General features: G+C 59.1%; 219 protein-coding genes, 2 tRNA genes and 1 pseudogene (2 of these 222 only partly in view). 70 read left to right on the top strand and 152 right to left on the bottom strand.

Annotated elements, in window-relative coordinates; all coding sequences use genetic code 11:
* The 3 genes from FHU41_RS11490 to disA form a co-directional block, all read left to right on the top strand.
* A protein-coding gene (locus tag FHU41_RS11490; protein ID WP_179389792.1) for an FUSC family protein crosses the window boundary here: on the top strand, positions 1–21 show its final stretch. Its footprint begins 1,110 nt before the window's first position; the window shows 21 of its 1,131 coding nt (coding positions 1,111–1,131); the start codon falls outside the window, past its left edge; it ends in the stop codon at positions 19–21.
* 38 nt (positions 22–59) lie between these two features.
* Complete coding sequence (radA, locus tag FHU41_RS11485; RefSeq protein WP_179389791.1) at positions 60–1,442, top strand: DNA repair protein RadA; 1,383 nt, start codon at positions 60–62, stop codon at positions 1,440–1,442.
* A gap of 157 nt (positions 1,443–1,599) precedes the next feature.
* Positions 1,600–2,676: a DNA integrity scanning diadenylate cyclase DisA gene (gene disA, locus FHU41_RS11480; protein ID WP_179389790.1), complete on the top strand. Its 1,077-nt coding sequence runs from the start codon at positions 1,600–1,602 to the stop codon at positions 2,674–2,676.
* Here the strand turns inward: disA and FHU41_RS11475 are convergent.
* The 3 genes from FHU41_RS11475 to FHU41_RS11465 form a co-directional block, all read right to left on the bottom strand.
* Positions 2,673–3,305, bottom strand: a complete 633-nt coding sequence (locus FHU41_RS11475) for a hypothetical protein (RefSeq protein ID WP_179389789.1) — start codon at positions 3,303–3,305, stop codon at positions 2,673–2,675. The two genes, disA and FHU41_RS11475, sit on opposite strands and share 4 nt — an antisense overlap.
* A 78-nt stretch (positions 3,306–3,383) precedes the next feature.
* On the bottom strand, positions 3,384–3,866 hold the full coding sequence (locus FHU41_RS11470) for a hypothetical protein (RefSeq protein WP_179389788.1): 483 nt from the start codon (positions 3,864–3,866) through the stop codon (positions 3,384–3,386).
* 56 nt (positions 3,867–3,922) lie between these two features.
* On the bottom strand, positions 3,923–5,011 hold the full coding sequence (locus FHU41_RS11465) for a hypothetical protein (RefSeq protein WP_179389787.1): 1,089 nt from the start codon (positions 5,009–5,011) through the stop codon (positions 3,923–3,925).
* An 89-nt stretch (positions 5,012–5,100) separates the two neighbouring features.
* On the opposite strand from FHU41_RS11465, the gene FHU41_RS11460 reads away from it, so the two are divergent.
* Positions 5,101–6,045, top strand: a complete 945-nt coding sequence (locus FHU41_RS11460) for an HhH-GPD family protein (protein ID WP_179389786.1) — start codon at positions 5,101–5,103, stop codon at positions 6,043–6,045.
* A gap of 52 nt (positions 6,046–6,097) precedes the next feature.
* Here the strand turns inward: FHU41_RS11460 and dhaM are convergent, their stop codons facing one another.
* From dhaM to FHU41_RS11395, 13 genes are all read right to left on the bottom strand, one after another.
* Positions 6,098–6,805: a dihydroxyacetone kinase phosphoryl donor subunit DhaM gene (dhaM, locus tag FHU41_RS11455; protein ID WP_179389785.1), complete on the bottom strand. Its 708-nt coding sequence runs from the start codon at positions 6,803–6,805 to the stop codon at positions 6,098–6,100.
* Entirely contained in the window at positions 6,802–7,434 is a 633-nt protein-coding gene (dhaL, locus tag FHU41_RS11450) for a dihydroxyacetone kinase subunit DhaL (RefSeq protein WP_179389784.1), read from the bottom strand. Before dhaL ends, dhaM begins: the two co-directional genes overlap by 4 nt.
* Before the next feature lie 19 nt (positions 7,435–7,453).
* The gene (gene dhaK / locus FHU41_RS11445; protein WP_179389783.1) at positions 7,454–8,452 is read right to left on the bottom strand and encodes a dihydroxyacetone kinase subunit DhaK; all 999 of its coding nucleotides are present in this window, start codon (positions 8,450–8,452) and stop codon (positions 7,454–7,456) included.
* 82 nt (positions 8,453–8,534) lie between these two features.
* Positions 8,535–9,293, bottom strand: a complete 759-nt coding sequence (locus FHU41_RS11440; protein WP_179389782.1) for a TetR/AcrR family transcriptional regulator — start codon at positions 9,291–9,293, stop codon at positions 8,535–8,537.
* A gap of 25 nt (positions 9,294–9,318) precedes the next feature.
* Positions 9,319–9,822 carry an amino-acid N-acetyltransferase gene (locus tag FHU41_RS11435; RefSeq protein ID WP_179389781.1) on the bottom strand — a complete coding sequence of 168 codons (504 nt, stop codon included), beginning with the start codon at positions 9,820–9,822 and terminating at the stop codon, positions 9,319–9,321.
* A gap of 47 nt (positions 9,823–9,869) precedes the next feature.
* Positions 9,870–11,957 carry a S9 family peptidase gene (locus FHU41_RS11430; protein ID WP_179389780.1) on the bottom strand — a complete coding sequence of 696 codons (2,088 nt, stop codon included), beginning with the start codon at positions 11,955–11,957 and terminating at the stop codon, positions 9,870–9,872.
* Positions 11,958–11,982: 25 nt separating this feature from the next.
* Positions 11,983–12,702: a TMEM175 family protein gene (locus FHU41_RS11425; RefSeq protein ID WP_179389779.1), complete on the bottom strand. Its 720-nt coding sequence runs from the start codon at positions 12,700–12,702 to the stop codon at positions 11,983–11,985.
* A gap of 168 nt (positions 12,703–12,870) precedes the next feature.
* Positions 12,871–14,199, bottom strand: a complete 1,329-nt coding sequence (locus FHU41_RS11420) for an alpha/beta hydrolase (RefSeq protein ID WP_343046319.1) — start codon at positions 14,197–14,199, stop codon at positions 12,871–12,873.
* An 86-nt stretch (positions 14,200–14,285) separates the two neighbouring features.
* Complete coding sequence (locus FHU41_RS11415) at positions 14,286–16,778, bottom strand: ATP-dependent Clp protease ATP-binding subunit (protein WP_179389778.1); 2,493 nt, start codon at positions 16,776–16,778, stop codon at positions 14,286–14,288.
* A gap of 103 nt (positions 16,779–16,881) precedes the next feature.
* Positions 16,882–17,211 (bottom strand): histone-like nucleoid-structuring protein Lsr2, encoded by a 330-nt coding sequence (locus FHU41_RS11410; protein ID WP_179389777.1) that lies wholly within the window; start codon positions 17,209–17,211, stop codon positions 16,882–16,884.
* Between the two features lie 196 nt (positions 17,212–17,407).
* Positions 17,408–17,560 (bottom strand): hypothetical protein, encoded by a 153-nt coding sequence (locus tag FHU41_RS11405; protein WP_179389776.1) that lies wholly within the window; start codon positions 17,558–17,560, stop codon positions 17,408–17,410.
* A gap of 3 nt (positions 17,561–17,563) precedes the next feature.
* Positions 17,564–19,024: a lysine--tRNA ligase gene (gene lysS, locus FHU41_RS11400; RefSeq protein WP_179390423.1), complete on the bottom strand. Its 1,461-nt coding sequence runs from the start codon at positions 19,022–19,024 to the stop codon at positions 17,564–17,566.
* Between the two features lie 172 nt (positions 19,025–19,196).
* Positions 19,197–20,399 carry an MFS transporter gene (locus tag FHU41_RS11395; protein ID WP_179389775.1) on the bottom strand — a complete coding sequence of 401 codons (1,203 nt, stop codon included), beginning with the start codon at positions 20,397–20,399 and terminating at the stop codon, positions 19,197–19,199.
* 130 nt (positions 20,400–20,529) lie between these two features.
* Between FHU41_RS11395 and FHU41_RS11390 the strand changes: the two genes are divergently transcribed.
* The gene (locus FHU41_RS11390) at positions 20,530–20,973 is read left to right on the top strand and encodes a MarR family winged helix-turn-helix transcriptional regulator (protein ID WP_179389774.1); all 444 of its coding nucleotides are present in this window, start codon (positions 20,530–20,532) and stop codon (positions 20,971–20,973) included.
* A gap of 39 nt (positions 20,974–21,012) precedes the next feature.
* On the opposite strand, the gene panC is transcribed toward FHU41_RS11390, so the two are convergent.
* The 10 genes from panC to ftsH form a co-directional block, all read right to left on the bottom strand.
* On the bottom strand, positions 21,013–21,885 hold the full coding sequence (gene panC / locus FHU41_RS11385; protein ID WP_179389773.1) for a pantoate--beta-alanine ligase: 873 nt from the start codon (positions 21,883–21,885) through the stop codon (positions 21,013–21,015).
* Complete coding sequence (locus FHU41_RS11380; RefSeq protein WP_179389772.1) at positions 21,882–22,772, bottom strand: Rossmann-like and DUF2520 domain-containing protein; 891 nt, start codon at positions 22,770–22,772, stop codon at positions 21,882–21,884. Before FHU41_RS11380 ends, panC begins: the two co-directional genes overlap by 4 nt.
* Complete coding sequence (locus FHU41_RS11375) at positions 22,772–24,235, bottom strand: PH domain-containing protein (protein WP_343046318.1); 1,464 nt, start codon at positions 24,233–24,235, stop codon at positions 22,772–22,774. Before FHU41_RS11375 ends, FHU41_RS11380 begins: the two co-directional genes overlap by 1 nt.
* Before the next feature lie 7 nt (positions 24,236–24,242).
* Positions 24,243–24,752: a PH domain-containing protein gene (locus FHU41_RS11370; protein ID WP_179389770.1), complete on the bottom strand. Its 510-nt coding sequence runs from the start codon at positions 24,750–24,752 to the stop codon at positions 24,243–24,245.
* A 77-nt stretch (positions 24,753–24,829) separates the two neighbouring features.
* Complete coding sequence (locus FHU41_RS11365) at positions 24,830–25,321, bottom strand: DUF3180 domain-containing protein (protein ID WP_179389769.1); 492 nt, start codon at positions 25,319–25,321, stop codon at positions 24,830–24,832.
* Complete coding sequence (gene folK, locus FHU41_RS11360; RefSeq protein WP_179389768.1) at positions 25,318–25,836, bottom strand: 2-amino-4-hydroxy-6-hydroxymethyldihydropteridine diphosphokinase; 519 nt, start codon at positions 25,834–25,836, stop codon at positions 25,318–25,320. Before folK ends, FHU41_RS11365 begins: the two co-directional genes overlap by 4 nt.
* Positions 25,833–26,210: a dihydroneopterin aldolase gene (gene folB, locus FHU41_RS11355; RefSeq protein WP_179389767.1), complete on the bottom strand. Its 378-nt coding sequence runs from the start codon at positions 26,208–26,210 to the stop codon at positions 25,833–25,835. Before folB ends, folK begins: the two co-directional genes overlap by 4 nt.
* Positions 26,210–27,142 (bottom strand): dihydropteroate synthase, encoded by a 933-nt coding sequence (gene folP, locus FHU41_RS11350; protein ID WP_179389766.1) that lies wholly within the window; start codon positions 27,140–27,142, stop codon positions 26,210–26,212. Before folP ends, folB begins: the two co-directional genes overlap by 1 nt.
* 15 nt (positions 27,143–27,157) lie before the next feature.
* A complete protein-coding gene (gene folE / locus FHU41_RS11345) occupies positions 27,158–27,763 on the bottom strand; it encodes a GTP cyclohydrolase I FolE (protein ID WP_343046317.1) in 606 nt (201 codons plus the stop codon).
* A gap of 29 nt (positions 27,764–27,792) precedes the next feature.
* A complete protein-coding gene (gene ftsH / locus FHU41_RS11340) occupies positions 27,793–29,961 on the bottom strand; it encodes an ATP-dependent zinc metalloprotease FtsH (protein ID WP_179389765.1) in 2,169 nt (722 codons plus the stop codon).
* Between the two features lie 378 nt (positions 29,962–30,339).
* On the opposite strand from ftsH, the gene FHU41_RS11335 reads away from it, so the two are divergent.
* On the top strand, positions 30,340–31,341 hold the full coding sequence (locus FHU41_RS11335; RefSeq protein ID WP_179389764.1) for a type IV toxin-antitoxin system AbiEi family antitoxin domain-containing protein: 1,002 nt from the start codon (positions 30,340–30,342) through the stop codon (positions 31,339–31,341).
* Between the two features lie 53 nt (positions 31,342–31,394).
* On the opposite strand, the gene hpt is transcribed toward FHU41_RS11335, so the two are convergent.
* From hpt to dacB, 4 genes are all read right to left on the bottom strand, one after another.
* The gene (gene hpt, locus FHU41_RS11330) at positions 31,395–31,946 is read right to left on the bottom strand and encodes a hypoxanthine phosphoribosyltransferase (protein WP_179389763.1); all 552 of its coding nucleotides are present in this window, start codon (positions 31,944–31,946) and stop codon (positions 31,395–31,397) included.
* Positions 31,947–31,960: 14 nt separating this feature from the next.
* The gene (gene tilS, locus FHU41_RS11325) at positions 31,961–33,082 is read right to left on the bottom strand and encodes a tRNA lysidine(34) synthetase TilS (RefSeq protein ID WP_179389762.1); all 1,122 of its coding nucleotides are present in this window, start codon (positions 33,080–33,082) and stop codon (positions 31,961–31,963) included.
* 3 nt (positions 33,083–33,085) lie between these two features.
* Positions 33,086–34,174 (bottom strand): zinc-dependent metalloprotease, encoded by a 1,089-nt coding sequence (locus FHU41_RS11320; protein ID WP_179389761.1) that lies wholly within the window; start codon positions 34,172–34,174, stop codon positions 33,086–33,088.
* A gap of 103 nt (positions 34,175–34,277) precedes the next feature.
* Entirely contained in the window at positions 34,278–35,702 is a 1,425-nt protein-coding gene (gene dacB / locus FHU41_RS11315; protein ID WP_179389760.1) for a D-alanyl-D-alanine carboxypeptidase/D-alanyl-D-alanine endopeptidase, read from the bottom strand.
* A gap of 120 nt (positions 35,703–35,822) precedes the next feature.
* Between dacB and FHU41_RS11310 the strand changes: the two genes are divergently transcribed.
* A complete protein-coding gene (locus tag FHU41_RS11310; protein ID WP_179389759.1) occupies positions 35,823–36,311 on the top strand; it encodes an inorganic diphosphatase in 489 nt (162 codons plus the stop codon).
* Positions 36,312–36,404: 93 nt separating this feature from the next.
* Here FHU41_RS11310 and FHU41_RS11305 read toward each other — a convergent pair whose 3' ends face one another.
* Both FHU41_RS11305 and serS read right to left on the bottom strand, forming a co-directional pair.
* Positions 36,405–37,247, bottom strand: coding sequence for an HAD family hydrolase (locus FHU41_RS11305; RefSeq protein WP_179390421.1), 843 nt, complete (start codon positions 37,245–37,247; stop codon positions 36,405–36,407).
* A 115-nt stretch (positions 37,248–37,362) separates the two neighbouring features.
* The gene (gene serS, locus FHU41_RS11300) at positions 37,363–38,646 is read right to left on the bottom strand and encodes a serine--tRNA ligase (protein ID WP_179389758.1); all 1,284 of its coding nucleotides are present in this window, start codon (positions 38,644–38,646) and stop codon (positions 37,363–37,365) included.
* 101 nt (positions 38,647–38,747) lie between these two features.
* On the opposite strand from serS, the gene FHU41_RS11295 reads away from it, so the two are divergent.
* Positions 38,748–39,800: a diacylglycerol/lipid kinase family protein gene (locus FHU41_RS11295; protein WP_179389757.1), complete on the top strand. Its 1,053-nt coding sequence runs from the start codon at positions 38,748–38,750 to the stop codon at positions 39,798–39,800.
* Here FHU41_RS11295 and FHU41_RS11290 read toward each other — a convergent pair.
* The 3 genes from FHU41_RS11290 to FHU41_RS11280 are packed head-to-tail and all read right to left on the bottom strand — an operon-like array spanning position 39,797 to position 41,352.
* On the bottom strand, positions 39,797–39,988 hold the full coding sequence (locus FHU41_RS11290; RefSeq protein ID WP_179389756.1) for a hypothetical protein: 192 nt from the start codon (positions 39,986–39,988) through the stop codon (positions 39,797–39,799). The genes FHU41_RS11295 and FHU41_RS11290 overlap by 4 nt on opposite strands.
* Positions 39,989–40,045: 57 nt before the next feature.
* Complete coding sequence (pheA, locus tag FHU41_RS11285; RefSeq protein WP_179389755.1) at positions 40,046–40,987, bottom strand: prephenate dehydratase; 942 nt, start codon at positions 40,985–40,987, stop codon at positions 40,046–40,048.
* Between the two features lie 38 nt (positions 40,988–41,025).
* A complete protein-coding gene (locus FHU41_RS11280) occupies positions 41,026–41,352 on the bottom strand; it encodes a rhodanese-like domain-containing protein (RefSeq protein WP_179389754.1) in 327 nt (108 codons plus the stop codon).
* A gap of 56 nt (positions 41,353–41,408) precedes the next feature.
* On the opposite strand from FHU41_RS11280, the gene FHU41_RS11275 reads away from it, so the two are divergent.
* On the top strand, positions 41,409–42,137 hold the full coding sequence (locus tag FHU41_RS11275) for a Type 1 glutamine amidotransferase-like domain-containing protein (protein WP_179389753.1): 729 nt from the start codon (positions 41,409–41,411) through the stop codon (positions 42,135–42,137).
* Positions 42,138–42,203: 66 nt separating this feature from the next.
* A complete protein-coding gene (locus FHU41_RS11270; RefSeq protein ID WP_179389752.1) occupies positions 42,204–43,673 on the top strand; it encodes a peptide MFS transporter in 1,470 nt (489 codons plus the stop codon).
* A 45-nt stretch (positions 43,674–43,718) separates the two neighbouring features.
* Here FHU41_RS11270 and FHU41_RS11265 read toward each other — a convergent pair whose 3' ends face one another.
* Positions 43,719–44,216 (bottom strand): DUF4190 domain-containing protein, encoded by a 498-nt coding sequence (locus tag FHU41_RS11265; RefSeq protein WP_179389751.1) that lies wholly within the window; start codon positions 44,214–44,216, stop codon positions 43,719–43,721.
* Between the two features lie 148 nt (positions 44,217–44,364).
* Here FHU41_RS11265 and pgm point away from each other — a divergent pair, with 148 nt between their 5' ends.
* Positions 44,365–45,999, top strand: a complete 1,635-nt coding sequence (pgm, locus tag FHU41_RS11260; protein ID WP_179389750.1) for a phosphoglucomutase (alpha-D-glucose-1,6-bisphosphate-dependent) — start codon at positions 44,365–44,367, stop codon at positions 45,997–45,999.
* On the opposite strand, the gene FHU41_RS11255 is transcribed toward pgm, so the two are convergent.
* Positions 45,996–46,916: a cation diffusion facilitator family transporter gene (locus FHU41_RS11255; protein ID WP_179389749.1), complete on the bottom strand. Its 921-nt coding sequence runs from the start codon at positions 46,914–46,916 to the stop codon at positions 45,996–45,998. The two genes, pgm and FHU41_RS11255, sit on opposite strands and share 4 nt — an antisense overlap.
* 84 nt (positions 46,917–47,000) lie before the next feature.
* On the opposite strand from FHU41_RS11255, the gene FHU41_RS11250 reads away from it, so the two are divergent.
* Positions 47,001–47,315 carry an ArsR/SmtB family transcription factor gene (locus tag FHU41_RS11250; protein ID WP_179389748.1) on the top strand — a complete coding sequence of 105 codons (315 nt, stop codon included), beginning with the start codon at positions 47,001–47,003 and terminating at the stop codon, positions 47,313–47,315.
* Positions 47,316–47,348: 33 nt separating this feature from the next.
* On the opposite strand, the gene FHU41_RS11245 is transcribed toward FHU41_RS11250, so the two are convergent.
* The 3 genes from FHU41_RS11245 to FHU41_RS11235 are packed head-to-tail and all read right to left on the bottom strand — an operon-like array spanning position 47,349 to position 50,032.
* Positions 47,349–48,341 carry a DUF2891 family protein gene (locus tag FHU41_RS11245; RefSeq protein ID WP_179389747.1) on the bottom strand — a complete coding sequence of 331 codons (993 nt, stop codon included), beginning with the start codon at positions 48,339–48,341 and terminating at the stop codon, positions 47,349–47,351.
* 12 nt (positions 48,342–48,353) lie between these two features.
* On the bottom strand, positions 48,354–49,331 hold the full coding sequence (locus tag FHU41_RS11240; protein ID WP_179389746.1) for a DUF979 domain-containing protein: 978 nt from the start codon (positions 49,329–49,331) through the stop codon (positions 48,354–48,356).
* Positions 49,328–50,032 carry a DUF969 domain-containing protein gene (locus FHU41_RS11235; protein ID WP_179389745.1) on the bottom strand — a complete coding sequence of 235 codons (705 nt, stop codon included), beginning with the start codon at positions 50,030–50,032 and terminating at the stop codon, positions 49,328–49,330. Before FHU41_RS11235 ends, FHU41_RS11240 begins: the two co-directional genes overlap by 4 nt.
* 122 nt (positions 50,033–50,154) lie before the next feature.
* Here FHU41_RS11235 and FHU41_RS11230 point away from each other — a divergent pair, with 122 nt between their 5' ends.
* Together FHU41_RS11230 and FHU41_RS11225 are read left to right on the top strand one after the other, a co-directional pair.
* Positions 50,155–50,841, top strand: coding sequence for a GntR family transcriptional regulator (locus tag FHU41_RS11230; protein ID WP_218847207.1), 687 nt, complete (start codon positions 50,155–50,157; stop codon positions 50,839–50,841).
* A 215-nt stretch (positions 50,842–51,056) separates the two neighbouring features.
* Complete coding sequence (locus FHU41_RS11225; RefSeq protein WP_179389744.1) at positions 51,057–52,331, top strand: uracil-xanthine permease family protein; 1,275 nt, start codon at positions 51,057–51,059, stop codon at positions 52,329–52,331.
* A 233-nt stretch (positions 52,332–52,564) separates the two neighbouring features.
* Here the strand turns inward: FHU41_RS11225 and FHU41_RS11220 are convergent, their stop codons facing one another.
* Positions 52,565–53,689 (bottom strand): glycerate kinase, encoded by a 1,125-nt coding sequence (locus FHU41_RS11220; protein ID WP_179389743.1) that lies wholly within the window; start codon positions 53,687–53,689, stop codon positions 52,565–52,567.
* Between the two features lie 71 nt (positions 53,690–53,760).
* Between FHU41_RS11220 and FHU41_RS11215 the strand changes: the two genes are divergently transcribed.
* Positions 53,761–54,696 (top strand): phosphotransferase, encoded by a 936-nt coding sequence (locus tag FHU41_RS11215; protein ID WP_179389742.1) that lies wholly within the window; start codon positions 53,761–53,763, stop codon positions 54,694–54,696.
* Here FHU41_RS11215 and FHU41_RS11210 read toward each other — a convergent pair.
* From FHU41_RS11210 to pip, 8 genes are all read right to left on the bottom strand, one after another.
* Positions 54,693–55,310 (bottom strand): pentapeptide repeat-containing protein, encoded by a 618-nt coding sequence (locus FHU41_RS11210; protein WP_179389741.1) that lies wholly within the window; start codon positions 55,308–55,310, stop codon positions 54,693–54,695. The genes FHU41_RS11215 and FHU41_RS11210 overlap by 4 nt on opposite strands.
* Entirely contained in the window at positions 55,297–55,968 is a 672-nt protein-coding gene (locus tag FHU41_RS11205) for a Pr6Pr family membrane protein (RefSeq protein WP_179389740.1), read from the bottom strand. The genes FHU41_RS11210 and FHU41_RS11205 overlap by 14 nt, the downstream gene beginning before the upstream one ends.
* Positions 55,965–56,747 (bottom strand): glycerophosphodiester phosphodiesterase family protein, encoded by a 783-nt coding sequence (locus FHU41_RS11200; protein WP_179389739.1) that lies wholly within the window; start codon positions 56,745–56,747, stop codon positions 55,965–55,967. The genes FHU41_RS11205 and FHU41_RS11200 overlap by 4 nt, the downstream gene beginning before the upstream one ends.
* A 29-nt stretch (positions 56,748–56,776) precedes the next feature.
* Positions 56,777–57,586, bottom strand: coding sequence for an HAD family hydrolase (locus FHU41_RS11195; RefSeq protein ID WP_179389738.1), 810 nt, complete (start codon positions 57,584–57,586; stop codon positions 56,777–56,779).
* Positions 57,583–58,917: an MFS transporter gene (locus FHU41_RS11190; protein WP_179389737.1), complete on the bottom strand. Its 1,335-nt coding sequence runs from the start codon at positions 58,915–58,917 to the stop codon at positions 57,583–57,585. Before FHU41_RS11190 ends, FHU41_RS11195 begins: the two co-directional genes overlap by 4 nt.
* Before the next feature lie 13 nt (positions 58,918–58,930).
* Positions 58,931–59,464, bottom strand: a complete 534-nt coding sequence (locus tag FHU41_RS11185) for a YbhB/YbcL family Raf kinase inhibitor-like protein (protein WP_179389736.1) — start codon at positions 59,462–59,464, stop codon at positions 58,931–58,933.
* 12 nt (positions 59,465–59,476) lie between these two features.
* Positions 59,477–60,406, bottom strand: coding sequence for a carbohydrate kinase family protein (locus FHU41_RS11180; protein WP_179389735.1), 930 nt, complete (start codon positions 60,404–60,406; stop codon positions 59,477–59,479).
* A gap of 67 nt (positions 60,407–60,473) precedes the next feature.
* The gene (gene pip / locus FHU41_RS11175; RefSeq protein WP_179389734.1) at positions 60,474–61,430 is read right to left on the bottom strand and encodes a prolyl aminopeptidase; all 957 of its coding nucleotides are present in this window, start codon (positions 61,428–61,430) and stop codon (positions 60,474–60,476) included.
* Between the two features lie 44 nt (positions 61,431–61,474).
* Here pip and FHU41_RS11170 point away from each other — a divergent pair, with 44 nt between their 5' ends.
* Positions 61,475–61,999, top strand: coding sequence for a helix-turn-helix domain-containing protein (locus FHU41_RS11170; protein WP_179389733.1), 525 nt, complete (start codon positions 61,475–61,477; stop codon positions 61,997–61,999).
* Positions 62,000–62,070: 71 nt separating this feature from the next.
* Here the strand turns inward: FHU41_RS11170 and FHU41_RS11165 are convergent, their stop codons facing one another.
* From FHU41_RS11165 to FHU41_RS11155, 3 genes are all read right to left on the bottom strand, one after another.
* The gene (locus FHU41_RS11165; protein ID WP_179389732.1) at positions 62,071–64,671 is read right to left on the bottom strand and encodes an RICIN domain-containing protein; all 2,601 of its coding nucleotides are present in this window, start codon (positions 64,669–64,671) and stop codon (positions 62,071–62,073) included.
* Between the two features lie 385 nt (positions 64,672–65,056).
* Entirely contained in the window at positions 65,057–65,830 is a 774-nt protein-coding gene (locus FHU41_RS11160; RefSeq protein WP_179389731.1) for an alpha/beta hydrolase, read from the bottom strand.
* On the bottom strand, positions 65,827–66,558 hold the full coding sequence (locus FHU41_RS11155) for a glutamine amidotransferase (protein ID WP_179389730.1): 732 nt from the start codon (positions 66,556–66,558) through the stop codon (positions 65,827–65,829). Before FHU41_RS11155 ends, FHU41_RS11160 begins: the two co-directional genes overlap by 4 nt.
* A gap of 112 nt (positions 66,559–66,670) precedes the next feature.
* Between FHU41_RS11155 and FHU41_RS11150 the strand changes: the two genes are divergently transcribed.
* Positions 66,671–67,756: a GTP pyrophosphokinase gene (locus FHU41_RS11150; protein ID WP_179389729.1), complete on the top strand. Its 1,086-nt coding sequence runs from the start codon at positions 66,671–66,673 to the stop codon at positions 67,754–67,756.
* A gap of 108 nt (positions 67,757–67,864) precedes the next feature.
* Positions 67,865–68,824, top strand: a complete 960-nt coding sequence (locus FHU41_RS11145; protein WP_246279602.1) for a bile acid:sodium symporter family protein — start codon at positions 67,865–67,867, stop codon at positions 68,822–68,824.
* Here FHU41_RS11145 and FHU41_RS11140 read toward each other — a convergent pair.
* Entirely contained in the window at positions 68,821–69,486 is a 666-nt protein-coding gene (locus FHU41_RS11140; RefSeq protein ID WP_179389727.1) for a LysR substrate-binding domain-containing protein, read from the bottom strand. The two genes, FHU41_RS11145 and FHU41_RS11140, sit on opposite strands and share 4 nt — an antisense overlap.
* A 113-nt stretch (positions 69,487–69,599) precedes the next feature.
* Between FHU41_RS11140 and FHU41_RS11135 the strand changes: the two genes are divergently transcribed.
* From FHU41_RS11135 to FHU41_RS11115, 5 genes are all read left to right on the top strand, one after another.
* Positions 69,600–70,421 (top strand): hypothetical protein, encoded by an 822-nt coding sequence (locus FHU41_RS11135; protein ID WP_179389726.1) that lies wholly within the window; start codon positions 69,600–69,602, stop codon positions 70,419–70,421.
* Positions 70,418–71,992 carry a DNA polymerase Y family protein gene (locus tag FHU41_RS11130; RefSeq protein ID WP_179389725.1) on the top strand — a complete coding sequence of 525 codons (1,575 nt, stop codon included), beginning with the start codon at positions 70,418–70,420 and terminating at the stop codon, positions 71,990–71,992. The genes FHU41_RS11135 and FHU41_RS11130 overlap by 4 nt, the downstream gene beginning before the upstream one ends.
* Positions 71,992–75,513: an error-prone DNA polymerase gene (locus FHU41_RS11125; RefSeq protein WP_179390419.1), complete on the top strand. Its 3,522-nt coding sequence runs from the start codon at positions 71,992–71,994 to the stop codon at positions 75,511–75,513. Before FHU41_RS11130 ends, FHU41_RS11125 begins: the two co-directional genes overlap by 1 nt.
* A 151-nt stretch (positions 75,514–75,664) precedes the next feature.
* The gene (locus FHU41_RS11120; RefSeq protein ID WP_179389724.1) at positions 75,665–77,179 is read left to right on the top strand and encodes a mannitol dehydrogenase family protein; all 1,515 of its coding nucleotides are present in this window, start codon (positions 75,665–75,667) and stop codon (positions 77,177–77,179) included.
* 76 nt (positions 77,180–77,255) lie between these two features.
* Positions 77,256–78,134 carry an alpha/beta fold hydrolase gene (locus FHU41_RS11115; protein ID WP_179389723.1) on the top strand — a complete coding sequence of 293 codons (879 nt, stop codon included), beginning with the start codon at positions 77,256–77,258 and terminating at the stop codon, positions 78,132–78,134.
* On the opposite strand, the gene FHU41_RS11110 is transcribed toward FHU41_RS11115, so the two are convergent.
* The 3 genes from FHU41_RS11110 to FHU41_RS11100 form a co-directional block, all read right to left on the bottom strand.
* Positions 78,113–78,859, bottom strand: a complete 747-nt coding sequence (locus tag FHU41_RS11110; protein ID WP_179389722.1) for a glycosyltransferase — start codon at positions 78,857–78,859, stop codon at positions 78,113–78,115. The genes FHU41_RS11115 and FHU41_RS11110 overlap by 22 nt on opposite strands.
* Before the next feature lie 101 nt (positions 78,860–78,960).
* Positions 78,961–80,364, bottom strand: coding sequence for a xylulokinase (gene xylB / locus FHU41_RS11105; protein WP_179389721.1), 1,404 nt, complete (start codon positions 80,362–80,364; stop codon positions 78,961–78,963).
* Positions 80,361–81,314: a sugar-binding transcriptional regulator gene (locus FHU41_RS11100; RefSeq protein WP_179389720.1), complete on the bottom strand. Its 954-nt coding sequence runs from the start codon at positions 81,312–81,314 to the stop codon at positions 80,361–80,363. Before FHU41_RS11100 ends, xylB begins: the two co-directional genes overlap by 4 nt.
* Positions 81,315–81,464: 150 nt before the next feature.
* On the opposite strand from FHU41_RS11100, the gene FHU41_RS11095 reads away from it, so the two are divergent.
* Genes FHU41_RS11095 through FHU41_RS11080 form a run of 4 tightly spaced genes read left to right on the top strand, consistent with a single transcriptional unit; the run spans position 81,465 to position 85,681 of the window.
* Positions 81,465–82,850 (top strand): ABC transporter substrate-binding protein, encoded by a 1,386-nt coding sequence (locus tag FHU41_RS11095; RefSeq protein ID WP_179389719.1) that lies wholly within the window; start codon positions 81,465–81,467, stop codon positions 82,848–82,850.
* Positions 82,847–83,794 (top strand): carbohydrate ABC transporter permease, encoded by a 948-nt coding sequence (locus tag FHU41_RS11090; protein WP_179389718.1) that lies wholly within the window; start codon positions 82,847–82,849, stop codon positions 83,792–83,794. The genes FHU41_RS11095 and FHU41_RS11090 overlap by 4 nt, the downstream gene beginning before the upstream one ends.
* Positions 83,791–84,660, top strand: a complete 870-nt coding sequence (locus tag FHU41_RS11085) for a carbohydrate ABC transporter permease (protein WP_179389717.1) — start codon at positions 83,791–83,793, stop codon at positions 84,658–84,660. Before FHU41_RS11090 ends, FHU41_RS11085 begins: the two co-directional genes overlap by 4 nt.
* A 4-nt stretch (positions 84,661–84,664) precedes the next feature.
* Positions 84,665–85,681 carry an NAD(P)-dependent alcohol dehydrogenase gene (locus FHU41_RS11080; protein ID WP_179389716.1) on the top strand — a complete coding sequence of 339 codons (1,017 nt, stop codon included), beginning with the start codon at positions 84,665–84,667 and terminating at the stop codon, positions 85,679–85,681.
* A gap of 34 nt (positions 85,682–85,715) precedes the next feature.
* Here FHU41_RS11080 and FHU41_RS11075 read toward each other — a convergent pair whose 3' ends face one another.
* On the bottom strand, positions 85,716–85,997 hold the full coding sequence (locus FHU41_RS11075) for a MoaD/ThiS family protein (RefSeq protein ID WP_179389715.1): 282 nt from the start codon (positions 85,995–85,997) through the stop codon (positions 85,716–85,718).
* Between the two features lie 6 nt (positions 85,998–86,003).
* Entirely contained in the window at positions 86,004–87,098 is a 1,095-nt protein-coding gene (locus FHU41_RS11070; RefSeq protein WP_179389714.1) for a WD40/YVTN/BNR-like repeat-containing protein, read from the bottom strand.
* A 114-nt stretch (positions 87,099–87,212) separates the two neighbouring features.
* Between FHU41_RS11070 and FHU41_RS15415 the strand changes: the two genes are divergently transcribed.
* Entirely contained in the window at positions 87,213–88,097 is an 885-nt protein-coding gene (locus tag FHU41_RS15415; protein WP_343046316.1) for a hypothetical protein, read from the top strand.
* Positions 88,098–88,184: 87 nt separating this feature from the next.
* Here the strand turns inward: FHU41_RS15415 and FHU41_RS11060 are convergent, their stop codons facing one another.
* Positions 88,185–89,162: an EamA family transporter gene (locus FHU41_RS11060; RefSeq protein WP_179389713.1), complete on the bottom strand. Its 978-nt coding sequence runs from the start codon at positions 89,160–89,162 to the stop codon at positions 88,185–88,187.
* Between the two features lie 75 nt (positions 89,163–89,237).
* Here FHU41_RS11060 and FHU41_RS11055 point away from each other — a divergent pair, with 75 nt between their 5' ends.
* Positions 89,238–89,792: a CGNR zinc finger domain-containing protein gene (locus tag FHU41_RS11055; RefSeq protein ID WP_179389712.1), complete on the top strand. Its 555-nt coding sequence runs from the start codon at positions 89,238–89,240 to the stop codon at positions 89,790–89,792.
* 44 nt (positions 89,793–89,836) lie between these two features.
* Here FHU41_RS11055 and FHU41_RS11050 read toward each other — a convergent pair whose 3' ends face one another.
* The 5 genes from FHU41_RS11050 to FHU41_RS11030 all read right to left on the bottom strand — a co-directional run bounded on the left by FHU41_RS11050 (position 89,837) and on the right by FHU41_RS11030 (position 94,957).
* Complete coding sequence (locus FHU41_RS11050) at positions 89,837–90,742, bottom strand: carbohydrate ABC transporter permease (protein ID WP_179389711.1); 906 nt, start codon at positions 90,740–90,742, stop codon at positions 89,837–89,839.
* On the bottom strand, positions 90,742–91,731 hold the full coding sequence (locus FHU41_RS11045) for an ABC transporter permease subunit (protein WP_179389710.1): 990 nt from the start codon (positions 91,729–91,731) through the stop codon (positions 90,742–90,744). The genes FHU41_RS11050 and FHU41_RS11045 overlap by 1 nt, the downstream gene beginning before the upstream one ends.
* Positions 91,728–93,137, bottom strand: a complete 1,410-nt coding sequence (gene ngcE / locus FHU41_RS11040) for an N-acetylglucosamine/diacetylchitobiose ABC transporter substrate-binding protein (RefSeq protein ID WP_179389709.1) — start codon at positions 93,135–93,137, stop codon at positions 91,728–91,730. The genes FHU41_RS11045 and ngcE overlap by 4 nt, the downstream gene beginning before the upstream one ends.
* Before the next feature lie 64 nt (positions 93,138–93,201).
* The gene (locus tag FHU41_RS11035) at positions 93,202–93,978 is read right to left on the bottom strand and encodes a sugar isomerase domain-containing protein (protein ID WP_246279601.1); all 777 of its coding nucleotides are present in this window, start codon (positions 93,976–93,978) and stop codon (positions 93,202–93,204) included.
* A complete protein-coding gene (locus FHU41_RS11030) occupies positions 93,971–94,957 on the bottom strand; it encodes a MurR/RpiR family transcriptional regulator (RefSeq protein WP_343046315.1) in 987 nt (328 codons plus the stop codon). Before FHU41_RS11030 ends, FHU41_RS11035 begins: the two co-directional genes overlap by 8 nt.
* Positions 94,958–95,050: 93 nt before the next feature.
* On the opposite strand from FHU41_RS11030, the gene FHU41_RS11025 reads away from it, so the two are divergent.
* Positions 95,051–96,052, top strand: coding sequence for an N-acetylglucosamine kinase (locus FHU41_RS11025; RefSeq protein WP_179389708.1), 1,002 nt, complete (start codon positions 95,051–95,053; stop codon positions 96,050–96,052).
* Here the strand turns inward: FHU41_RS11025 and FHU41_RS11020 are convergent.
* The 3 genes from FHU41_RS11020 to FHU41_RS11010 are packed head-to-tail and all read right to left on the bottom strand — an operon-like array spanning position 96,049 to position 98,528.
* On the bottom strand, positions 96,049–96,492 hold the full coding sequence (locus FHU41_RS11020) for a hypothetical protein (RefSeq protein WP_179389707.1): 444 nt from the start codon (positions 96,490–96,492) through the stop codon (positions 96,049–96,051). The genes FHU41_RS11025 and FHU41_RS11020 overlap by 4 nt on opposite strands.
* A 49-nt stretch (positions 96,493–96,541) precedes the next feature.
* The gene (locus tag FHU41_RS11015; RefSeq protein WP_179389706.1) at positions 96,542–97,141 is read right to left on the bottom strand and encodes a DUF308 domain-containing protein; all 600 of its coding nucleotides are present in this window, start codon (positions 97,139–97,141) and stop codon (positions 96,542–96,544) included.
* A 31-nt stretch (positions 97,142–97,172) separates the two neighbouring features.
* Positions 97,173–98,528 (bottom strand): MATE family efflux transporter, encoded by a 1,356-nt coding sequence (locus tag FHU41_RS11010; protein ID WP_179389705.1) that lies wholly within the window; start codon positions 98,526–98,528, stop codon positions 97,173–97,175.
* Positions 98,529–98,766: 238 nt separating this feature from the next.
* On the opposite strand from FHU41_RS11010, the gene FHU41_RS15320 reads away from it, so the two are divergent.
* Positions 98,767–99,630, top strand: a complete 864-nt coding sequence (locus FHU41_RS15320; protein ID WP_179389704.1) for an LPXTG cell wall anchor domain-containing protein — start codon at positions 98,767–98,769, stop codon at positions 99,628–99,630.
* Positions 99,631–99,833: 203 nt separating this feature from the next.
* Here FHU41_RS15320 and FHU41_RS11000 read toward each other — a convergent pair whose 3' ends face one another.
* Both FHU41_RS11000 and FHU41_RS10995 read right to left on the bottom strand, forming a co-directional pair.
* On the bottom strand, positions 99,834–100,277 hold the full coding sequence (locus FHU41_RS11000; protein WP_179389703.1) for a hypothetical protein: 444 nt from the start codon (positions 100,275–100,277) through the stop codon (positions 99,834–99,836).
* 91 nt (positions 100,278–100,368) lie between these two features.
* A complete protein-coding gene (locus FHU41_RS10995; protein ID WP_179389702.1) occupies positions 100,369–111,264 on the bottom strand; it encodes a beta strand repeat-containing protein in 10,896 nt (3,631 codons plus the stop codon).
* Between the two features lie 1,337 nt (positions 111,265–112,601).
* Here FHU41_RS10995 and FHU41_RS10990 point away from each other — a divergent pair.
* Positions 112,602–114,146 carry a sigma-70 family RNA polymerase sigma factor gene (locus tag FHU41_RS10990; protein ID WP_179389701.1) on the top strand — a complete coding sequence of 515 codons (1,545 nt, stop codon included), beginning with the start codon at positions 112,602–112,604 and terminating at the stop codon, positions 114,144–114,146.
* A 281-nt stretch (positions 114,147–114,427) separates the two neighbouring features.
* Here FHU41_RS10990 and FHU41_RS10985 read toward each other — a convergent pair whose 3' ends face one another.
* The 5 genes from FHU41_RS10985 to dnaB all read right to left on the bottom strand — a co-directional run bounded on the left by FHU41_RS10985 (position 114,428) and on the right by dnaB (position 119,708).
* Positions 114,428–114,940: a hypothetical protein gene (locus FHU41_RS10985; RefSeq protein WP_179389700.1), complete on the bottom strand. Its 513-nt coding sequence runs from the start codon at positions 114,938–114,940 to the stop codon at positions 114,428–114,430.
* A 218-nt stretch (positions 114,941–115,158) separates the two neighbouring features.
* On the bottom strand, positions 115,159–115,761 hold the full coding sequence (locus tag FHU41_RS10980) for an exosortase/archaeosortase family protein (protein WP_179389699.1): 603 nt from the start codon (positions 115,759–115,761) through the stop codon (positions 115,159–115,161).
* A complete protein-coding gene (locus FHU41_RS10975; protein WP_343046314.1) occupies positions 115,758–117,164 on the bottom strand; it encodes a glycosyltransferase in 1,407 nt (468 codons plus the stop codon). The genes FHU41_RS10980 and FHU41_RS10975 overlap by 4 nt, the downstream gene beginning before the upstream one ends.
* Positions 117,165–117,425: 261 nt before the next feature.
* Positions 117,426–118,175, bottom strand: a complete 750-nt coding sequence (locus FHU41_RS10970) for a hypothetical protein (protein WP_179389698.1) — start codon at positions 118,173–118,175, stop codon at positions 117,426–117,428.
* Positions 118,176–118,322: 147 nt separating this feature from the next.
* Positions 118,323–119,708 (bottom strand): replicative DNA helicase, encoded by a 1,386-nt coding sequence (gene dnaB, locus FHU41_RS10965; protein ID WP_179389697.1) that lies wholly within the window; start codon positions 119,706–119,708, stop codon positions 118,323–118,325.
* 552 nt (positions 119,709–120,260) lie between these two features.
* On the opposite strand from dnaB, the gene FHU41_RS10960 reads away from it, so the two are divergent.
* Positions 120,261–120,614 (top strand): hypothetical protein, encoded by a 354-nt coding sequence (locus FHU41_RS10960; RefSeq protein WP_179389696.1) that lies wholly within the window; start codon positions 120,261–120,263, stop codon positions 120,612–120,614.
* Positions 120,615–120,651: 37 nt separating this feature from the next.
* The gene (locus tag FHU41_RS10955; RefSeq protein ID WP_179389695.1) at positions 120,652–121,074 is read left to right on the top strand and encodes a DUF1801 domain-containing protein; all 423 of its coding nucleotides are present in this window, start codon (positions 120,652–120,654) and stop codon (positions 121,072–121,074) included.
* Between the two features lie 53 nt (positions 121,075–121,127).
* On the opposite strand, the gene rplI is transcribed toward FHU41_RS10955, so the two are convergent.
* Genes rplI through rpsF form a run of 4 tightly spaced genes read right to left on the bottom strand, consistent with a single transcriptional unit; the run spans position 121,128 to position 122,805 of the window.
* Positions 121,128–121,580 carry a 50S ribosomal protein L9 gene (gene rplI / locus FHU41_RS10950; RefSeq protein ID WP_179389694.1) on the bottom strand — a complete coding sequence of 151 codons (453 nt, stop codon included), beginning with the start codon at positions 121,578–121,580 and terminating at the stop codon, positions 121,128–121,130.
* Between the two features lie 13 nt (positions 121,581–121,593).
* Positions 121,594–121,836, bottom strand: coding sequence for a 30S ribosomal protein S18 (rpsR, locus tag FHU41_RS10945; protein ID WP_045076098.1), 243 nt, complete (start codon positions 121,834–121,836; stop codon positions 121,594–121,596).
* Between the two features lie 60 nt (positions 121,837–121,896).
* The gene (locus FHU41_RS10940) at positions 121,897–122,457 is read right to left on the bottom strand and encodes a single-stranded DNA-binding protein (RefSeq protein ID WP_179389693.1); all 561 of its coding nucleotides are present in this window, start codon (positions 122,455–122,457) and stop codon (positions 121,897–121,899) included.
* A 42-nt stretch (positions 122,458–122,499) separates the two neighbouring features.
* Positions 122,500–122,805 (bottom strand): 30S ribosomal protein S6, encoded by a 306-nt coding sequence (gene rpsF, locus FHU41_RS10935; protein WP_179389692.1) that lies wholly within the window; start codon positions 122,803–122,805, stop codon positions 122,500–122,502.
* 291 nt (positions 122,806–123,096) lie between these two features.
* Here rpsF and FHU41_RS10930 point away from each other — a divergent pair, with 291 nt between their 5' ends.
* Positions 123,097–123,678 (top strand): dihydrofolate reductase family protein, encoded by a 582-nt coding sequence (locus tag FHU41_RS10930; RefSeq protein ID WP_218847206.1) that lies wholly within the window; start codon positions 123,097–123,099, stop codon positions 123,676–123,678.
* 58 nt (positions 123,679–123,736) lie between these two features.
* Here FHU41_RS10930 and FHU41_RS10925 read toward each other — a convergent pair whose 3' ends face one another.
* Entirely contained in the window at positions 123,737–125,017 is a 1,281-nt protein-coding gene (locus FHU41_RS10925) for an MFS transporter (protein WP_246279600.1), read from the bottom strand.
* A gap of 129 nt (positions 125,018–125,146) precedes the next feature.
* Here FHU41_RS10925 and FHU41_RS10920 point away from each other — a divergent pair, with 129 nt between their 5' ends.
* Entirely contained in the window at positions 125,147–125,818 is a 672-nt protein-coding gene (locus tag FHU41_RS10920; RefSeq protein WP_343046313.1) for a DUF1345 domain-containing protein, read from the top strand.
* Between the two features lie 31 nt (positions 125,819–125,849).
* On the opposite strand, the gene FHU41_RS10915 is transcribed toward FHU41_RS10920, so the two are convergent.
* The 17 genes from FHU41_RS10915 to FHU41_RS10835 all read right to left on the bottom strand — a co-directional run bounded on the left by FHU41_RS10915 (position 125,850) and on the right by FHU41_RS10835 (position 143,748).
* Complete coding sequence (locus FHU41_RS10915; RefSeq protein WP_179389689.1) at positions 125,850–127,145, bottom strand: M18 family aminopeptidase; 1,296 nt, start codon at positions 127,143–127,145, stop codon at positions 125,850–125,852.
* 12 nt (positions 127,146–127,157) lie between these two features.
* Positions 127,158–127,514: a hypothetical protein gene (locus FHU41_RS10910; protein ID WP_179389688.1), complete on the bottom strand. Its 357-nt coding sequence runs from the start codon at positions 127,512–127,514 to the stop codon at positions 127,158–127,160.
* A complete protein-coding gene (locus FHU41_RS10905) occupies positions 127,511–128,473 on the bottom strand; it encodes a PfkB family carbohydrate kinase (RefSeq protein WP_179389687.1) in 963 nt (320 codons plus the stop codon). The genes FHU41_RS10910 and FHU41_RS10905 overlap by 4 nt, the downstream gene beginning before the upstream one ends.
* A gap of 14 nt (positions 128,474–128,487) precedes the next feature.
* Positions 128,488–129,474, bottom strand: a complete 987-nt coding sequence (locus tag FHU41_RS10900) for an ADP-ribosylglycohydrolase family protein (protein ID WP_179389686.1) — start codon at positions 129,472–129,474, stop codon at positions 128,488–128,490.
* 13 nt (positions 129,475–129,487) lie between these two features.
* Entirely contained in the window at positions 129,488–130,207 is a 720-nt protein-coding gene (locus FHU41_RS10895) for a GntR family transcriptional regulator (RefSeq protein WP_179389685.1), read from the bottom strand.
* Complete coding sequence (locus FHU41_RS10890) at positions 130,204–130,806, bottom strand: cysteine hydrolase family protein (RefSeq protein WP_179389684.1); 603 nt, start codon at positions 130,804–130,806, stop codon at positions 130,204–130,206. The genes FHU41_RS10895 and FHU41_RS10890 overlap by 4 nt, the downstream gene beginning before the upstream one ends.
* Positions 130,803–132,311 carry a purine-cytosine permease family protein gene (locus FHU41_RS10885; protein WP_179389683.1) on the bottom strand — a complete coding sequence of 503 codons (1,509 nt, stop codon included), beginning with the start codon at positions 132,309–132,311 and terminating at the stop codon, positions 130,803–130,805. The genes FHU41_RS10890 and FHU41_RS10885 overlap by 4 nt, the downstream gene beginning before the upstream one ends.
* 126 nt (positions 132,312–132,437) lie before the next feature.
* Positions 132,438–133,094 carry a response regulator gene (locus FHU41_RS10880; RefSeq protein WP_179389682.1) on the bottom strand — a complete coding sequence of 219 codons (657 nt, stop codon included), beginning with the start codon at positions 133,092–133,094 and terminating at the stop codon, positions 132,438–132,440.
* Positions 133,091–134,377 (bottom strand): sensor histidine kinase, encoded by a 1,287-nt coding sequence (locus FHU41_RS10875; RefSeq protein ID WP_179389681.1) that lies wholly within the window; start codon positions 134,375–134,377, stop codon positions 133,091–133,093. The genes FHU41_RS10880 and FHU41_RS10875 overlap by 4 nt, the downstream gene beginning before the upstream one ends.
* Positions 134,378–134,386: 9 nt before the next feature.
* Positions 134,387–135,259 (bottom strand): ABC transporter permease, encoded by an 873-nt coding sequence (locus FHU41_RS10870; RefSeq protein WP_179389680.1) that lies wholly within the window; start codon positions 135,257–135,259, stop codon positions 134,387–134,389.
* A gap of 5 nt (positions 135,260–135,264) precedes the next feature.
* Positions 135,265–136,206 carry an ABC transporter ATP-binding protein gene (locus FHU41_RS10865; RefSeq protein WP_179389679.1) on the bottom strand — a complete coding sequence of 314 codons (942 nt, stop codon included), beginning with the start codon at positions 136,204–136,206 and terminating at the stop codon, positions 135,265–135,267.
* Between the two features lie 143 nt (positions 136,207–136,349).
* Positions 136,350–137,765 carry a bifunctional phosphatase PAP2/diacylglycerol kinase family protein gene (locus FHU41_RS10860; RefSeq protein ID WP_343046312.1) on the bottom strand — a complete coding sequence of 472 codons (1,416 nt, stop codon included), beginning with the start codon at positions 137,763–137,765 and terminating at the stop codon, positions 136,350–136,352.
* A gap of 64 nt (positions 137,766–137,829) precedes the next feature.
* Positions 137,830–139,044 (bottom strand): MFS transporter, encoded by a 1,215-nt coding sequence (locus tag FHU41_RS10855; protein ID WP_179389677.1) that lies wholly within the window; start codon positions 139,042–139,044, stop codon positions 137,830–137,832.
* Positions 139,044–139,799 carry a DeoR/GlpR family DNA-binding transcription regulator gene (locus tag FHU41_RS10850; protein ID WP_179389676.1) on the bottom strand — a complete coding sequence of 252 codons (756 nt, stop codon included), beginning with the start codon at positions 139,797–139,799 and terminating at the stop codon, positions 139,044–139,046. Before FHU41_RS10850 ends, FHU41_RS10855 begins: the two co-directional genes overlap by 1 nt.
* Before the next feature lie 218 nt (positions 139,800–140,017).
* Positions 140,018–141,700, bottom strand: a complete 1,683-nt coding sequence (locus FHU41_RS10845; RefSeq protein WP_179389675.1) for an ATP-binding cassette domain-containing protein — start codon at positions 141,698–141,700, stop codon at positions 140,018–140,020.
* 201 nt (positions 141,701–141,901) lie between these two features.
* The gene (locus FHU41_RS10840; protein WP_179389674.1) at positions 141,902–143,350 is read right to left on the bottom strand and encodes an FAD-dependent oxidoreductase; all 1,449 of its coding nucleotides are present in this window, start codon (positions 143,348–143,350) and stop codon (positions 141,902–141,904) included.
* Complete coding sequence (locus FHU41_RS10835) at positions 143,347–143,748, bottom strand: winged helix-turn-helix transcriptional regulator (protein WP_179389673.1); 402 nt, start codon at positions 143,746–143,748, stop codon at positions 143,347–143,349. The genes FHU41_RS10840 and FHU41_RS10835 overlap by 4 nt, the downstream gene beginning before the upstream one ends.
* A gap of 85 nt (positions 143,749–143,833) precedes the next feature.
* Here FHU41_RS10835 and FHU41_RS10830 point away from each other — a divergent pair, with 85 nt between their 5' ends.
* A complete protein-coding gene (locus FHU41_RS10830; protein WP_179389672.1) occupies positions 143,834–144,448 on the top strand; it encodes an NAD(P)-dependent oxidoreductase in 615 nt (204 codons plus the stop codon).
* A 36-nt stretch (positions 144,449–144,484) separates the two neighbouring features.
* Here the strand turns inward: FHU41_RS10830 and FHU41_RS10825 are convergent, their stop codons facing one another.
* From FHU41_RS10825 to FHU41_RS10815, 4 genes are all read right to left on the bottom strand, one after another.
* The gene (locus FHU41_RS10825) at positions 144,485–145,900 is read right to left on the bottom strand and encodes a glycosyltransferase 87 family protein (RefSeq protein ID WP_179389671.1); all 1,416 of its coding nucleotides are present in this window, start codon (positions 145,898–145,900) and stop codon (positions 144,485–144,487) included.
* A 126-nt stretch (positions 145,901–146,026) separates the two neighbouring features.
* Positions 146,027–146,158, bottom strand: coding sequence for a hypothetical protein (locus tag FHU41_RS15315; RefSeq protein ID WP_281360641.1), 132 nt, complete (start codon positions 146,156–146,158; stop codon positions 146,027–146,029).
* 496 nt (positions 146,159–146,654) lie between these two features.
* Complete coding sequence (locus FHU41_RS10820) at positions 146,655–147,278, bottom strand: histidine phosphatase family protein (protein WP_179389670.1); 624 nt, start codon at positions 147,276–147,278, stop codon at positions 146,655–146,657.
* Positions 147,268–148,725: a CCA tRNA nucleotidyltransferase gene (locus FHU41_RS10815; protein WP_179389669.1), complete on the bottom strand. Its 1,458-nt coding sequence runs from the start codon at positions 148,723–148,725 to the stop codon at positions 147,268–147,270. The genes FHU41_RS10820 and FHU41_RS10815 overlap by 11 nt, the downstream gene beginning before the upstream one ends.
* 40 nt (positions 148,726–148,765) lie before the next feature.
* On the opposite strand from FHU41_RS10815, the gene FHU41_RS10810 reads away from it, so the two are divergent.
* The 4 genes from FHU41_RS10810 to trxA all read left to right on the top strand — a co-directional run bounded on the left by FHU41_RS10810 (position 148,766) and on the right by trxA (position 153,982).
* A complete protein-coding gene (locus FHU41_RS10810) occupies positions 148,766–149,302 on the top strand; it encodes an NUDIX hydrolase (RefSeq protein WP_179389668.1) in 537 nt (178 codons plus the stop codon).
* A gap of 101 nt (positions 149,303–149,403) precedes the next feature.
* Positions 149,404–152,562 carry a lipid II flippase MurJ gene (locus FHU41_RS10805; protein ID WP_179389667.1) on the top strand — a complete coding sequence of 1,053 codons (3,159 nt, stop codon included), beginning with the start codon at positions 149,404–149,406 and terminating at the stop codon, positions 152,560–152,562.
* Positions 152,563–152,654: 92 nt separating this feature from the next.
* The gene (trxB, locus tag FHU41_RS10800) at positions 152,655–153,653 is read left to right on the top strand and encodes a thioredoxin-disulfide reductase (RefSeq protein ID WP_343046310.1); all 999 of its coding nucleotides are present in this window, start codon (positions 152,655–152,657) and stop codon (positions 153,651–153,653) included.
* Positions 153,654–153,655: 2 nt separating this feature from the next.
* Complete coding sequence (trxA, locus tag FHU41_RS10795) at positions 153,656–153,982, top strand: thioredoxin (protein WP_179389665.1); 327 nt, start codon at positions 153,656–153,658, stop codon at positions 153,980–153,982.
* Positions 153,983–154,039: 57 nt separating this feature from the next.
* On the opposite strand, the gene FHU41_RS10790 is transcribed toward trxA, so the two are convergent.
* The 8 genes from FHU41_RS10790 to rpmH form a co-directional block, all read right to left on the bottom strand.
* Complete coding sequence (locus tag FHU41_RS10790) at positions 154,040–155,047, bottom strand: ParB/RepB/Spo0J family partition protein (protein WP_179389664.1); 1,008 nt, start codon at positions 155,045–155,047, stop codon at positions 154,040–154,042.
* A 51-nt stretch (positions 155,048–155,098) separates the two neighbouring features.
* Positions 155,099–156,142: a ParA family protein gene (locus tag FHU41_RS10785; protein ID WP_343046309.1), complete on the bottom strand. Its 1,044-nt coding sequence runs from the start codon at positions 156,140–156,142 to the stop codon at positions 155,099–155,101.
* Positions 156,143–156,186: 44 nt separating this feature from the next.
* Positions 156,187–156,846: a 16S rRNA (guanine(527)-N(7))-methyltransferase RsmG gene (rsmG, locus tag FHU41_RS10780; RefSeq protein ID WP_179389663.1), complete on the bottom strand. Its 660-nt coding sequence runs from the start codon at positions 156,844–156,846 to the stop codon at positions 156,187–156,189.
* A 17-nt stretch (positions 156,847–156,863) separates the two neighbouring features.
* Complete coding sequence (locus tag FHU41_RS10775; protein ID WP_179389662.1) at positions 156,864–157,400, bottom strand: Jag family protein; 537 nt, start codon at positions 157,398–157,400, stop codon at positions 156,864–156,866.
* Positions 157,400–158,374 carry a membrane protein insertase YidC gene (gene yidC, locus FHU41_RS10770; RefSeq protein WP_179389661.1) on the bottom strand — a complete coding sequence of 325 codons (975 nt, stop codon included), beginning with the start codon at positions 158,372–158,374 and terminating at the stop codon, positions 157,400–157,402. The genes FHU41_RS10775 and yidC overlap by 1 nt, the downstream gene beginning before the upstream one ends.
* Before the next feature lie 25 nt (positions 158,375–158,399).
* Positions 158,400–158,798 (bottom strand): membrane protein insertion efficiency factor YidD, encoded by a 399-nt coding sequence (yidD, locus tag FHU41_RS10765; RefSeq protein ID WP_246279599.1) that lies wholly within the window; start codon positions 158,796–158,798, stop codon positions 158,400–158,402.
* Entirely contained in the window at positions 158,791–159,198 is a 408-nt protein-coding gene (gene rnpA / locus FHU41_RS10760) for a ribonuclease P protein component (RefSeq protein WP_179389659.1), read from the bottom strand. Before rnpA ends, yidD begins: the two co-directional genes overlap by 8 nt.
* A gap of 61 nt (positions 159,199–159,259) precedes the next feature.
* Positions 159,260–159,397 (bottom strand): 50S ribosomal protein L34, encoded by a 138-nt coding sequence (rpmH, locus tag FHU41_RS10755; protein WP_074588526.1) that lies wholly within the window; start codon positions 159,395–159,397, stop codon positions 159,260–159,262.
* Between the two features lie 343 nt (positions 159,398–159,740).
* On the opposite strand from rpmH, the gene dnaA reads away from it, so the two are divergent.
* The 12 genes from dnaA (at position 159,741) to FHU41_RS10700 (ending at position 172,231) form a co-directional block, all read left to right on the top strand.
* Entirely contained in the window at positions 159,741–161,156 is a 1,416-nt protein-coding gene (dnaA, locus tag FHU41_RS10750; RefSeq protein ID WP_179389658.1) for a chromosomal replication initiator protein DnaA, read from the top strand.
* 393 nt (positions 161,157–161,549) lie between these two features.
* Complete coding sequence (gene dnaN / locus FHU41_RS10745) at positions 161,550–162,674, top strand: DNA polymerase III subunit beta (RefSeq protein WP_179389657.1); 1,125 nt, start codon at positions 161,550–161,552, stop codon at positions 162,672–162,674.
* A 22-nt stretch (positions 162,675–162,696) separates the two neighbouring features.
* Positions 162,697–163,581 carry a phosphogluconate dehydrogenase (NAD(+)-dependent, decarboxylating) gene (gene gnd, locus FHU41_RS10740; RefSeq protein ID WP_179389656.1) on the top strand — a complete coding sequence of 295 codons (885 nt, stop codon included), beginning with the start codon at positions 162,697–162,699 and terminating at the stop codon, positions 163,579–163,581.
* A 1-nt stretch (position 163,582) separates the two neighbouring features.
* Positions 163,583–164,788: a DNA replication/repair protein RecF gene (recF, locus tag FHU41_RS10735; RefSeq protein WP_179389655.1), complete on the top strand. Its 1,206-nt coding sequence runs from the start codon at positions 163,583–163,585 to the stop codon at positions 164,786–164,788.
* Positions 164,775–165,347 carry a DciA family protein gene (locus FHU41_RS10730; protein ID WP_179389654.1) on the top strand — a complete coding sequence of 191 codons (573 nt, stop codon included), beginning with the start codon at positions 164,775–164,777 and terminating at the stop codon, positions 165,345–165,347. Before recF ends, FHU41_RS10730 begins: the two co-directional genes overlap by 14 nt.
* Before the next feature lie 274 nt (positions 165,348–165,621).
* Positions 165,622–167,646, top strand: a complete 2,025-nt coding sequence (gyrB, locus tag FHU41_RS10725) for a DNA topoisomerase (ATP-hydrolyzing) subunit B (protein WP_343046350.1) — start codon at positions 165,622–165,624, stop codon at positions 167,644–167,646.
* A gap of 46 nt (positions 167,647–167,692) precedes the next feature.
* The gene (gyrA, locus tag FHU41_RS10720; RefSeq protein WP_179389652.1) at positions 167,693–170,284 is read left to right on the top strand and encodes a DNA gyrase subunit A; all 2,592 of its coding nucleotides are present in this window, start codon (positions 167,693–167,695) and stop codon (positions 170,282–170,284) included.
* The gene (locus FHU41_RS10715; protein ID WP_179389651.1) at positions 170,281–170,763 is read left to right on the top strand and encodes a DUF3566 domain-containing protein; all 483 of its coding nucleotides are present in this window, start codon (positions 170,281–170,283) and stop codon (positions 170,761–170,763) included. The genes gyrA and FHU41_RS10715 overlap by 4 nt, the downstream gene beginning before the upstream one ends.
* 79 nt (positions 170,764–170,842) lie before the next feature.
* A tRNA-Ile gene (locus FHU41_RS10710) sits at positions 170,843–170,916 on the top strand.
* Between the two features lie 25 nt (positions 170,917–170,941).
* Entirely contained in the window at positions 170,942–171,061 is a 120-nt protein-coding gene (locus tag FHU41_RS14870) for a DLW-39 family protein (protein WP_218847205.1), read from the top strand.
* Positions 171,062–171,082: 21 nt separating this feature from the next.
* Positions 171,083–171,155, top strand: a tRNA-Ala gene (locus tag FHU41_RS10705).
* Positions 171,156–171,349: 194 nt separating this feature from the next.
* Complete coding sequence (locus FHU41_RS10700) at positions 171,350–172,231, top strand: EamA family transporter (RefSeq protein ID WP_179389650.1); 882 nt, start codon at positions 171,350–171,352, stop codon at positions 172,229–172,231.
* A gap of 6 nt (positions 172,232–172,237) precedes the next feature.
* Here the strand turns inward: FHU41_RS10700 and FHU41_RS10695 are convergent, their stop codons facing one another.
* The gene (locus tag FHU41_RS10695; RefSeq protein WP_179389649.1) at positions 172,238–173,131 is read right to left on the bottom strand and encodes a glycosyltransferase family 2 protein; all 894 of its coding nucleotides are present in this window, start codon (positions 173,129–173,131) and stop codon (positions 172,238–172,240) included.
* Between the two features lie 40 nt (positions 173,132–173,171).
* Entirely contained in the window at positions 173,172–174,074 is a 903-nt protein-coding gene (locus FHU41_RS10690; RefSeq protein ID WP_179389648.1) for a hypothetical protein, read from the bottom strand.
* A 117-nt stretch (positions 174,075–174,191) separates the two neighbouring features.
* Between FHU41_RS10690 and FHU41_RS10685 the strand changes: the two genes are divergently transcribed.
* Both FHU41_RS10685 and FHU41_RS10680 read left to right on the top strand, forming a co-directional pair.
* A complete protein-coding gene (locus tag FHU41_RS10685) occupies positions 174,192–174,734 on the top strand; it encodes a peptidylprolyl isomerase (RefSeq protein WP_179389647.1) in 543 nt (180 codons plus the stop codon).
* Between the two features lies 1 nt (position 174,735).
* Entirely contained in the window at positions 174,736–175,614 is an 879-nt protein-coding gene (locus FHU41_RS10680) for a rhomboid family intramembrane serine protease (protein WP_179389646.1), read from the top strand.
* Positions 175,615–175,747: 133 nt separating this feature from the next.
* On the opposite strand, the gene FHU41_RS10675 is transcribed toward FHU41_RS10680, so the two are convergent.
* From FHU41_RS10675 to FHU41_RS10660, 4 genes are all read right to left on the bottom strand, one after another.
* Positions 175,748–176,530, bottom strand: coding sequence for a hypothetical protein (locus FHU41_RS10675; RefSeq protein ID WP_179389645.1), 783 nt, complete (start codon positions 176,528–176,530; stop codon positions 175,748–175,750).
* 279 nt (positions 176,531–176,809) lie between these two features.
* Positions 176,810–177,871: an ABC transporter ATP-binding protein gene (locus tag FHU41_RS10670; RefSeq protein WP_179389644.1), complete on the bottom strand. Its 1,062-nt coding sequence runs from the start codon at positions 177,869–177,871 to the stop codon at positions 176,810–176,812.
* Positions 177,868–179,403, bottom strand: coding sequence for an ABC transporter permease (locus tag FHU41_RS10665; RefSeq protein WP_343046308.1), 1,536 nt, complete (start codon positions 179,401–179,403; stop codon positions 177,868–177,870). The genes FHU41_RS10670 and FHU41_RS10665 overlap by 4 nt, the downstream gene beginning before the upstream one ends.
* A 34-nt stretch (positions 179,404–179,437) precedes the next feature.
* Entirely contained in the window at positions 179,438–180,466 is a 1,029-nt protein-coding gene (locus FHU41_RS10660; protein ID WP_179389643.1) for an iron ABC transporter substrate-binding protein, read from the bottom strand.
* A gap of 179 nt (positions 180,467–180,645) precedes the next feature.
* Here FHU41_RS10660 and FHU41_RS10655 point away from each other — a divergent pair, with 179 nt between their 5' ends.
* Genes FHU41_RS10655 through FHU41_RS10645 form a run of 3 tightly spaced genes read left to right on the top strand, consistent with a single transcriptional unit; the run spans position 180,646 to position 183,067 of the window.
* Positions 180,646–181,392, top strand: a complete 747-nt coding sequence (locus tag FHU41_RS10655) for a phosphatase PAP2 family protein (RefSeq protein ID WP_179389642.1) — start codon at positions 180,646–180,648, stop codon at positions 181,390–181,392.
* Between the two features lie 32 nt (positions 181,393–181,424).
* Complete coding sequence (locus FHU41_RS10650; protein ID WP_179389641.1) at positions 181,425–182,120, top strand: response regulator transcription factor; 696 nt, start codon at positions 181,425–181,427, stop codon at positions 182,118–182,120.
* Positions 182,117–183,067, top strand: a complete 951-nt coding sequence (locus tag FHU41_RS10645; protein WP_179389640.1) for a sensor histidine kinase — start codon at positions 182,117–182,119, stop codon at positions 183,065–183,067. The genes FHU41_RS10650 and FHU41_RS10645 overlap by 4 nt, the downstream gene beginning before the upstream one ends.
* Before the next feature lie 11 nt (positions 183,068–183,078).
* Here the strand turns inward: FHU41_RS10645 and FHU41_RS10640 are convergent, their stop codons facing one another.
* The 6 genes from FHU41_RS10640 to FHU41_RS10615 form a co-directional block, all read right to left on the bottom strand.
* Positions 183,079–185,322 (bottom strand): heavy metal translocating P-type ATPase, encoded by a 2,244-nt coding sequence (locus FHU41_RS10640; RefSeq protein ID WP_246279671.1) that lies wholly within the window; start codon positions 185,320–185,322, stop codon positions 183,079–183,081.
* A 159-nt stretch (positions 185,323–185,481) separates the two neighbouring features.
* Complete coding sequence (locus FHU41_RS10635) at positions 185,482–185,685, bottom strand: heavy-metal-associated domain-containing protein (protein WP_179389638.1); 204 nt, start codon at positions 185,683–185,685, stop codon at positions 185,482–185,484.
* 25 nt (positions 185,686–185,710) lie between these two features.
* A complete protein-coding gene (locus tag FHU41_RS10630) occupies positions 185,711–186,010 on the bottom strand; it encodes a metal-sensitive transcriptional regulator (RefSeq protein WP_179389637.1) in 300 nt (99 codons plus the stop codon).
* 212 nt (positions 186,011–186,222) lie between these two features.
* A complete protein-coding gene (locus tag FHU41_RS10625) occupies positions 186,223–186,627 on the bottom strand; it encodes an arsenate reductase ArsC (RefSeq protein WP_179389636.1) in 405 nt (134 codons plus the stop codon).
* A gap of 42 nt (positions 186,628–186,669) precedes the next feature.
* On the bottom strand, positions 186,670–187,485 hold the full coding sequence (locus FHU41_RS10620) for an alpha/beta hydrolase-fold protein (RefSeq protein WP_179389635.1): 816 nt from the start codon (positions 187,483–187,485) through the stop codon (positions 186,670–186,672).
* Positions 187,486–187,539: 54 nt separating this feature from the next.
* On the bottom strand, positions 187,540–187,974 hold the full coding sequence (locus FHU41_RS10615) for a MarR family winged helix-turn-helix transcriptional regulator (protein WP_179389634.1): 435 nt from the start codon (positions 187,972–187,974) through the stop codon (positions 187,540–187,542).
* Positions 187,975–188,062: 88 nt separating this feature from the next.
* Between FHU41_RS10615 and FHU41_RS10610 the strand changes: the two genes are divergently transcribed.
* Complete coding sequence (locus tag FHU41_RS10610) at positions 188,063–188,929, top strand: SDR family NAD(P)-dependent oxidoreductase (protein WP_218847204.1); 867 nt, start codon at positions 188,063–188,065, stop codon at positions 188,927–188,929.
* A 67-nt stretch (positions 188,930–188,996) separates the two neighbouring features.
* Here the strand turns inward: FHU41_RS10610 and FHU41_RS15310 are convergent, their stop codons facing one another.
* The 6 genes from FHU41_RS15310 to FHU41_RS10585 form a co-directional block, all read right to left on the bottom strand.
* Positions 188,997–189,131, bottom strand: coding sequence for a hypothetical protein (locus FHU41_RS15310; protein ID WP_281360637.1), 135 nt, complete (start codon positions 189,129–189,131; stop codon positions 188,997–188,999).
* On the bottom strand, positions 189,128–190,051 hold the full coding sequence (locus tag FHU41_RS10605; protein WP_179389633.1) for an alpha/beta hydrolase fold domain-containing protein: 924 nt from the start codon (positions 190,049–190,051) through the stop codon (positions 189,128–189,130). Before FHU41_RS10605 ends, FHU41_RS15310 begins: the two co-directional genes overlap by 4 nt.
* Positions 190,052–190,193: 142 nt before the next feature.
* Positions 190,194–191,072, bottom strand: a complete 879-nt coding sequence (locus FHU41_RS10600) for a GDSL-type esterase/lipase family protein (protein ID WP_179389632.1) — start codon at positions 191,070–191,072, stop codon at positions 190,194–190,196.
* A gap of 1 nt (position 191,073) precedes the next feature.
* Complete coding sequence (locus tag FHU41_RS10595; protein WP_179389631.1) at positions 191,074–192,057, bottom strand: alpha/beta hydrolase; 984 nt, start codon at positions 192,055–192,057, stop codon at positions 191,074–191,076.
* A gap of 31 nt (positions 192,058–192,088) precedes the next feature.
* Positions 192,089–193,309 (bottom strand): MFS transporter, encoded by a 1,221-nt coding sequence (locus FHU41_RS10590; protein WP_179389630.1) that lies wholly within the window; start codon positions 193,307–193,309, stop codon positions 192,089–192,091.
* A gap of 77 nt (positions 193,310–193,386) precedes the next feature.
* A complete protein-coding gene (locus FHU41_RS10585; protein ID WP_179389629.1) occupies positions 193,387–195,993 on the bottom strand; it encodes a glycoside hydrolase family 2 protein in 2,607 nt (868 codons plus the stop codon).
* A gap of 97 nt (positions 195,994–196,090) precedes the next feature.
* Here FHU41_RS10585 and FHU41_RS10580 point away from each other — a divergent pair, with 97 nt between their 5' ends.
* Complete coding sequence (locus FHU41_RS10580; RefSeq protein WP_179389628.1) at positions 196,091–196,690, top strand: TetR/AcrR family transcriptional regulator; 600 nt, start codon at positions 196,091–196,093, stop codon at positions 196,688–196,690.
* A gap of 50 nt (positions 196,691–196,740) precedes the next feature.
* The gene (locus tag FHU41_RS10575) at positions 196,741–197,724 is read left to right on the top strand and encodes a glycoside hydrolase family 130 protein (protein WP_179389627.1); all 984 of its coding nucleotides are present in this window, start codon (positions 196,741–196,743) and stop codon (positions 197,722–197,724) included.
* On the opposite strand, the gene FHU41_RS14865 is transcribed toward FHU41_RS10575, so the two are convergent.
* Entirely contained in the window at positions 197,696–197,989 is a 294-nt protein-coding gene (locus FHU41_RS14865) for a hypothetical protein (RefSeq protein ID WP_218847203.1), read from the bottom strand. The two genes, FHU41_RS10575 and FHU41_RS14865, sit on opposite strands and share 29 nt — an antisense overlap.
* A 351-nt stretch (positions 197,990–198,340) precedes the next feature.
* Positions 198,341–199,162, bottom strand: a complete 822-nt coding sequence (locus FHU41_RS10565; protein ID WP_179389626.1) for a class I SAM-dependent methyltransferase — start codon at positions 199,160–199,162, stop codon at positions 198,341–198,343.
* A 47-nt stretch (positions 199,163–199,209) separates the two neighbouring features.
* Between FHU41_RS10565 and FHU41_RS10560 the strand changes: the two genes are divergently transcribed.
* Entirely contained in the window at positions 199,210–199,803 is a 594-nt protein-coding gene (locus FHU41_RS10560; RefSeq protein ID WP_179389625.1) for a helix-turn-helix domain-containing protein, read from the top strand.
* A gap of 78 nt (positions 199,804–199,881) precedes the next feature.
* Positions 199,882–200,739 (top strand): aldo/keto reductase, encoded by an 858-nt coding sequence (locus FHU41_RS10555; protein ID WP_179389624.1) that lies wholly within the window; start codon positions 199,882–199,884, stop codon positions 200,737–200,739.
* Here the strand turns inward: FHU41_RS10555 and FHU41_RS10550 are convergent.
* The 13 genes from FHU41_RS10550 to arsB form a co-directional block, all read right to left on the bottom strand.
* Positions 200,736–201,209: a hypothetical protein gene (locus FHU41_RS10550; RefSeq protein ID WP_179389623.1), complete on the bottom strand. Its 474-nt coding sequence runs from the start codon at positions 201,207–201,209 to the stop codon at positions 200,736–200,738. The two genes, FHU41_RS10555 and FHU41_RS10550, sit on opposite strands and share 4 nt — an antisense overlap.
* A gap of 158 nt (positions 201,210–201,367) precedes the next feature.
* Entirely contained in the window at positions 201,368–202,090 is a 723-nt protein-coding gene (locus FHU41_RS10545; RefSeq protein ID WP_218847202.1) for an FAD:protein FMN transferase, read from the bottom strand.
* Between the two features lie 35 nt (positions 202,091–202,125).
* A complete protein-coding gene (locus FHU41_RS10540; RefSeq protein WP_179389621.1) occupies positions 202,126–202,638 on the bottom strand; it encodes an FMN-binding protein in 513 nt (170 codons plus the stop codon).
* Positions 202,639–202,647: 9 nt separating this feature from the next.
* On the bottom strand, positions 202,648–204,024 hold the full coding sequence (locus FHU41_RS10535; protein WP_179389620.1) for a ferredoxin reductase family protein: 1,377 nt from the start codon (positions 204,022–204,024) through the stop codon (positions 202,648–202,650).
* Positions 204,025–204,610: 586 nt separating this feature from the next.
* Positions 204,611–205,078: a hypothetical protein gene (locus FHU41_RS10530; protein WP_179389619.1), complete on the bottom strand. Its 468-nt coding sequence runs from the start codon at positions 205,076–205,078 to the stop codon at positions 204,611–204,613.
* Between the two features lie 5 nt (positions 205,079–205,083).
* Entirely contained in the window at positions 205,084–205,992 is a 909-nt protein-coding gene (locus FHU41_RS10525; protein WP_218847201.1) for a TIR domain-containing protein, read from the bottom strand.
* A 498-nt stretch (positions 205,993–206,490) separates the two neighbouring features.
* Positions 206,491–207,042, bottom strand: coding sequence for a DinB family protein (locus FHU41_RS10520; protein WP_179389618.1), 552 nt, complete (start codon positions 207,040–207,042; stop codon positions 206,491–206,493).
* A gap of 15 nt (positions 207,043–207,057) precedes the next feature.
* Complete coding sequence (locus FHU41_RS10515) at positions 207,058–207,381, bottom strand: hypothetical protein (RefSeq protein ID WP_179389617.1); 324 nt, start codon at positions 207,379–207,381, stop codon at positions 207,058–207,060.
* Between the two features lie 53 nt (positions 207,382–207,434).
* On the bottom strand, positions 207,435–207,854 hold the full coding sequence (locus tag FHU41_RS10510; RefSeq protein WP_179389616.1) for an arsenate-mycothiol transferase ArsC: 420 nt from the start codon (positions 207,852–207,854) through the stop codon (positions 207,435–207,437).
* Positions 207,851–208,507 (bottom strand): arsenate-mycothiol transferase ArsC, encoded by a 657-nt coding sequence (locus FHU41_RS10505; protein WP_179389615.1) that lies wholly within the window; start codon positions 208,505–208,507, stop codon positions 207,851–207,853. The genes FHU41_RS10510 and FHU41_RS10505 overlap by 4 nt, the downstream gene beginning before the upstream one ends.
* A gap of 38 nt (positions 208,508–208,545) precedes the next feature.
* Positions 208,546–209,964 (bottom strand): FAD-dependent oxidoreductase, encoded by a 1,419-nt coding sequence (locus FHU41_RS10500; RefSeq protein WP_246279598.1) that lies wholly within the window; start codon positions 209,962–209,964, stop codon positions 208,546–208,548.
* Entirely contained in the window at positions 209,961–210,380 is a 420-nt protein-coding gene (locus FHU41_RS10495) for an arsenate reductase ArsC (RefSeq protein WP_179389614.1), read from the bottom strand. Before FHU41_RS10495 ends, FHU41_RS10500 begins: the two co-directional genes overlap by 4 nt.
* Before the next feature lie 30 nt (positions 210,381–210,410).
* Entirely contained in the window at positions 210,411–211,592 is a 1,182-nt protein-coding gene (gene arsB / locus FHU41_RS10490; RefSeq protein ID WP_343046306.1) for an ACR3 family arsenite efflux transporter, read from the bottom strand.
* Positions 211,593–211,682: 90 nt separating this feature from the next.
* Here arsB and FHU41_RS10485 point away from each other — a divergent pair, with 90 nt between their 5' ends.
* The 3 genes from FHU41_RS10485 (at position 211,683) to FHU41_RS10475 (ending at position 213,527) form a co-directional block, all read left to right on the top strand.
* Entirely contained in the window at positions 211,683–212,033 is a 351-nt protein-coding gene (locus tag FHU41_RS10485; RefSeq protein ID WP_179389613.1) for an ArsR/SmtB family transcription factor, read from the top strand.
* Positions 212,034–212,526: 493 nt separating this feature from the next.
* On the top strand, positions 212,527–212,889 hold the full coding sequence (locus FHU41_RS15520) for a helix-turn-helix domain-containing protein (protein WP_425503327.1): 363 nt from the start codon (positions 212,527–212,529) through the stop codon (positions 212,887–212,889).
* 452 nt (positions 212,890–213,341) lie between these two features.
* Positions 213,342–213,527: a hypothetical protein gene (locus FHU41_RS10475; protein WP_179389611.1), complete on the top strand. Its 186-nt coding sequence runs from the start codon at positions 213,342–213,344 to the stop codon at positions 213,525–213,527.
* A gap of 29 nt (positions 213,528–213,556) precedes the next feature.
* Here the strand turns inward: FHU41_RS10475 and FHU41_RS10470 are convergent, their stop codons facing one another.
* From FHU41_RS10470 to FHU41_RS10440, 8 genes and pseudogenes are all read right to left on the bottom strand, one after another.
* Complete coding sequence (locus tag FHU41_RS10470) at positions 213,557–214,714, bottom strand: hypothetical protein (RefSeq protein WP_179389610.1); 1,158 nt, start codon at positions 214,712–214,714, stop codon at positions 213,557–213,559.
* Positions 214,711–215,757, bottom strand: coding sequence for an ImmA/IrrE family metallo-endopeptidase (locus FHU41_RS10465; RefSeq protein ID WP_179389609.1), 1,047 nt, complete (start codon positions 215,755–215,757; stop codon positions 214,711–214,713). Before FHU41_RS10465 ends, FHU41_RS10470 begins: the two co-directional genes overlap by 4 nt.
* Positions 215,758–216,893: 1,136 nt before the next feature.
* The gene (locus tag FHU41_RS15160; protein WP_246279596.1) at positions 216,894–217,874 is read right to left on the bottom strand and encodes a hypothetical protein; all 981 of its coding nucleotides are present in this window, start codon (positions 217,872–217,874) and stop codon (positions 216,894–216,896) included.
* 228 nt (positions 217,875–218,102) lie between these two features.
* Positions 218,103–218,534: pseudogene (locus tag FHU41_RS15515) on the bottom strand (TniQ family protein); the annotation flags it as partial.
* Complete coding sequence (locus tag FHU41_RS10455; RefSeq protein ID WP_179389607.1) at positions 218,503–219,570, bottom strand: ATP-binding protein; 1,068 nt, start codon at positions 219,568–219,570, stop codon at positions 218,503–218,505. The pseudogene FHU41_RS15515 and the gene FHU41_RS10455, both read right to left, overlap by 32 nt.
* Complete coding sequence (locus FHU41_RS15410) at positions 219,570–221,570, bottom strand: integrase core domain-containing protein (protein WP_179389606.1); 2,001 nt, start codon at positions 221,568–221,570, stop codon at positions 219,570–219,572. The genes FHU41_RS10455 and FHU41_RS15410 overlap by 1 nt, the downstream gene beginning before the upstream one ends.
* A complete protein-coding gene (locus FHU41_RS10445; protein WP_179389605.1) occupies positions 221,560–222,306 on the bottom strand; it encodes a TnsA-like heteromeric transposase endonuclease subunit in 747 nt (248 codons plus the stop codon). The genes FHU41_RS15410 and FHU41_RS10445 overlap by 11 nt, the downstream gene beginning before the upstream one ends.
* Positions 222,307–222,733: 427 nt before the next feature.
* Entirely contained in the window at positions 222,734–223,933 is a 1,200-nt protein-coding gene (locus tag FHU41_RS10440) for a citrate/2-methylcitrate synthase (RefSeq protein ID WP_179389604.1), read from the bottom strand.
* 74 nt (positions 223,934–224,007) lie between these two features.
* Between FHU41_RS10440 and FHU41_RS10435 the strand changes: the two genes are divergently transcribed.
* Positions 224,008–225,261 carry a citrate/2-methylcitrate synthase gene (locus tag FHU41_RS10435; protein ID WP_179389603.1) on the top strand — a complete coding sequence of 418 codons (1,254 nt, stop codon included), beginning with the start codon at positions 224,008–224,010 and terminating at the stop codon, positions 225,259–225,261.
* Here the strand turns inward: FHU41_RS10435 and FHU41_RS10430 are convergent.
* Positions 225,258–225,518, bottom strand: coding sequence for a cell division protein CrgA (locus tag FHU41_RS10430; protein ID WP_179389602.1), 261 nt, complete (start codon positions 225,516–225,518; stop codon positions 225,258–225,260). The genes FHU41_RS10435 and FHU41_RS10430 overlap by 4 nt on opposite strands.
* A gap of 184 nt (positions 225,519–225,702) precedes the next feature.
* On the opposite strand from FHU41_RS10430, the gene FHU41_RS10425 reads away from it, so the two are divergent.
* The 3 genes from FHU41_RS10425 to FHU41_RS10415 are packed head-to-tail and all read left to right on the top strand — an operon-like array spanning position 225,703 to position 227,341.
* Positions 225,703–226,542 (top strand): class E sortase, encoded by an 840-nt coding sequence (locus FHU41_RS10425; RefSeq protein WP_425503301.1) that lies wholly within the window; start codon positions 225,703–225,705, stop codon positions 226,540–226,542.
* Positions 226,543–226,544: 2 nt separating this feature from the next.
* The gene (locus tag FHU41_RS10420; RefSeq protein WP_179389601.1) at positions 226,545–226,706 is read left to right on the top strand and encodes a hypothetical protein; all 162 of its coding nucleotides are present in this window, start codon (positions 226,545–226,547) and stop codon (positions 226,704–226,706) included.
* Positions 226,703–227,341 carry an aminodeoxychorismate/anthranilate synthase component II gene (locus tag FHU41_RS10415; protein WP_179389600.1) on the top strand — a complete coding sequence of 213 codons (639 nt, stop codon included), beginning with the start codon at positions 226,703–226,705 and terminating at the stop codon, positions 227,339–227,341. Before FHU41_RS10420 ends, FHU41_RS10415 begins: the two co-directional genes overlap by 4 nt.
* Positions 227,342–227,376: 35 nt before the next feature.
* On the opposite strand, the gene pknB is transcribed toward FHU41_RS10415, so the two are convergent.
* Both pknB and FHU41_RS10405 read right to left on the bottom strand, forming a co-directional pair.
* Positions 227,377–229,275: a Stk1 family PASTA domain-containing Ser/Thr kinase gene (gene pknB / locus FHU41_RS10410; RefSeq protein ID WP_179389599.1), complete on the bottom strand. Its 1,899-nt coding sequence runs from the start codon at positions 229,273–229,275 to the stop codon at positions 227,377–227,379.
* An 82-nt stretch (positions 229,276–229,357) separates the two neighbouring features.
* A protein-coding gene (locus FHU41_RS10405; protein ID WP_179389598.1) for a protein kinase domain-containing protein crosses the window boundary here: on the bottom strand, positions 229,358–229,667 show its end. 1,409 nt of this gene lie beyond the right edge of the window; only the last 310 of its 1,719 coding nucleotides appear in the window; its start codon lies off the right edge, out of view — the gene reads right to left on this strand; it ends in the stop codon at positions 229,358–229,360.

Raw genomic sequence — 229,667 nt, 5'->3', positions numbered from 1 at the left:
CAGGTGCTCCCCACGGTGTGAGGACACTGATTGTCGGTGCTCCTAGGTAGGCTCGGAGGATGGCAAAAACTGCGCGTACAGTCTCCACGAAGTCAGGGAACAGCTATAAATGCGCTGAGTGTGGCTGGACCACGGCCAAATGGGTGGGCCGCTGCGGTGAGTGCCAGGCCTGGGGCACGGTGGAGGAAATTGGCGTCACAGTAGCCCGGACGACGGCGGCAAGTACCGTTGCGGTACCGGCCGCCAGGATTGCCGAGGTCGATGCGAGCGCCTCCGACTACCTGGCCACCGGCGTCGGGGAGCTTGACCGGGTGCTGGGCGGCGGCGTGGTTCCGGGAGCCGTGGTGCTACTGGCCGGGGAACCAGGAGTGGGCAAATCCACCCTATTGCTCGATGTGGCGGCCAAGTTTGCCCGCGAAAATGGTGACGTACTCTACGTCACAGGCGAAGAATCCGCGGCCCAAGTGAAATTGCGTGCGGAACGGATCGGGGCAATTGCCGATGCGCTCTACCTCACCGCCGAGAACGATTTGGGTACTGCCCTAGGGCACGTCGAGCAGTTGAAGCCTCGCTTGCTGATCGTTGATTCGGTGCAGACTCTTAGCAGCGCCGAGACCGATGGAACAGCGGGCGGAGTCAGCCAGGTGCGGGAAGTTGCGGCCTCCCTGATCGCGGTGGCGAAGCGGCTGAACATGACCACCCTCTTGGTGGGACATGTGACCAAGGAAGGTTCCATTGCGGGGCCGCGGCTGCTTGAGCACCTGGTGGACGTGGTCTGCCAGTTCGAGGGCGAGCGGCATTCCAGACTGCGACTGCTACGGGCCACTAAGAACCGCTACGGACCTACCGATGAGGTGGGTTGCTTCGATCTCAGCGAGCAAGGAATCGAGGGGCTGGCAGACCCGAGCGGCTTATTTGTCTCCCGCACCAAGGACCCCGTCTCTGGCACCTGCATCACGGTTGCGCTGGAAGGTAAGCGGCCGCTGCTGGCAGAGGTGCAGAGTCTGCTGGCGAAAAGCGCCACCACTCAACCCCGACGGGCGACGAGCGGCTTGGATTCTTCTCGGGTGGCTATGCTGCTGGCCGTATTGCAACAGCGCACCGAGGCGAATCTCAGTGAGAAGGACTCCTATGTGGCCACCGTGGGCGGCGTTAAGCTGACCGAGCCGGCCACCGATCTATCCATCGCCCTGGCCGTGATGTCAGCCAATACCGGCAAGGCGCTGCCTGCCCGCTTGATTGCCTTTGGCGAAGTGGGACTGGCCGGAGAGGTGCGGCCAGTGCCCGGAATCAACCAGCGCATTCAAGAGGCACACCGCCTGGGCTTCAGTCACGCCGTGGTACCGGCTAGTCCGAGCGGTCCGGGCCCGATCCCTACCGGCTTCTCGGTGCGCGAAGTGCACCAGCTAGGCGAGGCACTCAGCCTGCTCTTTCCACATTAATTCGGTATTGATCCGGTATTGATCCCGGCTCAGCACGGGTAGTCGTTCGCCAGCTTTAAGCGCTAGACACTACTATGGGGCTAGTAGCCGTCGCACCGTAGTGCGTCCGGCCGCGTTAACGTGGGTAAGTGCGCATTGCGCCGGAAAAGGAGCAGCCATGGTTCGCAGCCCCGAGGATTCACTGAAGGCGACGCTAGCCCGCGTTGCCCCAGGAACCGGGCTCCGCGACGGCTTGGAGCGGATTCTGCGCGGCCGTACCGGGGCGCTCATTGTGCTCGGCTTCGACAAAACCATCGACTCCCTGTGCTCCGGTGGCTTTGAGATCGATATCGACTTCGCCCCCACCAGATTGCGTGAACTGGCCAAAATGGATGGCGCAATTGTCTGCGATAAGGATGCTTCAAAGATTCTTCGAGCCGCGGTGCAGTTGGTGCCAGACCCAAGCATCGAGACCCAAGAATCCGGTACCCGGCACCGCACTGCCGAGCGAGTAGCAATCCAGACCGGGGTGCCGGTGATCTCGGTCAGTCAGTCGATGCAGATCATTGCCCTCTACGTGGATGGTTTGCGGCATGTTCTGGAGGGCTCCGAGAAGGTGTTGGCTCGGGCAAACCAGGCGCTTGCCACCCTCGAACGCTACCGGGCCAGGCTGGACCAGGTGACCTCCTCACTCTCCGCCTTGGAGATCGAGGCCATGGTGACCGTTCGCGATGTCGCGGTGATCTTACAACGCCAGGAAATGGTGCGCCGAATCTCCGAGGAGATTGCCCAGTACGTGCTGGAACTCGGCGTCGACGGGCGTCTACTCTCCCTGCAGCTTGATGAACTCACGGTAGGCCGTGGCCCCGGCAACGAGATGGTGATCCGGGACTACTCCAGCGCAGAGACCAGCCAAGAGGAAATTGATGCCGCGGTGGCAGGGCTGCATGAAATCGGCCCGACCGAGCTGATCGACCTCGCCAGGATCGCCAGCATCGTGGGTTTGACCGATACTAGCGGCTCCTTGGAGACGGTAATCCATCCCCGCGGCTACCGACTGCTCTCCAGCTTCAAAGCGGTACCTCGCGCGGTAGCTGACCGCCTTGTGGATCATTTCGATGGCTTGCAGAACCTGATGGCCGCAACCATCGAGGAGTTAATGGCGGTTGATGGCATCGGCGAGCAGCGCGCCCGCACGGTGCGTGAGGGGCTCTCCCGGATCGCCGAGGCCAGCCTGCTGGACCGTTTCCTCTAAGAGAGCAGCTTGAAGACGGCCTTCGCGCTAGTCCGGTCCCCAAGCTTCACGGTCAGCGTGTAGAGGGCATTTGAGCCGGTACCGGGCTTAGCCGAAACGGCGGTGCAGCCTGGCACAGAGCGGTTTCGCTGCCAAGGAAAAATAGCTTTCTCCGAAGCGCCCGCGGCAATAGTCTTCGTCAGGTTCTCAGCCTTGTCCTGGCAATCCTTAGAGGAGAAGATTCGGTCATCACCGCTCTGCACCAAGAATTCCATCTGGCTGGTACCCACATTGACCTGGCAAGGCTGGGAACCACCATTGGTCACCGTCAAGGCGAACACCGGGTTGTTCCCGTCGGTGTAACTGGCCGCGTCGGTAGAGGCTTTGATCGTAACCTTGCTCTGGTCGCAGGCGGGAGCAGCCGTGGAAGCGTTGGGAGACGACGTCGTCTGGCCGGCAGAACTGCCGACGTTACTGGGACTGTTCTGGGAGGCTTCGGTAGCCGGCTTGCTGAAATGATTCACCGCAAGGACGATCACGGTAATCAACGCGACAACCACTATCAGGGCAGCCGTACCCACCACGATTCTGCGGCGACGATACACTGCCGGAGAAGGACGCGTGCTCCTTCTCCCCCCTTGATTGGCCATGCTATTAGCCTACGGAAAGCCGCCCCGAGCGGCTTGGCCCCACGCCGTCCAGGCTGGGATTAGCCGAGCAATAATCCGCTAAGCGGCGTACCCGCTCACCTGGGCGCCACGGATCATATCCCGCACTACATCCAGATCGCGTTCCTGGTTCAGCGGAGACACCGAACCTGTGAGTTGCACGGTATCGGTGAAGTCGCCGCTGACAACATTTGTCGCCGCCATCACCTGAATCAGGGTGCCTACCTGCGGGTGCACAAAAACGTATTCGTGCACATGCCAATCGCGGCCGCCCATCTGCACATTGACACTATTGAAGAGCTCAACCTCGTTCAGCTTCGAAGCTGCCGCTTCAATGGCTGCTTCAGTCTCGGCCAGGGTGCGCTCGGCCGCCAGCCGGGTGATGCTCAACACCACATTGGAGGTGAAGTTTTCCGTGCCATCGGGAAATACCCAGGCAGCCAGGGTGTCCTGAACGGCTCTGGTGGCCCAACCCTCAGGGAGCTCAACACTCACCGAGGGGAATCCCGGGAAGGCCTCGGAAGGAAAGCTTGAAGTGCTCATGATTAGTCCTTTACGGATTGTGTGCTCGTCCAAAAGTCAGGTTGGCAGTTGCCAGACTACCAATGGAAGGGATTGATGTGCTTAATGATGTTTTTCGGCGAGAACTCGACATGGCCACCCACGGTGGCGCCCAAGCCAAGGGCTGCCCCAAATTTGAATTCGAAGCCAACCTTATCCATGGACACTTCCGCGTCGAGCTTGGCTCGGACTCCCACCCCAGCCATCGCAGAGGCTTCGACTCCGGTGCTAACCCCGGCTACTTGAACGTCCGCAGCAGCCCTGGCCTCAGCCCCGGCAAAGGCATCGCCCTCCACCGAGGCTTTAGCGCCGTCGAGCCCCAGATGGGCTTCCGCACTCCCTCTGGCAGCGGCTCCGGCGGCGGCTGAAGCGTCGGCATTGCCGCCCGCGAAGCCACCCAGCACCGATCCACCGGCATGTGCGGAGGCTTCCACGCCGACCATGGCCGATGCCTCGGCTTTGGCGTTGAGTCCTTCGGCAAGGCTGGCACTCGCCGAGGTTTCGGCCGCGGCCCTCGCTCCTGCATACGCTTCGGCCTTGGCATCGCCCTTGACTAGGCCGCCCAGGGCTTGTCCTTCGGCGTGGGCTTCCGCGCCCGCGCCAATCTCGGCGTGCGCGGAGGCTTCTGCCTTAGCTTCCCCGCCTTCCACCCCGGCCGAAGCATCCGCATCGGCGTCGGCACCGGCGCGCGCACTAGCTCCCGCCTCGGCGGAAGCTAGGCCACCCTTTTCTCCCCAGCTTCCCTCGGTGGAGGTCTTAGAACCCCAGTCGTACTGGTTTTTATCCTTGGAGCCCCGCTCACCGTCCGCAGCCTTACCGGGGTTTCCGGGCGTGCCGGGGTTTCCGCCGCCGCCGTCCACACTGGAGGTCTGTTCCTGGGCCTTGGCTTGCTCAATCAGACTCTTGCCGGTGGTCCTGAGCAAATTGCTCGCGCTTTCCAGCCTGGGCCGAAAGGCAGAGGCCCAGTTACCCCGAAAATCATGCGCATCCGGGCCGCCCCAACGCACACTGGAAATTCGACCATGAATTCCTGCGGCGGCACTCTCCAACTTTTCCGCGGAGGCATTCATCTGGCGTGCTAAATCCCGCAGATCTTCGGGATTCGCGCCCAGCATCTCGCCAGCCATTGACACTCCTTGTTCATGAAGATCACCTACAGTGATCAGAATGGTAAGTCTCTGAGAAAGATATTACGTTTGAAGTGATGAAACCCGCTATGGATAGATCTCCCCATCTTGCACTCAGCCCCGAACAGAGCGCGATTATCGACTGGTTCGCAACCAATGCCCGCGATTTGCCGTGGCGTGCAGCCGAGTGCACCCCCTGGGGTGTGCTGGTCAGTGAAATCATGCTGCAACAGACCCCCGTGGTTCGAGTGCTGCCACGCTGGCAGGAGTGGTTGGAGCGCTGGCCAACTCCGGCCGCACTGGCCGCGGAGCCCAGCGGTGAGGCAGTACGGGCCTGGGGTCGGTTGGGCTACCCACGGCGGGCGCTGCGGCTGCATGCGGCGGCGCTGCGGATCACCGAGGAGTACGACGGCGAAGTGCCCGGCACGGTGGCCGAACTCAAGTCCCTGCCCGGTATTGGAGATTACACGGCGGCGGCCGTGGCGGCTTTTGCCTTCGGGGTGCGGGCTACCGTGGTGGATACCAATATTCGTCGAGTCGAAGCTCGGCTGTTCTCCGGGCTAGCGCTGCCCGCACCGACTCTCAATGCCGCCGAAATGGCTTTGGCTGAGTCCCTGCTGCCACTCGAGGCCACTAATTCGGTGCGCTGGAACGCGGCCTCCATGGAACTCGGAGCGCTGCTCTGCACGGCTCGTTCTCCGCAATGCGCTCTGTGTCCGGTACGGGCTAGCTGCGCCTGGATTGCGGCGGGCGAACCAGAACCGATTTATCGGCCCAAGGGCCAGCCCTGGGCCGGTACCGATCGACAGCTCCGGGGGGCCGTAATGGCCGTTTTAAGAGCTACGGATTCCCCAACCCCTTGGGACATGTTCTTCACCGAGCCGGTGCTGATCGGGGACGCCGAGCTGAGCAGAAGTCTCAGGCATTTGCACGCGCTGGAAAGCGAGAACTCGCGGCTGGAACGAATCCTGCAGGATCTGCTGCAAGAAGGACTGGCACAACGTAGTGCGGCCGGGCTCAGCCTGCCCGGCTAAAATGGCCCGGCTAAATTAACTCGGCTAAATTAGCCCGGCTAGTTCGACCTGACTAAAGCTCGCCGAAGCCGTTCTCCACCTCGGTGCGCACCAGCTCAACGGCCCGGCGAGCATCAGCACCGCTCGCCGCAACGTGCAGGGTGCTCCCCTGCCCCGCACCAAGGGTCATCAGCATCATCACCGATTGTGCATCCACGCCGTTTATTTCGATCTCCACGTTCATCGCGCCCAGGGCGGCGGCCAAGGTTGCCGCCGGACGGGCGTGCAAACCCATCGGGTTAATGAGTACCAGGTCTTCTTCAAGTAGCCGTCCGGAAGGCGCGGCTGCAGCCTGAGCTGCCGGGGACGCCGTCGTACCAAATGCCGGACCGGCTGACCGAGCCGTTTCGGCAGCCGCCCGCACCGCAGCCAGACTGGCGCCGCCAGCGGCGGTAACCGCAGCCGCAACCGCCCCTTCTACCAGGGCCGCATCGGCAAGCTGTTGGTCGGCAGGATTTCCGGCAAACTCCAGCACCGATTCGGCGGTCATCACGGCGGAACCCAAATCGGCAAGCAGCAGCACCCCGTCACCGGCATTGGCTGATTCCAGGGCGGCGGAGATCTTGGCCAGCGAGGTGCCCAAGGCGCTGTGCCCGGCCGCGTCCGGGTCCATTCCGCCCGCCGCGATGATCCGTACCTCGGGTGCCATCTGTCCGGCTAGTTCGGCCACCCCCTGGGCAAGTTTTTCACTGTGCGAAACAATGACCAAGGAAACCGTCATGCGGCATCCCGCGCCGTGCTAGCTGCGCAACGCAGGATCAAGGCGGTGGACTGCGCGCCGGGGTCTCGGTGGCCGATGCTACGTTCGCCCAGGTAGCTGGCCCTGCCCTTGCGAGCCTGCAAGGGTTCGGTATCCGTCGCCCCTTGCTCGGCTGCAGCGGCCGCTGCGGTCAATACTTCTTCCGGACTCAGGCCGTTTTCCACCGCTTCATCGGCGGCTTCCACCGCCGGGGTCCAGGCATCCACCATGGTCTTGTCCCCCGGCTCGGCCTTGCCCCTGGCCACAATCCCATCGCGGGCGGCGGCCAGCACCGTCGCTAGCTGGTCCGAATTCAGCGCGCTCGCCTCGCCGGCTGCCGTCGCTGCACGCAGGAAGGCAGTGCCATAAAGCGGACCGGCTGCCCCGCCCACCACGGACATCAAGGTCATGGCTAGCAGCTTGAACACCTCGCCTGGAGTTTCGAAATTGGTCTCAAGTTTTGCCAGCACGGCTTGAAACCCACGGTCCAGGTTCTCGCCGTGATCGCCGTCGCCGATCACTCGGTCTAGCTCAATTAGCTCCATTTTATGCTCGGCCACGCTGGCCGCAGCCGCCTTGACCCAGGCCACGGCCCATTCAGAATCCAGCATCGTGTTGCTTTCCCCTTTTCTAGAATCCCCAGCGCAGCGCCGCGGTATGCACCGGGGCGTCCCACAACTCGGTCAGTTCTTGGTCTAAGCGAAGTACCGAAATGGAGCAACCCTGCATCTCCAGTGCGGTGATGTAGTTACCCACCAAGGAACGTCCAATCTCGATGCCGCGTTCCTTCAGCAGCTCGGTGGCCCGCCGATAGACGATGTAAAGCTCGCTCAGCGGGGTGCCGCCCATGCCGTTGACAAAGAGCAGCACCTGTTCACCGGAGCCCACGCCAAGGTCCTCGAGGACGGGTTCCAGCAAACGTGCGGTGATCCCATCGGCGGGTTCCATGGCAATCCGGTGCCGGCCAGGCTCACCGTGGATGCCGATGCCGATCTCGATTTCGTTCTCCTCAAGATCGAAACTTGGCACTCCAGCGTGTGGCACCGTGCAGGCGCTTAGGGCGACTCCCATGGTGCGCACATTGTCATTGACCCGCTGTGCAATAGCCGTTACGGCATCGAGGTCGTCACCGCGCTCGGCGGCTGCCCCGGCAATCTTTTCCACCAGCACTGTGCCGCCAACCCCGCGCCTACCCGCGGTGTAGAGCGAGTCCTCGACGGCGACGTCGTCATTGACCAGTACGGTGCGGACCTCGATTCCTTCTGCGGCAGCCATTTCGGCGGCGGTCTCGAAATTGAGCAGATCGCCCGTGTAGTTCTTCACGATGTGCAGTACCCCGGCGCCGGAATCCGCGGCGACCGTGGCCGGGATAATCGCATCCGGGGTGGGCGAGGTGAATACTGCGCCGGGTACCGCGGCATCCAGCATGCCGAAGCCAACGTAGCCGGCGTGCAAAGGCTCATGACCGGAGCCACCACCGGAAACCAAACCGACTTTATTGCTCTTCGGTTGGCGACGGCTCACAAAGAGCGGATCGGGGTGAACCTCGACCAGATCGGCATGAGCAAGGCCGAAGCCCTGGACCGATTCCTGCACCACGTTCTTAGGATCATTAATAAGCTTTTTCATGGCTGCCTCACGTCGTTGTCTATGACAGTTGTCTGTGGCAAATGCCTGCAGTTTGCGGCTATTTTCTAGCCTAGTCCTAAGCCTAGCCCGCAGCTCCCGAGGCATCTACCCTGTGGGCTACGCCGTCCAGCACTAGTTCCATGGCGAACTCAAAATGCTCGTGCTCATCGTCATCACCGTCGCTGAAGGCATTCCCCCGCACGAGCGGTGCAAGTTCCGGAAAGTCTCCTAGCGGGAGCAGCCCAAGCAGTGCCTCCTCGAAGCGGCGTCCAACATCTGCCGCTCCATCTTGCCCCTGCCCTTGCCGCATATCCCGGGTCAGCCTGGCATTGGCCATAGCGAGCGAACTAAGCGTGAGCGCGGTATTCAGCTTCTCGGCCCCGCTGAGCGGAGTTTCAGCGAGCGCTTGCAGGGCGGATTCCAGCCAGCGCATCTGGAAATAGGTCATCGGCGCACCGCCAATTGGGATGTCCGCTAACCAAGGCCGCTCCAGAATGCCTAAGTAGACGGCTCTGGACCAGGCTCGGCAGCGCGCCCGCCAGCCTTGGGCGGCGGCAATTTTCTCGGGCACCGGCCCAAAGCCAGCGTCCAGCATCAGAATCAGCAGGTCCTCTTTGGAACTGAGGTAGCGATAGAGGCTCATCGCAGTGAATCCCAGCCGGTCGGCAACGCTTTTCATCGAAACCGCAGCCAGGCCACCCTCATCGGCTATCGCCATCGCGGCCGTTACGATCTGCGGCACACTCATTCCGGGTTTGGGCCCCCGGGTGCTCGCCGGAGCCAGGCCCCAGGAGAGCGCGACGCCGGCCGGCAGCAGGTTGATCAGCTCCGGTTCGCTCATCCCCCAACATATCGCGAGTTGAGAGTTAGAGAAGCAGGAGCATCCTGGTATTGCCCAGGGTGTTTGGCTTCACCCGTGCCAGATCGAGGAATTCGGCTACGCCCTCATCGTGTGAGCGCAACAACTCCGAATAGACCTGCGGGTCCACCGCGGTTTGATCTGCCATTACTTCGAAGCCGTGCCGACGGAAGAAATCCACCTCAAAAGTCAGACAGAAAACCCGGCTCACACCGAGGCTTCGAGCCTCCTCTAGAAGCCGTTCCACCAGGGCATGTCCCAGCCCACGACCGAGCCAGTCCGGGGCTGCGGCCAGGGTCCGAATCTCGGCAAGATCTTCCCACATCACATGCAGGGCACCGCAACCCACCACCCCATCGGGGGACTCCGCAACCCACATCTCCTGGATGCCTTCGAAATAGGCCACCGTCTCCTTAGCCATCAGCACCCGTCGAGAGGCCAAGGGAGCCACCAGAGCCTTGATAGCAGGGACGTCTGAGGTGCGTGCCGGGCGGATGACGAAAGTGCTCACCCAATCATCCTATGGCGAGCCAGCAGACTATCTCGCTCTATCACCGGCTAAGCCAGGCCCAGCTCTTTGACCGGCTTGAGTTCCTGGCCCAGGACATGTTCCGCAAGGAAGCTCTCGACCACCGAATACCAAACCAGGCTGTGCTGGGGTTTGAGAATCCAGTGGTTCTCATCCGGAAAATAAAGGAATCTATGCGGGCTCTCGCCCCTCTCATCGGCAGCCAGTCCTGAGGAAGCCAGCAACTCATACCAGAGCCGGAGGCCCTCACCGATCGGCACCCGGTAGTCCTTATCGCCATGGATCACCAGCATGGGTGTGACGATCTTGGACACCGAGGCGTGCGGTGAATTCTCCGCCGCCATTTGTTCACTCATCTCCCGCCGCCAGTACATCGCCATATCGGTGCTCCTGCTGAAGCCGGGAAGCTCCCAGAGGCTGGCATGGGTCACCACGGCCTTAAAGCGATCGGTGTGTCCGGCCACCCAATTGGCCATATAACCACCGAAGGACCCGCCCATGGCTGCCGTTCGGCTCTCATCGATATCCGGCCTAGCCACCACAGCGTCGGTGATCGCCATCAGATCGGTGAAAGGCTCGGCACCCCAGCGACCCCAGCCTCGCTGAACGAACTGCTGGCCGTAACCGGTGGAGAGCGCCGGGTCAGGCAACAACACGGCATAGCCGCGAGCCGCCATGATCATTGGGTTCCACCGCCAGGTCCAGGCATTCCACGACCCCAGCGGTCCACCGTGAATCCACAACAGCAGGGGGTAAGCGGGAGAGGCTCCGGCATTTTCCTTGGGTAACACCAGCCAAGCGCGCACCGTTGAGCCGTCCGCCGCCGTCGTACTGACCTCTTCGAGCCTGCCTGGCAGCTTCGGCCGTTCCACCGGGCCAATGAGCGCGGTGATCTCACCGCTGGCCAGCTCGACCCGGACCGCTTCTGCGGGGAAGGCATAGGAGCTGCGGAGCGCAAAGAGCGCCTGACCATCGGGGGCTACCAACACGTTCGTGTATGCAGCATCGTCCCCGGTGAGCTGCCGAACCGCGCCGGATTCGACGTCGATCAGGAAGATCGGGGATCTGCCATTGTGGTCAGCCGTCAGCACCAGCGTGCGGCCATCTGGCAGCCAGCCAACCGGGTTCCCCCAACGATCCCAGTCGGGTGCCAAACTGCTGCGTTCACCGGAGTTGAGGTCGAGCAGCCAAAGCGTATAGCTCACCGCTTGTTCCGGGGTGCTGCGGCTCTCCCGTACGACGACGGCCCGGTCACCTGCGGGGCTGATTGGCCCAGGGTAGAAATCGGCATCGTCGGCAGCCAACAACACTTCACGTTGCCCGCTAAGAGTGTCGATTCGTTCGATCTGGATCCGCATCTCGGCCTTCGCCCCGGGAATGGACACGCCAACGAGCGCGAAGCTTCCATCCGGGCTCAGCACGGTCTCCGATTCCAGCAAGCCAGCGCCAATGCCCTCCGTGATGAGGCGTAGTTTACTGGTGCTGCCTGAGTCGCTAGTTCCCGGTAGCTCAGGAACTTCCTGGACCTCCTCCAGCACGAAGAGCCGGTCTTGGTCCGGGCCTAGGTCCCGATCCCAGAACCGTACCGGATACCCCGAGTGCAAGATCGCGGAGATCTTCTTTTCTTTGCGCGCCTTCCGCAGTTCGGCATCCGTCTCTTCATCCACAGCACCGGGCAGCACGGATGCTCTCACCACAATGGCGTTAGAGCTGGTGTTGACGGTGAACCCGCCTACACCACCTTCCCTGGAATGCAGCACTCGCGCCTCGCCCCCGGTCGCGGGCAGTTCCCAGAGCGCGGCCCGGGAGTCGTCGTCGGCAGCCTCCGGATCAGGCCGGGCGGAGGTAAACAGCAATCGTCCGTCCGCCGTAAAAGCGGCAGCGGATTCGCCCTTTGCGCTCCTGGTCAGCCGCCTGGCAGGCTCAGTGCCTCGCGGGTCGATCTGCCAGAGCGCGTTGCGGTAGCCGGTTTTCTTCGGATCCAGGGTGGCCACCGTGGTGACCAGCCGCTTGCCATCCGGGCTCAGCGTCAGACCGCTCAGCCGAGGGATGGCAAGGTAATGATCGAGGTCGTGAAAGGGCGTTTCCGGCTTCGCTGCCGAAGGCTGATCTGTCATTCCTCCGGTCTATCACACTCCCAGGTTATTCTGCTGTCTGCGCCGCTGCGGCGTCCTCAGCCTCGAACCGGGCGGTTTCCCTGCGCACAAATCGTCGCCGCAGAACCCGATGCTGAATGACGCTGGCCGGGAGGATCAAGATCCACAAGTAAAGCGCCAACCCGCTGCCGACGAAGGCAAACGGAATAGAAAGTAAGAAGATTCCCCAGACCGGAGCGGTGGCATACAAGGAGTAACGATAAAGCGCCTCGGATACCATCTTGTCCATTAGCCCGGCCCGGTGGGCATGCCACCAGATCAAATTCAGGCTGAGCGAAATCCCAGAAACGACAACGGCGTAGAGCACTACCGGCCACGGCGAACCCGCATTAGCGAAGAGCAGGCTGGTGGGCACCGGCATAAAAGCCACGAAGAACAGGAACAGCAGATTGAAGTTCTGCAACCTGGCATCGTATGACTTGATGCCCTTGAATCGCCGGTGATGATTGACCCAGTTGACCCCCACCAGGACGAATGAGAGCAGGAAACTGGCGAAAGCGGGTACCTTTTCAACCATCGCCTGATTGATCTCTTCCACACTGGGATTAGCCGGTAAATCCACCCGGAGGTCCAGTACCAATAAGGTCATCGCAATGGCGAACACCGCATCCGAAAAGAAGACTGTCCGCTCGGTGCTGCGGCCGTGGCGCAACACTTGGGTGGAGGCATCGATTCGTTCGGCGATGCTGGGTGTCTGCTCGCTCATGGCCCGATCCTAGCCGATTTGCGAGGCACCAGGATATGAGTTGACCTGTCTCAAGGATTCTTCGCCGCGGGTCTCGCTAGCGGTGCCATCACCGATACCGTCGACTACACCACCGTGTTCGCTGTGGCCGCAGCAGCTTGCCTCATGGCGCTCTTACTAACGCTCGCCCTAAACGGTGACCCCATAGCGTTTCATTAGCCAGCCCAAGTTGTCGGCGAAGGCAGGGCGCCAGACCTCCCAGCTATGATCGCCGGTGGCCACCTGAAGCGTCACTTTAGCTCCGGCATTTTTGAGCGCTCGATAGACCTCTTCGCCTTGCGGGCGATAGAAGTCCGTGGAGCCGACCAATACGACGCCGGTGGTGTGCGGGAACTTTGTAGTCTTAAGTACTTCCAAAGGATTGGCCTTGGCAAATGCGGCAGCGTCACCATCGAAGTATTTGCTGATAATCGCGCTGTCCCCACCATTGAGGTAAGGGCCCCGCTCTCCGGAGAAGTCGAAGAACGTTGGATAGACCTTGGGGAAGGAAACCGCCAGTTGCATGGCGCAGGTACCGCCATAAGAGAACCCGCCGATAGCAAATTGCTCCCCTCCAGCAAGACCAAGGCCGAAGGTCTTCTTCACATAATTCGGCACATCGACTCCGAGGAAAGTTGCACCCTTGGCCCGTTTCGAATCCATGCATAGTGACCAGGTCCCACTATTGCCACTGGTCACATCGGGCATCACCACGAGAGGTGCGATGCCATGATGCTCGGCGGCATAGGTGTTCATTTGCTGGGTAATTCTGCCGCCCCGCTGCCAGTCCAAGGCACCACCGGGATTGCCATGGATGAGCACTAGCACGGGAACATTTGCCGGATTTTGTACCCTATAAGCCGGGGGGATATAGACGTAAGACACTCCAGAGTGCACTTTGGAGACAGTTGCGGGAATCCTCACACTGACAAACTTCCCGGCGGAGGGCATCCCCGCAGGCGGGTGCCAGCTTTGCTCCCTGACGGTCGGAGTCGTCGGAGTAAGTTTCGATTTATCGACGGTATCCGAGGGTAGCAAGCCCTGAACATGAACTCCGTTGTCTCCCCATAGACTCCCGACTGTCGGGTAATACCCGAACACTTGATTGATCTGCAGTCCCGCCGCCAGCACCACCAGCACTGCCGCGATCGGGGTGAGGAGCCGAGTGTACCAATGCTTGGAACGAATCAACCGCGGCGCAATGAGGGCAAGAGCGGCTAGCGCCAATGCTGCGAAGATATAAACCCGCCACCGCAACGGCTCTCCCCAGAGATTGAGGATGTTCTCGGTGTAAAACTTCGCACCGAGAATCACCAAGGCGCTGCCTATCAGTGCAATAGGAACCGCCCATTTAAGATGCTTAGGCGGGCCGATCAATAACCAGAGCAATCCCAACACACCAAGAATGGGAAATAGAATGATGACCCATCCCGAGGTCAGTGAAAGAGCTGCGATGGCCTTATCCTCCCAGGAAAACACAATGCGCCCTCAGCCTGAGCGGCACTGTAAAAGTTACCTGCCCAGCCTGAGAGCGCGTTGTGAGTTAGCTACTGCTGTTGTGAGGATCAGGAAATCGGTGCGATCTCCGGAATGCTCGGCTTGGCGTTTCCAGCGAAGGTGAACTTCGCCTCGTCGCCTTCACCCTCAACGTCGATCACCACGATCTCGCCAGCCTTGAGCTCGCCGAACAAGATCTTCTCGGAGAGCTGATCCTCGATCTCACGCTGGATGGTACGGCGCAGCGGCCGGGCACCCATCGCAGGATCGTAGCCTCGGGTAGCCAAGAGGTTCTTGGCAGCGGTCGTGAGCTCGATGCCCATATCCCGCTCCTTGAGCCTGTCTTCCAACTTGGCCACCATCAGGTCAACAATCTCGATGATCTCGTCCTGGGTGAGCTGCGGGAAGACCACCACATCGTCCACGCGGTTCAGGAACTCGGGCCGGAAGTGCTGCTTAAGCTCCTCGGTGACCCGGGCCCGCATCCGGTTGTAGCCGGTCTGCGTATCGGTGCCCGATTGGAAGCCGGTAGCCACACTCTTGGAGATGTCCCGGGTACCCAGGTTGGTGGTCATGATGATGACGGTGTTCTTGAAGTCCACCACCCGGCCCTGGGAGTCGGTCAAACGGCCGTCTTCCAAGATCTGCAGCAAGGAGTTGAACAGATCGGCGTGAGCCTTCTCCACCTCGTCGAAGAGCACCACGGAGAACGGCCGACGGCGTACCTTCTCGGTCAGCTGACCGCCCTCTTCGTAGCCGACGTAGCCTGGAGGAGCACCGAACAAACGGGACACCGTATGCTTCTCCGAGTACTCGGACATGTCCAGGGTGATCAGGGCATCCTCTTCACCGAACAAGAATTCGGCGAGGGCCTTGGCCAGCTCGGTCTTGCCGACGCCGGTCGGGCCGGCGAAGATGAAGGATCCACCCGGACGCTTGGGGTCTTTGAGCCCCGCCCGAGTACGCCGAATGGCCTGCGAAAGCGACTTGATGGCCTCGTTCTGACCAACCACGCGCTTGTGCAGCTCGTCTTCCATCTTGAGAAGCCTGGTGGATTCCTCTTCGGTCAGCTTGAACACAGGGATGCCGGTGGAATTCGCCAGTACCTCGGCAATCAGTTCCTCATCGACCTCGGAGACACTGTCCAGGCTGCCATTGCGCCAAGCCCGATCCTTCTCGGCCCGCTCGGTGATCAACTTCTGCTCGGTATCGCGCAGGGCGGCGGCACCTTCGAAATCCTGCGCATCGATCGCAGCTTCTTTTTGCACCTTGACCGCAGCGATCTCCTCATCCATCGCCTTCAACTCCGGCGGAGCCGTCATCCGGCGGATCCGCAGGCGAGCACCGGCCTCATCGATCAGGTCAATGGCCTTATCCGGCAGGAATCGGTCCGAAATGTAGCGTTCGGCCAGATTAGCGGCGGCAGCTAAGGCGCCGTCGGTGATGGATACCCTGTGGTGGGCTTCGTAGCGGTCCCGCAGACCCTTGAGGATCTCGATGGCGTGGGCAACATTGGGCTCCGCCACCTGGATCGGCTGGAAACGACGCTCCAGCGCGGCATCCTTCTCGATGTGCTTGCGGTATTCATCCAGCGTGGTGGCACCGATGGTCTGCAACTCGCCTCGGGCCAGCATGGGCTTCAGGATCGAGGCCGCATCAATGGCTCCCTCCGCCGCACCAGCACCGACCAGGGTGTGAATCTCGTCGATGAACAGGATGATGTCCCCACGAGTGCGGATCTCCTTGAGTACCTTCTTCAGGCGTTCCTCGAAATCACCGCGGTAACGCGAGCCAGCCACCAGGGACCCAAGGTCCAGGGTGTAAAGCTGCTTATCCTTGATGGTTTCGGGCACATCGCCGCGCACAATGGCCTGGGCCAACCCCTCTACCACGGCGGTCTTACCCACGCCGGGCTCGCCGATGAGTACCGGGTTGTTCTTCGTCCGGCGGGAGAGGACCTGCATAACGCGTTCCATCTCCTGCTCACGACCAATGACCGGGTCGAGCTTGTTCTCCCGAGCGGCCTGAGTCAGGTTGCGGCCGAACTGGTCCAACACCACCGAACCGGCGGGGGTACCTTCCGGCTGCCCCTGGCTTGCGCCCGCGGTAGCGGTCTCTTTGCCCTGGTATCCGGAAAGCAGCTGGATGACTTGCTGCCGCACCCGACTCAGGTCGGCACCGAGCTTCACCAGCACCTGAGCGGCTACGCCCTCACCCTCTCGGATCAGGCCGAGCAAGATGTGCTCGGTACCAATGTAATTGTGACCGAGCTGCAAGGCCTCACGCAGTGAGAGTTCCAGCACCTTCTTGGCGCGCGGGGTAAAGGGAATATGACCACTGGGAGCCTGCTGGCCCTGGCCAATGATTTCCTGCACCTGCTCGCGCACGGCGTCGAGGGAAATATTCAGCGATTCCAATGCCTTAGCGGCAATGCCCTCGCCCTCGTGAATGAGGCCGAGCAGGATGTGCTCGGTACCAATGTAATTGTGGTTGAGCATGCGGGCCTCTTCTTGGGCCAACACGACAACTCTCCGAGCTCTGTCGGTAAATCTTTCGAACATTTCGCCACACTCCTAGCTACTACTAGCCATCTCTATCCTTGATGCTACGCAGTTTCAGCTAGGAGTGGGGCCATGTTCGCCACAGGGAAAACTGGGGAATAAATCAGCCGTTAGCTTGGTGATAAGCGGCGACCACATCAGCTTGGATTCGGCCACGATCGCTCACCGTGTGGCCGTTCTCCCGTGCCCAGCTACGGATCTGTGCAACCTCATTGCCACGGCTAGCCGCGCTCTGCTGCCGAGCCTTCGGGCCACGGCTTGCGGTCTTGCGTCCGACGGCGACAAAAGGCTGAAGAGCCTCGCGCAGCTCAGTGGCGTGCTTAGTGGAAAGGTCAATCTCATAATTAGCGCCGTCGAGGCCAAAGCGGATGGTTTCATCCGCCGACTCGCCGTCAAGATCATCGACCAGAATAATGTTTACTTTTTGTGCCATTCGTATCCCCTAGATGAGTAAAATTCAACACAGCGATATTTCTGTGTTTCAAATTAAATTATCTGCCTCAAAATGTATCTAGTCAAAATTGCTGACTGTCAATCTGCTGTGAGAGGGCTAGGAGCTTCCAGATTTAAATGACTGATATTTATTTTAAACCACTGATGTTTTACCGCTGGCGGAGCGAAACCGTCAGTTATTGCTCCGAATCGGCTTTTCTATCTGCTTCCTCTTCAGCACGGGCAAGCGCTTGACGCTCCGAACGGTCGGCGTTAAAGATCGCTTTCATGGCAAAGAAGAACACCACACCGACACCGAGTGATGGGACAATTACCGCTAAATAATCCATCGATTAGCTTCTTTGCGTGTCTGGTTTGAGTAAGGGGAAAAGAATCGTTTCGCGAATTCCGGCGTTCGTGAAGAGCATAACCAGCCGGTCGATACCCAAGCCAATTCCACCCATGGGCGGGGCACCGTATTCAAGAGCACGCAGGAAGTCCTCGTCTAACTGCATGGCTTCCGGGTCACCGCCAGCAGCTCGTAGCGACTGCTCAGTGAGCCGCTCGCGCTGAATCACCGGATCAATTAGCTCCGAGAAAGCGGTGCCACGCTCCATTCCACCGATAATCAGATCCCAAGCTTCGATCAGGTTTGATTCGCTGCGGTGAGGCCTAGCCAAGGGCTGTGCGGAGGGCGGATAGTCATAGACGAAGGTCGGCTGCAAAAGCGTAGGTTCGACAATTTCGCCAAAGAGTTCAACCACGAGTTTTTCGGCGTCCCAAGCCGGATCAATCTTTACTTCGTGTTTCGCTGCAAGAGCACGTAAGACGGCGGCCTCGGTCTGCGGGGTAATCTCTTCGCCCAGCGCTTCGGAAAGCCCTGGGTAGACTCCAAGCCATCGCCATTCGCCATCGAGGTCAATAATTCCTTTGGCGGTTTCGATCTGCCTGCTGCCCAGGGCATCAGCACAATTGAGGATGATTTGCTTCATCCGCTCGGCCATCACAAATTGATCGGCATAAGCCTCGTAGCATTCCAACATGGTGAATTCCGGGCTGTGCGTCGAATCAACGCCCTCATTGCGAAATATCCTGCCGAGTTCGTAGACTCGGTCAATTCCGCCCACCACGGCACGCTTGAGGTAGAGCTCCAAAGCGATCCGCAAGGTCATCTTCTGATCGAAAGCATTGACATGGGTTTCGAAGGGCCGCGCGCTTGCACCACCATGCACCAATTGCAATACCGGACCCTCGACTTCAATGTAGCCGAGGTTATTTAGGGTCTCTCTGACGGTCTTAGTCACGGCAGCCCTGCTAAGCACCATCTGCCGAGCTTCGTCACGTACCATCAAATCCACATAACGCTGACGGACGCGATTTTCCTCATTCAATTCGGCATAAAGCACCGGAAGCGGTCTCAGTGCCTTAGAGGCCATCTGCCAGGAATCGGCAAGAACCGATAGTTCACCTCGTTTGGAGGAGATGACCTCTCCGTGCAGGAAAACATGATCGCCCAGATCAACAAGAGCCTTCCAATCGGCGAGCGAATCCGCGCCGATCTTGTCCAGGCTGAGCATTCCTTGCAGTCGGGTGCCGTTACCCTCTTGCAGAGTGACAAAACAGAGCTTGCCGGTATTACGGACAAAGACGACGCGTCCCACCACCCCGACCAGCTCTCCGGTCGTCTCATCGGCTTCCAGATGGCCGAACTTCTCCCGAATCTCGCCCAGGCTATGAGTCCGGGGCACCCCTACCGGATAGGCTTCCATCCCACGGTCGAGCAGATGGGCTCGCTTGTCCAAGCGGATCTGCATCTGCTCGGAAATTTGCTCTTCACTGGACTGGGCGTTTTCTTCGGTCACGAGAATCCATTTTACCGGTCTTGGCGGGCCGGGACTCACCGCTTGGATAAGTCTTGGCTAAGCACCAGCTAAGTGCCGAATCAATTGCCAGCCCGCCGCCGTCGTGCTGCGCTTCTTTTCTGGCTCAAACAACCAGTTCCTGTTTGGCTTTTGCCAGTGGCTTGCGGGAGAACTCCCCGCCCCGGAACCACAGTGCAAGCAACAACACCAACAAGCCAAGGACAGTGACGGCGGCTCCGGCCCAGAGCGGCGAGGTGTAACCGAGCCCCGCGGCCAGAGTTAGCCCACCAACCCAGGCACCCAGGGCGTTACCGATATTGAAGGCTGCGATATTGGCTCCCGAAGCGAGGGTGGGCGCTTGGTCGGCATAAGCCATGATTCGCAATTGCAGACCGGGCACCGTGGCGAACCCGAAGCCTCCCATCAACACCAGGCTAATAATCGTCATCACCGGATTTCCGGCGGTGACCGCGAAGACCACTAGGACGACGGTCAGCGCGCTCAGCAGGATCAGCAGGGTGCGACCGAGGTGCTTATCTGCAGCCTTGCCGCCGACAATATTGCCGATGAAGAGACCAACCCCAAACAAGATCAGCAACCAAGGCACGGTGGCGGAGCTGAATCCGCTTACCTCGGTCAGCGTGAAGGCAATGTAGGTGAAGCCTCCGAACATCCCGCCGTAGCCCAGGATGGTGACGAGAATCGAGAGCCAGACCTGTGGATTGCGGAAGGCGGAGAACTCTCGGCGCAGCGCCCCGGGCAGTACTTTCTCCTCCGAGCCGGTACGGGCCGGGACGAGCAGCATAATGCCGATAAAGGCGAGCACACCGATGACGGTAATGGCCCAGAAAGTGGAACGCCAGCCGGCCGCCTGGCCGAGCATGGTGCCTAGCGGCACGCCAAGCACATTGGAGATGGTCAGCCCGGCAAACATGATGGAGATGGCTCCGGCCTTCTTGTTCGGTGCCACGAGCTGAGCAGCCACCACGGAGCCGATGCCGAAGAAGGCGCCGTGGCAGAGTGCCGCGATAATTCGACCGAGCATCATCACGGTGTAATCGGTGGCCACCGCAGAAACCAGGTTTCCGGCGATGAACAGGATCATTAGACCAAGCAGTGCTTTTTTGCGGTCAATCCGAGTCAGTGCGGCGGTCAGGATAATCGCCCCGATGGCCACGCTCAGCGCGTAGCCCGAGATGAAGTAGCCTGCGGCGGTTTCGCTCACCCTAAAGTCGGCGGCAACCTCGGGCAGTAGACCCATGATGACGAATTCGGTCAGACCAATGCCGAAGCCCCCGATGGCGAGAGCATACAGTGCGACGGGCATTCAGAATCTCCTAGTGTGTACAAATAGAGGCGTCTGCATTAATTGCAAGCGCTTTATATATAGTTGCACACGCTCTATATCGGCGCAAGCTGCTATTATTGATTTGAACGGATCTAGCAGGAGGTAGCAGATGTCCATCGCGGACGACGCCGTCGAAATCAGGGCTCAGGGCTGGCGTGCCTTGGCCGCACTGCACGGGATCATCGAGACCAAACTGGAGAAGGCCCTACAGGCCGAACATCAGCTCTCAGTGGTGGAATACACCGTGCTTGATGCGCTCAGCAGACAGGACGGCTGGCATATGCGAATGCAGCAATTGGCTCGCGCCACCGCGCTCTCCTCCAGTGCCACAACGCGCCTAGTTGCCAGGCTTGAGGACCGCCAACTCCTCGGTCGCTATCTCTGCGTAGATGACCGTCGTGGCATTTACACCGAACTCACCGAGGCCGGGAAGGCGCTGCTGAGCCAAGCCCGACCAACCCATAACGAGGCCCTACACAATGCCCTTGCCGAAGCAGAACAGATCCCCGAGCTGGCTTCACTGACCCTCGCCCTGCAGCCAAGCTTCGCCTAAGCCGGCCTTGCCTAATTAGGGCCTTCGAGCCCGAATACCCTAGCCGAGGGGCATGTTGTCGATCAGTCGCACCGAGCCAACCTTGGCAGCTATCAGGGCAAGAGCCTGCCCGTTGAAAGGCGTCTCCCGGCAGTTCTCCGCCAGCGGAGCGAGCGTGGCCGGATTCACCACCTCGAAATAATCCAACTCAACCAGCGGCTCACTCCGCACCAGAGCGACCGCGGAATCCAGATCCAGCGGCTCGCGTCGCTCGGCCCTGCCTACTAGTAAGCGCAGTGCTCGGGAAAGCACCAGGGCCGCCTGACGTTCCGAAGCAGAGAGGAATCTGTTCCGGCTGGAAAGCGCCAGACCATCCTCGGCTCGGACCGTGGGTACCCCCACGATCTGCACCGGGAAGTTCAGATCGGCCACCATCCGCCGCACCAAAGCCAGCTGTTGAGCATCCTTCTGCCCGAAGTACGCTCGATAACTGCCCAGCGCGGGAGTGCCGGCATGCAGCAGCTTGGCCACCACGGTGAGGGCACCGTCGAAATGCCCAGGCCGGGAGGCTCCTTCGAAAACCGTGCCCAGCACTCCGGAACTCAGCCGGACCATCGGTTCCCCGGCGGGATACATCTCGGTCACCTCCGGGGCGAATACCAGCTTCACTCCGGCTTCTGCCAGGAGTTCGACGTCGGCCTCCAGACTGCGCGGATAACGTTCCAGATCGCTCGGGTCACCGAATTGCAGCGGATTAACAAAGATCGACGCGGCCACCACGGTGTTCTCCCGCGCCGCCGCCCGAGCCAACTCGGCGTGACCCGAGTGTAGTGCTCCCATGGTTGGCACCAGGCCAAAGGACGGTTCCCGCTGTCCACTCAGGAGGGCCGCACTGGCCTCACGGAGCCCGGCAATCGTACTAACTACTTTCACTCTTCCCCCTCCAGGGCATCTTCGATTTCCCGCAGCGCCTCCGGGCTGAGCCGGTCCCGCGCCGCCGCCCGGACCGCCGTCGTGCCCGCCATCGCCCGGTAGGCCGCCAGAATCTCCGGCGAAGATTCCGCCAAGGCTTGCACATGAGCCCGCACCGTACCGGCATCCCCGCGTACCACCGGCCCGGTGAGCGCGTTCTCCCCCGAGGCTAAGGCATTCTCCAATGCCGCCCGAAGCAAGGGCCCGAGTAGCCTCTCCGGCTGCTCCACGCCGATGCTGTCCAATAGCTCGGAGGACTGAGCCACCAAGGTGACCAGGTGGTTCGCCGCATGCGCCAGGGCAGCATGGTAGAGCGCGCGATCAGCCTCGGCAATCACCACCGGCTCGGCACCAATCTCCACCACGAGCGCCTGAGCGATCGGTAGCATCGCTGCATCCGCGGTGACTCCGAAACTGGAATCCGGCAAACGGGCCAGGTCCATGCTCAGCCCGGAGAAGGTCATGGCCGGATGGATGGCCAGCGGAATCGCCCCGGCGGCGCGGATCGGAGCCAGCACCCCCACGCCGAAACGGCCGGAAGTATGAGCCACTAGCTGGCCCATTTGCCAGGCACCGGTGGCCGCCAGCCCGGTCACTAACTGCTCCAAAACATCGTCCGGCACGGCCAGCAGCACAAGTTCGGATCGCTCCACGAGTTCCGGGATCTGCAGTATCGGAACCCCCGGTAAAAGGCTTTCGGCGCGGTCCCTAGACTGCTCGGAAACCGCGGAAACTCCGATCACGGCATGGCCCGCCGCGCGGAGGGCTGCGCCCAACACGGCTCCCACCTTGCCCGCCCCGATCACGCCAACCCCAAGCCTGCCCGGCCGCTCTTCTGCCCGGTCCATTACGATTGTCCTTCCCTCGGGAGCTCATGCATCCAATGTTCTGATCGCCCTGCGTCGGCGCGCCTGGCCCGCGCCGCCCGATCCGCTTGTTCCATGAAGAGCGAGCGTCCTACCCGGAGGTCTAGATGCCGCACTAGCGGTTTGATGGGGCCGGGGGTGGACTGCAATTCGAAGTCCACCAAGCCAAGGAATCGCTGCAGTAACCCCTGCCGCAGCTTAAGGGACTGGGTTCGCTCATGGGGTACCACTTGAAGCCTGCGCGTGAGTACACCGTGCCTGCAAAGTAGTGCCGTTCTGGTGGCTCGATAGGCGTTGCGCCGCCAGACTAAGGGGCCCAGCCAGGCGGCCCGGGCCGGTGAATGCACGAAGCCCTCGGCTTCACCCTTACCGCGCAGGCCTGCCCTGAACACCGATAGTGGCTCCTCCACCCCGGGATCGGTGAATACCAGGGCCAGCACGGCGAACACCTCGGCCTCGGTGCCGAGTGGCAGCACGGTGGTGCGATGCTCCTGATGCTGATCGCCATAACCGGCCACATTCACATGCACCTGGTACCAGCCGAAAATCCGCCAGATGAAATCTTGGCTAATCCCCACCGCTTGCACCCGCCCAGGCGGAATGGTCTGCGCCCGGGTCTCCAGTAGTCCGTAGTGCAGCCGGACGCCGTCCGGGGAGAGCGCCACTCGGAAGTTGAAATTATTACTAAAGGATCTCCAGTACCCGCTCAGCAAGCCCAGAATCACCGGGAAGAAACCGATCAGCGCGGCCCACCAGCCCATTAGTACCATCCAGACCAACACCGCGGCTATCACCAGCATGATCACGGTGAGCGTGGAGAACAAGCTCGCAGCGATGACCCGTCCAGGGGAAAGCCGTAAGATCTCTTGCTCGGGAGCCTCCTGAACCAGGGTGGGGCGCTCCGGATCAACGGTGACTCCGGCCGCCCTGGCCAGAATGGCTGCCCGCAACCGCATTGCTTCGTCCATTTTCAGGAAGGAGAGCTTCATCGCAGATTTGCCGGAATCCGCCACCTCAAACTTCAGCTCCGCCAAGCCAAAAATCCGAGCCAGCAGTGGCTGCACAACGTCGATGGCTTGCACCCGGTCGATCCTCGCCTGCCGTTGTTGGCGGAAGATGAATCCCGTGTTGATCCGGACATGGTCATCGGTGACCTGATAGCGGGTGAAGAACCAAGAAAGCACGAAGGCTATCCCGAACACCACAATGGCTCCGCCGATCACCAGGATGATTACCCAGGGCGGTAAGCCCTCCCCCTCGTGCCTGCCACCGCTCGCCGTCGTCTGCACCAACTGTTCGATGAAGTTCCGGCCAAAGATCACCATTACGGCCAGTACCGCGAGCCAGCCACGGACCGCAGGGGACGCCGGATGCACCCGATGCCAGACCTCGGCTTGGTCGGTATGGAATTCGGTGCCTTGCCCCGGATTTTCCTGATAGCTCACCGAGCGCTCACAATCCCGCCAGCTTGGCCTCGCCCAGGGAGGAGAGCTGTTCCCGCAACCTGGCCGCCTGGTCCGTGGGCAGTCCCTCGATGGCGGCATGTGTGCCGGGCGAGGCGGTGTGCAATTTGAGCGTGGCCAGGCCTAGTGCGCGTTCGAGCGGGCCGACCGAAACGTCCACGTATTGCATCCGGCCATAGGGCACCACGAGGACCCTTTGAAAAAGTAATCCGCGGCGGATCAGCAGATCTTCGTCACGTTCGGCAAAACCAATGGCGCGAACCTGCCGCGGGATGAGCAGCAAGCGCCAGAGTCGAATAACGACGGCGGCCGCCAGTAGTAGCCAAGCCAGCCAAAGCGGGAACCCGCGCCAGACCCCGCTCAGCGCGAAAACGAGAGGCAGGGCGAAGATCGCCAGCGCGATCAGGCTGGTCACACCCTCGCGAATGAATCTCAATTGCGCCAGCTTAGGCGAGACGCGAAGCCATTGAATCCCGGCGGGGTCGATCGGCTCCCTCACGGTGGCCTCCTTGAAGTTCGTCTTAGCTGGAATGAAACCCTATCGCGACCGGCTACGTTTCGAGAGCCCTGATGGATCTAGGTTCCGCGTGGCAAGCCATCAGCCGAATCGGCGCCGTCCTCCGGAGGGATCCGGCAGAACCGCTCCACCACCAGTCCCACGACGATCATCACAGCAGAACCACCCATTAGTGCTGCCGGTAAACCGAGTAGCGCCGCCGATGCGCCGTAGAAGGTCGCGGCCAGCGCATCGATCAGCACACCCAGGTGCCAGCCCAGTAGCAGGGCGCCGGCATAGGCGCTGGCCTGAGCTAGCACCAGCGTCCGCGCGGCAAGAATGGGGTTGAGTGCTCGCTCCCGATTGCCATTGCGCCAACTGCGCACCCGAAACCCCAGCAGCAATACCGCGAGCACCACAATGCCCAGGGTGATCAGCGCGGTGAAGGGCAGCGCGGGCGTGGGCAGGCTAAGTCGATTGGTGATTACGGTGGCTATCCAGCCCAGCGCGGTAGAAATCAGCGCAATGACCAGCAGCCATCTGGCCCGGATAAAGCCGACGCTTGGCCTCATGGCAGCCCCGGTTCGCCGTCGAAATCTTCAACCCCGGAGAAGTCCGCAGCTTCCACCGCTAGTTCCCGCACCGGTCGACCGTTTAACCGCGCCTGCGGATCCATCAGTAGCCAGGGAACAAGTACAAAAGCCCGCTCGGCGGCCCGTGGATGGGGCAGCGTGAGCTCCGGATCGTCCTGCTGAACGTCCTCGTAGGTGATGATGTCCACATCCAGGGTGCGCGGGCCCCAACGAACAATCCGCTCCCGGTGATGTTTGGCTTCCACCGCCTGACAATGCGCCAATAACTCTTCCGGACTGAATTCGGTTTCCACCTCCATCACCATGTTCAGAAAAGGCGGTTGGCCCTCCGGGCCGCCCACCGGCTGGGTCTGTACTACGGGAGAGACGTGGCAGAGCCGAACCTTCGGATCTTCCACCAGATCGGCCACCCCACCGGCCAAGGTGCCGGCGCGCTCGCCCAGATTCGAGCCGAGCGCCAGAATGGCTTTGCTCGGCCGCGGCGGGGTGCTCATCCGCGCTCCCGGTAGACCGTCACAGCCACATCACCGAAGGGGACCTGGATGGGTGCCTTTGGCTTGTGTACCGTGACCTCCACCGCATCGATCGAGAAATTGTGCAAAATCCTCAGCGCGGTGCGCTCCGCGAGCGTCTCGATCAGATCGAAAGCCTCGCCGGTGATCATCGCCTTGATTTCCTCAGCAACCTCGGCATAATTGGCGGTCTTCGCCAATTCGTCCTTGGCAGCAGCAGCCCGCACATCGGTAAACAGCACGGCGTCAACAACAAAAGGCTGTCCGTCCCGCTTCTCACGCTCGAACACTCCGTGGTGGCCAATGGCGCTGACCCCGTTGATCGCGATTCGATCCGGTCGTTGCAGGGCTGTCACTAGGAGTTAGCTCCGCCGAGTTCTTGAGCCGCCCTGGTCCGGGCCGCGACCTTTGCGGCGTGCAGATTACCCACCACATCGTGAACCCGGACCCCCCAGGCACCCTTGATACCGGCGAGAGCCGTGGTGGCCGCCGTCGCCCCATCGCGTTCTTCCGGTGCGGCCGCTTTGCCCGCGGTGGTAAGCAGCGAACCGAGGAAACGTTTACGTGAGGTACCGACCAGGATTCGGTGACCCAGCTCGGCAAACTGATCGAGTTTGGCCAGTAATTCCCAGTTCTGATCGGCGGTTTTGGAGAAGCCAATTCCCGGATCGATGATGAGCTGTTCCGGGGCAACTCCGGCGGCGTAAAAAGCCTCCCGGGCGGATTTCAGCTCGGCAATCACCTCGGGCACCAGATCGGTGTACTTGGTGAGCGAGTCCATGGTTTTGGAGTCCCCACGTCGGTGCATCAGCACATAGGGCACCTTGCGATCGGCAACCAGAGCCACCATCTCAGCCGAGACACTCATTCCGGAAACGTCATTGATCAAGGCCGCCCCGGCGTCGAGCGCTTTAGCCGCAGTCTCCGCGTGACGGGTGTCCACGCTGACCAGCGCACCAGCCTTCACCATCGCTTCTACGACAGGCATTATGCGTTCCTGCTCGGTGGCCGGCTCGACCTCGGCGGCACCGGGTCGGGTGGACTCGCCGCCAATATCGATGATGTCCGCACCGGCGTAGAACATCCGCAGGCCGTGGGCAATGGCGGTGTCCAAAGAGTTGTAAGAGCCACCGTCGCTAAAGGAATCCGGGGTGACATTCAAAATGCCTAAGACGACGGCACGGTCGGTAGGCAGCTTTTCGAAGCGAGCCGGGGGACGCGGCGGGCGGAGGGTGGGCAGCGGCGAGGTGGCCGGGCCAGTTCCGGGAGCGGCGGCGAGGGAGTCCATTGAATTGCTACCTTCTTATTTTCCTAGTATCAAACTCATGGCTTCGGCGCGAGTGGCGGGCTCGTGCAAGATCCCCCGGACCGCCGAGGTGACGGTCTTAGCGCCCGGCTTGCGGACGCCACGCATTGACATGCACATATGCTCGCATTCGACCACCACAATGGCGCCGCGCGGCTTGAGATGCTCAACCAGCGCGTCCACGATCTGAGTGGTCAGCCGCTCCTGCACCTGCGGCCGTTTAGCAAAGACGTCTACCAGCCTGGCCAGCTTACTCAAGCCGGTCACCTTGCCATCATGCGAGGGGATATAGCCGACATGCGCGAAGCCGTGGAACGGTACCAGGTGGTGCTCACAGGTGGAGTAGAACGGAATATCTTTGACCAGGACCAACTCCTGGTGAGAGATATCGAAAGTACGGGAGAGCACTTCCCCCGGATCCTGCTTGAGCCCGGCGAAAACCTCGGCATAGGCTCTGGCCACCCGCCCCGGGGTATCGGCCAGACCGCTACGGTCCGGGTCCTCCCCGATGGCGAGCAAAATCTCCCGCACGGCTTGCTCGATTCGAGGTAGGTCCACCGTCGATCCGATGGGCTCCTGCTGTTCTTCGTCGACGTCACACACGAGCTTGATCCTATCTGGAAAGCCGGGAATTAGCTCGGGTCGTAGCCTGCCACGTCCTCGGAGGAAGCCGAACCGAACTGGCCCGCACCGCCGTCGGCGTTACCGCCTCCGGGCTGGCCGTGGTGTGAGCCATGGTCGCCTCCCGGGTGGCCGCCACCGGGCTGACCGAGCGAACCGCCCGTGCCACCGCCGGGAGCGTCCGAGGGGCCGGAGAGATTAGCCGAAGCCAATTGCTCCTGGGGAGAAACGCTGTCCGGGTTCGGCTCACCGGCCGCAGCCGCATCGCGACGCTCCCGCTCAGTAACCACGGGAGGGATGCTGGAGACCGGACGGCTATCCGCGGAGAGCCAGATATCGCGCAAGTCCCGTTTCCGAATGTCGTAGAAGACCTGTTCGATCTCCTTCTGGTTCAGCGTCTCGCGTTCTAGCAGTTCAAGGGCCAAACGATCCAGCACGTCGCGGTTTTCAATCAGCACCGCATAAGCCTCGTCGTGTGCCTGCTCGATCAGCTTGCGCACCTCGATATCGATCGTCGCTGCTACGTCCTCAGAATAGTCCCGCTCCCGGCCGGCATCCCGACCCAAGAAGGGCTCGCCGCTACCGGAGCCCAGCTTGACCGCGCCAATCCGCTCGCTCATGCCGTATTCCATCACCATTTTGCGTGCCGTTGCAGTGGCCTTCTCAATATCGTTGGAGGCGCCCGTGGAGGGATCGTGGAAGACGATTTCCTCGGCAACTCGGCCGCCCATGGCATAGGACATCTGGTCGAGCAGCTCGTTGCGGGTGATCGAGTACTTATCGTCCTCGGGTACCACCATGGTGTAGCCCAAAGCCCTACCGCGCGGCAGAATGGTGACCTTGGTGACCGGGGCCGAATAGCGCAACGCGGCCGCCACCAGGGCGTGCCCACCCTCGTGGTAGGCGGTGATCTTCCGCTCGCGTTCCTTCATCACCCTGGTGCGCTTCTGCGGACCCGCCATCACTCGGTCGATGGCCTCGTCCAGGGCCCGGTCATCGATTAGCTGGGCGTTGGAACGAGCGGTCAGCAACGCTGCCTCGTTGAGCACATTGGCCAGATCGGCACCGGTGTAGCCAGGCGTCTTCTTCGCCACGGCGTTCATGTCTACCCCGGGAGCCATCGGCTTGCCCTGGGAATGAACGTGCAAGATCTGCTCACGGCCGATCCGATCCGGCGCTTCGACCGGAATCTGCCGGTCGAAACGACCCGGCCGCAACAGTGCGGGATCGAGCACATCGGGACGGTTGGTCGCGGCAATCAGGATGACATTGGTCTTCACATCAAAGCCGTCCATCTCCACCAGGAGCTGGTTCAGGGTCTGTTCCCGCTCGTCATTACCGCCGCCGATGCCGGCACCACGGTGACGGCCGACGGCGTCGATCTCGTCAACGAAGATAATGGCCGGTGAGTTGGCTTTGGCCTGTTCGAAGAGGTCACGGACGCGGCTGGCGCCGACGCCAACGAACATCTCGACAAAGTCCGAGCCGGAAATTGAGTAGAACGGGACCCCAGCCTCACCGGCAACGGCGCGGGCCAGCAGGGTCTTACCGGTTCCGGGAGGACCGTAGAGCAGCACACCCTTGGGGATCTTGGCACCAACCGCCTGGAACTTCTGCGGCTGCTGTAGGAATTCCTTGATTTCGTGCAGTTCCTCAACGGCTTCATCGGCACCGGCCACATCGGCGAAAGTCACCTGCGGCATGTCCTTGGAAAGCAGCTTCGCCTTGGACTTGCCGAACTGCATGACCTTGGAGCCGCCGCCCTGCATCCGGGAGACCAGGAACCAGAAGATGGCACCGATCACGATGATCGGCAGCACCAGGGAGAGGAAGCTACCCAGGAAATTGTTCTGCACCGGTTGATCATCGTACTTATCGACCTTGGCGCTATCCAGATCGCTGATCACGTCTTTGATCCGGTCCTGGACCACAAAGAACTGCACGTTTTTGCCCAGGTTCTGATTGTCCTGGTTGTAATCGTCCTTGAGTGTCAGATCGACTCGACCCTCTGCATAGACCTTGGCGGACTGAACTTTGCTATCGGAGATCAGGGACATTCCAACGGAAGTGTCTACCCGAGCCGAACCGCCTGAGTTGAGCAGGGAGAACCCCAGAATCGCCAGGATAACGACGACCACGATCCATACGAGGGGGCCCTTGAGGACTTTTTTGATATCCATGTGTTCGGGGAACCGGCCCCGTCCTTCCTACTGCGTTCTTCGGCTTAAAAGCTCTACTAACTTATCTACCGTCCGCCAACATTCACGCATAACGGACCCACGAAGTTCCCTTCGATTCTGTCATGTTCCCTCAGAGCAGAACCTTTCCGGAATCTTCCCGCTTTTCTCCCATCCCCTCCCGGCATCCGTTTCCCCTTTATGCACCCGTACTACGGGGCGCTTTTGGGGGAAACGGGTGCCGATTCCGGCGGGGGTGGATTTCGGTGTGGATGCGGACGTCGATGTCGGTGCGAACCCGTGTCCCTGAGTTGTCCACATTCCGATACAAATTCTTAGTTCGGACTGCAAATCAGCGGTTCGGGCTGCAAGGCTCGGAAGATGACGGACGGAACAATGATCTTCAGCTCCGAGCTAGCCCGGCTGGGCCACGATTCGCGTGAGCTTGCCCGCCGGACACGTCGCGGTGAGTTGGTGAGAGTGCGCCGTGGCGCATATGTCAGCGCGAACACCTGGCAATCCGCCGGGGCTAGGCAAAGACATGGCCTCCGGGCCCAGGCTTACGCGGGTTCAACCATCAACCGACCGGTTTTCGCCCTGCACAGTGCAGCCCTCCTCTGGGGGCTGCCTTTGCTGCGCTGCCCGGAGCAAGTCACGGTGCTAACCGAGGACGACGGCGGCGGCCGCTCGCGTCATGGCATTCAGAAACATCGTGGCAGCCTGCGCAGGCAGATCAGCTCGACGGGGAACTGGCTGTGCACGGATAAAGCCAGAAGCACAGTGGAACTTGCCTCGATGCTTCCCTTTTCGCAGAGTCTGGCCATCGCCGATGCTGCGCTCCGAGCAGGACCGGAGGCTGCCGGAACCTGGAACTCTGCCGAGCCACTGGGCGAGGCTTGCTCGGCAACCGAGTTGCAGACCGCCGTCGCACATTTGCCGTCCTTCGCCGCACGGCGGCGGGCCGAAGCTGCGATTCGTCTGGCCTCCCCGCTAGCTGAGTCAATGGGTGAATCGCTGAGTCGCGGCCAAATGCACTTACTGAAAGCTCCCATCCCGCAGCTACAGTGCAGCTTTATTCTGCCGTCCGGGAAGCTGGCCAGGCCGGATTTCTACTGGGAAAATCTAGGACTGATGGGCGAGTTCGATGGGCGGCAGAAGTATCTCCGCTCGGATTGGCAGCGGGGTACGAGTGTGGAAGAACGAGTGCTGGCGGAAAAGCATCGCGAGGATGGCCTACGGAGTTTAGGGCTGCGAGTGGTCCGCTGGACCTGGGCCGAGATGATGGACCTCAGCGAGTTTCACCGAATTCTGACTCAAGCCGGGGTTTTCGAATATTCGGCACCCGCTCCCCCTTTAGGCAGCCGAAATTACGGGCGCATTTAAGGGAAACGGGTGCCGAAAAGCGAGCGGAAATCCGAAACGTGAAAAACGAAGAACTACTCGTAAACGTGCGGAGCCAAGGTCCCGACGAAATCCAGATTGCGGTACTTCTCGGCGAAGTCCAGGCCGTAACCCACCACAAACTCGTTCGGGATCTCGTAGCCAACGTACTTGACGTCGATCTCTACCTTGGCGGCGTCCGGCTTGCGCAGCAGGGTACAGATCTCCACGCTTGCGGGGCCGCGGGATTGCAGGTTGGCACGTAGCCAGGAGAGCGTCAGACCGGAGTCGATGATGTCCTCAACGATGAGCACATGCTTGCCCATCAAATCTGTCTCCAGATCCTTCAGAATCCGCACCACACCCGAGGACTGGGTGCCCGAGCCATAGGAGGAAACCGCCATCCAGTCCATCGTGACATGGCTGTGTAGCGCACGCGCCAGATCCGCCATCACCATCACGGCACCCTTGAGCACCCCGACAATCAGCAGGTCGCGGCCGGCATAGTCGGCATCGATCTGGGCGGCCAGCTCAGCAACCCGGGCTTGAATCTGATCCTTGCTGTACAGAACGTGTTTGAGGTCCGCCTCGACGTCGCGTGAATCCACGATGCTCCTGATGTTTATTGATTGCTGGGGTTGGTTCTCATCACTAGCTTCCCACACCCGCCGGGCTGCTTTGAATCTCGCTTCGAATCCAGCTTCGAATCCAGCGCCCGCTCGGAACGAGACTGGCGATAGACACTCACCTTGCCGGAAAGCTGCACCGGACCGGCCGAGCCCCGCCTACGCAGCAGCGCTTCGGCGGCTTGAAGCCGCTCAAAGCTTGGTCCAGCACCGCCCAAGGCGACGACGGCGAGTGCCAATACGCGCTGCCGAACCGCCGGGTGCAACTGGGCCAGGCCCGACTCCGAGAGAAAAAGCTCAGCGCCGTCGGAGGAGACTTCGGATAGCTCCCGATACGCCTCTCGGGCCAGCTGATCGAGATAATCGGCGTCCTGGCTCAGGATGCTGGCCGAACGAAAAAGCGACTCCGCTACACCAGGCCCCAGCTCCTGCTCCAACATTGGGAGCACCCGATGCCGAACTCTGGAGCGAGTAAAGCCCGGATCGGCATTACTCGGATCATGCCAGGGCTCTAAGCCTTCGCGCTGACAGATCGTTACGGTTTCTGCACGACGCAAGGATAAGAAGGGGCGTAAATATAGCGATCCGCCCGCCCCTAAACGTGAGGCGGGCATTCCCCCCAGGGAACGCGTCCCGGAGCCACGAGCCAGGCCGAGCAGAACCTGTTCAGCCTGATCATCCAGGGTGTGTCCGAGTAAAACCGCTGCCGCCTGATATTTCTCCGCCGCGGCGTCCAAGGCCGCGTAGCGCGCCTGCCGGGCGGCCGCCTCCGGCCCTGAACCGGAGCCAACTTGAACCGTGCGGACCTCAACGGGAGCTAAGCCCAGTCCTTTCAGCAGATCAGCGGTGCGCTGCGCCACCTCGGCGCTGCCCTCTTGCAGGCCATGGTCCACCACCACGGCCCCGACTCGCCAGCTGCCACGACGGGCGAAAAAAGCCGCCACCGAAGCGAGCGCCAAGGAGTCCGGCCCGCCGCTGCAGGCCACCAAAAGCAAACCGCCCGGCTGAACCTTTTCCAGAGCAACCTGAAGCAGATTCCGAGCCTTACCAATCGTCGGGTTCAGCCGGTGCCGCCGAGGTGAGGCTCCGAATCTCGGGTCGGGGACGCCGTCGGACATCTTCTAAAGGCCCATCCTGTGCACCCAGTCACTGGGCTGGTGAATCTCGGACTCGGTGGGCAGGTGCTCCGCGGAGGTCCAGACCGCGTTGAAACCTGCCATCCCCACTTGGGCCACCACGGCTCGGACGAAGCGGGCGCCGTCGGTGTACTGCCGCATTTTCGCATCGAGTCCCAGCAGGTTGCGGATGAATTTCTCTATTGCACCACGGTCCTTGCCCCGCGAGTTGAAGCGCTGCCGGATGGTCTTCACGGTTGGCACAATCGAGGTGTCCACCGCATCCATCACCACATTGGCGTGTCCTTCGAGCAGGCTCATGACGGCGGTGAGGTGGGAGAGCGCGGCCTTCTCGTCCGGGTCCTGAAGCAGTTCCAATAAGCCCCCGCGGGACGAATCCCCCGCACCGGAGCCGCCCGGAAGCCCCTTCACGGCGGAGCTGATTCGTTCGCCCAGGGTGTCGATATTTCCCAGCAGTAGGCCGCTGAGTTTGTCTACTTCGCTGAGCATGTGGTCGCGCAGCCAGGGCGCTGCCGCGAACTGCACCCGGTGGGTTTGCTCGTGCAGGCACACCCAGAGCCGGAAGTCCGATGTGTCCACGCCAAGCTCACGTTCGGTGGAAATAATATTGGGCGCCACCAGCAGCAAACGGCCCGCCGAGGGAATCTGAGAGTCACTAGCCAAAGCAGCAAAGGGATCGTACTGACCCAGCACCTTAGAGGAGAGGAAAGCCAGCACGGCCCCGAGCTGGGCGCCGGTGACGGTGCCGCTGATCGAGCGAGCCACCGGCTTGAGGGCGTTCTGACTACGGGCTTTTTCCTCGACTCGAGCCAGCGTGGACGCCAGCATCACCGAGAACCCCTGGGTATTGGCTTTTGCCCAGGAGGCGCGGTCCACAATGAGCACCTGTGAATCGCGAAGATCCGCTGCCGCGTCCAGGCCGGTGATGCTGTGTACATAGGGCACCGATTTATCGGCCATCGCGCGCAGATCAGCAACTGCCGCGCCAATTTCCCTGCTGCTCAGGCTCGGCCCCGCCGGAGCCAGCTTCGCCGCCGTCGATGCTGCCAGGTCCCAATTGATCAGTGTGCTCATCAGCACATCACATCACAGAAGGCTGGGAAAGGGGTCGAAATTCCGCTCTACGCTTGATCCGGACGGAATCCAGATCGAGTCCAAAATCAGTCGAAACAGCTACTCAGCGGCAGCCGCAACCGGCTAAAACAGCCGCCGATTTATCCAACACCGGCTGAGCCGTCAACGGACCACCGTTGAGGTCATTGGCCATAAAGGAGAACACCAATAAACGCCCATCCCGGTCCACGACGTAGCCGGAAAGGGTCAGCACGGTATTGAGGGTGCCAGTTTTGGCACGCACCAACCCGGCCCCGTCCGCCGTCGTCGGATTGTTGTAGCGACCGCTCAAGGTGCCGGTCAGTCCGGCAATGGGCAGCCCGTTCAAGGCGGAGTGCAGGCTTGGGTCCGGATCGGTGGTCATCACGTGGATCACCTGGCTGAGCTGGGCGGCACTGATCCGGTCCTTAATGGCCAGGCCACAGTTATCGACTAATTCCAGTCCCTCGGTATCAATGCCCAGGGCTTTCACGGTCTCTTGGGTTGTGCTGATCGCCGAGGTGAAGTCCCCGGCCTTGCCCTGCTTCACGGCGGCCATCCGGGCCAGTACCTCGGCCAAGTAATTATCGGAGTTCGCCAACATGTAATTGACCTGCTCGGCCACCGTGGCGGAATCGACCTTCGCCAATTCCTTCGCGTCCCCGGTGCTGCCCGCACTCGGGGTCGAGTTATCCGATTCCAGCCGGGTCACCTCATCGGCAACCTTCACCCCTTGTTTGGCCAGCGCGGCACTAAAGGCCTGGCCGACGGCGAGCGCTGAGTCCTGCGGTCGGCCAGCCGCGCTGCCTGCCTCCGGCTGAGCTGCATTGAGGGCCATCGGATAGATCGGTGCGATCTGCCCGGCGGCAACATCCTCAGCCTGCCATTCCGGACTCAACGCCGGCCCACTGAACATCGAGTCATCCACCACGATGCTGACCGGCCCGGAAACTGAGCCGAGCGCTTTGGCGGTGAGCTGTGCCAGGCTGAGCAGTCCAGCCCGGCCATTCACGAGGTCGGCATCCGAGGACCCGCTGCTGAGCAGCACATCTCCACCGGCTTGCAGGATCAATTCGTTCGGCTGGGAGCCACGCAGCACCTTAGTACTGAATCGGGTTTCGGTGCCCAGGTTCTTCAGCGCGCTCATCGCGGTGAGCAACTTCAAATTAGAGCCCGGAATGACCGGCAGATCCGCATTGCGGCTGTAGAGCACTTCTTTACTCTGCGCATCCATCACCTGACCGGTAAAACTTCCGGCCGGGGAGTTGAGATTGGCTTCAAGGAGCGTGCTGAGCTGAGCGGCATTGGGTTGCGGGGCGTCTTGGCTCAGATTGCCGATCGCCGTGACCTGACTCAACGAACTCGGCGGCTGCTGTGCAGCGGGGAGCGGACTTTCGGTCTTGACCGGGGCCAGAAACGCAGGTGCGGCATTGATTCCGGCCGGAACAGCGAGCGCGGCAAGCGCCACCGTGAGCAGTCCGGCCTGCAGGAGGCGGGCTGTTCGACTCATACTTTTCTTCTCCGGCCTGTTCTGGCTTCTTTTAGCTTGTATTTTTCAGCTGTGCTGAGCACTTGTATCCTCAATACTAGACGGAGCTACACTCGCAAATCCCACTTATAAGGAGCCTCCATGAAGCATGACGTTACGATCGAGATCCCCCGCGGCTCGCGGGTCAAATACGAAGTTGATCACGAAACCGGACGAATCCGGCTTGATCGGGTGCTCTTCACCGCCATGCAGTACCCAACGCACTACGGTTTCTTCGATAACACCCTGGGCGAGGATGGCGACCCCTTGGATGCCCTCGTGCTGCTGCAGGAATATGACTTGCAGTCCGGCATTGTGCTGGAAGCCCGCCCGATCGCGGTGTTCAATATGACCGACGACGGCGGTGGCGACGCCAAGGTGCTCTGCGTGCTGGCAGATGCTCGCTATGATCACATCCAGGAGCTCTCCGATGTGAATGAATTCCTAGTCAAGGAGATTGAGCACTTCTTCACGCACTACAAGGATCTGGAGCCGGGCAAGTGGGTCAAGGCCGAGGGTTGGGCGGATAAGGCAGCCGCCGAGGCCGAATTGGAAGCCTCAATCAAGCGTTACGCGGAGAACTCGCACTAAATCCTTTGCAAGGCTCTTTGCCGAGCCTCGCCGCTGTCTATGGGAATCTCCCATAGCCAGCGGCGTTTAAGCATCAACCTGGCTCGCTGAGCGCTAGACCAGGCTTCGCAAAACCTGGGCTGCGCCGTCGTCGTAGACCGAAGCGGTGACCTCGCCCGCGGCCTGCTGGACTTCCAGCGGAGCCTGTCCCATCGCTACGCCGCGACCAGCCCATTGGAGCATTTGCAGGTCATTGAACCCATCGCCGACGGCGACTGTTGCCTCCGGTGCCACCTTCAGTTCGGTGCGCAACTGTTCCAAAGCGGTTGCCTTAGTCACCCCGGCCGCAGCGATATCCAACCAGGAGGACCAACCCACTGAATAAGCCACTCCGTGCAGTCCGACTGCCGCAATCGCCATTTCAAACTCTTGCAGAGGTATTTCGGCGCTGTGCACCACCACGCGGACCGCCTCGGTATCCAGGAGCTCCTCAAAATCGACGCTCCGAGCCTCAATGCCGAAGCTGGCATCTTGAAAACTCCGGGTGGAGAGGAATTCGCCTTGAGCGCTCTCCAGCGCATACATGGCTTCCGGCAGGCGGCTGCGCAGTGCGATCAGCGCATTGCGTGGGGAGAAGGTCTCGCGCCGAATCACCTCGAAGCCCTCGGGCAGTGCCGGATCGAGTCTCAGCGTGACGCCACCATTGCAGCACACCCCGAAACCGTATTGCAGGCCAATCTGCTGGATCACCGGCAAGGTGGCACCCAGGGAGCGACCGGTGGCGATTATCACCTGATGTCCGGCGGCCACTACCTCACGGGCGGCCTCCCGGACTGCGTCGCTCATCGCGCCGTCGTGGTCGACCAGGGTGCCGTCCACATCGAGAGCCACCATCTTTTGTTCATCTTTGCTCTGGTCATCGATGCCAGAGACTGAATATTCAGTCTGTAATGTCATATCTCCAGTGAAGCAGATTCCGGCCAGCACGCCTAGAACCGCGGCGGCACCACTGGTGAACAGGGGGTGAATATTCACAAGCAATCCACACTGTGAATGTTTACCTAAGGAATGTTTACCTAACTAGTTCGAGCTTCGCCAAGCCACCCAAATAAGGCCGAAGCGCCTCCGGTACGTTCACCGAGCCATCGGGGTTCTGGTGGTTTTCCAGGATTGCCACGATCCAGCGATCGGTGGCCAGGGTCCCGTTCAGGGTGGCGACCGCCCGGGTGCCGCGTGATTCCTCCCCCGGAATGCGTTCCCGGATATTCAGCCGTCGCGCCTGGTAACCGGTGCAGTTGGAGGTGGAGGTCAGCTCGCGGAACTGGCCTTGGCTGGGCACCCAGGCTTCGCAGTCGAATTTGCGTGCCGCGGAATTACCCAGGTCACCGGCGGCGGTATCAATCACCCGGTAGCAGATATCCAGCTTGGCCAGCATCTCCTCCTCCCAGGCAAGCAGGCGGGCGTGCTCCGCCTCGGCCTCTTCGAGCGGCACATAGCTGAACATTTCCAGCTTGTTGAATTGGTGCACCCTGATGATGCCGCGGGTGTCCTTGCCTGCAGATCCGGCTTCTCGCCGGTAACAGGAGGACCAGCCGGCATAGCGCAGCGGTCCGGCCGAAAGGTCAATGATCTCATCGCTGTGGTACCCGGCAAGCGCAACCTCCGAGGTGCCCACCAGATAGAGGTCGTCCTTTTCTAGGCGGTAAATCTCATCATCGTGCTTTACGTCGAAGCCTGTTCCGGCCATCGTCTCCGGTCGGACCAGCGTTGGGGTGATCATCGGTATGAAGCCATTGGCCAACGCTTGGTCCAAGCCCATGTTCATCAGGGCGATCTCTAAACGAGCCACTTGCCCTTTGAGGAAGGCGAAGCGGGCGCCGGAAACTTTGGCTCCGCGCTCCATATCGATGCCGCCGATCAGCTCACCAATTTCTAGATGATCGCGTGGTTCGAAGCCTGCGGCAGCAAAATCGCGCGGCTTCCCGACGGTTTTGAGCACCACAAACTCGTCTTCGCCTCCGGCCGGAATCCCGTCCATGATCAGATTGGGGAAGGTGCGGAGCAGTTCGTCCTGTTCCGCCTGCGCGGCATCGGCGGCCGCCGAGGTTTCCTTGACCCGGAGCGCCAGCTCCTTCACCTGGGCCAGCAATTGCTGTTTTTCCTCGCCCTGCGCAGCCGCCACCTTCTTGCCAAAGGCGTTCTGCTCGGCGCGCAAGGCCTCATAAGAGGTAATGGCGCTCTTTCGAGCAGCGTCCGCGGAGATCATCCTGTCCACCTGGGATTCATCGGCTCCGCGTGCTCGCTGGCTGGCCCGATACTTTTCCGGATTTTCATTGAGGTCTTTGACATCGATCACCCGTCAAGCCTATCTCCCGAGAGGCCCAAGTCGAGCGAGCCGGGCTGGGCATAAGAGATAGGCGTTATGCAACCGCGGCTAACGGCTAAGGTTGAGGAACTATGGATGTCTGGCTCTGGATTCTGCTGATCGCTTTAGCGGCCGCGGTACTGTTCCTACTCAGCTGGCGCGGCGTTCGGAAATTACGCCAAAAACACACCCGAAGCGCGGTCGGCGGGCAGAGTCATCCGAGTCCGCAGGGTTCGCAAAAGGTCGCGGTGATCATTAACCCGGTGAAGGCGCTAGCCGAACAGACCGAGTCCCGAATCCGAGCGGCCGTTGCGCTGGCTGGTTGGCCCGATCCCTTGTTCCTGGAAACTACAGTCCAAGACCCTGGCCACTCGCAGGCACGCCGCGCGCTGGATTGGGGAGCCGACGTCGTCGTGGTGGGTGGCGGTGACGGCACCGTGCGGGTGGTCGCGGGGGTACTCAAGCACAGCGAGGTGGCGATGGGATTGGTCCCGCTCGGCACCGGTAACCTACTGGCCCGAAATCTGAGCTTGGACGTCAATGATCTGGACGGCGCGGTACAGGCCGCGCTATTCGGTGCGCAGCGCCGGGTGGATACCGCCACAATGGACCTAGAGAACTCGGTTTCCGGGGCGCAATCAAGCCACACTTTCCTGGTCATCGCCGGGCTTGGTATGGATGCCGAGGTGCTCGGTGACACCAATGATGAACTCAAGAAATCGGTGGGCTGGCTGGCTTACAGCGAAGCCGGAGTGCGGCATCTGCCGGGCCGCCGGAAGAAGGTCAGCATTGCCCTAGATGGAGAACCAGCGCAGCAGCGCAAGGTACGTTCGGTGCTATTCGCCAACTGCGGTTTATTGCCGGGCGGGATAGATTTCATCCCGGGAGCTTTGATTGACGACGGCGTCCTGGACGTTGTGGTGATGAGCCCGCGGAGCGCTCTGGGCTGGCTCGCATTGGGTGTAAAGATCGTCTTCCAGCACAATCGCAGCCTGCCGATGATCGATTTCTATCGCTCGCAGAAGGTGGTGCTGCGCACGGCCGTGCCACAGGAGACCCAAGTGGACGGCGATCCGGCCGGTCAGGCCACCAAGGTCACCGTTTCGGTGGAGCCACAGGCGCTGCTGATCCGGGTTGGAGCCTAAGCTTCTTTATCGTCTTCTTTAGCTTGGACTTCCCGGGCCTGGGCTTGCTCGCGAATCAACACTTCTTCTTCGTTGAAACGCAGATCGTTGGCTTCATCGGCCACATCTCCCACCGCGTCATAATCCAACTCCGGATCGTAGCTCGCGCCCGGGTTGACGATGGTTCCATCGCTATTGCTATCGGTCATCGGATCCTCCTGAAAAAGTACTTGCTGCAAAGCATAGGTCTTAAGTGTCAAAGCACTTCACTCTGGCTGCGCGCCGCGCAACTCGGCCAGCCAACGCTGCGCCGATTCAAAGGCTCGGTCCGTGGTGTGCTCGGGAATCAACGGGTACTGGGCATCGGCCCGGGGGTATGAGCCCATGAAGCGCAGGTGCGGGCTAATCCGGTGCAGCGCTCCGAGCGCATCGGCCATCCGGGCATCCGCCAGATGCCCCTCGGCGTCAATACTAAAGAAATAGTGGCCCAGGAACTGGCCGGTCGGCCTGGATTCGATCCGGCTCAGGTTGACTCCCCTGGTGGCGAATTGGTCCAGGATCTCCATCAGGGCACCCGGTCTGTCTTCGGGGAGCGGAATGGCCACCGTGGTCTTATCCGATCCGGTGGGAGCCGGAAGCACACCGGGCCGCGCAATCAGCACGAAGCGGGTCACCGCACCTGCGTTATCCTCAATGGCTTCAGCAAGAATGTTCAAGCCAAGCTGCTCCGCCACCAGCTTGGCGCAAATCGCCGCTTGATAAGCCGGGGTTTCGGAGAGCAGCTCGTGAGCGGCCGCCGCCGTGGAGGTAGCCGGAACATATTCTGCTTGGGGAATGTTCTTTTCCAGCCAGCCTCTGGTCTGCGCCCAGGCGTGCGGATGGGTACCCACTCGGCTTACCGATTCTCGCTGCACCCCGGCGGGAGCGGCCAGCACAAAGCTCACCGGAACGATTGCTTCACGAATAATCCGCAGTTCCTGGCCGGTAGCAATGGCGTCCAGGGTGGCGGAAACGCCGCCCTCGATGGAGTTCTCGATCGGCAACATGGCCGCATCGACTTCTCCGCTGCGGATCATCGACAGAGCCATTTCAGCACTACTGGAAGGCACCCGGCGGGCCCGCTCGGCACCGGGGACCTGCAAAAGAGCCGCCTCGGTAAAGGTGCCGCTGGGACCTAAATAGGTATAAGAAGAGCTAGCAGAGTCCATCGTTACATTCCTGTTCCAGAATACTTTCGAGTCGGGGTCTAGCGCACCTGGGGTGGCTGCCCATTCTCAGAGACCATCGGCTTCTCGGCATCCTGCCAAGCGCCCATGCCACCGGCCACGTTGAAGGCAGAATAGCCCTGGGCAATCAGCCATTGCACGGCCCGGAAGGATCGGCCCCCGGTGCGGCAGATAACGTAAAGATCCTCGTCCGGATCCAATTCCTCAAAACGCAGCGGCAGTTCGTCGAGAGGTAAGTGCACCGCACCGGCGATGTGCCCCTCATCCCATTCGTATTGTTCACGGACATCGAGGATGGTGACCTGTTCGGTCAGTTGCTCGATCGGCACGCTTTCGAACTCGTTCATTCTGCAGGCCTTCCGGCTCGTGGGCGGTTGCTCTGCCCCCAGCCTATAGTGGGGGAATGCCTGCGAAAGAACCCACTATTCTGGCCACCTCGGGTGGCGTCCGCCCCGGCCACCGCAGCCGAGTTGAGTTCAACTCCCTGCTGCACCACGCCGTCGAACTTTCCGGAGTGAGCGGCCGGGCTCCCCGGCTGAGCCACCTCGGCACCGCTTCCGGCGATCAGCGCTGGTGGGCGGGAGAACTGAACGAAGCCGCCGGAGTAGCTGGTTTCCAGTTGAGTCATTTGAATCTCTTCACGATGCCCAGCGTTGACGATATTGAGGCTTATCTGCTGGAACAGGACGTGATCTGGGTGGGCGGCGGCTCGGTGGTCAACTTACTTGCAGTTTGGCGGGCACACGGCTTAAACGACATCCTGCACCGCGTGTGGCAAGCCGGGGTGGTACTCAGCGGGGTATCCGCGGGTTCCATCTGCTGGTTTCAGGGTGGCGCCACAGATTCCTTTGGTCCGCACTTGCGCGGCGTCAATGATGCCCTCGGATTCCTGCCCTACGGCAATGGCGTGCATTACGATTCCGAGGCGGAGCGAAGGCCGCTGATTCATCAGCTGGTAGCCGCCGGAGAGCTTCCCGAGACGCATTGCACGGACGACGGCGTTGGCTTGGTTTATCGAGGGACGGAACTGATCGAGGCGGTTTCGGAGGTCGCCGGGAAGGGTGCTTATCGGGTTACCCGGAACGGTAATTCGGTGCTTGAGGAGCGACTGGAACCCCGCTTTCTGGGCTGAACTTCGCGGCCTTCCCGACCGCCTCTCGGTGTGACAGGGCTGAGCGAGAGTGCCAGAATGGTCTAAATGAGTCAAAGCAGCACGCTTGCCCCGGAGACCGAAACCGGCCAGGGCAAAACCTTCCTGGGCCATCCATTACCGCTTTTCAACCTGTTCAGCATAGAACTCTGGGAACGATTTTCGTTCTACGGAATGCAGGCCATTCTGGCCTACTACATGTACTACTCCGTCTCGAACGGCGGGCTGGGGCTGGACCAGGAAATGGCTGTTGGCCTAGTGGGCGCTTACGGCGGCGGGGTCTACCTTTCCACCATTCTGGGTGCTTGGGTAGCCGACCGGCTCTTCGGCTCGGAGCGAGTGCTCTTCTATAGCGCGGTAATGATCATGGCCGGTCATATTGCCCTGGCGCTGCTTCCCGGCGCACTGGGTTTGGCCGTCGGCTTGATCTTGGTGGCGATTGGTTCGGGCGGCTTGAAGGCTAATGCCACCTCCATTGTCGGCAGCCTGTATCGGGAGAACGACGGACGACGAGATGCCGGTTTCTCTATTTTCTACATGGGCATCAATATCGGCGCCTTCGTGGGACCGTTGATCACCGGCTGGCTGCAAACCGAGATCGGTTTCCACTGGGGTTTCGGCGCAGCGGCGGTGGGGATGGCGCTAGGCCTGATTCAGTACGGTCTCACCCGGAAGCTGCTGCCCGCCGAGGCGCGAGTGGTACCCAATCCGCTGCCGCCCCAGCGGCGCGGCCTGATGGCAGGCATCGCAGTAACCGCGGTAATACTCATTGCCTTGGCCGTGCTGCTCGGGCTGATCACGGCGCAGAACCTCAAATGGGTCGTGGTCGGCGTGGTGCTGATCGCTGCCATTAGCTACTTCTGGGTAATCCTCAGTAGCAAAAAGGTCAGTAGCACCGAGCGAAGCCGGGTTTACGCCTTCATCCCGCTGTTCATCGCCAGTTCCGCGTTCTGGTCGCTCTACCAGCAGCAATTCACCGTATTACCTGTTTACGCCGAGCAGCGTCTTGACCTCAACCTGTTCGGCTGGCAGATTCCGGCCGCCTGGGTACAGTCGATCAATCCGATCTTCATCATTATTTTCGCCGGCGTCTTCGCGGTGATCTGGACCAAACTCGGTTCCCGGCAGCCCAGCTCGCCCACCAAGTTCAGCATTTCATTGCTGGTGATGGGAGTGGCTTTTCTTTGCTTCATGCCGCTCTCGGCGTTAGCCCCGGTGCCCTTGCTGGCTATCGTCGGCATTTTGTTGCTGTTCACCGTGGCCGAGTTAATGACCTCACCCGTGGGACTTTCGCTGGCTACCAAGCTGGCCCCGAAGGCCTTCCACACCCAGATGGTTGCGCTGTTCTTCCTCTCGGTTTCGCTCGGTAGCACCATGTCCGGCGTGCTAGCCGGGTATTACGACCCGAACAACGAGCTCCCCTATTTCGGCATTATCGGCGGTCTTGCCGTGGTGCTGGGCATTGCCCTGGCACTGTGTGGCAAGCCGATCCGCCGCTTAATGGCCGGAGTGCACTGAGCCTCCGGGCTAGCCCTGACTTAGTGCACTCCGGTCGCAGAAACTTTAGTTGTAGTTGGACGAGTAATTCGCCGCCGCGATAAAGCCGATAATCATGAAAATGAACACCAGACCCCAGATCAAAAGGGAGAGGTAGTTCAGCACCAAACCGGCGATGGCGAAACCTTTGCCCTGCGGCTGTTCCTTGCTCCAGCCCATATGGGAAACTATGACGCCTGCGATCTGCGGCAGGATGAAGATACCGAAACCAACGATGCTGGCAATACCCAGAATCATCCCGGTCAGACTCAGGCCCTTAGGCCCTGAGTCCGCATAGACCATGGGCTGCATAGGGTAACTGGGATTGCTGTAATAGCCCTGCTGCGGGTAGGGCTGTTGTCCGTAGGGTTGCTGCATCGGGGGCTGATTCTGCCCCTGAAAAGCTCCGGGATATCCCGACGGCGGCTGCTGACCAGGCGCGCCCGGATACTGCTGCGGGGGCTGCTGTCCATAACCGTTAACCGGCTGCGGAGGTTGGAAGGGCTGTTCGGGCTGATTGGACATGATGGCCTCAAATGAATCGGGTGCGAGTGCCCTCAATATTATGTGATTTTTGGCGAATTGCACCCAAAGAGCGAAATGCTCCGGATTCACTACGTCATGCTTGTGCACATCGGTATCGCAGACCCTGGCATTCTGGCATGCTAGAACCATGGCAAGCCGAGCGGGCACTGTTGCCCTACCCTCCGACCTGGTCGACCTCACCGCGTTACTGGACGCGTACTACGATCTGCGGCCCGACCCCAGTAACCCCGATCAACGGGTTGTTTTTGGCACCTCCGGGCATCGCGGCAGCAGTCTCAAAACCTCGTTCAACGAGAACCACATTCTGGCCACCACTCAGGCCATCGTGGAATATCGACGCGGCCAGGGCATTACCGGGCCTTTGTTCCTGGCAAAGGACACGCACGCGCTTTCCGAACCGGCGCAGAACACCGCCCTCGAGGTGCTGGCTGCAAACCAGGTCACCGTATTGATCGACGCCCGGCACGGTTTCACTCCGACGCCCGCGCTCAGCCACGCGATCCTGAGCTACAACTACAGCGAGCAGCAACATTCAGACCAGGCCGACGGTATCGTCGTCACTCCCTCACATAATCCGCCGGGCGACGGCGGCTTTAAGTACAATCCCCCGCATGGTGGACCGGCGGATAGTGAGGCTACTACCTGGATTGCCAATCGAGCCAATGAGTTACTTGAGGCCAAGCTCTCCGGGGTACGGAGATTGCCGCTCACCGAGGCGCTTCAGAAAGCCGGCAGCTTCGATTTCCTCTCCAGCTATGTCGATGCGCTGCCGCAGGTATTGGACCTGGAAGCGATCCGTTCGGCAGGCGTCCGAATCGGTGCCGACCCGATGGGCGGAGCCTCCGTTGACTATTGGGGAGAGATTGCCGAACGGCACAATCTGAACCTGACGGTGGTCAATCCGACCATTGACCCGCAGTGGGCCTTTATGACCCTGGACTGGGACGAAAAGATCCGGATGGACTGTTCCTCGCCCTTCGCGATGGCCTCGCTCATTGCGAAGGCCGCGGACTATGACATCGCGACCGGCAACGATGCGGATTCCGACCGGCACGGCATCGTCACCCCTGACGCAGGATTGATGAATCCGAATCACTATTTGGCGGTGGCCATTCAGTATCTCTACACACACCGGCCGGAATGGCCCTCCAACGCCAGCGTGGGCAAAACTCTGGTTTCCTCCTCGATTATTGACCGGGTAGCCGCGGAGCTGGGACGCGAGCTGGTGGAAGTACCGGTGGGGTTCAAATGGTTTGTTCCCGGTTTACTCTCCGGCCAGGGCGTTTTTGGTGGCGAGGAGTCCGCTGGTGCCTCCTTTGTACGCCGCAATGGCAAGGTGTGGACCACCGATAAGGACGGCCTGCTGCTAGCCCTGCTGGCTTCGGAGATCACCGCCGTCACCGGGGCTTCCCCTTCCGAGCATTACGCGAGGCTGACCGAAAAGTTCGGGGCGCCGTCATACGCCCGAATCGACGCGGCAGCCAACCGGGAGCAGAAAGCAGCACTGGCCAAACTCTCCGCGAAAGACGTCACGGCAACCGAACTGGCCGGTGAGTCGATCACCGCGAAACTCACCGAGGCTCCGGGCAATGGCGCGGCGATTGGCGGCCTCAAGGTGACCACCGAGAACGCTTGGTTCGCGGCTAGGCCCTCCGGCACCGAGGACGTCTACAAGATTTATGCGGAGTCCTTCAAAGGACCAGAACATCTCAAGCAGGTGCAGGAAGAAGCCAAGGCCTTGGTGGATGGCGTGATTTCCTAGGCGTGCACCTCATGTTCGTGCTCGTTGTGCGCTTCCGGCTCTAGCTGGAAGGTTGAGTGCTCGATGCTGACTTGGAAGTGCTCGGCCACGCAGCGCTGCAATTGATCGAGCATCTGCGGCGTGTGTCCGTCCCGGAAACAACCATCCGCCACCACCACATGAGCGGTGAGCACCGGCAGGCCGGTGGCGATCTGGGTGACATGCAGATCGTGTACGTCCAGAACGTGTGGCACGTCCAGGATGTGCTGCCGCAGCTCGGCGACATCGAGGCCTTTCGGGGTGGCCTCAAGGAGCACGTTGACGGTCTCCCAAAGTAGTTTGAGGGTTCGCGGCAGGATCATCAGGCCGATCAGCATGGCCACCAAGGCATCTGCCTGAACAAAACCCGTGGTGTAAATGATGATCGCCGCCACGATCACAGCAAGCGAGCCCAGGGCGTCGCCCAGCACTTCGAGGAAGGCGGCTCGCATATTGAAGTTGGCTCCGCGCCCCGCGGAGAGCACCCAGAGTGCCAGTAGATTGCCAAGCAGGCCAATCACTCCAAAGACCACCATCTCAACACTGGCTACCTCGGTGGGGTTCACCAGCCTTTGGATGCCTTCGACCAGCACGAAAAGCCCCACCCCAAGCAGCAACGCCGCCTGCGCCGTGGCGGCCAGGACCTCGGCGCGAGCAAAGCCCCAGCTACGTTTATCCGAAGCTGGGCGAGCACTCAGCCAGGCAGCCTCCAGCGCCATCGCCAGCCCGCCGGCGTCGGTGAGTACGTGGGCCGAATCGAAGAGTAGGGCCAGCGAGCCGGTTACCACCGAGCCAACCACCTGCGCCAAAAAGACAGCCAAGGTGATACCGAGCGCTATGACTATCCGCTTCCGGTGTGCCCCACCGGCCGCGCCATGATCGTGCTGATGTCCACCCATGCTCCAATAGTACATCAATTCATGTATCCATAAAGAGGTGAATTAAATGATAACTGTATTCATTCTCAGCTGTATCGTTGGACCATGGAGAAAATCACCAAAGGCGCCGTGCTGGCCAGATTCGGCTACGCCCTCTCCGATGCCACCCGAGCCCGCATCCTGATGATCCTGGTGGAGGCTCCCGCCTACCCCTCGGACCTCGCTGAGGAGCTGGGAGTTTCTCGGCAGAGCATCTCGAACCATCTCACCTGCCTCCGCGATTGCGGGCTGGTGCTGGCCATCCCGGAGGGGCGGCGCAATCGCTACGAATTGGCCGACCGCAAGCTCGCACACGCGCTAGAGGATCTGCTCGGGCTGGCCCTCGCGGTGAAGCCGGAGCACCAACCAATCCAGGCCTAAACTCTGCTTCTAAACTCTGGTTAAGCGCCGGCCCTAAACTGCGGACCTGCTCAGCAGGGCATCCCAGGCGAAGCTGGCCAACCAATGCGAGGAGACAAACTCCTCGGTGGCCACCGCGTCCAGGCCATGAGCGAGCAAGCCATCGGCGGCTTCCCGGAGTTCTGCACTGCCAAGAGCGCTTGAGATCCTATACAGCGAACCAGCTCTGGAGAGATTGAGCCCGTCCAGGTGAACCATCTGCGGGTCGGTCTTATCGGTCACCACGGCGGGCAGTACGACGTCGGCCGGCTCCGGTAAGAACTCAGCAAACCATTGCTTGAACTCGCCGGGCGGCAGTACCCGGGACATCAGATCGGCTTCCGAGAGCCCGGCGGAAAGGAAATCCTGACCGCTGAGTTCCCAGCGACCAGCCCAACCCCGATCCGCCCCGAAAAGCCGCTCGGCGGCCGCCGCCAGCTCCGCTCGATCCTCGGTACGCCCCAGCGCGCTGGCCGCATCCAGCAGCAATGCCAAGCCGAAGGCCGTATTGCTATGCACGCCGTGCCGCACCGGATGATTAATCGCCTGAGACCAACGGCGAGCATTGTCGAACACCGCCTCGGTTAGCGGCTCCAGCGCCCCAGACCAGCCCGCTGCATCCCGGTCTCCCTCGGCGGCAAAGCCGCTGGAGGCAGCAGCGAGGCGAGCCGCCCAGGCCCAGCCATAGGGTCGTTCAAAGATCGGGTTGGCCCGTAAGTACTCCGCCTCGGCGGCCAGCTTCGGCCCACTCAGATTCTCGTTCAACCGGTCCCGTAATGGCGCGGAGTCTTCCAGCAAACCGGATCGCAGCAGCTCAACCCCCAACCAGTGCATATGCACGCAGGAGTGCCAGTCATAGGAGGTATAAAAAGCCGGGTAGAGCTCAGCGGGACTGCGTACATCCTGCTCCGCGCGCACCAAATGGACCAGGTGATACGGGTGGCTGCGGGAGAGGTTCTCCAGCACAATGGCAGCGTAAATGGGGGCTAATTTTTCAGCGGTATTCATGGATTGGAACTCCTAGTGAGGGAAGCCGAAGAAGAACATAATGGCGATATTGGCCACCAGCATGATCCCTGCCGTGGGCAGCTGAGCGGTGATCACTCCGTATTTGTTCTTCATCTCCAGCAGAGCAGCCGGGACGATATTGAAGTTTGCGGCCATCGGGGTACACAGGGTGCCGCAGAAACCGGCCAGCATGCCAATCGCGAAGACCACCGCGGGGTTGCCATCGAAACCCTCGATCAGCAGCGGCCAGCCGATGGCCGCCGTCATAATCGGGAAAGCCGCGAAAGCATTACCCATCAGAACGGTGAAGAGCGCCATGCCAACGCAGTAGGCAATCACCGCAAAGATCAGCACTCCGGGCGGAACAATGGCTTTCATAATGGTGCCCACCGAGGAGCCCACCCCAGCCTGAGTGAAGAGGATGCCGAGTACGGAGAGCATTTGCGGCAGGATAGCCGCCCAGCCAATGGTCTCCAAAAGGCGGCGTCCCTCTTGTACGGGAACCACAGGGCTCACCGGACGAAGCAGGATCAGACCAACCACGACGGCGACAATCGCACCCAGCCCGAGGCCTATCAGCGTGGCGCTTCCGGTAGCCATCAGGGGCTTGCCATTGATGGTGATCGCGGGCGCGGCCAGGGTGACAATGATGGTCACTATCGGAATCAGCAGAGCCGGGATGAAGAGTTTGTTCCCATATTTGACGGCCACGGTTTCACGCTGTTCCGTTGTGGTGGTCTTAACCACTCCGGCAGTCAGCAGTTTCGGTGAGGAGCCCAGCACCACAATTACCAACACCACAATGCCCAGGGTCCAGGGCGGAACCGAGCCTGCGGCTACCCAGGTGCCGTAGATGAATCCGGCGCCGATAAGCGACCAAAAGGCTCCGGAGGTGTAGCGCTTTGGATGTGTGGAATCGGCAAGGATGAGTCCGCCGAAGACCAGGAAAACCAGGCCAATCAGCCAGAAGACCGGTTCTGAGTTAATCATTTGACGGTCTCACTTTCCAGAACTGCGGGAGCCTCGGCGGCAACTAGCCGGTCGATCTGTCGGTCCAAGCGGAGCAACCTGAACCCATGTACCAGGAAGGCAATAATCGCGGTGGGGATAGCCCAGAGCGCGAGCTGGATCGGTTCGAGTTGAAGTTTGTATTGGGCGTCCACGAAGGAGGTGATCAGCAGAATGGAGCCGACCGCGACAAAAACGTCCTCTGCAAAAAAGGCGCCGACATTGTCTGCGGCAGCGGCATGGCCCTTGATCTTGTCCTTGGTCTTCTCGCTCAGGTTTCCGTATTTGGCCTCGGCAGCGCCTTCGGCCATCGGGTAGATCAGCGGACGGACCATCTGCGGGTGTCCACCAATGGGCAAGCCCACCGCAATAGTGACCTGGCGAACCGCGAGATAGATAAAAATGATTCTTCCGGCGGTGAGCTTGGCCAGCCGTCCGATTAACCGTTTGGCCTGCTGTTGCAGCCCGAAGCGTTCAATCAGGCCGATTACCGGCAATAAGATCACAAAAATGGTGACCGAACGCCCACTGGTAAAACCCGAGCCGAGTGCGTTCAGAATGTCCAGTGGACTGAGCCCACCGATCAGCGCGGTGACGACACCGGACACCGCCACCACCAGCAGGGCATTGAGTCGGAGCGCGAAACCGACAATGACGAGCGCTACCCCGATCAGCACGAACATGATTGCTCCATAGCTGCTTCCTTCAAAAGAGTGCGTGAATGTGACACAGACTACATGTTGTTGAACAATCCTTCAATCATTAAGATTGCGGTACAGTGAAGCGACCGAGGAAGGAGGCTGAGGTGCCAGAGATCGATTTTGCCGACCTCTTCGACCGCAAGCGCCCGGATATCCGCCGCACCGGAACCGGAGAAATGGTTGCAGACGTACTCCGGCAGCGGATTTCGGACGGCGATCTACCGCCGGGAACTCAACTCGCCGAAGAAGCTCTTGCCGAATCCCTTCAGGTCTCTCGGAACTCGTTGCGGGAAGCCTTTAGGCTGCTTTCGCACGAAAGACTTATTACCCATGAACTGCACCGCGGGGTCTTTGTTCGCATCCTGACTCGTCTTGACGTGCTGGAGGTCTACACGGCCCGAATTTTCATCGAGGTTGCGGCGGTGGCCAACTGCACGGCTGAGCAAGCCGGACTACGCGAGGCGATGGCCGCCGTCGAACGCGCCGAATTAGCCGCCGCGCGGGACGACTGGACCCAGGTGGCGACCGAAAATCTGGCCTTCCATCAAGCCCTGGTGGACACCGTGGGCAGCAGGCGGATCTCCGAAGCCTCCCGGCAATTGCTCGCCGAGGTACGACTGGCCTTCCACAGCATGGCGGATGCTCGGGCGTTCCTGGAACCCTATATCTCCCGCAATCGTCGGATCGCACAGACGCTGCTGGACGGCAGGGCGGACCTTGCTTCGGAGCTAATGCGCGGTTACCTCTCCGATAGCCGCGAACAACTCTACGGGGCACTCGGCCTGGACTAAGGCCTTTCCCTCCCGCCTCCGTCTCCGCCTCCGTCTCCGTCTCCGTCTCCGTCTCCGTCTCCGCCGAGTGTGGAGATCTGCATGCTAAACCGGGTCCAAAACATGTTTATCTCCACACTCGACGGTGGTTGGCACCGGGTAGCCGTTATTCTTAGCTGAGACCCGGGGCGGGAGCTGCAGCGCAGATCTGCGGCAGCGATGATTGAGGAGAAAATATGAGCGAAATCGGCACCCGCTGGACGGTTCACGGCGATGGCAAGACGATTGCCCCGGGCGAGGTTGTTGGCCCAGCCGAACGGTTGAGCTGGCCACGCACCATTGGCATTGGTCTCCAGCACGTGGTCGCGATGTTCGGCGCCACCTTCTTAGTGCCAATCCTCACCGGCATGCCACCCGCCACCACGCTCTTCTTCTCCGGCATCGGCACGATTCTCTTCCTACTGCTGACCAAGGGCCGAGTACCCTCCTACCTCGGGTCAAGCTTCGCCTTTATCGCCCCGATCATGGCTTCGCAAGCCCAGTTCGGCGTGGCTGGCGCCTTGGGCGGCGTGGTGATGGCCGGCGTCGCACTGTTCTTGGTTGGCCTAGTAGTGCAGCGCTTTGGTGCAGGCTGGATCAACCGTTTGATGCCTCCCGCAGTCACCGGCACCATTGTGGCCCTGATCGGCCTCAACCTAGCGCCCTCGGCGAAAGCCAATTTCGATAAGGCACCGCTCACCGCGCTGATCACCCTGCTAGTGATCATCCTGGTTTCGGTGCTGTTCCGCGGCATCCTGGGGCGCTTATCGATTCTGGTCGGGGTGGTGATTGGTTATCTGGTTGCCATGCTGCAAGGGCAGGTGGACTATTCGGCCATTAACTCCCAAGCCTGGATTGGCCTGCCAACCTTTCAGCCCCCTACTTTCAATCTTTCCGTAGTGGGATTGTTCGTTCCGGTGGTACTGGTGCTGATCGCGGAGAATGTGGGACACCTGAAGTCGGTCGCATTGATGACCAAGGACAATCTGGACCCGCTGGCCGGGCGCGCGCTGATGGCCGATGGCCTGGCGACCACCTTGGCCGGGCTGGGTGGTGGCTCCGGCACCACCACCTATGCCGAGAATATCGGTGTGATGGCCGCGACCCGGGTGTATTCGACGGCGGCCTACTGGGTAGCCGCTGTGGCTGCGCTTCTGCTGAGCTTCTCACCGAAGTTCGGTGCCCTGATCGCCACCGTGCCGCCGGGAGTGCTGGGCGGCGCGGCGACCATGCTGTACGGCATGATCGGTGTGCTGGGGGTGCGAATCTGGGTGCAGAACAAGGTGGACTTCGGTGATCCGGTCAATCTGACCACGGCGGCCGTGGCCCTGATCATCGGCATTGCCAATTACACCTGGAATATCGGGGACTTGCAGTTCGCCGGCATCGCCCTGGGCACCGCGGCAGCGTTGGTGATTTACCACGGCATGCGTGGCCTGATCAGGCTCCGCGCAGTCTCCGACCGCTCCTGAGTATCGTTTCCCTTCGCGGCGCCCGTTTCCCGCATTCGCCATCGTTCCCCTTCGCGGCGCCTGTTTCCCTTTGGCGCCCCCGTGCCCCGCATCGAGTGTGGAGATCTGCACGTTTTGAGGCGGTTTTAAGATGCAGATCTCCACACTCGGCGGCCTGAAGCGGTCTGCACGGGCGGCTGGCTGGGCGGCCGTGGGCGTTTTTTGGGAGAGCGACTGCAAGGGGTATCGACGGCTCAGCTGCCGTTGAGGGCGTTTTCGGTGGCTTGGCGGAGATAACGAGCGGGATGCGCCATCGCCTCCTCCGGGCTGCGCGCCGCCTCGGCCGCGGAGGCCGCCGCCACCACACCGAACGCCGCTAGCTCCTCGAACCCAACGCTGAGCTGACCCGCCACCAGCACCACCGGAACACCCAGAGCCTGAGCGGCGCGAGCCACCCCGATCGGAGTTTTCCCAGCCAGAGACTGCGCATCCACGCTGCCCTCGCCCGTAACCACCAGGTCCGACGCCGCAAGCTTTTCGATGAGGCCGGTTAGTTCCGCCACCAACTCCACCCCGGATTCGACGGTCGCTTCGGTCAAAGCCAGGAACGACGCCGGGAACCCACCCGCCGCCCCGGCACCAGGAACATTCGGGTCCCGGTCGCTAACCTCCCGGAGCAGCGAGGCCAGATTCCGCAGCCCGGCATCAAGTAATTCGACCCCCTCCGGATCGGCACCTTTCTGCGCAGCAAAGACATGAGCCGCGCCGACCGGGCCGTATAAGGGATTATCCACATCAACGGCGAGCCGGATCCTGGTCTGCGCCAGCCGTGGGTCCAGCCCAGAAACATCAAGAGCCACCGCCTCGGCAAGTTGGCCACCGCCCAGCGGCAGCAGCCCACCCTGGGCATCGAACAGTTTCAGTCCGAGCGCCCGCAGCGCGCCGGTACCGCCATCGGTCATCGCCGAGCCACCAAGTCCCAGCACAATCTCGGTGGCACCCGCATCAAGCGCGGCGGCAATGAGCTGGCCACAACCGTAGCTATGCGCGCGCAACGCATTTTCGGGAGTAGATTCGGCCAGCAGAAACCCGCTGGCTTGTGCGGTCTCAATCACCGCGATGGTGGGCTTCCCGGCTTCACCGCGAATGGCCCAGGCAGCCCCGGTGGGTTTGAGGATCGGCCCCACCACGGCGTTCAATCGCTCCTCAAAACCAACCGCGACCGCCGCCGCTACGGTGCCCTCACCGCCGTCGGCCATTGGCAACTGAATCACCTCGGCCTCCGGGTAAATCCGCAAGACTCCCTCCGCCATCGCCGCCGCAGCCTCAAGGGCAGTCAGGGTTCCTTTGAACTTGTCCGGAGCAATCAAAACGCGCATTCATCCATCCTGCCATCCCGCACCCACAGTCGGATCCTCAAGCCACAGATTCGAACGCCTAGGCTTGGATCATGAGCTCACCGCTTGAAACTTGGGCTACGGCCGAATGGCTCGCTGAAGCCGAAGCCTGGGTCGTCGATAGCTTAGCGGCACTAGGCATCGCGGTTCGAGGGCCACTGGCCGAGCACAAAACCCGGTTCTGGGCAACGGTTCGCTACGTGGCCACCGATCGTGGTCGGTTCTGGTTCAAAGAGAACTACCCCGGTGCCCGCAACGAGGCTCGGCTGCTCCTTCGAATAGCCGAGCTCGCCCCCGAGTCGGTGGTGCAGCCAATCGCAATAGAGGAATCCCACGGTTGGCTGCTCAGTCCGGATTACGGTCAAACCTTGATCAGTCTCGGCGAGCAAAAAAGTCTGGCTCGGCTGCCCGAGGCGCTGCGTGACTATGCGTTATTGCAGCAAAAACTCCTCGGACAGGAGTTGCCCGCCCCGAAACGAGCGCCAGCGCAAGCGGTGGAATACTTTTCCGCGGCCGTGCGGAGCCTTCAAGAGCTGCCTGCGGAACATCCCTTGAGATTCACCACTCCGGAAGCCGAAGCTGCCCAAGGGAACCTTCCCACTGTGGAGCGGGCAGCAGATCGGCTGAACGCCTCCGACATCCCGCTCAGCCTGGACCATAATGATTTCCATCCGAACAACATTTTCCTGCCCCGACCCGGCGAAAAGGTGGGCCGATTGCTGGACTTCGGGGACGCCGTCGTCGCTCATCCCTTCTGCTCGCTCGGCAGGCCGATCCGAGAATACGGCGAGTCTCTAAACATCACGCCCTATCTCGAATGTTGGCTGAGCTACGCGCCGCTCCCGGAGTTACGCCAAGACCTCGATGCCGCGCTCGTTTTATCAAGGCTGAACCAATTCGATACCTGGCAGCGGATGCTCGATCAGGTTGCGGCCGAAGAGATGGGGCGATTCGCCGATTCCATCAAGAGTTTGTTACTAGAACCCTAAGCCCTGATGTCCAGGCCCAGATTCCCGGCCAGCACCACGGCCTGTTGCAGGTCAACAATCGCCCCGTGAATTTCCGCTTCGGCAGGGTCCAGTGAGGTGACGATCGAGCCACGCAAATCGGCTCGGGAAAAGTCCACTCGACTCAGCCAGGCCGAGCTGAAATCCACCTCCCGGAAGGTGGCTCCGGAGCAGTCGGCGCCCGTCAGATCTGCCTCGCTCAGCCGGACGTTCTCAAAGGAAGCGGAACTTAGTTTGGCGCCGGGGAGGCCCACGAAAGACCAGTTTCCGCCCTTGACCTTCATAATGTCGAAACTGCACGAATCGAACATGCTGCCCACCAGTTTGCAGCGTTCCAAGCTGGCATCGAAGAAATTGCAGCCCACGAAGGTGCAATTCGTGAAGGCGCAGTCCTTGAAGGTAGCGGCGTTGAATTTGGCTCGGCGGAAGGTGCAATCCTCAAAGACCACCCCGGTTCCGGTCACCTCGGTAAGGTCCAGGTCAATGAATTCCACCGCGGAGAAGAGCTGCTCGGCCAGATCCTGGCCATACCAGTCCTCGGAATAACGGCGTGAGGTGGTGGGCGGTGCCTCGGCACCGAATTTACGATTGGCCATTGGCGTTCCCCGTCCCAGTGACATTTGTTTCCGCCGCCCCGAGCCTGCTGCGCCACCAGACCAAGGCGCCCATCGCCAGGGTGCCTAAGCCGATCAAGGCCACGAAAAAGAACACCGAACCATAACCCGTCGAGGGGCTGAGGAAGGGATACGGCACCCAGCCATCGCTTGCCCCGCGGATCAGCACCACCGCACACCACAACACGGGGTAGAGCAGCACTAGCCAAAGAGTCTTCCACGCTAAACGCTGCCGGTCCGGGCAAAATAGCCAGTCCACCAGGACATAAAGCGGCACCAAAATATGTAGGACGGCGTTCGCCCAGGCTAGCTCGACGCCTCCGGGCAATCCAAGCAGCAGGGTGTTGTAGACCAGACCGACGATCACCATATAGGTGGTGGCGCAGGCTCGGACCACCATCCACCAGCTAGGCTCACTCCCCCGGAGCGTCATTACTACGGTGCCGGTTAATACGAGCATCATGATGATATTGCTCTGCATGGTGAAGTAGCCGAAGAAATTAAAAGGGTTAATCGCGGCGCGGCCAGCGGTATCGAAGAAGGTGGCTACTACCGCAGCCAGGATGGCCAGGGCCAGCGCTGCACGGGCGAAGGTGAAAAAGCTCAGCGACCCCGTTCGGGGTGCTGCGATGGTGTTCACCAGTAGCCTCGCTCCCGCATTACCTCGGCCAGTAGGTCCGCCCGATCGGTCATCACGCCGTCCACTCCAAGATCGAAGAGAGCATGCATCTTCGCCCTATCGTTAATGGTCCAGACATGCAGTTTCATGCCCAGCAAATGTGCCCGACGCACCGACCCCTCGGTCACCAAGCGGAAAGGCCCCCAGGTAACCGGCAGTTGCAGGCAATTCACGTCATGCAGGATGTGGCGTAGCCAGCGGCGCGGCAGCCAGCCGGAGAGCAAGACGAAAGCGGCGATAGAAGCCATTCCACCCGAGCTGGTGGTCGCCTTGGACAGCTTGGAGAGCACCGCCCGCCGCCGCCGATCAGAAAAAGATGCCACGCAGATCCGCTCGTGCAGGGAGTACTTCTCAATCACCTCAATGAGCGGCCGTACCGAAGCTCGATCCTTAATATCAAAGTTAATCCGAGCGCTAGGAAAGGCGGTCACCATCTCCTCGAAGCTCGGAATGGGTTCGAGGCCGCCAATCCTCAAGCTAGCCAACTCGACGGCACTCTTCTCGGAGAATTTCCCGGTGCCGTCCGTCGCCCGGTCCAGGCTCTCATCGTGAAACGCCATGAGCACGCCATCGGAGGAGGTGCGCAGGTCGGTTTCCAAATAGTCAAAGCCCTGCTCAAGGGCAGATCCGAAGGCCAGCAATGAATTTTCCACCGCGATGCCGTCCGGAGAGTACCCGCGATGGGCGAATGCTAAAGGGACAGCCGAATCCAAATACGGTGTGGTCGACTGGGTGCTCACGCGGCTAGCGTACCAAGCCGCAGCCACCCTCAGACACCCCTGACGGCGAGCAATCGCTCCAGAACTTGGGCTACGCCGTCGTCCTCAATTCCTGGGGCGAGCATATTTGCAGCATCCTTAGCCGCCGGATGGCCACTTGCCATCGCATAACCCCGTCCCGACCAGCTGAGCATCTGCACGTCATTGGGCATATCGCCGAAAGCCACCACTTCCGCGGCTTGCACCCCCCGGGAGGCAGCAAACTCGCTCAAGGTGGCGGCTTTATTCACCCCACGCAGTGAGAGTTCCAGCAGCGCGGTCTTCGGTGCGGAATGGGTTGCGTCCAACCAAGGGGCGACGACGGGACGCACCTTGGCCAGGAATTCATCGGCTGTGCTGTGTTCCGTTTTAGCCAGGAACTTGATCACACCGCATTCTTCTTTGAGCGATTCGGCCAGCGGCCGGGTAGGAAGCTGGCGGAGCGGTTCCGGATCCCCAGCACTGAGGAAGCCAGGTTCCAGGTACAGCCCTTCCACGGTCTCCGCAGCAAAGCTCGCGGAGGGTACCGCCACCTTGATCGCTTCCCGCGCAGCCAAAAGATCGGGAATCGGAATGCACTTGGTGGAGAGAATCTTCTCCTCGCCCAGATCGTAGACCAAGGCTCCATTTGAACAGATCACCGTGCCGAGATGGCCAAGCTGTTCGCGCAGCGGATCGAGCCAACGCGGAGGCCGTCCGGTCACGAAAACCACCTCGATACCGGCGGCCGCGCAGGCTCGGAAGGCTTCAACGGTTCGGGGGCTGATCGCGCCGTCGTGGCCGAGGATCGTCCCGTCGATATCGCTGGCCACCATCTTCATATCTTCAGGCTATCCGACGGCTGGTCCTGATAGCTCGCCGAGCCGAAGCCGCTGGCCCAGAGCCACAGCCTGCAGACCGCGAATCCCGCAGCGATAATCCAGAAAACCCAGCTGAAGCCAAGCCAGGCCACCAGCAATCCGCCAAGCGGTGCACCCAGCACGATCATCGCTCGATTGATCGAACGCATCGTTGCACTCATTCTGCCGATCAGTCGAGGCGGTGTCACCCCGACTCGATAAGCCAGTTCATGTGCTCCTCCCAATCCCAGGCTAAAACCAAAGCAGAGCTGACCGACGATCAGTGGCAGCCAAAGTTGCCACCAGGCATCGGCGCCCTGCGCGCCGCTTAGCCCAAGCATCGATTGAGCGGCGATCAAGATGAAGGCGAGCACATCGAAGGCTCCGGAGAGCAGAATAGTTTTACCCGGCCCTATCCGCGCCCCCACCCGAGTGGTCACCGAGGTGCCGAGCACCGCGCCAACCCCGGCACCGGTGAGGATCACCCCAATTCCCAAAGCCCCCAGCTTGAGGGAATCCACCAGATAGACGGTAAAGCTCACCCCGACCATGGCGTTGAAAATAAACCACAGATGAGTGCTCATAGCGAAGGCGCGGAGCCGCGGCTCCGCATAGACGGAGCGTAATCCCTCCAGAATTTGCTGTCCCAGCCCCGGTGGCTCACCGGCCAGTGCTTGATCGGCCGGTGAGCCACCGGCCTGTGACTCGCTGGGCGGAAGCTCGGTACGAGTCTCCGACAGCTCGGGGGTTTTGATCCGCCAAATACTCAAGGCGGAGAAAAAGTAAGATGCCGCGTCAACCAGAAAGGCGAGCGGTGCTCTGATCAAGGCAATCAGCGCACCAGCCACCAGCTGCCCCGTGGTTTGCGCAATCGCATCGCTCTGCTCAATTCGAGCGTTTGCCTTGGCAAGCAACCCACGGGGCACCAATTGCGGGAGATACGACTGATGAGCCGCATCACCGAGCAGGGAGAGAGAGCCAAAAATCAGCATCGCCACCATAATCATCGGTACGGTCAGCAGGCCCATCATCCCAAGGACACTGATCGCTGTGAGCACCACACCGCGCAGAAAATCGGACAGAATCAGCAATCTTGGCTTAGAGAGCCGATCCACCATCACCCCGACGATGAGGCCAAACAAGGCATAGGGCAACCAGCGCGCCGAATTAACCCAAGCAACATCGCCCGAGCTGCCCTGCAGGTTGACCACGATGATCAGTTGCAGGGCCAGACTGGTGATGTAGCTACCGAAACTGGAAACCGTTGAAGCGGTCCATAACAGCGTGAAGGCCGGATACTGGCGCAACTTCATGCTGCTATCCCGGTTACTGGCTGAAGGTGCCGGTGACCCGGGCTCGTGCAATGGCGTGACTAAAGATGTTGAAGCCCAGGTAGGCGGGGGAAGCTTCAGCGTCGATTTCCAGCTCCGCCACGTTGAGTGCGTGCACCACAACCATGTAGCGGTGCGGACCGTGGCCCGCGGGAGGTGCCGCCCCCACATAGCCGGGGATGCCGGCGTCGTTCTTCAAGGTCACCGCGCCTTCCGGGAGTAAAGCGGATGACGGCGTTCCGGCACCGGCCGGCAGAAAGGTCACCGAAGCCGGGATATTGAAAACAGCCCAGTGCCAGAATCCACTCGCGGTGGGCGCATCCGGGTCATAGACCGTAACCGCGAAGCTCTTAGTCTCTTCCGGGAATCCGCTCCAGGACAGCTGCGGAGATTCATCGGCACCACCGGGAATCCCCATCATTCCGGAGGTCTGGGCATCGGGCAGAGTATCGCCTTCACCGAAAGATTCGCTGCTCAGTTCGAAGCCCGGAAGTTGGGGCAGTTCTGCATAAGGATCGTGCCTGGTCATGATGACCTTTCGCTAGTGGTTTAGGGCTTCGCGTAGTTCATTTTTATTGGGTGGATCGGCACCGGGCCTCGAAACCGTAATGGCGGCTGCGGTCGCGGCGAAGTGCAGAATGTCCTGTAACTGTTCCCGGCTCAGCGCCTGCAATTGCTCACGACGCTGCGCACCATCCAGCTCACGGTCCACGATGGCGGAGAGCAGCGCGGACATAAAGGAGTCACCGGCGCCTACCGTATCGGCGACTCGGATCTTGGGTGCGGCCACGCTGACTTCGCCGCAAGCTGCCACCGCCCAAGGCCCTGAGCTGCCACGGGTCACCACCACCAAGGCGGGTCCGAGTCCCAGCCACTGCCGGGCAGCATCGAGCGGATCGGTGCCCGGGTACAGCATTTCGAGATCTTCATCGGAGGCCTTGACCACATCCGCGAGCCGAACGAACTCCTCAGCCTGCGCCCGGGCATAGTCCGAATCGGTAATGATGCTCGGACGGTAGTTGGGGTCGTAGGAAATCGTGGCGTGGCCACGCGCGGCTAGCACAGCTTGCTTGACCTCGGCCGCTCCCGGAGCCAGCATCGAAGCAATCGAACCGGTGTGCAGCAGAGTGCTGCCCTGTAAAAGGAAGTCCAGTTTTTTAGCCAGGCCGGGAAGTTCCCAAGTGAGTTTGAAGTCATAGCTTGCCGCACCGTCGTGGTCCAGGACCGCGCGAGCCACGCTGGTGGGCGACTCATCAGAGGGCCAAGGCAGCAGAACCGAGTTGCGCTGCAGGTGCTCGCTGATCATGGCCCCGTAGGCATCCTGACCGTAACGGCCCAGGAATTGCACGGGATGGTCAAGCCTGGCTAAGCCCACCGCGACATTCATTGGACTGCCGCCAACATGCGGAGTTGCCTCCGCACCGGGCCGCAGCACTTCATCTATCAGGGCTTCCCCGATCACCGTCAGCATCTTGCAAGCCTATCTTTCAGCACCGACGATCACGACAATTGATCAGACTTTGGACCTCGACGGCCTTTCAGCAGTCCGCAAATCGCTCGGCCGCTTCGAGGATGAGCCCGCGCATCCGCTGATTACCTTGATGCCCAGCTTCCTTGATTAAATGCAACTCCGCCTCCGGCCATTCTTGAGCCAAAAGCCATGGGGTTTCAGCCGGCCCACTGATATCCCGCTGACCGTGGATCAGCACGCCCGGAATGCCCGCAAGCCGATGAGCATTGCGTAAGAGCTGCTCCTCCTCCAGGAATCCGGCATGGTGGAAATAGTGGGTGACCAGCCGGGCGAAGAGCATGCTGAAATCGGGGTCCTGGTACCGGATGGAGGGAGTCCAATCGGGTTCCAAGGAGAGCAGTGCGTCCTCCCAACTGCACCAGTCCCGGGCGGCTTTTCGCTGAATTTCTGCGTCTCCGCTTTCGTTCAGCAGTCGGTAGTAGGCGGCTAGCAGATCACCATCTCGATCTGCTTCCGGAACCCCGGCCCGGAAGGCGTGCCATTCTTCCGGTAGGAACCTTCCGGCTTCGTGGGTCAACCAGTGCACCTCTTTTCTCCGGGTGGTAGTGACCGAGACTAGGATCATCGCACGGACCCGTTTCGGGTAGCTTTCGGCATAGGCAAGAGCCAGGGTGGCTCCCCGGGAGCCGCCCCAGAGTACCCAACTTTCGACGGCGAGGAACTCCCGCAGCCGCTCGATATCGCCGATCAGATGCTGTGTGGTGTTGGTACTGAGATCGACCGTGGGGTCACTGGCCAGGGGTCTGCTCCGGCCGCAATTTCGCTGGTCCAGCTGCACGATTCGATATTTACTCGGGTCCCAGTTCCGGCGGCCTCCCGGGGTGCTTCCCGAGCCCGGCCCGCCATGCAAAACCAATACCGGGACACCAAGAGGGTTGCCGCTTTCTTCCCAATAGATTGAGTGACCGTCGCCAACGTCCATCATTCCGCTCCGATGCGGCTCGATCTCCGGGTACCGTTTCACGATTGCCTCCTATTATTATCTAACAGCGCTGTTACAGTTTAGTCATGGAATCCGTCGATCTCATCGGAACCCGACTAAAACAGGTACAGGATCTTCTGGATCAGGGCCTCGCCGAGGTGTATACCGACCTCGGCCTGCCGGGCTTTCGCCCGCGCTATGCACCCGTGCTCAAAATTTTGGACGACGACTTTTTGGACGACGGCGGCGGACGGTCAATTCGAGAACTCGCCCTGAGCGTCGGGGTCACTCATTCGGCAATGAGCCAAACAGTTGCGCAGTTGCTCCACGACAAATTGGTCACCAGCACCCAGGGTAGCGATGCCCGCAAGCGCCTGATACGCCTCACCCCCGCCGCCCGAAAGATCCTTCCGGTCCTGGATACCGAATTGCGGCTAACAGCGGTCCTCGCTCGAGAACTTGAGGCCGAAATGACCAGGCCGCTTAGTAAGGCCCTGGATGAGGTGCTGCAATTACTCGCCGCTCGGCCGTATCGTGAACGAGTTCGAGCCGCTCGGCTCCTCGCTCAGCAGGACTCAGCTCAACGTAGCGAAGCGGCTCAGGATAGTTAACAAACTTCGCGATAGCGGAATGTCGCTGCATTCCGCTATCGCGAAGTCATTGGGATATCTGGAAGGACACCCTACGGCGTCGTCCACTGTTGGTTAGCCGCCGACTGGCAGTCCCAGATAATCAGCCGGGTGTTATCTGCGGTGTTGTTGCCGTAGACATCAAGGCATCGATTCGACTCGACATTCTTCAGTTGCCCACCGCTCAAAACCCACTGCTGGTTCGCGCCGCCATTGCAGTTATAGACATCGACGGTGGTGCCGTTGACGCCGGTATGTCCCACGGCCTCCAAGCAGAGATTGCTGCCATTGAGCTGGACACTTTTATCCTGCTTGAAAAGCCAGGATTGATTGGCTGCAGAGCTGGCGGTGTTAAGAACGGCAGAGGACCCGCTGGCCACCGAGCCGGCCACATCGACGCGTTTTCCGGCCAGGCCGGTAATGGTGGTGGCCTTAGCCCAGAGTTGATTCGCGCTGGCCGCGCAATCCGAAAGGACCAGCGCCGTGCCATCGGCGCTATTGCTCTGATTAACGCTGAGACACCGCCCCGGAGTGGAGGCACCGTTGCGGAGTTGCCCGCTATCCCAGGTCCATTGCTGATTGGTTCCGCCGTTGCAACTCCAAACTTCCACCACCGTGCCATTAGCTCCGGTATGCCCCAAGGACTCCAAGCAGAGGCTGGTATTGCTGGCCAAACGAATGGTGCCATCCGCATTGAAGATCCAGCTCTGGCTACCGGTTCGTGCCGCATTGACCGTATTGATAACCGCCGCCGAGTCGCTAGCCACCGCCCCGGAAAGATCGACGGTCTTACCCGCCAAGCCGACAATATTGCTCCCGGCATCCCGAGGAACAAAGGAAACATTCTGGTTGGCTGCGGTGTCATTCGTACCCGCGGTGCTGCCGGTGCCGTTGACCCAGTTCCGGTAAGGAGTGGTCTGCGCGGTGCCACCTAGGCTGATGACCAGGCCGCTATAGCGGTTGACCAGCAAGTAGCTGCCGGTCTGCACCGAGGCGCCGCTGGCGGCTGAGCTATCGAGCGTCTTTTGGATGAACCATTGCTGACCAACGGTTGGCCCGCCCGTAGGCAAGGCGGCGAGGGACGGCTTAGTACCCCAGGCACGATTCGAGGTACTGCTGGAGTTGACCCCTAGAGCCAAGCCAGAAGAGGCATTGACGACCGTATAAGAGCCGTCATTATTGTTCTGGAACTTCCAGCCCTCCAGATTCGAACCGGTGGGGGTAGCGATCACCGTGGTGCCGTTAGTGCCACTCTGACTCAATACCTGACCGGAGCCCGACTTGATCAAGTAGGAGACGTTCGGCTGCACGGGCGGTGCCGCGGGAGCATCGGAGTCAATGGTCACATTGACATGCTCGGAACCCGAGGGGCCAGAGGCACCGGCAGGAGTGGAGCATGAAATGTAGCAGTAGGAACGGAAGGTTTTACCCAGAATGTTTCCTGAACTCGCATTTACGGAGTCAACCATCCAGCGATACCACGAGCCATCGGTTGTGTAGTTCGGGGTGCTACCAATATCGGTCCACTTCTGAGTGGCCAGATCGTCGGTGGCATAGAAGTGGAGCGCCTGACCAGATTTGGTCTCCGGAGTTCCGATGTACTTCCCGAGATAAGCGTTGTAGGAAACGTTCATCACGAAAAGCGCCGGATTATCGACGATAGTCCCATTAGCGATCTGTTGCGACCAGGTGCCGGTGTTCTGCGGGTTGTATTCCTTGGTGGTGGGCAGATAACCGGTGGGGTTCGCTGCGGTCACCGGGACCAGGCTGCTTTCCTTGCCGCCAACGCCCGGGGTCTGCCACTTGCCATCGTAGTACTTCTGCCAAGAGCCCTTAGCCATCTTTTGCGAGATTGGAGCCCGTGCCACATGCGAGGTGAAAGCACCCCAGCTTCCGCCGCTACCCTGGTCTACCACGCGAGAGCTGTAGAAGGCGTAAAAGTAGCCGGAGGCGGTATCGACCACTAGGCGCTGGTCGCCGTCACCGTAGTAGTAGGTCTGATTCGGGAAGGCAGTTTTGTCATTCCGAGTGGTGCTGTAAGGGGAGGTAATGGCGTGGTCCTTGATCGACCAGGTCTTCCCCTGATCCTTCGAAACCGCATAATCAATGGCGTCAAAGTGCAGGCCATCGCCGAAGGGGGACGGGGTGAACTCGTTGTGTACCAAGCCGTACCAATCGCCGGTATCGGGATCCACCCAGACGCTAGAAAGGTCACAGAAATTGCGCTGCGAGTACCAGGAGGGGTCAACGGGGCTCGTGTACGTCGCTTCAACCCCGGTAGGGCTGTTATTGCACCGCAAGGTGGTGTCGTTGTTCTTATCGTTCGAGTTGGCGGGGTTCACTGCATCACTGATAGGAGATTTCACCGCGTCGTCAAAATTGGTTCCGGTGTAGAAGTCCCATTTCCGCGGGCCGCTTTGATAATACTGTGCGATCGACTGCTGGAAATAGAACGTTCCATTCTTGTCGATGAAGGGGTTTGCCGGGCTATCAATGGCGTTTCCGTGCTGCACAACCGCACCCGAGGTCACGGTGTAGCTCGTCCCGCCAAGCGTGTCCGTGGACGCCTGGGCGCCCGTCGCCCCCGCTCCAAGGGTCATACAGGCTGCGGCGGCGACTATCGCCGGTATTCGCAAGCTCCGTTGCTTGAACATAATGGTCCTTTCACATCGTCAAAGCTCTGCCAGGAAACAGAGCAAGCTCTCTTCGATCCTGATCGCCGGGGGTCACCCTGGTGCTGCTGGCTGGCCAATTGGCCCCAGACTCGGATCAATATGGTAGAAAATGATTCAAACAGAACATTTACAATCAGTTAAGATCATTTTTAACCATGACATACATGATCGGTCTGGGACAGCACGAAATCAAGCTTTTTCCCTGAAAAGATCCGGAAACGCACTATCACTTCCGCCTGATGGCACAAAAAATCGGCCTACCGCCACGGAACTCCGGGCGGTAAGCCGAGAAAATTTTTTCTCTCAACCTGTGGAAATGGAGTTTAGTAACGACTTCATTGGCACAGTCGCAAGGATTCTGTCCTCAGCCGAGCGCCGCTAAAACCAGCTCTCGGCACTTAGCCCAAGCCGCCGTCGAAACCTCAATCAACGCCATATGATCGCCAGGAACAGGAACCAACTCCGCCCGAGCACCGGCAGCCTGAGCTGCGGCAACATAGTCCCGGGAGAACTGCGGCGGCACGGTGCTATCGGCCTCGCCAAAAACCGCCCAAATCCGCGCCGGAACAGGTAATTGCTGGAGGGGGTCGGCCAGCCGGTAACGCTCCTCCCCCAAGCTGCCGCCCAGAAAGTTAGTAACCGCGCCATCGCTCAGCCCAAGCTCGCGAGCGGCTTTCAGATCGAGCAACCCGGATTGACTCACGACGGCGTCCAGCGACACGGCGGGCCCGGCACCCGGGGCGCCACTGGGCAGAGCGGCCCGACCGGCAGCCCAGACCGCCAATTGGCCGCCCGCGGAATGCCCCAAGGCAACCACTCGGGAGATATCGACCTCCAGCTCGGCCAGCTTGTCGATACCGGCAGCCACGTCCAAGAATGTCTCCGGCCAGCCGCCACCGTTGCCCGCCCGGCGGTACTCCAGATTCCAGGCTGTTACCCCCTGCGCCGCCAGGTCCTCGGCCAGCGGACGACCCAACTCGGCTCCATAGCGGGAACGCCAGTAGCCACCGTGGATCACCACGACTACTCCGGCTTTTTCTTTGGTTTTTTCTTTACCGGGCACCGAACCGGAGGCAAGGTGCAGCTCACCATATTGCTGAGGATCATCGCCATAAAAGACGCGGCGCAGTTTCGTCATCGCGCGTACCGCAGCACAAAATTTCGCAAGATCTTCCCCGGCTCGCTGACCTTCGATTCCCGAGCGGCGGTACGGACGGCCTCGACTTGATCGGCGGGGAAGTAGCCGTGGTGCTGATAAGCCTCAATCCGCAACATCAGTCCTTCCAGCTCCAATTCGGGATGGAACTGAGTGGCATACAGGTTTTCCCGTAACCGGAACATCTGTACCGGGCAGCTTGGCGAGGAGGCGAGCAGCAAGGCGCCGGGTGGCAGCGTGGAACACGCTTCCTTATGCCCTACGAAGGCTTCGAATCGCGTTGCTAAACCTGCCAGCAGCGGGTCGTTCACGCCGTCGTCGCTCAGGCTGATTTGCACGGCACTGATCGGCTCGCCGAACTGTCGATCGATCACCCCACCCTGGTGCTTACCGAGGGTGCCGACACCGTAGCAAGCTCCCAGGAAAGGAAAATCGCGATCCACAACTTCGTCCAAGAGCTGCATCAGTTCCTTCTCCACCCGGAGTTGAACTGCGGATTTCTGCTGCTCCGGATCGGATGAATTGAAAGGACTACCGCCCAGCAGCACCCCGGAGAACTCATCAAGGTTCAGAGCGGGCAGAGGTTCTTGATCGATTCGATGCCAGCGCAGCTCGCCGGGTTCAAGGCCGGACAATCGGGCGAAGGCTGCGGCCTCGTTATGCGCTACGACGTCCTCGCTGCGGCTGGACAGGAACAGGAAGGGCTTCACCTTTCACATCCTAGTTCCCGCCTCTTCCACGGCCGTAACGCTATTTGCGCTGATCGGGATCGGCAAAGCCCGGTGCTAGGCTCCGAAGTAAGTCCAATGAAAGGAGGCAACGATGACCAGTAATTGGGAACGCCTCGATGAACGCCTGCGGCCAGCCGTCGCGGCGAGCGTGGCTGAATACGAGCGAATCCGCCCGGCGTTGAAGGATGTCACGGCGGAGATGGAACGGACCCTGCGGGAGATCTTTACCGAGACCGAGGTAAGGCCGCTGTTTGTTGCCAGCCGGACTAAAACGGTGGATTCTTTCCGGGAGAAGGCTTCCCGGACGCTTGAAACGGATGGCGAATCGACGCTGCAATTCCCGGATCCGCTGCGCAATCTCACCGATCTGGTCGGTGTCCGAATCATCACCACACTGCCCAATGAGAATGCGGCTGCCGCGAATCTGATTAAACGCCAACGGGCAATTTTCGACTGCCGGGGAGACCGGGAGAAGGATATTGGCTCCATCGAATCCGGCACGTACGGTTATTCGAGCCGTCATCTGATCCTGCGCACCATTCAAAACGACGCGGTGAAGGCTTATCAAGAGGTTCTAGACCCTGCCGCCAAGCCCACCGGAAGCTATCTTTTCGAGTGCCAGATCCGCACCATCTTTGCTCATGCCTGGAGCGAGGTGGAGCATGACATTCGCTTTAAAGCCGCTGATCGGCGAGCCTGGAGCCCCTCCTTCGACCGTCAGTTCACGGCAACGGCAGCGATGCTCGAATCGGTCGAAACCACCTTCTCGGATCTGCATGACCGCTACGAGACGGTGACAAGTTTCTGGGACGAGGACGGCGAAGGCGCCAAGCCGCTCAGCCCCGAACGGATCAAGGAAATCTGGCAGACGCTGCTTCCGCATGTGGACAGAAAGTCCGACGACGACTGGGGCTGGGCCGCAGAACTGCTCTCCGCGCACGGCCTGAGCCGCACCATCGACCTGGCCGGCCTGCTGCAATCCGAGTCCATCTCACATGTCCGGAAGGCTCTGGATCACCGCTACTCCCCCGGACCAGATCGCTTGCTGGATGATCTGCTGCTCTGGCGATACGGTCCGGAGCATATCGAACTGACCGCCACGGGCGATCAGGGACGCCGGGAAAGCCTGCAGCGCCGCTGGCGACAAATGCTCAGCTACCGGCAATCCGAGGGCTGAGCCCGTTCCGAACCCGTTTGAGCCCGTTCCGAACCGCCGAGTGTGGAGATCTGCACGTTTTGAGGTGGTTTTAAGATGCAGACCTCCACACTCGAAGGAAGAAAGATAATGCTTGAAGAACGCCGCGCCAAAATTGCCGTGACCGTTTTCCCGCTCCTGGTCATCCTCGCCGGAGTCCTCGGATTCCTAATTCCCGGCAGTTTTACCCCGCTGACCCCGGCAGTTCCTTATCTGCTCGGCACGGTGATGTTCTGTATGGGCCTGACCTTAACCCCGCCTGATTTTGCCTCCGTAGTACGCCGCCCCTGGGCGGTCGGCCTTGGACTGCTGGCGCACTATGTCATCATGCCGGGCGCTGGCTGGCTGATCGCCGTCGTGCTTCATCTAGACCCGGCTCTCGCCGCGGGAGTGATCCTGGTCGGCTGCGCACCGAGCGGCACGGCCTCCAATGTGATGGCTTATCTGGCTAAGGGTGACGTGGCACTATCGGTGGCGGTGGCTACCGTCTCCACCCTGGTTGCTCCTTTGGTTACCCCGGCGCTGATGCTGCTACTGGCCGGATCCTTCCTCAACGTCGACGCCGGATCAATGGTGTTGGATATCGTCAAGACCGTGCTGCTCCCGGTGATCGCAGGGTTACTGGCCCGGCTGTTTCTGAAGCGGCTGGTCCGCATTGTGCTACCCGCGCTGCCGTGGGTCTCCGCCGTCGTGATCTCGGTGATCGTGGCCATCGTGGTGGCCGGCAGCGCTTCGAAACTGGCAAGCGCAGCCGGAGTGGTTTTCCTGGCCGTGGTGCTGCACAATGCCTTTGGCCTGGGGTTGGGCTATCTGGCCGGAAAAATCGGCGGCTTGGACGTGAAGGCTCGGCGAGCCCTGGCCTTCGAGGTGGGCATGCAGAACTCCGGATTAGCCTCCTCGCTGGCCACCGCGCATTTCTCGCCACTCGCAGCCCTACCGGCAGCGGTCTTCTCCGTTTGGCACAATGTCTCAGGCGCTATTGTGGCCGCCTTGATGGCTCGACGGACCGCGCGTTCCGCCCCGGTGCTTGAGGAATCTCTGAGCCGCTAGCGTCGCTTTCCCGGGCGACCCGACCGCTTATGGCGCTGAGCTGCTGCGGGTTTTTTGGCTGCGTTCTTGGGTACATTTTTGGCCGGAGACGGCTTTGCTTTCGCGCTCTTCTGCGCCTTGGCGGGCGTCGGTTCCTGCCGAGAGCTATTTGCGGTACGCCCCCTCACCACTCCGATGAACTCCTCGATCTCCGGATCTTCCCTTTCGGTCAGCCAGGCCAGGCCGACCGAACTCCCCGGAGCATCCAGCACGGGCCGGTAACGCAGCTCCTTACGGTTATGGTGCCGAGCTAGGGATTGCGGCAGGATTAAAAGTCCGACGCCGGCCTGCACCAGATCCAGCGCGGCCTCCGTTCCGCCGGAGGTACTCAGCAGGTTTTCGTCAGCCAGATCCTTGAGTTCCAGTTCCTCAAAAACGGTGATCTCGTGATCCTTCGGCGCCACCACCACGGCCGTTTCGGAGTAAAGCGGAATCAGATGGAGACCCGTTTTGTCGATCGGCAATCGGACAAAGCAAAAGTCTGCGTCGTCCTCTAGCAGGGCTGTGCGCTGCTCCTCGACGCTGAGCAAAAATGATTCGAGGGGCTGTTCGGGATGCCGATCGGCCCAACGATGAAACCACTTATCCGGGCTGACTCCCGGCACAAATCCAATGCGCAACACGGAAACAGCCTAGTTGATGGCTTTCTTGCTGACTTCCCTTTGGCTTCCCGGCCGTCATTTTGAGAGGGTATTCTGTAGTTGACAGACTCGAATATATGTTCGAATATTAACAAATGAATCCATTAGCACGGGAACAGGAATTCGGAAACACGACACGCCGCGAATTCGCGCTCTCTGCCGTGCCAGAGCCCTCCGGGAAGGGAAATACTGGTCAAACGGTCCAGGAACTGCAGTCCAGAATTCACAGCGCACAGGGATCTCGGCTGGATTCTCGTACCCTGCCGACGCATCCGGAGCTGCGAACGCTGCTCCCCGGCGGAGCGCTGCAAGCAGGAGGCATTTACACCGTCAGCGGCTCGAAAACCCTCTCCATGGCCATGCTAGCCGGACCCTCCTCGGAAGGTGCCTGGTGTGCGGTGCTGGGTCTGCCGGATTTCAATGTCGAGGCCGCCGCGCATTTCGGCATTGAACTGGAACGCTTGATTCTGGTGCCAAACCCCGGTGAACAATGGCTGAATGTGGCGGCGGCCTTGGTCGACATTGTTGAGGTATTGCTGTTAAACGCTCCCGCTCGGGCTTCCGCAGGCCAAGCGGCTCGGCTCGGAGCCCGACTACGACAACGAGAGGCAGTGCTGATTTCACACGGTCCTTGGTCACCGGCTGATGCCGAGCTGCGGGTTGTCGGAAATAGCTGGTTGGGGCTGGGCGAAGGTCATGGCCACTTGCAAGGACGAGGAGTCACCGTGGCTGCCGATTGGCGCAGCCGAAGAGGTCAGCAGGAGCACCGGGGCGAGCTCTGGGTCCCCGGGCCTTCCGTTATCCGCTCATTGCCCGCTCAGCAGCTGCCGGAGCAGCGCGTATCCGCGAGCCGCAAGGCGAAGCCCGGTGCGGCGCCCTCGCTATACCCCAACCTCACCGTGGCGGCGGGCCAATGAGTCATCGAGCCATGGTGCTTTGGTGCCCGGATTGGCCAGTGAGCGCCGCCATTCAGGAATCGCAAGAACTCGACGCTCGGCGACCGATAGCGCTCATCCAGAAGGGCGAGGTTTTCGCCTGTTCATCGTCGGCGCGGCTAGAAGGCGTCAGAAGAGGTCTTCGACTCAGGGAAGCGCAGGCTCGCTGCACTCAACTGCAGCTTGTCAACTACGATCCAAATCACGATCTTCGAGCCTTCCAACCGGTGCTGGCCGCTATTGAACAGATCATGCCCGGGGCACAGTTACTCCGGCCGGGCACCTGCGCCATTCGTGCCAAGGGGCCGGCTCGGTACTTCGGCAGCGAGCACCAGGCTGCGGAAGTCCTTCGGGACAGCGTGCTCGGCTTGGGAGTTCAGCAAGCACTGGTTGGCATTGCCGATGGCATTTTCGCCGCAGAGCAGGCAGCTCGGAAGAGCAACGATATCCGTATTGTGCAGCCGGAGGCTTCCGCCGATTTCCTCTCCCGGCTACCTTTGAGTGTTTTGCAGCAACCAGATTTAGTTTCCCTTCTGCAACGGTTGGGCTTAGAGACGCTGGGAGACTTCGCTGCACTGACTGCCAATAAGGTGCGCAGCCGTTTCGGTGAAGATGGCGCGCGGGCACATTTACTGGCTCGGGGCCTGGACTCTCGGACTGTTGTGCCACAGGCACCTCCCCCCGAGCTGGACGTCGTAGTGGACTTCGAACCAGCTCTCAGCCGGGTCGATCAGCTGGCTTTTGCGATTAAAACCTCTGCGGAACGTTTTATTGACGGAATCAGCGAGGAAGGTCTGGTCTGCACCGCCGTCAGAATTCGGCTTGAAAGCGACTCCGGTGAACACCTCGAACGAGTCTGGAAGCATCCGCGTTTCTTCGATGCGGAAGATGTCCTGGATCGGGTGCGCTGGCAATTGCAGGGCCGCGCGGGGACCGGTCCGGAACTGGATGCGGAGCTCAGCTCCGGGATCACCAAGGTGCTGCTCAGCCCGGAGAGCACAGCCGACGGCGGTTCGCATGCCCAGGGTCTATGGGGCAATGGTCCCCAAGAGCGAGTGCATCACGGCTTGTCCCGGATTCAGAGCATGGTGGGGCACGGCGCAGTTTTGACCGCGGTGCTAGCCGGAGGGCGGATGCTCGCCCAGCGCAGCGTGCTGATTCCCTGGGGCGACTCACCACCGAGAGAACTGCGAGAACTGGAACGTGAGCGCGCCCGGCCCTGGCCTGGTTCGCTACCTGGGCCTGCCCCAGCAACCCTGTTCGACGATCCACCGACCGTGCAGGTTCTGGATACCGAAGGGCGGACCATTGAAGTGGATGAACGCCTCGAACTCTCCGGAAGGCCAGCCTTCTTCACCCCGCCCATCCAAGCTAGTCGAGCAGAGGCACAACGGCTGATCAATGCCTGGGCAGGACCCTGGCCAGTAGATGAACGGTGGTGGGAATCCTCCAGTCAGTCCTTGCACCGCTTCCAGCTTGTGGACAGCACGGATGCCGCCTGGCTGCTGTTCTGCCGAAACGGGCAGTGGCTGGCCGAAGCGAGCTACGACTAATGGGCTGGCATAATCCACCAATGCCGTGGAAAGAGTTTGAGCGGCAGCTTTCCGGGCGTCCGGATCGAAGCAAGGGCTCCAAACATGTAACCGAGAGGCGCAATAGCCGGGCGGAGGAACCGGAGGGCGATGGCGGCGATGCACCGGCCTGGAGCTATCATCGAGGACCCTATCTCCCGATCGAGATCGCCCCTCCAGAAGGCCCGATCGTGCCCTATGCCGAACTCCACGCGCATTCGAATTTTAGCTTCCTGGACGGCGCCTCCGATCCTTCGGAACTGGTTGAAGAAGCCGTCCGGCTGGGATTGCACGGGATCGCTCTGACCGATCATGACGGCCTCTATGGAGCCGCTCAATTGGCGGAAGCGGCAGCGGGGTATCCACAGTTACAGACGGTCTATGGGGCCGAGCTCTCCCTGGGTTTGAGCAAACCACAAAATGGGGAAGCCGATCCGGAGGGCGATCATCTACTCATCTTGGCTCGGGGTACGGCTGGCTATCATCGGCTCTCCAGCGCCATCACACAGGGACAATTGGCACACGGTGCAGAAAAGGGGCGGCCGCGCTATGCGCTGAGCGAGTTGGCCGAGGCGGCGGCGGGGAACTGGCTCATTCTCACCGGCTGCCGTAAAGGAGCCGTCCGCCGCGCGCTGGCGGAGGGAATGGCCAGCAATGACGACGGCGTTGCGGCCAGCCGCGAATTGGCCCGGTTGGTCGAGCTGTTTGGTCGGGAGAATGTGGTGGTGGAACTCTATGACCACGGTCACCCGCAAGACAGCCTGAATAATGATTTGCTGGCTGAGCTTGCCAGCAAGCTCGGCTTGTCCGTGGTGGCCAGCAATAACGTGCACTACGCCAGGCCGGAGCAGCACCGCACCGCGGCCGCACTAGCTGCGGTGCGGGCTCGGCGCAGCCTGGCCGAGCTAGACGGCTGGCTACCCGCTGGGCCCAGCGCCTTCCTGCGCAATGGGGCGGAAATGGCACGCCGCTTCGCTCGGTTTCCGGGTGCCGTCGAGCGAAGTGTGGAACTCGCCCAGGAGCTGTCCTTCCCACTGAACAAAGCCAAGCCGCGGCTGCCCCGGCTCGACCTTCCGGAGGGGCATAGCCAGATGAGTTATCTACGCGAGAAGGTCTGGGAAGGAGCCACGAAACGGTATCCGGATCTGAACGAAGAAAAACGGCAACGGATCGAAAACGAGCTGGCCGTAATTGAGCTGAAGGACTTTCCCGGTTATTTCCTGATCGTGCACGAGATCGTGGAATATGCCAGGAGTCAAGGCATCCTCTGCCAGGGCCGGGGCTCGGCAGCAAATTCGGCGGTCTGCTACTTACTGGGGATTACCGCGGTTGACTCAATCAAATACGACCTACCTTTTGAACGCTTCCTCTCCAGCATCCGGAATGAGGAGCCGGATATCGATGTTGACTTCGATTCCCGACGCCGAGAAGAAGTGATCCAGCACGTTTATGACAAGTACGGGCGGCGTAATGCAGCCCAGGTGGCAAATGTGATCAGCTACCGACCCAAATTCGCAGTTCGAGATATGGCTAAAGCCCTGGGCTACTCGGCCGGGCAACAGGATGCCTGGTCGAAGCAGTTGGAAAATCCCTATGGCGGGGGCACTAAGGCCAGCAGTGATGAGCCGGAGAACGACATTCCAGAAGAGGTCCGCCGCTTGGCCGCGCAGATTGGAAAATTTCCCCGGCACCTGGGTATTCACTCCGGCGGGATGGTGCTCACCGATCAGCCGGTGAGTGAGATCTGTCCCATTGAGCATGCCCGGATGGAGAACCGCACCGTGCTGCAATGGGATAAGGACGCCTGCGCCTATATGGGTCTGGTCAAATTCGATCTGCTCGGCCTGGGCATGCTCGCGGCCCTTCAACACTGCTTCGACCTGGTCCGGGATAACTACGGGGAGGTCTGGGATCTGGACACCATCCCCAAGGAGGAGCAGGCGGTCTACGATCAGCTCTGCTTAGCGGATACGATTGGCGTCTTTCAGCTGGAGAGCCGAGCCCAGATGAGCGTTTTACCCCGTTTGAAGCCGCGAGAGTTCTACGATCTGGTGGTTGAGGTGGCCTTGGTTCGACCAGGGCCGATTCAGGGTGGCGCGGTGCACCCCTATATGCGTCGCCGGGTTGATCCTAAGCAAATCAGATATGACCACCCGCTTCTAGAGCCGGTTCTAAAGCGCACCCTAGGCGTACCGATCTTCCAGGAACAGCTTATGCAAATGGCCGCCGCAGTGGGCAACTGCAGCCCGGAGGACGCCGATCTACTCCGCCGGGCGATGGGTTCCAAACGCGGGCTGGAACGCATCGAGTCCTTGAAGGCTCAACTCTTCACCGGGATGGCGGAAAACGGCATTACCGGGGAGGCTGCGGAGGGGATCTACCAGCAGATCGCAGCCTTCGCTAATTTCGGCTTTGCCGAGAGCCACTCGATTAGCTTCGCCCTGCTGGTCTATGTCAGCGCTTGGTTGCGGCTGCACTATCCGGCGGCCTTTCTGGCTTCTCTGCTGCGTTCCCAGCCAATGGGCTTTTACTCCCCCCGGACTCTGGTTGAGGACGCCCGGAGGCACGGCGTGCAGGTCCGTGGGCCGGACTTACTGCTCTCCGGAGTAGACGCCGGGCTTGAGCCACTGGACTCGGAACCGACAGATCCCCAAAAGGGAGATTCCGAACAGCAAGGTTTGGCCAATTTCAATGGATTAGCCGCCGGCATGGCTTCCTGCCTGGAGCGTGAGCAACCGAAAATTGGACCTTTCGACAGAAACGCTGACCATAAGCTTTCCACTCATCGCCGGGATGGCGCTCAGGCGGTGCGGCTCGGCCTCTCCAGCGTGAAGGCAGTGAGCAAGGCACTGGCAGAACGGATCGTGGCAGAACGGGCCAAAGCACCCTTTAGGGACCTTGCCGATCTGGCTCGCAGGGTGGAGCCCAGTAGTGCCCAAATGGAGGCCTTGGCAGCAGCCGGAGCTTTTGATTCCTTGAATAGCAATCGCCGGGAAGCCCTCTGGGAAGCTGGTCCCGCGGCACAGGAGCGTAGCGATCAGTTGCCCGGCACGGCTCTTCGCTACGAAGCCCCGATGCTGCCCGAGTTTACCGAGCTAGACGAGCTGGTTTCCGATATTTGGGCCACCGGCATCTCTCCTCATGACAATCCGGTGCGGCACCTACGCGCCAAGCTGCGCGAACAAGGAATTCTCAGTGCCACCGAACTAAAGACCACCGAAGCGGGCCGAAGGGTCAGAATCGGTGGAGTGGTCACTCACCGACAGCGTCCGGCAACCGCCAACAGCACTACCTTCATCAATATTGAAGACGAGACCGGCCTAGTCAATGTGGTGTGTTCGGAAGGAGCCTGGAAACGGCATCGCCGAACAGTCCGTGAATCCGAAGGACTCGTGGTGCGCGGCATTCTGGAGCGTTCGCCGGAAGGCGTCATGAACCTGCTCGCAGATCATTTTGAAGAACTCAAACTGCCGGTACGAATGAACTCTCGAGATTTCCGTTGAAATTCCGCCGAGCAGGCACGCATTCAGCGTACTGACCGCCAATGGTAGAACGGGCCACCAAAGGAGCTGAATCGCTCATTTGAAATCCTGTGGTTGCTCATCCGATAGAATCCGTAAACCATCCCTCTTTCGCAGCCCAAGGACTTTTCGAATGGTGAAACTCAGTCAAGCAGCACTCTCTGAGCTGCCCCCAGAACTGGCTACTCCCAGCTACGACCGCTCCCAGTTACGTACCGGCATTGTGCACTTCGGCGTCGGCGGATTCCACCGAGCACACCAGGCCATGTACCTGGACCGGCTAATGAACCAGGGCAAAGCCCTGGATTGGGCGATCTGCGGAGTAGGAGTTCTGCCACATGACGAGGCCATGGCCCAGGTCATGAAGGAGCAGGACTGCCTCTACACCTTGGTGCTGAAGAATCCCGATGGAAGCCGAGAAGGCAGGGTGATTGGCTCTATCGCCGAATACCTCTTCGCCCCGGCCGACCCAGAAGTAGTGATCGAGAAGCTCGCCTCCCCCGAGGTACGGATTGTCTCCCTCACCGTCACCGAGGGCGGCTACAACTTCCACCATGTGACCGGCGAATTCAATGCGGAGAATCCCGAGGTGCAACACGATCTGCAGCCCGGAGCCGCCCCCCAAACAAGCTTCGGCCTCGTCGTCGAAGCGCTCGTCAGGCGTCGTGAACGAGGCATGGCTCCGTTTACCGTGATGTCCTGCGACAACATTCAGGGCAATGGCGACGTGGCTAAGAAGATGTTCACCGCCTATGCAGATCTCCGCGGTCAGGTGATCGGCGATCCGCAGCTGGGCGATTGGATGCGGGCCGAAGTGCCCTTCCCGAACTCCATGGTGGACCGGATCACCCCCGTCACCACAGATCAGGATCGAGCCAGCATTGCCGAGCAGTTCGGCGTCGAAGATGCCTGGCCCGTGGTCTGCGAACCCTTTGAACAATGGGTTCTAGAAGATCATTTCGCCCTCGGGCGGCCAAGTTACGAAGATGCCGGCGTGCAAGTAGTCGATGATGTGGAACCCTATGAGCTGATGAAGTTACGGCTGCTCAATGCGAGCCATCAGGGGCAGTGCTATTTCGGTTATCTGGCCGGATACCGCTATGCCCATGAGGTCTGCCAGGATCCGCTCTTCGCCAACTTCTTGCTGGAATACATGGAATTGGAAGCTACCCCGACTCTGGAACCAGTTCCTGGAGTCGATCTTCCGACCTATCAGCGCACCCTGATTGAAAGATTCTCCAACGAGTACGTCCGGGACACCCTGGCCCGGCTATGCGCGGAGAGTTCGGACCGAATCCCCAAATGGTTGGTCCCGGTGATCCGGATCAATCTAGCCACCGGTGGTGAAATCGAACGCAGCGCTGGAATCGTCGCCTCCTGGGCGCGTTATGCGGAAGGCACCGACGAGGCAGGCGAGCCCATCGTCGTCGTCGACCAGCTCAAGGACAGCCTGATGGCGGCCGCAGCACGGCAGCGGCCGGGAACGCCCGGTGGAGACAAGCTCGCTTTCATTGCCAACCGAGCCGTCTTTGGTGATCTGATCGACAACGAACGGTTCGTGGCCGCCTATTCGAAGGCTCTGGACAGCCTGCATGAGGCGGGCTCTAAAGCCACCGTGCAAAGCCTACTCAGCAATCCGGCCGGCTAACCACGAAAGGCGCCCGCCGCCGATGGATCTATTGAGTCGGATAACCGGCAAATCCATCAAGCCGTAAAATCGCCTTATGAGCACCCCCGCGTTGCTCGATGAGCAGCTACCAGATATTGATTGGTCGGTTCTTCCCTCCGGAAGTGTGCCGGGCGTCTTCGAAGCCCCCAGCGGCCCGCTCGCCATGGTTTCGATGGGAAAGCCAGAGAATCCGCGAGTTGTGCTGCTCCCCGGTGCGACGGGCTCCAAGGAGGATTTCTGGTTCGTGATGCCAGTTCTGGCCGAGGCAGGCTATTTCGTGCAGAGCTACGACCTGGCGGGGCAGTACGAATCCTTCGCCGCCGGGCCCGAAAACCTCGTTCCACCCCGGGAGCACTACGATTACGAGCTCTTCCTGGATGATTTGCTGCACTTCCTGGAAATCGGTGGACCGGTCCACCTACTTGGCTATTCCTTCGGCGGGATCCTCGGCGAGATGTTCACCGTCCGGCACCCGGAGCTGGTCCTCAGCCTGGTATTGCTCAGCACTCCTCCATTGGCAGGGCAGTGCTTCCGCGGCGTGAAGCGGATCGGCCGGTTCAGCTCGCTGGCAAGTCCTGGCGTGATAGCGGCACTAATGAAATGGGGTATCGCCCGGAATTTCATTCCTGTCTCCCAAGCCCGGCTGAAATTCGCGATGCATCGCTTCGAGTTGACTCGGCCTGATGCCCATCTAGACATCATGGACTTAATGCGGCACAGCCCGGATCTGCGCGCCGAGCTGACCCAGCTCCCGCAGCCAAAGTTCGTTGCGGTGGGAGAGCACGATCTCTGGCCAATGAAACTGCACCGGGAGTTCGCCCAGGCGCTAGGGGCAACGCTGTCCATCTATCCGGCAGGGCACAGCCCAAGCGAAACCACTCCTTATCAGCTCAGCCGGGATCTGCTCGCCCTCTACGGTCGCCTGAGCCGTTGAGCGCGAGCCCACTTTCTGCGCACTCGGCGGCGACTACAAAGCGATTGTTCACGAAAATTAATACCCAGAGTCCGGAACGCCAGGCCTAGCCGATGGCCCAAAGCCGCCCAGGAATAGAACGGGCGGGCGGAGACGCCAACCCGCAACTCGGAGTCATAGATCGCCACCATATCGGGCTCGAATTGAAGGCAGATATCGGTATCGTCGTTCACCGCGTGATCAAGATGCACTTTGGCGCGGATCCGGTACCAAGCCGAGGCCCGGATCGCCATATTCGATGCATAGAGCGGCGTGTAACCGAGGCCCCAGGAAAGTAACCTGAAGTTCCCGCCGCCCACCAAAGCCCTGCCGCACCAGCGTAAGAATGCATTGCCCCCATAGAACTCACCCATTCCGGTGATGGCGACGGCTTCCGGTTGTTCCGCTAACTGCCGCTCAATGCGTTCTAGCCAGTCCTGGGCGGGCACCGAGTCCGCATCGAGCCGCGCGAAGACCTCACCCTTGGCGCCGTTGAAACCGGTGGCAGTGGCGGGCAGGATGCCTCGCCGGGGTTCAAGGAGTACGACGGCGCCGGCCGCCTTGGCCACGGCCGCAGAGTCATCGCTGGAGCCGTTGTCCACCACCACGATCTCATCGGCCTGCCTACTCTGCTTAGCGAGCGCGGCCAGGCAGACAGTCAGGAATTCGGAATCATTGAGAACCGGGATCACCACGGAGATGAACACCTTCCGACTCTATCCCTTTGCCGCAGCACAGTGCAGTGCAGCGCCGTCAAAAACGATGGCGTGAAGCCAACCCGGCCAAGGCTTGCGGGGCTAAAAACCGATCAGACTCCGTAAGTAGCCTTTCGCGCCTCCACATAGCGTCCGCGCAACTCCGCGCCCCAGTCGCTGCCGTCGGGCTCGAAGCGCTCCTCGATCCGCCGTTTCCACCGGGGGTATTCACCATGAACAGCCCAGGCCGCCTGCCTGGCCGCGCCCAGCGCAACGTACTCTCCGGCCGCCGGAACCTCTACTTCGACGCCGAGTACCGAGGCCGCCGCCTGGCGCAGGGCCACCGACTTCGAGCCGCCACCAATGAGCAGTACCCGCCGCACCGGGACCCCGTCGGCTTGGATCAGCTCAACCGCATCTGCCAGTGAGTTCAACACCCCGAGCACCGAGGCCCTGGCCAGGTTCTCCGGTGTCATTGAGGTTCGGCTCAAGCCCAGTAACGTGCCCTGTGCGGTGGGCAGATTAGGCGTCCGCTCGCCGTCGAGATAGGGCAGTAGCAGCAAGCCGCCGGCATCCGCCGGTGCGGCTTGGGCTAGCCGGTCCAGTTCGCCGAGGTTCACCCGCAGCATCGCAGCGGTTGCGCTCATGGTACGAGCCGAGTTCAGCATCGCCAGCAAGGGTAGGTACTGCCCGGTGGCATCGGCGAAACCGGCAATCTGTCCGGATGAATCCCGGTACGGCCCGGTGGAGGAAGTGAAGACGGTGCCGGAGGTACCAACCGAAACCACCACCTCGCCCGGTTCGATGCCCAAGCCCAGAGCAGCCGCCGCATTGTCTCCGGCACCGGCTGCCAATACGGCTTTGGGTAACCCCCAGCCATCGTTCAGGGTCCCGGCTCGTTCGGCGGGGCCCAGCACCTTGGGAAGTTCAGGCACAGCTCCGAAATATCGTTCGAGCGTGGAGAGCTGGTATTCGTTGCTCACCGGATCGAAATAGCCGGTGCCCGAGGCGTCACTACGATCGGTGGTGAAGGCCCCGGCGAGCTGTAGATTGAGCCAGTCATGAGGCAGGCAGACCCGCGCCACCCGGCGGGCGAGTTCCGGATGGTTCTCGAAAAGCCAGGCAAGTTTTGTGATGGTAAAGGAAGGCACCGGAACTAGGCCGGTCGACGACGCCCAGCTCTCCGCTCCGAGTTCGGTCACCATCCGCGCCGCTTGCGGGGCGCTGCGGGTGTCATTCCAGAGCAAGGCATCGAACACCGGGTGGTTAGCCCGATCCAAGGCAACCATTCCGTGCTGTTGCGCGCCAACGGCCACTGCGGTCACCGAGCTGCCAAAGTCTGAGACCCTGGCTTGTCCCCAGGCGTCCTGGAGCGCCTCGGTCCAGGATCGCGGATCGATCGCTGTACCGTCCGGATGGGCGGCCGAACCGGAGGCTTGCACTTCCCCGGTCTCGGCGGAGACCACCAGCACCTTGGATGACTGGGTGGAGGAATCTATTCCCAACACATTGCTCATCCGTTGGTCTCCTTAAGCAGGGCTGTGGCGAGCGATTGATCGATCACCAGAATGCTGACGATCCGGGCTGAGATCGCTGCCCGGACCGCATCCGCCCGGGCCTCGCCCTGCGCCACCGCGATTACGGTCGGGGTGCGTTTGAGTTGATCGAGGGTCACGGCAAGCACCCGAGAGTCCAGTTCTGAGCGCACCGAACGCCCGTCCGCCGAGATCAGCCTGCCGGAGCACTCAGCTACCGCACCGGCGTCGAGCGTGCTCTGCCTGACCAGATTGTCCACGCGGTCCCAGACGGTGGAAAGCGCGGGTCCCCAGGCTCCGATAGCCACCGCAGCCAGGTCCAGGGAATCCGCCTTGGTGAGTGCGGTGGAAATCTCCAGTTGCTGCCGTAGCCCGGCCGCGGTGCGGGGGGTATCCACCACGAGTGGCGCCCATAGTGGCCATACCGTGCCGTTGGAGACTCGACCTAGCCGCTGCACGAGTTCAAGCGGATTGGAGTTCACCGATCCCGGTAAGGCACCGGCCAGTTGGACGATTTCGCAGCGAGGAAGTTTCTCCACATAGCGGGCTGCCATATTCAAAGTGCGGGACCAGGAGACCCCGACGGTCATGCCGACTCGGGTGAGTTCCGTCAGTTCCTTGGCTACCGCCTGGGCCAGCAGGTCGCGCTGCTGCAGGTCATCGCTCAGCGTGCGGGTAAGCACTACCTTCCGAATGCCCAAGCGTCGCGCCAAGGTAACTTCGTCAATGGCACCGGAGCTACCGGGGAAGCGCACTTCAATCCGGACGATGCCCTCCGCGCGAGCTTCATCGAGCAGCCGCGCCACCTGAAATCGGGAAATCCCGTAGCGCTTGGCGATTTCCACCTTGGACAGATTGTCCAAGTAATGATCCTTACCCACCTGGGCTAAGAATCCTTCGTGATCCGACTGATCAATATCGATTGCTGTCATGGCTCCCTGTCCCCCATCTCGACCGTAATCCAGGACCGAATGAGCGAAATCTATTGCTCAAATGATCTTATATGACTAAAGTCACTTAACAAATGAGCTTCAATGGCGACTCAAATGAGCGCTGTGGAGCAATGGCCCGGAAGGTTTCCCATGAAGTTCCCGCACCGCTCAGGTCGGCAGAGACGCTGGCTAGCAATTAGCGCAGTTCTCGCGACGGCAGCGCTCGCCCTGACCGGCTGCTCGCCAAGCGGCAGCTCGAAGACCGATATCGTCGTCGCGATTGTGGCAAATCCGCAGATGAAGGACGCCATTTCCCTGCAGGATGACTTCCGCAAAGCGCATCCGGACGTCAATGTTCGGTTCGTCTCGCTGCCGGAAAACGAAGCGCGAGCCAAGATCACCGCTTCGGTAGCCACCGGGGGCAGTGAGTTCGACGTCGTGATGATCTCCAACTACGAAACTCAGATGTGGGCGAAGAATGGTTGGATCACCGATCTACAGCCCTATGCGGATAAGACCTCCGGTTACGACCCGAACGACTTCATCCCCACCATTAAGGACGCGCTGAGCTACCAGAACGACCTCTATTCGGTACCTTTCTACGGTGAGTCCTCCTTCGTTGCCTACCGCAAGGATCTTTTCGAGAAAGCTGGGCTGACCATGCCCGCGCATCCCACCTGGGATGACCTGAAAGGCTTCGCCGCGAAATTAGACGATAAGAAGAGTGACTTCGCCGGAATCTGCCTGCGCGGTTTGGCCGGTTGGGGCGAGGTAATGGCTCCGCTGGACACCATGATCAACACCTATGGCGGCCAGTGGTTCGATCAGAACTGGAATGCCAAGCTCAACTCGCCCCAGGTGGAATCGGCAGTCAGCGACTACGTCAGCCTGCTGAACAACTACGGGCAGCCGGGCGCGGCCACAAGCGGTTACGGTGACTGCATCACCCGCTACAGCCAAGGCAAGGCGGCCATGTGGTACGACGCCACTGCGATGGTCTCTTCGGTTGAGGATCCGAAATCTTCCAAGGTGGCCGGGCAGACCGCTTACGCTCCGGCCCCGGTCAAGGACACCAAATCGGCGGGCTGGCTGTACAGCTGGTCGCTCGCCATTCCGAAAACCTCGCAGCACAAGGATGCCGCCTGGGACTTCGTCTCCTGGATGACCAGTAAGGACTACATCAAGCTGGTGGGCAACCAGATCGGTTGGGAACGGGTTCCCCCAGGAAGCCGGAAGTCGACCTATCAGATCCCGCAATACGCTCAAGTAGCGAAGGCTTATGCGCAACCCACACTGGACGCCATGAACAATGCCTCGCAGGCGAACTCAATGGTGCAGAAGGTGCCCTATCCCGGCTTGCAGTTCGTCGGCATTCCGGAATTCCAAGACCTGGGTACCCAGGTTGCCCAACAAATATCCGCCGCGATTGCCGGGCAGAAGAGCGTCAAAGATGCGCTTGAGCAAGCTCAGCAATACGCCCAGGTAGTCGCAGAATCCTACCAATCAGGAGCTAACGGAACGGAGTCCAGCAAATGACGACGACGGCGGTCAAGGCCCGACCCGCTCGGCGCGACAAACCAGTGGACCCCGCAACGGACTTCTCCCGTGCCGAGGGCTGGCGTCGCCGGGCCCCACTATTACCCGCGCTGATCTTCACCGTCGTGGTGACCCAGGTGCCCTTTATCCTGACCATCTGGTACTCGCTGCGGAACTGGAACCTGCTTCGCCCGGATAGCGATCAGTTCGTTTTCCTGAAGAATTACGCGGATATCTTTCTGAATTCGACCTTCCGTGGCGCAGCCCTGAACTCTATCCTGATCACCCTGGCTTGCGTCGTCGTCGCTATGATCCTGGGGATCCTGCTGGCCATTCTGCTGGACCGCAGCTTCCGTGGCCGCTCGGTGGTTCGTACCCTACTGATCACCCCCTTCCTGATCATGCCGGCCGCCTCCGCCACGCTGTGGAGCGTTTCAATGCTCAATCCGAGCTTCGGCTTGGTCAACTGGCTCACCTCCTTGGTGGGGATTCCCGCGGTGGACTGGACCTCGAAGTACCCGGTGCTGTCGATCCTGATCGCCCTGGTCTGGCAGTGGACGCCGTTCATGATGCTGCTGGTTCTCTCCGGCCTGCAGGCGCAGGCGAAGGATGTGTTGGAGGCCGCGCAGATTGACGGTGCGGGCTGGTGGAAGACTTTCGCCTTTGTGACGCTTCCGCAGCTTCGTCGCTATATCGAACTAGGCGTACTTCTGGGTGCGATCTACGTGGTGAACACCTTCGATCAGATCTATCTGATGACCGCTGGCGGTCCCGGTACGGCGAGCGCCAATCTGCCCTTCTACATCTATCAACGAGCCTTCCTGGGCTTCGATATCGGCCAATCCGCGGCGATGGGTGTGGTCACCGTGATCGCCACGATTGTGATTGCCACCTTTGCCTTGCGATTGATCTTCCGCAGCTTCGACACGAAGGACGCGCTATGACAGCCACCCTCAGCACTCGCACCGTTACCCCTCCGGAGAATTCCAAGGCTCGCCGGAATAAGGTTGGCGCCTCTGCGCTGACCACCCTGACCTGGCTGATCGCACTGATCTTCTTCGCCCCTGTGCTCTGGATGGTGATGACCGCCTTCAAGCAGGAATCCGACGCTGCCTCTACTCCGCCGAAATTCATCTTTGCCCCGACTTTCGACCAGTTCGCCGCAGTGCTCAACGCCGGGGCTGGCAGCTATTTTCTGAACTCCTTGCTGGCTACCGGCATCTCCACAATCCTGGTCATCCTGCTGGCGGTGCCCGCCTCCTATGCACTGAGCATCCGTCCGGTGAAGAAGACCTCCGATGTTTTGTTCTTCTTCATCTCCACCAAAATGCTCCCCGTGGTTGCGGTGATCATGCCGATCTACGTTATTGCGGGTCAGCTCAAGGTGCTCGACAATATCGGTACCCTGATCGTGCTCTATACCTCGATGAACCTACCCATCGCGGTGTGGATGATGCGCTCCTTCTTCCAGGAGGTGCCCGGTGAGGTCCTGGAGGCGGCCCAGATGGACGGTGCTGGCCTGATTAAGACGATGCGAACTATTTTGGTGCCGATGGTGGCGCCTGGGCTCGCGGCAACCGCACTGATCTGCGTTATCTTCGCCTGGAATGAATTCTTCTTTGCACTCAACCTGACCGCAGCCAATGCGGCCACCGTGCCGGTCTTCCTGGTCTCTCAAATGACCAGCGAAGGGCTCTTCCTGGCCAAGCTCTCCGCCGCTTCGGTACTCGCCTCGCTGCCCGTGGTGATCGCAGGTTGGGTGGCGCAAAAGCAACTAGTTCGCGGTTTGTCGATGGGTGCGGTCAAATAGGGAGATGAGAGTCTCAGTTTTGCACGGACCTTTCGACGGCGGCCCCGGCAAGTTAGTGCTCGAGGAGCGGTCGGTGCCAGAACCCCGAGCGGGGGAAGTACTGCTGAAAATCCTGGCTGTCGGCGTTTGCGGCTCGGATGTTCATTATTACCGCGAGGGCAGGATTGGCAGCTACATCGTGACTTCCTCACTCGTGCTGGGCCACGAACCCGCAGGGCAGATTGTGGCACTGGGCGAGGGTGTGAACGGCCTGGAAGTGGGCCAGCGCGTATCTCTGGAGCCCGGGGTACCTAGCCCTTATTCGACGCAGACCCTGGCTGGTCATTACAACCTGGACCCTGCGGTTAGCTTCTTCGCCACCCCGCCGGTGGACGGTGTCTTTGCCGAATACGTGGTGCACCCGGCGGCTTTCTGCCACCCAGTCCCGGACTCGGTTTCGGACGCGGCGGCAGCACTGCTAGAGCCACTCAGTGTGGCCCTGGCCGCACGGCAAGCCGCGGGAATCAGCATTGGCGACCGCGTTCTGGTGGCCGGTGCCGGGCCGGTGGGCTTGCTGATCTCCCAGGTGGCGCAGCTGGCAGGAGCCACGGTCACAGTCACGGATGTGCGTGCGGACCGACTAGAGGTGGCGGGGCGATATGGAGCGGATTCGGTCTTCACCGCCCAAGATGCCCCCGAAGTGCTGCCCGAATTCAGCGTCTTCATTGACGCCACCGGGGCCAGGCCCGCGATTACAGCCGGTTTGCAACGGCTTGCGCCGCGCGGCCGCTGCGTCCTGGTGGGGATGGGCGCCGAGACGGTGGAAGTCCCATTGCAGTTGGTGCAGGGCCGAGAGTTAAACATCACCGGTACCTTCCGCTATGCGAATACTTGGCCCACGGCCATCGCACTGGCCGCAGCCGGGGCAGTTGATCTGGACGGCCTGGTCAGTTCCACTCATTCGCTCGACCAGGTGGAGGAGGCGCTGCTGGCCGGCGAGGTCCCTGGTGCCCTCAAAGCGATCGTGCGGCCCCACGGCTAAGCTCCAACGTCACTTGCGTTCAAGCTACGGCTCGCTAGCCTCCGGCCACGGATTGGATGATCAACACCTCGGCTCCCGGCTCTACCAGGGTATCCAAGCCGTTCAGCCTGCGTGACTCCTCGCCGCCTAAGTAGATATTGACGAAGCGCCTGAGCGCTCCAGTCTCATCCCGAACCTTCCGATTGAAGGCCGGGAACTCCTGCCCGATTCGATCCAATAGTTCGGCGAGCGCGAGCGAGGACTCGACAGACAGCCGAAGCTCGGCCCGTTCCCCGGTGTACTGGCGCAGCGCGCTCGGTACCAGAACCGTCACCATCAGTGCTCAGTTCACGACGGCGGCACGAACGCAGAGCACGTCCGGCAAGTGCGAGATGACCTCGGTGAAGTTCTCGCCCTCGTCAGCACTGGCATAAACCGAACCTCCCCGGGTGCCGAAATAGACACCGGCGGTTTCGGCGTCGTCCACCCCGGCGGCATCCCTGAGCACCACGTTGTATTCGAACTGCGGAAGGCCGGTATCGAGACGTTTCCAGTGCTCACCGCCATCGTCCGTACGGTGCACGGCGAGTTTTCCCTCGGGAGGTATCCGTTCGCCGTCGGCCTTAATGGGAATCACCCAGGCGGTGCCCGCGCGGTGCGGATGGCTCAGCATGACAAAGCCAAAATCTGCGGGCAGGCCAACGGCGATGGACTTCCAGCTCTCCGCATTGTCATCCGAGCGGTAAACGCCGTGGTGGTTCTGCGCGTAGAAGGTATTGGGCGAACCGGCGTCGCGGGCTACCTTGTGCACGCATTGCCCAAACTCTGGTTGGGGGTCGGGCATGAAATAGGCGGAGATGCCGTGGTTGCGGGGCTGCCAGGACGTGCCGCCGTCCTCGGAGCGGTACACCCCACCGGTGCTCATCGCCACCAGCATGCTCTGCGAGTCCTCCACCGGTGGAAGCACCGTATGCGCGGCCGCTCCGCCAAACCCGGCACCCCATTCGGCTCGGTGCGGGTGATCCCATAAGCCGCGATTGAGCTCGAAGTGCTCGCCGCCGTCAACCGATTTCCACACCGAGATTGGTTCGCAACCCGCCCAAACCACATCCGGCTCATGCTGGCCGGCCGGTTGAATCTGCCAGATTCGCTCCAAAGCCGCATCGTCCTGCGGCCCGAACTTGATCGATCCTTCCTCCGGTTCGATCCAACTGGCACCCAGATCGTCCGAGTGCGCAACCGTTGGTCCCCAGTGCTCGGAACGCACCCCGACTAGGATCCGTGGCACAGCCCGCCGGGTGTCAATGGCGATTGAGGGAATCTCCTGCATCAGGAAATGCGGCGCCGAAATCTGCCAGTTTCGCCGATCGTCACTCCGGGCAAGCCAAAGCCCTTTTTTAGTACCGATGGCCAGAACTACGCTGTTCGAGCTTGTCATATATATATCTGATCACCCAGCTGCCCTAGACGCAATGGCTAGCGGCGTAAGGTGTAGTTGGGCGCCGACGGCAGCGGTCGCCCGTTGTCGAGTGAATTGAATGAAAAAAGAATAATGAAAGAGACTACATCTACTCAACGAGCCCGGGTGGGACGTCCGGCACTCATTTCCCGAGCCAGTATTGGTGAAGCAGCACTCGCCGAACTGGACGGTATTTCTTCTACCAAAGTAGCCAGGAGGCTTGGTGTGGCGCAGAGTTCGCTCTACCGACACATTACTGATCGCTCTGATTTAGTGCGATTAGCGGTGGACTACGCCCTCGAACGTCAAAAGTGGCCGGATTCTCAGCCTCATTGGCGGCAGTATCTGATTGATTACACCATCAGTTTGTGGCGATTATTGGAGCAGCATCCCGGCCTGAGCCAGGAACTCAAGCTGATGCGCCCCTCCCCTGAGAAAGTTATCACCGCGCTAACCAAGGTGGCTCTCGATCTATTGAGCTTCGGTTTCACGGCGGCGGATGCCAATATGGCAGTCGATCTCTTGGCTCATGTCACTCTTGATTCGATGATCACCGAGCAGATCTTCAATTCGCCCGGCTCTGCGAATCCCACTGTTCGCGAGGACAGCGTGCGAGCCTGGCAACATCAGGACGAGAGACTGGCTCATGACACCCGTCGGACCATGGAACAGAGCATGTTCGATAATCTCCTGGCGCGGGTGGAGCTGATCCTGGATGGTCTCGAAACGCGGCTCAACGCACCGGACAATTCTCCGGTCAGCACCACGGCTTCCATCTCCGGAATCACCGATGGCCATGGCGTTGAAGCAGTAACCGAGGAGATCATGGCTCTCACCGGGGTCCAGCAGGTGCGGATCAAGCTCAATGCGGCTGGGATTTCGACGGCGGTAATCAGTTCGACTCATCCGCTTAGTGAGCAGGAAATTGGCGAAGCGGTGGCTGAGGCGGGTTATCTCCTAGTCTCCGACAACGCCTAACCCACCATCGAGTGTGGAGATCTGCATCTTAAAGAGGCTTCATAAGGTGCAGATCTCCACACTCGGCGGATCAGGATCTGAATCGGATCAGGATCGGCTGAGGGTGGAAGCCTCTGGTGACCATTCCTCCACCACTTCGGCAGCCGCCGTCGTGCGTACTTCGCCGATCCGGACCAGCACTACGCCGAGCATTATGAGAATCCCGCCGAGCAACTGGATGGGGTGCGGCAGTTCCGAAAGCAGCAGCCAGGCCCAAAGCACGGCGAAGAGCACTTCCATCAATGAAACGAAGGAAGACACCCTGGTGCCCAAGCGGCGAACCGACATCACGCCGGTGATGTAGGCAAAGACGGTGCCCACCAGAGCAAGGCCAAGCACTGGGACCAGCCAACTCACACTCTCTCCGGCGAAGACCACGTTCTGGGTACTGAAAGCCATCGGCATGGCACCGAATAGACCGAGGGCGAAGATCATTACCGCCCCGACAATCAAGCCGCCACCGATCATCAACACGGGTGGCACGCCCTCAACGGTTCGGGCGGACATCACGAAGTAGAAAGCCGAGCAGACCGCGGCAGCCAGGCCCCAGAGCACGCCGATCGGATCGATCGACTGCGCTCCACTCAGGTCCAAAACCAGGAGCAGGCCAATAATGGCGCTTACCGTCCCCGCCAAGATCAGTGCTGCGGGGCGCTTGCGGCTCTGTAGCCAGCTGTAGAGCACGAGCAACACGGGTGAGAGGTATTCCAGCAGCAAGGCCACCCCGACCGAAAGATGCTGCACAGCGTTGAAGAAGAAGAGCTGGCACAGTGCGATCGGCACCACGCCGTAGAGCGCGATCCGCGGTAGCTCGCTGCGGACGGCGGGCCAGCGCCGAAAGAGCATCACCAGCACAGGAATCAGCAGCACAATCGCAGCCCCACCGACCCGCCCCAGGATGGCTGCGCCGGAAGACCAGCCGGTTTCAAAGAGAGATTTGGCGAAGGTCCCGGAAAAACCGAATGCCACGGCGGAGGCGAGCGCCAACCCAAAGCCGATGAAAGTATTGCGCGAGGTCGTGGTCACTGGAGCCCCCTTGGCATGTAATGAGTCATTTGGAGTACACTCATTACATTATCCAAGACCTGGACAGGAGTCAAGATGCTTTTTGCCCCTGACACGGAGTCCGCCCTGCGGTCCGCCGTCGCTTTAGTGAATACGCTGCCCTCCATTCACTCCGGGCAACAGGATCGACTGGAAACCCCGGCGGATCTGGATCGCTTTGTCGAACAAGAACAGTTCTCCGGTGCGCGCACTCATGACGCGGCCGAGCTCGCCGCGGTCCAGGCTTTGCGCCCACCGCTGCGAGAACTATGGTTAGCCAGCGAGGAGGGGGCAGTTGAACGGGTCAATGCCATCTTGCAGGGCGCCAAGGCGCTGCCTCAGTTGATCAAGCACGACGGCCTGGATTGGCACCTGCATGCCACCTCCCAGCAGGCACCCCTCGCCGAGCGAATGGCCGTGGAAGCGGCAATGGCAATGGTCGACGTGATCCGCTCCCAGGAACTGGACCGACTGCGGATTTGTGCGGCTTCGGATTGTGCCGATGTACTCATCGATCTGTCGAAGAACCGCTCTCGCAGATTCTGCGATACCGGGAACTGCGCCAATCGAGCGCATGTTGCGGCTTATCGCGCGCGTAAAGCAGCCGACTGACCGAGGCCTGGGAGCTCCGTTCAGCCGGCTTACTTCATGTTCAGTTACTTCATCGTCCCTTGGCTCACCGAGCCCTGAAGCTGACGTTGGAAGATCACATAGATCACTAAAACGGGCACCACGGTGATCACCACGGCCGCAAAAAGTGCACCAAAATCAACCGCGTAGCCAGCTTGACCGGCGAAGGCGCCCAGAGCCTGGGAGAGCAGACGATTATTAGGATTGCTCGCGTTGAGCGCCACGGCGAGCAGGTACTGGTTCCACAAACCAACGAAGTTCAAGATCGCCACGGAAGCCAAGCCGGGTCGAGCCATTGGCAGCATCACCTGGAAGAAGGTGCGCCACTCCCCCGCGCCGTCGATAGCCGCCGCCTCCGCGATCTCAAAAGGCAGCGCTTTGAAGAAGGCGAAGAGGAAAAAGACCGTGAACGGCAAAGCGAAAGCCACGAACACCAGGATTAAGCCAGGCAGAGTGCCCAGCAAACCCATGCTTTTCAGAATGCCAAACAACGGCACAATAGCCAGGAAAATCGGGAAGGTCAGCCCAGCGAGCATAGCCAGGTAAATGGCTCTACTGCCAGGGAACTTGAACCGGGCCAGGACATAGGCACACATCGCGCCCAACAACATGACCAACACCAGTGAACAGCCGACCACGATTACTGAGTTGAGGAATGAGGCCCCGATTCCGGAGTCGGTCCAGGCACGCAGATAGTTATCGAAGTGCCAGACCTGAGGTAGCGCAAAGGGTGAGGCGAAGATCTCCGAGCTGGTCTTGAAGGAGCTCATCACCGTCCAAAGCAGAGGCAGGATGACAATAATGGACCAGATCACCAAGACGGTGTGCGAAATTCCGCCGACAACCTTGTCACCCACGGTTGACTTAGACTTACGGTGCTCTGGAGTATCGGCGTTCGTTGCCTTCGCCTGAGGGGCTAATTGAGTAGTCATCAGTACGAGTTATCCTTACTTCCACCGGTGAGCCGGTTCACCAGGAAGACCAGTCCGGCAAAGCACAGAGTGAGCACGGCAGCCACCACGGCCATCGCACAAGCCAAGCCGAAGTTACCTTTTTTGAAGGCCACTTCGAAGAGCTGCTGAGCCATCACCCAGGTCGAGTTATTGGGACCGCCACCAGGGTTCAACGCCGCCATATAGACGAAAGCGTCGAGCGCCAGGATGCCCATGTAGATGAAGGAAGTCTGCACATTGTCACGAATCAAGGGAATGGTCACAGAGATCGCAATCCGGAACCGGCCAGCACCATCGATTCTGGCCGCTTCATAGATCTCAGCGGGCACGCCCTTGATCGCGGCAATGAAAAGGACCATATAGAAGCCGACCAAGCCCCAGATAATCACGAAGATGCTGGCACCCATGGCGGTATTCTCTTCGCCCAGCCAGTTCGAACCGGGGATGCCCACCAAGTTGAGGATGCCGTTGAGCAGGCCGCCATTGGGCGTATACACCTGCGCCCAGATCAAGCCAATCGCAATGGCTGGGATCACATAGGGAAAGAAAGAAACCACACGGTAGAAGCTAGAACCCCGCAAACCACGGATCTGCCCCCGGCTCGGGCCTCCGATGGTGACCATTGTGGAGAAAATCAGTGCAATCACGATGGTGACGATCGGCACAACTATGGCCAGGATGACATTGTTCGTCAAGGCTTTCAGGAAGATGTCGTCCTGGAAGATCTTGACGTAGTTATCCAGCCAAATGAAATTGAAGACCGAATTGAAGCCGGACCAGCTAGTCAGCGAGTAGTAAATCGCCTGAAGAAAGGGAGAGACCACAAAGATCAGGTAGATCACAAGCGGGATGCCGAGGAACACCAGGAAGAAACTCACCTTATCGAAGGTGAGTTTCCTCCGGCGACCACGCCGGACAGCGACAGGGGAGTCGCTGTCCGAGCGTGGTTTGACAGGAACGGAAGTCACTTCACTTCGACCTTCGTCACCGAACTATCGTTGCGCACCTTGTCGAAAATTTTCTGTGATTCGCTGGTCAAGGTGCCAACATCTGACTTGCCGTCCAGGAAGCTGTTCCACAAGGTCAGGAAGTCCTTATTGGTGCCGTAGAAATCGTTGAAGTTGGTGGTGAAGACGTTACTTCCGGCACCGTCGATCATCTTGGTCTGAGAAACCAGGGCGGTGGAACCGAATCCATCGGCGGGGACGGTGCCCTTGACGATGGTCGGGGCCAGCTTGGTCTTAGCGAAGTTGGTCGCTGCATCCTTGGACAGCATGGTCCGCAAGAATTCCTTGGCTCCGGCCACATTCGCGCCCTTGCTCGGGATCATGAAGGGTTCCCCGGCCGCACTGTGAAGAGCCTCATAAGGCAGCTTCGAGGAACTGGTAACAGTAGGTGCCGGAACGCCGGTCATCTTGAACCCGGAAGCGGTCTGGTCCTTCATCTCATTCTCAATCCAAGAGCCGGACGGGTACAGCAGCGCCTGCTGCTGATTCGACCACTGCGCCTGAGCTGCGGTGAACTGAGTGCCAGATCCACCCGGAACGAAGTAACCCTGCTTAACAGCTTCGGCTATCTTGCCGAAAACGCTCTGGATGGCCGGGTTGGACCAAGCATCAGCCTTGAGGTTCTCCAAGCCGAGCCGGACGTCGTCGCCACCCTCCTTGATAGCAGAAGTAACCGCGAGCTCCATGTAATAGGTGGCTGCTTCCTTGCCCCAGACGAAGAGCTTCTTGCCCTTAGCCTTGGCCTTGGCACCCAGATCAAGTGCCTCGTCCCAGGTCTTCGGCGGAGTCCAACCATTTGCTTCGAAAAGCGAAGCCGAATACCAAACCGCATAGACGGTCAGAGCGTAGTTGAGCGCGACAAACTTGCCACCGAAGGTACCTGGGGCAGTGACACCTGCGTACAGAGTGTCCTTGATCGCCGTACCTTCGAGGTTCTTCGCATCAAGTACCGAGTTGAGATCCTCAAGCTGGTCCAGGATCGTGCTGATGCCAATTGACTTGGCACCCGAGTTATCAAACAGATCGGGGGGCGTGCCACCGGCAAAGCGCGGCTGCAGCTCACCGGAGATATCCGTGGAAGGAGACACCTTCACGGTAAGCGAAGAATGGTTCTTCTTCACCAGATCGCCAGCGAACTCGGCATAGTCAATGCCGTATCCGCCCTTGAAAACCACAACGTCAATCGTCGAGCTATCGGCTACGCCGAAGGGGTTGCTATCGGAAACGGTGCCGGTCTGCTGAGTCGTTCCGCCACCACCGCCGCTCGCGCAAGAGGCCAGGGCGCCACCCAGCGGAACCAGTACGGCAGCAGCGAGCGCACCGCGCAAGAATCCGCGCCGTTCAAAAGATTTCTGTTGAATAGTCATTTCTTACCTTTCATGGTTGGTGCGATGAGTAGAGCAAGGAGCTGCCAGTGATCAGTCATAGTCGTCAATCACGCCTGATTCGTTGCCCATAGAGTGCTTCCAAGGCGCTGTTGTGCTCGTCCCCACCAGGTGCGTTCGCCGAGATATAGACCGGCGGGCGTTCGCCGGACTCGGCCAAACGAGCCACGGTACCAATGGTGAATAGCTGCGCAATGTAAGCGGCGGTAAGCGAGGACACTGCCCCCAGACCTGTGCCGTCCGCGGTCTCCAGCGTGCTGTCACCAAAGGGCGCAAGGTTGTCGATAACGACGTCGGCCACCTCGCTTAGGCGTTTTCCGCTGGGATGTTTCGTGCTCACCGCATTGGTGTGCTGCAGGCTGGTGACCGCAATCAATGAGTGACCGCGATCCTTGATCTGCAATGCCAGTTCGACAATCGAACCGTTCACCCCTGAATTCGAGGCGATAATGAACACGTCTTGTGGGTGGATCTCTGTCATCTCCAGAAGCTCGGTGATGACGGCGGGGTTGCGCTCCAAGGAGGAGCCGCTCAGCACCTCTACATCGTGGCCGCCGCGCAGCACGAGAGTCCGTAGCGCGATCTTATTGGTCGGAATCAGTCCGCCAGCCCTGCCCGCTACCTCCATCGCAAAAGCCTCGGAGTGACCGGTACCGAAAACCTGGATCACGCCGCCCTTGCTGACCGAATCGCTCAGCAGTTCGATCGCCGCGTCCAGCCCGCCGTCGGCTGCATGATTGGCCAGCTGATCAAGCCGTCCCACCACCTCTTGGTGGAAATCCGCAAACAGCTTGCGAGCGGTTAACTGCTGGGCCTCAGACAAGGTTCTTCCTCTTTTGCTCGACCGAATAAGGGGTCAGGTGGTCCATCTGCTCCGCGGCAGAATTGGTCCGGCCGGGCCGTCGATGCGGTGCCACCGCGAGAGCGGAAGCGGCCAGGTTGGTGGTGGCGCTGGAAAAGTTCTCTTGTGCCACCAGAAGGTAGAGCAAATCCAGCACCAGGAGTTGGACGTGCTTGGCGGAAAGGTCATCGGGCTGTAGGAATTGTTCGTGCACGCTCGTGATGATCTGGAATTCGGCGCTCTCAGCGAGCGGGGAATTCAGATGATTGCTCAGCGCGACCGTGGTGGCGCCGGCGATCCGCGCCTGCTGGAGCATCTCGATGGTCTCCTCGGTACGGCCGGTGTTGGAGATACCGATCGCAATGCAGCGAGAGTTCTGCCGGGAGGCGCTGACCAAGCCCGCATGTACCTCGGACCAGTGATGAGCGGGAATGCCAATCCGGTAGAGCCGGCTCTGGAGCTCCGATGCCATCACCGCGCTGCCGCCGATACCGTAAATGTCCAAATGTTCGCAGAGTGCGATTTGGCGGGCCAGGTTCTTCATTAACCTAAGGTCGAGTACCGCGGCGGTCTCCTGCAGAGAACGGGTGTGTGCGTTCATCAGGGTGCTGAGCACGTCACGGGGGGAGTCATCCGGGCCAAAAGCCCTGCCGATGTCGGTCTTCCAGGACTCTCGAGCGTCGGATCGCCCCACTGCGGCAGCCACTCCGACCCGGAAAGGTGCATAACCGGTGTATCCGATCAAACGGCAGAAGCGGGTTACCGTTGCCGCGGAAGTTCCGGTCGCCTTGGCTAGCTCCTTGATGGACAGCTCAAGCGGGGCTTGAGGTTTCTCGATCAGATAGCGCGCGATCTGGGACATCGCCTCGCTCATTTCCGGGAGCCGGGCCTTGATCCGGTTCACCACCCCCATGGCAGAGTCAACTGCGTACGGCAACGCGGTTGAGCTCGAAACTGCCACGATGAAAATCCATTTCTCAAGAATGAGTGATGTTGGAAAACTATTCTCATAAGCTAGTGTGTGTCAAGTCACAACCAGCACAGATTGATAACAATGCATATTTCCCTTCCTCCCCCTCCCTTCTTTCTTGCCCTAGACGCTGGCGGTACTTCCACCCGCGCCACCATTCTGGATGGTTCGGGTAAATGCCTAGGATATGGGCGATCTGGGCCTGGAAACCCGATATCTTCGGGATTTGACCGGGCTTTAACTTCGCTGCTGGAGGCCACTCAACGAGCCCTCGAATCTACCGGGGGCAAGGCTTCGAACTGGGCAGGAATGACCCTGGCAATGGCTGGAGGCTCGACTCAGCTCCCGCAGGAAAAGCTCACAAAAGCCTTCGAATTACTCGGCTTGCGAGGTAAGCTAATGATCGATTCTGATCTTTTAGCTACTTATTATTCCGGAACTTATCACTCGGATGGATATGCTTTGGTTGCTGGGACCGGAGCGGTCTGCGCCCGGGTCCGGAACTATCGGCTGGATCGCGTGGTCGACGGCGTGGGCTGGCTGCTGGGCGACGAGGGCTCCGGCTTCTGGCTCGGCCACCGCGCGGTACGAGCCGTGGCTGCCGATCTGGACGGGCGCGCGCCGAGGACTGCAATAACCGGGCCGCTACTTGAGCGCTTAGATATTGCCATCAGCAAAGCTACTCACGAGGGCAGGCCGGCAGCGCTTCAATCGCTCATCCAAGCCGTTTATGCTTTACGCCCTATTGAACTAGCGTCTTTTGCCGTGCTGGTTTTCGAGGCCGCTCGAGCCGGGGATGTCGTCGCCCACAGCCTGCTGCAACGGGCCGGTGCGGCGCTTTCGCGGTCTCTTTCGACGGCGCGGATCCCGGAGGTCAAGGGTCCGGTTGTGCTGGGAGGCAGCATCTTATCGGCTGGGTCAGTGATCGATGATGAGCTCTCGGGACACCTCGGTGACCTGCACCCCGTCCGGGTGCCGGACGGTTTGGCCGGCGCTGCTCTCCTAGCGCTCCGTCATGCAGATTTACCGGTGGGCAAGGAAGTATTCGAACGCATCGCCCAGAGCCTTGGCGAACTGAGGTCTTAGGAGTCTTTGTCCCGCGGATCATTCGAATCGGAAGGGTCAACCGCATCCGCAGACTGAGGGGCATTCTCAGCGCCTGCCTGCTTCAGTTTTTTCAATCGATCCTCGGAGCGCAGATTCACTCCGGAGCCTTCGCTGAGCTCTTCCGGGTTCTCCTTGTGGGTCATCAGCAGCATGGCACACACCACCAGGCAAACAATAAAGGTGATCCCAAAGGCAATCGCACCCAGGTCGAACCGAATGATTCGGGCTGAGCCGGTACTCACCGTTCCCCCGGTGCCGCCGGTGGCGAAGAAAACGGTAACCACGCCGGCAATCGCCGCAAGCACTGCAGAGAAGATCAGTGGCCCTTTGACGCCCTTGATCTTGCTGCTCATCTTGCTTTCCTCGGCACCATTAGCCGAGCTAGACGGCATCTCACCGCTGCCTTTGTCCTCGGCCACAACGTCTCCTTCTATAACTGGTGCCCTGAAACTCTTTAGATCGCCGAAGTTATTCTACGCCCGGTAGAGCTTGCTTTTCACCCGAAACCGCGGCCCGGCCGCCGTCGTGCCGGTAGCTGAGCGCAGCGAGCACCGCGACCACACCGATGATCACAGCAGAACCGCCCAGCACCCCGACCGGAGCACGGAGCGAGGTTCCTGCCAGCGGGAAAAGCAGCACCGCTGCGAGGGCGGCTACTCCACCGGTAATTAGCCAATCCCTGCCGAGCACAGTCCTGGACCGGTACCGGAAGCCTAGATAGACCTCAAGTAAGCCGGTCAGCAAAAGAGTAAGCCCCGTGACAACGGCGAAAAGGACTGCATCCTGGAAGATCATCGCCAAAATGCCGCCCAGCAGGAAAAGCGATGCTTCCAGCCAGAGCATTCCGACGGCGGTAGCCAAGCCACGGCGGATGCTCAGCAGGAGGAAAATCACAGTGGCGCCGGAGACGACTAAGTAGAGACCGGTAGCGATCGCCCGGGACAACGGGGTGATGTCTGGCCAGAACACGGTCAACAGGCCAAATGCCAAAGCAATCAGGGCTCGCGAAAGCACCGGCTTCCATAGATCGGGCTCCGCTGTTGGCTTGCCACCCTGGATACTGCTCACTGGACCTCCATCGCTTGTCTGCCCGTCCAGTCTATTCGTTTACCGCAGTTAGTAGGCCGGTCCTGTGCCAGGCCGAGGTCCGGGCGCGCAGCCCCAAGGTCAACGCCCTGGCCAGCAGGTACCCACCGGCAAAAGCCGCCCAGAGCCAAGCCAAGGCCACCGGACCTTCTAAATCGGCCGAGCTGACCCAGTAGAGCAGCGGTGCATAAAGCATCAGTGCAAGCATTCCGGCGAGTGCAAGGTAACGGGCATCGCCTGCACCGATCAGCACCCCGTCCAAAACAAAGACGAATCCGGCTACCGGCTGGCTAATACCCAAGACGATTAACGCCGTCGCCAGGGCTTCATGCACCGAAACATCGGAGCTGAAGATCCAACCGAGCCACGGTGCACTCAGCAGCACCAGGGCTCCGGTGAGCACGCCAAATCCCAAGCCCCAGAGCACCATCCGGCGGGTCAGGGCACGCACCGTAGGAAGGTTGGAGGCACCAAGTTCCTTGCCGATCAAGGCTTGGGCCGCGATCGCGATCGCATCCAAAGCGAAGGCGAGGAAGCTGAAGATGGTCATTGCGATCTGGTGGGCGGCTAGGTTGACCGGTCCTTGTGCGGTAGCCACCAGGACGGTGGCCAGGATTGCGGCTCGCAGACTGAGGGTGCGTAATAGCAGCCAGCCACCCACCGAGGTCAGGGACGCTACCCCGCGCCAGTGCGGGCCGATACTGAGCCGGTGCTTGCGAGCCGTTCCAAGCACGATCAATAGATAGACGGCCGCCATTACCCATTGGGCTATTGAGGTGCCGATAGCCGAACCGGCCACGCCAAGCCCGGCGGAATAGACCAGCAGGTAGTTCAGCGCGGCATTGAGGGCGAAGCCGACTCCCGCGACCAGCAGTGGCGTTCTGGTGTCCTGCAACCCGCGCAGCACGCCTGTGGCGGCAAGAACCAGCAACATGGCTGGCACTCCCGGCATGGAGAACTTCAGATACACACCGGCCTGCTCCAGGACGGCACCCTGGGCGCCCATGAGGCGGAGTAAGGGCTCGGCAGCGAAGAAACCAAGGATTGCGATCACAGCGCCAAGCAGAGCCGCCAGCCAAATCCCATCCCGTCCGACGGCGATCGCCTCGCGCTGCCGCCCCGCACCTATCAGCCTGGCCACGGCAGGAGTGGTCGAGTAGGCCAGGAACACCAGCAAACCGACTGCTGTCTGCAGGAGAGTTGAGGCGAGGCCCACTCCGGCTAAGGCATCCACGCCGAGGTGACCCACGATGGCCGAATCGGCAATCAGGAAGAGCGGTTCAGCTATCAGCGCCCCGAAGGCCGGTAGCGCGAGCCGAAGGATTTGCCGATTAATGCCCCGTTGCGGAGTCACCTCAAGCTTCGTCATTCGCAACAGCCCGAGAGGTGGTCATAGCAACCATCATAGGAGGAGGCCATCACCTCGCAGTTCTTGGCCGAGCTGCTCCCAAGAGGCTCTTTGTTTCAAAAAATAACGCTACCCCGGATCACAAAGGAGCGAGCCCCGTCTCTTAATAGACAAGGGCTCGCAAATAGCGACGGCTGCAAGAGCTATGACTTGTGGTCCAAAGACTGCGCGCAGTACAGCGTGCTGAGGGGAGTTTGTAATGACTGAGTGTCTAGCAAATACCGGGGTAAATAATAATCTGCCGATCATTGTGGTTGCGGCTGTCTTGCTCGTTATCGGGCTGCTGATGTTGATTCTGATCCGGAAGAAGCCTCGGAAGGCTTCCGTCACGGGGTTGATCCTGGTAGGCGCCTTGACTTTAGGTGGTTTTTCTCTGTCCGTGCCCACTCCGGCGCAGGCTGCTGCTCAGGATTGTTCCGAAGCTCCGGCAACGGCTCCACGCGTTACGACACCCACCGTCGCACCAAGTGCAACCTCGACCCCAACTTCAACGATGGCTGTCACGCCGACTGCCTTCGCCTCCCCGACGCCAAGAACACCCAACACAACACCATCACCCACGGCGAGTCCAACGCCTACTCCGACGGTTGTCGACGCTCGCGCCGCAGTCACCCCAAGCAATTGGGAACAGGGACTCGTAGGTGGTAACGCAGGATCCATGACTATTGACAATGGGCTCGCCTCAACGGCTCAAGTTCCCGCCGGCTCGTCCGTGGATGTCACCGTTCACTTCGTGGGCGGCAACTTGAGCATCTCCTCCATTGATCCCAACCTCAGCTGCCCCACGATAGCCGCCGGGCAAATCATTCCGGGAACGGATATTAACACCGGTCCGGCCATCTACTACCAGGGGGACGCTACTTTTAGTTGCACCACGATCAATCCGATCCTGCTTGGTTCCAGCAATTCCATTTTGCTCGAAGGATCGCTGGCATCACAGCCGGACACCGTCAATGGCACACCTTATGTGTCGACCACCACGCTGACGGTGGGGGTTCCCTCTCCAGAGACTGATGTTGATCTGGCGAATAATACCGCCGCTTACGTCGGGTTTCAGCCCTAGGGCACTCCCGGAGGATCTCCGCCTGCAACCCCGTTGGGACTCGAATCTAGAGCCCCAACGGGGTTGGAAGATGACCGCCACTTTGACTGTAGCTGCGTTGTTTCAACGTTCCGTTCGGCTTGGATCCCCTTAAACAAATGGGGGTTCCTCCCGCACGGAAAGGAACCCCCATTCAAGAACGGGCTAGCCTACTTACTTGATTGTTAAGGCAGAACCGTGGCTCCGAGAACACAGCTGATATCACCGGGTTTCGCACCCACATCAGCAGTGATCTTCCAGCCAGTCTTCTTACCGTGTTCAAGATCCTTTAGGGTTTGCTTCCCCGAAGCGACGACCTTTGAGGTTTTCGGATTAACCCAACTCACCGAAACAATCACCTGACCATCAACACCATCAGGCAAGGTCACCTCACCAACAGCATTAACCTTCCCAGGACCCTTATCGCAAGAGGACATGGTCGTGGAGGAAATAATGCCCTTCCCAGGATTAGACGCAGTAGTCTTCCCCGAAGACGCCGTCTGAGTCGTCACCGTACCACTCGTGGTAGCCGAAGACTGGTTATCGGTAGAACCACCCGTACAACCAGCCAAGGCCGCCGAAACGATCAGTACCCCGGCAGCCGCACTGGCCGCTGTGAATTTTTTCATTATCTTTCCTTCTTCATACTTCGTCTTCACACCTTAGCCTCGGATACATATAAGTGTGAACTAACAATGGGCAGATGAGTCTGTGACACTCCTATGCCCGTGATCGCTTGCGGCGGCTTATCACCATGAATAGCCCTCCGAGCAGGATCGCCAACACACCCACACCCAAGCCAGCCAGGCTGGCCCCGGTATAAGCCAACGGCGGTGCCTGCGGTATCGGAGGAAGATCCACCACCGCAACACCCGGCGGAGGCGTGACCGGAGGACCCGTCGGCGGTGTACCTTCAATCGTCGCGGTATTGACCACCTTCTCTGCATTGATATCCGACTGAGTGAGCGCATACGTCGCGGTCGCCGTCACCGTCTGACCCGGGGTCAGCGTGCCAGCTACCCCCGGCCAGCTGTAGCTGAGCTCCGAAAGACCAACCAACTTGTCGTTGATCACGACGCCGGTCAACGTCACGTTCCCGGTATTGGTTGCCGTGAAGTGATACGTGATCACGTCACCCACCTTCGCCGGATTCTGCACATGACTCGCGTCAGCAGTCTTCGCGAACGACATCGCCGGACCCTGCGGCAGCGGAGTATCCGTCGTGCTCGGCGGAGGCGTCAACGGTGGACCGCTCGGCGGTGTGCCCGTGGTGGTCGCCGAATTCGCTACGTGACCGGCATCAATATCAGCCTGCCTGAGCGGATAGGTTGCGGTAGCTGTCACCATTTGGCCGGGTGACAACGTCCCTCGGGTTCCCGGCCAGGTATAGGTGAGCGCTGAAAGCCCCACCAAGCCATCGTGGATCGCCACCCCGGTCAGCGTCACGTTACCCGTGTTGCTTGCGGTGAAGTTGTAGGTCACCAGATCCCCGACCTTTGCCGGATTCCGCACCGCACTGGCGTCAGCGGTCTTCGCGAACGACAGACCCGGCCCCGGCGGCAACGGAGTATCCGTAGTGACCGGAGGCGTGGACGGACCGCCCGTCGTCGTCGCGGAGTTCGCTACGTGACCGGCATCAATATCCGCCTGAGTAATCGCATAGGTCGCAGATGCCGTGACGACCTCACCGGGTGCCAAAGTACCTGGAGTGCCTGGCCAAACATAGGTCAGAGGCGACAGGCCAGCTAGGCCGTCCACAATGCTCACACCCGTCAAGGTGGTGTTTCCGGTATTTGTCGCGGTGAAGTGATAGGTAATCACGTCACCGACAACAGCCGGATCCTGAACTGCGGAAGCGTCGGCGACCTTCGTCAGCAACAGCCCCGGCCTTTGGTCGGCCGGCACCGAAGCGCTCGACGGCGGTGAGTCCACGATCTGACCCGTCGGCGGAGTGCCATGAGCCACCGCGGTGTTATCCACGAAGCCCGCATCCACATCTGCCTGCGTCACCGTATACGTCGCAGTGCAAGTTATCGACTCGCCCGGATCCAATGGAATCACCGCATTAGGAGGCCCAGGACACGTCACCACCGGTGCCGCACCCGTCCCCGTGAACGCAGTCTCCGTCACCGTGACCGGAGCCAAGGTCACGTTTCCGGTATTCGTCACCAAGAACGAGTAGTGAAGAACCTGCCCAGCACCCGTCAGCGACGTCTCCGCCACCGACTTCACCAAAGACACCGCTGGTGCCGGTGGTAAAGGAGTGTCCGTGGTTCCCGGCGGCGGCGTTACCGGAGGACCGCTTGGAGGCGTGCCAGTCGTCGTCGCTGAATTCGCCACATGACCAGCATCAATATCAGCCTGGGTGATCGCATACGTCGCCGTCGCAGTGACAACCTCACCGGGTGCTAGCGTGCCAGCTACTCCCGGCCAGGTATAGGTGAGCGGCGACAAGCCAACAAGGCCGTCATTGATAGTGACACCCGTAAGCGTGACGTTACCCGTGTTCGTCGCAGTGAAGTGATAGGTAATCACATCGCCAACCTGCGACGGGCTCTGCACAGCAGACGCATCAGCAGTCTTGCTAAACGTCATCGCCGGAGCCGGAGTCAACGGGGTATCCGTCGTTCCCGGCGGCGGCGTGACCGGGGGACCACTCGGGGGCGTGCCCGTCGTCGTGGCCGAGTTCGCCACATGACCAGCATCAATATCAGCTTGGGTGATGCTGTACGTGGCCGTCGCCGTGACAACCTCACCGGGTGCTAGCGTGCCAGCTACTCCCGGCCAGGTATAGGTGAGCGGCGACAAGCCAACAAGGCCGTCATTGATAGTGACACCCGTAAGCGTGACGTTACCCGTGTTCGTGGCAGTGAAGTGATAGGTAATAACATCGCCAACCTGGGACGGGTTCTGCACAGCGCTAGCGTCAGCGGTCTTAGAGAACGTCATCGCCGGAGCCGGAGTCAACGGAGTATCCGTCGTTCCCGGCGGAGGCGTCACCGGAGGACCGCTTGGGGGCGTGCCCGTCGTTGTCGCACTATTGGCCACGTGACCGGCATCAATATCAGACTGCGTCACCGCATAGCTTGCGGTCGCCGTCACCACTTCACCGGGCAACAACGTGCCCGGAGTACCAGGCCAGGTATACGTCAACGGGGAGAGTCCAACGAGACCATCATTGATGACCACACCCGTGAGCGTGACATTACCCGTGTTCGTGGCAGTGAAGTGATAGGTAATAACATCGCCAACCTGGGACGGGTTCTGCACAGCGCTAGCGTCAGCGGTCTTAGAGAACGTCATCGCCGGAGCCGGAGTCAACGGAGTATCCGTCGTTCCCGGCGGAGGAGTCACAGGCGGACCACTCGGCGGAGTGCCCGTCGTCGTCGCACTATTGGCTACGTGACCGGCATCAATATCCGCCTGAGTCACCGCATAGGTTGCAGAAGCTGTGACAACCTCGCCCGGCAACAACGTGCCCGGAGTCCCCGGCCAGGTATAGGTGAGCGGCGACAAGCCAACGAGACCGTCATTGATCACGACGCCAGTCAACGTCACGTTACCCGTGTTCGTAGCAGTGAAGTGATAGGTAATCACATCACCCACCTGCGAGGGGTTCTGCACCGCACTAGCGTCAGCGGTCTTGCTGAACGTCATCGCAGGATTAGCAACCAACGGCGTATCCGTGGTTCCCGGCGGAGGCGTCACCGGAGGACCCGACGGAGGTGTACCCGTCGTCGTCGCGCTATTGGCTACATGGCCCGCATCAATATCAGCTTGGGTGATGCTGTACGTCGCCGTAGCAGTAACAACCTCACCCGGCAACAACGTGCCAGGAGTCCCCGGCCAGGTATAGGCCAACGGGGAGAGTCCAACGAGACCATCATTGATGACCACGCCAGTCAACGTCACGTTACCGGTATTGGTAGCGGTGAAGTTATAAGTAATAACATCACCAACCTGGGACGGGTTCTGCACCGCCGACGCGTCAGCGGTCTTGCTGAACGTCATCGCAGGATTAGCAACCAACGGCGTATCCGTGGTTCCCGGCGGAGGCGTCACAGGCGGACCCGACGGAGGCGTGCCCGTCGTCGTCGCACTATTGGCTACGTGACCGGCATCAATATCAGCTTGAGTGATCGCATACGTCGCAGTCGCAGTAACAACCTCACCCGGCAACAACGTGCCCGGAGTCCCCGGCCAGGTATACGTGAGCGGTGACAAACCAGCTAGTCCGTCATTAATCACCACACCGGTCAGGGTGACATTACCCGTGTTCGTAGCGGTGAAGTTATAAGTAATAACATCACCAACCTGGGACGGGTTCTGCACCGCCGAAGAATCAGCAGTCTTAGAGAACGTCATCGCGGGTGCCGGGGTCAACGGAGTATCCGTCGTTCCCGGCGGAGGCGTGACCGGCGGACCACTCGGCGGAGTGCCCGTCGTCGTCGCGGAATTCGCCACATGACCCGCATCAATATCCGCTTGAGTGATCGCATACGTCGCAGAAGCCGTAACCGTCTCACCTGGCAACAACGTGCCCGGAGTGCCAGGCCAGGTGTACGTCAACGGCGACAAGCCAACGAGACCATCATTGATGACCACACCAGTCAACGTCACGTTACCCGTATTCGTCGCAGTGAAGTTGTAGGTAATCACCTGACCGACCACGGCAGGAGACGTCACAGCCGAAGAATCAGCAGTCTTGCTAAACGTCATCGCGGGGTTAGACGTCAACGGGGTGTCCGTGGTTCCTGGCGGAGGCGTGACCGGGGGACCACTCGGAGGTGTACCCGTCGTGGTCGCCGAGTTCGCCACATGACCAGCATCAATATCAGCTTGGGTGATCGCATAGCTCGCAGTTGCCGTGACAACCTCACCCGGCAACAACGTGCCCGGAGTCCCCGGCCACGTGTACGTCAACGGCGAAAGCCCAACCAGACCATCATTGATGACCACACCCGTCAACGTCACGTTACCGGTATTGGTAGCCGTGAAGTTGTAGGTAATCACATCCCCAACCTGGGACGGGTTCTGCACCGCCGACGCATCAGCAGTCTTGCTAAACGTCATCGCGGGGTTAGACGTCAATGGGGTGTCCGTGGTTCCTGGCGGAGGAGTCACCGGAGGACCCGACGGCGGAGTACCCGTCGTCGTCGCACTATTGGCTACGTGACCGGCATCAATATCAGACTGCGTCACCGCATACGTCGCCGTCGCCGTGACTGATTCACCGGGCAACAACGTGCCCGGAGTCCCCGGCCACGTGTACGTCAACGGGGAGAGTCCAACGAGACCGTCATTGATAATCACACCCGTGAGCGTGACGTTACCCGTATTGGTAGCGGTGAAGTTATAGGTAATAACGTCGCCAACCTGGGACGGGTTCTGCACCGCACTGGCGTCAGCAGTCTTGCTAAACGTCATCGCAGGATTAGCAACCAGCGGAGTATCCGTCGTTCCCGGAGGAGGCGTGACCGGCGGACCACTCGGAGGAGTGCCCGTCGTCGTCGCGGAATTCGCTACGTGACCGGCATCAATATCCGCCTGAGTCACCGCATAGGTTGCGGTCGCCGTGACAACCTCACCCGGCAACAACGTTCCCGGAGTACCCGGCCACGTGTACGTCAGCGGGGACAAACCAGCCAAGCCGTCGTTGATCACGACGCCAGTCAACGTCACATTGCCAGTGTTCGTAGCAGTGAAGTTATAGGTAATAACATCACCAACCTGAGACGGGTTCTGAACAGCCGACGCGTCAGCAGTCTTAGAGAACGTCATCGCCGGAGCCGGAGTCAACGGAGTATCCGTCGTTCCCGGCGGAGGCGTCACCGGCGGACCCGACGGCGGTGTACCCGTCGTCGTCGCGGAATTCGCCACATGACCGGCATCAATATCAGCTTGAGTGATCGCATACGTCGCCGTCGCAGTAACAACCTCACCCGGCAACAACGTGCCCGGAGTCCCCGGCCACGTGTAGGTCAACGGCGACAAACCAGCTAGTCCGTCATTAATCACCACACCGGTCAGGGTGACATTACCCGTGTTCGTAGCAGTGAAGTGATAGCTAATAACATCACCAACCTGGGACGGGTTCTGCACAGCCGACGCGTCAGCCGTCTTAGAGAACGTCATCGCCGGAGCCGGAGTCAACGGAGTATCCGTCGTTCCCGGCGGAGGAGTCACAGGCGGACCACTCGGCGGAGTGCCCGTCGTCGTCGCGGAATTCGCCACATGACCCGCATCAATATCCGCTTGAGTGATCGCATACGTCGCAGTCGCCGTGACAACCTCGCCCGGAGCCAAAGTACCCGCGGTACCCGGCCAGGTGTAGGTCAACGGCGACAAGCCAACGAGACCATCGTTGATGACCACATTCGTCAACGTCACGTTACCGGTATTGGTAGCCGTGAAGTTATAGGTAATAACGTCACCCACCTGGGACGGGTTCTGAACAGCAGACGCATCAGCCGTCTTGGAGAACGTCATCGCCGGAGCAGGAGTCAACGGAGTATCCGTCGTTCCCGGCGGAGGCGTCACCGGAGGACCCGACGGCGGTGTACCCGTCGTCGTCGCGCTATTGGCTACATGACCGGCATCAATATCCGCCTGCGTGATCGCATAGGTTGCGGTCGCCGTCACCGTCTGGCCCGGCAGGAGAGTTCCTGCCGTACCTGGCCAGGTATAGGTGAGTGCAGACAAGCCCGGCAGCGGATCACTAATCACGACACCGGTCAATGTCACGTTACCCGTATTGGTCGAAGTGAAGTGATAGGTAATCACATCACCCACCTGGGACGGGTTCTGCACCGCCGAGGCGTCTGCGGTCTTGGAGAACGTCATCGCCGGGCTAGAAGTACCCGGAACCGAAGCAGACGACGGCGGTGAATCCACCACCGGACCCGAAGGCGGAGTGCCATGAGCCACCGCAGTATTCGTCACTTGACCCGAATCGAAATCAGCCTGAGTCACCGCATACGTCGCCGTGCAGGTCACCGATGCGCCTGGAGCCAAGGAAGTAGCACCCGCCGGGCAGGTGATAACCGGAGCAGTACCCGTCCCAGAGAACGACGTCTCAGCCACCGTTACCGGAGCAAGAGTCACATTCCCCGTATTCGTCACCACAAACGAGTAATGCAAAACCTGACCCGCACCCGTCAAATCAGTCTCAGCAACCGACTTCACCAAAGAAACAGCCGGACCCGCGGCAAGCGGAGTGTCAGTGGTTCCCGGCGGAGGAGTCACCGGCGGACCACTCGGAGGAGTACCCGTCGTCGTCGCGGAGTTAGCCACATGGCCCGCATCAATATCAGCCTGCGTCAACGCATAGGTCGCCGTCGCGGTCACCGCTTCGCCCGGTGCTAGCGTGCCAGCGATTCCCGGCCAGATATACGTCAACGGCGAGAGCCCAGCCAGGCCGTCATTGATCACCACGCCGGTCAACGTCACGTTACCGGTATTCATCGCAGTGAAGTTATACGTAATGAGCTGACCCACTTGAGCGGGTGAGGTCACCGCCGAAGCATCAGCCGTCTTCGTAAACGTCATCGCCGGCCCGGGAGTCAACGGAGTATCCGTCGTTCCCGGCGGAGGAGTCACCGGCGGACCCGACGGCGGCGTACCCGTCGTCGTGGCCGAGTTCGCCACATGACCAGCATCAATATCAGCCTGCGTGACCGCATAGGTAGCGGTCGCCGTCACACTTTGCCCCGGTGCCAAGGTACCGGGAGTACCAGGCCAGGTATAGGTCAAAGGAGAGAGACCAACCAGCGGATCGTTAATAACGACGCCGGTCAAGGTCACGTTACCGGTGTTCGTCGACGTGAAGTGATAGGTGATCAGCTGGCCCACCTGGGCAGGAGAGGTCACCGCGGCAGCATCAGCGGTCTTGCTAAAGGTCATAGCAGGGTTGGAGGTACCCGGCACCGAAGCGGAAGACGGCGGTGAATCCACCACCGCCCCCGTCGGCGGAGTGCCATGAGCCACTGCGGTGTTGTCCACCCGACCCGCATCCACATCCGCCTGCGTCACCGTATATGTAGCAGTACAATTCACCTGAGCACCCGGCGCCAAGGAAGTAGCACCAGCCGGGCACGTGATAACCGGCGCGGTACCGGTACCGGTGAACGCGGACTCAGCGACCGTGACCGGGGCCAGGGTCACATTTCCGGTATTCGTCACCAAGAACGAGTAGTGAAGAACCTGACCCACACCCGTCAAGTCAGTCTCAGCAACCGACTTCACCAAAGAAACAGCTGGACCGGCGACCAACGGGGTATCCGTCGTTCCCGGCGGAGGAGTCACCGGAGGACCACTAGGCGGAGTACCCGTCGTCGTCGCGGAATTGGCAACATGACCCGCGTCAATATCAGCCTGCGTCAACGCATACGTCGCCGTAGCGGTCACCGTCTGACCGGGCAACAACGTGCCCGGCGTACCCGGCCAGGTATACGTCAACGGTGACAAACCAGCCAAACCATCATTGATCACCACACCCGTCAACGTCGTGTTACCCGTATTCGTCGAGGAGAAATGATAAGTAATCAACTGCCCCACCTGGGCCGGAGAAGTCACCGCAGACGCATCAGCCGTCTTACTAAACGTCATCGCAGGACTCAACGTACCCGGAACAGCGGCAGAGGACGGCGGTGAATCCACCACCGGACCCGAAGGCGGAGTGCCATGAGCCACCGCAGTATTCGTCACTTGACCCGAATCAACATCAGCCTGCGTCAACGTATACGTCGCAGTACATGTCACCTGAGCACCCGGAGCCAGGGAAGCGGCACCGGCAGGACAGGTAATGCTCATCGGCGTACCCGTCCCCGAGAACGCAGTCTCGGACACCGTCACCGGAGCAAGAGTCACATTCCCCGTATTCGTCACCACAAACGAGTAATGCAAAACCTGACCCGCACCCGTCAAATCAGTCTCAGCAACCGACTTCACCAAAGAAACCCCGGGATTTGGCGCGGAAGTGATCGTTGCATTCGCGTTCGCCGTCACCGGAGGACCTGTCGGAGGATTACCAGTTACGCTCGCCGCGTTCGTAATATTGCCGCGATCCACATCGGCTTGCGTTGGCGTATACGTCGCCGTACATGTCAATACCGCCCCTGGAGCCAGCGTCGCGGGCTGTACCGGACCGCAACTCAGAGCAGACATCGCACCGGAACCATTAAACGCACCCTCAGAAATCGTCACCGCCGACAGGGCAACGGTGCCCGTGTTCGTCGCCGTAAACGTATACGTCACCGGAACACCAGCAGTAAACGTCGGACTTGACGGCACCTTCGTCAACGAAATCGCGGGCAAGGACGGCGTATTAGTAAACGTACACACCACATTCGCTCCGCCTGCGACGGAAGGCATCGTGAAGGTACCCGTCGCTGCGGAACCACTCGCCACCACAGCATTTCCATGCAGGGTGTCAACACACTGGTAAGTGCTTGCGTAATTGCCCAGATTCGCGCCACCGCTGCCGGTCTCCGCGATTGTGTAAGTAGTACCCGGCAAGCCCAGCACGGGCCCAGCTATCTCGGTGAAGCTCTGATTTTGCACGCCGGTCTCGGTGCCAGTTGTGGTCCCTGTATTACCCTGGGATAAACCGCCCCCGGTAACACTCAACCCAAACTGATCTGACGCGACCACGCGACCGTTCGGAAGATTCTTCTGAACCTGCATCGTATAAGGTGCACCGCAGGAAGCCAGGTCGCCAATTCCCGGAGTCGTTGGGGTCAAGGTAGTTGTTGACACCGTCGCGCCCGAAGATGGGTTGAACTTCGTAAGTGTATCGCCGGCACCTGTTACATACAGGAAGCCATCGGGACCAAAACCAACTCCACCGAAACTAGTCGACGGTCCGCTCGCAATCGCAGTATTCGCGATACTCACGTTGCCGGCAGTCGTCGGAACCGGATCGTTAGTCACCCTTACCGCATATGCCGTCGAGCTGCCGATAACCGCATATAAACGGCCCGATCCATCAAAAGCGATATCTCCGCCGGCGGCGCCCGTTGCGATAAAACCGACCTGGCCCACGAAGGTACTCGTGGCTACGTTATAGGCGAAGAGTACAAGTTGAGTTCCGGTGAAGAAGCCAAAGTAATAATAGCCGGTAGCCGGGTTGTAGGCGCCCACCTTGAGCCCACCGACCACGGTCTGACCCAACGAGACAACGGTACTCGTCTCCGCTCCGGTGACCGCGTTCAACGTCTGGATCGTTGTCGTCGTCAAGCCAGATGCCTCGCGTACGGCGAGAAGAGTGTTACCGGCCAAGGCCAGCGAGTTCATCAGGTCAGCGGAAGGATTTGTGAACCCTCCCGCAAGGGTCGCCGCACCAGTCGCCGGGTCAACCGTCCACAGCAAGTTTGAGCTGGCAGTTTTAGTTTGGTCCAGACCATAGAGAACGCTACAGCTAATCGGAGCCAGTCCCACGGTCAAGGCATAGTCCTCGACTTCACCCGAGTCCGAAGCCCCGATAGGTGATTGAATCTGAGCCGCGGTATAGCCAACTCGGAACCGCGCATAGGTCTGTCCAGGAACTATCCCGCTCAGACCAGACCAGTTCAAAGTCGCACTGGTTGCTCCGGCGGCAAAGCTCGCACAAGCTTGTTCAGACGGATTATCGAAAATGCCATTCTGATTGAAATCGACCCAGCCACAGGTGGTTCCGGCTTTACTCGCCCCACTAATCGCTACCGTAGCCGAGTAAGAAGTATCACCCGCTCTAAGAGGGGGTAAGGCGACGCCGTCGTCAAGAGTATCGAGAGCCGCGGTAGCGCTGGAATTGGGGCTCGCAACAGCGTTGGCGACGTTGATGTTATCGGCAGAGATTCCAGCCCCCAGATGGACATCGCTGACCACCGCGCGGGCGGCATTTCCCTGATCATAGGAAGCGGGCGCATCCCCGAAGTCCTCATCAAAGGTGAACGACACCGGGAACGCATCGAAGGCGTGAAAATTGCTGGCAGCCGTGCCAGCTCGCAGAGCTGTGAAGGACGAAACGCTGAAGGTCAACGAGCTCACCAAGCCGGTAATCGCGACGGTTCCACAACCGGGCGCCGGCGAACCGCTCGTACAGTTGACGTCCATTGTTTTGGTTGGAGATTCGATGGTGTTGCCGCCGGTGATGGCGATGTTCCGTCCGGACGCAACAGCCATCGTTGCGCCAGGCGTAGTCAGAGTGAGCCGCGTCGAAGTCGAGTTGGTCGTGGTCGTGGTCACATTATTTACTGTGCTCGACTGAGTCGCTACTCCGCCAAGTTCGTCAATATGCATGTGGGGGTTAAGCACGGGCTGGGAGAAGGTGAAAGTGAAGGTTCCTATACCCGTACAGAGCCCATAGTCCGGGCAACTCGCGCTGGTTGGCTGTCCAGGGACGCCCAGCGTAATGCCGGGGCTGTTATTGGGGACCGCCGGGGTGTAATCACTTGCGAGATAGCCGTATCCAGCCGTCGTGCCGAACCCGACGGTTGCGGCACTAACAGACTTGCCACCGGCTCCCGCCTGGCTCGCGGTTACGGTGACGCCCGATGGGTAAGTGATGCTCGCCCCCGCTCCAGTGGTAGGGCGTTGATAAGCATCGGCCATCGGAACCACAGGAGAAATCACCATCAACGCTGTCAGCAATGCTGCGGCGGCAGCGATAGCCTTGGACGTCCGCGTCCAGGACTTTGCTTCTCGGTGACTTCTAAAATGTCGCCCCGTAAATATGGTTTTCTGACTCATCTGGCTACTTCCCTCATAACGTCAAACACAAGCAATAAGATCGGATTTCCGGTTCTTTGGCTATTGATCTAGCCCTTGAGACACGATGGCCTCAGCAGCCCCCAGGCTGTGTAGAAATCCCCCGTGGACTATTCGGTCGCGGTGAACAACCATTCATAGTGCGCCTCCCCAGTACGTCGAGAGCCCGGCTCGGGTTTCCCATCCCGGGCCTTGCTCTGATTGGACCACCGAAAATGGCACTCTTCAATTGGCCCATGGGCTATTTCTTATAGCCGATCGGCTAGTTTCAATACGAAAACATAACCGACCGGCTTGCACGTCAGGCCTCCGGGCAACACCACAACCGAGTGCACTCCCCGATCCAGGGTCAGACGTCCCCCAACAGAAATAGTTCATAACTGTTAATAGCTGCGGTGGGGGTAGATTGTGACGGATAGATCCGAGAAATCTTTGAAGACCCGATTTCTCTGCCTCAAGCAGTTTCAGCAGATCCCTGGGAGGGACCCCTTATGGGGTTAAGGGGTCCCTCCTTGCCATCCGATACTCAAGGGGATTGAAGGAGTATCGAAGCCGCTGGGCAGGTCCCGGTGTACCGGTTGATCAAGTGACCTGGGGCCAGCACGACGAGAAGCTCGTCGGGGTTTAAGGTGTCTTGAAATACTGTTCGGTCGGACACCCGACCCGAACCTGATCTTCAAGACGAAAAGACTCCATGCGTTCTGCGAATCACTCCGTGTTTGTTCGCTCTGAAATTCTGCCTACACCTGTTAATAGTCGTGGCGGAACAGAAAGTGATGCGATGTTCAGCCCGGAATCCGCAGCGAAAATTACCGACCGTAGAAAAAATTCAGAAAAAGCGCGTCACTTCTTGATCATTCCGCGCTAGTAATCTCACGGTAGTAAAAATTAGGTAGCGGGACGACGCAGGTTGAGGTCCCCGAAGCAAGAGAGTCCGACGAATTGGCACCGAGACAGGACAGCCCTTCCGATCACACCGATCCCCTTTTCACCGAGGGCTGGCGAGAGGACAATGGCTCTAACAGTACATTCTTCCGCCAAGTATGCGAAGGGGTTGGATATCAGGTTCATACAGATGTAAAGCGCGGAAGAGGGTGGCCACTCAGGTCGGGGATAACTGAGGCCTCCCCCGAAGAACGACTTCCTTATTCGACGATTATCGGAGCCACTGCTGGTGGCTCCTCGAAGGCGAAGGTGGGCTGGAAATGACGATGGCCCTCCAGGATGACACCCTCAATAACAAGACCGACGGCGAGCTTCTCTCCGCTTTGCGCAATGGTGATGAAGGCGCCTACGGCGTTCTCTACCGCCGCCACCAAGCCTCTGCCCTGCGCGTCGCCAACCGGATCACCTGGGACAAACATCGCGCCGAGGACGCCGTTTCCGATGCCTTCACCGCGATCTACTCAGCGATCAAGGACGGCACCGGCCCGGTGGAGGTATTCTCACCATATTTGATGGCCGTTGTCACCAGGAACGTCAATAAGGCGATCCGAAAGGACTCCAAGGAGGCTCCGACCGATGATAATGGGTTCCTCGACAGTCAAGAAGAGTTCCACGACAGCGTCGAAGCCGAGTTCAATCAGTCCGCTATCAAGGCTGCCTTTGATTCACTACCGGACCGCTGGCGCCAAACGCTCTGGTATTTGGATATCCAGGAACTGAAACCCAGGGATGTCGCTCCGATCATGGGATTGACGCCCAACGCGATCGTGGTGTTGCACCGCCGGGCGAAGAACGGGCTCCGCCTCGAATTCGTAAAACAGCATTTGGGGGTCATAACATCGGAGGAATGCCGCCAGATCTCTAAGAACATTCCTGCTTATGTGCTGGGAAAGCTATCTCCCAGCAAGCTGGCCGCTTTCGAAGCTCATCTAGCCGGCTGTGCGTCCTGCACAGCGCTGGTCGAGTCGGTGGGCAACCTGAGAGTCGGGCTCAACGCGACGGCCCTGCCGGTTTTGTTGGGGGCTCCACTGGTATCAACCTTCTCCAACGGAACCGTGGCACTGTCCTCCTCGCCGACATCGAGCACGCACAGCCTCGCAGCGCTGCTGACTCTGGGGAGAAATCTCTCGATCAGCTTGAGCGTTGTATTGGCCTTCGGACTTGGCGGTCTCCTTGTTGCAGATTCAATCCAAACACCCGCAGCGGCCGTCGAAGCCGTCCAATTGCCCAAGAAGATCCCACCGTCGAGCCAGGTGTCTGCCCCGATAGTGACAGCTCCTGCCCCCAGCACTCATAGCACCGCCACTGCACCACCCACACAGGTGCCGAGCCCAACTCAGGAGCAACCGCCGTCGCCCCGGCCGACTCAGCCCGCAGTAATCCCACCCGCTAGCCCGATCCTGCCCACAACAGCACCTTCAGCTACAGCGCAGCCCCTTGCAACTCCGCCACCCAACACCGCCCAGATCCAAAGCTCCTCGGAGACCGTGGTGAAGGATCAGGTACAGATTCGTCTGAGCTTTGCGGTTAGTGGGCAGCGGCCTCCCGGTAAAACAACCTTCAAGTTCTCGGCTCCTTCCGGCACTGCCATCACAAATTTCGCCCCGCCGCAGGGCTGGACCTGCACTACCGTCAGCGCTGGGGTCTCTTCCTGCAGCGGTGCGGCTCAGCTGAACACGCCAATAGAGCTCAATTTCAACCTGAGCAGACCGAATTGCCCAGCCACTGACACCTTGCAAATATCGGCGAGCGGCTCGAATCTTTCACCGTCATCCTTCGCCTGGCCGGTGTCCTGCCGGAGCTGATAGATACCTCCGCCCAGGCGCTGTCATTATTCTGGAAAATATGCTGGAAAGCGGCAACACTTTCCGATCGAAACGGTACTTAAAGAGCGAACCCGCGTTACGGTCGCCCCAGGCCGGCGGAGTTCCTGGGACGAAACGGCGCTTGACCCTTCCCCTTTTTGGGCTCAAGCCTCCCCGTCCCCGGGGCGGACAGGACCTACTCACCCGGTCCTGTCTGCCCCGCTCTAACAACCGCGTCGAGACCAATCCCATAGCGCGGTCACTGACTCAGCTTCGTTTCGTTAGGGCTTAATCGCTGTCTTCACGGTCCAGGAGATAAAAGCCGGAACCAGGATAAGGCCGAGCAGTGGCGTGATGAAGTTGGGGTCCCAGCCATGTACTTGGGCGCTGAAGATCAAGCCAAGAATTCCGGCAACCAAATTAGCCAGGCTCCAGTTAGTGGTTGATCCATCCTCTCGACGGAGAACAGACAGAACGGCGCCGGCAGCACCGAGAACGCTCAGCAAGAGCGCGGCAAAGCAAATCATCCACTGAATGAAGTAGTTGTCGATTTGCGCCGAGAAGACAGCTATCACCACAAACAAAATATTGCGGACCGCAAGGAGCCAACGATCAACGGTGGGCAAGCGGTAGCCGTGAGCGCTCTCCGTTCGCCGCACCCGGACAGCCAGGCTATAGAGCACCAGAATCGCACCGAGAACGAGGATAAAAATGGCAATACTCGTGATGTTCGCGTGAACTACGCCGCGGCCTTCCGCCCCATTCCACAGAATGCTCGCACCAGCTGTCGCCATAATGATTTCCAGTAGGGTAGGCACCGCTATCAGATAGCGACCTGCCCTCCTTTCCGGTACTGGATTGGTTCGTAGTCGTCTTGGTTCGGCACCTGCTGACTCGCCGCTTAGAAGTCGCGCCGACTCCCCAGGGTTTGAGGACTCGGATAGGACAAAGTTGCCATCTAGCTTGGAGCGTTTTTCACCATTCAGGGCTGCTGGGCTGAGAGTCATTCTTTCTACCTTCTGTGTGCTTTGCGAGGGGTACTAGCCGCGGCTTTTCGCTGCTGGAATTTGTTCGTTTTGAAGGCGATCCGGAGCACAATCAGGAAACCTAGCGCGAAGCCAAAGAGAGCAATCAGTGAACCGATAAACCGGTGTCCAATTTGGTAGCCAAAGTCCAGACCCCAGGTTTGGGTGGTGAAAGCAATCAGGGCAAGCCGAAGTTGATTGATAACCAGCACGACGGCGGAAGAGACCAGGAGCCCCGAGGCCACCCTGGTCCAGCTAGTTTTCGTAAAGGCCAGGAGCAACGCGCTCAGCGCCGTCAGCGGCAGAATCAACAACAATACGGTGCACTCGAAGGTGATGTTGAAGGCAATTAGCTGACCCGGCGGGATAGTCACTAGAAAGTGCGTGTCATTGGGCTTTACTCCGCCGATTAATAGCGGCGAGAACCAGAACGCAAGCAATTTGGTCTCCAATTCGCGGACTGCAACATTCTGGCTCAGCAAAACTGTCGCAAAAGCCAGCATGGTCAAGGCCACGATCCAGCGCAAGACTCGCTGCAACCTGCTCACAGTGACTACCGTTCCCTGGCCTGGGAGCGGAAGAGTGCTCATGATCTGGCCTCTCTGACTGCCTTAACTTCTCTGGCTTCCCGGGCTTCCCGGGCTTCCCGGGCTTCCCTGGCTGAGATTGGACGTTCAGCCGAACGAGCGGTTTTAGTCCAGCCGTTTTCATGGCGAAGAATTCTGAACAATGCCCGCCACACGCAGGCGTAGGACAAGTAGTTGGTGATGACGAAGGCGTGTCCCATTTTCACTGCACCCCAAAGCCCTAGGGTGTGGTCGCGGCGGAAGGCGATCACCGCCGTCAAAATCGCTGGCCAGAAACCGAGCAGGTACCAAACCACCAGATAAAGCGCCAAAGAGGCAGCACCCCACTCGAAGATACTGATGCTCGATAGCGAGAGGAACAGCTCTACCAAGACCAAGTGGTAGAGGATTGACCAGGGCAGATCGAAGATCCACGGCACCAGGATGTAGAGGGTCATCTCCACGGCCGCCGCATGGCCCATTTTGGCGGAGCGCAGTATCTCCGGGATTCGCTTTGCGGTCAGCATATGGCCCTGATACCAGCGCGTGCGCTGCTTCAGCAAGGGACCGAACTTCTCCACCCCTTGCTGATCCACCGCAGCCCGCGGGGTTGAACTGGTCTTCCAACCCATCGCGGCCAGGCTGACGGTCAAGTCAAGATCTTCGGTCAAAGAACCCGACCACGGCCTAACACCGACCTGGAGCAGTGCACTCAGCCGGGCAAACTGTCCGTTCCCGCCCAGGCTGACACTATTCGTTCGGACCCTTCCAAACTGTGTCAGCGCAGATTGAGACCAAAATTGATAGTCCTGGAATCGCAGCAGGAAGTTCTTGGCACGGTTGCGAATCCGCACCGCAAGCTGAACCCCACCCACCTCGGCGTCATCGAAGAGCGGCAGCACCTCGGCCAAGGTGCCATTGGACAATTGGCCGTCGGCATCCATTACACAAATGATGACCTTCGCCGGATCCAACCCCTCCCGCTCGACTTCACGCACTATTGTGGCGAAGCCACTGTTCAATGCCGCACCCTTACCCAGACGAGCTTCCGGCAGCTCCCGGCGAACCAAGGTCACCTGCCCCTCACCGGCGACCAATGCCAACTCACCCGTGGCATCGTCACTCGCATCATCAATCACGACGATCCGCTTCTGTCCCCCCGGACTCAGCAAACCTCTGACCGTAGAGCTGATCACCGCTTGCTCATTCAAGCAAGCGATAATAAAGAAAATGTTGTAGTCCGTTGCTAGTGGGCCCTCTGTGCTGACGAAAGGACGGCCATACTCGAAATGGCTTTGGAACCGTAAAGTCGTACGGTCCTTCCTCAACTGGCTAAGCCCCATTCCGACATTCAGAAAGAAATAGGCGGCAGAAAAGGCCATCACGAAAGTCGCCAAGCCATTGATCACGGTCCAAAATACGCTCACCGGGAACTCATTCCCCTAGCTGCGCCAATGGTCCGATCCAATGACACAATCCCGTTTCTGGTTGTTGATTTCACCTTTACTCCAAACTCGATCTTTCACCCCCGAGGCGGAATCCGCTGCTCGATGCAGCTCACGGCCCCTTTGCGCTCCTGTTTGGCGGAGCTTATTGATTTAGTACGGATCGGCGGAGAAGATGTCGTTCAGAAAATGTGAAATAAGTCACACTTCGAACTTTGAGTAGCGAGGCTTTGCCAAGAATCACTAGCGGCAAAGCCTTGCTAGAACGAGAGGGATCTCCCGCTCCAGCGAGGGGGCTAGTTCACACTCAAGTCGAGTCTGTCCTTTGAGCGCTGGACTAATCTCTTCAATGGCTTCCTGGCACCGAGCCAACTTCGTCAGATTCTCGATGGTGCGCGGCATCAGAATCAACACCGCGTGATCGCTATAAGCCACAACCGCAGAAGTAGCTGTCAGAGAGAGCAGACTGGCGCTGCCAAGCTCCGCCTTCAAAGCCCAACCCGTAGGTGCGGTGCCAAAATTTAGCCGGACTGGAAGTTTAATAGCGGCGAGGACTTTGCTCTCCTCAAGTTCGGCGCTGGCGCAGTGATCCAGAAGCAACCTCTCCAGGTGTGCAATCGTGGCAAGACCGGTCGAAGGATCGGTACAGGAATCACCAAGGGCGAGCTGGAAGTTGGCGGACCACCCTTCGAGCATGGCCTGAATTGAATCGATGTCCAGGGTCTTAGCCGCTGCAACATAGGCGCATCGGAGGTCTTCAACCGTTTCAACCACACCCACCCCGAGCAGCGCCCGGGCCGCACCCAGGAGCAGGGCAGCTCGTTCAATATCTCCTTCGCCGAGGAGTGCCTGAGCGAAGACTTCGACTTCTGGAATCAGCCAATCATCGGGCTCACGCCAGCACGCCATCTCCGATAACCGCCGCCAGGCGGAGAGCAATTCAGAGTCAGCACTCAGCTTCGATGCCGACGCACTCACCTGGTTTCTATTCATGCCCCCTAGGTAACTTCTCGACCCAGTTTATGTTGCATTTAGGTCCTGTGATATAAATCACATTTATATCCAGAGGACTCTGCGTAATGACAGGCCCTGACGTGACTCAGGTCCAGCGCCGACGCCAGAAAGAGATCGGAGTCGAACTCAGTAGGACCCACCACCGGAGTCGGGAGCCATATTGGAGAACCGCGAGTAATGCCCCTGGAAGCCGACCACGATGGTCTTCGTGGGGCCATTACGATGCTTGGCTACAATCACATCAGCCTCACCGGCTCGTGAAGATTCCTTATCGTAGATATCCTCGCGGTGCAGCAAGATGACCATATCCGCATCCTGCTCGATGGAACCAGATTCGCGCAGATCGGAAACCATCGGCTTCTTATCGGTACGCTGCTCGGAGCCACGATTCAACTGAGACAAAGCGATCACTGGAACACCCAGCTCCTTAGCCAGCAACTTGAGCGCCCGAGAGAACTCGGAAACTTCCTGCTGGCGTGATTCCACCCGCTTGCCCGAGGACATCAGCTGTAGATAATCCAATACCACGAGCTTGAGGTCGTGCTGCTGTTTGAGCCGACGGCACTTAGCTCGGATCTCCATCAAGGACATATTAGGGCTGTCATCGATGAACAGTGGCGCCTCGTTGAGTGGACCCATCACCTTGGCAATCTTGGCCCACTGCTCGTCCTTCACGGTACCCTTGCGCAAATCCTGAAGCTGAATGGTGGCTTCTGCGCTCATCAAGCGCATCGCAATCTCGGTGCGGCTCATTTCCAAGGAAAAGAAAACGGTGGCCATTTTGTGCTTAATGGCAGCGGAGCGAGCTATGTCCAGGGCGAAGGTGGACTTACCGACGGCGGGGCGCGCGGCGATCACGATCATCTGCCCCGGGTGCAAGCCATGAGTCAGATCATCCAAATCATAGAAACCGGTGGGCACGCCGATCAGACCCTCACCCCGATGACCGGCGGCTTCGATCTCGTCCATCGCCGATTCCATCACTTCACCCAACGGGACATAGTCCTCGGCGGCTCGACGCTCGGCTACCGAGAAGATCTCTGCCTGAGCGGCGTTGACGATGTCTTCGACTTCACCGTCGTTGCTGTATCCCAGCTGAACGATCTTGGTTCCGGCATTGACCAGACGCCGCAGCACGGCTCGCTCGCTGACAATCTGGGCGTAGAAACCCGCATTGGCCGCAGTCGGAACAGACTGGATCAGTTGATGAAGATATGCCGGTCCGCCGACCTTGGAGATCTCACCACGCTTGGTCAGCTCATCGGCCACCGTGACCGCATCGGCGGGCTCTCCGCGACCATAGAGGTCAAGGACCGCCTCGTAGATATTCTCGTGCGCGGGACGGTAGAAGTCCTGACCTCGGAGTACCTCAACAACATCGGCGATGGCGTCCTTGGAAAGCAACATGCCACCAAGCACGCTTTGTTCAGCGACCAAGTCTTGCGGCGGGGTCCTGGCGAAGTCGGGATCGCGCAGAGAGTCTGTCGAAGCATCTGGACTCGCTAACGACATGACTGCCTCTCCCCTTCTAACATTCAGCTTTGCCGCAGCCTTCCGCGGCTGCGCTCAAGCTACATACTTCGCAGTTGCGGAACAGTATGTTTTCTTTCTATCGCAGAGCACCGACAGAACAACTACCGTGAGATGCCTGCGTCCTAAAAATCGATACTCGGCAACGTTACAACAACTCCGTCGCGCTGCTGGCAGAAGGCTGTTGATAACTTGTGGACACTGCGGCGTGTTGTGTGTACTCATTGGGGATAAGCCTGTGGATACAAAAAATGTTTATCATGACATATGCCTCTGACCTTGGGAAACGTTGTTCACAGCTTGTGGAAGGAAAAATCTTTTTCGCCAACCTTCATCCACAGCTTGCATGTTGACAACCTTTTAAGCGGGGTTCGTCAGAGCCGCTTCGAGCGCCCCCGGTGGCCGCTACGAGTGCCCTCGTGAAGCAATGTCATGCGAGGGCTCCTAGCCCCTTCCAGGGACGTCCAAGGGCGTCCATGGGGTCGACGCGGACATCGCTATGCAGGGACCTCCGCGGCAGACTAAACTTCAAGAATGGAATGGTTGATTGTAGGGCTCATTGCAGTAGCAGGCTTGATCATTCTGATCTGGGCATTACGTGCCGGTCGAGGGGAAAGGAGAGGATCCGGACTCTCCGAGGCGGATCGGTACCTCCAGCAGCTGACTGCCCGCTCACATTCCTCTCAAGTGGCGCGGCCACAAAACCTCACCTCGGCTCAATCGGCCCAAGCCTATGCTCCGGCCCTTCCCGTCCAGCTGCCACCGCATATCATTGCTCAGGCTCAGGCCCTAGTGCGTGGGGGACGGAAAATCGAAGCAATCAAGTTGATTCGGCAGAGCACCGGCATGGATCTGGCTACCGCGAAACGTTTCGCCGACAATATCTGAACCAGCGGGCGCGCATCGGGAGCGGGGAAACGGAAGTATGGCAGCCAAATCCGAGCAGATCAAAACCGTGGCTACCGAAGCCTCCGTGCAAGAGTTCATTGATTCGGTATCTGATCCGGTCCGGCGCGCCGACGCCCAGACACTGCTGAAACTCATGACCGAGGTCACCGGACATCAAGCCGTCATGTGGGGCAGCTCAATCATTGGCTTCGGATCCAACCACTACAAGTACGAGAGCGGTCGCGAAGGCGACCAAGTCGCCGTCGGCTTCTCACCACGCAAGGGCAATCTAGCCTTCTACGGGCTGATCAATACGGATTCAGCCCGGGCAAAGCTCGGCGAACTCGGAAAACATAAGACCGGCGTCGGCTGCCTCTACGTGACCCGGCTTGAGCAGATTGAGCTGAAAGTGCTCAAAGAGCTGATCCGAGCTGGCTTTCAGCTAATGAACCAGGCTTAAACCAAAAATGCTCTCCCCTCCTCCGAAGAGGGTGGGAGAGCATTTTTTAGGATCTAGCGGGCAGCAACGACGTTCAGGTCGATGACGGCGGAAACGTCGTCATGCAACCGGACGTTGGCCTGGTACTTGCCGACGCTCTTGATGTGCGCGGGAAGTTCGACCTTACGCTTGTCGATGCTGCCGAGACCGGCAGCCTCAACAGCCTTAGCGACGTCCTCTGCCTTGACGGTGCCGAAGAGTCGACCGGAGTTGCCAGCCTTCACTTCAAGACGCACCGGAGCAGCGGACAATGCGGCGGCCTGAGCCTGAGCAGCCTCAACCGAAGCGTGCTCACGAGCGGTGCGAGCAGCCTTGATCGATTCGACCTGCTTCTCGCCACCCTTGGTCCAGGTCAGGGCGAAGCCGCGGGGCAGAAGGTAGTTACGGGCGTAACCGTTCTTCACCTCGACAATGTCGCCAGCGGCACCGAGACCAGTTACTTCGTGGGTCAAAATGAGCTTTGCCATGTGTAATCTCTCCTTAGTTGCCGCGGCCGGCGCCCGAGTAGGGCAGCAGTGCAACTTCGCGGGCGTTCTTGATCGCCAGGGCGATCTTGCGCTGCTCCTGCACAGTCACGCCGGTGACGCGACGAGCACGGATCTTTCCGCGGTCAGAGATGAACTTGCGCAGCAATGCGACGTCCTTGTAGTCGATGACGGTAACGTCAGCGGCCTTCAAGGGGTTTGACTTTGGTTTGGGCTTGCGAATTTCAGCCTTAGCCATCGTGGAGCTCCTTCAGTTTTGTGGAGCCCGTGGGAGTGTCCCACGGGATGGGAATGGAATTTAGAACGGCGGTTCGGAAGAATCTGGGCCTGCACCCCAGCCGGAAGATCCCGACGACGGCGTCGCCCACGGATCCTCAGCAGGTGCGGCTTGAGCTCCCCAACCAGGGTTGCCGTTCGCGGGAGCGGAGCCACCGCCGGAGTTTCCTCCGCCGAAGCCGCCGTTACCACCGAAGTTTCCGCCACCACCGCCGGAGCGCTGGGTGCGATTAACCTTGGCGTTGGCATACCGCAGCGAGGGGCCGATTTCATCGACCTCAAGCTCAATCACGGTACGCTTTTCTCCCTCTTTGGTTTCGTAGGAGCGCGATTTCAGCCGACCGGTCACGATGACTCGAGTGCCCTTGGTCAGGGACTCGGCAACGTTCTCAGCGGCTTCACGCCACACCGACGCACGCAGGAACAGCGTCTCGCCGTCCTTCCACTCATTCGACGTGCGGTCGAATGTGCGGGGAGTCGATGCGATGGTGAAGTTGGCTACCGCAGAACCGGACGGAGTGAACCGCAATTCCGGATCGTTGGTCAAATTGCCAACAACGGTAATGGTGGTCTCGCCTGCCATGTCTGCCTGCTTCCTACAGTTGGACTAGATGATGTGCCGAAATTACTCGGCAGCAACCTTCTGGTCTTCGGGGCGGATGATCTTGGTGCGCAGGATGGTCTCGTTGAGGCCAAGCTGACGGTCAAGCTCCTGGGCGGTAGCCGGCTCAGCGGTGAAGTTCACCACGGCGTAGATACCTTCGGACTTCTTCTTGATGTCATAAGCCAGCCGACGACGGCCCCAGATGTCCACCTTTTCGACGGTCCCGCCGTCGCCAGTGATCACATTGAGGAACTTCTGCAGCGATGGCTCAACGGTACGCTCGTCGACCTCTGGGTCGATGATGACCATCAATTCGTAAGGACGCATATGTGAACCCACCTCCTTTGGGCTAAGCGGCTACGGTCTTTCCGTAACAGGAGGTTCATTTGCGTGGATCCGCCGGACGCGGAGACGGGCTCCGAAGACACGGCGAATCACATCTGCGCAAGCACAGACCTTGTAATGTTACCGGAAAGCCGGAGGGCCTACCAACTATCCTCAGCACCCGGCCTCTTACATGACCGTTGTGATTTACCTTCGGCACTTGTTACCGTGTGAGCATCAGCTCGTACACCGCAATCACTCGGGAGGTTCGCAGTGTCGGACACCACCTGCCATATGTCGATTTCATTGGACGGCTTTGTCGCCGGGCCGGATCAGAGCCTGGAGAATCCGCTGGGCAAGCGGGGATTAGAGTTGCACGGTTGGCACATCGGCGACCCGCGGGCTAACGATGCTGACAAGACCGCGACCGAGTGGCTAATGCGCCCCCGCGGCGCATATGTGATGGGACGGAACATGTTCGGCCCCATTCGCGGCGGCTGGGACGAAGACTGGTCTGGCTGGTGGGGTGAGGAGCCGCCGTATCACGCGCCGGTTTTCGTGCTAACCCATCACCCCCATGATCCGATTCAGCTGGAGGGTGGGACGACGTTCCACTTCGTGACTGAGGGCTTCGAGGCAGCCTACTCCGCAGCCTTGGAGGCCGCCGGGGACAAGGGAATCGACATCGCCGGTGGGGCCTCGACCGTCCGACAGGCGCTGGCGGCTGGTGTGATCGACGAGTTAACCCTCGACATCGCTCCCGTCCTGCTCGGTTCGGGCGAGCGCATCTTCGATGGAGCTGAGTCCTTCGGCTTCGAGCCCGTCGAGGTGCTTCACTCACCGCTGACCACCCACATCCGTTACCGCCGGTCCTAAACTCTTTCTGATCAACGAGGGCGTCCTTTCGACGCCGAACACAGCGGTAACGCGCCGGTTACTCCGGTAGTGGCTTGTGAGCGGTCTCCTTGAGGGCGAAGATGTACACCGCGAGCGAAATCAGGGAGAGCAAGGCCACGTACCAGCCGAAGAGTTCGGGCACGCCCCAGGATTTGAAGAGCGTTCCCATCGTGGGGGCGGTACCGCCAAACAAGGCGACCGTGAAGGAATAAGGGAAACCGATCCCCGCACTGCGCACATGGGTGGGAATCGTCTCGGCATTGACCGCTGCGGAAATCGAAGTGAAACCACTGAGCACCAGCATGCCAAGCATCGTTACCAACAGCACGCCCCAGAATCCCAAACGAGTGAGCAAGAAAAGCGCGGGGACGATCCCGACGGCGAAAATCGCCGAGTACCCGATCAGCAATGGCCTCCGGCCTATCCGGTCGGAGAGGATGCCCACTACCGGTTGAATCACCATGAAGAAGAATAAGGCGATGGTGGAGATGAGCAGGAAATCACCTTGGCTCGTGACTCCGCCGGCCGGAACATAGGTGGCCAGATAAGTGGTCCAGGTGTAGTACAAAATGGTCCCCGCGATGGTGATCCCGACGATCAGCAGGGTCTGCTTCGGGTATTTAATGATCGCGTCGAAGACGCCGGGACGCTTGGCCTCCGGAGCCACTTCGAGGGTCTCCTGGGTACCGCGACGAATCCAGAGTCCAATTAGGCTGAGCACAGCACCGAAGAAGAACGGCAGTCGCCAGCCCCAGGAGCTCATCTCCGCTTCATTAAGGCTCCTAACCAGCACGGTGGCGAACCCGGAGGCAATCAGCTGACCGGCCGTCGTCGAAACATACTGGAAAGAGGAGAAGAAACCTCGCCTATTGGCTGGTGCTGACTCGACCAAAAACACCGTGTTCGCGGCGAACTCACCACCCACTGAAAGCCCTGAGATGAGTCGGCCGAGGATCAGGATGATTGGCGCCCAGAGACCAGCCGAAGCAAAGGTAGGGGTCAATCCCACGATGAGCGAGCCGAGGCCCATAGCGGTAATGGTGAGAACCAGGGTGTTCTTGCGTCCAATCCGGTCGGCTAGATTGCCCACCAGCAGACCCCCGATGGGGCGGAGCAGGAAGCCGACGGCGAAGACCACGAAGGCGGAGAGCAGACTCGCGGTGGGGTCTGAGGAGGGAAAGATCTGGCCGGAGAAGTTGAGAGCCAGGAAGCTGTAGATATACCAGTCATACCACTCCACCGCATTGCCCACCCCGGCGGCCAGCACCTGGCGGAAATGGTTCGTTACCGGAAGGTTTTTCGCTACCACTTGGCTCATGGCCATATGCTACGCCGGAGTTCCTTTTCGTGATCTGAGTATCGTCACAATTAAGTAGTAACCAACTAAACGCTGGCCACCGAGCCAGTTCGGTCGCCTGCAGTGCCGCTCGGGACGTAGGATCGCCTTGTGTCCACTCCTGCCCGAGAGAGCAAGCGCTCGCGCCGCGCGAAGATCGCCCGGGCGCGGTTCCTTGTAATGCTCCTGGTTGCCCTTTTCGTCGGTTGCCTCACCGGTTTTCTGGATTCCTGGATCCACGCCCCGGCCGTCGCCTGGGCGGGTGCCGCAGGGGTGTACAACCTCTGGGTCTGGCTCGCGATTTCTCGAATGGATGCGAGCGCGACGGCGGCGCACGCCACCGAGGAGGATCCTCGCCGACCCACCGCTTACCTTCTGGTGACTCTGTGTGCGCTGGCCAGCCTGGCCGCCGTCGCAATCGTGGTGATTGACGCCAAGAATGCGGGCAACGGCGGGCGGCTCATTCTCGCAGCGCTAGCCTTGGGCACCACCGCCCTTTCCTGGCTGATGGTTCATACCCTGTACACGCTGCGTTATGCCGAGATCTACTACACCAATACCCCGGAGCCGGGCGGCATCGACTTCAATCAGGAAGAACCGCCGCAATACACTGACTTCGCCTATATGGCTTTCAGCCTGGGCATGACCTACCAGGTTTCAGACACCAGCATCCAAACCCGCACGATGCGATCGGCGGCATTGCGGCATTCCTTGCTGGCCTTCGTCTTCGGCACCGGAATCCTGGCCACCACGATCAACTTGGTGGTCAGCCTGGCGTCTTAGGTTTCGGCTGTAGAGCCTACCGGGCAATCGCCTAGAGCTCCCGGGCGAAGAAGGCCTGGCTAAGACGAGCCAAGCTGAAGGGGTCTTGGACGCCGCACATTTCGCGTGCGGAGTGCATCGAGAGCAGTGGCACGCCCACATCGATGGTGCGGATTCCTAGCCTGGTGGCGGTCAGCGGTCCAATAGTTGAACCACACGGAATATCATTATTGGAAACAAATTCCTGATACGGAATATTTTCCTGCAGAGCCAAACCGGCGATCAGGGCGGCACCTTCCGCGTCCGTTGCGTAGCGCTGATTAGCATTGATTTTCAGCAAGGGTCCGCCGTTCAACAGGGGATGGTTGGCCGGATCGTGACGCTCCGAATAGTTCGGGTGCACGGCATGCCCAGCATCGGCAGAAAGACACCAGGACGCCGCCAGCGCCCGTTGCCAATCTTCAGGCTTCGCCCCCAAGCCGGAAGAAATTCGACTCAGAATATCTGCCAAGATCGGACCGGAGGCACCCGAGGTGGACCCGCTGCCGACCTCCTCATGATCGAAAGCGGCCAAAACCGCGATGGATTCGCCCGCAGGAGCCTGCGCGGTGGAGATCAAAGCCTGCAAACCGGCATGCACCGAACTCAGGTTGTCCAGCCTTCCAGAGGCAAAGAAGGCATCCTCGGCTCCGAACACCGCTGGCTCTTGGGTGTCCGCCAGCACGATGTCGTAACCACCCACCTGCTCGGCGGAAACTCCGGCAGCCTCCGCGAGGACTGCCAGGAGGTCCGCGTTGCTCGGATCCCCCAGTCCCCAGATTGGGTTCATCTGATACTGCTTGTCCAGTTTCAGCCCGTCGTTAACAGCCCGATCCAGGTGGATGGCCAGTTGTGGGAAACGCAGCAGCGGGGCAGTTTGGCTCAGCACCGTGGTTCCGTCCAGCAGCACCAAGCGCCCGGCCAGCCGGAGTTCCCGGTCAAGCCAAGAGTTCAGCAAGGGGCCGCCATAGATTTCGACGCCGGCCTGCAACCAACCGAGCCGGCCTGTGGTTGGTTTGGGCTTGAGTTTGAAGGAGGGCGAGTCGGTGTGCGCACCCAGAATATTGAAGCCGGTGCGGGGGCCAGCGTTTTCCGGAACTATCCAGGCGATCAGGGCACCGTGCCGAATCACGAAGTACTTGCCCGCTCCTCTTGGCCATTCATCCCGCTCCTTCAGAGCGGTAAAACCGACCTCGGCTAGGCGCCGACCCGCCTCAGCCGCCGCGTGAAAGCTGGAAGGTGAGGCGCTAACAAAGCGGCCGAGATCGAGGACGTGGTCAAGTTGATTTGTGGCGGAGTCGAGGGGCATATCTCCATTCAATCAGCTTCTGCGCCGTCGGACGGTGCCGATCAGCAGCAAGATACCCGCCAAGAGTCCGACCAGCCCGAGTGGCAGAGCCGCCAAAGTGGCACCGGTATAAGCGAGTGAACCTTGCGGTGCAGGAGGCATCGGCGGCATAGGTGGTGCCATCTCGGTCAGCGGAACCGAGACGTTCGACGGCGGTGAGGTCACCGGCGGACCGCTCGGCGGAGTACCCGTGACCGTGGCCGAATTCTGAACTGTTCCTATGAAATAGCCGATACCCCAAGGCGCTATACACGAGTTAACACCGAGTAACTCTTTTAGCAAGAGCCAGCTAATTACCGGGAAGTTGATTGAGGAACAAGCCAGACTCAATCGACTTCCGGAAGCACCCCGGAATCGAGGAAGGTTTGGGTGGCTGAAGCATCAGGCGATACCGCAGGACCTACCCGTCTAACCGATATCGCGGCAGCGTGGTTCGCCCAGCTTGCGGCTTCAAAAGGCTCCAGCCCTCGGGCAAGAGCAGCGATAAAAGCACCGAGGTGTGCATCGCCCGCCCCATTGCTATCTATTGGCTCAACGGGAATCACCGGAACGCTCCGTGGCGGTTTTCCGGGCAAGGCTAAAACGCAACCTTCTGCGCCTAGGCGGATAACTACCGATCCACCCTCCAACCGACCAAGCAATTCCTCAGCCGCTCCGAAGGGCTCCCCGGCTCCGGTTGAAAGGTAGGCTTCGCTCTCATTGCAACTCCACCAATCGACTCTGCGATAGAGCTGAGAAAGCACCTCGCTTGGTAGCTTATGCCCCAGGGGGCCTGGGTCGTAGAAGAGTTTAGCCTCGGCGGGAGCGGCATGAAGCACTCGCAGCACCGCCTCCTGGTTAGCCGCCTGCAAAAGGCTGTAGCCGGAAACCGCTAAGGCATCGCGCGCACCAATCATCAGTCGGTCCGCATGCGCGCGAGTCCAGCACGCCTCGGCTCCCGACGCGGTGACAAAGGTCCGCTCGCCATCGGCTTCGATCAGGGCTACGTCGAACCCGGTATCCCCGAGATCCACCGCATCTTCTCGATCAAGAAATTCAATGCCCTCAGCATTGAGTGCCCCGCGAACGATGTCGCCAAAGGGCCCCGAACCAACCAGACCCCCATAGAAAACCGGGAGTCCTTGCCGCGCCGCGGAAGCCATCAGATTGAACCCGCCACCGACGGCCAGTCCGGCACGCTTGGCTATCACGTCGCTGCCGCGTTCCGGAAGTTCACCGACCGCGACGACAATATCCACCAGAACATTGCCCAGGCTAACCAGCCGGTCGAAGCTCCTCACGGAGGTCATGGAGGTCACCGCAGTCATTGACGCAGCGCCAGTAGCGAGGCCGCGAAGCCATCGAGTTCCATTGAATTCACGGTCTTCACCAAGGACACGGCCTCGGCCGGCCATCCGGCCATGCCATGGACCGCGCCGGTAATGGCACCGACGATAGCGGCGATGGTGTCGCTATCCCCACCCAGCGAAGCCGCGGTCAAACAAGCTTGCCAGGGCTCATCCCGATGCAGCGCCAAAATACCAAAAGCCGCGGGTATGGACTCCTGGCTTGCCAGGCTGGTGCCGATCAGCTCGTAGATTGCCTGGGACGCTGAGCCGGAACTGTTCGCTAGGTCCAGAGCCAGCCGAATCCGAGCAGGTACGCTGGCCGCAGCAACCCAATGCCCCCGATTGGCTCCCAGCTCGGCTGCGCGCAGCCCGAGGTCAATTGCCTCGGACACGCTGGCTCCATCGATTCCGGCACTCACGGCGGCGGCCACCGCAGACGCAGCCGCAATCGCCACCCCGGTGTTGTGACTCACTCTGGAAGCCTCGACCACCCGATCAACTAAGGACGGCAGCGAGGTCGCTGACATCATAATTCCGACCGGCGCGATCCGCATTGCTGCACCGTTTGTCACTCCATACCTGCCCGATTGCTCCACGGATTCACCCGCCAGAACGGCTTCCACAGCCCGCTTCGTGGAGGGACCTAGCAGGTCCAGGGAGCCTCGCTGACGCATCTGCTGTTCCCAGGCGACCAGCCGCCGGGCGAGTTCCTGCTCATCAACCCGACCGCCGCCGTCGAGCAATAACTGAGCTAGCAGCAGGGCCTGCTCGGTATCGTCCGTGATGCTTCCCGCGGGCATCCCGGCGGCCAGCGGATGGTCCGCGGCGGCCGGGAAGAACCGGTTGAAGGGCGCGAACTGCTGGGCTATAACCTCTCGGGACATCATCTGGGTGGGCATGCCCAGGGCATCACCGATGGCGAGGCCATACAAGCTGCCCAGGGCACGATCCGTAGCGCTCATTTCGCCTCCCCGCTCAACTGAATCGAAGGTGAAGTTGGAAGTGGACTGGATCGAGGACGCTCTCCACGAACTCAACGAGCTGCCCGGAGGCGTTGAGGGACAATCGTGAAGAATACAAGAACCAGTCACCACCTTTTCGGCGCAAAACCTTTGCCTCATACTCATTGATCGGACGGGATCCGAGCCACTGTTCACCGTGGTCCGGAATCAGACCAGCTAGCGCCAGGGTTTTGGTCAATGAGCCACCGATAAGTCCCCGCTCGGTGAGGTCTGAGAATTGTTCGACGGCGGGAATCCGCGCATGCTCATAGGAGATATAGGTACCGTCGGGGAGCCTCCGCACTCTTTCGATCGAGAAGAAACTGTTCTGCTCCAGACCAAATCTCAACGCCAGCTCTTGGTCCACTACCTGCTTTATGCCCAGAATCTCAGTGCTTGACTGGATGCCATGACGCTCCAAAGCAACGGCCCAGCCCTCCGGATCATCCAATTCGGCACCGTCATAGCTGACGAAGGAGCCCTTTCCGGACCTAGTGGCGATCAGCCCATCGTCTCCCAGTTGAGCAAGCGCCTGCCGCACGGTGTTGCGACTGACCGAAAAGCGCTCGGCTAAAACCTTTTCCCCGGGCAGCTGAATTCCTTTGCCGATCCGACCGGAACGGATTTCGCGCTCCAGGGATTTGGCGATCACCGCATGCTTCAGCGGCGCCAAAGGGTGCTGCTTCGTGCTCATAATGATCCCGCTAAAGACTCCAGTACCGCATCGACCGTGGTGACCTCGATCTGCGGACTGTACAAGGAGAGCAGTTCGAGGGCGCGTTGATGGTCTTCCTCGCTCACTCCTCCGCAGGCGTCGGCCACCACTTGGACCAGAACTCCTGCGTCTGCGGCGGCCAGGGCGGTGGAGAGCACACAGCAATCCGTGGAAACACCGGCCAACACAATCTGCTCCGGCTGCCCCAGCGCCTCCGCGGCAGCGGCATCCCATTTATTGAAAGTTGTTCTATCCAGTAGGACGGCGTTACCGGGCTCAGCGGGATCATTGGACTCAGCGGGCGAAAAGTCGGCGGTCAGGTCGAAGAGTTCCACGCTCTCCGGCTCGAGAGCGAAGGGCCAGCGCTGATAGTAAGGAATCCAAGAACCTTCCGGTTGCTCCGGTACCAGGAAACGCGATAAGGCAACCCGATCGCCGAAGCCCACCTTCAGCCGCTGACATCCGGCAGCAGCGGAGTCAAACATCGGTGTACACCACGGGCTATCGGCTTCGGCAAAGACCCTCTGCAGATCGATGAGCACCAGCCAGGGTTGCTTGATCGCCGATCCTGCGTTCATAGCTCGGGCTCCGGAACCAACTGATCCTGCTCGGAGAGGGGCAAGGCTTCTTGCCGCCGAACCGCAGCCCGGCCGAACAACAGATAGCCGAGGAAACCAAGAAGCAGTGCCGCTAGCACGCCTAGGTTCGCATAAGCCCAGTCACCCTCACGGCCCCCGAAGGCACCAAGTAGATAACCCTGCCAGGACAGCCAAGCGGCCGAGGAGTTCGTCACTAGGCCCCAGCCAACGGCTGTGCCAAGTAGTAGCAAGATGACCGGTACCAACCGGACATTGCCATATCTTCCGGTGGTCTGAAAGAGCTCCTTGGCTGCGTAACCCTTGCGGCGCAGCAGCAGGTCGGCCAGGAAGATCCCGCACCAGGCCGCCACCGGAACACCCAGGGTAATCAGGAATCCTTGGAACGGTCCCAGGAAATCCCCGGCGAAAAAGACGATGTAAATGGAACCCGCAACCATTAGTACGCCGTCAATACTGGCCGCCACGAAACGTGGAGCCTTCAGCCCGACGCTGAGCAAAGCCAGTCCGGAGGAATAGATATCCAGTACCGCACCGCCGATCAATCCGAGCACGGCGACCAGAGCAAAGGGAATGAGGAACCAGGCCGGAAGCAAGGTGGTGAGAGCGCCAATCGGATCGCTGGCAATCGAGGTGCTGAGATCCGCCGAAGAACCGGCCAGCAATAATCCGAAAATCAGCAGAATGATCGGTCCGAGCGATGCCCCGAAAGTGGTCCAGAGCACCACTGCCGGGCTGGAAGCCTGACGGGGAAGGTATCGCGAGTAGTCACCAGCGGCGTTGACCCAGCCCAGTCCGAAGCCGGTCATCATAAACACCAAGCCACCGATGAACTGCGGGGTGGACCCGGCAGGCAAAGCCGCCAAGGTGGCAAAATCAATCTTGTCGATCACCAGGATCATGAAAACGATAGTCAGCACCCCGGTGATCACCGTGATCCACATCTGCAGCTTCATAATGAAGTCGAAGCCGATGATTCCGCCGCCGACAATAAGGGCGGCGACCAGCACCAATGCCGCAATCTTCACCGGCAAGCCTCCACCCAAGCCCAGTTCGGTGAACACCGTGGCGGTGGCAAGCACAGCGAGGGAAGCCAGCACGGTCTCCCAGCCAACGGTGAGTAACCAAGAAACGGCGGACGGGAGCCGGTTCCCATTGGTTCCGAAAGCCGCCCGGCTCAGCGTCATCGTTGGGGCGTGCCCGCGCTTACCGGAAAGGGCGATAAAGCCGCACAGCAAGAAGGAGAGAACGATTCCCACTGCCCCCACAATGGTGGCTTGCCAAAAGGAGATACCGAACCCCAGCAGGAACGAACCATAGCTCACTCCAAGAACAGAAATATTCGCGGCAAACCAAGGCCAGAACAACTCGCGTGGCTGGCCACGGTGCTCCCGTGCGTCGATGGAATTTATCCCATTGAGTTCAACTCCCCGGGGCTTGGCAGGCGCCTCGCTGCCGGACTGCGAGTGTTTTGCATGAGCTTCCATCGAAAGCCTTTCACGAGCTGTTATGGAACTCCGGAAGTCGGACCTGTTCAAACCTGTTCAATACCCTGAACTTAGGCGTCCATAAAAACGGTGTCAAGCATTTTCAAAAGGTTCAGAATTCAGCAATTACTCTTGGCCTGGCACCACGACACCAGACTCATAAGCCCAGACCACCACCTGAACCCGATCCCGCAGGTCCAATTTGGTCAAAATTCGTCGCACATGGGTTTTCACGGTGGCTTCCGACAGATAGAACCGTCCGGCAATTTCCGCATTGGACAGCCCTTCGGCCAGGGCGCGCACCATCTCTACTTCACGCGCGGTCAAGCCAGCGGCAGAACCATCCGAAGGTGCCACGGCGGGAGTGGTCCGCACGAAACTCTCTAGCAGTCGCTGGGTCACCCGGGGCGCCACCACGGCATCACCACTGAAGACCAGTCGAACGGCCTGTACTAACTCGGCCGGTGCCACGTTCTTGAGCAGAAACGCACTTGCCCCCGCTCGCAGACCGGCAAAGGCATATTCGTCCAGGTCAAAAGTGGTCAAAATAATCACTCGGGCGGCAGACCCCGAATCGACGATCTGCCGCGTCGCCTCAATCCCATCCAGCACCGGCATCCGAACATCCATCAGTACGACGTCGGGCCGCAACTCGGCTGCCATCCCCACGGCTTGGGCACCGTCCCCGGCTTCACCGACAATCTCGAAGTCCGATTCGCCTTCCAGGATCAACCGGAAACCCATCAGCAGCAAGGGTTGATCATCCACCAAGAGAATCTTCATGCTCCGGCCTCCGTCGAATCAGGGCACTGCAAATTAGCTTCTACCAGCCAGCCGCCGTTCGCGGCGGGGCCAGCACTGACCTGACCGGCATAGCTGGCGGCACGCTCGCGCATTCCAATCAACCCCTTTCCACTGCCAATCACCAGCGGTCCTCGACGGTCCTCGATAGCCTGCTTGCCGTCGTCGGAAATCGATAACAAAACCTGTGGGTGCTCATGGGTGAGTTTGACCTCTACTCGGGAGACGGAGCGGGCATAGCGCAAGACGTTTGTCAGCGACTCCTGCATTATCCGGTAGACGGTAAGCCGGAAGGCCGGATCTTCTGGCAGCGTTGGACCGGAGAGCGAGAACGATAGTGGCATGCCGGCAGCGCGGAATCCCGCGAGCAGTGCTTCTATATCAAAATCGGCCGGCAGGGGCTTGCGTTCGCCCTGCTCTTGTGAACCTTCCGCCCGCAACAATCCCAGCACGCGCTGCATATCGGCGAGCGCACTGCGGCCGGTCTGGGACAACTTAGCCAGTGCTTCTTCAGCCCGATCCGGTGAACGTTTAAAGGCGACCTGCGCGCCGTCGGAAAGCGCAATCATCACCGAAAGAGAGTGCGCTACGACGTCGTGCATCTCCCGGGCAATCCGGTTCCGTTCATTTGCCGAAGCCAGCGCCGCATTTCTCCGTGCCCATTCCTGCAACTCCTTTTCGTGCATCCGATCTCGCCGGACCGAGACGCCGATGCCGGTGGCCACCACATTCGCCAAAATGATGAACCCTGCCGTGACAACCCAGAAAGTAGGCACCTGCCCGAGCGGCACACTGGCCGGAGTGGCACGAGTGGGCAGCAGCACCACCATAAAGGCAACCAGCGGTAGGGTCACCGCAGCGGTGATTGCGAAGCCGAAACGTCCGCCCCTAGTGGCGGCCACTACGTAGAGTCCGAACACCAGACTGGTTCCGACACTATTGGATATCGGATCTGCCAGCACCACCGCTACCATTTCAAGGACGGCCAAGGCCAAGACCACCGGAATCGGGTAGCGACGCCGGAAAAACAGCACTCCAGCCGTCACTAGAACTAAGGCGATGGGCGCAGATTTATCTGCGACGGAGCTCAGCAGTGTGTTCGGCGAAGCCACCAGGAGATAGATCAGCACGATGCACAGATCCATCACTACCGGGTGCCGATAGAAAAAACGCCGCACGGGTCCGCGGCGCTTAACGCTGAATTCGGTGAGGGCGACGCCGGCCGTTCGTTCCGTCGTCGCCCTCACCTGGCTATTACTGCTCATCCTTAGAGCTTAGGCATCGCGCTTCTTCAAGGCGACCAGAGCTGGGACGAGCAAAACCAGAACCCAGCCCACGAAGACCAGCCCGGCTGCCCAGGGATCGAGCTGACCATCAATATGCTCGGTGGAAAGCATCCGAATCGCTACCTCGCTCGGGAAGTATTGAGGCAGGTACTTGAAGAAATCGATCGGGATCAGCGGCAGGAAATTACCCGCAATCGGCAGCACAAAAAGTGCACCGGCCAGAATCACGATGCCACCGGCAGAATTACGCAGCAGAACACCCAAGGACAGGCCCATCAGGGTCACTCCGGCTACCGCCAAGCCGCACAGGAAGATGCCGGAGAGCATCCCCTTCTGGTCAATCGCGAAATCAATGTTGTAGTTCCCGAGAATGGGCTTGGCCACCAGGAAAGTGACAAAGGCCCCCACCGTGGTCAACACATAGGAAACCACAATAAGAACAAGAGCCTTAGCTCCGAAAACGGGAAGCCTACTGGGAACCGCCGAGAAAGAGGAGCGGATCATCCCGGTGCTGTACTCGCTGGCAATGAAAAGCACAGCGAGCGCCCCGAGGATGAGCATCCCCAACTGGATGCCTCCGTACGGAATGCTGGAGAAATCGAAGCTGCTCAACTGGGCAGCAGCTCCTGGCGGGCCGTTCCCGGCGGCAGCATCGGTGTGTGCCCGTTCGGTAGCGAATCCGATGCCAAAGGCTTCGAAGGCACCGATGCCAACGATGACCACCAAGGAAACAATGAGAAGCAACTTGGTGGAAAGCAGGGACCAAAACTTAATGATTTCGCTCTTCAGCACTCCGCCGAAGTTCACGCCATGCGTTCCGGCGGCGGGACGGTGGGCAGTGGGGAGGGTTTGCGTCGTCATGGCGCTCACTTTCCTTCCGTAATGAGAGTGGGTTCGCCGGACTCCACATGCGAGTGGTACTCGACCTCGTCCTTGGTGAGGTCAAAATAAGCTTCCTCAAGAGAGGCGTTAAGGGGTGCAAGCTCATAGACCAACACCCGGTTATCCAGGGCGATCTGAGCAATCCGTCGTGAATCCAGGCCGGTCACCTCGAGGGTCTCCGGCTCATTAGCGCCAATGGTCACCCCTTCGGAGGCCAGCAGTCTAGTCAGGTCGGCGGTCTGCGACGTGCGAACCCGAACCTTCTGGATGCTATTACCGGAAATGAGTTCAGCGATCGGCGCGTCCGCAATGATTCTGCCGCGTCCAATCACAATCAGGTGGTCGGCGGTTTGCGCCATTTCGCTCATCAGGTGTGAGGAGAGGAAAATCGTCTTGCCCTCGCCGGCCAGGTACTTGACCAGATTGCGCACCCAGAGCACGCCTTCCGGATCAAGGCCATTAACGGGTTCATCCAGAATCAGAGTCTGCGGATCCCCGAGCAGAGCATTCGCAATGCCCAACCGCTGCCCCATACCGAGCGAGAAGCCACCGGCCTTCTTCTTGGCGACCGCGCCCAGGCCGGTCATTTCAATCACTTCGTGCACCCGCTTCAGCGGGATGCTGTGAGTAGCAGCCATTGCACGCAGGTGGTCGTAAGCGGTACGGCTGGTGTGCACGGCTTTCGCGTCCAGCAAGGCACCCACCTGATGCAGGGGGTCCTTGTGCTCCGCGTAATGTTTACCGTTTACCGTGACGTCACCCGAGCTGGGACGATCCAGGCCCACGATCATCCGCATCGTCGTCGATTTCCCGGCACCGTTCGGACCCAGGAAGCCGGTGACCTGACCGGGCTTAACGGTGAACGAGACCTCGGAAACGGCGGTCTTCTCGCCATAGTGTTTGGCGAGCTTCCTTGCCTCAATCATGGATATGCTCCTTCTTGTGGATTCTGCTATCCACATTACGGAACGGACCCGGCGAAAACAGCCCGCTCAAGGATGAACTGAGGCTACTCCTTGAGGATGACGACGGCGGCGCTCGGCTTGGGCGGTCAAGCTAACCACCTTCCCTACCGCGGGGTGTAAACCGTCAGCGCCGAGGGCTGCACGGTGAAAACAGCCGACTTCACGCCGTCGAGCACCTCACCGTCAATGGCCAGCGCAAAGGGGGCGCCCACGGCATCCAGGCGAACCGTTCTGGCCGTGCTGAGGCTGACCACGGGAGAAACCTCTGTCCGTCCGGTCACAATCGCACCGAGCAAGCGGAGCCGGGAGAAGAGTGTGCGGGCGGAAATGTAGCGAGTATCCAGCACACCGTCATCGAGCACCGGGCGTTCCAGCGGAGCAAAGCCACGCGGATAGTATCTGCCGCGACCCAGGTAAATCAGCCAGATCTTGCGGGGCTGGCCGTCAATACTCAGCTTAGTCGGCTTCAGCACCGCGAAGGTGCGAAGTCCCGCCACGATCGAGGCGAGCGGCTTACCTAAGGTCTTTTGCAGGGCTTCCCTGCGCTGCACTAGTTCGGGATAGATCCCGACACTAGCGGTGTTCAACATAACCCGGCGTTCCTCGCCATCCTGCCGCTCCATCCGCACCTCAGCCACATCGCTCAGTAGTGCGGCACCGGTGCTAATCGCCTTCGAAACACCCTCGACGTCCTCCGCGTGTACATCGCGGGCGAAATGGTTAAAGGTACCGCCGGGGAAGACCGCAAGCGGCAGTTTTTCGGTGATTGCCCGTTGCGCCAGGGCACCGACCGTGCCATCACCGCCCCAGACCGCAAGTGCCATTGCCCCTGGTTCCTCTAGGCTCCGATCGATCAGCTCCTTCAGGTCATCGCCCTCGGCTAGCTCGTTGATCTGAAGATCGGGAAAATCTTCACGCAACGCTGCCATTGCCTGCTCCGAATAGGAGCCGCTGCCCTGATTGACCACCAGACGCAAGCCCGTCCCCTCGGGCAACGCTGCTGCGGATGCCTCGGTGATTCTGCTTTCTGGGCTCAGTTCATGGGGCGGGAACCAGTTTTTGACTACTAGTCCTGCGGCCACGCCAATGGCGGCACCAGCCACCACGTCGGAAGGCCAGTGCGCCCCGGTGTGCACTCGAGAATAAGCCACCCCAAGGGCTAGAGGTGTCAGCGCCAGTCCCATCGCGGGGCTCACCGTGTAGACCCCTGTGACGAAGGCTGCCGCCGAGGCGGTGTGTCCCGAGGGTAGCGAAGAACTCTTGGGCTGGGGGTTCACAAACCGGTAGAACGGCAAGAGCTCGGCCGCCGGACGGCGCCGCGGTAGCAGGGTTTTGAAGATCAAATTGGTTCCTGCAGAGGCGATTCCCAGAGCCAGCAAGCCGCTCAACGCCGCCCTTCGCGGCTTACCGGGAATCAAGGCAGCCGCTCCCGCAATGCAGAACCAGAGCTTGCCCTTGGTGGCCGAAGCGGAAAGTCCTCGCATCAGCCCGTCAATCGGACCTGCTGGCAAATTGCTCACCTTGCGCACGATAAGACGGTCAAGCTTGGCCAGGGGCCGCAGGGCTTTTCGCATACGGTTCAGCCTAGTCCGTTGGCTGGCCCTGTTGCAGGGACACCGTTTCCTCCAGTTTCTTGGGCGGCCTGGCCGCGGGCACCACCAGGATCGAAAGCAGCATCACCACTCCAATCACCAAGAGCGCAGGTCGCAGCGTGAAGTGTTCACCGAGGAATCCAATAGCAGGGGGACCGGCCAGGAAGGCGACGTAACCAATGGTTGAGACCACGGAAACCCTCTTAGCGGCCCGCACCGGATCATCGGCTGCGGCCGACATTCCGGTAGGAAAGCCCAAAGCCGCTCCCGCACCCCAGAGCACGGCACCCACGGCGGCGATTCCGACATTTGGGGCAAAAACGAAAATCAGCAAACCAATCAATGCGGCGCCCAGGCTGGCATACAGCACCGGAACCCGGCCCCAGTGGTCAATCACCCGGCCACCGAAGAAGCGGAAGATCGTCATTGCAGCGATGAAGATCGCGAACATCAGCGCGCCCACCGGTTCGCTCTGATTCAAGCCGTCTACCGTGGCTTTAGCCATCCAGTCGTTGGCCGCACCTTCGGTCAGGGCCGCACCGAGTACCACCAGGCCGATCAACAAAGTCCGCGGTTCCAACCAAGCTGTGCGCGACGTCGTCGAACTCTCCGAATCCGTACTCTGGTGAGCGGAGTCCGGCAGGAAGTAGCGGGTGCCAATGAAAATGGCGAGCAGAACCACCGCCACCAAGATCAACAAGTGCACGGGCATGGCTACCTCGAGTTTGGACAATCCGGCACCACCAAGCGCGCCGAGAAAGGCGCCACCGGAGAAAGCCGCGTGGAATCTCGCCATCACGCTGCGACCCACCTTGCGCTCGATTGCGGCGCCCTCAACGTTCTGCGAAACATCCCAAAGGCCAATACCCGCGCCGAAGAGGAACAGTCCGGCTACGGTGATTGGCACCGAACCCAGGGTTAAGGCCAAGGCCAGGGTTAAGCCTCCGACGGCGGAAATGCTCGCACCCAGCCGGACGGTATTGGCCGTGCCGATCCGGGAAGCCACCGAGCCTGCCAGCGGAAGGGCAATCACCGAGCCGAGGGCCATGGTTAGCAGTAGCGCACCCATTTCGCCATTGCTCAGGTTCAGCACCCTGGCCACGGTAGGAATTCGCGCTGCCCAACTGGCGAAAGCCAGTCCATTGACGGCGAAGATCACCATGGTGGCAATTAGGGCCAAATCCGGCCGGGCTTGTTTTTCGGACATCACAGTGACTTCACTTCCAGCTGGGCTGTTTGGGCAAGGGCGGTTTCTTCGGCGCTAAGCAGATGATCGGTAATGAGTAGATCGGCAGCTTCCGCCGAGCTCACCACCACCGGGGAGGGACGATTCCATTTCTCGGCGTGGCAAGCGATGATCACCCGGTGCGCCGAGGCCATGGCCGCACGTTTAATGGCGGCATCGGCCAGATCGTGGCCCATGATGCCGGTCTTCAAATCAAAGGTACACGGAGTGATGATCGCGGTGTCGAAGCGGAGGGAGCGAATATTGGCTTCCGCGAGCGGACCCCTGAGGGCAAGCTCTTCCTCGACCAGATTGCCTCCGGGCATGATCACCTCGGCACGGCCACCGGCCAGCTCGCGGGCGGCATGGAGGGAATCCGGCATCACGGTGACCGACTGTTGTTTGAGTGCGACGGCGATCTGAGTCGCCGTGCTCCCGCTATCCAGGAAAACGAATTCGTGGGGTTTCAGTAAGCCGGCCACGGCAAAGGCGATCCGGATTTTTGAGCGCTGGCTTTCCAGGGCGCGCTGCGGATAACCCGGATCGTGGCCGCCCATAATGAGAGAGTTGGCTCCGCCGTGTACTCGACGCAACACACCGCGCTGCTCCAGAGCGTCAAGATCACGGCGAATAGTCGCCGCCGAGGTTCCGCAGAGTCCGGCAAGTTCTTCAACCTCTACCCGCGCTTGGACACGGAGTAGATCAGTGATCCGCCGATGCCGTTCATCACTACTCATGCATGAACGATAGCATCGCTTGTTCATATGAACATCATCGATGATCGTTTACCTTCGCCTCTATTCTCCGTGCTTCGCCCGTCGTCCCTCCGGCATCCCTTTCCCCTTTCTGCATCCCTAACACCGTGCGCAAAAAGGGGAAACGGGTGCCGGGATGCCGCAGAACGGGTGCATCGAAGGGAAACGGGTGCCGGGATGGCGTGAAGAAGGTGCGTGGGTTAGCGCTGGCGAACTACTCGGGACTCGTCCCAGACCGGCTCTTCGGATTCGTAAACCCGCCCATCGGAGCCAAACACGAAGAACCGATCGAAGGATCGCGCAAACCAGCGGTCATGCGTCACCGCAATCACGGTGCCTTCAAACCCATCGATACCCTTTTCCAGGGCCTCGGCCGAGTGCAGATCCAGGTTGTCCGTTGGCTCATCGAGCAGCAACAGGGTGGCTCCGGAAAGCTCTAGCAGCAAAATCTGCAAGCGGGCTTGCTGACCGCCGGACAGTGATTCGAAAAGCTGCTCTGATTGCTTGGCTAAACCATAGCGATCCAGCGCACGAGCGGCCGGCTCCTGAGACATGCCATCCCGGTGATCATCCCCACGGTGCAGGATTTCCAGCAGAGTTCGGCCCTGCAAATCGGGGCGTAGATGGGTCTGGGCGAAAAATCCTGGTCTGATCCGAGCACCCAGTTTTACCTTGCCGGTGTGCGGCACAGCCTCAATGACCACCTCGGAAACCGGCAGGTGCTCGCGCTCCGGATCGGTTCCGCCACCGGCCAATAATCGTAGGAAGTGCGACTTCCCGGAACCGTTGGACCCCAGCACGGCGACCCGGTCACCAAACCAGAGTTCGGCGTCGAAAGCCTTCATCAGACCGGTCAGTTCCAGCTTGGTAGCCACCACGGCACGTTTACCCGTCCGACCACCGGTCAGCCGCATATTCACGTTCTGTTCGATCGGCACCGCTTGTGGCGGACCGGCGTCCTCGAACCTTTGCAACCGAGTCTGCGCCGCGTGATACCGCGAGGCCATATCCGAGTTGTAGGCTGCCTTGTTCTTGTACATCAGCATTAACTCGCGCAGCTTCGCGTGATCCTCGTCCCAGCGTTTGCGGAGCTCCTCAAAACGCAGGTTCCTATCCTGCCGGGCCTGATAGTAGCTCGCGAAGCTGCCGCCGTGAGTCCACGAAGTGGCACCCAGGGCGCCCGGCTCCAAGGTGATAATCCGATCCGCGGCATTGCCCAATAACTCACGATCGTGGCTGACGAACAGCACCGATTTCGGGGAGGCATTCAGCATGCCTTCCAGCCAGCGTTTGCCGGGAACGTCCAAGTAGTTATCCGGTTCGTCAAGCAGGAGGATCTCATCCGGACCGCGGAACAGGGCTTCGAGCACCAAGCGCTTCTGCTCGCCACCGCTCAGCGTTGCGGCAGAACGATATTGCGCCCGCTCATAGGGCACCCCCATCGCGGACATGGTGACTTCGTCCCAGGTGGTTTCGATGTCGTAGCCGCCGGCGTCGCCCCAATCTGCGAGCGCCTGAGCGTAGGCAATCTGGGTCGGTTCGTCGTCGCGCTCCATCATGTCCAGCTCGGCGGAGTCCACGGCAATACCGGCGGCTTTAATCGCGGTCGGAGCAACCCCCAGCAGCAGGTCCCGCACCGTAGATTCATCCCGCACTTGACCGATGAACTGCCGCATCACGCCAATGCTGCCGCTTGAGGTAATAGCACCGGAATCCGCCTTCAGATCCCCGGCCACGATCCGCAGCAACGTGGTTTTCCCGGTGCCATTAGGGCCGATCAGCGCGCTTTTCGCACCGTCTCCCACCCGGAAGCTGGCAGCATTGAGCAACTGCCTGCCATCGGAGAGGAAGTAGTCGATCTGGGCGACGTCTATATGAGCCACCGCACCAGTCTGCCACTAATAGCTCACCGGCGCAGACCGCCAAGAGCGACGACGGCGACCCACCCAAACCGCCAAACCCCCACCCAGCTATCCCACTGAATGTTAAGGAAGGTGCAGATGTGCCAGAAAACACCGATCATCCGCAACTCCCGTCACACCCAGTGGGACAACTGGGTACGGAATGCGGGGGAATCGATGGGGTTAGGGGCTTAGGTCTGGGGCGGGTAGGCCGAAGATGTCCTTGAGTGCGGCTTGGGCTGCGTACCAACCGCACAGTCCGTGCACACTCGGCCCAGGCACGGTCGATGAGGAACACAGGTACAGACCCTTGACCGGGGTCCGCCAAGGCTTGGCGGAGAGCACCGGACGTTTGAGGATCTGGGCCAGGTTCAGTGCTCCCGCGCTGAAGTCACCACTGACGTAATTGGGGTTGTACTCCTGGTACTCCGCAGCGGTGATGACGTTGCTAGCCAGGATGAGATCCCTGAAACCCGGTGCAAACCGCTCAATCTGAGCGATCACCGCCTCGGTCATATCCCTGCTGGAACCGGCTGGAACATGACAGTAGCTCCAAAGAACTTGGCTCCCCAATGGTGCCCTGGACGAATCGTGTGGGCTGGGTTGGCTAACCAGAACGTAGGGCTGTTCAGGGTGTTGCCCGGCGGCCACCTGCGCCTCAGAGCGAGCCAGCTCCGCTCGGGTTCCGCCCAGATGCAGGGTTGGAGCAAAGGCCAACTCCGGATTCGCCCACGGCACCGGACCAGAAAGCGCGAAGTCAACCTTGCAAGCCGCATTTCCATAGCGGAAGCGACCAAGCGCGCGACGATAGCTCTCGGGTAATTCCTCGCCGGCAATATCCGACAGCCCCTTGGCGGAGACATCGAGCAACTGCAGCGCTGCACCGCTTTCCGCACGCAATTCGGCGAGATTAGTCACCCGATGGTTGAGTACGATCTCACCACCGTGCTGGACCAGGTCTTCGGCCAGGGCATCTGCAATGGCTTGGGAGCCTCCCACCGGAACGGGCCAACCGCCCGCGTGAGCCAAGGTGCCCAGCAAGATGCCAGCACCCGCGGTAGCCAGGCTCGGTAATTTTCCGGTGGAGTGCGCGCTGACTCCCGCCATCATGGCCGGAGCCGCTTGCTCGCGAAACCGCAAACTCGAAAGCAGCGAGCCTTGTTCGGCAACGCGCAAACCAAAGCTAAGAGCAGCGAGTGGATCGCCCGGCCAGCGCAGCAAGGAATGCTGAGTGAAGTCGATCATCCCGTCCAGGCGACGCAGCAGTGGCGCAAAGAGCCGACGGTAAGCTTCGCCGTCGTTCCCCAACTCCGAGGCGGTGCGGTCCAGATCACGGTAGGCAATACCCGCCTGACCATTGTCGAGTGGATGTGCATAGGAGATCTCTGGCACCTTGAGTTCAACCCGCCGAGCTAGCTCGAAGGCCTGGAAAAACGGTGAAGCCAACGCCATCGGATGCACCGCCGAGCAAACGTCGTGCTTGAATCCGGGCAACGTCAGCTCTGCACTGCGGGTACCACCGCCCACGCTAGGGGCAAGCTCATAGACCCGGACCTGGAGTCCTGCACGTGCCAGGGTGACGGCGGCAGCCAGACCGTTGGGCCCGGAGCCAACCACAACGGCATCGGTCACCGCGCTAAACCAACAGACGCAGAACCAGCGAGCACGGCCTCATCTTGCGCCTCGTCGAAAGCCTCGCGAGCGAGTTGCATCTGATCGACGTTGCTCTCCGCCCAGCGCCTGAGTATTTTGAGCGGTTCGAGCAGCGTCCTGCCCAGTGCGGTCAGCTCGTAATCCACCCTCGGGGGCACCTGAGCGTAAACCGTCCGAGTCAGCAAACCATCGCGCTCCAGCGCCCGAAGAGTGTGGGTCAGCACCTTAGGCGTCACGACGGCGACCTTGCCACGCAGATCGCTGAAACGAAGTGGGCCATCCTCAAGGACCTGGATAACCAAGGTGGCCCATTTATCGCCGACCCGCTGGAAGACCACCCGGGACGGACAGTTAGGGTCCAGAATATTCATTTCCATTGGTTACCTCGGGGGTACAGAGTTTCATTGAAGCTATCAGTATCAATCGGATACTTTAGAGTATATCGAATCCCCAGGAGGAAAAATGAAGATCGCTGTTATTGGAGCCACCGGCATGATCGGCCGCGAAATCACCACGGAAGCAGCACGCCGCGGTCACCAAGTCACCGCAGTGAGCCGGAGTGGAAGCGCAGTAGAGGCAGCCCCGACGGCGGCTCCGCTGACCGCCCAGCTGGGTGATACCTCAACTATTGGCACGCTCGCCGAGGCCAACGACGTCCTGGTATTCGCCACCACGCCCAGCCGCACCGGCGGTGACCACCAGGAGTGGCTAGCGGAGAGCAGGGCTGCCTTCAAGGCCCTCGGAAGCACCCCGTTCTTGGTGATCGGCGGCGCGGGCTCGCTGACCGCCAATGGACAACGTCTTATTGATGATCCCGGCTTCCCCGAAATCTATCGGCCCGAAGCCCTAACCCTGACGACCCTCTTGGAAGAGTTACGGGAAGCCCCTACCGGAGTGAACTGGACGCTGATCTCGCCCTCACCAGTGATCGCCCCCGGCGAGCGAACCGGCGAATATAAGTTGGGTCTTGATAGCCCGGCCGGAGAGAAAATCTCCAGCCAGGACTTCGCGGTAGCCATCGTCGATGAGTTGGAGAACCCGCAGCACAACCGCAAGCGCTTCACCGCAGCCAACTAGCAACCAACTAGAGGCCAGGTAGCAATCGGTTAGCAGCTAGGCCAGGTGCGCGGCCGGACGGGCGAGTGAACTCTCGTCCGTCCGGAGCCGCCAGTCCAGCAAGGGATCATCTATTCCACCGCGGCGCAGCAGATCGTGGCGGGGACGGAATACATCTCTGCACACAAAGCCCATCATGATCAGGGTGGCCGCTCCAGAAAGTAGCAGCGCCAAGATGTAATAGGGCAGGTCAATGCCGTGCTGAGAATTGTTATCACCCAGCACAACGCCCAAGTAGAGCAGTTCTGCCAAATACCAGAGCACGCCGAAAACCTGCCAGATCAGCACACCCCGCCAGCGTGGTCTAGCCAGCGCGAAAAGTGGTAGCAGCCAGAGTAGATGCTCGGGAGCCGCTTGCTTATCCACCAGGATGAACCACGCCACTAGCAAAAAGGCGAGCGATCCAATTCTCGGTGTTTGCTGCGCCCCGAAACACAGCAACACCGCCGCGATGATGCCAAACACCAGCAGAGCCATCGAGACCCAAAAGGCGTCCAGAGCGGTGAAGCCCGGACCACCGAGCCGTCCAGCCAGAGCGGTGATCGCACCATATATGGAGCCGGTAGAAGCCTCCTCGGTCCAAGCCCTGCTCCAGTAACCCCGCCAACTCGCCGGATTGAGCATTAAGGGCGGAAGGTTTAGGGCTGCAAAACTCGCCACGAACCCCAACCACACCGGCAAGAGACTCAGTAATTGACGACGTCGAATGGAGACCAGAAGGATGGCCAGCAGGATAAGTGCCACATACGGTTGAACGCAGCTAGCCAAGCCGAGGGCGATTCCGGCGCCGGCCAAACGACGTCGGGAGAGCAAGAAAAGGCCGACCGCAGCAAGCGCGGCAGCCCAGAGATCCCAACTTGAGAACGCAGTAAAGAGCAAAAGTGGCGAGCAGGCGAAGATTGCAGCATCCCAGGGACGTCGGCGAGTGCTCCGGGCCAAAGCAATGGTGCCGAACATCCAGGCGATCACAAGAAGCAGGGCATTCAGATCGAAGAAACCGAGTAACCGGGTACCCCCGGTACCGCCGAAACCACTGAGCCAGGCGGTGATCCCCGCGATCAACCCGCCTAGCGGCAAATAGTCGAAAGACACCCCGGGGGAAAAATAAGGGAAGAGCCTGCCAAGGCTGTCATCTTGGAAAGCTGCTGGAATGGCGGAGTAGCAAGTGGTTGAATACTGGTCCGGGGTCAGCCAACCAACCTGGCGACAATGATCTTTGAAGAGCAGCGCCAACACCCCGGCGAGTAAAACCAGCAGTAGCAAGACTCGCTCAACGCTGAAAAAGCCGGTGCGAGTGCGTCCTGGTTGGGTCCGTTTGCCTAGCGGGCCGCCGATTAGCTCGGTGTTCTTCTGCAGAAACTGATCGCTGCGGCTGGGTACCACGATGGGCGGAGGAGTGCGGCTTAGCTGCATGGCTCTGAGCTTACCGAACCCTGATCCAGAAAACTGACGTTAAACGAAGAAGCCCACGCGGGGCTGCGTGGGCCTCTTGCTTGGTAACTGGCCTTGATTCGAACATCTTCAGCCTCCTTAGGAAACTCAGCGGATGTTCATGATGTTCATATTGCGGAAGTCGGTCTCCACCCGGTCACGGTGTTGCTGGATCCGCTCGGCGTCGATCGGAGTGAAGAAGATTCGCTTGATCGAAGAGATTGAGGGCATGGGGCTCATGGCTGTCACCTCCTTTGCGGCGCGCTCGATGAAATTCGAATGTGGACGATGAGAATTATTCACACAAACTCCAGGAATTAGGCAGATAATACTGTTGAGGGGCGCGACAAATAAAGCTATTAATTAATAGCTTTATTTGGACGCAAAAGGCGCGAATAGATTTACGTCAAGGAATTCAGAACAGCAAAAAGTTCAGCCAAGTTCTCGTGGATATCGGCGCCAGCGGCGCGAGACTTCAGCTAGGAGTAGCTGAGCATGCCACGGGCCGGGGCCTTGCCGAATACGATGATGGTTGTACCAATCACTGCGGCGTTTGCTTCGATATTCATTTCAAGGCCTCCCTTCATCACGTGGCGGACGGTCCAGGCGGTTGCGCTGAACACACTTAATAACATACATCATTAAAAGACCAGTTGAATACCAGATCGTCAAAAAAGTTTGAAAAACTTTTCAGGGAGATGAATCGGCGCTATCAATCAACGCCAAAATGAGCTGATTAGAGTCCCCATTGTTCTATTGCTGGAGTGCGCTTATCCCAACCAAGCGTGCAGACCTTTGCAGTGCCAAGCACGAAGTGCTTGCCTTCGCGCGCCTCCAGGTCCAGCCAGCGTGCAGTCAGGATCCTTAGGAAGTGTCCGTGTGCCACCACCAGCGCGTTGCCTACCACCTGGCCGCTAAGCGGACCCTCGGTTTGCGGAGTCAACACCCTAGCAATCACCTGATCCGCACGAGCAGCAACTTGCTCAATGGTTTCCCCGCCCGGAACTCCATCATTCCAAATCAGATAACCCGGGTGCCGCCGTCGAACTTCTGCGCTGTGCACACCCTCGTAGTCGCCATAGTCCCATTCATGAGCGAGCGGCTCCACGACGGCGTCAGGGAAGCCCACCAGCTCGGCCGTCCTTCGGGCACGCTGCAGAGGGGAGCTAAGGACCAGATCGAAGTCGGTGCCGGCAAGCGCCGGACGCGCGGAGAGGGCTTGCTGCTCACCCTGTTCGGTCAGCGGCAGGTCAGTAAGCCCGGTGTATTGCCCGCTCTTGGACCATTCCGTCTCGCCATGCCTAAGTAGCCAGAGCTTGGGCAAGGTGACATGGTCCCACGGTACTGATTCAGCGCTCATCACTGGCTTTCGTTGATTCTTCATCGGCAGCGGACGGTCGATGCTCAGCCCACCAGAGCCGCAGCCTACGTTCGGCCTCAGCCTCGCCCAGCGGCCCCTCTTCCATTCTCTCATTGAGCAGGTACTTATAGGCCTGCCCTACCAACGGTCCCGGTGCGATGCCCAGCAAGCTCATGATTTGAGCCCCATCGAGATCTGGGCGGATCGAGGCGAGCTCCTCACGTTCCGCCAATTCAGCCACTCGATGCTCCAGGTCGTCATAGGCGAAGGCCAACCGCTCAGCCTTACGCTGATTACGGGTCGTCACATCAGAGCGGGTCAGCCGGTGCAGCCGTTCCAGCAGCGGCCCGGCATCGGTGACATAGCGCCGTACTGCGGAATCGCTCCAGCCCGCCTCACCGTAGCCGTAGAACCGCATGTGCAGCTCAACCAGCCGGGAGACGGCCTTAATGGTGTCGTTGTCGAAGCGCAGTTCTTTCATCCGCTTGGCGGTCAATTTTGCGCCGACCACATCGTGATGCCGGAAACTGACCCCGCCGGAAGGTTCGAAGCGCCTGGTAGCCGGCTTACCGACGTCGTGCATCAAGGCAGCGAAACGCAAGACAAAGTCCGGGCCTGGGACCGCGCCTTCGGGGCCGGTTTCCAAGGCAGCGGCTTGCTCCAGTACCTGCAGGGAGTGCTGATAGACATCCTTGTGCCGGTGATGTTCATCCACTTCGAGGCGAAGCGCCGACACCTCGGGCAGCACATAGTCCGCCAGGCCAACGTTGACCAGTACATCCACGCCGAGCCGGGCCTGCGGGGCACAAATCGTCTTGGTCAGTTCGTCACGGACCCGCTCCGCAGAGATGATCTTGATCCGCTCCGCCATCTCGATCATTGCGCCCTCCACCTCGGGATGTAAGGCAACGCCCAACTGCGCGACGAATCGAGCGGCCCGCATCATTCGCAAAGGGTCGTCGGAGAAAGAGTCTTCGGCCCGGTCCGGAGTCCGCAGCACCCCGGCATGCAGGTCTTTGATACCTCCGTAGGGATCAACGAGTTCCATGCTCGGTAGCCGCAGCGCCATCGCATTCATGGTGAAGTCCCGGCGCCGCAAATCCGTTTCAAGGGAATGCCCGAAGTTGACTTCGGGTTTACGAGAGTCCGGATCATAGGATTCCGCGCGATAAGTGGTCACCTCGATGATGAACCCAGCCTTACGCAGGCCAATGGTGCCGAAGGCCCTGCCGATCTCCCAGACCGCGTCGGCCCAGCCCTTAATCACGGCCAGGATCTCATCGGGCCTGGCGTTCGAGGTGAAATCCAGGTCTGGGGATTGCCTACCCAAAAAAAGATCGCGGACCGGTCCGCCTACCAGGGATAGCTCGAATCCGGCGTCGACAAAGCGTTGTCCCAGTTCGAGGACAACGGGATCAAGGGTTGAGCTGGTCAGAAGCTGCATCATAGTTCCTTACATCCTGCCAGATTTCGTTAGAGTGGGAGGCATGGCCCGTCCCGTTCCCAGCGCACCCAAGCGCGCACCCTTGCCCTCGGCACTCGGTGCGCAAGCGGCTGCCGTGTCTGGCGGGGTTTCTGCCCTGCCTACCGTGGAAGAGGTCTCCGCCGGCGGGGTAGTAGTAGATAGGCACGACGGCGTCCTGCGGGTTGCGATTATCGCGCGGCTGAACCGCGGTGGTCGGGTTGAGTGGTGTTTGCCCAAGGGACATCCGGAAGGTGAGGAGACCCACGAGCAGGCGGCGGTGCGTGAAATCGCCGAGGAAACCGGCATTGAGGGTGAAATCCTGGCGCCGCTGGGCAGCATCGACTACTGGTTCACCGTTACCGGGCACCGGGTACACAAAACGGTCCACCATTTCCTCCTGCGTGCCACCGGCGGCGAGCTGACCATTGAGAACGACCCCGACCACGAGGCTATCGATGTGGCCTGGGTGAGCCTGGCCGACCTGACCAAACGGCTGTCCTTTCCGAATGAACGACGGATTGCGGATTTGGCCACCGGTAGTTTGCCCAAGGATTTCTGAGGCCTGGATCGAGTTTTGCTCGGTTTCACCGGTGTCCGGGATGCCACTCACGGAGCGCTAATCACGACCCGGCCAGGTGCAACGTGGAATGATGGTGCCAAATGGCAGAGAACACTCCACCCCCCAGCGCAGCCCCCACCGGTGACCGAGCCCGAGTCAACGTGGCCAGGTCAAGCACCATCATGGCCGCCGGAACCCTGGCATCCAGGATTCTGGGATTCATCAAGGGAATCCTGATTGCCTACGCGTTGTTGGCGACATCCAATGTTGCCAACATCTTCGATTCGGCGAACTATCTACCGAATCTGCTCTACATCATGCTGGCTGGTGGCGTTTTCAATGTCGTTCTGGTTCCGCAAATCATCAAAGCCAGCAAGCTTCCCGATCGTGGCTCGGACTATTTGAGCCGACTCATGACGCTCTGCGTGACCGGCTTGGTCATCATTACTCTTATTTTGGCTCTGCTTGCTCGCCCCCTAATGGCACTCACCACGGGATTGTCGGGACAAAATCTAGATCTAGCCACACATTTTGCCGTCTGGTTGCTGCCTCAGATCTTCTTCTACGGCTTCTACACCCTGCTGGGCCAAATCCTCAATGCGCATGACCGCTTTGGCTCCTATATGTGGGCTCCTGTGCTGAACAACATCGTGGCCATCATCGGAATCTTGGCATTCATTGCCATCAACGGACTGGCTGCCGCTCACCCACACACCGTTGAAAACTGGTCCTCGGGGCAGACCTTATTGCTTGCTGGGACAACAACTCTTGGAGTTGTTCTGCAAGCCCTGATACTGATCGGACCGATCCGTAAACTAGGTCTGCGTCTTCACTTTGCCTGGGGCTGGCGAGGCATCGGTTTGGCTTCGGCCGGAAAGATCGCAGGTTGGGCTCTGGGCACCATGATCGTGGGAAATCTTTCCTATCTGGTCATTGCCCGCGTCGCTAACCTGGTGACTCAGCGGAACAACAGTTCTGAGCAATCGGTAGCGGGGCTTTTCATCTTCAATCGGGCCAGCGATATCTATCTGCTACCGCACTCCATCATTGTGCTTTCTATTGCCACGATACTTTTCAACCAAATGGCCAGATCGGCCTCGACAGGGAACCATCAGGCGCTAAGAAGTTCGGTTTCAAAGCTCCTACGTACCGTGGGGGTGGCCACCATCTTCTGCGCCGCCGTCTTACTAGTTCTCTCCGGTCAAATCGGTATGCTCTTCAGCTCAGGCAGCCCCGAAACCGGACTCATAGTGGGTATTGCGGTGGCCATCCTTTCCATTGGCTCACCCTTCCTGAGTGCAAACTTCATGTTGAACCGGGTGTTCTATGCCACCGAGGATGCTCGCACACCGTTTGTGCTCCAGTGCATTCTGATTGTTTTCGGTGTGGTCACCGCCCTGGCAGTCTCCCTAGTCCCCTCCAACATCCTGATCTACTGCCTACTCGGAACAATCACCGCCGGCAATATCCTGGCACCCTTCCTAGCTGGCTCCGTTTTGCGGCGAAAGATTGGCGACTTCGGACTAGCCGGAGTGATTCGTTCGCATGTGCAATATCTGGTCGGCGCGGCCTTTGCCGCCATTGTAGGAGGCCTCGTACTCTTTGGCTTGGGTGGTGCCAGTTTCATCAACCAAAGCTTCGATGGCTTCGCCTGGCAGTCTATTTGGACCGCGGTGGTCACTATGGTCGTAGTTGGGCTGGTCATGGCCTTTACCTATTTCCTCGCCCTTAAAATGATGCGAGTGCGCGAGCTCGACGAACTTCTCGCGCCTATTCTTCGTCGGGTGGGGCGCCCAATTCCGGCACTAGCAGGTACGGATCGGCTAGGATCGGAAGCCAAGGAGGGCAGCAAATTGTCGCAGTCTGTGGAAGTCGGTACGGTGCTCGGTGGCCGCTATAAGGTCACCGCTAGCGTTTTGGTCTCTGCGGACGGCGATCAGGTGCTCGATGGCATTGATCAGGTCCTCAATCGGCCGGTCAGCATGATGATCGCCGGAGAGCAGAATACCGAAAGCCTGGCTCAAGGAGCCCGCGAGGTAGCCACGGGTGAGCGCGATGCCGGTTTCCAAATTCTGGACTTGGGTCTGGGTGAAGGTACCGCCTATCTGATCGCCAGCAAGAGCCAAGCCGCGGATCTGCTTGACCTGCTGGTGCCCACCACTCCCTATGTTGAGCCGCATTTCACCGATACGCTCGGCGTTGAGATCTTCGGTGCTACCCGGCCGGTGGAGCCCACTATCGGCGGTTATGTCTATGAAGACAACTCCCCGGTTCCGAACGATGAACTGCCGCAGGCTCGTCCGAACATCCCGCCGCCGCCCAAGGTTGCCCCCAAGTCCACAACTGCCCCGGAAGAACCTGTTGCACCGGAAACAGCCCCGGCACCAGCGCAGCTGCCCAAGGTTTCCCTTTGGAACGAAGCGGAGCCTGCGGAACAGCTGAGCGGCGCGGCAGCTGGCGGAAAAGTCATCAGCGAGCAGATCCCAGCCCCCATAAATCAGCAGGAAACAGAGCCCCCGGCGCGCAAACCCGGTACCTTCCCGGCATCAGCATTAACCTCCCTAGCCGACCCCAACGCGGTCGAGGAAGGCTACGAGGAGGATGACGAAGTCAACGCTCCACGCAGTGGACGCTGGCTCGTCGGTGGCATTCTGCTGGTGATTCTGGTAGTTGCCTTGATTTTTGCGGTACCGGCTATTACTGGTCTGTTTACTAATAGCCATCAAGCGGCTCCCAGCGCCTCCGGAACCAACAGTCAAAGCTCCAGTGCTACCGGGAACAACAGCAGCGCACCGCCTGCCACCCCGACGGTCACCCCGGTCATCACCGGCGTTACCCAACAGGTTCAGGACATGACTACGGCCTCGAACTTCCCCGACGGCAAGCTGGAGAACCTCTTTGACGGGAATCCCGCCACCCTCTGGCAGACCCTCGAGTTCACCAATGACACCTACATCAACTCGGCCAAGAGTATTGCCCTCGTGGTGCAGTTGAAAGAGAAGTCGAACATCAACATGGTGACCATCGCGCAGTCCGGTGGTTCCGGCGGAAGTTTCGAGATACTCAGCAATGACAAGCCGAATCTGACCGGCGCCAAGCAGATCGGCACCGGTAGCTTCACCGGACCGAATATCACCACCCCCGCTCCCGCTAACACCAAGGCGCAGTACGTGATTATTAATTTCACTCAACTGCCTAAGCAGCAATCACCTAAGACCTACCCCTATGCACTGAAGATCGGTGAGATCACCATCAAGTAGTCTTGAGACCTGCCCCACTACACGGAATAAGCCCCATGGTGGAGGGGTTGTACAAGCGAGAAAATAATCACCACCCAAGGAGCGCTGCGTCCGTGAGTACCGAAACTCAGCAGACCGATGTCCGCGATGTCATCATCATAGGTTCCGGCCCTGCCGGTTATACCGCCGCTATCTATACCGCCCGTGCCGACCTCAATCCCTTGGTCATCGCCGGTTCGGTTACCGCCGGTGGCGAGCTGATGAATACCACTGATGTGGAGAACTTCCCCGGTTTCCCCGAGGGGGTTATGGGCCCGGATTTGATGGACAATCTGCAAAAGCAGGCTGAACGTTTTGGCGCCCAAATTGAGTACGACGACGTCACAGAAGTTTCGCTTGAAAGCGAGATCAAACGGATCACCACCGGATCTGGGCAGAGCTACTCTGCGCGTAGCATCATCGTCTCCACCGGCTCCGCTTACCGCGAGCTGGGACTGGAAGACGAAAAGCGACTATCGGGCCGAGGCGTCAGCTGGTGTGCCACCTGCGACGGTTTCTTCTTCAAGGACCAGGACATTGCTGTGGTGGGTGGAGGCGACTCCGCTATGGAGGAAGCCACCTTCTTGACCAAGTTCGCCCGCTCCGTGACTGTTATTCACCGTCGGGACAGCTTGAGGGCCTCCAAGATCATGCAGGACCGGGCGCTGAACAACGACAAGATCAAGTTCATCTGGAACACCGAGGTAGTCGGTATTGATGGCCAGGATAAAGTCAACGGATTGCAGTTGAGGAATCTACTTAACGGAGAATCCGAAACACTCGCCGTCACGGGTTTGTTCGTTGCTATAGGCAACGACCCTAGGGTTGATTTGATCCGCGATGTCCTCGATCTCAGCGAGGAAGGCACTATCGCAGTACAGGGTCGTTCCTCAAAGACCAGCCTCTCCGGCGTCTTTGCCGCCGGAGATGTTGTAGATCCCACCTATCGTCAAGCCGTAACGGCAGCCGGCTCCGGCTGTGTTGCAGCACTAGACGTCGAACACTACCTGGCGAGCCTTCAGAGCAAGCCAGCAGCGCAAGAACGAGTTCTCAGCCACGCCGAAGGGGCCTAATCATGAGCAATGCCAAAGCAGTTACCGACGACACCTTCCAGAGCGAGGTACTTTCTTCAGATAAGCCTGTAATTGTGGATTTCTGGGCTGAGTGGTGTGGTCCTTGCCGCAAACTCGGCCCAATCCTAGATGACATTTCGGTTCAATATTCCGATAAGATCAACGTGGTAAAAGTCGACGTGGATGAAAACCCACGGATAGCTGCCGAATACGGCATCACATCCATACCGGCGGTTTATCTATTCTCCGAAGGCGAAGTGAAGAGTACCATTATCGGCGCAAAACCCAAGCCGTTCTTTGAGCAGGAGTTTGCAAACTACTTGAAGTAGATAGCCAAAGAAAAGCCCCGTTGTTTCACGTGAAACAACGGGGCTTTTCTTTACCCTCTAACCTTCTGGGTTCAGTACACTCATGATTCGGTTAAGGTCTTCAACGGAAGCAAATTCGATGCTGACCTTTCCCTTCCGAGCGCCCAGCGAGATCTTCACACTAGTATCCAAACGATCGGCCAAGGAACTAGCCAAAAAATCCAGTCGTTCGTGCCGGGCGGAGCTACGCTCACCCGTCGGCCTCTTCTCCGCCGGAGACTGCCACAGGGCCACAGCCTCTTCAGTTGCTCGTACGGACATACCTTCCGCAACAATCCGTTGAGCCAACCGTTCAATTGCCTCCTCATCCGGGAGAGAAAGCAAGGCGCGGGCATGTCCAGCAGACAGAACCCCAGCGGCGACACGTCGCTGTACCACCGGGGGTAGCTTCAACAGTCGTAAAGTGTTTGAAACTTGAGGCCTGGAGCGACCTATCCGATCAGCCAATTGTTCGTGAGTGGTACCGAAATCCTCCAGCAGCTGCTGGTACGCAGCTGCTTCTTCCAACGGATTCAACTGACTACGATGCAAGTTCTCGAGTAAGGCATCCCGCAGCAGATCATCATCTGCGGTATCTCTGACGATCGCGGGGATTGTTTCGGTTCCGGCCAGTTGACTGGCACGCCAACGCCGCTCACCCATCACCAATTCGTAGGATTCATCACCCTTTTCAGTGCTCTTACGCACCACAATTGGTTGAAGCACCCCAATTTCGCGAATTGAGTGCACCAATTCAGCCATATCTTCTTCATCAAAGATAGATCGCGGCTGTTTACGATTCGGATGAATGTCGCTTAGCTTAAGTTGGGCAAAACTGGCCCCGGGAACCTCTAAGAGCTCCGGTGTTTCACGTGAAACCTTGGCTCGTAGCGGCTTTTTGGGAGTGCCTTCTGGAAAGAATAGATCTACCGGCCGCGAGGCGGACTCCTCTGTTTCACGTGAAACATCCGCAGACGGAATCAATGCGCCTAATCCGCGGCCCAATCCGCGTCGTTGCCTATCTGCTGTCGCCCGTTTTTCAGTCATTTGCAATACCTATCTGCCTGCCTAAGGCGACGAATGGTTCTTGCAATAATTCTAACTGCTCCGCGTGGCTCTTTCAGCAAGCTCCGCGGCTGCCTCTAGGTATCCCAAGGCGCCAGTGGATGAAGGATCATAGGTCATCACAGTCTGTTGGAAGCTCGGAGCTTCTGAAATACGTACAGAACGCGGTATAACAGCCTTCAAAACCAATTCAGGAAAGTGTTCGCGCACGTCAGCCGCAACCTGCGCCGCTAGATTTGTCCGCCCGTCGTACATGGTCAGCAAAATAGTAGAGACTACAAGTTCACTATTCAGATGCTTTTGAATCATGGCAACATTATTAAGAAGCTGACTCAGCCCCTCCAGAGCGTAGTACTCACACTGAATCGGAATCAGAACCTCTGAAGCAGCGCAGAATGCATTCACCGTCAACAGCCCTAGGCTTGGAGGGCAGTCAATGAATACATAGTCGAGCCTGGGAAGCCCCGAATCCGCACGATACTCCGTATACGCATCAATGGCTTTCCGAAGGCGCTGTTCACGAGCCACCAACGAAACCAATTCCAAATCTGCGCCAGCCAAATGGATAGTGGCCGGAGCACAATACAAATGGTTCAGGTCGGGACTGGGTGCGACAACATCTGCCAGAGGAACGTCATCAATCAATACCTCGTAGACACTCTCGACATCGGCGCGATGATCAATACCTAGAGCAGTGGAGGCATTTCCCTGCGGATCCATGTCCACCACCAGGACCTCAAGACCCGCTGCAGCCAAGGCAGCAGCAATATTCACCGCAGTGGTTGTTTTGCCCACACCGCCTTTTTGATTGGCTACGGTCAAAACCCTGGTAGCTTCCGGTCGCGGAAGTCGCCTACCGAGTAACTTCTCCCTGCGGCGGGTTTCATTGGCCAACTCGCGGCCGATCGGACTATCGTCGCCTACTTCATCAATCACATTTCTACCAGACTTTGTTTCACGTGAAACACTCGAGTCTCCAGATAAATCAACCGATTTAGATTGTCTTTTACCGGAAAGAGTTGATCCTAGAGCATTAAAGGACGGAATCCGTTGACTGGATCCAGACTGTTTGCTCACTTGTTCTACCTCTCCATAGCCAGCTAATCAGCCGCCAATAGCTTCTAGCCTACCGGCAGCGAACCGCCCACTCTAATACGCACCACCGTAGTCGGCGCGGTCAATACCTCTGCTCCCGCGGTCAGTATCTCGGTCTGAGAGACCTTGAACTTGCGGAGGACCTTCTGAGCCTTATCGATCTCTTCCTGTGCGCTACGACCCTTGATCGCCAGCACCTGACCTTTTCCATGTAGCAACGGAATCGTCAATGCAGCCAATTTATCCAGAGCCGAAACTGCGCGTGCGGTCACTACCTGAGCATCCACCTCGGAGACAGCCTGCTCTGCCCGCATCCGAAGCACCCGCACTCCGGAGAGCCCAAGGTCAGCGATAACTTCTTCCAACCAGATCACTCGCCGTTCAAGCGGCTCAATCAGAGTGATCTGCAAGTCCGGACGAGCCAAGGCAAGGCACAGACCTGGCAGGCCAGCGCCACTACCCACATCGGCGAGATGTACGCCGTCGTCAATCAGCTCCGCCACAACGGCACAGTTAAGCACATGACGATCCCATAAGCGGGGGACCTCACGTGGGCCAATCAGCCCACGTTCGATGCCGGAAGTGGCCAGATGTTCAACGTAACGTTCGGCCAAGGCAAGGCGATCGCCAAACACAGCACGGGCGGCTTGCTCGACCTCGGAGGTCAGCTCTGGTGATTCAGACATATCCGGGATACCGAAAGCTATTCGGCCGCGCTAACCACAATATGCCGGCTGGCGCCCTCGCCCTCCGACTCGCTAACAAAACCAAGCTCGGCCACGGCGTCGTGAACAATCTTGCGCTCATAGGCACCCATGGCCTTCAGTGCCACAGCTTCGCCCGTTTCCTTGACCTGTGCGGTTGCATCCTTGGCAATCTGGGCTAGTACCCCAGCCCGTTCCTGACGGTAACCGGTGATATCCAGTACCAGCCTGGAGCGGTGCCCGGTCGCCGAGAGCACATTCAACCGAGTCAGTTCCTGCAGCGCCTCCAGAACCTCGCCGTCACGGCCGACTAGGGCACTGAGGGCATCACTCTGTTCCTCGGTGACGATAGAAAGATAGCTACGACCGTTGCGTACCTCGATATCGATATCACCATCGATATCAGCGATATCGAGAAGTTCCTCCAGGTAATCGGCCGCCACATCGCCCTCTTCTTCGAGGCGACTCACGGTGGGGGCTTCTTGGTCCTCTTGGACGGTCTCGGTCAGATCTTCAACAGGCAATTCGGCAGTCATTACTTTTTCCTTCGATTCTTGCGTTGGGGCTGGACACGCTGGCCCTTGATCTCTTCGACCACTTCGGAAACTGTCTCTTCGGTCTTCTTGCCCTGATGATTCACCAGGGGAAGACCCTTCGCTTCGCGACGCTTCATGTACTCGCGGTAAGCGGGTGAACCCGGCGTCGGCATCCGACGGATCACGAAGAACTGCTGACCCATGGTCCAGAGGTTCGTCGTGGTCCAGTAAATCAGGACGCCGATCGGGAAGTTAATGCCACCAACACCGAACACCAAGGGCAGGATGTAGAGCATCATCTTCTGCTGGCGCATGAACGGGGAAGCCATCGCCTCGTCGCTCATGTTCTTAGACATGATCTGCTTCTGGGTAATGAACTGTGACGCAATCATCGCCAGGATCATGATGAGTGAAAGAATCACCACGGAAATATTGCTATTGCCGTTCTGAATCTGCGGCAAGAAGGCATCCGAGAGCCGGGCTCCGAAAATGTCGGCATTATCGAACTGCTTGATCTGATCGGCACTCAGCGCAAAAATGCCCTGATTATTCTGGCTTGCGTGAGCCACCCCGGAGAGCACCTGGAAAAGCGAGAAGAAGAACGGCATTTGAATCAGGATCGGCAGGCAGGCCGAGAAGGGGTTGGTGCCGTGAGATTTGTACAGCGCCATCTGTTCCTGGGCCATCGCCTGGCGGGAGAGCTGGTCAGTCTTGCCCTTGTACTTTGCCTGCAGCTTCTTCATCTCCGGCTGCAAGGCCTGCATACCTCGCTGGGCTTTGATTTGCCGGACAAAGACCGGAATCAACGCAGCCCGGATCACCAGCACCAGGCCAACAATGGACAGCGTCCAGGTCCACCCCGATCCCGAAGGCAGCCCAATAAAGGTAAAGCCCTCATGGAAGGCCCACATGATCCAAGACACCAGCCATTTGAACGGCGTCAGGATGGTTCCTAAGAATCCAAAGAGATCCATACTTCGCTATTTTCCCCTCTAAGCCTCAGGCCGCCCGATTCAAAGAATCGGTGCCATCGTGCAGGTGGTCGAGATAGCGCTCAGGGTGGTTGAGCACTACGATCCGGGGCGTGGACTCCATTGGCAACCCGGCAAAATTTTGATGCTCATCACGATGAGCGGGTATGTGGTCTACGCCGCCAGCACTCCAGGGATGGCAACGGAGCAACCGGCGAGCCGCTAAATAGCTGCCGCGAACAGCGCCATGCACCGTGATGGCTTCCAGCGCATAGGCTGAGCAACTTGGAAAATAGCGACAGACCTGCCCATAAAGCGGGGAAATTAGCACCCGATAGGCTTTCAAAAAAAGGATCAGCGCTCGGCGCGGCAGGTACCAGAGAAAGCGGCCGACGGCGGCAAGAGGCTTTGTTGCCGAGCTAAGCATGAGCCGCCTTTCCGCCATTGGTGCGGTCAGTTGACGACCGCACGGTTTTGAGTGCCTTCTTTGCTGCCTTTTCACAATTAGCCTGCAGGGCCGAGTTATAGTCCTCAAGCAGCTCCTGCCAACCGGACTGAGCCGCAGCGGGCAGTGCGCGTACTACTATTCTCAACCCTGTTGGCTGCTCGGAGACCGATAGAGCGGCCGCGGCTCGTAATCTGCGTTTCACGCGATTTCGAATGACGGCATTACCCACCGTCTTAGCCACAATGAAACCCACTTTGCTCGGCCCCGTTGGTTCAACGAGCGTATATAACACCAAGTTCCGGCGCCCTGAACGGACGCCGGAACGGACGGTGTGAGAAAAATCGCTGGCCGAACGGATGCGATTGGCTACTGGAAGCACAGGTGCCTGCTCTCTTAGGAATCAGAAAGTAGGACTAGCCCGGTCCAGTTGCGAAATCGGCTTACGCCGACAGCTCCACGCGACCCTTCGAACGGCGGGCGGCCAGGATGGCGCGGCCCGCACGAGTACGCATACGAAGACGGAAGCCATGCTTTTTGGCACGACGACGGTTGTTCGGCTGAAAAGTCCGCTTGCTCACGGTGTCAACTCCAAGAAATCTTTTGGAACGCCGAGGCTGTTGCGACTGGGGAAGTAACAGGCCGACGCTGAAATATCAGGTACCTAAATACAGGCACAAAGGACTTCCTAACGTTAGGCCATGAGCTTATGGACAGTCAAACTGAAAGCGATAGGAGGTTGGCACAAGAACAGATCTCCACAGAGTTATCCACAGGGGAGCCTGCAGCCCCTCAACCGCTACCGGATGCCGATAGCATCCCATACTCTTGTTCAATGACCTTTCATCGAACAGTCACTACTGAGATCTTGAGTCTCCAAGGACAACGGCGAATGGCACGTATTGCAGCCGCTAGGGGAACTGAATGAACACAGAAAACACCGACGACGTAGCAGGGCTATGGCGCAAGGTCGTCAAAATACTGGAAGGCGATGAACATGTATCTCCCAGGCAGCGCGGTTTCATCACTCTGGCCCAGGCACAAGGACTGATTGGCTCAACTCTGCTAGTAGCCGTGCCCAATGAGCTCACCCGCGAAGTGCTGCAAAACCAGATCAAAGGTTCGCTTGAGTTAGCGTTGCGGGAGGTTTTCGGCGAGGACGTGTTGTGTGCCATCAGCATCGACACCGAACTAGCTCCCGTTGCCGTTGAAGAAGAACCCGAAATTGACCAGGCCGCCGATCAGGGCTCCGATCAAGAGGAATCCCGGCCGCAGCCCACCCCGCCAAGTACCTCGAATGAATTCGGTCGGCTCAATCCGAAGTACCTCTTTGATACCTTCGTGATCGGACAATCGAACCGCTTCGCGCACGCGGCCGCGGTAGCCGTCGCGGAAGCCCCAGCCAAGGCCTATAACCCGCTCTTCATCTACGGCGATTCCGGCCTAGGTAAAACTCATCTACTACATGCCATCGGCCACTACGCGCGCAGGCTCTACAGCGGGATCCGGGTTCGTTATGTGAATTCAGAGGAGTTCACCAATGAGTTCATCAACTCCATCCGCTACGACGAAGGCACCAGCTTTAAAACCACCTACCGCAATGTAGACATCCTGCTGATCGACGATATCCAGTTCCTCTCCGGCAAGGAAGCGACCCAGGAAGAGTTCTTCCATACCTTCAACGCCTTACACAATCACAATAAGCAGGTGGTCATCACTTCTGACCTACCGCCCAAACAGCTCTCCGGATTCGAAGAACGGATGCGCTCCCGCTTTGAATGGGGGCTGCTTACCGATGTACAACCACCTGAATTGGAAACACGGATCGCCATCCTAAGAAAGAAGGCGATTGGTGAGGGGCTGCATGCTCCGGACGATGTGCTCGAATACATTGCCTCCAAGATCTCCACCAATATCCGCGAGCTGGAAGGTGCCCTAATCCGGGTCACCGCCTTCGCTTCGCTGAACCGCCAATCGGTCGATGTAGGCCTAGCCGAAGCCGTCTTGAAGGACCTAATTTCCGACGACGGCGACCAACAGATCACCGCAGCGACCATCCTGGATCAGACCGCGCAGTACTTCAAACTGAGTCTGGACGAGCTGCGCTCTAAATCTCGTACCCGTACCCTGGTGAATGCCCGTCAGATCGCCATGTATCTGTGCCGCGAGCTAACAGATCTGTCGCTGCCAAAGATCGGCCAAGAGCTCGGCGGCCGCGATCACACCACGGTAATCCACGCGGATCGGAAGATCCGCGAGCTAATGGCTGAACGCCGCACCATTTTCAATCAGGTCACCGAACTGACGAACTTGATCAAACAACAACAACGCCAGGGTTGAACCTCTAGTTGAAGGCTAGTTTTTAACAGCTGTGGAAAACTCTGTGGATTACCACGGGAAAAATCGGGACTCTAGGAGGAACAACTCCTCTAGAGCTGTGGAAGGCAATAACCACAAGGTAGTTTGTCCACCGGTACACACCTACCGAACGACGCCGAACCAACATTCTGTACACAGGCACAAAGGCGAAACCCCGGGTCAGAGAGCAGTTATCCACAGTATCCACAGGTGTTATTAACACTACGAATCCCATTAATCTGATCTTTCAAAAAACAACCACCCACCGATCAGCTCCCGAAAAGCGCCACGTGGACGAAGCAAGGTCAGAAGCGGCTAAGCTGTCTGGGAGTATGTCATTCCAGCAACAACCGGAAGAAAAGGGGCACCCTTGCCGTGAAGTTTCGAGTCGAACGGGATGTTCTCAATGATGCAGTGGGCTGGGCTGCCCGCGCGCTTTCACCACGACCACCGGTGCCGGTACTTTCCGGACTATTACTCAAGGCCGAAGCTGGGACACTGAGTCTTTCGAGCTTTGACTATGAGATTTCGGCTCGGCTCGAGATCCCTGCGGATATTGCCGAACCAGGAACCATCCTGGTTTCAGGTCGGCTGCTTGCCGATATCTGCCGCAGTCTGCCCGCCGCTCCGGTGGACATTGAGACAGATGGGTCCAAGGTCACACTCAGCTGCCGCAACTCGCGTTTTAATTTGGCAACTATGCCGGAAGCCGATTACCCCGAGCTACCGGCACTGCCTAAGCTCAGTGGCACCGTAGCCGGAGATGCTTTTGCTCGTGCCGTCGCTCAGGTCACCGTGGCGGCCAGCAAAGATGACACCTTGCCAATTTTGGCAGGCGTCAAGGTGGAGATCGAGGATGATCTAATCACCTTACTGGCCACCGATCGCTACCGTTTGGCAATGCGTGAATTGAACTGGAAACCAGCGGTGCCTGGGATTTCCACCTCGGCACTGGTCAAAGCCAAGACCTTGAGCGAAGTTGCCAAGACTCTCGGCGGCGCAGGCGATATCAACATTGCACTTTCGGATAACTCCGAGCTCATCGGATTCGAAAGCGGCGGCCGCCGTACCACCTCGCTTTTGGTTGACGGTGACTATCCCAAGATCCGCTCGTTGTTCCCGGACAGCACCCCGATTCACGCAACCGTGGAGACCAGCACCTTGGTTGAAGCGGTACGAAGGGTTGCCCTGGTGGCTGAACGGAATACCCCGGTGCGCCTAGCGTTCACCGATGGGCAATTGAGCCTGGATGCCGGAACCGGCGAAGATGCTCAAGCTTCTGAAGCCCTGGAAGCGGGGCTCAGCGGTGAAGAAATCACGGTTGCCTTCAATCCGCATTATCTGAGTGAAGGATTGGGCGCTTTCGAGAGCAAATACGTGCGTTTCTCCTTCACTTCTGCGCCTAAACCGGTGATGATGACCGCGCAGAACGACATCGATGGCGATGACCAAGATGACTACCGATACCTGGTTATGCCGGTTCGGTTACCCAATCAATAATTTCGCAGGAAAGAGTTAAAAGATGCACATTGGTCTGATCGGCCTTGGAAAAATGGGTTTCAACATGCGCGCCCGCTTGCGGCAGGGCGGCATCGAGGTGACCGGTTACGACCGGAATCCCGAAGTGACCGACGTCGAGAGCGTTGAAGCTTTGGTAGCCGCATTGCCTTCCCCCCGTGCTGTTTGGGTTATGGTTCCCTCCGGTCAGATCACCGATTCGGTGATTGATCAGCTCGGTGGCCTGCTCGACGCGGGTGATTTGGTGATCGACGGCGGTAACTCGCGGTTCACTGAAGATCAAAAGCACGCCGCTCAGCTGGCCGAGAAGTCAATTCGTTTCGTTGATTGTGGCGTATCGGGTGGCGTTTGGGGTCTGGAAAATGGCTACGGCCTGATGGCAGGCGGCAGCAAGGAAGACATCGAGAGCTTGTTGCCGGTGTTCGATGCCTTGCGTCCAGAGGGTGAGCGGTCTGACAGCTTTGTGCATGTTGGCGAGGTCGGAGCCGGTCACTACGCCAAAATGGTGCACAACGGCATCGAATATGGTCTGATGCAGTCCTACGCAGAAGGTTACGAACTGCTAGCCGCCAAGGACATCATTACCGACCTTCCCGGCACCTTCCGCGCCTGGCAAAAAGGCACCGTGGTGCGCTCCTGGCTGCTGGATCTGATGGTCAAGGCTCTGGAAGAAGATCCGGGCCTGGCCTCTATCGATGACTACGTCGAGGATTCCGGCGAAGGACGATGGACCGTTGAGGAAGCCATTGCCAATGCGGTTCCAGCACCGGCTATTACCGCCGCGCTGTTTGCTCGCTTCGCTTCACGGGAAGATTCCTCACCGGCAAATAAGATGGTTTCCGCCTTGCGTAACCAATTTGGTGGACATGCCATGAAGCCAGCTAAGTAGTGTGTATCTAGAAAAGCTCTCGCTGACCGACTTTCGTAGTTATCCCCAGGTTGACCTGGAGCTTCAACCAGGGGTAACGGTTTTTGTCGGTTCCAATGGGCTGGGCAAAACCAATCTGGTCGAAGCCCTTGGATATCTGAGTTCGCTAGGATCCCATCGGGTTTCCAACGATGGGCCATTGATTCGCTTTGGCGCGGAGCGAGCGATCATCAGAGGTGCTCTGGTCCGAGGCGCCCAGCGACTCAGCCTGGAAGTGGAAATCAATTCTGGACGGGCTAACCGGGCCAGAATCAATCGTGCCAATCCGGTGCGGGCCCGGGACATCCTGGGTCTGTGCCGGAGTGTGCTCTTCGCGCCTGAAGATTTAGCGCTGGTCAAGGGTGAGCCCGGATTTCGTCGCCGTTTTCTGGACGATCTGCTGCAGTCCTTGCAGCCGCGTTATGCCGGGGTCCGAGCCGACTATGAGCGGGTACTCAAGCAGCGCAATGCCTTGCTGAAGTCGGCACGTAGTCATGGTGGATTCCGCTCGAAGCCGAGCCCCGAATTCCTCGCCACTATCGAGGTTTGGGACCAGCATTTGGCTGAACATGCCGCCCAGATGCTTTTTGGCAGGCTAGCACTGGTGCAGAAGATGCAGCCGCATTTGGCCACTGCCTATGCAGATCTCACCGATGGTTCAAAGGCATTACTGGCCAGCTATCGTTCCAGCTTGGCCGGCTATGAGGAAGATTCCGACGGCGGCAGTGCGGAAAAGTTTGAAGAGGAGAGTCTGACTCAACTCAGTACCGCCGAGCTCACCGATAGGTACCTAAGTGCTCTGTCCGCTTCTCGTCAGCGGGAGGTGGAGCGCGGCCTGACCTTGGTGGGACCTCATCGCGACGAACTTGAGCTGCAATTAGGCACCGCCCCGGCCCGCGGCTATGCCTCGCACGGTGAGACCTGGTCGGTAGCCCTAGCTCTGCGCTTGGCATCCTATTATTTGCTTCGGGATGACGATGAGCAGGGTGTGGTGGGAGCCGATCCAATTTTGATCTTGGATGACGTTTTCGCGGAGCTGGATGTCTCCCGGCGCAATAAACTGGCCGCTATGGTTGGCTCAGCGGAACAAGTTTTGGTGACGGCCGCCGTCGAGGACGATATTCCGGAACAGCTCACCGGGCATCGGATTCGAGTGCTTGCCCCGGGAGTTGTTGATGAACAAGGATGAGAGCTCTGAAGAATCAACGCAGCGCGAAGCTGTAGAGGAGTCGGAAGAACCAACCGATCTGGACGCCGCTCAGGCTGCTTTAAATCGAATGCGTCAAGCCGCGACTTCCAGAGGGGACCGTCGGGTACGAAGCGCGGCAGTGCACCGGAACCAGAAGAAAGCGGCGCGTCAGGCAGGAATCCCGCGTTCGGCTATCGGGGCAGCCCGTGATCCCCAGGGACTGGGGGGGATCCTGGAACGATTGGTGGCCGAACGTGGCTGGAGTTCCCCGGTCGCGGTCGGATCGGTGATGGTTCAATGGAACAATTTGGTGGGCCCCGAGATTGCTGCGCACTGTCAGCCGGAGTCTTTTGAGGGAACCGTTTTGCAGGTGCGTTGCGATTCCACCAGCTGGGCTACTCAACTTCGCCTGCTCTCAAGCTCGCTTTTGGCCAGGTTTGATGCGGACCTGGGGGCCGGCGTCGTGACTAAAATTCAGGTCTTGGCGCCCACCGCGCCGAATTGGCGCAAGGGCGGGCGTACCGTCACTGGTCGAGGCCCACGCGATACTTACGGCTAATCGCCAGAAAGCCACGTAGCGGCCTGAGGGATCTGGAAGCTGTCTAGGACCCATACTGGTTCTTACGGATTCGTCCTAGCTGTGATTCTTGCCCGCTCAAGGGCACTTGACTACCGCTTTTACCTTGAAAAAGCACTCGACCCTGTAGAATAGTCTTCGAGAAGGATTTTGTAATCTACAACAAGATATAAAGGGGTCGAGCACGCCTGTGTCTACCAGCAACTCAGAAAACCCGCAGACTCCGGAAGTTTCGGAAGAGCAGCCAAGCCCGAGCATCCCAACCTCACATGTTTCACCCGAAGAGTCACAGTACGGTGCGAGCGACATTACCGTTCTCGAAGGCCTCGAAGCTGTTCGTAAACGGCCCGGCATGTACATCGGTTCAACCGGTCCGCGCGGTTTGCACCACCTGATTACCGAGATTGTCGACAACGGTGTTGATGAAGCGCTTGCGGGATACTGCACGCATATCGAGATCACCCTGCAGGCCGACGGCGGTGTCCGAGTGGATGATGACGGCCGTGGTATTCCCGTGGACATGCACCCCACTGAGGGCAAGTCGACGGTAGAAGTGGTGATGACCATCCTGCATGCCGGCGGCAAATTCGGCGGTGGCGGTTACGCAGTTTCCGGTGGTCTACACGGCGTGGGTGTCTCGGTGGTCAACGCGCTCTCCACCAGGATGGAAACAATCGTCAAGCGCCAGGGCTTCACCTGGTACCAGTCCTTTGCCGACGGCGGTAAGCCGGTGGGTGGGCTGCGTAAGGGTGAGCCGACCGATGAGACCGGTACAACGCAGACCTTCTATGCCGATGGTTCCATCTTTGAAAGCACGGAATACGATTTCGAAACCCTCCGGGCACGCTTCCAGCAGTACGCCTTCTTGAATAAAGGGCTGCGGATCACCCTCACCGATGAGCGGGTTCTTGAAGAAGCCGAGGAAGAGCTGGCCGCCGATGACGAAGCCGCTGAGGCTGGCCCAACGCATCGCCAGGTGATTTATCAGTACGACAACGGTCTGATCGACTATGTCACCTACTTGAACTCCTCCAAGAGGGTCGAGGTGATCAACCCCGAGGTGATCTCCTTTGAAAGCGAAAATAAGGACCTCAACGGGCGCTCGATTGCTCTGGAACTTGCCATGCAATGGACCACGGCCTATTCCGAGAGCGTGCACACCTACGCCAACACCATCAACACTCACGAAGGCGGAACCCACGAAGAAGGCTTCCGCGCCGCGATGACTTCCTTGATCAACCGCTATGCGCGGGAGAAGAACATCATCAAGGAAAAGGACGAAAACCTTACCGGCGATGACATCCGTGAGGGACTGACCGCGGTAATCTCGGTCAAGCTTTCCGAGCCGCAGTTTGAGGGCCAGACCAAGACCAAACTGGGCAACTCGGAAGCTAAGGGCTTTGTGCAGCGTGTGGTCACCGACGAGCTCGGTGACTGGCTGGAGCGCAATCCTGGCCCGGCCCGCGATGTGATTCGCAAGTCAATTCAAGCCGCACAAGCCCGACTGGCCGCGCGGAAGGCTCGGGAATCCACCCGCCGTAAAGGCTTGCTGGAATCCGGTGGGATGCCCGGAAAGCTCAAGGATTGCCAGTCAAAGGATCCCTCAAGGAGCGAGATTTACATCGTGGAGGGTGACTCCGCAGGTGGTTCCGCCGTGCGTGGCCGCAATCCGGAGACGCAGGCGATTCTGCCGCTGCGAGGAAAGATCCTCAACGTGGAGCGAGCCCGGCTCGACCGTGCGCTTGGCAATGCCGAGGTGCAAGCCATGATCACTGCCTTTGGTGCCGGTATTGGTGAGGATTTTGACGTCGAGAAGGCTCGCTATCACAAGATCGTATTGATGGCCGATGCCGACGTTGACGGCCAGCACATCACCACCTTGCTGCTCACCCTGCTATTCCGCTACATGCGCCCGCTGGTTGAGCATGGTTATGTGTACTTGGCTCAGCCGCCGCTGTACCGGATCAAATGGTCCAATGCCGCCCACGATTACGTTTTCTCCGATAAGCAACGGGATGATGCGTTGACCAAGGGCCTTGCCGCCGGGCACAGGATCCCTAAGGACAATGGCATCCAGCGTTACAAGGGCCTCGGTGAGATGGACTACACCGAACTGTGGGACACCACCATGGATCCGGATCACCGGACGCTCTTGCAGGTGACGATGGATGATGCGGCCGCAGCCGATCAGACTTTCTCGGTGCTGATGGGCGAGGACGTGGAATCCCGCCGGCACTTCATTCAGCAGAACGCCAAGGATGTCCGGTTCTTGGACATCTGAGCCAGACCATTCCCTGGCCACAGATTTTTAGTAGAGGAAAACATCAATGAGCGATGTAACAGGCGGAGAAATAACGGATCGGATCGAGCAAGTCGATCTGCAGACCGAGATGCAGCGGTCGTATCTGGATTACGCGATGGCGGTGATTGTGGGTCGCGCCTTGCCGGATGTGCGCGACGGCCTCAAGCCGGTGCACCGGCGGGTGCTCTACGCGATGTACGACGGCGGCTACAGGCCTGACCGCTCCTTCAATAAGTGCGCTCGTGTGGTGGGCGAAGTCATGGGTCAGTATCACCCGCACGGCGATATGGCGATCTACGATGCTCTGGTCCGTTTGATCCAGGACTGGACAATGCGTTATCCCCTGGCCTTGGGGCAGGGAAACTTCGGTTCGCCCGGTAATGATGGCGCCGCTGCTCCGAGGTACACCGAGACCAAGATGGCTCCTCTAGCCATGGAGATGGTCCGCGATATCGACAAGGACACCGTCGATTTCCAGGACAACTATGACGGCAAAAACCAAGAGCCAATCATCTTGCCGGCTCGTTTCCCGAACCTGCTGGTCAACGGTTCCTCGGGTATCGCCGTCGGCATGGCCACCAATATTCCGCCGCATAACCTGCGTGAGGTTGCAGAAGGCGTTCAGTGGTACCTGCAGAACCCCACGGCCAGCAAGGAAGAGCTGCTTGAGGCGCTGATTCAGCGAATCAAGGGTCCAGACTTCCCAACCGGTGCTCAAATCCTGGGGCACAAGGGTATTGAAGACGCCTACCGTACCGGTCGTGGATCGATCACCATGCGCGCCGTGGTCAATGTCGAGGAAATTCAGGGCCGCACCTGCCTGGTGGTCACAGAACTGCCCTACCAAGCCAACCCCGACAACCTGGCCGTCAAGATCGCCGAGTTGGTCAAGGACGGAAAGATCGCCGGTATCGCGGATCTCCGGGATGAGACCTCTGGCCGAACCGGTCAGCGGCTCGTCGTGGTACTCAAGCGTGATGCGGTGGCCAAGGTGGTGCTGAATAACCTCTACAAGCACACCCAGCTGCAGGAGAACTTCAGCGCCAATATGCTCGCAATCGTGGACGGCGTGCCGCGCACGCTAAGCCTGGACGCCTTCATCCGGCACTGGGTCACCCACCAGATGGAAGTTATTGTCAGGCGGACCCGGTTCCTACTCAAGGAGGCCGAAGCTAGGGCACACATTCTGCGTGGCCTGCTGAAGGCACTGGATGCCCTCGACGAGGTCATTGCCTTGATCCGGCGCTCGCCCACCGGTGATGAAGCCCGTGCAGGTTTGATTCAGTTGTTGGATATTGACGAACTACAGGCCAACGCGATTTTGGACATGCAGCTTCGGCGGTTGGCGGCTCTAGAACGGCAAAGGATCCAGGACCAGCACGCCCAGCTCGAACTTGAGATCGCCGAGTACAACTCGATTCTGGCTTCGGAAGAACGCCAGCGCACGATTGTCAGCGAAGAGCTGGCGGAAATCGTGACTAAGTACGGTGATGACCGGCGCAGCCAGATCATGCTCGGCTACGACGGCGATATGAGCATGGAAGATCTGATCCCCGAAGAGGAAATGGTTGTCACCATTACTCGGGGCGGCTATGTAAAGCGCACCCGCAGTGACAACTACCGCTCACAGCACCGCGGCGGTAAGGGAATCAAGGGCGCCCAACTGCGCGGGGACGACGTCGTGGAGCATTTCTTCGTGACGACAACCCACCATTGGCTGCTGTTCTTCACCAATCTGGGCCGAGTTTATCGAGCCAAAGCCTATGAGCTGATTGAAGCCGGTCGCGATGCGAAGGGCCAGCATGTGGCTAACCTCTTGGCTTTCCAGCCGGACGAGAAAATTGCCCAGGTGCTGGATCTCCGGGACTACGCGCAATCGCCCTATTTAGTGCTGGCCACTAAGAACGGTCTGGTCAAGAAGACTCGCTTGGAGGATTACGACACCAACCGAAGCGCAGGCGTAATCGCGATCAACCTGCGTGACGGCGACGAGTTGGTCTCCGCTCAGCTGGTTTCCGAAACCGATGATCTGCTCTTGGTCTCCCGTAAGGGACAGTCGATTCGCTTCACCGCGACCGATGAAGCGCTACGTCCGATGGGCCGCGCCACCTCCGGGGTGACCGGCATGAAGTTCCGAAATACCGATGAACTCTTGGCCGCAGATGTGGTCACCGATGATTCCTTCGTCTTCATCGTCACCGAGGGCGGCTACGCCAAGCGCACCGCGGTGGAAGAATATCGTACCCAGGGACGAGGCGGATTGGGCATTAAAGTTGCCAAACTGGTTGAAGACCGGGGTGACCTGGTCGGTGCGCTGATCGTAAAAGAGGATGACGAGGTACTGGTGGTGATGGAAGGCGGCAAGGTGGTTCGTTCAAATGTCGCCGAGGTACCCGCCAAGGGCCGCGACACGATGGGCGTGGTCTTCGCCAAGCCGGATAAGAACGACCGGATCATTGAGGTTGCTCGTAATAGCGAGCGGGGTTTGGAGAGCCTGACGGGCGAAGAGTCCGAGGATGAAGTACCGTTGTCTGAAGATCAAGCGGCACATCAAGGCGAGACTGAACATGTAGAGGCCAGCCAGGGTGAGGCTGCCGACGAGGGAGGCAACGAGTGAGTACGAACAACCCAGGCGCGCCGGCCAGACCGGCTCAACGCCCGACGTCGGCCAAACCAGCTGCCCGTCCCGCTACCGCCAAGCCAAGCTTGGTGAAGCCCGCCCCCAAGGGGAAGGTTCGTCGGGCCCGGCTACAGGTCTCGAAGCTCGATCCGTGGTCGGTGCTCAAAATGGCTTTCCTGCTGTCGGTGGCTTTGGGCATCATTACGGTGGTTGCAGCCATTGTGCTCTGGAGTGTGCTGGATCTGACCGGAGTTTTTGATCGGATCAATTCATTGCTGGTTGATTTCCAGGGACCGGAAGGCGGCTCGGTGGACATCAAGTCCTTCGCCTCTCTGGGCCTGGTGGCTTCCTATGCGGTGATCTTAGCGGTAGTGAACGTGGTGCTTTTGACGGCCCTTTCAATGCTCGCTGCGGTGCTCTACAACATCTCTGCCACCCTGGTGGGTGGCATCGGGGTGACCCTGACCGACGACTAGTCGGCCGTCCGGCAGCTTGCTGATTTTGGCGGGCTAGCCGGATGCTGTAGAGTTTTATTTCGGCCCGACGGGGCCGAGGGGGCGTATAGCTCAGGCGGTTAGAGCGCTTCGCTGATAACGAAGAGGTCCCAGGTTCAAGTCCTGGTACGCCCACGGAATCTTTCCGATAGGAGGACCCATGAAGAAGTTGATTCTTATTGCTGCGGCAGTGGTTGGGGCTATCTTCCTGCGGAAGAAGCTTCAAGATTCCAAAGCCCAGAAGACGGTGTGGAACGAAGCGACCGATAAGGTCGGTTAGAATTTCATTAGTCCTCAAGACGGGGGCATGGCGCAATTGGTAGCGCACCTGCTTTGCAAGCAGGGGGTTCGGGGTTCGAGTCCCCGTGCCTCCACCGTCAAAAGCCCTGGCTCGCTTTGCGAGCCAGGGCTTTTTTGTCTCTGCCCCTTTGTCTCTGCCCCCTTTCGTCTGCTCCCTTTCCTCGGCCCCTTCGTCCGCCGTGCCGAGTGTGGAGATCTGCACGTTTTGAGGGCGTCATAGGGTGCAGATCTCCACACTCGACGAAGTGGGTGAACTAAGGTTGAGTCAGTGAACTACCTGCTGGCCGCCTTTGCTGTGCTCGGTGTTGCCGCTTCAGGCCCGATCATGGCCGCAACTGCTGCTCCGGCTTTAGCCATTGCCTTCTGGCGCAATGCCCTGGGTGCGGTTTTTATGGGAGCCCCCGCTGCGCTGCGACAACGCAGCGGCTTTCGACAGTTGACCCGTAAAGACGTTTTCACCTGTGCACTCGGTGCGGGCGCTTTGGCCTTGCACTTTGCCTGCTTTATTACTGCGCTGCAATTGACCTCGGTGGCAGCAGCCACGGCACTAGTCTGTCTGCAATCGGCCTGGATCGTGCTCTTCCAACTCTTCCGCGGCAAGCGACAAGCGCCAGCCATCTTCATCGGCTTGCTTCTGGCCTTATTCGGAGCCCTGCTCATCACCGGTTTTGACCTCGGATCCTCAAAGCAGGCGCTTATCGGCGACCTCCTGGGCTTAGCTGGCGGCGTTCTGGCCGGAGCCTACACACTGGTCGGTGCCAAGGCTCGGGAGACCATGAGCACCGGAATCTACACCACGCTGTGCTACGGCCTCTGTGCCCTGTTCCTGCTGGTCCTAGCGCTAGCCTTCAGGGTTCCCCTCTTCGGCTTTGGACCGTGGGTCTGGCTGGGCATCATTGCGGTCACCCTGGTGGCTCAGATGATGGGACATACGATCTTCAACCATCTGCTCGCCAGCATGAGCCCCTTGGTGATCTCCATGTTGATCCTTTTAGAGATCCCCGGAGCAGCGATTCTGGCCGCGATCTTCCTACACGAGGTGCTGCCCGCTGGTACCTACCTAGGCTTGCTGCTCATCCTGGCTGGCCTAGCCGTCGTCGTGCTAGGTCAAGGCCTGGGAGGCGCTGGCAGACTGCGGAAGGCCCGCTGAGCGGGTTTAGGGACGCAGCGCAGCCCGGCGCGCCATCTGGTTCACACTCGCGGTGTGCACGGCACGCAGCATCTTGGCCGGGAAATAGACCGAGAAGAAAACCACCATAGGAGCCTTCAAGGCCAGCTTCTTCACGTTATGCGCCTTGTAGGTGCGCTCAAAGCGGCTCACGTAATAGCGGTAATCCCGTGGGGAATCCTCCAAGCGGCGTGCCGACATGCCACTCACCATGGAGGGCACGTACTGTACCTTGAGCTCGTGGTCGGCTAGATGCAAGGAGAGGTCAATATCCTCATGCATCTCGTCTTTTTCATCCCTACAGGTTTCGCCGCGGATCTCTTCCCAGGCGCTTCGACGCACGGCCATATTCGAGCCGAAGAGGAAATGATATTGATGTTTGGCCAGCCGGAGCATTAACTGACGCATCTTGTCATCGGCTTTGAGCCCAAAGCGACGCATCGGCATATCGTAATAAACCACAGGACCGGTGGCGGCAGCGACCTGGGGATTCAGGAACGCGCTCTGAACCTGTTCTACCCAATCCGGCTCCAAGACCGAGTCGGCGTCGATCCGACCCAGAACATCGCTATGGGCGTGGTTGAGCCCGAAGTTCCGGGTGGGGATTAGGCCTTGCTCGTCATTTTGGTGCAGCAACCGGATAGGACTCTCCGGGTATTCCAATTGCATTTGCCGAACAATCGAGCAGGTAGCGTCGTTGGAGCGATTGTCCACCACGATGATCTCGTCGGCCGGAACTGATTGATATACGGCAGCGATCAAGCACTGCCGGATCACGCTTTCTTCGTTGTAGGCCGGAATCACAATGGATACCGTCGGAAGGCCCTCGGACGTGCCGAGGGCCGTAAAGTCGTCGACTGAGTCGGCTAAGTCACTTGGCATGATGCACCAAATCTAACATTGACCGCCTCGCGGCCGCGGCTTATTTCTCGGTAGCGTCCTTGACGGCGTCCTCGGCTGCTTCCTTGAGGTCTTCAGCTTTGTGCTTCACAGTGCTTTTAGCCTCGGCAGCGGCATCCTTGACTTCGCTCTTGACCTCTTCAGCCTTGTCCACAGCCTTCTCGCCGAGGTCTTCGGCTTTTTCCTTGACCTCGTCCTTGACCGCGCTGGCGGTCTCAGAGACTTTCTGTACGGCGTCCTGAACCGGCACCGGCGTCTTCCACGGATCCTCCACCGGCCGTGAGGCGCGCCAAACGGCTGCTCCCGCAGCTACGGCCGCAGCGATCACACCGAAGATAATCCAACCCTTACCACCGGACTTGGCCTTCTTCTGCTCCAGCTTGAGCTGCGCGGCGGCTTCCTTGGCAGCTTGTTCGGCGACCTTGCGGGCTTGGGCGGCGGCGCGTTTGCCTTCCTTCACCACCGGAGCAACGGCATTGGACGCCTGGGAGACTACTTCGCTGGCCACCGGGGCAACATGGTCGCTGACGTATTCCGAAACATTGCTGTTCGCATTGTCCAAAGCCTTGCCGACGGCGTGGGCGGCGTCACCGAGCTTGTCGGAGAGCAGCGGAAGGTATTCGTCGACGACCTTATCCTTCGCAGTTTGCAATGCGGGGGTAGCTTTCTCAAGAGCTTCGGCAATTTTCGGCGCTGCGTCATCAACGGCATCCGAAAGTCGTGGACCAAACTTCTCCAGCCCTTCCTGGATCCTCGGAGTCACTGTGGCAACGCCGTCAGCGGTGAATTGGGCGGCTTTCCGCAAGCCTTCCTGAACCTTCGGTGAGGCCGCTTCAATGCCCTTTTCCGCCCAGCTTCTGGCGGCTTCGACGCCGCTGGCCAGGGTTTCGTCAAAGTCACGGGTTACGTGGTCTGCCTTTTTCACAATTACCTCCCGAGGATTGGAATTTCCCTCTAGCCTACGTCGATTGGCCGCGCCCGGCGAGTCTGCGCTCTGAGTGGAACTTCGCCCGGTACGGAATGAACATGGAAGAATTAGCTTATGACTGCTATTCCTACCGCAAAAGCAACCCTGCACACCAACCACGGCGATATCCGCCTCAATCTCTTCGGCAACCACGCGCCTAAAACCGTGGCTAACTTTGTTGGCTTGGCCACCGGCGAGAAGACCTGGACTCACCCGGCCACCGGCGAGGAGAGCAACGCGCCGTTCTACGATGGCGTGATCTTCCACCGAATCATTCGCCAGTTCATGCTCCAGGGTGGCGATCCGCTCGGCCAGGGCATCGGCGGCCCCGGTTACAACTTCGATGATGAGATTCACCCGGAATTGGTGTTCAACAAGCCTTATTTGTTGGCGATGGCCAACGCTGGTATTCAGATGGGTCACGGAACCAACGGCTCACAGTTCTTCATTACCACCGTTCCTACCCTGCATTTGCAGGGTAAGCACAGCATCTTCGGTGAGGTTGCCGATGATGAGTCGAAGGCCGTTGTCGATGCCATCGAGGCTGTGCCTACCGCTCGTGGCGATCGTCCGGTCGAGGACGTTGTAATCAACTCGGTGACCATCGAGCAGCTCTGAGATGAGTTATGGAGTTCCGACGGCGGCCAATTCGCCGGGTGCCCAGGTACCCGTTTGTCCTCGCCACCCAGACCGGGTGTCCTATGTGCGCTGTCAGCGTTGCGGCCGGCCGGCTTGCACCGAGTGTCAGCGGCAGGCCGCCGTCGGAATTCAATGTGTTGACTGCGTACGGGAAACCGCTAAGGCGGCGCCGGTCAAACGAACCATGTTTGGTGGGGTGGCCCGGGGTGGGCGACCGGTTATTACCTTTGGATTGATCGCGCTCTGCGTGCTGGTTTTCATTGGCGAATGGATTCCCGGCCTGAACCTGGTGATTAACTTCGGCTATGCACCCGTCACCACCGAAACCCAACCCTGGCGGATGCTGACCTCCGTCTTCACCCATTCCACCGGCTTCCCGCTGCATATTTTGCTCAATATGTACTCTCTGTATGTTCTGGGATCGGTACTGGAACCGATCTTCGGAAGGCTCCGCTTTTTTACCGTGTTCTTAATCTCCGGCCTTGCCGGCTCCGTGGGGGTCTTGCTGATTGGGAACCCGGAACAGCTTGTTGTTGGTGCTTCCGGGGGCATCTTTGGCCTGTTCGGTGCGCTCTTTGTGCTGCAACTGAAGCGGCGGGGAGATTTGCGGCAGATTTTGGTCTTGCTGGTGATCAATGCAGCTATCGGATTCTTCGTCCCAGGGATTGCCTGGCAGGCACACCTGGGTGGTTTGATCGGTGGCGCCCTGGTGGCAGCGGTGATGCTTTATGCTCCCGCGGGAGCCAGCAAACGAGTCTTGGAGTGGGGCGGGGTCGTGGTGGTGCTGCTGATCCTGCTGGTGCTCACCGTCTGGGGAGCGGCTTCACTGCACGAGATCAGTAAGTTCTACGTCTTCTAGTTATCCACAAGGAAATCCACAGTTGGGTATAACTTACACGCTTGTAGTTCGACCTCATTTGGCGGCCTTTACGAGCACCTCTTAAACAGAAATGGCCTACCCGAAGTCAATCGGGTAGGCCATTTCTGTTGTGTTACTTAGACCAGACGATCGGGTTGTCTTGGTATTGGTTGTCGCTGTACTTCACGTAGCTGAATCGGGGATCGGTGTAGCTAACCGAGCTGATCTGATCGCCCTTGGGTGCTAAGAAAACGCTGCAGCTAATGGCGGTACTGCCAACCTTCAGGCTCAGTGCATCACCCTTACCGGTGGTATCGAATTGGGTGCTTTCGCACTTATCGAAGCTGCCGAAAACGATCAACTTCTGTGCGTCGGAGCCATCTTTGAGCTGAGCATCTACCGAGGGCGCACTCATCCCCGCGGTGGGCTTGCTCAGCGAGGTCAGAGTGGTCTCGGTGTAAACGTAATAAGGAGTCTGGCCGGCATATTTTGCCGCGTCCTTAAAAGCAGACAGATCCGCGGAAGATCCCGGAACGATCTTGGTTACCTTGGTAATAAAGGTCGCCGTTTTGTATTTGGCATCCTTAGGATCATTACCGGTATTGGCGTGCGTATTGGCTGGTTGTCCTAACTTCAACTTGGTTCCGGGAGGGGTCAGTGCCCCCGCAGATCCAGCCGGCGCAGCCGCTGCGGAACTGCTGGTTGAAGGTGCCTCTGACTCCTCGGTCCTTTCGGAAGTAGAAGTCTCATTGGTGGAGCTGCTGCTCGGATCACTGGCCGAGCTGGTGGTGCTGGCCGGGCTTTCCGAACTGCCCGAGCCACCGGAACAGCCGACTAGAGCGACGAGCGAGAGGGCCGCCACTCCTGTAAGCGCGGAAAGTTGGGAGTATCTACGGGCAGATTTCTGCTGATGCATCGGATTGATCCCCAGGGTTCAAATTAGACTAGCGATTGGCATAAGATTCTTCGATTAAATCCATTCATCACCCGTAATGTCAACCCTCAGCCGATACACAGTTTTTTCATGGGAATCTATCCACAAAGTTATCCACAGCTGGGTATAACTTACACGGCTGTAGTTCGATGGAGAATCTAAGCCAAAATAGATCATGCCCGAACTAAGGCCAGCCCCTTAGAGAGCATGATTTCTCTCATCAAAGAAGATCGGGCTGGAATGATAAACATGCCTCTAGCGCTAGTCTCCCTGGTGATCAGCGAGTACAACTGCCTCACCGGCAACCCGAAGTTTGAGCTCTGCACCAGGGAATGCCTGGCTAGAGTTCCAGTGTCGAATCGAGATCAGTTGGTTTGGAGCCGATGCTCCCAGGGAGTCGAGCCGAATTCGCAATGTGGTCTCGGGTCCAAAGAATTCGCTGTCCACCACTCTGCCGCTGACCTCGGATTCCGGTACCACCCGGATTTGTTCGGGCCGCAGCATGATCTTCACCGCACCATTCTGCACCGGGAATGGTCCGCGACTAATGGGAATCCTTCCCAGCGCGCAGACGGCAATACCGTCTTGAGCTATTGCTTCAAGCATCACCGCGTCACCCAGGAACTCAGCAGTCTCTCGATCGCTAGGACGGTTGTAGACCACGAAAGGGCTACCTACCTGGCTTAGCTGGCCGTTCCGAAGGACGGCGACCTGATCCGCGAAGGAGAGTGCCTCGGCTTGATCGTGGGTAACCAGAACGGTGGTGATCCCCGCCTCGTTCAAAATCTTGCCCACGGCTCGTCGAGTGGTATTCCGCAACGCAGCGTCTAGAGCGCTAAACGGCTCATCGAGAAGCATTAGATCCGGCTCCCGAGCCAAGGCACGAGCTAGTGCGACTCGCTGTTGTTGCCCACCCGAGAGCTCGTCGGGATGACGTTTAGCGAACGACGTCGGCAATGAAACCACTTCGAGCAACTCGGCAACTCGGTCGGACTGTCGGCCCTTGAGCCCGAAAGCGATGTTCTTAGCCACACTCAGATGCGGGAAAAGCGCACCGTCTTGGGGAACATAGCCCACTTTTCGTCGGTGTGCCGGTACCGGTTTCGCCCCCGAAGTCAGGTCCTTTCCACCGAGCAGCACTCGACCAGCGTCCGGTACTTCGAAACCAGCGATCATCCTCAGCAGGGTGGTTTTCCCGGAGCCCGAGGGCCCAATGATGGCGGTGATGCTGCCCCGCTGCGCATTTAGCGAGACATCCTGCACCACCCGCTGGGATCCGAAGGACTTGGACACATTCTGCACTTGAAGCTGGGCAGCGCTCATTGGCCGATCGCTTTCTTGGATTGGACAAACAGCAGGTAGGTCACCGGGGCGGAAAGTAACACCATGAGCAAAGCGTAAGGGGCAGCTCCCGCGTAATCGATCTCGCTACTCAGACTCCAGAATTCGGTAGCCAAGGTGCGAGTTCCCGTGGGCGAAAGGATTAGTGTTGCGGTGAGTTCATTGACGACGCCGAGGAACACCAAGGCGGCAGCGCTCGCGATGGCCGGTGCGCTGAGTCGCGCAGTGGTCCGCAGGAAGGCAAGTGAGGGACGCTTTCCCAGGCTTTGGGCTGCCTCTTCGAGTTCACGAGGGGCCTGAGCTAAACCGGTCCGGATGTTGATTAGTGCTCGCGGGATGAACAGCAGAACATAAGCCAAAAGCAGTACCACTATTGATTGATAGACCACAGGGAGCAGCCTGATCGTGATGGTTACTAGCGCGAGCGCCACCACGATTCCGGGGATTGAAGAGCTGATGTAATTAACGCTCTCCAGGGATTTGCTCAAAAATCCCGGTCTACGTACCGAAAGATAGGCGAGCGGGAGCGCCGCGAGTACGGTGCAAACAGCCGCAAGTAGACCGAGTCCTGCCGTGGAAAGCAGCGAGGAGACCAACTCATTCCGTGCCCAAACTTCTGCCCCGCCCGCGACCAACCAGCGAATCACTTGGGCCAGCGGCAAAACGACGGCAGCAGCGACCAAGGCCAACAATAGCAATTGGGTCATTGGCTGGAGTGAACCCAGCCGCCGCCGTTCTGGCTTTCCTTGTACTCCACCACCCAGCCGTGCATAGCGTGCTCTACCGCGGGCTCGGCCCTCGATAAGAAGCAGGGCCAGGCAGATCAGCACCAACACCCCGGTCAACATATTGGCAGCCGGGCCATTGAAAGTGGACTGGAACTGGTCATAGATCGCGGTGGTGAAGGTATCAAAGCGGATAAAGGCGAAAGCTCCGTACTCGGAGAGTAAATGCAAAGCTACCAATAGTGCCCCACCGAGCACCGGAATTCTGATCTGCGGCAGTACCACGGTGAAGAAAACCCGGAACGGGCCCCGGCCAAGAGTTGCTGCGGCTTGCTCAAGAGCGGGATCGAGCCGGGCTAGAGAGGCGGCAACCGGCAGATAGACGAAAGGGAAGTAGGAAAGCGTTGAAATTAGCACTCCGCCGCCCAGCCCGGCCAGGGAGGGAATTGCGCTGGCCCAGGCGTAGCTATTGACGAAAGCGGGGATAGCCAGGGGAGCAACCAGCGCTACTGACCAGATCCGCTGACCGACTAGATTGCTTCGCTCCACCAGCCAGGCACCGCCAATCCCGAGCAGCAGGCAGAGTGGAACGGTTAGTGCTACCAAAGCAGCGGTATTGCCCAGCAGTTCCGCGACTCGAGCCCGGAAGACCAGAGTGACCACATTTTGCCAGCCGGAGCTGAGGACCATATAGCCCACAAAACCCAAGGGAAGCAGGGCAAAGCAACTGACCAGGATGGCGATCAGCGTCAAAATGCCTGGTCGACGAGCCGAGGCTCCCCTTCTCACGCGGTTGAAATGAATGGCCACGAAGGATGGTGCCCTAGAGCAATCCTGCTTTGGTCATCAGATCGGTGACCGCAGAACTGTTCAGCTTGGCCGGATCGATGACCGGAGCCTGAAGATCCTTCAAGGGGGTCAACTTGCTGTTCGGGGCTACTTCGCTGGCCACCGGATACTCGAAGGACGTTCCGTTCTTCAGTACTTCCTGGCCGGTCTTGCCGGTGATGAAGTTAATGAACTTCTGCGCGGCCTCCTGGTGCTTGCTGGAGGCCAAAACACCGCCGCCGGAGACGCTGACGAAGGCTCCAGGATCTTGGTTCTTGAAGTAGTGCAGGCTTACGTTATTTGAATTCTCGCCGGTATTGGCCTGGTCACCGAAGTAGTAGTAGTGATAAATCACTGCGCCTTCTATCTCACCGGCGTTGACGGCTTTCATTGCCACGCTATTGCCTTTATAAGTTTTCACGTTGCTCTTCATAGCGTTCAGCCAGTCCTGAGTGGCTTGCTCCCCCTTGAGCTCAAGCATGGCCGAGACGATTGCTTGAAAGTCGGCTCCGGAGGGGGAGGCACCCCATCGGCCCTTCCACTGCGCATCTGCCAAGTCCATGATCGACTTCGGCAACTGGCTCCCCTGCAATTTTTGCTTGTTATAGGCGAAAACTGTGCTGCGTGCTGCGATTCCGGTCCACTTCTTAGTAGAGGGACGGTATTGTTCGGGAACCTGCTGCAGCGTGGCCGCATCGATATCGGCAAATAGCCCCGCGTTTTCCGCTTGGGTCATGGCGGGAGAGTTCTCGGTGAGGAAAACGTCGGCAGGAGAATTCTTACCCTCCTGAACGAGTTGATTGCTCAGCTCGGTGTCGTCTCCATTACGAAGGTTGACCTTGATTCCGGTCGCCTTAGTGAAGGCATCCACCCATGCCTGCGTTAACTCTTCATGTTGGGCGTTGTAGACCGTGATTTCCTGCTGGCCATTGCTTTCGTTGGAAGAGGTGGAGCCGCTGCAGGCGCCAAGCGTCAGCGCGGCTGCAACAACTAGGCCGAGGGAAGAGACGATCTTGAGTTTCATTCGGGGGCCTTTCGGGATGGGTAGCGCAGATCAACATCTAAAACCTGCCCACCCTATCTTAGGGCAGGCAAGCCTAAGTTGCTGTTACCGTCTCCTTTCGCGGGAGCCGAAGGGGGTCTTAGAGCATTCTTAGAACGCCCGGTGCAAGCTTGCCGAATGAAACAAGCCCGGAGGTGCCGATGAACGACACAAGACGTGAACAGAAGCTGGACCCTAAACTTCGGCTGGCACGGCTGCCGCTGCCCAAGCTCTGGTGGGCGTGGCTGCTCGGGCTGGCGGCGGCCACCTATTTGCTGGGCACGGTCGCCAAGGCGATGAGTAACGATTCACCGGGTGAATTCAGTATCGATCAAGCTTTTAGTTCCGCTCATTCGCCCCTACTAACCGCTTTGAGTGAATCGATTGCTTGGTTACTGAGTCCCTTCCCGGCCGTTATCTGGATTGCACTTTGTTGCCTGGTCCTGCTCATTTTCCGCTCCAGCCCGGTAAATGCGCTGGCTTTCGGCTGGGTGGTGGCCATCTCGTGGCTGAGTTGCGAGGTCTTCAAACACCTGATCAACCGTCCCCGTCCGGATTTCCACCTGCTCGCCGATCCCTTGCTCCCAGAATCCGGCACCGATAGTTTCCCCTCGGGGCACACCGCCATCGCCTTTTCGCTGGCTTTTGGCTTTTGGCTGCTGGCTCGGGGAAGCAAATGGGCCAAGCCGGTGGCGATTTTGGGCGTTGTGTTCTCCCTTTTGGTCGGGCTTTCCAGGGTTTATCTGGGAGTGCACTACCCCTCGGATGTGTTTGGTTCTTTGCTGGCCAGCAGTGCCGGTGCGATAGTTGCCATGGCGCTCTGGAACTTGCTGCTCAGCCGATGGGTTGCCCGGATGGCTTGGTTGCGTCGCTTCGGTCCGTTACCGGAACTGCCCGTTGCAGCCTGAAACCAGTGGTTTCGATGCGAGAATAGGCAGCAATGAAGGACGCCAGCAAGCTTTCCACAGCACCCAAGGTTCTCTTTGTCGAGGATGATCAGACTCTGGGTTCGCTCACCGTCCGTCTGCTCGGTGAGCAATTTCAGGTGCGTTGGCTCAGGGACGGTTGGGACGGTCTGCAGGAGGCCCTTCGTGACGGCTGGGACGTCCTACTCATCGACCGTGGCTTACCGTCCTTGGACGGCCTCCAGATTGTGCGAAGACTACGAGCAGCCGGAGATCAGGTGCCGATTCTGTTGCTAACCGCGCTTTCGGCCGTGCAGGACATCGTTGAAGGGCTCGACGCCGGGGCTAACGATTACCTCGCCAAACCCTATGACGCTCAGGAGCTAGCCGCCAGGCTTCGGGCACTCAGCCGTCGGACCGTCGATCATGGGAGCGAGGAAGTCGCCGCCCCGCTTAGTGTGGGCGAGTGGCTCTTAGAACCCTCGCAACGAAGTGCCCAGTCGGGTTACGGTTCCCGTATTGCACTGTCACCGCGCGAGTTTGATTTACTCTCCCTATTGGCGGGCAACCCGGATCGGGTCTTCGGCAGAGCGGAGTTAGCCGGAGGGGTTTTTGATGGTCCAGCCAACGAGTCCGTGGTCGATACTTATGTGCACTATCTGCGGAAAAAGCTCGGACGTGAGGTCATCATCACCATTCAAGGACTCGGCTATCAGATAGGACATTCATGATGAACCGTGTTCCATCACCTCAAGATCCGGTCCGACGGGCGGCCTGGAAGATTGGGCTGCGCGTCGGCTTGGCGAGCCTTTTGGTGCTGTTTATTGTGTTGATCGCGGCCTTAGTCTTCCTGATCCGCAGGGCGCAGCCAGCGGAACGGGCGCAGCGCATCGACCTGCCCGGTTACTTACTCATCGACGGGCGGGAAATCTACCTCGCTGCGGCGCTTGCTGCCTTGGTCTTAGTGCTCGCCCTCACGGCCTTTGCTGTCTATACCGCGCGTAAAGCCGTCCGCCCGCTCCAGGACGCCATTGAGCAGCAACGGCGTTTTGTGCAGGATGCCAGTCACCAATTGCGTACTCCTTTGGCGGTGATTGACGCCCGGGCCCAGCTGCTGGCCAGGCTCGACGCCGACGGGCAGCGCGCCGTCGAACTGCAAAGCTTGCGGGGCGACATTCGCAGGATGGTCAGCACGGTGGAGAACTTATTGCAGGGCACCGCTCCGGTAGAGCCGACCGAGGCGGTGGATTTTGATGCCGTAATTCAAAGCCTTAGCGATGAGCTACAGGTGTTGGCTCGGGAAAAGAAGGTGCAGCTCAGCTTTGAACCCGGCGCCCGGGTGCGAGTAGCCAGCACCGAGACCGCGCTGCGTACGGTATTGCTTTCGGTGTTGGAAAATGCCCTCAAGGTGACTCCCGCCGGTGGTCGGGTCGCGCTGATTAGTACGGTCGACGTCGGCTCCGCGGTTTTGCGAATCACTGACACCGGGCCGGGAATCACCGCCGAGACCGCAGACCAGATCTTTCAACGGGAATTCTCTGCCAGCGGTAACGGCTTCGGCTTGGGCCTGGCGATTGCCGCAGAAACCGCGGAACAATACCGAGGCTCGTTGACTCTGGAATCCTCATCCTCGGCAGGAAGTACCTTCTCCGTTAAGATTCCCCTGTCGAAAGGCTAGGATCACGCCTTTCAGTGGTGCGCACCATCCGCCGAGACCTTGCTAAGTGGTTTGAACCCTCGTAGCCGCAGGCTGTTGGAGACCACAAAGACGGAGGAGAAGGCCATTGCCGCTCCAGCCAGCATCGGGTTGAGCAATCCGGCGGCCGCAAGGGGCAGAGCTGCGACGTTATAGGCGAAAGCCCAGAACAGATTTCCCTTGATGGTGGCCAGGGTGCGCCGGGACAGCCTAATGGCATCCGCAGCCACCCGCAGATCGCCACGAACCAAGGTGAGGTCGCTGGCCTCAATGGCCACATCTGCGCCGGTACCCATAGCCAGCCCGAGATCGGCCTGAGCCAGGGCAGCAGCGTCGTTGACGCCGTCGCCCACCATGGCGACCGTTTTCCCTTCGGCTTGCAGTCGTTTAATGACTTCAACCTTGTCCGCAGGAAGCACCTCGGCGATTACCGCATCGCTCTCGATCCCCACCGCGGCGGCGACCGTTCGGGCTGCGGCCTGGTTATCACCGGTCAGCAGCACCGGAGTGAGGCCAAGGGAGCGCAATTGGGAAATGGCTTCGGCCGAGCTGTCTTTGATGGTGTCCGTCACCACGATCACCCCACGCGCTCGGCCGTCCCAAGCCACCACGACGGCGGTCCCTCCGGCGTCCTGTGCCCTTGCCAGAGCGAGATCTAGCTCGGCGGGCAACGGTTGTTCGGATGTCGTCACGAGCCGCGCTCGGCCGACCAAGACCTTCCTACTCAGGCCCTTGAGCTGCACCGAACCCTCAACGCCCAAGCCTTCGAGATTGGCGAAATCCTGCACCGCGGGAAGTGAATCAAGACGATCCCGTGCCCCGGCGGCAATGGCCCGCGCAATCGGATGCTCGGAGGCGTCCTCAAGGGCACCAGCTAGCCGCAAAACATCTTGAGAATCCTCGCCTTCGGCAGCCACGACCTCCAGCAGGCTCATCCGTCCGGTGGTCACGGTGCCGGTTTTGTCCAGCACAATGGTGTCTACTTCGCGAGTAGATTCGAGGACCTCCGGGCCCTTGATCAAGATGCCCAATTGTGCGCCCCGGCCGGTGCCGACCATCAGTGCCGTGGGGGTTGCCAGTCCGAGTGCGCAGGGGCAGGCAATGATCAAGACGGCGACCGCCGCCGTGAAGGCTGCCGGGAGGCCTGCCCCAATGCTAATCCAGAAACCGAGCGTGGCAACCGCCAAGCCGATCACTATCGGCACGAAGATCCCGGAAATCCGATCTGCTAGCCGCTGCGCCCGCGCCTTACCGTTCTGAGCGTCCTCGACCAGGTGGGCGAGCTGAGCTAATTGGGTATCGGCGCCAATCCGGGTGGCTCGCACCACTAGCCGTCCTCCGGCATTGATCGTAGCGCCCACCACGGCATCCCCGACGCCTACTTCAACCGGAACGGATTCACCGGTGAGCATTGATGCGTCTACCGCCGAACTACCTTCTTCAATCACACCGTCGGTGGCGACCTTCTCGCCTGGGCGGACCAGAAAAAGATCTCCGACGGCCAGTTGGGCGGTGTCGATCTGCTCCTCGATTGTTCCGTTGGGTCCCGGCCGGAGCACGGAGACCTCCTTAGCACCCAGTTCCAGCAGCGCTCGCAATGCAGCTCCCGCCTGGCGTTTAGACCTGGCTTCGAAATAGCGTCCGGCCAGGATGAAGGTGGTGACCCCAGCGGCGGCTTCCAGGTAGATATTGCTTAGCCCGTCACTGCGAGCCACCGTGAATTCGAAGGGATGAGTCATCCCGGGCATGCCCGCAGTCCCCCAGAAGAGGGCGTAGATGGACCAGCCCAGCGCGGCCAGGGTGCCCATCGAAATGAGCGTGTCCATGGTTGAGGAACCGTGGCGCAGGTTGACCCAGGCGGCGCGATGGAAGGGCCAGGCTCCCCAGACCACTACCGGAGCGGCCAGGGTCAGGGATAGCCATTGCCAGTTGGTGAATTGCAGTGCGGGGATCATCGCCAGGGCGATCACCGGGATGGATAGCGCCGCGGAAACGATGAGTCGCTGACGCAGGCTTTTTGTCGAATCCTCGGGGGTGGCGGTTTCCGGATCGGTGGTGAGCTTGGGCAACTCGGCCGTATAACCGGCGGATTTAACGGTGCCCACCAGATCCTCTGTGGAGATTTCGGCGGGAAAGGAGACCTTGGCTTTTTCGGTGGCGTAGTTAACTGTGGCGGTGACGCCGTCGAGTTTATTGAGCTTGCGCTCGATCCGATTGGCGCAGGAGGCGCAGGTCATGCCGCCAATTTCCAGTTCTATGCTGCTCAGGATTGGTGTTGTCGAGGTGATGGATTGAACTGTTCTAGCCACGGAAATCATCTCTTCTGGATTATGCGGGTTCGGTGACCGCTTGGCGAATCTGTGCGACGACGAATTCCACCACCTGGGTGATGGTTTTCATCCGAGTTGGTAGCCGGCCTCTTCGACGGCGGCTTTGACGAGGTCGTCATCGAGCCGTTGATCGCTTGTGATTGACAGGGAGCCGGATTCCAGGTCAATATCGACCTCCGTTACTCCCGGGATCTCTTGTACCTCCTCGGTGACTGAAGAGACGCAGTGTCCGCAGGTCATGCCGGTGACGGTGTAGTTGGCGGTGCTCATGGCTCAGTTCCTTTCGAAGCGGGTTTTAGGACCGGACTAAACGGGCGATTGCGTCGGAGGCTTCCTTGAGTTTGATGGCGGCTTCCGGCCCACCGGCCTTGGCGGCGTCCAAGACGCAGTGATCCATATGTTCATTGAGCAGGCCGAGCGCAACGGATTGGAGGGCTTTGGTCATCGCCGAGACCTGGGTCAAGATATCGATGCAGTACTTCTCTTCTTCGACCATCTTCTGCAGGCCCCGAGCCTGTCCCTCAATCCGGCGTAGCCGCTTGAGGTAGTCGTCCTTTTCGTGGATATAGCCGTGTGAATGTGCTGCTTCGCTCATGGTCACTTCTCCATTGTTCGCCCCTGGGGTCTCTTTCAGTGATACCCCCCTCCGGTATTGCTTCGATCCCCAACCTATACCCCCTTGGGGTATAAGTCAATGTGAGATTTTGGGCAAGTTTGCAGGCTTTTTCTGGTTATCCTGGGCCTCTGAGGCATGGCAAAGCGAGCATCTCCGCAGAGACTGCTGCTGTTTGCGGTGTTTCGTTTGGTTTACGCCCTGAGTGAGGTGATAAGTTCTTCGACCCGGCGCTTAATCTCATCCCGAATCGGACGGACGGATGCCAAGCCTTGGCCAGCCGGATCGTCGAGTTTCCAATCCTCGTAGCGTTTGCCGGGGAAAAATGGGCAGCTGTCGCCGCAGCCCATGGTGATCACGACGTCGGACTCCTGGACTGCCGCCGTGGTCAGCACCTTCGGGATCTCGGCAGCGATGTCGATGCCAAGTTCTGCCATTGCGGCAACTGCAGCCGGGTTGACCTGATCTGCCGGCTCCGATCCGGCCGATCGAACTTCAATCGATCCATTGCTCAGGCTGGTGAGAAAGGCGGCGGCCATCTGGGAGCGACCCGCGTTATGCACGCAGACAAAAAGGACGGAAGGCTTCTTCTCGTTCATGGGTGCTCCTCGGGACTGCAAGCTCGATAGGCAACTGGATACTCAGCGCCATAACCAGCGTAAGGCGTCGGGGAGCAGGACTCCACAGTGGTTGGGGTTATGGCCTCCATCGCCGAGGACAAAGCGGAAATCGTAGTCTCGTTCCGCCAGGGCGGCCGCGACTTGCAGGTTTTCGCTGAACCAGTTCATGGTGGGTGCATTCCAGTTGAGATCCCGGGTGGCGGCTTGCATAAAGATTCGCAGCGGTTTGGGTTCGGTGCTGCGAATCGCGGCGGGGTAGGGGTTTCCGCCTGGCATTTGGGCGAAGCTGCCGAGGAAGCTGATGACTCGGCGGAAGCTATCGGGACGAGTCCAGGCTGCCGTCAGCGCGCAGTTACCCCCGCTGCTGCCGCCGCAGATTCCCCAGTCATCCGGCTTGCTGCTTATGTTGTAATCGGCCTGGACTCGGGGGACGACCTCATTCAGTAAGAAGGAAGCGTAGTTGTCATCGTAGGCGTCGTACTCGATGTTCCGGTTTCCGGGTTGGCCGGGATCCACGAAAATGGCCAAAGTGACGGGTATTTGCCCTTGATGGATGAGATTATCCAAGACAATGCCAGCCCGAATTTCGCCTTCGGGGTCGTAGTACATCGCTCCATCTTGGAAGACCATCAGAGCGGCTTCTTCGTCGGGAGAGTACTGCTGGGGGACGTATAACCAGAAGGTACGAGTTGTGCCGGGGAATACTTCACTGGAGTTACAGTCGAATTCGAGAAGCTCCCCTTCGGGAACGCCGACTTGGCGCTGCGAGTCCGGTCCGTGCGCATAGTGCACCGGCTCGGGGCCGCCAAGATAGGAGATAAAAGGCAAGGTAGTCACAAGATTCCCTCCGAGAGGCTACAACAATCACTCTAGTTGCAACGATTCGGGATCCTAGACCTCTAAGCCTCGATCAATAACATCAAGGAGCCTTCCCAGCTCCGCGAGTTGCTCGGCAGTCATTTTTGCGAAGATCTCACTGAGCACCCGCTCGCCTGCAGCTGTTCCGGTGGCCAAGGCTTTGCTGCCTTGGGGAGTAAGGCGGACGAGCTTAGACCGTCCGTCCTCGGGGTCCGACGTTCGTTCCACAAAGCCATCCCGCTCCAGGGCCTCAAGGGATTGAGTGACCGATCGAGGAGCCTGGCTCAGCGCCTCGGCCAGCGATGCCTGCCGCAGCGGTCCTTGCAGTTGAAGAACTTGCAGAACTTTTGTGCGGGCAAGGGAAAGCCCGCCGTGAGCCATTCCGTCGTCGACAACCCGGCGCATCCGGTGTCCGAGCGAGAGATATCGCAAGCCGACCTCTACGGCGGTCACGGTTCGATCGGTCATGAAGCTGTCCTGACTCTCCGTCATTGATGAGGTACCTCATCAAGTGTTACATTAGTGAGGTACCTCAATATATCAGTCTGGAGATTCGATGAGTACCCAACCCGTTATTATCTTGACCGGGGCTACAAACGGCATAGGTCGGCTAGCCGCTTTCGACCTGGCTCGCAGTGGCGCCCGCCTCGGTATTCTCGCCCGCAGTGAGCAAAAGGCCGAGGCCGTGCGTGAGGAGATTGAGCAGCGGGTGCCAGGGGCCGCCGCCGATATTTTCCTGGCTGATCTATCCCTGCTCAGCGATGTGCGCCGGGTGGGTCAGGAGATTGCCGCCTACTATCCGCAGATCAATGTGCTGATTAACAATGCCGGCCTGCATGCCTTTTCTCAGCGAGTCACCTCGGAGGGCCTCGCCGAGATGACGGCAGTGAACTACCTAGCTCCCTGGGTGCTGACCAATGCGCTGCGTGACAAGTTACTCGCCTCGGCTCCCGCCCGGATTGTCACCGTGGCATCTAGGGCTTCATTGCAGGTGCGGCACTTCGATCCAATGATCGATCTGACCGAGACGGCGAATTTCACTCGTCGTGAGTCCGGCCCGCTATACGGTCGGAGCAAGCTCCTGGACGTGATGTTTACCCAGGAGTTGGGCAGGCAACTTGCTGGCACTGGTGTTGCGGTGACCTGCTGCTGTCCTGGCTTCAACGCAACTGGCTTGGGCCGGGAACTGCCCTTCTCGGGATTCCTGGAGAAAGCTCTTAGCCGACTAAACATCGGTAATCCCCAGCATGGTGCTGACACCATCGTGAAGCTTGCAGTCGACCCTAACTTCGCGGATATTACCGGTGGTTACTTTGCCGCGAAGACCATGAAGCCGCTGGAATGCCCGCAGCTTGGCCGGGGAGAAGCCATCCAGCGCGAACTATGGGAGGTCACGGCGAACCTTATTGGGTCGAAGATTTAGCGGTCCGCCGAGGGCGGGACCGCGCTGAGTGACGCCGCGCTGAGTGACGCCGACCAAAGAAGGCAAGTTACCAACTCAGAAAGACGGCAAGGCCGTAGAGCAAGGTGGCACCAAAGGCTACCAAGATGACTAGACCCGCGTAGAGGAAGATTCGCTTGATGCGAGGTCGCCCAGTGCGGCTGCCCACGTTTTCGACGCTCATGAATTGCCCTTACTTGAGTGAGTGGTCAGGAATGAAACCGTTAGATCAAACATCTTCTGAGATTCAGGATGGGAAAAATCGAATTGGTATTCGTGGCCTAATTTGGCACCACTACCGGTGTAGAACTGGGAGGTCACCGGAACCTTCTTAGCGTTCAATGCCGCAACTAGCTCCTTTCCCTGGCTTTCGAAGGGGTCGGCATCACCCACCGTGAGCAGGGTTGCCGGGTAAGCACTTGTGACATTACCGGTGGTCGAAAGCTGAGAGATATCGGGATAGCTGAGCCAGTCTCGGTAGCCCGTGTAGGACCAGAGGAAGCTTCGAAGGGCGGGAAAGCCGGTTGAACCGACGGTCTCCATGTTGTACAAACCACAGAAAAGCAAGGCTCCACGCAAAGCGCTGGAAGCTATGCCGGGAGTGAGGTTCATTTGCCGGGCCAGAGTCGGGTTGGTCTGCAGTGCGGCCAACTGGCTGGCGATTTGCGAGCCAGCAGAGTCGCCACCAACGAACATCGCGGTTTTGTCCCCTCCGAAGTTAGTCGCATGGTCGCTAAGGTATTTCAGCGCTGCGTTCCCTTGGCGGATTGGAGCAGGATATTGTGTTCCCGGCGCGAGAGAGTAGTCGAGGCTTGCCACCACGAAGCCCTTGGCAGCCAGGACTGTTACATAATCACGGACTTGCTCTTTACTGCCTGAGATGAATCCGCCACCGTGGACCCACATAACGATTGGTCGAGGTTTCGCGCTGGCTTGTTTCGGTACATAAATATCCAGGGCGGCATTCGGTGCCTCGGGGGTGGGAATAGAAATGTTTGAGGTGACGCTCACCGTGCTTTGTATTTCAGCGAAATTCGGCGGTTCGGGGAAGGCATTGGCTTCGAAGAGCACTCGAACGATTGACGCACCGGGCTGCACTGACACCTGGTTCCAACCCAACGGCACAGCGACCACAACGACGACTGCTATGAGGGCAGTCAAAAGACGCCGGGATCTTGTGCGCACGGGCACTCCTCAGGGTAAGTACAATAAATGACAGTCACTACCATACACTAGCGACTGTCATTTATTGATTAGAGGGATGTGGACTAGTCGAAGTTAGTCCGTTGGCGATTGAGCGCAAGAGTTTACGTTGACCGGCTGCCGTGGGGTGCACTCCGTCAGGCCCCCAATAACTGGAATCTACCGTTAAGTGAGTCATTACATCGAAGGCATCAGGCACGGCCGCCACAACCGCCTGACGGGCTGATTCAACCTCCTCAACCAGCCAAAAGGTTCCCGCAGATCTGTTCTCCTCAACTTTGCTCGGATCAATGGGTGGGTGCGAAGGAATAACCACCACCCGCGCGTGGGATTCCTCGGAAGCCATTCTGCATAGTTCCTTGATATTGCGGATGCTCTCGTCGAGAGAAAGTAGTCTCACTCCCGCTACGGCGCCATGACGGCGAACATCGTTCGCACCGATCATCAACACGATCCAATCCGGATTCAGTGCAAGAGTCTTGTCGAACACCGCGATTGTCTCGGTTGAGCTGCGTCCGCTCACGGCCCGATTGATCAGCTCGATACCGCGGTGCTGCAGGATGACTCCAAGGATATTGGCCCAACTGGTCGCCACTGCGGTGATCGAATCTCCTACAATCACGACTCGATCTCCACGGGTGAAAGGAAGATTCTCAATCAAGGCAGCGAATTTAGGGTCTGCCATGAGTTCTTCGGCGGACTTCTCATTCTCCTTGCGGAACTCTTCACGTAAAGTCTCGAGCTGATGCAGAGATAGGCCCAGGGTGGAGGTGAGCATGAGATCTTCGACGGGCCCTGGCACCCCGAGATGCTCCAACAAGACTCCGGGGTTGAGGCCGGCAGCAGCAACCAATCCGGCGATAACCGGAGGAATAGCGTCACTTGGCAGATCCGAGCTCGTGCTTTGTGGGGAATTGGTCACGTTAGGCTCCTTGCACTGTGCCAGTATTGGCGTCATCGGTTGGGGTGAGGGACCGCAGTGCAGCCACGCAGGCGCGGTGCCACTGTGCTGCGGTGGGCAGCAATTCGACAAAATTCTCCGTGCCGTGGACTATTCCGGGGAAAATTTGCAGGCTGACCCTTACTCCTGCGGCACCGAGCGCTTCTGCGTACCGGACGCTGTCAGAACGGAGAGGATCCGCTTCTCCGACGAGAAGATGTGCCGGTGGAAGGTTTTCGAAGGATGCGGCGGAAAGTGGTGAGGCATATGGGTCTTTCGGATCCGCCCCGGCAAGCCGATACTTGCCCAAGCCCCGATCAAGCATTTCGGCTAGGGGCGGGATATCTTGCCGACATTCGTCCCAGGACGGTGAATCACAGGCAAGATCGAGAGCAGGCGCTTCCAAGAGTTGCAAGGCGATTGCGGGTCCTCCATGATCCCGGGCGCGCAACGCGAGAGCTGCCGCCAGATTACCACCGGCGCTTGATCCGCCGACAGCGATTCGCTGGGGATCCACTCTGAGTTCGACGGCGTGTTCCACCACCCAACGTAGGACTTCAGTGACGTCATCTAAGCCAGCCGGATACGGATTCTCCGGGATGAGCCGGTAGTCGATACTGATAACCACAACGTCTGCATCTGCCGCAAGATTTCCGGTGTGCTCGTGCACGGTATCGGGCGAACCGGTACGCCAAGCCCCACCGTGGGCGTAGACGAGAGCGGCCCGATCTATCGCCTCGGTGCTCTTGACCGGGGTGAACACCCGTATCGGCACCGGATGGTTACCGTCAGTTTCGAGGTCAACCCAGGTCACCGACTCCGGAATCGCGCGGGTCAAAGTACCAACCATGCCCCGGGATTGACTGACTTCTGCCGCTCGTTCGGCAACGACGTCGATCGAGACATTCGAGCTAATAGCCTGTGTAAGCGGCGCCAGTACAGGGACTAATTGTGGATCTATTTTCATGAGTGAACCTTCCTAAGAGTGTGAGAAGTTCTCAGCGCACTCGCTTGACGAAGAAAATGCAGACAGCACCGGCGACGGCGGTGACTACCGTGGCGATAAAGCTCCCTTGGTACCCGCCAATGGTCACCAGCAATCCAGCAAGTGCCGGAGCGAAAACCAGGGGAAGACTATTGGCCGCGTTCAGCACAGCGAGGTCTTTCGCCGTGCTTTCTTGGTTAGGCAGCACCTCTACCATCAAGGCCGCATCCACCGACAGATAACCGCCATAGGCCAGGCCGCCGAGAACGAAGAACACCACTAGGGCCCAGGGTTGGTGAGCGAAGATCAGTGGGAGAACTCCAACGGCGGCCATCAGTGGGGCACCGATGACGAAGGGTTTCCGCCCTATTCGGTCAGAGAGTGGTCCCGCAACCAGGGTTGCAGCACCGGCGCAGATGGCAAGCACTATGGAGGTAAGGGCTAGCAGGTTCCCGGCGGCTTGAGTTTCAAGTCCGAGATACTCGGTGGCGATGAAGTACTGGTACTGAACGGTCATGAACAGCGCAAGGATGAACAGGAACCGTCCCGCAAAGACCCACCAGAACTGACCGTCTTTCGGTGGTCGGAGGTACTTGAGGAAACCGAGGAGGCTGAGGGATTCCCGGGCTTCATCGACATTAGGCCGAGGCGGCAGAAAGATACCGAGCACAATGGCAGCTATCAAAATGAGCCACGGAATAATCATCAATCCCTGTTGTGGAACAGTGATGAAAATGGCCGAGATAATCCCGCCAAGGATCCCGCCCAAGAGCACTCCTGCTCCGCTGACCGCGGACGCCCTGCCCAACACAGACTGAGCCAAGTAGTCTGGGGTAAGTGCAAAAATTGCTCCCAGCATCGCGTTCAACGCCATCTGATACAGCGCGAAGCCTGCGATAACCAACACCGGATTAGTAGTCAGTCCAGTAGAGAAAAGTCCGAGAGTGGCGAGTACGCTGCCACCGATGATCCACGGGATCCTTTTGCCAAAACGCGTCCGAGTCCGGTCGGACAGTGCACCACCAAGGATAATTGCTACTACCGCCAGGATGGCTCCGATGGTTGACATCGTCGCGTAGAAGCCGATCTTGTCATTTGGAGCAATCGTGCTGGAGCCCGCCTGCAAGAGCGCACTGGCGGCGTTATTAGGAATAGACCAGCCAAGCTGGGCAGCCAACAGTAACGGGACAAATCGCCCAAGCCTGGTACGCCCTTCGCCTTTGTTCGCAGGCACGATGGATCCCTCGAGTCCGATATTGCTTGCCATAATGAGCCTCATTGCTTAATGGTGTGAGTGATTGAAGAGCTGGATCAGGTGTGGGTGGCCTGGACTGACGTTGCGCCGCGGTAGCTCTGCGCTGTGAAAAGCGTGTTCGATGGATCACCTTCGATATCGGTGACCTTGATTTTGATACTTTCCCGGGGACGTAAGTCCAGGTAGTTCCGGTCGAAGCGTGCCGTCCGGTCACTACTGCTGACCCGAGTCAGGTAGCTATACGCGTCCGAGCTGAGGGTTAGCACCCCCGAATGTTTCCCAGTGGATTCGAATTCAAGGGAAAGGGAGGGTTGGGGCCAGGAAATATCCTTGAGATGCGCGAAAAAGGTCCGGTTAGCCGCTACACGATTATCTGTACTATTCACCCAAGCAACCCGATCCGAACCGGTCCCGATCTGATTCGCAGCCCAACTAAACACCAGCTTCGTCTCTCCTGCCCCCACGGTCGTTGGCAATATCACCTTGTTGATCGATGAACCCGAAATTGTCTCAATCTCGGCAACGAGTGTGGTTCGGATCGCCTCGGAGGTACTGTTACTCAGCCACAGCTCAAGACCACCGTCATCGCGCCTAAAGAATGAGGCGAGGATGGGGGCAAAAGCACGTTGAACGAAGTGGTAACCGGCCTTTGGTCGAAGATCGTGGTCAATAAGTGACCAACTCATCCCCGGCCACGGATCGTTAAGCTGCCAGACCAAAGCCCCCGAGTTTCCGGATTGACGACGATAATGTTCTATCCCGAATTTCAACCCTTCGGCCTGGGTTGCCATAGTGAAGTCGATATATTCGTCGACGTCGAGAGGGAGTCCTGTTTCGATCTCTAACAGCGCATCTCCCTTACCTTTGGGGTTGTCCTTGATGTGTGAGCGAAATACAGGACTATCTAGGGCGAGGTGTTCAGCACTGATCCAGCGCTCTAGAGTTTTCCGTTCGGGGGCAGCGAGCAAGCCAAATTCGCTGATGAATTTCCCGGTGTCGTATTTGTAGCGTTCGAAATGCATCGCCTCGCCTTGGCTTGCGTACTTCTCCGGTGAGACCGCCCCCACCCCAATACCGTGCCAGACCTCCCAAGCGTGGCGATCGCCGTCGAGCACTCCATTCACTCCGGCCGGATCACCTTGACCCCAGGGACTACCGGGAGAATAGGGAATCTCCGGGCTCTCTGCGGCAATGACACTGGGAAACAGTTCGTGGAAAAAGTCGTAACCCCAGTTACCGGGATCTAGATTCCCCCAGGCAAGCTGGTGCATGGCCTGTACTTCGTTGTTACCGGCCCACAGTGCCAGGCTTGGATGATTGCGTAGCCGCCTGACCTGGTACCGAGCTTCAAGCGCTATCTCCTCGGCGAACTGTGGATCCTCACTGGGGTAATCCAAACAGGCCAAGAGGAAGTCTTGCCATACCAAGATCCCCCTTTCGTCGGCTGCCTGGAAGAACACTTCGTCTTCGTAAACCCCGCCACCCCAGACGCGGATCATATTCATCTGAGCTGCTGCCGCCATCTCCACGAGTTGGCGGTAGTGATTAGGGGAGGTCGTGCCGAGCATCATCGTGGTTGGCACCAGACAGGCACCGCGGCTATAAATCGGCTGGCCATTTAGGATGAATTGGAATCGATTCCCTCCTTCAGCATCGGCGGTGCGATCGAGGGTGATGGTGCGGATGCCTACTAGTTCTCGTTTTTGGTCAAGAAGACCATCTTCAGAGAACAGGTCGATGGCCAGTTCATAGCGGTTTGGCGTACCAAGGTCGTGCGTCCACCACGGGTGGACTTCGGTGATTTCAAACGTCACCGAAGCAACCGATTCCGCCTCTGCCAACTCCACCGGGGTTTCGAAAGAGATCCCGTCCGGTGAACGCAATCCAAGGGATAGGGAGAGCCTTCCGTTATAGGCGAACCGGTCAACCTCGACGTCGATCACCGCGGTCGCCACTCGACGCTCTAGATCGAGTTCCTGGGTACGAAAATGATGCCCAGCAATCACCGCGCCTTTTTCTCTGAGCAGCTCAACGGGCCGCCAGATACCAACCGAAGGTAGCCGCGGGGCGAAGTCCCAACCCCAGGAAAAGCTTGATTTACGCCTAAGAGTATGCCGGACGTCGTCGAAGTGAGATGTGGTTTCCTCCGTGGTGCTCACTGATGACGCCTGCATACCGATTTTGATACGCCGAGCCATTTCGGCCGCGCTCTCCGGCTCAGAAAGGCCTGCTAGCGGTACATCAAGCCGCACAATTAGAGTGTTCTGAGGTTGAAGTAGGGCCGACACCTCAAAGATTGCTGGCCGAAACATGTTCTCATGATGTCCAAGCTCCACCCCGTTCAGCCAGATGGTTGCCACCGAATCGAGGCCGTGGAAAACCAGGCGAAGTCGCTCATCCTCAGCGTCGATACTGGTGGTATCGAAGTGGCTGCGATACCACCAAACGCGATCCTCCACCCATCTGGCGTCATCCTCATGCTGGTTCAGGTAGGGGTGTCTGAGCTGACCTTGATCGACCAGTGCGGCATGAACTTCACCAGGTACCGAAGCGGGAATCCAGGCCAAGGAGCAATCTGCCCCGAGCTGAGCCAAAGTGATTGTGGAGTCGGTATGAGTAATTTCAAAATCAGTGAGCGACGACGTTGTTTCTCTTGCGTTCATGGCCTGCTTCCTTGTAGACGCGGCGATGACCTATAAAATGGTAGTCTCTATTATTTTATAGCTACTGTCAAACGATAGTTTCTGCTAAGATCCTGGCATGGGACTACGAGAGAAGAAAGCACTCAGAAACCGGCAGAACATTGTGGCGGAAGCAGTGAAGCTCTTCAAGGAACGGGGGTTCGCTGAAACTACGATGGAAAGCATCGCCGAAGCCGTGGAGCTCAGCCCTTCTACGCTCTATCGATACTTCCCCAGCAAAGATACGATCGTCCTCGAAAGCTTCCAATCCACCTTCGATCATCTAACCGAGGTCTTTGAGGCTCAGCCACCCAGCCTAAGTATCGGCGTGGCACTCACTAAGGCCATCGACGCGGTTCTGAGAATTGAAGATGAACAGCCGGAAGATAGCCTGCTAATCCGTTCAATCATTGATCAATCCCCCGCGGCCCGGGCCAAGCTCTGGGACCATCTTGACGATCAACGGGCTCGACTCGGAGCCCTGATCGCTCAACGCCTAGGGAAGGCTACTTCGGACTTTGAAGTAGTCATGTCTGCCCGCATCGCTATTCTGATCGTCGAAACTGCCGCCGATGTCTGGCGGCAAAGTGACAAATCTGTCTCCTCCTCCGATATCGCTCGTGATCTGACACGCGTCCTGGCCGAGCGCCGCGAATCGCTTCCAGACCCTGACGCCTGATACTCGCTATTTTCCACCCGTCAACCCAACCACTCCGAAAGGCGACGCAAATGCGCCTCGATGCCTCCACCCAAGCTCCGCTCCCGCACGCCTCCTTCCCCCTGGGTCCGTTCACGCCACATCCGGGGAATCCCATATTGCGGCCCCAAGGCGAAGGTTGGGAGTCATCGAACCTCTATAACCCGGCAGCGCTCGTCGTCGACGACAAGGTGGTGCTGCTATATCGGGGGCACGCCGCCGATTTGGTGTCTCATATCGGCATCGCAACGAGCAGCGACGGAATCCATTTCGAACGCCAAGCCGATCCTGTGCTGGTCCCCGAATTCGACTATGAGAGTAAGGGGTGTGAAGACCCCCGGATCGCTCGGATCGAAAACACCTATTACCTCACCTACACGGGCTTCAACGGTGAGACCGCCCAACTCTGCCTAGCTACCTCCACCGATCTCCAGAGCTGGACAAAGCACGGCCCGATTTTCCCGGGTTTCAACACCTGGGCAACCCTGCCCTACGGACCGGACCAGCCCTGGAGCAAAGCCGGGGTAATTCATAACCAGCCAATAGATGGCCAGTACTACATGTACTTCGGCGAGGGCGCAATCTATTCGGCCACCTCCATGGACCTACTCCATTGGACCCCCTGCAATGAAGCACAACCAATTTATGCCCCTACCCCTGGGCAGTGGGACGGAACCCTGGTGGAAATCGGAGCCCCGCCCGTGCTCACCGAGAATGGGCTGATGATCTTCTTGATCAACTCCGCACAGGCAGAATCACCATCCGAAGTCGACTATCGTTGCGGGCAGATTGCCATCCCCGTTTCCAACCCAACCCAAGTCGTGGCTAAGATGACCACCCCCTGGTTGGTGCCGCAGTCGTTCGAAGACACTCATGGGCTCGTCTCAAATGTCACTTTTGTTGAAGGGCTCGTTGCGTTCAAGGGGCGCTGGTTTGCCTACTACGGGCAGAGTGACACCACTTTGGCTGTGGCCATTTATGATCCGGCTATCGATAGTTATCGTCAAAATAGCTAACTGCTGACTCTTGCCTCCCTAGGGGGCACCGGGGTAGCAGCACGCGCGTCTGCGGCTGATTGAGGATCTGCTCCGTAGGCACAAAACCTTCCAGCGTCCTCAGATTGGTTTCAAAGTCCGACGGCGCGGTTTCGAAGTAGAAGATTCGAAAGTCGGAAATGATCTCCTCGGGGCTCAGCTCACAGCCGAGATAATTAGAGAGCACCGCCACCCGTGGGGCGAGGAGCGGCGTGTTACCGCCGGAGCGCGACAGGATGATCCGCACGTTCGGATGCTGCCGCTTACGGTCGCTGGTGACGAGACCGGCTGCACCCTTATGGGTTTCGTTGGGAACCTCGCTAACCGGGGCGGGGAGAAATTCGTTCGGCTTGGATTGCTTCCAGGTGTTTTTTCGCCGTGTAGAAAAACCAGCGCTCCGCGTCGATCCAGCTCAACTCATCCAGCGTCGGATTGATCCAGAAGATTCCAGACTATCCCGCATTGCACTCAGCAAACACGGTAAACAGACCGATAATCTGATCGCCCCACGTGCCCGCCCCAGCCTGGCTGAACGTCTCAAAGCTCCGGTCCCCTTGTTCGGTTCTGGAAATGCTAGATCACCTCATGACTTTAGGAGTCAGGGACGGCTGGCTGCCCATGCCGTTCTCTCGGCGCGTAGGCGCAGGTCATCCCGGTGGAGGAGGCTCTGCGCACCGTGATCCGCAAGGAGAGTTTCCAGTGCGGAGCAATCCGACGTCGATAATTGGGGTGCGATGAAGGGCTGGATTCTCTGGAAGTAGGTCTGGGCGTAGCGTCCGCCAACTGAGTCGCCGTTCAGCGCCAGGTCAATCGAGAACGATTTCTTTTCAAGCAAAGTGAAGCCAGCCCGCTCAAGGTTCTCGCTCCATTCAGGGTGATCGGCCTGCTCCCGGCCTGTTTCGCGAAGCAGGCCACGAATGCGGGTCTCTAACCCTTCGCTGGTGGTGTCCTCCAGAAACCGCGGATGCGTGCCCATTTCGACGACGACGGCTAGCCCACCAGGGTTTAGCACGCGGAAGAGATTGTTAAAAGTGTGGCCGGGATTCGCCAGCTCGTGAAGTGCCGAGGAGGACCAAGCTAGGTCAAAGAAGCCCAACTCGGGCCAGCCGCCGTCGAGATCCATTTGTACGGTTGATACTCGGCTGCTCAGGTTGTTCGCCGTTGCTCGGGCCTGGATGTGGTCAAGCATCTCGGGCGAAATATCTAGGGCTATTACCTCGGCGTTCGCGAATTGCTGGGCTAGGGCAATAGTCCCGGTACCCGTTCCTGCCCCAATATCCAGAATTCTGCTGGCTGGTAGCTCTACTTGAGCCTTCAGCCAAGCCATCAACCCGCGCAGATACTGGTGTAAAACCTGGGCGTCCAGATCGAGCAGTTCGGCAATCGAGCCGTGGCGATGAGGGTGTGTATGAGGAGCCATCTCCTCAGCCTAAGCGGATATTGCTAAGTAGGCATACACTATTGCGTATGAGGCAAGAGTTAGATATCGATTCCCTAGTTCGACACCGCATCCGGGCGCTCCGTCTTGCCCGTGGCTGGTCTCTTGACACCCTTGCCGAGCGGACCTTCCTGAGCCCGTCGAATTTGAGCCGCATCGAAACCGGGCAACGAAGGATTGCCCTCGATCAGCTCGTCCCGATTGCGCGCGCCCTCGATATGACCCTCGATCAACTCATCGAATCGCCGAACGACCAGGACGTGGTGATTCGTCCGCAGCGCATTGATGGCCGAGGAACCACCATCTGGACCTTGGCTCAAGAGCGAAGCCCCTTCGGAATGTCCGTGGCAAAAATGCGGATCACAACAGCAGTGTCATCGATAGCGCAGCTGGGCGTGCATCCTGGGCGGGACTGGTTCACGGTGCTATCGGGCACCGCCGAGTTGCGCCTTGGCGAGCGCACCATCCTGGTCCAGGCGGGCAATGCAGCCGAGTTCTCCACCATGATCCCGCACGCTATCGGCGCGCACGAGGGGCCGGTGGAGATTCTTGTGATCTTGAGTCACGACGGCGAGCGAGCGCATTTGCAGCACACCAACGGTGGCGTGGGCGACCGGGATTAGCCCTTGATCCTGAAGCTCAGGAACTCACAGTAAGCTGCAAACATTGGTCGATAACCGCCCGAGAGTACAGGAGTATTGATGAATACCGTGACACTGAACAATGGTGTAAAGATGCCGATCTTGGGGTTTGGTGTCTACCAGATTCCCGAGGATGAAACGCAAGCCGCTGTTGAAGCAGCACTTGCTGCCGGCTACCGCCATCTGGATACGGCGGCCGCTTACGGCAATGAAACAGCCGTCGGTGCTGCGATCAAAGCAAGTGGAATTGAGCGCGAGGAACTATTCATCACCACTAAGCTTTGGGTCCAGCATGCGCCGAGCGGTAGCGTCCAAGACGATACCAAGGTTGCCTTCGATAAGTCACTGCAACGGCTCGGCCTGGATTATCTCGACCTGTACCTGATCCATCAGCCGCTCGGAGACTACTACAGCGAGTGGCGAGCCATGCAGGAACTCCATCAGGAAGGGCTTATTCGCGCAATCGGAGTGTCGAATTTTCATCCTGACCGGCTAGTTGATCTCATCAATCACAATCAAATCGTCCCCGCCGTGAATCAGGTCGAGACCCATCCTTTCCACCAGCGCGCCGAAGATCAGAAGTTAATGCAGGAGCACGGTGTCCAGATCGAATCCTGGGGGCCGTTCGCGGAGGGCAGGAATGACCTCTTCAGCAATTCTTTGCTCAGCGGTATCGCGGAAGCACACGGCAAATCAGTCGCTCAGATCGTGCTTCGCTGGCTCATTCAGCGTGAAGTTGTCGCCATCCCCAAATCTGTCCGAGCCGATCGGATGGCCGAGAACTTCGATATTTTCGACTTCGCCCTCACCGAGGAACAAATGAGTCAGGTTACCACTTTGGATACCGAGGCCAGCCTCTTCTTTGATCACCGCGACCCCGCCATGGTCAGCAGGTTGGGTGGACACAGAATCGACTAGTTCTGCGTAAGGTCTGGAGGGGTCTCTTTTTGCCAACCGTTCTCCACCAGATCCTTAGTTAAGGCCAGGTGGTCAAGGATGTGGTTTCTACGATGTTCGATGATTTGAGCCTTGTGCTCGACTTGCTCTGCCGAGATCGTAAAACGGTCAGTGCATTCATACGTAGTGCCGCCAACGCAGCTGGTGAGTTTGAAAAAGCTTCGTGCCGCGGGGTCATCGGTGACGAGTTCCCTGATGACCGCCAGCTCCTGGTGAACGTATTCAACAATCTCGATCACAGAGACTTTCTCTCGATCGCCCACTTTGAAGATGAAACATTGCATCTCACCCAAGCCCTCCGGGGTTCCGGGGACTCTAAAACCGTGGAGCAGACTGGAGTGGAAATATTTAGCTGTGCTAGCTGGCTTAATCAGAGCCCACACCCCCTCTTTGGCGGAGGAAATTTCGATTGACGCCGAAGCCTCGACCACTTCCGCTTCTCGCTGCTGGGGTTGAGTTTTGAACCAATTAGCCATAGCAGCAATGTAGTCGGTCGAGTGAAGATTTGCTGGCTCTTTATTGGTGACTCGCTTCGCGCTTTTTGACCGATTGCGGCTCGTCTTCAGGAGCTTCAGACACCGGCTAGGGCTCAGCTGTTCACGGAGTGCTTCGTGAACCCAGTTGATTGCCAGGTTTCACCCGCGGGGCCGATGGTGAGGCCTTCGATATGGTCGAGAGCTTCGATCCATTCCCTCGCACCGTTGCCCATGGCCAGTGCGGCGGTTGCGTAGGCATCAACTTGGCTGAGGCGGGCACCGATGAGCGTGACGCTAGCCAATTCCTTTGCCGGCTGGCCGGTGAGTGGATTGATCACGTGGAGTCCGCGCTCGGCTATGCTCGACGTCGCCACCGCCAGATCGCTGACCGTAACCGTGGCCGCGAGGGCGTTTTGACGAAACGGATCTGCAATACCGACGGCCCAAGGGCGTCCGGGTGCCGCCTCTCCGCAGAACTGAATGTCTCCGCCCCCGTTAATGGCGTGCGCAGATGATCCTGCTTCGCGGAGCATCTCACTTGCTCTTTCGATGGCCCAACCCTTGACCATGCCGGAGGGGTCAAGATGATGATCGATACTGACGGTGAAATAACCATCTGTGGAGACTTTAGCTTGGGCGGAAAGTTCCAGAACTTCCCGCACCTCCGGATCGCATTGCGCTAACACGAGTTCGCCTCGGTCCAGGCGGTTGATTTGGCTATCGGGGCGATAGGTCGAGAACACTGCATCGACCCAGTGGAGCCAATCGATGGTTTTCTGTAAGGCCTCCGTCGAGACGCCGGGACTGCGGATGTCAAAGGAAAAGACGGTTCCCATACAAGATTCAACCCGACGTAGCGGGGCCGCGTCGGTCATTTGATACCCGCTTGGTCAAGCGCGCTCTGCAAGGACTGTAAGTATCCTTCACTGGTATAGGTGCCACCGGAAATCATGTCTACGTTAGCGCTTTGCGCAGCCAAGACCTCTTGGGTCAACTGCGGTACGGCGTAGCTATTGATCTGCTGATCACGACCATTCTCCGAGGGAACCTGGAGCGCAGTCACATCCGTGATTTTGGTTCCGACGACGGTGATTTGCACCTGAACCGGACCATATCGGGTGTCAATCGCGGTACCGGCGTAGGTTTTCGAGGTGGTGGCCGAACTTCCAGTCGTCGCATCTGCGGTGGCTGTGGGCGAGGTTGTCGAGGAAGTTGTACCGCTCGAAGGGGTGACTGGTGCGGTGGCAACGGATTGCGGGGCAGAGGTAGTAGCGGAGGTGCTGGAAGTGGTTCCGCCTGCCTGCGCCATGGGGTGGGTTTTAAAGCTGAGTAGCAGAATGAGACCCGCGATGGTCGCGGTAATGGTGATGATGACGCGTCGCAAGAGACTCTCCTAAAATTCGAATGATTCGTGGTGGATTTGGCGGCGCGGAACTCGGGCTCGCCGAAGAGCCTTTATCGTGGACTCTGTCATTCCGGGTGGGCCGCAAAGATAAATATCCCGTTCAGCGAGGTCCGGAATGAGGGCGGTCAGGTGTTCGGCTGATAGCGGATCGGCCCGACCCTGACGCCGTGAACCGAAGAGATAGTTCACCTTAGTTCCGCGGGCATCGGCTATTGAATCCAGTTCGGCTCCGAAGAGAATATCGGAAGGCTGACTAGCTCGATAGATCATATCGATCTCGCCCGGACCGCCGGGAAGAGTCTCGAATAAGGCTCGCAGCGGAGTAATTCCCACGCCCGCGCCCAAGAGCAAAACTTTGCGGCGGGTCCGGGCGCGGCCGGTGAATGCACCGTAGGGTCCTTCGGCGACGACTGAGGTCCCAGGGCGCAGATATTTAAGCTGGCGGCTATGCTCGCCCAAGTCCTTCACCGTGATGCGCATGGCGGACGGTCCAGCCGGGGCGGAAAGTGAGAAAGGATTGGCCGTCCACCAGGAATTTTTTGTTATGAAACGCCAGCGGAAGAATTGGCCCGATTCAGCGGACAGCTCTTCAAGATGCCGACCGACGACGACGATCGATATGACGTCTGGCCCCTCCCGGTAGACCTGGGCTACCCGGAGCCTATGACGGAACGCTTGACGTATTGGAACGATAAATCGGTACCAGAGGATCAATACCCCAACCACGATGTATAGGCAGGACCAGAGAACCCGGGCAGGCAGGTTGTCAATGAAGTCGGAACCGGTGGAGAACTGATGGCTGAACGCCAAGGCCACGGCCAGATAAGTATAGAAATGTAAGTAATACCAGGTTTCGTACCGAAGCTTGGCACGCGCTGCCCTCGCTGACACAATACCGACGCCGAGCAGCAGCAAGCCGGCGACCGTTGCGGCTAACACGTCTGGATAGCTGAGGATCAGTACGGAAGTTTGGGTGACGACGTCGGTATTTGCGGTAACTGCGTAACCCCAGATAATCAGCAAGCCATGAGCCACTACCAAGGAGACGGTGTAACGGCCACCCATAGCATGCCAGCGGGCTAAGCGGTCTGCTCCGATTCCGCGCTCCAGGGCGGGAATCCTGGCCATCAAGGCAACAAGTATGACGATGGCATAGCCGGCGAATAGGCCGGTTATCCTTCCGGCTCCGGTGAGCCATTCGCCCAGGCCAGATACTGAAGGAGTGTCGATCCACCAGAGGCTCAGCACGGCGGCAGCCCCGGTCCAGATGATCCATAAGATAGCGGCTGGGCGGATGGGATGGGCTTTGGGGGATGGGTGTTGCAATGTCGCGTTTATCAATGCCCCGTCTACTACATCAGTCATCGAAAATCCCCCGCCTCTAAAATCATCCCCCTGTGTGAAGACAACTCTGAATGATGTTCTTGACCCTCAGGGTAGGTATGCGACTTAATCTGAACCTACGAAAAAGCTTAAGCTGGGCCATGAAGGCACCAGCGAGCCGCATTTAGCCCGGGCTGAGGGTGGAATACTCTTCGTGGCAGGCCGGACGGTCCCCGCCCTGACAACTTAGCCGGACAAATGTAGGTTCGCGTTGGACTGGGCAGTTTGGCTCTGCTCTGACGTGCGGTGATATTTTTTGTGGGTGGGCGTCGATTCTCGTTAGCGTGGCCATTTCCGCGGCTGCGTTGAGGCGCGAGAGCTTTTTACGGACTTACGATGATTTATGCCTGCGCCTAGTCTTGCGTAGCAAACTAGTAGGTGAGGTCGATTAGTTGGTGACGGTGCGAAACTCTTTTTTCATGGTGATGGAACCTGTTTGTGAAGAGCTCCCATCACCAGGGCCCGTTCTGGGGCTGATGCGCTAGGGGTCCGTAAAGTTGGCGTTGGCATGTTCATTACCTTCTACCGGGTCCTTGATGGGCCAAGTCACGACAGCTATGTTTCCGGGCTATGTTGTGAACGGTGAACCGCAGATCAGACAGAACACGCGTTCTGTGTAAGAGTCGGGGACCTTGAGTGGCTCATTCGGGTGGCAAGGCGGTTCAACGATGACCATGTCGTCGGGCTCTATGAGTGGGTCCGGTGTTTCAATATTCAGGCTGAGTGATGAGTTTGGCTCGAATTTCATGCCTCCGATGCCCTTGAACGCGTCAGTGAAGGCGTCCCGCACTGCCTGATCGAGTGCCCCGCCGGCACTGCCAAAACCGTATTCAAGCTGTGCTGGAGTCCACCATGAATCGAGACTTGCTGCGACGCCGCACAGTGGGCAGAAGTACTGGGAGGTCGGCTCAGCGTCATCGTCTCCTGCAGCATGGTTGAACCACTTAAACTCCTGTTCGCAGGTCGGGCACTCCCGACGAAGGAAGCCGTCACTGTCGAGGGGGATACTCACCGGAACTTGGATCTCTTCCTCCATTGTTATCACCCGTTCAGATCGAGGAATACTTGTTGGACTACCTGATTGCCGCTTTCAGCACGTGCCGTAATGGTGACGTCGAAAGCGTCCTCTCTTCGCGGACCGCCGAACATGCGTCCTGTGTTCAAGACGTCTACGGTGACGGAGCGGCCACCGCCTGGGATTTTCGCGATTGTTTCAACATCTGTCGAGCGTAGATCCAGGGCTGCGTTCTCAGGCACGGTCAGGACAACATCGTAGGCGGTCTCCGTTCCTCGGTTGATCACCTGAAGCTTGTCTAAGCGGTTACCGCCCTTGGTGAAGAATTTGAGATCAAAGTCAATGGCCTTCCTTGCTGAGACGCTGCCCGGGATGCGCCGCCCGAGTGGGAGGCCGTCGCCTGGAGGAGGAGGTGCCGTGAAATCACCTGTGGTATGCCAGTCCGTGCCGCGGAGGTCCAGGGTGCAGCCTGCCGTTCGAAGCCGATTCGCCAATTCCTGACGACTTGCCAAAGCATTCGACAGCCGGATCGCGTGGCGTCCAGCAACATCACTGAACGGACGTACTTCACCCACTTCCACGAGCACAGTTCGCCCGGCGTCACGCCCTAGCGCCATGCCAGCTTCGAACAGCACGTTGGGGCGGGCTTGTGGCGCGGGTTGGGTTTCCCTGTCGCTCTCACCATGACCATAGCGGGGCTGTAGATATGCCACCTCATCAGGAGTCATCAAAACAACCACGGCAGTCGCATGATCAAAAGCCATATCGAGCACCCGCCCGATATAGGGCGACCCCTCACCCGTTAGCTCAACTGCAGTTGTCCACTCCATCGGTGACAAATCGATGCTGCGCAGGAAGTCGAACATAGACTTACGAAGCGGTTCATTGCGTCCGTGCACCACAAAAACGGAGCGACTGTCACTGGGGCTGTTCAATGAGGTTCTCCTCTTGAGTGTCCGGCTCACCCTCGGATGGGACAAGCTTCACTCCTCACGATAGACGGTGCCTCTGACAAGTATCCGAACCTTACAAAAAGGCTCCCCGGTCCGACCCGCGTGAGTATGGGTTGTGAACTTCTGTGAACATTGTGAACTTTATGAACTTCGAGCACGTGGAAATGCTGGAAGCGGCTCCCACTAAGGGGCTGGCTACCGTCGGTAAGGGTCTGCTTAGACTTTTGACTCAGTCCTGACCGCAGTGTTATTTCGGTGGGGCTCTGGCTAATCCTCATAGCGTGACCAGATCCAACCAAGCCATGGGCTGCCGCTGTCGGGGCTGGTGTTTCTCTCGCTCGAAGCGTTGAGCGCTCCGCTGATTTGCGCACCTAACCCGAATAGCTCAAGGATCGCCCAGGGAATGCGGTTGGTGATTCGCTTCCTTGTGGCCGCATCTGCGGGGTGTTAGAGATTTGATACATATGACTGGTAGATGCGCTAACGACTCTGTGAGTGGGGTGGCGCGGGAGGGGTGTTGAGGGTGAGTTGTCGGGCGTGGAAGTCGAAGTGCAGCGTGGGATAGGTGTAGAGCTCTGCCAGCGTCATCCCGGTGTGAAAGAAGGGATCCCATCGGGTCGGGAAGTCCATTTCCTGGGTGAGAGAGACCGGGGTTTCTGCTCCGAGTTGTTTCAAGAGGGACTGAGTAGTTTTAATGAGTTTAGTTGCCATCCGGTGCCTGTTATAGACGCGGCGAGCAAGTTTGGATCCCCAGTAATTAGCGATGTCAAAGGGGATAGTCCCAGCGTTGAGTAACCGGGCAAACCCCTTGCGCCAAGACCTCGGGAGTTTAGTCACTACCCGTACTAGGGGCAGAAGAGTTCGGGTGACCATGAAGCCGAAAACCATGTGAAACAGCAGCTCTTCATTAGTCCACTTCGTCCCGGCGCTTTGGTTCTGTAGCTCGGCCGGGGTGGCTTGGCCTAGGAAGTATTCCAAATCAGCGACGGCGCGGCGATAGTCTACGATGATCTTTTCTTGAAGCGGGTCCATGACCGGTCACCAGGCCTAGCTGTACTGTTCAGCAGACTCTAGCCCGGCATGGAGATGTGCTTGAAGAACATCAAGGCACGGTACGGCAGAAAAACCTTTCATGGCACCGGATACCCTGAACGTAAGTGCTGGGGTGTTATCGGACGGGAACAGGTCCATGCCGTTGAGCGCGAATGTCGGTGAGCCGTGGAATCTCAACGCGAGGGCTTCACCCTCCGTAGTCACGCGATGAACCTTGATCAACTCTGGATCATATCCTTCGAGGGCTAGTGCCCGGGCGAACGCCGTCAGGGCATCCTCGTGTGAGTACCCCTGGATGGTGAGTACCTGAATGTCCATGCCTCTCATTCTTCCGCTGTGATGAAGCGAAAGCGAGCCCCCATTCAATTGTCCTAGACGGTTTTAGTCAGCTCGATCAGGAGTTGTTGGACTTTGGTTTTGATGTCGTCGCGGATCAGACGCATGCGTTCCATGCCCTTGATGCCTCGTAGTGAGGGTTCGTCGGTGTCCCATTGACGGATTTGGATCCCTTCTACCGGGTCAACGACGGCTTCCTTCCCGAGAGTAATGATGAGATCGACTTGGTCAAGGACTTCATGGGTGATGGGTTTAGGGTGTTCGGTGCCGAGGTCAATGCCGAGTTCGGTCAAGGATTCCACGGATTGGGTGTTCAGGGAGGTTCCAGGTGCCGTGCCGGCAGTAAAGACTCGCACGGCTGTTCCGGCTGCGTGGCGCATCAGAGCGCCTGCCATTTGGGACTTCCCACCGTTTTTCACACAAACGAACAACACACCGGGAACCTGGCTGGTCATCGCGGATCCTCGGTCGTCAGGGTGGCTAGGAGTTCACGGACGCAGTGAGCGATCTGGTCACGGATATCCCTAGCAGTCTCTAGGGTGGCACCGGCCGGGTCGGGGATGTCCCAGTCGAGGTAGGTTTTTCCAGGATAGATGGCGCAGGAATCACCGCAACCCATAGTGATCACGACATCGGCTGCCCGCACGACGTCGTCGGTGAGCGGTTTAGGAAATTCCTGGGTCAGGTCCAGGCCGCTCTCGTTCATGACTTGCAGCACGGCGGGGTCCAGTTCGCTCGCTGGGGTGGAGCCTGCGGAGCGAACATGAACTTTCCCTTTCGCCTGCTGGGCCAAGAGAGCGGCGGCGATTTGAGAACGACCGGCGTTATGCACACACACGAACAATACTTCGGGCACCTCGTGGGCGATCGCGCCTTTGGATTGGGCGAGGGCTGTGAGTCGGTCAGCGGCGAACCGCTCGGTGGTCGAAGCAAGATAGGTGTGAATTTTCGCGGTGCGCCGTAACGCGGTGTAGGACTCAAAGACGTAGCGTTCAACGGTTTCTTCCGCGAAGATCCCTAAGAACTTTTGTGCAAGCGAGGCGCTGATTCGTTGCAGGACGGCGGTGTCATCAAGCAATCCGGGGACCGGTTGAGGCGGTGTACTCATCGGGCGTGCTCCATATTCTGTGTCGATAACAGGGGTGATTAGTTGTGTTCGTGACCGGCGCGTCCGTGAGCGAGGCCGGTCGAGATACCGATAAGTACCGGCTCTGGTGCAGCCGCGCAACATGACGAACCTGCTGCCTGGACCCCTTCCCCGGTTGGTTTCTCGCCGCTCATGATGGGGGTGTCGCAACTGGTGTCGGTATCGGCAGAGCAGACCCCGGTTTCAGGCAGGTTGAGCTCTACCTGGTTCGCTGCTTCATCATTGCCGGCCAGGGCGGCAGCGATGGAGCGGACTTGTTCGTAACCGGTGGCCATCAGGAAGGTGGGTGCGCGCCCGTAGGACTTCATGCCGACGAGGTAAAAGTCTTTTTCCGGGTGAGCGAGCACTGTTGCCCCGTGCGCTGGCACGGTGCCGCAGGAGTGGTGTTCCGGGTCGATGAGCGGCCCGAGGCGGGTAGGTGCCTCTACTGCCGGGTCGAGATCGAGCCGCACTTCGGACAGAATCGTGAGGTCGGGTCGGAACCCGGCCGCTGGAACGACCAGATCTGCTTCCAGCACTGTTTCGCCTTCGGCAGTGCGCCCGACCACGTTCACCTGATGGGTGCCTGGGGTGAAGGAGGTGATGGTGAATCCTTGATGGAGTTCCACGATGCCGGTGTCGACGAGTTTACGTAACCTGGTGCCGAGCATCCCTCGGGCCGGTAGCCCGTCCTTGTCTTGGCCACCATAAAGGTTCGTTGCTGAGGCGTTGCGCACGATCCAACTAATTTTGGTGTCCGGGGCATCTTTGACTAACTCACCGAGCGCGATCAGGGTGTTCGCCGCGGAATGTCCGGAACCAACGACTACCGTGTGCTTGTTCGCGAAGCTCGCCCGGCCACGACCGGTCACATCCGGTAGCGGGGCGGTGATAAACCCTTGGGCACGAGCTATTTCTTCGCCCGGTGCAGGCAAGCCCCCGGCGCCCAAGGGGTTAGGGGTGTCCCAGGTCCCGGAAGCGTCGATGACCGCCCGGGCTCGGACGTCCTCGATCGTTCCGTCAGCAGTAATGGTGCGAACCATAAAAGGTGTGCTGTCCCTGCCGTCGGTGCGGGTTTTATCGAGCCCGTCCCTGGTCACCGCGGTCACTTTCACACCGGTGTGCACCAACTCGCCAAGCTGGGCGGCCAAAGGCTTCAAATATTCCGCGACGAGCTCGGCACCGGTCGGTAGCGCTGTCGGGCGAGGACTAACCCAGCCAGTGGGTTCAAGCAACCTACGGGCGGCCGCGTCGATGTTGTACTGCCAGGGCGAGAACACCCTGGTGTGTCCCCAAGCCGTGACCGCGGCGCCGACCTGCCCACCGGCTTCGAGTACTAGCGGGGTGAGCCCATTTTCGAGCAGGTGCGCGGCGGTCGCTAGACCGACAGGGCCGGCACCGATCACCACAACCGGCAACCCAGCCATCTGCTGGTTCATCGTGCACTACCCAGAGGAAGCAATTCAGTGAGGAGGGTTTCGATGCGAGCCTTGATGTCATCACGGATCGGGCGGACCGCGTCCACGCCTTGACCGGCCGGGTCTTCCAGTTCCCAGTCCTCGTAGCGTTTGCCGGGGAAGATCGGGCAAGTATCCCCGCAGCCCATGGTGATCACCACATCCGATTCTTTCACCGCCTCAGTGGTCAAGACTTTCGGGATTTCTGCGGCAATATCGATGCCGAGCTCAGCCATCGCCGCAACAGCTGCAGGGTTGACTTGATTGGCTGGCTCGGAGCCGGCAGAACGCACCTCCACAGCGCCGTGACTCAGACTGGTCAGGAACGCTGCCGCCATTTGCGACCGTCCCGCGTTATGCACACACACGAACAACACCGAGGGTTTCTTCTCACTCATCACAAATACTCTCCTTCTCGAGAAATCTGACTAATGACCGTTGATAACAGCAGAAGCCGGTTCATCTGCAGTAGCTGCCCCTAACACCGCTGATCCGGTACTAGTTGTTCCGGTACTGGCCAGGTTGATGTGGGCTGATGTGGGGGTGAAGAATCGGCGCCGCGCCCAGAGCGCTGCGTAGACCAGGGCGACGAGCACGGGAACTTCGATGAGCGGGCCGACGACCCCGGCGAGGGCTTGGCCGGAGGCAACACCGAAAGTGCCAATCGCGACCGCGATCGCCAGCTCGAAATTGTTCCCTGCCGCCGTGAACGCTAACGTCGTGGTCTTTGCATACCCCAGTGCCAGGGCATTACCGATCAACATGCCGGCGGTGAAGACCACCAGGAAATACACCAGCAAAGGCACCGCGATCCTGATGACATCCAACGGTTTGTTGCTGATCGTTTCCCCTTGCAGGGCGAAGAGCACAGCGATGGTGAACAACAAACCGTAGAGCGCCCACGGCCCAAGTTTCGGCAGAAGACGATCCTCGTACCAGGGCCGGCCCTTAGCCTTCTCCCCGAGAACACGAGTCAAGAATCCGGCCAGTAGCGGGATGCCCAGAAAAATCAGCACCGAGACACTGATAGACCAGAAAGAGAAATCAGCACTAGTGGTCGGCAAGCCAAGCCAAGAGGGGAGGAGCTGAAGGTAAAACCAGCCCAGTGCACCGAACGCGAGGACTTGGAACACCGAATTAATCGCCACCAAAACCGCTCCTGCTTCCCGATCACCACAAGCAAGGTCGTTCCAGATCATCACCATCGCAATACACCGGGCCAGACCCACAATGATCAAACCCGTCCTGTATTCGGGCAGATCAGGAATGAAAATCCAGGCCAAAGCGAACATCAACGCCGGCGCTAACACCCAGTTCATCACTAACGAGGTCACCAACAGCTTCCGGTCGGAAAGCACCCGGCCAGTTTCGTTGTACCGGACTTTCGCCAATACCGGATACATCATCACCAACAAGCCGATCGCGATCGGTAACGACACCGACCCGATCTTCACCGCATCTAATGCCGTGTTCAAGCCCGGAATAAGCCTTCCAAGCAAAAGACCAACGACCATCGCAGTAACAATCCATACCGGTAAGAACCGGTCGAGCGTCGATAACTTACCCACCACGCTCTTCTCATCGGCCAGATCAGGGGCTAGAGCACTCACGAAACTCCTCAACTAAACATCGAATGTTATCGATGTATTGAGTATCACCGCATATATCGATGGATGTCAATATGTGTCATACTGGACTCCATGACCGCACTGCAGACCCTCGAGCTAACCCCCGTCGATGCATGCTGCACTCCCAGCACCGTAGACACCTTGGCAGCCGAGGAAGCGCAGCAACGGGCAGCCTTTTTGAAGGCGCTGGCTGATCCCAATCGGCTCCGGCTACTCTCCATAGTCAAGGCTGGCCAGGGCGGGGAAGCATGCGTCTGCGATCTGACCGAACCGCTCGGTTTAGGGCAGCCCACAGTATCGCACCACCTGAAAATCTTGGTCGATGCCGGTTTTCTCACCAGGGAAAAACGCGGCACCTGGGCCTACTACTCCCTGGTTCCCGGCGCCTTGGAACAGGCTGCCGGACTCATCACCTCGCTCTAATACCTCAGAACCGCCCCCAGCCGTGGTCCGGTCGATGATGCGGGAAGGCTGGCCTACAGTCGAACGAATCCATTCCGAAAGTATTGCCACCGGCAACGCCACCTTTGCTGGGGGTCAAGGAATTGGCTGCACCTCCTCGCAGCCCTGGCATACACCGCCGAACAAGCGGGATAATGGGTGATCCAATCGTCTATTTTCCGGGAAGATCTGGCCAGCCTCGCCTGCACCACAAAAGCGGATACCGCGCCGTCGGCCGCCGAGGCCAGTGGCGCAACACGATGCTGATCGAACCCAGGCTCTAAATACTCTGATTTCTCGAGGAAACTGCGACTGCGCCAAAATTTTGGAGAGTTGTCGGTAGCTAGTCAGAGCAATCCAACTAACTACCTTCAGAAGTTCTCTGCTGTGCGGTGATCCCACCCTAAGGCACTCGGCCGACAAAATGGCACCAACTAGCTAGAACGTTGTGATTTTATATTTCATTTTCCGGAATATGGGATACAATGAAATTATGGTTTCGTCGACTGACTGCGAGCAGACATGGTCGAAGACTCTCTTCGGTAACAGATTCATGTTGCGTTTAGCTGAGGGGATCATGGACTCTACTGAAGAGTTCACAGGGACGCAGTTAGCTTCCCTGACGCAGATTCCTGGAAGTACCGTACATCGATTGCTGGTAGATTTGACGGTCGTTGGGTTGGTCTCCAGGCAGCCGGTAAAGCCGGATAGTAGGGCACAGTATTTTACTCGTAGCGCTCACCCATTTTGGGAGGCGGTCGCAGAATTGACTCGGACTGCGCGAGAAAAAGAGCGTAGATCAAGGACCCTCACTACGGGTATGGGAAGGAAGGGGTAATTATGAATGTGTTAGCTTCGATCCCTCACCTAGCAACGTCCAGCTCTGAGGCAAAACTGGTTAAGTCTCACTTCCAAGGTGTGCCTGTCAGCCTGGAAGTCCTACCTATGCAAGCTGAAATCCAACGTCGAAAAACTGGTGATGTAAGAGTCCCAGTGAACCCAGAGCTTTTGGACTTGCTGCTGAAACTTCCTTCTGAATCGTTCCTGCCGCTTCGTGCCTTCCCTAGCAGGGAGCAAGATCAGCTGAGCGGAATGAGTGAAGGTCTTATCGAGTGGGATTCTGGAGCGGAGGGCGCGCTCGTTAAGCGAATTGTGGCCCCTGCTGTGACGCCCCGCGCTGTTTGGATTGCGGGGCGGGGTTGGGAGCGAACTCTGTCTAACGCCACACGATTTGGTCAGTATTGCCAACGCACTATGATTCTTTCGCGGATACCAGATGATGCTGAACTGATGTGCCTGGAAGCAGCCTATTACGGAGTAGGTATCGTTATTGGTACCTCAGTGCAGCTCTCTGAGGATCCTTTGGCGCTTGAGGTGCTGCTTGAGCCAGCCCCTTTCCTGCCGAGCAGGTACACCGGAGCGTTATGGAGATTCGCCGAAGTGGCCTACGATTCCTTGCGAAACTCACCAGGGTGAGCCGATTCCTTTGAATCCACAGCTTGGTTCTATGCGGCCCAGCTTTTAAGGGCTTCAGGCACACCTATTTTTACCGAAATTTTCGCCGAAAGAGTTTCATGCTCAACTAGCGCTTGAATTACCAGCTCGCGCCACCATTCGTAGATGCTTTCACCTGTAAGCACTCCGAGGTCGCGCCGCATCTGCATCAGGGCTACGAGGTTGTGCAGATGCGCTTGAAGGCGATCCTCATCTGAAGTCGTGTAGGAGTCGAGGGCTCTGTTGGAACAGATAATGCATGAGCAATAAATTGGCTCCGATGAGGCGAACCATTGTTCACGCATCACGCTCGATCGCGTATAACGCAGCATTTTCGGTATTAGTAGATGAGGGCTTTTGTTATTCGGATCACTGGAGTTCGACCCTTTGTTGGGTTCGAACCCTCTGCGGATACTCGGAAGAAAGCCAATTGAGGCAGCGATAGCGCCGTGAGCCAGAGCGTCGAACCCAGCTAGATCCGTCCGCCACGCAATTGCGCCAGGGACCTGACGGAAGAAAGTTCGGTATCCTTCGACAGCTCCATCGTTGCTGAGAGGGTCCTGATAGCTGTCGACAACGATCAGCGCCACTGGGTGGATACTTAGTCGTGCGACTGCGATGAGCTGAGTTAGCCAATTCTTAGACAACCAAAGATGGTGGACAGGAAGCAGCAACACCATATCGTCACGAGTTTCCTTGTTGCCAAGTTCAATCGCAGCCTTGAGTGCTTGTGATTCCCCAGGGGCGATATAGCCGGTTGGTGTCACAGTCACTGTGGCACCGGCTCTTGCTTGGGCTGCGAGAACCTCCCCGAGGGTCAGCGGAATCAACATCCCGTCACCTTCGGCCACATCGAAAGGGTGGCTGGCCGTCGCAATGTACTTGGTGATTGAGGTTGGTTCGACCGCTACAACCATCTGGGGGTGGTGGCGTTTCAAGACCCTGACTGTATCTAGTGCCTTCGCCCCGGTAATTACAATCCCGGAGTACTTCGTGTCGATATGCTTCATCGCGTCGAAGGCATTCGAACTGACAAGCATCAGCACCCTACCTTGCAACGCTGTCGCTGCGGCGGTTGAAAGTGGCGACAGGCGTGTAACGGTCGACATCGCAGAAGATTCACGATCATCGATCAGGTTCACTGTGGGGGCGTTCTCAGGTTCCATCATCGTTCCTCATTCCCATAAAGAGTGTCGAACTCATCGAGTGTCAGATGTGCTGCTTCAGCCAGATCTGAAGGTGTCTCACCTAAAGCTAGGCGCCTCTTGATGGCTTCTGGAATTTGTTGGGGGCCTGCGACAATAATGTCGACAGGTTCTCGTTTTCGATAACCTGCCCGGGACATTTCAATGATCAGAGCCTTATACCGCGCCTCAGTAATGGTGCCGATATCGCGGGCGCGCCTCAAGAGCGCAGCCATGGAGACCTGCCACCGAGACTTGAGGCGGGCAAGCGAAGGGATGCTTATTTCTTTAAGTTCGCTCCGGATATCCTGCAATGGCATCAGGAATTCACTGGCGAATCGGTCTGCTTCTTGCTCTTGATACTCAGAGGGAAGCTGATGCATGATCGCGTGACCTAGTTCGTGAGCCAAGGTAAATCGCTGGCGATCACCTGGTGCATGATTACCAAGGAGGACCAGTGGCCAATCTCCCTCAGGCCAACTAACAATCGCATCAATCTGGGTTGAACCCAGATCGCGCCTAACGACCGCCATTCCTGCCTGTTCCAGCACTTGAACAATGTCTGGCAACGGACCCGGCGCTAGAGCAAGCCTCTTTCGGAGGCCCTGCGCGACTTCCTCCGGCGTAGTGAGGCCGTCCTCTGGTAACGGGGTTCTCATCAAAGTGGGAGATTGACGGCCTGATCCCAACAGCGCATCGACCTGGACTCGGGTGAAGTCCAAGATCGCTCGAATTTGATTAGTCTTCGATACTGGCAAGGTGGCGCGTTTCCGATGGAAAACCAATCCTGATGATTTCCCCTCATCAATGGCAACGTCCAATGCTTGCACAGGGACACTGAGGGTTCGCGCCAGGAGAAGCTTCCGTTCTTCGTCCAGCTCCATCAGTCCGCTCTCGACTTTTGACAACACGGCCTGAGAGATCTCCGTCTCGGAGGAGACCTCTTTTTGCGTCAGACCGCGGGCGACTCTGATCGTGCCCACGAGGGGTCGTATCACAGTGGCGGAGCCATTAGGCGAAACTTCCATAACCACCACAGTAAATCATCAGCACTCTCATTGCAAGATAAATATGCAGAAATATTCCTACATATTGATGGGAACTAGATTTATATGGGCGGGTGCTCGGCAGAGCATTCACTTGGCCAGCACGAAGTCCTCCCGATCAGATGAGGTGCTTCGCCATTAGCGCGAGTGTTTCGGCAGGTGTTCACAACACGGGTGCTTCGTCGGCTGGTCGATACAGCGCAAGACTTCGCGGCATATTAGTGAAGGCGACTCTGCCTCGTTTGGCAAGGACCCTGATGACCTGAAAGAACGCTTCCGAAAACAACTGAGGGTGGGGATTAGCCTTCCTGGCTTGAGACCATGACGGACCTTCTCCATGGTCCTGGTTGTACTGGCCGATGAAGTTTAGGACCTGACTGATCCAAGGTTCGTCCTTCAACAGGGCCCTGACGCGTACACGGGATTGTTGCCACCGTCGACGATCGCTCTCTGTCTTCACAGCCTGAGAAAGATTGAACTTTGCCCATGAACGGTGTTGGCGTAGCCATTGGCACAGAGCAGCCCACTCAATTTCTGACAATCTGCGATCCGGCAAAAAGTCATCGACAAGTCGGAGCATATCGATGTTGATGTCCGCTCCGACAGTGTCCATGGCTCGCCAAAGAGTTCTAATCTTGCGATCTGGAAGCAGCCCTAACTCGATAATTGATCGAATGCAGCGTATCTCTTCGTCCGTCAAGGGCCTGTCCGGAAGATGTTCTTGAACCTTCAAAACACGCAGCGCATTCGGGACTCACCAATCTCTTCCAACAGGCGACGTGCTTGCCGAAATCGGGGATCTTCTTCTGCAGGTGTAGGACGCGGCACCATTTCAACACCAATCTCGATCGATAGCTGCGCACCATCGTACCTGGACGTCTACACTGGCCCGGCAAAATATCAGGGTCCGGCTAGATAAGTTCTGCCTGTCAAAAACTGACCTTGAGATAGCAAGAAGAGTAAATCTAGGGAGTGCCCTCGAAACTAGCTCAGGTGCCAGCAGTTGTCTGTGAGGTAATCGCGGAGTCGGGACTAAGGGTTTGTGATGACTATCCCCGTACCGTGGCCGAGTAGTTTGCAGGACTCCAAGGGTGGTCCGATGGGTGTTCTGTTTTGGGTCATTCCCGGGGCGGCTTCCACGTGGCGGGTTCATCGCGGAGGCAGGGCGCGGCGGGTAGAAGAGCATCGATAACGGCGGCGGCGAGTTCTGGGCTGAGATGGGCTCCGTTGTTTGGATGCCCTTGACGGCGATGGCTGATAAGCAGGCGCTGATATGAACTGGGTGGGTAGGAGGGGTGCCCCCCGGTGAGGTGTGCCCATAGGTCTAGGATTTCGGTGGACGCTGGGGCTTGCTCAGTTGTTGCCCCTGTGACTGAGTAGAGCGCGTTTTCCAGAAGTTGCGGGTGTTTGAAGGTTTCTCGACGTCGGTGGTAGTCGATCGGGACAGTCAGTTCTTCAACACGGTCAGTGAGTTCTTCCAGGAACTCTAGTGCTTCGTGCGTGTAGCCGGTGAGGGATGCTTCATGCCAGAACACTGGGATGCTTTGGGTTAGACGGTAAGGCAGTCCAAGATGGGCCCCCGCTTTGGACCAGTTGTAGTCGGTACGCATTTTTAGCCAGGCCACCGACAAAGCGATGCGATGGACACGCTTTTGCTGCAAGAGGTGGTGAGTTGAGGCTTCTGAAATCCATAACGCAGCTGGGGTGATGCGGCGGGCTTTGAGTTCAGCTTGCGGCTGCATCACGGCAGGGGCGGGGAAAGAGGTGTGGGCGAGGAGAGCGTGACGTATTTTTCCTGCGAAGTCGTTCGGTGGGTGGTGCGGATTTCCGACCGCTGTGTATGTGATCTTGGCGATGAGGTTTTTATGTTCGGTGATGGCTAGGCGGGCCGCCGACCCCGGGTGGGGCTGATCGAGTATCCCGCTCAGTTGCTGGATGCGTTGGCGCATTTTCTTCGGCCCGAGTTGCTGTTTGATGAGTGGGTTGAAACCGCCTGAGGCGTCAAGTAGCCACAGGAAGGCATCAGCGTAATCGTGGGGGGACACCGTCATCCCTAATGCTCTGCCGTCGTTGGTTGCAGAATCAGACAGGTCACTCAACGGCGTTCTTGTCTGATCTAAGAGGTGTTGCCAGCGTAGAAAGCGACTTTCCTCAGCCGTAACAACCCTTGAGGGAAGTTCATTGAAGCGTTGACCGCACCGGGTGCTACGCTCCGGGGTTCTGAGGTGTCCCAGGCAAAGGCTGCCGGGGTGGGAGGACCATAACCACCGGGTGGTCCGGAAAGGGTAGATACCGCATCTCGGACAACGCTCGTACAGAAAGCATTGATGCTTGTTGCACACCAGTGCCAGTGGGGAGAACCAGGAGGCTTGCCATCGGCCACCGTTATCGGACAAACATTGCGGGCAGAACCGTGAAGGGGCTTGGACGGGCAACGGTTTGAAACCATAGAGCTTCACGGCCCGAGCCCATAACAGGTCGCCGCGTTCGTCTCTGACCGTGGCTAGCCAGTCCGCAGGGGTGTGGGTTTGTGCTGAAATGGTTTCAGCGCTGTCTGCCACATGGTGCGCAATGGTGGTGAAGGTCTGTCTTTTTGTTGGCAATCCCAGAGCAGTAAGAATGTCCTTGACCCCGACCTGATAGGTTCGAGCAACGGTGCGAAGCCATGACGGTAACGACTCCCCAGGGAGTGGTGTGACCGCTAATGGCCAGGACGGCTCGAGGCGGTCACGCTGAGGCGCTGGAACGACTCGCAGCATTATCTAACGTCACTAGCTGAAGAGTTTTTTCACTAATGGTTTCCTCACCGGAACGGATTGCCCGGTGGCAGGCTCGGTCAACCAGTGCCGCGAGGGAAGCTATATGGCCTTGGGTGCGTTGGGCGATCAGTTCTGCATGATCGGTGAGCATTCCCGGCTTGCGATTGACCAGCAATAGATGGGCCTCAATTGTTGACAACAACTCGACCCAAGCTCTGGCCCCGGCATCGGTGTTCGTCAGAAACGGTGCCACGGTGTGGAGGGTGGTGCGTCTTGCAGTTTGCGCTAGAGATGCCTCTTCTGAAGTGCGGCCCTCGTTGAAGAACGCCTTTTTTGCTAATCCGACACCGGTAAAAATGAACACTACCGGGAGTGCGTTTGCCAGCCACTTCAAATGATCAGAAACCTCAACACCGCTGCGCTGCCGGAAATCAATGAAGTGTAAGTCGTCCACCACAATGGCCCTTGTTTGGCAAGACTCCACAAAGTTCACCGCCAGGTCAGCCAACCGGGCCGAGGTTACCTTGTCAATCGCTGGGTGACCGTAAAATTCAACAATTTTCCGATTTAGTGTCTTCAACGTCATACTCGCCGTCAACGACACGAATGCGATGGGAATGCGCTGGTGGCCGGCTGTCGTTCTTGCTCCGTGGCGGCGAATATCTCTACGGTGCAAACCGCGACCGTACTGGGTGACGATTGTTGTTTTTCCCAAACCAGGAGGCGCATCGATAGCCACTCCGCCCTTGAGCCGGTGACCATCGCGGGCGGAGGAATAGAAAACCTCGTCCATCACCTCGAAAGCACGAAGCAACTGCGGGGTTTTAATCGTCGGAAAATTTACATTCCACACTTGCCGACATTCGTCATAGTCTTCCCGCTCCTCCTCACCCAACTTCCGCAGCTGGGAGGCTGTGAGTAGTTTGACTGGGACACGATCCGCAGCCTCTGCGAAGGCAAACCAGCCTCGTTGATGCGCCAGATTGATCTGGCGTTCGCTGTTATCTTCCAACCATGCAGCCCACTGATTTCCCATCAGTCCAGCGTCTCCATGCCGGCTCCCTCAGGACGGTCTTTGTAATACTCCTCGAAGACCTCTGCTTCGATGTTCTCGATCATTGTTTCCGCATGCACCCGCCGAGTGAGTAAATCAACGACTGCGCCAGGTGCGTGCGGACTCTTCCTCTTACCGTTGCGCTTGGCGGATGTTACTGGGGCGGCAACTAAGGGCTCAGCACGTGCTGCAGTGCGGCGTGCCAAAGTCTTGCTTCGACGATCCAAGACTTCCCCGCGGGACCACTCCAGCAGTAAACGACGCATCTCCGTCTCTGGATCGAACCGCCTATCACCAGAAGAAGCGACTTCCTTGGCGTAAGCGGCCGCCTCAGCGCTCAGCGGTCCGTTAAGGCTCTTAGCATGCTCCCACTCCAAGGAGGAGAACTCTTCCGTATCGGGATCCCGAAAATATACCCAGCGAATGTCATAAGAATCAATGAAGAACGGCCATTTACCTGCCTGAGCGCCCACATATGAAGAGCGCGAACCACGGTACATGTTCACCGCGGAACCGTTATACGTGCGCCCATCGATCTCCACCCCGTAATGATGGATCGCCCTCCACTTCACCTCAAGAAACTCATAACGCAACTCATTTGAGGCAGGGATTCTCAGTACCCCGCCCTTTTGCACACCAATGTCCCACACCTCGGATGGGCTGAATCGCTCAGACGGCAACTCGGGTACTACCAGGCCGGAATGAGGTCTTTGATGATAGTAGTCATTGATCCATTGTCGAATGAGATCCTCTAACTCGCTGACATAGTAGAAACCCTTGAGCTCTACATCCTTCCCTCGCGAATACACATCAGGGCCTTTATAACCGTCGAGGTTCTCCAGCAAAGACTCCCTCAAAGACCGGAAAAACCGTTCCACGGCTGCCTTGTCGGTCGGCTTGCCCGGGATCGCTGGTTGAACATTGATGCCCAGCCTTCCGCAGGCACCCAGCACATGAGCCGACAGATACTGTTTGCCATGATCGACCACGATCGTCTGAGGAACACACGACGGTGCCCATGCAGGTTGTTCCGACGCCCCGGAATCTTTGTCAGACCTGTCATCCTTCTGGAAGGAAATAACCTCAAATAACACGGCAGCGACATCAGCAGACCTCGTCGATACCGGAGATAAGCGCAAACCGGGAACACAACGTGAATAAAGGTCAAGGGCTATCGTCAACTCGACGGAGACCCACCGATGGGTCACCGGTTCCATCGCGAAAACATCCAAAGGAGTGGTATCCAACATCACCACTTCCCCCGGAGCATCAGGGCGAAGCTTGCCGAAGAAACCCTGAGGACGTTCGGCGACCGAGCGCCGATTTTTCGCCGAACCAAACGTATATTTTCCCTTAGCCAATCGTTCAATCCATCGGCAACCAGTCTGATAGGTAGGAATAGGAACCACCCCGACACCATAAGAGTCTTCCAACAACGCCTTGGCCTGCATCAAGATGCGCTTCTTGGACGGAGTGGACTCAAACGTTGCTTCTCGCATCGCCCTCTGGCAAGCACTAACCCACCGCCGATCAACCTTCGCGGAACGCTGGCCCGTAGAACGAGAATCAACTAACCCCGCCAGACCCTGATCACGAAAAACAACCAAACGCCTCCTCAGCGTTCTAGCAGTAGTCCCCAACCTCTCAGCGCCCTCCACCAAAAGAGGCTGCTGAGAGGCTCCTTGGGACACCGCGGAAGAAATTCCAGCCAGAACTTCAACCTCCAGTTCCAAACGAGCTCTCGACTCCTTCGATAACTGAGCCAACTCAACACCCAACATCGGATCTGAGCCCCCGTCGGCTACCTCAGCACCCTCCGAACGCAGCGTCCCAGCATCAAGCATTGAAAGAGACACCCTCCGCACCTGACCAGCACGGTACAAAGTCACCGAGCGAGCATCAAGAGACCCCACCTCCCACAACCCGCCATCAAACCAAACCCAACCACCAACCTCTACAACAACAGCATCATCAGAACCCACGAGATTCTCCTTCAAACAACAAAGAACTACCGGATAAAGGAACCCTCAGATCAACACCCACCTCCCCCCACCACAAACGCTCCAAAACCAGCGACAACGCAGACCGCTCAACCGAAGCAAAAGGTTCCAATGCCCCGGACGCTTCACTCACAGTCAACCCCGCTAAATCCTCGGCACCCACACCGACCAACGGAGGATCAAAAAACAGCCCCGCAGTGCGGTAACGACCGATCAGACGAATATTGCGTAGAATAATCCGCCGCACCCCCGTAAAAACCTGATACTCCCAGCCTTTAGAAGCACAGACCCGGCTAGTCCACTCGAAAATCTCAGCCACCTCGGGCCGGTCGAGCTTGTCTTCTGGCTTCACATCAACAACACGGAAGCGGCCCTCAACGGTTTGCAGAAGAAAATCAGGCACATGCGAACGCATCCGGCCCAGGAACTGGCCCCTCAAACGAAAAGGTTGCGAAGCGATACCAGTAATAGCCGAGTCAAAATCCGCAACCCACAAGAACGACTCCTCCAGGAGGCTCTCATACAGAAGCTGAGTCCGAGTGGTAGCTGACCAAAAAATGCCAGGATAATGACGCTGGCCAACATAACTAGAAGGTCGCCGAACGGGCGACCCACGGAGAATATCCGCCCCAATCACCTCTGCAGCAGACACTCCCACCGCAGTACCGGTCGAATCCCGGTACTCAAACTGAACCACCGAACTAGAAGTCGGCACCATGCTCACAGTCTCCACCCGTGACACCAAATGATTAGATTTGACACGCGTGGCCACTTTAAAGTTACAAAGCACAGATCCAACGCGAACCTACATCAGCGCCTGCCTACCGAAATCCACATGCGTTATCCACACGGTGGAAAACTTACACACATGTAATTCCACACATGTGGATAACGCAGTCGCGGGGTCTAGGGGGATAATCGAGATTTTGCCCACAGAGTTATGCACATTGTGGATAACTTTCATCACAGGCTGTGCATGCCGCTCATGGTTCAGGGGAGCAGGCAGGAGCGCCGCAGCTCAGATGCCGGGTCCCACTGAGTTGGACATCTCGGTGGGACCCGGGCAGCAGAACCCAGTCAGATCCAAGGCTCGGTGTGACCAGGTGCGGAAAGGGTTCAAACCAGGCTCAGGAACAAACGCAGAACTAAGCCTGGGGAAGAATTCGGGCCTGAATCTCGGCAGGCAGGGCCTGCGGCGCGGGCGGACCGATGTATCGCGCGGACGGGCGGATGATCTTCGGATCGTCGCACTGCTCCAGCACATTGGCACACCAGCCCAACACTCGAGCTGCGGCGAAAGTCGGGGTGAAGAGCGCCCGGTCCAGACCTACCAGTTCCATCACTATAGCGGCGTACCACTCCAGGTTTGTATGCAGCTCACGGCCCGGCTTGAGCTGCTCCAGCAGCACCGGAATCCGTTCCTCAACAGCCACCGCGAAGGCCACCCGTGACCCGCCGAAGCCGAGAGCCACTTCCTTCAACAGCGCCGAGCGTGGATCCTCGGTCCGGTAGACCGGATGGCCAAAGCCCATGATCCGCCGCCCGGCCATCACCTGCTCGGTGATCCAGGGGTCGATATTCTCCAGCGAACCGATGGCATCGAGGGTATCCAAGGCGCGGCTGGGCGCACCTCCGTGCAGCGGGCCGGAGAGCGAACCAAGCGCGCCCACCAGGCAGGAGGCCACATCCGCCCCGGTCGAGGCGATCACCCGGGCGGTGAAAGTGGAGGCATTGAAACCGTGGTCGACGGCGGCCACCAGGTAATTACTCAAGGCGCTCACTTCGCGTTTGGGAGCCTCCACACCCGAGAGCATGTAGAGGTAATTCCCCACATAACCTAACTCTGGACGGGAATCCAGCGGGCTCAAACCCTGGCCGAGTCGATGCAGCGTGGAGATGATCCCGGTGACCTTCGCTGCCAGTTTGATGAGTTCTTCGACCCGCTGATCCCGGGACAGATCGTATAAGGGTTTGACGGCGGTAGCGGCACCTTCGAAGGCCAAGGCGGCTCGCAAGCCTGCGAGCAGATCGAGTTGTCCCTGCTCTACGGCTCGGCTCATACCGATGAGCATTTCAAGCAGCGCGGGGGAGAGCGTAGTGTGTCCAGCGATCCGGCCCAGAAAGTCTTCGAGCTGCGCAGGGCTGGGTAACTCGCCAAACATGAGCAGATACCAGACCTCTTCGATGGAAGCTTGTCTGGCTAACTCAAGGGCAGAGTATTGCCGGTAATGATAAAAGCCCTCCTGCCCCCGCACATCGCTCAGCATGGTTTCGGTGACCACAACGTTGCTCAGGCCGCGAGGAACCTCTATCGGAGTGTTGTCTAATCTTGATGCCGTCTGCATAGGGGTATGCAATCACCGATATTGATCGGACAATAATCAATATTGATTGAATCAAGTTGGGTAGTGAGGAAGCCATGACGGAACGACTGAGTACGGCCCAGGCTGCCGCCCGACTAGGCGTCAAAGCTGCCACCCTCTATGCCTACGTATCTCGCGGCTTGATTAGCAGTGAGCGAGCCGTGGATGCCGCCGGTTCCACCTTCGATCCGCTTGAAGTGGAGACCCTGGCCCGCCGTCGCAGATCTGCGGGGGCAGCATCGGAACTCTTGAGTACGCCACTTACCGGGACCCCCTTGATGGTGATGGACTCGCCCATCGCTTTGCTCAGCGAAGACAGCCTTTACTACCGGGGCCTGCCTGCGGTTGAGCTCGCTCAGCAACATCGCTTCGAAAACATTGCCAATTGGTTGTGGTCGGACGCCGAAACCCCCGAGGATGATGCGAAAGAAACCTTATCCTTCGCGGCCCCGGTGGACCTTACTCGGCTAGTGCGAAACGCGCGCCGGCTGCTCGGCCCGGAAGCCCGGGGTGTGGACTACATGCAGCAAGCTTTGCTCATCGCTTCCAGCCACGATCCGCTGAAACGAGATCTGAGCCCGGCGGCCGTGCGCAGCCTGGGCCAGCGGACGATGGCGCTCATGATCGAAGGGCTTCCCGGTGAGAGCCGGAGAGGCGGCGCTATTGCGGCCCAGCTATGGCAGCGGTTAGCCGAACGGGAATCCGAGCCAGCCGACGTCGAACTGCTCAATACCGCATTGATCCTGCTGGTTGATCACGACTTAGCCGCTTCCACCCTGGCCGGCCGGGTGGCGGCGAGTGCCCGGGCGCATCCCTATGCCGCCCTGATGAGCGCGCTCGCGGCCTGCGACTCCGGCCTGCATGGTTCGGCTAGTGTGACCGCCGCGGAACTACTGCGGGCTGTGCTGGCAGGATCCAGCCCGGAGCAAGCGATTTCAGCGCAGTTGGCCAGCAGCAGCACGCCCGGTGCGGGCATCCCCGGCTTCGGGCATCGGATCTATCGCCATCGAGACCCGCGTGCTGCGGTGTTACTCGCCGAGCTACGAAAGAACCCGCACTACCGTGAAGCCTGGCAAGCGGCAGCCGCAGTGACCGCCGTCGTGCATGCCCGAACCGAACAGCCGGTCAATGTCGATCTAGCGATTGCGGTGCTGATGATTGGCGCCGGGATGCCCCTTGATGGTGGCCAGACGCTTTTCGCCCTAGCCCGCACCGCTGGTTGGCTGGCGCACATCATGGATGAATATCTGCAAAGTCCCTTGCGACTGCGCCCCAGAGGGCAATACAGCGGCCCCGCACCGCAGAGTTAGCTGCGCCAGCGAGTGGTCATCAGGAAGCCAACAATGGCAATCCCGAAGCCGATCACGATGTTCCAGGCGCCAATCCCCGGGATGGGCAGCTGATTCGGGGTGGTTGAGGTGATGTAGAAGGTGATGATCCAGAGCAAGCCGATGATCATCAGGCCGAACATTACCGGCTTGTACCAAACGGCATTCGGCTTGACGACCTTGCTGCCGTCCGCATTAGTCGGACGGGCGGGACGACGGCGGGATTTCGACTCGGGCACTGGCTCTCCTTGACGGGCGGGCGGCAAGGCCGAACCACCGAATGGGGTGCGGCCCGGGCAATTGGTATCCTGCTATAACACAGCACGACTACTGCCGGTCCACTTGGTTTCTCGCAGCAATTCTAGCGGTAAATCAGTGAACCGTGCCCGTGGAACTGTGTTTGGCAATATTCAGGAGATAGCAGTGGATAGATCCCCAGGGGAAAACTCGGAGCAGCTCGGCCTTGATGAGCTGGTTCAGTCCGCGCAACGGCGGGACCGTTCCGCACGCTCAAGCCGCTCGGAGCAGCGGGAACGCAAGGGTGTTTTCCGCACCATCGTTCAGGTTTTCGGCGAGTTGCTGATCACCCTCGGCGTTGTTCTGATGCTCTTCGTTGGCTGGGAACTGTGGTGGACCAATATCTCCGCCGATCAGACCCAGCAGCAGGCAGCGCAGCAGTTCGCCCAGCAACTCGGTGGCCCGGTAACTCCCTCTACTACTCCAAAAAACTATGGCGCACCGGTGGTAACCAAGGCACCCGCAGCCGATCTGGATGTTTTCGGCCTGGTCTATATCCCGCGCTTCGGACCGAATTATGCGCCGCGGCCGCTTGTCCAAGGAACTAATCAGCAAGAGCTGGACACCCTGGGGTTGGGCCACTACCCCAGCACGGCGATGCCCGGTGCGGTTGGGAACTTCGCGGTCGCAGGCCACCGGCAGACCCACGGCGCGGTGTTGGATAACATTCACACCCTGGTTCCCGGGGACAAAATCTATGTCCAAACCAAAGACGGTTATTACACCTATGTCTTCCGCAATACCGAGATTGTGCTACCCACTCAGACCAGTGTGCTGTTGCCGGTCCCCACGCTGAAGAACGCCAAGCCTCAAGAACGGATTATGACCATGACGAGTTGTAATCCACGCTTCGGCGCTCAGGAGCGGATTATCGCCTACTCGGTGATGGAGTCCTGGCAGCCACTTAGTGCGGGGCCACCCGCCGCTATTGCGGCCCAAGCCGCAGCGATCGCAAAGAAGGGCTAGAAATGTACGGCTGGATTTTTCGTGTACTGCCCGGCCCGCTCTGGCTCCGGATCATCTTCTCGATCCTGCTGCTCGCGGCCGTTCTCGCCGTTCTGGTGATCTGGGTGTTCCCCTGGCTCTCGCTCTTCAACCCCTTTACCGACTCCACGATTGGCTCCCAGTGAGTACTCGCATTCTGGTTATCGACAACTATGACAGCTTCGTCTACACCCTGGTGGGTTACCTGCGCCAGCTGGGCGCAGAGACCACGGTGGTGCGCAATGATGCCGTGACGCTTGCCGAGGCAACCGAGCTGGCTGCTAACCGCGACGGTGTGCTGCTGTCCCCTGGGCCGGGCAATCCGGCCGAGGCAGGAGTGTGCATCGAACTCATTCGCTGGTGCGCGGAGCACTCCAAGCCCATGTTCGGTGTCTGCCTGGGACACCAAGCCTTGGCAGAAGCCTTCGGGGGCACGGTTAGTCATGCTCCCGAACTGATGCACGGCAAGACCTCCTTGGTGGAGCACGACGGCGGCGCTCCCTTTGATGGCGTGCCCTCACCTTTTACGGCAACTCGTTACCATTCGCTTGCCGCGGTCAGGGAGACAATTCCGGCCGAACTGGAGATCACCGCGCAGACCGCGAGTGGCGTCATCATGGGCTTGGTCCATCGGAGTGCTCCGTTAGTCGGAGTCCAGTTCCACCCCGAGTCCGTGCTCACCGAAGGTGGCTACCGGATGCTGGGTAACTGGCTGGAGTCCCTGGGTATGAGTGGGGCAGCCGAAGCTTCCGCCAAGCTGAGCCCACTCATTCACCACTAACCCCACGCTGACCTGCCTTCCGGGCACTAGGTTTACTAGGACGAGGGGCAGCCGCTCGGCGTGCTGGTTGCTCCCGGACTGGCCGTACAACTCGGTGAGCTGGTGGTTGTGGGGGTAGACGTTGGCTTATCTGGTGCTTTCGCGAGGGTCACGGTCACGGTACTGCCCTGATCGACATCCTTGCCCGATTCCGGGTCCTGACTCGTTGCCTTGCCCGGATCAACCAGGGAGTTATCCTCCTCAACGAAGCTCACCTGGAGGCTCGGGGAAGTCTCCTTCAGCAGCTTGGTGATCTGATCCTTGGTCTTGCCGATCAATTGCGGCATGGTGACCTTGCCGGTGGAGATGTTCAGGTTCACCGTACTGCCCGCGCCGACCTTCTCTCCAATGGCTGGTGAGGTGGAAACCAGTAGTCCTTGCGCGATCGATGGGTCATTGATCATCGTGGTGTTCCCGGGGTTAAGCCCGAGTTGACGCAGTGTGTCTCGGGCGGCGCTCTCGGTCATTTTCGCCAGCGAGGTGGGGATCGTAACGCTGGCAGGTCCCTTGGAGATCTTCACCGTGACCTCGGAATTGATATCGACCGTGCTATCCGCCTCCGGATCGGTGCCTATTGCGACACCGGAAGCCACGGTATCGCTGTTCACCCGTTCGACCTGAGGTTTGAGCTGGACATTGCTAATCGCAATAACAGCGTCCGTTTCGGGCTTACCGGCGACCGAGGGGACCTGCACGGTGGGAGTGGCTGCGGGTTTAGCGGTCATTTGGCTGTACAGGAAGAACCCGCCGCCGCCCAGGACCAGGGCGAGCACCACGAAGAGCGTGATGATCCAAGCCCGACGTTTGCGCCGGGTGGACTTATCGATTTCCCGGTCATCCAGCAAGGCGAGGGGCACCTCATGAGGTTCCTCCTCGACGCTATCGGTGGTGAGGGAACCCCCGCTGAGTACCTTAGCCATGGCCCGGGTTGCCGGTTCCTCGGCTTCCAGAGCAACTACCGCTGGAAGCTTGGTGGGGATTTCGGCGGACAACTGATCGGTGCTGACCTCAGCGGGTTTCGTTGGAGCGAGCTCCACTCCGGCCTTCGCTGCACGTAGTGCGCGCCGGAAGGCTGCGGCGTCCTGGAAACGGTCCTGTCGGTCCTTCTGCAGAGCTCGAGCCAGCACGCTGTCGAGGGCAGGACTTACCTTTGGGTTGAAATGGCTAGGAGCCTCAGCCGCCTCCCGGACATGCTGATAGGCCACCGAAACCGGGCTGTCGCCGATAAAGGGCGGCCTGCCGGTCAGCATTTCGTAGAACAAACAGGCTGCCGAATACAGGTCACTACGGGCGTCTACGGTCTCGCCGCGGGCCTGCTCGGGGGAGAGGTACTGTGCCGTGCCGATCACCGCTTGGGTCTGAGTCATCGTGGCCGAGGAATCGGCAATCGCGCGAGCGATGCCGAAGTCCATCACCTTGACCGCAGAACCCTCTTTGGTCACCATCACATTGGCGGGTTTGATGTCACGGTGCACAATGCCGGCCCGGTGGCTGTACTCCAGGGCGGAGAGTACGCCCAGGGTGTAGTCAATGGCGTGATCGATGCTCAGATCGCCCTGCCGGATTAACTCCCGCAAGGTGGGTCCCTCGACGTACTCCATCACGATATAAGGGACCCGGGTGTGCTCGCTGTCGTGGCCGGTGAGATCGGTGGAAGCGTCTCCGGTGTCGTAAACCGCCACGATAGAGGGGTGGTTCAAGCCGGCCACAGCCTGTGCCTCGCGGCGGAATCTGGCCTGGAACTGAGGGTCCCTGGCCAGGTCGGAGCGCAGCAGCTTAATGGCCACGGTACGGCCAAGCCGAATGTCCTTACCCAGATACACATCGGCCATGCCGCCGCGGCCGAGCAGCCTGTCCAGTTCATAGCGACCATTGAGCACGCGTGGTTCAGTCACTGGGCGGCTCCTTTCTGGTCTTCGGGCTGGGCGCCCGCTGGGCTTGCTGGCTGCAAAGCAGCTGGGGCAGATCGGTCTGAACTCACGGTGTGGGCGTACCGCTAGAGCTGGTGGTGGGTGTTGGTGTGGACTTGGCGTTCACCGTGAAGGTCACGGTTGAGCCCTTGGCAACCTCGGTTCCCGGTACCGGTGAAGTTCCGGAGACGGTGGCGCTCGGATCGCTGGAGGGACCGGCTGGTACCAGGCCCACCTGGGTGAGTGCGGCGCTGTACTGCTGCACCGTCAAGCCCGCGAAGGACGGGATGGTGACCTTTTCCGGCCCGGTGGAGTAGGTGACCGTGATCTCTGAGCCGATCTTCTGCACTCCGGAGGGTGAGATCGCGGTAACCGTA

Origin of the sequence: Psychromicrobium silvestre, from assembly GCF_013408295.1 — a bacterium.
Taxonomy (GTDB): domain Bacteria; phylum Actinomycetota; class Actinomycetes; order Actinomycetales; family Micrococcaceae; genus Renibacterium; species Renibacterium silvestre.
This window is presented reverse-complemented; position numbering and strand designations above follow the sequence as displayed.

Coding starts and splice junctions, on each gene's coding strand:
- radA (WP_179389791.1), top strand. CDS start 60: ATGGCAAAAACTGCGCGTACAGTCTCCACGAAGTCAGGGAACAGCTAT.
- disA (WP_179389790.1), top strand. CDS start 1,600: ATGGTTCGCAGCCCCGAGGATTCACTGAAGGCGACGCTAGCCCGCGTT.
- FHU41_RS11475 (WP_179389789.1), bottom strand. CDS start 3,305: ATGGCCAATCAAGGGGGGAGAAGGAGCACGCGTCCTTCTCCGGCAGTG.
- FHU41_RS11470 (WP_179389788.1), bottom strand. CDS start 3,866: ATGAGCACTTCAAGCTTTCCTTCCGAGGCCTTCCCGGGATTCCCCTCG.
- FHU41_RS11465 (WP_179389787.1), bottom strand. CDS start 5,011: ATGGCTGGCGAGATGCTGGGCGCGAATCCCGAAGATCTGCGGGATTTA.
- FHU41_RS11460 (WP_179389786.1), top strand. CDS start 5,101: ATGGATAGATCTCCCCATCTTGCACTCAGCCCCGAACAGAGCGCGATT.
- dhaM (WP_179389785.1), bottom strand. CDS start 6,805: ATGACGGTTTCCTTGGTCATTGTTTCGCACAGTGAAAAACTTGCCCAG.
- dhaL (WP_179389784.1), bottom strand. CDS start 7,434: ATGCTGGATTCTGAATGGGCCGTGGCCTGGGTCAAGGCGGCTGCGGCC.
- dhaK (WP_179389783.1), bottom strand. CDS start 8,452: ATGAAAAAGCTTATTAATGATCCTAAGAACGTGGTGCAGGAATCGGTC.
- FHU41_RS11440 (WP_179389782.1), bottom strand. CDS start 9,293: ATGAGCGAACCGGAGCTGATCAACCTGCTGCCGGCCGGCGTCGCGCTC.
- FHU41_RS11430 (WP_179389780.1), bottom strand. CDS start 11,957: ATGACAGATCAGCCTTCGGCAGCGAAGCCGGAAACGCCCTTTCACGAC.
- FHU41_RS11425 (WP_179389779.1), bottom strand. CDS start 12,702: ATGAGCGAGCAGACACCCAGCATCGCCGAACGAATCGATGCCTCCACC.
- FHU41_RS11415 (WP_179389778.1), bottom strand. CDS start 16,778: ATGTTCGAAAGATTTACCGACAGAGCTCGGAGAGTTGTCGTGTTGGCC.
- FHU41_RS11410 (WP_179389777.1), bottom strand. CDS start 17,211: ATGGCACAAAAAGTAAACATTATTCTGGTCGATGATCTTGACGGCGAG.
- FHU41_RS11405 (WP_179389776.1), bottom strand. CDS start 17,560: ATGGATTATTTAGCGGTAATTGTCCCATCACTCGGTGTCGGTGTGGTG.
- lysS (WP_179390423.1), bottom strand. CDS start 19,024: ATGCAGATCCGCTTGGACAAGCGAGCCCATCTGCTCGACCGTGGGATG.
- FHU41_RS11395 (WP_179389775.1), bottom strand. CDS start 20,399: ATGCCCGTCGCACTGTATGCTCTCGCCATCGGGGGCTTCGGCATTGGT.
- FHU41_RS11390 (WP_179389774.1), top strand. CDS start 20,530: ATGTCCATCGCGGACGACGCCGTCGAAATCAGGGCTCAGGGCTGGCGT.
- FHU41_RS11380 (WP_179389772.1), bottom strand. CDS start 22,772: ATGGACCGGGCAGAAGAGCGGCCGGGCAGGCTTGGGGTTGGCGTGATC.
- FHU41_RS11365 (WP_179389769.1), bottom strand. CDS start 25,321: ATGAGGCCAAGCGTCGGCTTTATCCGGGCCAGATGGCTGCTGGTCATT.
- folK (WP_179389768.1), bottom strand. CDS start 25,836: ATGAGCACCCCGCCGCGGCCGAGCAAAGCCATTCTGGCGCTCGGCTCG.
- folP (WP_179389766.1), bottom strand. CDS start 27,142: ATGGACTCCCTCGCCGCCGCTCCCGGAACTGGCCCGGCCACCTCGCCG.
- ftsH (WP_179389765.1), bottom strand. CDS start 29,961: ATGGATATCAAAAAAGTCCTCAAGGGCCCCCTCGTATGGATCGTGGTC.
- FHU41_RS11335 (WP_179389764.1), top strand. CDS start 30,340: ATGACGGACGGAACAATGATCTTCAGCTCCGAGCTAGCCCGGCTGGGC.
- tilS (WP_179389762.1), bottom strand. CDS start 33,082: ATGTCCGACGGCGTCCCCGACCCGAGATTCGGAGCCTCACCTCGGCGG.
- FHU41_RS11320 (WP_179389761.1), bottom strand. CDS start 34,174: ATGAGCACACTGATCAATTGGGACCTGGCAGCATCGACGGCGGCGAAG.
- dacB (WP_179389760.1), bottom strand. CDS start 35,702: ATGAGTCGAACAGCCCGCCTCCTGCAGGCCGGACTGCTCACGGTGGCG.
- FHU41_RS11310 (WP_179389759.1), top strand. CDS start 35,823: ATGAAGCATGACGTTACGATCGAGATCCCCCGCGGCTCGCGGGTCAAA.
- FHU41_RS11305 (WP_179390421.1), bottom strand. CDS start 37,247: ATGACATTACAGACTGAATATTCAGTCTCTGGCATCGATGACCAGAGC.
- FHU41_RS11295 (WP_179389757.1), top strand. CDS start 38,748: ATGGATGTCTGGCTCTGGATTCTGCTGATCGCTTTAGCGGCCGCGGTA.
- FHU41_RS11290 (WP_179389756.1), bottom strand. CDS start 39,988: ATGACCGATAGCAATAGCGATGGAACCATCGTCAACCCGGGCGCGAGC.
- pheA (WP_179389755.1), bottom strand. CDS start 40,987: ATGGACTCTGCTAGCTCTTCTTATACCTATTTAGGTCCCAGCGGCACC.
- FHU41_RS11280 (WP_179389754.1), bottom strand. CDS start 41,352: ATGAACGAGTTCGAAAGCGTGCCGATCGAGCAACTGACCGAACAGGTC.
- FHU41_RS11275 (WP_179389753.1), top strand. CDS start 41,409: ATGCCTGCGAAAGAACCCACTATTCTGGCCACCTCGGGTGGCGTCCGC.
- FHU41_RS11270 (WP_179389752.1), top strand. CDS start 42,204: ATGAGTCAAAGCAGCACGCTTGCCCCGGAGACCGAAACCGGCCAGGGC.
- FHU41_RS11265 (WP_179389751.1), bottom strand. CDS start 44,216: ATGTCCAATCAGCCCGAACAGCCCTTCCAACCTCCGCAGCCGGTTAAC.
- pgm (WP_179389750.1), top strand. CDS start 44,365: ATGGCAAGCCGAGCGGGCACTGTTGCCCTACCCTCCGACCTGGTCGAC.
- FHU41_RS11255 (WP_179389749.1), bottom strand. CDS start 46,916: ATGGGTGGACATCAGCACGATCATGGCGCGGCCGGTGGGGCACACCGG.
- FHU41_RS11250 (WP_179389748.1), top strand. CDS start 47,001: ATGGAGAAAATCACCAAAGGCGCCGTGCTGGCCAGATTCGGCTACGCC.
- FHU41_RS11245 (WP_179389747.1), bottom strand. CDS start 48,341: ATGAATACCGCTGAAAAATTAGCCCCCATTTACGCTGCCATTGTGCTG.
- FHU41_RS11240 (WP_179389746.1), bottom strand. CDS start 49,331: ATGATTAACTCAGAACCGGTCTTCTGGCTGATTGGCCTGGTTTTCCTG.
- FHU41_RS11235 (WP_179389745.1), bottom strand. CDS start 50,032: ATGTTCGTGCTGATCGGGGTAGCGCTCGTCATTGTCGGTTTCGCGCTC.
- FHU41_RS11225 (WP_179389744.1), top strand. CDS start 51,057: ATGAGCGAAATCGGCACCCGCTGGACGGTTCACGGCGATGGCAAGACG.
- FHU41_RS11220 (WP_179389743.1), bottom strand. CDS start 53,689: ATGCGCGTTTTGATTGCTCCGGACAAGTTCAAAGGAACCCTGACTGCC.
- FHU41_RS11215 (WP_179389742.1), top strand. CDS start 53,761: ATGAGCTCACCGCTTGAAACTTGGGCTACGGCCGAATGGCTCGCTGAA.
- FHU41_RS11210 (WP_179389741.1), bottom strand. CDS start 55,310: ATGGCCAATCGTAAATTCGGTGCCGAGGCACCGCCCACCACCTCACGC.
- FHU41_RS11195 (WP_179389738.1), bottom strand. CDS start 57,586: ATGAAGATGGTGGCCAGCGATATCGACGGGACGATCCTCGGCCACGAC.
- FHU41_RS11190 (WP_179389737.1), bottom strand. CDS start 58,917: ATGAAGTTGCGCCAGTATCCGGCCTTCACGCTGTTATGGACCGCTTCA.
- FHU41_RS11185 (WP_179389736.1), bottom strand. CDS start 59,464: ATGACCAGGCACGATCCTTATGCAGAACTGCCCCAACTTCCGGGCTTC.
- FHU41_RS11180 (WP_179389735.1), bottom strand. CDS start 60,406: ATGCTGACGGTGATCGGGGAAGCCCTGATAGATGAAGTGCTGCGGCCC.
- FHU41_RS11170 (WP_179389733.1), top strand. CDS start 61,475: ATGGAATCCGTCGATCTCATCGGAACCCGACTAAAACAGGTACAGGAT.
- FHU41_RS11165 (WP_179389732.1), bottom strand. CDS start 64,671: ATGTTCAAGCAACGGAGCTTGCGAATACCGGCGATAGTCGCCGCCGCA.
- FHU41_RS11160 (WP_179389731.1), bottom strand. CDS start 65,830: ATGACGAAACTGCGCCGCGTCTTTTATGGCGATGATCCTCAGCAATAT.
- FHU41_RS11150 (WP_179389729.1), top strand. CDS start 66,671: ATGACCAGTAATTGGGAACGCCTCGATGAACGCCTGCGGCCAGCCGTC.
- FHU41_RS11145 (WP_246279602.1), top strand. CDS start 67,865: ATGCTTGAAGAACGCCGCGCCAAAATTGCCGTGACCGTTTTCCCGCTC.
- FHU41_RS11135 (WP_179389726.1), top strand. CDS start 69,600: ATGAATCCATTAGCACGGGAACAGGAATTCGGAAACACGACACGCCGC.
- FHU41_RS11130 (WP_179389725.1), top strand. CDS start 70,418: ATGAGTCATCGAGCCATGGTGCTTTGGTGCCCGGATTGGCCAGTGAGC.
- FHU41_RS11125 (WP_179390419.1), top strand. CDS start 71,992: ATGGGCTGGCATAATCCACCAATGCCGTGGAAAGAGTTTGAGCGGCAG.
- FHU41_RS11120 (WP_179389724.1), top strand. CDS start 75,665: ATGGTGAAACTCAGTCAAGCAGCACTCTCTGAGCTGCCCCCAGAACTG.
- FHU41_RS11115 (WP_179389723.1), top strand. CDS start 77,256: ATGAGCACCCCCGCGTTGCTCGATGAGCAGCTACCAGATATTGATTGG.
- xylB (WP_179389721.1), bottom strand. CDS start 80,364: ATGAGCAATGTGTTGGGAATAGATTCCTCCACCCAGTCATCCAAGGTG.
- FHU41_RS11100 (WP_179389720.1), bottom strand. CDS start 81,314: ATGACAGCAATCGATATTGATCAGTCGGATCACGAAGGATTCTTAGCC.
- FHU41_RS11095 (WP_179389719.1), top strand. CDS start 81,465: ATGAAGTTCCCGCACCGCTCAGGTCGGCAGAGACGCTGGCTAGCAATT.
- FHU41_RS11090 (WP_179389718.1), top strand. CDS start 82,847: ATGACGACGACGGCGGTCAAGGCCCGACCCGCTCGGCGCGACAAACCA.
- FHU41_RS11085 (WP_179389717.1), top strand. CDS start 83,791: ATGACAGCCACCCTCAGCACTCGCACCGTTACCCCTCCGGAGAATTCC.
- FHU41_RS11080 (WP_179389716.1), top strand. CDS start 84,665: ATGAGAGTCTCAGTTTTGCACGGACCTTTCGACGGCGGCCCCGGCAAG.
- FHU41_RS11075 (WP_179389715.1), bottom strand. CDS start 85,997: ATGGTGACGGTTCTGGTACCGAGCGCGCTGCGCCAGTACACCGGGGAA.
- FHU41_RS11070 (WP_179389714.1), bottom strand. CDS start 87,098: ATGACAAGCTCGAACAGCGTAGTTCTGGCCATCGGTACTAAAAAAGGG.
- FHU41_RS15415 (WP_343046316.1), top strand. CDS start 87,213: ATGAAAGAGACTACATCTACTCAACGAGCCCGGGTGGGACGTCCGGCA.
- FHU41_RS11055 (WP_179389712.1), top strand. CDS start 89,238: ATGCTTTTTGCCCCTGACACGGAGTCCGCCCTGCGGTCCGCCGTCGCT.
- FHU41_RS11050 (WP_179389711.1), bottom strand. CDS start 90,742: ATGACTACTCAATTAGCCCCTCAGGCGAAGGCAACGAACGCCGATACT.
- ngcE (WP_179389709.1), bottom strand. CDS start 93,137: ATGACTATTCAACAGAAATCTTTTGAACGGCGCGGATTCTTGCGCGGT.
- FHU41_RS11025 (WP_179389708.1), top strand. CDS start 95,051: ATGCATATTTCCCTTCCTCCCCCTCCCTTCTTTCTTGCCCTAGACGCT.
- FHU41_RS11010 (WP_179389705.1), bottom strand. CDS start 98,528: ATGACGAAGCTTGAGGTGACTCCGCAACGGGGCATTAATCGGCAAATC.
- FHU41_RS15320 (WP_179389704.1), top strand. CDS start 98,767: ATGACTGAGTGTCTAGCAAATACCGGGGTAAATAATAATCTGCCGATC.
- FHU41_RS11000 (WP_179389703.1), bottom strand. CDS start 100,277: ATGAAAAAATTCACAGCGGCCAGTGCGGCTGCCGGGGTACTGATCGTT.
- FHU41_RS10995 (WP_179389702.1), bottom strand. CDS start 111,264: ATGGTGATTTCTCCTGTGGTTCCGATGGCCGATGCTTATCAACGCCCT.
- FHU41_RS10990 (WP_179389701.1), top strand. CDS start 112,602: ATGACGATGGCCCTCCAGGATGACACCCTCAATAACAAGACCGACGGC.
- FHU41_RS10985 (WP_179389700.1), bottom strand. CDS start 114,940: ATGGCGACAGCTGGTGCGAGCATTCTGTGGAATGGGGCGGAAGGCCGC.
- FHU41_RS10980 (WP_179389699.1), bottom strand. CDS start 115,761: ATGAGCACTCTTCCGCTCCCAGGCCAGGGAACGGTAGTCACTGTGAGC.
- FHU41_RS10970 (WP_179389698.1), bottom strand. CDS start 118,175: ATGAATAGAAACCAGGTGAGTGCGTCGGCATCGAAGCTGAGTGCTGAC.
- dnaB (WP_179389697.1), bottom strand. CDS start 119,708: ATGTCGTTAGCGAGTCCAGATGCTTCGACAGACTCTCTGCGCGATCCC.
- FHU41_RS10960 (WP_179389696.1), top strand. CDS start 120,261: ATGGAATGGTTGATTGTAGGGCTCATTGCAGTAGCAGGCTTGATCATT.
- FHU41_RS10955 (WP_179389695.1), top strand. CDS start 120,652: ATGGCAGCCAAATCCGAGCAGATCAAAACCGTGGCTACCGAAGCCTCC.
- rplI (WP_179389694.1), bottom strand. CDS start 121,580: ATGGCAAAGCTCATTTTGACCCACGAAGTAACTGGTCTCGGTGCCGCT.
- rpsR (WP_045076098.1), bottom strand. CDS start 121,836: ATGGCTAAGGCTGAAATTCGCAAGCCCAAACCAAAGTCAAACCCCTTG.
- FHU41_RS10940 (WP_179389693.1), bottom strand. CDS start 122,457: ATGGCAGGCGAGACCACCATTACCGTTGTTGGCAATTTGACCAACGAT.
- rpsF (WP_179389692.1), bottom strand. CDS start 122,805: ATGCGTCCTTACGAATTGATGGTCATCATCGACCCAGAGGTCGACGAG.
- FHU41_RS10930 (WP_218847206.1), top strand. CDS start 123,097: ATGTCGATTTCATTGGACGGCTTTGTCGCCGGGCCGGATCAGAGCCTG.
- FHU41_RS10925 (WP_246279600.1), bottom strand. CDS start 125,017: ATGAGCCAAGTGGTAGCGAAAAACCTTCCGGTAACGAACCATTTCCGC.
- FHU41_RS10915 (WP_179389689.1), bottom strand. CDS start 127,145: ATGCCCCTCGACTCCGCCACAAATCAACTTGACCACGTCCTCGATCTC.
- FHU41_RS10905 (WP_179389687.1), bottom strand. CDS start 128,473: ATGACCTCCGTGAGGAGCTTCGACCGGCTGGTTAGCCTGGGCAATGTT.
- FHU41_RS10900 (WP_179389686.1), bottom strand. CDS start 129,474: ATGAGCGCTACGGATCGTGCCCTGGGCAGCTTGTATGGCCTCGCCATC.
- FHU41_RS10895 (WP_179389685.1), bottom strand. CDS start 130,207: ATGAGCACGAAGCAGCACCCTTTGGCGCCGCTGAAGCATGCGGTGATC.
- FHU41_RS10890 (WP_179389684.1), bottom strand. CDS start 130,806: ATGAACGCAGGATCGGCGATCAAGCAACCCTGGCTGGTGCTCATCGAT.
- FHU41_RS10885 (WP_179389683.1), bottom strand. CDS start 132,311: ATGGAAGCTCATGCAAAACACTCGCAGTCCGGCAGCGAGGCGCCTGCC.
- FHU41_RS10880 (WP_179389682.1), bottom strand. CDS start 133,094: ATGAAGATTCTCTTGGTGGATGATCAACCCTTGCTGCTGATGGGTTTC.
- FHU41_RS10875 (WP_179389681.1), bottom strand. CDS start 134,377: ATGAGCAGTAATAGCCAGGTGAGGGCGACGACGGAACGAACGGCCGGC.
- FHU41_RS10870 (WP_179389680.1), bottom strand. CDS start 135,259: ATGACGACGCAAACCCTCCCCACTGCCCACCGTCCCGCCGCCGGAACG.
- FHU41_RS10865 (WP_179389679.1), bottom strand. CDS start 136,206: ATGATTGAGGCAAGGAAGCTCGCCAAACACTATGGCGAGAAGACCGCC.
- FHU41_RS10855 (WP_179389677.1), bottom strand. CDS start 139,044: ATGTCCGAAAAACAAGCCCGGCCGGATTTGGCCCTAATTGCCACCATG.
- FHU41_RS10850 (WP_179389676.1), bottom strand. CDS start 139,799: ATGAGTAGTGATGAACGGCATCGGCGGATCACTGATCTACTCCGTGTC.
- FHU41_RS10835 (WP_179389673.1), bottom strand. CDS start 143,748: ATGGAAATGAATATTCTGGACCCTAACTGTCCGTCCCGGGTGGTCTTC.
- FHU41_RS10830 (WP_179389672.1), top strand. CDS start 143,834: ATGAAGATCGCTGTTATTGGAGCCACCGGCATGATCGGCCGCGAAATC.
- FHU41_RS10825 (WP_179389671.1), bottom strand. CDS start 145,900: ATGCAGCTAAGCCGCACTCCTCCGCCCATCGTGGTACCCAGCCGCAGC.
- FHU41_RS15315 (WP_281360641.1), bottom strand. CDS start 146,158: ATGAGCCCCATGCCCTCAATCTCTTCGATCAAGCGAATCTTCTTCACT.
- FHU41_RS10820 (WP_179389670.1), bottom strand. CDS start 147,278: ATGAGCGCTGAATCAGTACCGTGGGACCATGTCACCTTGCCCAAGCTC.
- FHU41_RS10815 (WP_179389669.1), bottom strand. CDS start 148,725: ATGATGCAGCTTCTGACCAGCTCAACCCTTGATCCCGTTGTCCTCGAA.
- FHU41_RS10810 (WP_179389668.1), top strand. CDS start 148,766: ATGGCCCGTCCCGTTCCCAGCGCACCCAAGCGCGCACCCTTGCCCTCG.
- FHU41_RS10805 (WP_179389667.1), top strand. CDS start 149,404: ATGGCAGAGAACACTCCACCCCCCAGCGCAGCCCCCACCGGTGACCGA.
- trxA (WP_179389665.1), top strand. CDS start 153,656: ATGAGCAATGCCAAAGCAGTTACCGACGACACCTTCCAGAGCGAGGTA.
- FHU41_RS10790 (WP_179389664.1), bottom strand. CDS start 155,047: ATGACTGAAAAACGGGCGACAGCAGATAGGCAACGACGCGGATTGGGC.
- rsmG (WP_179389663.1), bottom strand. CDS start 156,846: ATGTCTGAATCACCAGAGCTGACCTCCGAGGTCGAGCAAGCCGCCCGT.
- FHU41_RS10775 (WP_179389662.1), bottom strand. CDS start 157,400: ATGACTGCCGAATTGCCTGTTGAAGATCTGACCGAGACCGTCCAAGAG.
- yidC (WP_179389661.1), bottom strand. CDS start 158,374: ATGGATCTCTTTGGATTCTTAGGAACCATCCTGACGCCGTTCAAATGG.
- yidD (WP_246279599.1), bottom strand. CDS start 158,798: ATGCTTAGCTCGGCAACAAAGCCTCTTGCCGCCGTCGGCCGCTTTCTC.
- dnaA (WP_179389658.1), top strand. CDS start 159,741: ATGAACACAGAAAACACCGACGACGTAGCAGGGCTATGGCGCAAGGTC.
- gnd (WP_179389656.1), top strand. CDS start 162,697: ATGCACATTGGTCTGATCGGCCTTGGAAAAATGGGTTTCAACATGCGC.
- FHU41_RS10730 (WP_179389654.1), top strand. CDS start 164,775: ATGAACAAGGATGAGAGCTCTGAAGAATCAACGCAGCGCGAAGCTGTA.
- gyrA (WP_179389652.1), top strand. CDS start 167,693: ATGAGCGATGTAACAGGCGGAGAAATAACGGATCGGATCGAGCAAGTC.
- FHU41_RS14870 (WP_218847205.1), top strand. CDS start 170,942: ATGAAGAAGTTGATTCTTATTGCTGCGGCAGTGGTTGGGGCTATCTTC.
- FHU41_RS10695 (WP_179389649.1), bottom strand. CDS start 173,131: ATGCCAAGTGACTTAGCCGACTCAGTCGACGACTTTACGGCCCTCGGC.
- FHU41_RS10685 (WP_179389647.1), top strand. CDS start 174,192: ATGACTGCTATTCCTACCGCAAAAGCAACCCTGCACACCAACCACGGC.
- FHU41_RS10680 (WP_179389646.1), top strand. CDS start 174,736: ATGAGTTATGGAGTTCCGACGGCGGCCAATTCGCCGGGTGCCCAGGTA.
- FHU41_RS10675 (WP_179389645.1), bottom strand. CDS start 176,530: ATGCATCAGCAGAAATCTGCCCGTAGATACTCCCAACTTTCCGCGCTT.
- FHU41_RS10670 (WP_179389644.1), bottom strand. CDS start 177,871: ATGAGCGCTGCCCAGCTTCAAGTGCAGAATGTGTCCAAGTCCTTCGGA.
- FHU41_RS10660 (WP_179389643.1), bottom strand. CDS start 180,466: ATGAAACTCAAGATCGTCTCTTCCCTCGGCCTAGTTGTTGCAGCCGCG.
- FHU41_RS10655 (WP_179389642.1), top strand. CDS start 180,646: ATGAACGACACAAGACGTGAACAGAAGCTGGACCCTAAACTTCGGCTG.
- FHU41_RS10650 (WP_179389641.1), top strand. CDS start 181,425: ATGAAGGACGCCAGCAAGCTTTCCACAGCACCCAAGGTTCTCTTTGTC.
- FHU41_RS10645 (WP_179389640.1), top strand. CDS start 182,117: ATGATGAACCGTGTTCCATCACCTCAAGATCCGGTCCGACGGGCGGCC.
- FHU41_RS10640 (WP_246279671.1), bottom strand. CDS start 185,322: ATGACCTGCGCCTCCTGCGCCAATCGGATCGAGCGCAAGCTCAATAAA.
- FHU41_RS10635 (WP_179389638.1), bottom strand. CDS start 185,685: ATGAGCACCGCCAACTACACCGTCACCGGCATGACCTGCGGACACTGC.
- FHU41_RS10630 (WP_179389637.1), bottom strand. CDS start 186,010: ATGAGCGAAGCAGCACATTCACACGGCTATATCCACGAAAAGGACGAC.
- FHU41_RS10625 (WP_179389636.1), bottom strand. CDS start 186,627: ATGAACGAGAAGAAGCCTTCCGTCCTTTTTGTCTGCGTGCATAACGCG.
- FHU41_RS10615 (WP_179389634.1), bottom strand. CDS start 187,974: ATGACCGATCGAACCGTGACCGCCGTAGAGGTCGGCTTGCGATATCTC.
- FHU41_RS10610 (WP_218847204.1), top strand. CDS start 188,063: ATGAGTACCCAACCCGTTATTATCTTGACCGGGGCTACAAACGGCATA.
- FHU41_RS15310 (WP_281360637.1), bottom strand. CDS start 189,131: ATGAGCGTCGAAAACGTGGGCAGCCGCACTGGGCGACCTCGCATCAAG.
- FHU41_RS10595 (WP_179389631.1), bottom strand. CDS start 192,057: ATGAAAATAGATCCACAATTAGTCCCTGTACTGGCGCCGCTTACACAG.
- FHU41_RS10585 (WP_179389629.1), bottom strand. CDS start 195,993: ATGAACGCAAGAGAAACAACGTCGTCGCTCACTGATTTTGAAATTACT.
- FHU41_RS10580 (WP_179389628.1), top strand. CDS start 196,091: ATGGGACTACGAGAGAAGAAAGCACTCAGAAACCGGCAGAACATTGTG.
- FHU41_RS10575 (WP_179389627.1), top strand. CDS start 196,741: ATGCGCCTCGATGCCTCCACCCAAGCTCCGCTCCCGCACGCCTCCTTC.
- FHU41_RS10565 (WP_179389626.1), bottom strand. CDS start 199,162: ATGGCTCCTCATACACACCCTCATCGCCACGGCTCGATTGCCGAACTG.
- FHU41_RS10560 (WP_179389625.1), top strand. CDS start 199,210: ATGAGGCAAGAGTTAGATATCGATTCCCTAGTTCGACACCGCATCCGG.
- FHU41_RS10555 (WP_179389624.1), top strand. CDS start 199,882: ATGAATACCGTGACACTGAACAATGGTGTAAAGATGCCGATCTTGGGG.
- FHU41_RS10545 (WP_218847202.1), bottom strand. CDS start 202,090: ATGGGAACCGTCTTTTCCTTTGACATCCGCAGTCCCGGCGTCTCGACG.
- FHU41_RS10535 (WP_179389620.1), bottom strand. CDS start 204,024: ATGACTGATGTAGTAGACGGGGCATTGATAAACGCGACATTGCAACAC.
- FHU41_RS10530 (WP_179389619.1), bottom strand. CDS start 205,078: ATGGAGGAAGAGATCCAAGTTCCGGTGAGTATCCCCCTCGACAGTGAC.
- FHU41_RS10520 (WP_179389618.1), bottom strand. CDS start 207,042: ATGGACCCGCTTCAAGAAAAGATCATCGTAGACTATCGCCGCGCCGTC.
- FHU41_RS10515 (WP_179389617.1), bottom strand. CDS start 207,381: ATGGACATTCAGGTACTCACCATCCAGGGGTACTCACACGAGGATGCC.
- FHU41_RS10510 (WP_179389616.1), bottom strand. CDS start 207,854: ATGACCAGCCAGGTTCCCGGTGTGTTGTTCGTTTGTGTGAAAAACGGT.
- FHU41_RS10505 (WP_179389615.1), bottom strand. CDS start 208,507: ATGAGTACACCGCCTCAACCGGTCCCCGGATTGCTTGATGACACCGCC.
- FHU41_RS10500 (WP_246279598.1), bottom strand. CDS start 209,964: ATGAACCAGCAGATGGCTGGGTTGCCGGTTGTGGTGATCGGTGCCGGC.
- FHU41_RS10495 (WP_179389614.1), bottom strand. CDS start 210,380: ATGAGTGAGAAGAAACCCTCGGTGTTGTTCGTGTGTGTGCATAACGCG.
- FHU41_RS10485 (WP_179389613.1), top strand. CDS start 211,683: ATGACCGCACTGCAGACCCTCGAGCTAACCCCCGTCGATGCATGCTGC.
- FHU41_RS15520 (WP_425503327.1), top strand. CDS start 212,527: ATGGGATACAATGAAATTATGGTTTCGTCGACTGACTGCGAGCAGACA.
- FHU41_RS10475 (WP_179389611.1), top strand. CDS start 213,342: ATGTGCCTGGAAGCAGCCTATTACGGAGTAGGTATCGTTATTGGTACC.
- FHU41_RS10470 (WP_179389610.1), bottom strand. CDS start 214,714: ATGATGGAACCTGAGAACGCCCCCACAGTGAACCTGATCGATGATCGT.
- FHU41_RS10465 (WP_179389609.1), bottom strand. CDS start 215,757: ATGGAAGTTTCGCCTAATGGCTCCGCCACTGTGATACGACCCCTCGTG.
- FHU41_RS10455 (WP_179389607.1), bottom strand. CDS start 219,570: ATGGGAAATCAGTGGGCTGCATGGTTGGAAGATAACAGCGAACGCCAG.
- FHU41_RS10445 (WP_179389605.1), bottom strand. CDS start 222,306: ATGGTGCCGACTTCTAGTTCGGTGGTTCAGTTTGAGTACCGGGATTCG.
- FHU41_RS10440 (WP_179389604.1), bottom strand. CDS start 223,933: ATGCAGACGGCATCAAGATTAGACAACACTCCGATAGAGGTTCCTCGC.
- FHU41_RS10435 (WP_179389603.1), top strand. CDS start 224,008: ATGACGGAACGACTGAGTACGGCCCAGGCTGCCGCCCGACTAGGCGTC.
- FHU41_RS10420 (WP_179389601.1), top strand. CDS start 226,545: ATGTACGGCTGGATTTTTCGTGTACTGCCCGGCCCGCTCTGGCTCCGG.